The 230,686-nt window shown below is 70.8% G+C and carries 169 protein-coding genes, 1 rRNA gene and 3 pseudogenes (2 of these 173 running past the window's edge); 100 read left to right on the top strand and 73 right to left on the bottom strand.

From position 1 onward, the window contains the following. The 6 genes from WMF22_RS13140 to WMF22_RS13115 form a co-directional block, all read left to right on the top strand. Positions 1-2,501 carry the end of an amino acid adenylation domain-containing protein gene (locus tag WMF22_RS13140; RefSeq protein ID WP_438035981.1) on the top strand. It extends 7,852 nt beyond the left edge of the window, so only the last 2,501 of its 10,353 coding nucleotides appear in the window; its start codon lies off the left edge, out of view; the stop codon is at positions 2,499-2,501. Between the two features lie 98 nt (positions 2,502-2,599). Beyond that, a complete protein-coding gene (locus WMF22_RS13135; RefSeq protein ID WP_438035980.1) occupies positions 2,600-3,877 on the top strand; it encodes a peptidogalycan biosysnthesis protein in 1,278 nt (425 codons plus the stop codon). Between the two features lie 50 nt (positions 3,878-3,927). Beyond that, positions 3,928-6,357 carry a lantibiotic dehydratase gene (locus WMF22_RS13130; RefSeq protein WP_438035979.1) on the top strand — a complete coding sequence of 810 codons (2,430 nt, stop codon included), beginning with the start codon at positions 3,928-3,930 and terminating at the stop codon, positions 6,355-6,357. 10 nt (positions 6,358-6,367) lie between these two features. Next, on the top strand, positions 6,368-7,552 hold the full coding sequence (locus WMF22_RS13125) for a M20 aminoacylase family protein (protein WP_438035978.1): 1,185 nt from the start codon (positions 6,368-6,370) through the stop codon (positions 7,550-7,552). Next, positions 7,549-7,719, top strand: a complete 171-nt coding sequence (locus tag WMF22_RS13120; protein ID WP_438035977.1) for a hypothetical protein — start codon at positions 7,549-7,551, stop codon at positions 7,717-7,719. Before WMF22_RS13125 ends, WMF22_RS13120 begins: the two co-directional genes overlap by 4 nt. Before the next feature lie 141 nt (positions 7,720-7,860). After that, positions 7,861-8,841: a hypothetical protein gene (locus tag WMF22_RS13115; protein WP_438035976.1), complete on the top strand. Its 981-nt coding sequence runs from the start codon at positions 7,861-7,863 to the stop codon at positions 8,839-8,841. Between the two features lie 70 nt (positions 8,842-8,911). Here the strand turns inward: WMF22_RS13115 and WMF22_RS13110 are convergent, their stop codons facing one another. The 4 genes from WMF22_RS13110 to glgX all read right to left on the bottom strand — a co-directional run bounded on the left by WMF22_RS13110 (position 8,912) and on the right by glgX (position 16,135). Next, positions 8,912-9,766: an alpha/beta fold hydrolase gene (locus tag WMF22_RS13110; RefSeq protein ID WP_438035975.1), complete on the bottom strand. Its 855-nt coding sequence runs from the start codon at positions 9,764-9,766 to the stop codon at positions 8,912-8,914. Positions 9,767-9,999: 233 nt separating this feature from the next. After that, the gene (locus WMF22_RS13105; RefSeq protein ID WP_438035974.1) at positions 10,000-11,736 is read right to left on the bottom strand and encodes an ATP-binding protein; all 1,737 of its coding nucleotides are present in this window, start codon (positions 11,734-11,736) and stop codon (positions 10,000-10,002) included. 113 nt (positions 11,737-11,849) lie between these two features. Next, positions 11,850-13,415, bottom strand: coding sequence for a serine/threonine-protein kinase (locus WMF22_RS13100; RefSeq protein WP_438035973.1), 1,566 nt, complete (start codon positions 13,413-13,415; stop codon positions 11,850-11,852). Positions 13,416-13,801: 386 nt separating this feature from the next. Next, positions 13,802-16,135, bottom strand: coding sequence for a glycogen debranching protein GlgX (gene glgX, locus WMF22_RS13095; RefSeq protein ID WP_437299427.1), 2,334 nt, complete (start codon positions 16,133-16,135; stop codon positions 13,802-13,804). A 303-nt stretch (positions 16,136-16,438) separates the two neighbouring features. On the opposite strand from glgX, the gene WMF22_RS13090 reads away from it, so the two are divergent. Then, positions 16,439-18,091 carry a 4-alpha-glucanotransferase gene (locus WMF22_RS13090; RefSeq protein ID WP_438035972.1) on the top strand — a complete coding sequence of 551 codons (1,653 nt, stop codon included), beginning with the start codon at positions 16,439-16,441 and terminating at the stop codon, positions 18,089-18,091. Positions 18,092-18,322: 231 nt separating this feature from the next. Then, positions 18,323-19,627: an ammonium transporter gene (locus WMF22_RS13085; protein ID WP_437301559.1), complete on the top strand. Its 1,305-nt coding sequence runs from the start codon at positions 18,323-18,325 to the stop codon at positions 19,625-19,627. 105 nt (positions 19,628-19,732) lie between these two features. Here the strand turns inward: WMF22_RS13085 and WMF22_RS13080 are convergent, their stop codons facing one another. The 5 genes from WMF22_RS13080 to WMF22_RS13060 all read right to left on the bottom strand — a co-directional run bounded on the left by WMF22_RS13080 (position 19,733) and on the right by WMF22_RS13060 (position 28,947). Beyond that, positions 19,733-20,452 (bottom strand): hypothetical protein, encoded by a 720-nt coding sequence (locus WMF22_RS13080; RefSeq protein ID WP_438035971.1) that lies wholly within the window; start codon positions 20,450-20,452, stop codon positions 19,733-19,735. 98 nt (positions 20,453-20,550) lie between these two features. Next, the gene (locus WMF22_RS13075) at positions 20,551-24,453 is read right to left on the bottom strand and encodes a protein kinase domain-containing protein (RefSeq protein WP_438035970.1); all 3,903 of its coding nucleotides are present in this window, start codon (positions 24,451-24,453) and stop codon (positions 20,551-20,553) included. A gap of 268 nt (positions 24,454-24,721) precedes the next feature. Further along, positions 24,722-26,923 (bottom strand): substrate-binding domain-containing protein, encoded by a 2,202-nt coding sequence (locus tag WMF22_RS13070; RefSeq protein ID WP_438035969.1) that lies wholly within the window; start codon positions 26,921-26,923, stop codon positions 24,722-24,724. Positions 26,924-27,289: 366 nt separating this feature from the next. Beyond that, positions 27,290-28,309, bottom strand: coding sequence for a hypothetical protein (locus WMF22_RS13065; protein ID WP_437299405.1), 1,020 nt, complete (start codon positions 28,307-28,309; stop codon positions 27,290-27,292). Then, a complete protein-coding gene (locus WMF22_RS13060) occupies positions 28,306-28,947 on the bottom strand; it encodes a hypothetical protein (protein WP_437299404.1) in 642 nt (213 codons plus the stop codon). Before WMF22_RS13060 ends, WMF22_RS13065 begins: the two co-directional genes overlap by 4 nt. Positions 28,948-29,295: 348 nt before the next feature. Here WMF22_RS13060 and WMF22_RS13055 point away from each other — a divergent pair, with 348 nt between their 5' ends. From WMF22_RS13055 to WMF22_RS13025, 7 genes are all read left to right on the top strand, one after another. Next, positions 29,296-30,387: a hypothetical protein gene (locus WMF22_RS13055; RefSeq protein WP_438035968.1), complete on the top strand. Its 1,092-nt coding sequence runs from the start codon at positions 29,296-29,298 to the stop codon at positions 30,385-30,387. Next, positions 30,387-30,992: an RNA polymerase sigma factor gene (locus WMF22_RS13050; protein ID WP_437299402.1), complete on the top strand. Its 606-nt coding sequence runs from the start codon at positions 30,387-30,389 to the stop codon at positions 30,990-30,992. The genes WMF22_RS13055 and WMF22_RS13050 overlap by 1 nt, the downstream gene beginning before the upstream one ends. Continuing rightward, positions 30,989-31,780, top strand: a complete 792-nt coding sequence (locus tag WMF22_RS13045; protein WP_438035967.1) for a hypothetical protein — start codon at positions 30,989-30,991, stop codon at positions 31,778-31,780. Before WMF22_RS13050 ends, WMF22_RS13045 begins: the two co-directional genes overlap by 4 nt. A 537-nt stretch (positions 31,781-32,317) precedes the next feature. After that, the gene (locus WMF22_RS13040) at positions 32,318-34,312 is read left to right on the top strand and encodes a hypothetical protein (RefSeq protein WP_437299400.1); all 1,995 of its coding nucleotides are present in this window, start codon (positions 32,318-32,320) and stop codon (positions 34,310-34,312) included. A gap of 234 nt (positions 34,313-34,546) precedes the next feature. After that, a complete protein-coding gene (ssuE, locus tag WMF22_RS13035) occupies positions 34,547-35,113 on the top strand; it encodes an NADPH-dependent FMN reductase (protein ID WP_438035966.1) in 567 nt (188 codons plus the stop codon). A 14-nt stretch (positions 35,114-35,127) separates the two neighbouring features. Next, on the top strand, positions 35,128-35,703 hold the full coding sequence (locus tag WMF22_RS13030) for a sigma 54-interacting transcriptional regulator (protein WP_438035965.1): 576 nt from the start codon (positions 35,128-35,130) through the stop codon (positions 35,701-35,703). Positions 35,704-36,145: 442 nt separating this feature from the next. Next, on the top strand, positions 36,146-36,472 hold the full coding sequence (locus WMF22_RS13025; protein WP_437299397.1) for a hypothetical protein: 327 nt from the start codon (positions 36,146-36,148) through the stop codon (positions 36,470-36,472). Between the two features lie 49 nt (positions 36,473-36,521). On the opposite strand, the gene WMF22_RS13020 is transcribed toward WMF22_RS13025, so the two are convergent. Next, complete coding sequence (locus WMF22_RS13020) at positions 36,522-37,031, bottom strand: hypothetical protein (protein ID WP_438035964.1); 510 nt, start codon at positions 37,029-37,031, stop codon at positions 36,522-36,524. A 260-nt stretch (positions 37,032-37,291) separates the two neighbouring features. Between WMF22_RS13020 and trxA the strand changes: the two genes are divergently transcribed. After that, positions 37,292-37,693 carry a thioredoxin gene (gene trxA, locus WMF22_RS13015; protein ID WP_437299395.1) on the top strand — a complete coding sequence of 134 codons (402 nt, stop codon included), beginning with the start codon at positions 37,292-37,294 and terminating at the stop codon, positions 37,691-37,693. A gap of 210 nt (positions 37,694-37,903) precedes the next feature. Next, entirely contained in the window at positions 37,904-39,133 is a 1,230-nt protein-coding gene (locus WMF22_RS13010) for a patatin-like phospholipase family protein (RefSeq protein WP_437299394.1), read from the top strand. A gap of 98 nt (positions 39,134-39,231) precedes the next feature. Here WMF22_RS13010 and WMF22_RS13005 read toward each other — a convergent pair whose 3' ends face one another. From WMF22_RS13005 to WMF22_RS12980, 6 genes are all read right to left on the bottom strand, one after another. Further along, positions 39,232-40,674 carry a Dyp-type peroxidase gene (locus WMF22_RS13005; protein WP_438035963.1) on the bottom strand — a complete coding sequence of 481 codons (1,443 nt, stop codon included), beginning with the start codon at positions 40,672-40,674 and terminating at the stop codon, positions 39,232-39,234. Positions 40,675-40,808: 134 nt separating this feature from the next. Further along, entirely contained in the window at positions 40,809-41,225 is a 417-nt protein-coding gene (locus tag WMF22_RS13000; RefSeq protein WP_437299392.1) for a GFA family protein, read from the bottom strand. 96 nt (positions 41,226-41,321) lie between these two features. Further along, positions 41,322-41,714, bottom strand: a complete 393-nt coding sequence (locus WMF22_RS12995; RefSeq protein ID WP_438035962.1) for a DUF2809 domain-containing protein — start codon at positions 41,712-41,714, stop codon at positions 41,322-41,324. A gap of 196 nt (positions 41,715-41,910) precedes the next feature. Further along, complete coding sequence (locus WMF22_RS12990) at positions 41,911-42,459, bottom strand: hypothetical protein (protein ID WP_438035961.1); 549 nt, start codon at positions 42,457-42,459, stop codon at positions 41,911-41,913. Next, the gene (locus tag WMF22_RS12985; RefSeq protein ID WP_437299389.1) at positions 42,449-42,955 is read right to left on the bottom strand and encodes an RNA polymerase sigma factor; all 507 of its coding nucleotides are present in this window, start codon (positions 42,953-42,955) and stop codon (positions 42,449-42,451) included. Before WMF22_RS12985 ends, WMF22_RS12990 begins: the two co-directional genes overlap by 11 nt. A gap of 49 nt (positions 42,956-43,004) precedes the next feature. Next, positions 43,005-43,136 carry a hypothetical protein gene (locus tag WMF22_RS12980; protein WP_437299388.1) on the bottom strand — a complete coding sequence of 44 codons (132 nt, stop codon included), beginning with the start codon at positions 43,134-43,136 and terminating at the stop codon, positions 43,005-43,007. A 231-nt stretch (positions 43,137-43,367) separates the two neighbouring features. On the opposite strand from WMF22_RS12980, the gene WMF22_RS12975 reads away from it, so the two are divergent. Further along, positions 43,368-44,870 carry a L,D-transpeptidase gene (locus WMF22_RS12975; protein WP_438035960.1) on the top strand — a complete coding sequence of 501 codons (1,503 nt, stop codon included), beginning with the start codon at positions 43,368-43,370 and terminating at the stop codon, positions 44,868-44,870. A 62-nt stretch (positions 44,871-44,932) separates the two neighbouring features. On the opposite strand, the gene WMF22_RS12970 is transcribed toward WMF22_RS12975, so the two are convergent. Beyond that, positions 44,933-45,808: an STAS domain-containing protein gene (locus tag WMF22_RS12970; protein WP_438035959.1), complete on the bottom strand. Its 876-nt coding sequence runs from the start codon at positions 45,806-45,808 to the stop codon at positions 44,933-44,935. Between the two features lie 149 nt (positions 45,809-45,957). On the opposite strand from WMF22_RS12970, the gene WMF22_RS12965 reads away from it, so the two are divergent. Then, the gene (locus WMF22_RS12965) at positions 45,958-46,647 is read left to right on the top strand and encodes an NUDIX hydrolase (RefSeq protein WP_437299385.1); all 690 of its coding nucleotides are present in this window, start codon (positions 45,958-45,960) and stop codon (positions 46,645-46,647) included. A 97-nt stretch (positions 46,648-46,744) separates the two neighbouring features. Here WMF22_RS12965 and WMF22_RS12960 read toward each other — a convergent pair whose 3' ends face one another. From WMF22_RS12960 to WMF22_RS12940, 5 genes are all read right to left on the bottom strand, one after another. Continuing rightward, the gene (locus tag WMF22_RS12960) at positions 46,745-47,080 is read right to left on the bottom strand and encodes a hypothetical protein (RefSeq protein WP_438035958.1); all 336 of its coding nucleotides are present in this window, start codon (positions 47,078-47,080) and stop codon (positions 46,745-46,747) included. A 192-nt stretch (positions 47,081-47,272) separates the two neighbouring features. After that, the gene (locus WMF22_RS12955; RefSeq protein ID WP_438035957.1) at positions 47,273-47,668 is read right to left on the bottom strand and encodes a hypothetical protein; all 396 of its coding nucleotides are present in this window, start codon (positions 47,666-47,668) and stop codon (positions 47,273-47,275) included. Between the two features lie 355 nt (positions 47,669-48,023). Beyond that, positions 48,024-48,356, bottom strand: a complete 333-nt coding sequence (locus WMF22_RS12950; RefSeq protein ID WP_438035956.1) for a carboxypeptidase-like regulatory domain-containing protein — start codon at positions 48,354-48,356, stop codon at positions 48,024-48,026. A 128-nt stretch (positions 48,357-48,484) separates the two neighbouring features. Continuing rightward, the gene (locus tag WMF22_RS12945; RefSeq protein WP_438031578.1) at positions 48,485-50,074 is read right to left on the bottom strand and encodes an IS1182 family transposase; all 1,590 of its coding nucleotides are present in this window, start codon (positions 50,072-50,074) and stop codon (positions 48,485-48,487) included. Between the two features lie 100 nt (positions 50,075-50,174). Then, positions 50,175-57,002 carry a DNRLRE domain-containing protein gene (locus WMF22_RS12940; protein WP_438035955.1) on the bottom strand — a complete coding sequence of 2,276 codons (6,828 nt, stop codon included), beginning with the start codon at positions 57,000-57,002 and terminating at the stop codon, positions 50,175-50,177. A gap of 760 nt (positions 57,003-57,762) precedes the next feature. Between WMF22_RS12940 and WMF22_RS12935 the strand changes: the two genes are divergently transcribed. Beyond that, entirely contained in the window at positions 57,763-58,170 is a 408-nt protein-coding gene (locus tag WMF22_RS12935; RefSeq protein ID WP_438035954.1) for a hypothetical protein, read from the top strand. Positions 58,171-58,498: 328 nt separating this feature from the next. Here the strand turns inward: WMF22_RS12935 and WMF22_RS12930 are convergent, their stop codons facing one another. Next, positions 58,499-59,197, bottom strand: coding sequence for a DUF2238 domain-containing protein (locus WMF22_RS12930; RefSeq protein WP_438035953.1), 699 nt, complete (start codon positions 59,195-59,197; stop codon positions 58,499-58,501). Positions 59,198-59,623: 426 nt separating this feature from the next. On the opposite strand from WMF22_RS12930, the gene WMF22_RS12925 reads away from it, so the two are divergent. From WMF22_RS12925 to WMF22_RS12910, 4 genes are all read left to right on the top strand, one after another. Continuing rightward, a complete protein-coding gene (locus WMF22_RS12925; protein WP_438035952.1) occupies positions 59,624-60,484 on the top strand; it encodes a protein phosphatase 2C domain-containing protein in 861 nt (286 codons plus the stop codon). Positions 60,485-60,617: 133 nt separating this feature from the next. Next, on the top strand, positions 60,618-62,579 hold the full coding sequence (locus WMF22_RS12920) for a hypothetical protein (protein WP_438035951.1): 1,962 nt from the start codon (positions 60,618-60,620) through the stop codon (positions 62,577-62,579). A gap of 56 nt (positions 62,580-62,635) precedes the next feature. Then, positions 62,636-63,682, top strand: coding sequence for a nicotinamidase (locus WMF22_RS12915; RefSeq protein WP_438035950.1), 1,047 nt, complete (start codon positions 62,636-62,638; stop codon positions 63,680-63,682). A gap of 14 nt (positions 63,683-63,696) precedes the next feature. After that, positions 63,697-64,521: a hypothetical protein gene (locus WMF22_RS12910; protein WP_044968329.1), complete on the top strand. Its 825-nt coding sequence runs from the start codon at positions 63,697-63,699 to the stop codon at positions 64,519-64,521. An 85-nt stretch (positions 64,522-64,606) separates the two neighbouring features. On the opposite strand, the gene WMF22_RS12905 is transcribed toward WMF22_RS12910, so the two are convergent. Then, positions 64,607-65,575: a hypothetical protein gene (locus WMF22_RS12905; protein ID WP_437299381.1), complete on the bottom strand. Its 969-nt coding sequence runs from the start codon at positions 65,573-65,575 to the stop codon at positions 64,607-64,609. 267 nt (positions 65,576-65,842) lie between these two features. Between WMF22_RS12905 and WMF22_RS12900 the strand changes: the two genes are divergently transcribed. The 3 genes from WMF22_RS12900 to WMF22_RS12890 all read left to right on the top strand — a co-directional run bounded on the left by WMF22_RS12900 (position 65,843) and on the right by WMF22_RS12890 (position 69,063). Beyond that, positions 65,843-67,330 (top strand): D-arabinono-1,4-lactone oxidase, encoded by a 1,488-nt coding sequence (locus WMF22_RS12900; protein WP_438035949.1) that lies wholly within the window; start codon positions 65,843-65,845, stop codon positions 67,328-67,330. Between the two features lie 169 nt (positions 67,331-67,499). Beyond that, the gene (locus WMF22_RS12895; RefSeq protein WP_437299379.1) at positions 67,500-68,045 is read left to right on the top strand and encodes an NUDIX hydrolase; all 546 of its coding nucleotides are present in this window, start codon (positions 67,500-67,502) and stop codon (positions 68,043-68,045) included. Positions 68,046-68,130: 85 nt separating this feature from the next. Further along, positions 68,131-69,063, top strand: coding sequence for a Uma2 family endonuclease (locus WMF22_RS12890; protein ID WP_437299378.1), 933 nt, complete (start codon positions 68,131-68,133; stop codon positions 69,061-69,063). 68 nt (positions 69,064-69,131) lie between these two features. On the opposite strand, the gene arfB is transcribed toward WMF22_RS12890, so the two are convergent. Next, positions 69,132-69,563: an alternative ribosome rescue aminoacyl-tRNA hydrolase ArfB gene (gene arfB, locus WMF22_RS12885; RefSeq protein ID WP_012234976.1), complete on the bottom strand. Its 432-nt coding sequence runs from the start codon at positions 69,561-69,563 to the stop codon at positions 69,132-69,134. A gap of 135 nt (positions 69,564-69,698) precedes the next feature. Here arfB and WMF22_RS12880 point away from each other — a divergent pair, with 135 nt between their 5' ends. From WMF22_RS12880 to WMF22_RS12870, 3 genes are all read left to right on the top strand, one after another. Continuing rightward, positions 69,699-71,258: an SLC13 family permease gene (locus WMF22_RS12880; protein ID WP_437299377.1), complete on the top strand. Its 1,560-nt coding sequence runs from the start codon at positions 69,699-69,701 to the stop codon at positions 71,256-71,258. 172 nt (positions 71,259-71,430) lie between these two features. Beyond that, positions 71,431-72,618, top strand: coding sequence for an FIST signal transduction protein (locus tag WMF22_RS12875; protein ID WP_437299376.1), 1,188 nt, complete (start codon positions 71,431-71,433; stop codon positions 72,616-72,618). Between the two features lie 6 nt (positions 72,619-72,624). Further along, positions 72,625-73,614, top strand: coding sequence for an STAS domain-containing protein (locus WMF22_RS12870; RefSeq protein ID WP_437299375.1), 990 nt, complete (start codon positions 72,625-72,627; stop codon positions 73,612-73,614). A 22-nt stretch (positions 73,615-73,636) separates the two neighbouring features. On the opposite strand, the gene WMF22_RS12865 is transcribed toward WMF22_RS12870, so the two are convergent. The 4 genes from WMF22_RS12865 to WMF22_RS12850 form a co-directional block, all read right to left on the bottom strand. After that, the gene (locus WMF22_RS12865) at positions 73,637-74,449 is read right to left on the bottom strand and encodes an SRPBCC family protein (protein ID WP_438035948.1); all 813 of its coding nucleotides are present in this window, start codon (positions 74,447-74,449) and stop codon (positions 73,637-73,639) included. Next, complete coding sequence (locus WMF22_RS12860; RefSeq protein WP_012234972.1) at positions 74,440-75,054, bottom strand: ArsR/SmtB family transcription factor; 615 nt, start codon at positions 75,052-75,054, stop codon at positions 74,440-74,442. Before WMF22_RS12860 ends, WMF22_RS12865 begins: the two co-directional genes overlap by 10 nt. 113 nt (positions 75,055-75,167) lie before the next feature. After that, positions 75,168-75,995 (bottom strand): N-formylglutamate amidohydrolase, encoded by an 828-nt coding sequence (locus WMF22_RS12855; RefSeq protein ID WP_437299373.1) that lies wholly within the window; start codon positions 75,993-75,995, stop codon positions 75,168-75,170. A gap of 90 nt (positions 75,996-76,085) precedes the next feature. Next, complete coding sequence (locus WMF22_RS12850) at positions 76,086-76,622, bottom strand: RNA polymerase sigma factor (protein ID WP_044964694.1); 537 nt, start codon at positions 76,620-76,622, stop codon at positions 76,086-76,088. Positions 76,623-76,722: 100 nt separating this feature from the next. Here WMF22_RS12850 and WMF22_RS12845 point away from each other — a divergent pair, with 100 nt between their 5' ends. Next, positions 76,723-77,094 (top strand): thioredoxin family protein, encoded by a 372-nt coding sequence (locus tag WMF22_RS12845; RefSeq protein ID WP_012234969.1) that lies wholly within the window; start codon positions 76,723-76,725, stop codon positions 77,092-77,094. An 88-nt stretch (positions 77,095-77,182) separates the two neighbouring features. On the opposite strand, the gene WMF22_RS12840 is transcribed toward WMF22_RS12845, so the two are convergent. Continuing rightward, positions 77,183-77,530 (bottom strand): hypothetical protein, encoded by a 348-nt coding sequence (locus WMF22_RS12840; RefSeq protein WP_438035947.1) that lies wholly within the window; start codon positions 77,528-77,530, stop codon positions 77,183-77,185. A gap of 347 nt (positions 77,531-77,877) precedes the next feature. Between WMF22_RS12840 and rarD the strand changes: the two genes are divergently transcribed. The 4 genes from rarD (at position 77,878) to WMF22_RS12820 (ending at position 84,354) form a co-directional block, all read left to right on the top strand. Beyond that, entirely contained in the window at positions 77,878-78,843 is a 966-nt protein-coding gene (rarD, locus tag WMF22_RS12835; protein ID WP_437299370.1) for an EamA family transporter RarD, read from the top strand. A 446-nt stretch (positions 78,844-79,289) separates the two neighbouring features. Continuing rightward, positions 79,290-80,354: a lysylphosphatidylglycerol synthase domain-containing protein gene (locus WMF22_RS12830; RefSeq protein ID WP_438035946.1), complete on the top strand. Its 1,065-nt coding sequence runs from the start codon at positions 79,290-79,292 to the stop codon at positions 80,352-80,354. A gap of 680 nt (positions 80,355-81,034) precedes the next feature. Further along, positions 81,035-83,650 (top strand): aminopeptidase N, encoded by a 2,616-nt coding sequence (gene pepN / locus WMF22_RS12825; protein ID WP_438035945.1) that lies wholly within the window; start codon positions 81,035-81,037, stop codon positions 83,648-83,650. Positions 83,651-83,685: 35 nt separating this feature from the next. Next, entirely contained in the window at positions 83,686-84,354 is a 669-nt protein-coding gene (locus tag WMF22_RS12820) for a class I SAM-dependent methyltransferase (protein WP_437299367.1), read from the top strand. A 51-nt stretch (positions 84,355-84,405) separates the two neighbouring features. Here WMF22_RS12820 and WMF22_RS12815 read toward each other — a convergent pair whose 3' ends face one another. Then, the gene (locus WMF22_RS12815) at positions 84,406-84,843 is read right to left on the bottom strand and encodes a hypothetical protein (RefSeq protein ID WP_438035944.1); all 438 of its coding nucleotides are present in this window, start codon (positions 84,841-84,843) and stop codon (positions 84,406-84,408) included. Between the two features lie 137 nt (positions 84,844-84,980). Here WMF22_RS12815 and WMF22_RS12810 point away from each other — a divergent pair, with 137 nt between their 5' ends. The 3 genes from WMF22_RS12810 (at position 84,981) to WMF22_RS12800 (ending at position 87,628) form a co-directional block, all read left to right on the top strand. Then, the gene (locus WMF22_RS12810; protein ID WP_437299365.1) at positions 84,981-85,415 is read left to right on the top strand and encodes a hypothetical protein; all 435 of its coding nucleotides are present in this window, start codon (positions 84,981-84,983) and stop codon (positions 85,413-85,415) included. Then, positions 85,373-86,026, top strand: a complete 654-nt coding sequence (locus WMF22_RS12805; RefSeq protein ID WP_438035943.1) for a phosphatidylserine decarboxylase — start codon at positions 85,373-85,375, stop codon at positions 86,024-86,026. The genes WMF22_RS12810 and WMF22_RS12805 overlap by 43 nt, the downstream gene beginning before the upstream one ends. Positions 86,027-86,764: 738 nt before the next feature. Beyond that, complete coding sequence (locus WMF22_RS12800; protein WP_438035942.1) at positions 86,765-87,628, top strand: hypothetical protein; 864 nt, start codon at positions 86,765-86,767, stop codon at positions 87,626-87,628. A gap of 190 nt (positions 87,629-87,818) precedes the next feature. On the opposite strand, the gene WMF22_RS12795 is transcribed toward WMF22_RS12800, so the two are convergent. Then, a complete protein-coding gene (locus WMF22_RS12795; protein WP_437299362.1) occupies positions 87,819-88,259 on the bottom strand; it encodes a CBS domain-containing protein in 441 nt (146 codons plus the stop codon). A 204-nt stretch (positions 88,260-88,463) separates the two neighbouring features. Between WMF22_RS12795 and WMF22_RS12790 the strand changes: the two genes are divergently transcribed. Next, complete coding sequence (locus tag WMF22_RS12790; RefSeq protein ID WP_437299361.1) at positions 88,464-88,997, top strand: N-acetyltransferase family protein; 534 nt, start codon at positions 88,464-88,466, stop codon at positions 88,995-88,997. 75 nt (positions 88,998-89,072) lie between these two features. Here WMF22_RS12790 and WMF22_RS12785 read toward each other — a convergent pair whose 3' ends face one another. Beyond that, entirely contained in the window at positions 89,073-89,492 is a 420-nt protein-coding gene (locus WMF22_RS12785; RefSeq protein ID WP_437299360.1) for a hypothetical protein, read from the bottom strand. A gap of 452 nt (positions 89,493-89,944) precedes the next feature. Here WMF22_RS12785 and WMF22_RS12780 point away from each other — a divergent pair, with 452 nt between their 5' ends. Continuing rightward, entirely contained in the window at positions 89,945-94,027 is a 4,083-nt protein-coding gene (locus WMF22_RS12780) for a serine/threonine-protein kinase (protein WP_438035941.1), read from the top strand. Positions 94,028-94,048: 21 nt separating this feature from the next. On the opposite strand, the gene WMF22_RS12775 is transcribed toward WMF22_RS12780, so the two are convergent. After that, the gene (locus WMF22_RS12775) at positions 94,049-96,400 is read right to left on the bottom strand and encodes a PQQ-dependent sugar dehydrogenase (protein ID WP_438035940.1); all 2,352 of its coding nucleotides are present in this window, start codon (positions 96,398-96,400) and stop codon (positions 94,049-94,051) included. A gap of 473 nt (positions 96,401-96,873) precedes the next feature. Here WMF22_RS12775 and WMF22_RS12770 point away from each other — a divergent pair, with 473 nt between their 5' ends. Genes WMF22_RS12770 through WMF22_RS12760 form a run of 3 tightly spaced genes read left to right on the top strand, consistent with a single transcriptional unit; the run spans position 96,874 to position 100,233 of the window. Continuing rightward, complete coding sequence (locus WMF22_RS12770) at positions 96,874-97,398, top strand: hypothetical protein (protein ID WP_044964684.1); 525 nt, start codon at positions 96,874-96,876, stop codon at positions 97,396-97,398. Further along, positions 97,379-97,756, top strand: a complete 378-nt coding sequence (locus tag WMF22_RS12765) for a hypothetical protein (RefSeq protein ID WP_437299357.1) — start codon at positions 97,379-97,381, stop codon at positions 97,754-97,756. The genes WMF22_RS12770 and WMF22_RS12765 overlap by 20 nt, the downstream gene beginning before the upstream one ends. Positions 97,757-97,773: 17 nt before the next feature. After that, entirely contained in the window at positions 97,774-100,233 is a 2,460-nt protein-coding gene (locus tag WMF22_RS12760) for a SpoIIE family protein phosphatase (RefSeq protein WP_438035939.1), read from the top strand. Positions 100,234-100,252: 19 nt separating this feature from the next. Here WMF22_RS12760 and WMF22_RS12755 read toward each other — a convergent pair whose 3' ends face one another. Continuing rightward, positions 100,253-102,421, bottom strand: coding sequence for a serine/threonine protein kinase (locus WMF22_RS12755; RefSeq protein WP_437299355.1), 2,169 nt, complete (start codon positions 102,419-102,421; stop codon positions 100,253-100,255). A gap of 196 nt (positions 102,422-102,617) precedes the next feature. Between WMF22_RS12755 and WMF22_RS12750 the strand changes: the two genes are divergently transcribed. The 3 genes from WMF22_RS12750 to WMF22_RS12740 all read left to right on the top strand — a co-directional run bounded on the left by WMF22_RS12750 (position 102,618) and on the right by WMF22_RS12740 (position 105,324). Further along, positions 102,618-103,535, top strand: a complete 918-nt coding sequence (locus WMF22_RS12750; RefSeq protein WP_437299354.1) for an SIMPL domain-containing protein — start codon at positions 102,618-102,620, stop codon at positions 103,533-103,535. A 148-nt stretch (positions 103,536-103,683) separates the two neighbouring features. Next, positions 103,684-104,370 carry a hypothetical protein gene (locus WMF22_RS12745; RefSeq protein ID WP_437299353.1) on the top strand — a complete coding sequence of 229 codons (687 nt, stop codon included), beginning with the start codon at positions 103,684-103,686 and terminating at the stop codon, positions 104,368-104,370. Between the two features lie 72 nt (positions 104,371-104,442). After that, positions 104,443-105,324, top strand: a complete 882-nt coding sequence (locus tag WMF22_RS12740) for a tRNA1(Val) (adenine(37)-N6)-methyltransferase (RefSeq protein WP_437299352.1) — start codon at positions 104,443-104,445, stop codon at positions 105,322-105,324. A gap of 118 nt (positions 105,325-105,442) precedes the next feature. On the opposite strand, the gene WMF22_RS12735 is transcribed toward WMF22_RS12740, so the two are convergent. Continuing rightward, positions 105,443-106,132 (bottom strand): hypothetical protein, encoded by a 690-nt coding sequence (locus WMF22_RS12735; protein WP_438035938.1) that lies wholly within the window; start codon positions 106,130-106,132, stop codon positions 105,443-105,445. 235 nt (positions 106,133-106,367) lie between these two features. Here WMF22_RS12735 and WMF22_RS12730 point away from each other — a divergent pair, with 235 nt between their 5' ends. Together WMF22_RS12730 and WMF22_RS12725 are read left to right on the top strand one after the other, a co-directional pair. After that, positions 106,368-106,805, top strand: coding sequence for a nucleotide triphosphate diphosphatase NUDT15 (locus WMF22_RS12730; RefSeq protein WP_437299350.1), 438 nt, complete (start codon positions 106,368-106,370; stop codon positions 106,803-106,805). A 435-nt stretch (positions 106,806-107,240) separates the two neighbouring features. Then, positions 107,241-112,736 carry an AAA family ATPase gene (locus WMF22_RS12725; RefSeq protein WP_438035937.1) on the top strand — a complete coding sequence of 1,832 codons (5,496 nt, stop codon included), beginning with the start codon at positions 107,241-107,243 and terminating at the stop codon, positions 112,734-112,736. Here the strand turns inward: WMF22_RS12725 and WMF22_RS12720 are convergent. Continuing rightward, positions 112,705-113,058, bottom strand: coding sequence for a response regulator (locus WMF22_RS12720; RefSeq protein ID WP_437299348.1), 354 nt, complete (start codon positions 113,056-113,058; stop codon positions 112,705-112,707). The two genes, WMF22_RS12725 and WMF22_RS12720, sit on opposite strands and share 32 nt — an antisense overlap. Before the next feature lie 633 nt (positions 113,059-113,691). Between WMF22_RS12720 and WMF22_RS12715 the strand changes: the two genes are divergently transcribed. From WMF22_RS12715 to WMF22_RS12700, 4 genes are all read left to right on the top strand, one after another. Next, complete coding sequence (locus WMF22_RS12715) at positions 113,692-115,185, top strand: protein kinase domain-containing protein (RefSeq protein WP_438035936.1); 1,494 nt, start codon at positions 113,692-113,694, stop codon at positions 115,183-115,185. Positions 115,186-115,309: 124 nt separating this feature from the next. Further along, positions 115,310-116,539: an ATP-binding protein gene (locus WMF22_RS12710; RefSeq protein WP_438035935.1), complete on the top strand. Its 1,230-nt coding sequence runs from the start codon at positions 115,310-115,312 to the stop codon at positions 116,537-116,539. 496 nt (positions 116,540-117,035) lie between these two features. Then, positions 117,036-120,320, top strand: a complete 3,285-nt coding sequence (locus WMF22_RS12705; RefSeq protein ID WP_438035934.1) for a beta-propeller domain-containing protein — start codon at positions 117,036-117,038, stop codon at positions 120,318-120,320. 198 nt (positions 120,321-120,518) lie between these two features. Then, positions 120,519-121,658 carry a hypothetical protein gene (locus WMF22_RS12700; protein ID WP_438035933.1) on the top strand — a complete coding sequence of 380 codons (1,140 nt, stop codon included), beginning with the start codon at positions 120,519-120,521 and terminating at the stop codon, positions 121,656-121,658. 248 nt (positions 121,659-121,906) lie between these two features. Here the strand turns inward: WMF22_RS12700 and WMF22_RS12695 are convergent, their stop codons facing one another. Next, positions 121,907-122,608 (bottom strand): DUF4336 domain-containing protein, encoded by a 702-nt coding sequence (locus tag WMF22_RS12695; RefSeq protein WP_438035932.1) that lies wholly within the window; start codon positions 122,606-122,608, stop codon positions 121,907-121,909. Positions 122,609-122,662: 54 nt separating this feature from the next. Continuing rightward, positions 122,663-123,565: a hypothetical protein gene (locus tag WMF22_RS12690; RefSeq protein ID WP_438035931.1), complete on the bottom strand. Its 903-nt coding sequence runs from the start codon at positions 123,563-123,565 to the stop codon at positions 122,663-122,665. Between the two features lie 203 nt (positions 123,566-123,768). On the opposite strand from WMF22_RS12690, the gene WMF22_RS12685 reads away from it, so the two are divergent. From WMF22_RS12685 to WMF22_RS12650, 8 genes are all read left to right on the top strand, one after another. After that, positions 123,769-124,140, top strand: a complete 372-nt coding sequence (locus WMF22_RS12685) for a cupredoxin domain-containing protein (RefSeq protein ID WP_437299341.1) — start codon at positions 123,769-123,771, stop codon at positions 124,138-124,140. A 268-nt stretch (positions 124,141-124,408) separates the two neighbouring features. After that, positions 124,409-125,284 carry a BPTI/Kunitz domain-containing protein gene (locus tag WMF22_RS12680; RefSeq protein WP_438035930.1) on the top strand — a complete coding sequence of 292 codons (876 nt, stop codon included), beginning with the start codon at positions 124,409-124,411 and terminating at the stop codon, positions 125,282-125,284. A gap of 106 nt (positions 125,285-125,390) precedes the next feature. Next, positions 125,391-126,287 (top strand): STAS domain-containing protein, encoded by an 897-nt coding sequence (locus tag WMF22_RS12675; RefSeq protein WP_438035929.1) that lies wholly within the window; start codon positions 125,391-125,393, stop codon positions 126,285-126,287. Between the two features lie 217 nt (positions 126,288-126,504). Continuing rightward, entirely contained in the window at positions 126,505-126,993 is a 489-nt protein-coding gene (smpB, locus tag WMF22_RS12670; protein ID WP_012234932.1) for an SsrA-binding protein SmpB, read from the top strand. Between the two features lie 202 nt (positions 126,994-127,195). After that, on the top strand, positions 127,196-128,647 hold the full coding sequence (locus WMF22_RS12665) for a pyridoxal phosphate-dependent decarboxylase family protein (RefSeq protein WP_438035928.1): 1,452 nt from the start codon (positions 127,196-127,198) through the stop codon (positions 128,645-128,647). Between the two features lie 182 nt (positions 128,648-128,829). Continuing rightward, positions 128,830-129,711: a hypothetical protein gene (locus WMF22_RS12660; RefSeq protein WP_437299337.1), complete on the top strand. Its 882-nt coding sequence runs from the start codon at positions 128,830-128,832 to the stop codon at positions 129,709-129,711. A gap of 551 nt (positions 129,712-130,262) precedes the next feature. Continuing rightward, positions 130,263-130,412 (top strand): hypothetical protein, encoded by a 150-nt coding sequence (locus tag WMF22_RS12655; RefSeq protein ID WP_437299336.1) that lies wholly within the window; start codon positions 130,263-130,265, stop codon positions 130,410-130,412. Beyond that, positions 130,409-132,859: a type VI secretion system Vgr family protein gene (locus WMF22_RS12650; RefSeq protein WP_437299335.1), complete on the top strand. Its 2,451-nt coding sequence runs from the start codon at positions 130,409-130,411 to the stop codon at positions 132,857-132,859. Before WMF22_RS12655 ends, WMF22_RS12650 begins: the two co-directional genes overlap by 4 nt. Here WMF22_RS12650 and WMF22_RS12645 read toward each other — a convergent pair. The 13 genes and pseudogenes from WMF22_RS12645 to WMF22_RS12585 all read right to left on the bottom strand — a co-directional run bounded on the left by WMF22_RS12645 (position 132,852) and on the right by WMF22_RS12585 (position 152,155). Continuing rightward, positions 132,852-134,267 carry a hypothetical protein gene (locus tag WMF22_RS12645; RefSeq protein ID WP_438035927.1) on the bottom strand — a complete coding sequence of 472 codons (1,416 nt, stop codon included), beginning with the start codon at positions 134,265-134,267 and terminating at the stop codon, positions 132,852-132,854. The genes WMF22_RS12650 and WMF22_RS12645 overlap by 8 nt on opposite strands. Positions 134,268-134,286: 19 nt before the next feature. After that, positions 134,287-138,636, bottom strand: a complete 4,350-nt coding sequence (locus WMF22_RS12640; protein ID WP_438035926.1) for a DUF6531 domain-containing protein — start codon at positions 138,634-138,636, stop codon at positions 134,287-134,289. 33 nt (positions 138,637-138,669) lie between these two features. Further along, positions 138,670-140,340, bottom strand: coding sequence for a DUF2169 family type VI secretion system accessory protein (locus tag WMF22_RS12635; protein ID WP_438035925.1), 1,671 nt, complete (start codon positions 140,338-140,340; stop codon positions 138,670-138,672). Between the two features lie 9 nt (positions 140,341-140,349). Beyond that, positions 140,350-140,793: a hypothetical protein gene (locus WMF22_RS12630; protein WP_437299331.1), complete on the bottom strand. Its 444-nt coding sequence runs from the start codon at positions 140,791-140,793 to the stop codon at positions 140,350-140,352. A 527-nt stretch (positions 140,794-141,320) separates the two neighbouring features. Then, positions 141,321-141,458 (bottom strand): hypothetical protein, encoded by a 138-nt coding sequence (locus WMF22_RS12625; protein ID WP_437299330.1) that lies wholly within the window; start codon positions 141,456-141,458, stop codon positions 141,321-141,323. Positions 141,459-141,519: 61 nt separating this feature from the next. Next, complete coding sequence (iolE, locus tag WMF22_RS12620) at positions 141,520-142,440, bottom strand: myo-inosose-2 dehydratase (protein WP_438035924.1); 921 nt, start codon at positions 142,438-142,440, stop codon at positions 141,520-141,522. Positions 142,441-142,551: 111 nt separating this feature from the next. Then, positions 142,552-144,558, bottom strand: a complete 2,007-nt coding sequence (locus WMF22_RS12615) for an amylo-alpha-1,6-glucosidase (protein WP_438035923.1) — start codon at positions 144,556-144,558, stop codon at positions 142,552-142,554. Between the two features lie 649 nt (positions 144,559-145,207). Further along, positions 145,208-146,317: pseudogene (locus WMF22_RS12610) on the bottom strand (ferritin-like domain-containing protein); the annotation flags it as partial. A gap of 14 nt (positions 146,318-146,331) precedes the next feature. Further along, entirely contained in the window at positions 146,332-148,182 is a 1,851-nt protein-coding gene (locus WMF22_RS12605) for a GMC family oxidoreductase (RefSeq protein ID WP_437301556.1), read from the bottom strand. 166 nt (positions 148,183-148,348) lie between these two features. Further along, positions 148,349-148,633 carry a hypothetical protein gene (locus tag WMF22_RS12600; RefSeq protein WP_438035922.1) on the bottom strand — a complete coding sequence of 95 codons (285 nt, stop codon included), beginning with the start codon at positions 148,631-148,633 and terminating at the stop codon, positions 148,349-148,351. Between the two features lie 23 nt (positions 148,634-148,656). Further along, complete coding sequence (locus tag WMF22_RS12595; RefSeq protein ID WP_438035921.1) at positions 148,657-149,718, bottom strand: hypothetical protein; 1,062 nt, start codon at positions 149,716-149,718, stop codon at positions 148,657-148,659. Continuing rightward, positions 149,715-151,919, bottom strand: coding sequence for a hypothetical protein (locus WMF22_RS12590; protein ID WP_438035920.1), 2,205 nt, complete (start codon positions 151,917-151,919; stop codon positions 149,715-149,717). The genes WMF22_RS12595 and WMF22_RS12590 overlap by 4 nt, the downstream gene beginning before the upstream one ends. After that, complete coding sequence (locus WMF22_RS12585) at positions 151,916-152,155, bottom strand: hypothetical protein (protein ID WP_437299325.1); 240 nt, start codon at positions 152,153-152,155, stop codon at positions 151,916-151,918. The genes WMF22_RS12590 and WMF22_RS12585 overlap by 4 nt, the downstream gene beginning before the upstream one ends. 163 nt (positions 152,156-152,318) lie before the next feature. Between WMF22_RS12585 and WMF22_RS12580 the strand changes: the two genes are divergently transcribed. Then, positions 152,319-152,624 (top strand): hypothetical protein, encoded by a 306-nt coding sequence (locus WMF22_RS12580; RefSeq protein ID WP_438035919.1) that lies wholly within the window; start codon positions 152,319-152,321, stop codon positions 152,622-152,624. 180 nt (positions 152,625-152,804) lie between these two features. Then, entirely contained in the window at positions 152,805-153,233 is a 429-nt protein-coding gene (locus tag WMF22_RS12575) for a GxxExxY protein (protein ID WP_437299323.1), read from the top strand. An 886-nt stretch (positions 153,234-154,119) separates the two neighbouring features. Here the strand turns inward: WMF22_RS12575 and WMF22_RS12570 are convergent. Then, positions 154,120-154,746 carry a hypothetical protein gene (locus WMF22_RS12570; RefSeq protein ID WP_438035918.1) on the bottom strand — a complete coding sequence of 209 codons (627 nt, stop codon included), beginning with the start codon at positions 154,744-154,746 and terminating at the stop codon, positions 154,120-154,122. A gap of 198 nt (positions 154,747-154,944) precedes the next feature. Between WMF22_RS12570 and WMF22_RS12565 the strand changes: the two genes are divergently transcribed. The 8 genes from WMF22_RS12565 to WMF22_RS12530 all read left to right on the top strand — a co-directional run bounded on the left by WMF22_RS12565 (position 154,945) and on the right by WMF22_RS12530 (position 161,096). Next, positions 154,945-156,066, top strand: a complete 1,122-nt coding sequence (locus WMF22_RS12565; RefSeq protein ID WP_438035917.1) for an amidohydrolase family protein — start codon at positions 154,945-154,947, stop codon at positions 156,064-156,066. A gap of 221 nt (positions 156,067-156,287) precedes the next feature. After that, positions 156,288-156,824, top strand: a complete 537-nt coding sequence (locus tag WMF22_RS12560; RefSeq protein WP_438035916.1) for an IS630 transposase-related protein — start codon at positions 156,288-156,290, stop codon at positions 156,822-156,824. Positions 156,825-156,863: 39 nt separating this feature from the next. Next, positions 156,864-157,715 carry a transposase gene (locus WMF22_RS12555; RefSeq protein WP_438035915.1) on the top strand — a complete coding sequence of 284 codons (852 nt, stop codon included), beginning with the start codon at positions 156,864-156,866 and terminating at the stop codon, positions 157,713-157,715. Between the two features lie 241 nt (positions 157,716-157,956). Further along, positions 157,957-158,112: a hypothetical protein gene (locus WMF22_RS12550; RefSeq protein ID WP_438035914.1), complete on the top strand. Its 156-nt coding sequence runs from the start codon at positions 157,957-157,959 to the stop codon at positions 158,110-158,112. 149 nt (positions 158,113-158,261) lie between these two features. After that, entirely contained in the window at positions 158,262-158,558 is a 297-nt protein-coding gene (locus WMF22_RS12545; protein ID WP_438035913.1) for a hypothetical protein, read from the top strand. 146 nt (positions 158,559-158,704) lie between these two features. Next, complete coding sequence (locus WMF22_RS12540) at positions 158,705-158,860, top strand: hypothetical protein (RefSeq protein WP_438035912.1); 156 nt, start codon at positions 158,705-158,707, stop codon at positions 158,858-158,860. A 205-nt stretch (positions 158,861-159,065) separates the two neighbouring features. Beyond that, positions 159,066-160,352 carry an AAA family ATPase gene (locus WMF22_RS12535; RefSeq protein WP_438035911.1) on the top strand — a complete coding sequence of 429 codons (1,287 nt, stop codon included), beginning with the start codon at positions 159,066-159,068 and terminating at the stop codon, positions 160,350-160,352. Between the two features lie 45 nt (positions 160,353-160,397). Then, positions 160,398-161,096, top strand: coding sequence for a hypothetical protein (locus WMF22_RS12530; protein WP_438035910.1), 699 nt, complete (start codon positions 160,398-160,400; stop codon positions 161,094-161,096). A 148-nt stretch (positions 161,097-161,244) separates the two neighbouring features. Here WMF22_RS12530 and WMF22_RS12525 read toward each other — a convergent pair whose 3' ends face one another. Continuing rightward, positions 161,245-161,820 (bottom strand): DUF6691 family protein, encoded by a 576-nt coding sequence (locus WMF22_RS12525; protein WP_438035909.1) that lies wholly within the window; start codon positions 161,818-161,820, stop codon positions 161,245-161,247. Beyond that, positions 161,817-162,251: a YeeE/YedE family protein gene (locus WMF22_RS12520; protein WP_438035908.1), complete on the bottom strand. Its 435-nt coding sequence runs from the start codon at positions 162,249-162,251 to the stop codon at positions 161,817-161,819. Before WMF22_RS12520 ends, WMF22_RS12525 begins: the two co-directional genes overlap by 4 nt. Positions 162,252-162,636: 385 nt before the next feature. On the opposite strand from WMF22_RS12520, the gene WMF22_RS12515 reads away from it, so the two are divergent. From WMF22_RS12515 to WMF22_RS12485, 7 genes are all read left to right on the top strand, one after another. Further along, complete coding sequence (locus WMF22_RS12515; protein WP_438035907.1) at positions 162,637-164,439, top strand: protein kinase domain-containing protein; 1,803 nt, start codon at positions 162,637-162,639, stop codon at positions 164,437-164,439. A gap of 55 nt (positions 164,440-164,494) precedes the next feature. Beyond that, positions 164,495-167,353, top strand: a complete 2,859-nt coding sequence (locus tag WMF22_RS12510) for a TonB-dependent receptor domain-containing protein (protein WP_438035906.1) — start codon at positions 164,495-164,497, stop codon at positions 167,351-167,353. A gap of 304 nt (positions 167,354-167,657) precedes the next feature. Continuing rightward, positions 167,658-168,962, top strand: a complete 1,305-nt coding sequence (locus WMF22_RS12505; RefSeq protein ID WP_438035905.1) for a serine/threonine protein kinase — start codon at positions 167,658-167,660, stop codon at positions 168,960-168,962. Positions 168,963-169,015: 53 nt separating this feature from the next. Further along, positions 169,016-171,709, top strand: coding sequence for an ATP-binding protein (locus WMF22_RS12500; RefSeq protein ID WP_438037256.1), 2,694 nt, complete (start codon positions 169,016-169,018; stop codon positions 171,707-171,709). 205 nt (positions 171,710-171,914) lie between these two features. Beyond that, positions 171,915-178,019, top strand: a complete 6,105-nt coding sequence (locus WMF22_RS12495) for an AAA family ATPase (protein WP_438037255.1) — start codon at positions 171,915-171,917, stop codon at positions 178,017-178,019. A 227-nt stretch (positions 178,020-178,246) separates the two neighbouring features. Then, positions 178,247-179,386 carry a PAS domain-containing protein gene (locus tag WMF22_RS12490; protein ID WP_438035904.1) on the top strand — a complete coding sequence of 380 codons (1,140 nt, stop codon included), beginning with the start codon at positions 178,247-178,249 and terminating at the stop codon, positions 179,384-179,386. Between the two features lie 228 nt (positions 179,387-179,614). After that, entirely contained in the window at positions 179,615-179,989 is a 375-nt protein-coding gene (locus WMF22_RS12485; RefSeq protein ID WP_437915859.1) for a hypothetical protein, read from the top strand. Between the two features lie 118 nt (positions 179,990-180,107). Here the strand turns inward: WMF22_RS12485 and WMF22_RS12480 are convergent, their stop codons facing one another. From WMF22_RS12480 to WMF22_RS12455, 6 genes and pseudogenes are all read right to left on the bottom strand, one after another. After that, a complete protein-coding gene (locus tag WMF22_RS12480) occupies positions 180,108-182,567 on the bottom strand; it encodes an SGNH/GDSL hydrolase family protein (protein WP_438035903.1) in 2,460 nt (819 codons plus the stop codon). After that, positions 182,564-182,797, bottom strand: a complete 234-nt coding sequence (locus tag WMF22_RS12475) for a hypothetical protein (RefSeq protein WP_438035902.1) — start codon at positions 182,795-182,797, stop codon at positions 182,564-182,566. The genes WMF22_RS12480 and WMF22_RS12475 overlap by 4 nt, the downstream gene beginning before the upstream one ends. A 158-nt stretch (positions 182,798-182,955) precedes the next feature. Continuing rightward, complete coding sequence (locus tag WMF22_RS12470) at positions 182,956-183,441, bottom strand: hypothetical protein (protein ID WP_438035901.1); 486 nt, start codon at positions 183,439-183,441, stop codon at positions 182,956-182,958. A gap of 109 nt (positions 183,442-183,550) precedes the next feature. After that, positions 183,551-183,703: pseudogene (locus WMF22_RS12465) on the bottom strand (3,4-dihydroxy-2-butanone-4-phosphate synthase); the annotation flags it as partial. A 100-nt stretch (positions 183,704-183,803) separates the two neighbouring features. Continuing rightward, a complete protein-coding gene (locus WMF22_RS12460; RefSeq protein ID WP_438035900.1) occupies positions 183,804-184,832 on the bottom strand; it encodes an ABC transporter substrate-binding protein in 1,029 nt (342 codons plus the stop codon). 184 nt (positions 184,833-185,016) lie between these two features. Continuing rightward, positions 185,017-186,258 (bottom strand): methyltransferase, encoded by a 1,242-nt coding sequence (locus WMF22_RS12455; protein ID WP_438035899.1) that lies wholly within the window; start codon positions 186,256-186,258, stop codon positions 185,017-185,019. Between the two features lie 613 nt (positions 186,259-186,871). Here WMF22_RS12455 and WMF22_RS12450 point away from each other — a divergent pair. Together WMF22_RS12450 and WMF22_RS12445 are read left to right on the top strand one after the other, a co-directional pair. After that, entirely contained in the window at positions 186,872-187,849 is a 978-nt protein-coding gene (locus tag WMF22_RS12450) for an AraC family transcriptional regulator (protein WP_438035898.1), read from the top strand. Positions 187,850-188,386: 537 nt separating this feature from the next. Further along, on the top strand, positions 188,387-189,280 hold the full coding sequence (locus WMF22_RS12445; protein WP_438035897.1) for a calcium-binding EGF-like domain-containing protein: 894 nt from the start codon (positions 188,387-188,389) through the stop codon (positions 189,278-189,280). 195 nt (positions 189,281-189,475) lie between these two features. On the opposite strand, the gene WMF22_RS12440 is transcribed toward WMF22_RS12445, so the two are convergent. Next, a complete protein-coding gene (locus WMF22_RS12440) occupies positions 189,476-189,958 on the bottom strand; it encodes a hypothetical protein (protein ID WP_438035896.1) in 483 nt (160 codons plus the stop codon). A 23-nt stretch (positions 189,959-189,981) separates the two neighbouring features. Further along, positions 189,982-191,337: a hypothetical protein gene (locus WMF22_RS12435; protein WP_438035895.1), complete on the bottom strand. Its 1,356-nt coding sequence runs from the start codon at positions 191,335-191,337 to the stop codon at positions 189,982-189,984. A 419-nt stretch (positions 191,338-191,756) separates the two neighbouring features. Here WMF22_RS12435 and WMF22_RS12430 point away from each other — a divergent pair, with 419 nt between their 5' ends. The 7 genes and pseudogenes from WMF22_RS12430 to WMF22_RS12400 all read left to right on the top strand — a co-directional run bounded on the left by WMF22_RS12430 (position 191,757) and on the right by WMF22_RS12400 (position 200,031). Beyond that, positions 191,757-191,963, top strand: a complete 207-nt coding sequence (locus WMF22_RS12430) for a hypothetical protein (protein WP_438035894.1) — start codon at positions 191,757-191,759, stop codon at positions 191,961-191,963. Positions 191,964-192,206: 243 nt separating this feature from the next. Continuing rightward, positions 192,207-192,614, top strand: a complete 408-nt coding sequence (locus WMF22_RS12425) for a hypothetical protein (RefSeq protein WP_012234903.1) — start codon at positions 192,207-192,209, stop codon at positions 192,612-192,614. Between the two features lie 493 nt (positions 192,615-193,107). Continuing rightward, on the top strand, positions 193,108-194,769 hold the full coding sequence (locus WMF22_RS12420; protein WP_438035893.1) for a DUF1592 domain-containing protein: 1,662 nt from the start codon (positions 193,108-193,110) through the stop codon (positions 194,767-194,769). Between the two features lie 9 nt (positions 194,770-194,778). Next, entirely contained in the window at positions 194,779-196,083 is a 1,305-nt protein-coding gene (locus WMF22_RS12415) for a DUF1552 domain-containing protein (protein WP_438035892.1), read from the top strand. 327 nt (positions 196,084-196,410) lie between these two features. After that, positions 196,411-196,596: pseudogene (locus WMF22_RS12410) on the top strand (pyridoxamine 5'-phosphate oxidase family protein); the annotation flags it as partial. A gap of 234 nt (positions 196,597-196,830) precedes the next feature. After that, the gene (locus WMF22_RS12405; protein ID WP_438035891.1) at positions 196,831-198,507 is read left to right on the top strand and encodes a DUF2169 domain-containing protein; all 1,677 of its coding nucleotides are present in this window, start codon (positions 196,831-196,833) and stop codon (positions 198,505-198,507) included. A gap of 78 nt (positions 198,508-198,585) precedes the next feature. Further along, complete coding sequence (locus tag WMF22_RS12400) at positions 198,586-200,031, top strand: type VI secretion system Vgr family protein (protein ID WP_438035890.1); 1,446 nt, start codon at positions 198,586-198,588, stop codon at positions 200,029-200,031. Between the two features lie 72 nt (positions 200,032-200,103). Here WMF22_RS12400 and WMF22_RS12395 read toward each other — a convergent pair whose 3' ends face one another. Next, on the bottom strand, positions 200,104-202,035 hold the full coding sequence (locus WMF22_RS12395; protein WP_438035889.1) for a hypothetical protein: 1,932 nt from the start codon (positions 202,033-202,035) through the stop codon (positions 200,104-200,106). Positions 202,036-202,106: 71 nt separating this feature from the next. Between WMF22_RS12395 and WMF22_RS12390 the strand changes: the two genes are divergently transcribed. Beyond that, positions 202,107-202,547: a hypothetical protein gene (locus WMF22_RS12390; RefSeq protein ID WP_437717235.1), complete on the top strand. Its 441-nt coding sequence runs from the start codon at positions 202,107-202,109 to the stop codon at positions 202,545-202,547. Positions 202,548-202,783: 236 nt separating this feature from the next. After that, positions 202,784-203,062 carry a phage baseplate assembly protein V gene (locus WMF22_RS12385; protein ID WP_438035888.1) on the top strand — a complete coding sequence of 93 codons (279 nt, stop codon included), beginning with the start codon at positions 202,784-202,786 and terminating at the stop codon, positions 203,060-203,062. A 71-nt stretch (positions 203,063-203,133) separates the two neighbouring features. On the opposite strand, the gene WMF22_RS12380 is transcribed toward WMF22_RS12385, so the two are convergent. Then, positions 203,134-205,074 (bottom strand): choice-of-anchor D domain-containing protein, encoded by a 1,941-nt coding sequence (locus WMF22_RS12380; RefSeq protein WP_438035887.1) that lies wholly within the window; start codon positions 205,072-205,074, stop codon positions 203,134-203,136. Between the two features lie 74 nt (positions 205,075-205,148). Here WMF22_RS12380 and WMF22_RS12375 point away from each other — a divergent pair, with 74 nt between their 5' ends. The 5 genes from WMF22_RS12375 (at position 205,149) to WMF22_RS12355 (ending at position 210,044) form a co-directional block, all read left to right on the top strand. Continuing rightward, positions 205,149-205,625, top strand: coding sequence for a hypothetical protein (locus tag WMF22_RS12375; protein ID WP_438035886.1), 477 nt, complete (start codon positions 205,149-205,151; stop codon positions 205,623-205,625). An 84-nt stretch (positions 205,626-205,709) separates the two neighbouring features. Then, positions 205,710-206,786: a pentapeptide repeat-containing protein gene (locus WMF22_RS12370; RefSeq protein WP_438035885.1), complete on the top strand. Its 1,077-nt coding sequence runs from the start codon at positions 205,710-205,712 to the stop codon at positions 206,784-206,786. A 4-nt stretch (positions 206,787-206,790) separates the two neighbouring features. Continuing rightward, positions 206,791-207,525, top strand: coding sequence for a DUF3540 domain-containing protein (locus tag WMF22_RS12365; protein WP_438035884.1), 735 nt, complete (start codon positions 206,791-206,793; stop codon positions 207,523-207,525). 26 nt (positions 207,526-207,551) lie between these two features. Next, positions 207,552-207,959 carry a PAAR-like domain-containing protein gene (locus WMF22_RS12360; protein ID WP_437977657.1) on the top strand — a complete coding sequence of 136 codons (408 nt, stop codon included), beginning with the start codon at positions 207,552-207,554 and terminating at the stop codon, positions 207,957-207,959. 3 nt (positions 207,960-207,962) lie between these two features. Further along, entirely contained in the window at positions 207,963-210,044 is a 2,082-nt protein-coding gene (locus tag WMF22_RS12355) for a DUF2169 family type VI secretion system accessory protein (RefSeq protein WP_438035883.1), read from the top strand. Positions 210,045-210,095: 51 nt separating this feature from the next. Here the strand turns inward: WMF22_RS12355 and WMF22_RS12350 are convergent, their stop codons facing one another. Then, a complete protein-coding gene (locus tag WMF22_RS12350) occupies positions 210,096-211,049 on the bottom strand; it encodes an MBL fold metallo-hydrolase (RefSeq protein ID WP_438035882.1) in 954 nt (317 codons plus the stop codon). A 39-nt stretch (positions 211,050-211,088) separates the two neighbouring features. Next, positions 211,089-211,325: a hypothetical protein gene (locus WMF22_RS12345; protein ID WP_438035881.1), complete on the bottom strand. Its 237-nt coding sequence runs from the start codon at positions 211,323-211,325 to the stop codon at positions 211,089-211,091. Between the two features lie 150 nt (positions 211,326-211,475). On the opposite strand from WMF22_RS12345, the gene WMF22_RS12340 reads away from it, so the two are divergent. Further along, entirely contained in the window at positions 211,476-212,684 is a 1,209-nt protein-coding gene (locus tag WMF22_RS12340; RefSeq protein ID WP_438035880.1) for a pyridoxal phosphate-dependent aminotransferase, read from the top strand. A gap of 94 nt (positions 212,685-212,778) precedes the next feature. Here WMF22_RS12340 and WMF22_RS12335 read toward each other — a convergent pair whose 3' ends face one another. Further along, positions 212,779-216,765 (bottom strand): serine/threonine-protein kinase, encoded by a 3,987-nt coding sequence (locus tag WMF22_RS12335; RefSeq protein ID WP_438035879.1) that lies wholly within the window; start codon positions 216,763-216,765, stop codon positions 212,779-212,781. Between the two features lie 247 nt (positions 216,766-217,012). Between WMF22_RS12335 and WMF22_RS12330 the strand changes: the two genes are divergently transcribed. Continuing rightward, positions 217,013-218,200, top strand: a complete 1,188-nt coding sequence (locus tag WMF22_RS12330) for an ATP-binding protein (protein ID WP_437299296.1) — start codon at positions 217,013-217,015, stop codon at positions 218,198-218,200. A gap of 41 nt (positions 218,201-218,241) precedes the next feature. Here the strand turns inward: WMF22_RS12330 and WMF22_RS12325 are convergent, their stop codons facing one another. Together WMF22_RS12325 and WMF22_RS12320 are read right to left on the bottom strand one after the other, a co-directional pair. Then, positions 218,242-219,810 (bottom strand): FAD-dependent oxidoreductase, encoded by a 1,569-nt coding sequence (locus tag WMF22_RS12325; protein ID WP_438035878.1) that lies wholly within the window; start codon positions 219,808-219,810, stop codon positions 218,242-218,244. A gap of 16 nt (positions 219,811-219,826) precedes the next feature. After that, positions 219,827-220,975, bottom strand: coding sequence for a polysaccharide pyruvyl transferase family protein (locus tag WMF22_RS12320; protein ID WP_438035877.1), 1,149 nt, complete (start codon positions 220,973-220,975; stop codon positions 219,827-219,829). 632 nt (positions 220,976-221,607) lie between these two features. Here WMF22_RS12320 and WMF22_RS12315 point away from each other — a divergent pair. The 5 genes from WMF22_RS12315 (at position 221,608) to WMF22_RS12295 (ending at position 227,598) form a co-directional block, all read left to right on the top strand. Then, positions 221,608-222,927, top strand: coding sequence for an ATP-dependent 6-phosphofructokinase (locus tag WMF22_RS12315; RefSeq protein WP_438035876.1), 1,320 nt, complete (start codon positions 221,608-221,610; stop codon positions 222,925-222,927). Positions 222,928-223,065: 138 nt separating this feature from the next. Further along, the gene (locus WMF22_RS12310; RefSeq protein WP_438035875.1) at positions 223,066-223,515 is read left to right on the top strand and encodes a hypothetical protein; all 450 of its coding nucleotides are present in this window, start codon (positions 223,066-223,068) and stop codon (positions 223,513-223,515) included. 300 nt (positions 223,516-223,815) lie between these two features. Next, positions 223,816-225,321, top strand: a complete 1,506-nt coding sequence (locus tag WMF22_RS12305; RefSeq protein WP_438035874.1) for a hypothetical protein — start codon at positions 223,816-223,818, stop codon at positions 225,319-225,321. A gap of 8 nt (positions 225,322-225,329) precedes the next feature. Beyond that, positions 225,330-226,748, top strand: a complete 1,419-nt coding sequence (locus WMF22_RS12300; RefSeq protein ID WP_438035873.1) for a hypothetical protein — start codon at positions 225,330-225,332, stop codon at positions 226,746-226,748. Then, positions 226,741-227,598 carry a class II glutamine amidotransferase gene (locus WMF22_RS12295; protein ID WP_437299289.1) on the top strand — a complete coding sequence of 286 codons (858 nt, stop codon included), beginning with the start codon at positions 226,741-226,743 and terminating at the stop codon, positions 227,596-227,598. Before WMF22_RS12300 ends, WMF22_RS12295 begins: the two co-directional genes overlap by 8 nt. 161 nt (positions 227,599-227,759) lie before the next feature. Here WMF22_RS12295 and WMF22_RS12290 read toward each other — a convergent pair whose 3' ends face one another. The 3 genes from WMF22_RS12290 to WMF22_RS12280 form a co-directional block, all read right to left on the bottom strand. Continuing rightward, positions 227,760-228,134: a zf-TFIIB domain-containing protein gene (locus WMF22_RS12290; RefSeq protein ID WP_437299288.1), complete on the bottom strand. Its 375-nt coding sequence runs from the start codon at positions 228,132-228,134 to the stop codon at positions 227,760-227,762. Between the two features lie 165 nt (positions 228,135-228,299). Further along, the gene (locus WMF22_RS12285; protein WP_438035872.1) at positions 228,300-230,099 is read right to left on the bottom strand and encodes a hypothetical protein; all 1,800 of its coding nucleotides are present in this window, start codon (positions 230,097-230,099) and stop codon (positions 228,300-228,302) included. A gap of 522 nt (positions 230,100-230,621) precedes the next feature. Continuing rightward, a 23S ribosomal RNA gene (locus tag WMF22_RS12280) occupies positions 230,622-230,686 on the bottom strand (it continues 2,973 nt past the right edge of the window).

Genomic DNA, 230,686 nt, shown 5'->3' with positions numbered 1-230,686 from the left:
TGGAGCGGACGCCGGGCGCGATCGCCGCGGTGGGCGAGGGTGGAGCAACGCTGAGCTACCGGGACCTCGACGAGCGCGCGGACGCCCTCGCCCGCGCGCTCGTGCGCCACGGCGCGGGGCCGGACGAGGTGATCGCGCTGCTCGCGGAGCGCGGCCTCGACTTCCTCGGCGGGATGCTCGGCGTGTGGAAGGCCGGGAGCGCCTACCTGCCGCTCGATCCGTTCCACCCGCCTCACAGGATCGCCCAGGTGCTGGAGAGCAGCGGCGCGCGGCGCGTGCTCGTCTCAGGGCCGCTCGAGGCCGCGCTGCGGCGCGCCCTTTCGGGGATGGCGGCCGCGCCGCAGGTCATTCCCCTCGAGGAGGCGCTCACGCCGGGCGCCGAGATAGCGCGCGCTCCGCTGCCGCACGCTCGCCCGTCGAACCTCGCCTACGTCATCTACACGTCGGGCTCGACGGGAGCTCCCAAGGGGGCGATGGTCGAGCACCGCGGCATGCTCAACCACCTCTTCGCGAAGGTGCGGGATCTCGAGCTCACCGCGGAGGACTGCGTCGCGGAGACCGCGTCTCAGTGCTTCGACATCTCGGTCTGGCAGTTCCTCGTCGCGCTCCTCCTCGGGGGTCGCGTTCACATCCTGGGAGAGGAGGTCGTCCGGGATCCCGCCCGGCTGCTCGCCGCGATCGAGGAGCACGGCATCTCGATCGTGGAGCTGGTCCCTTCCATGCTTCGCGCGGTGCTGGCGGAGGCGCGGTCATCGGAGCGCGCGCCGCAGCTTTCGGGGCTCCGGTGGATGGTGGCCACCGGAGAGGCGCTGCCGCCGGAGCTGTGCGCGCAGTGGATCGAGGCCTATCCCGCGGTGCCGCTCCTCAACGCGTACGGTCCCACCGAGTGCTCCGACGACGTGACGCATCACCGCGTGCGGGAGGTGCCCACCGCGGCGCACGTCCCCATCGGGCGCTCGGTCGCGAACATGCGCCTCTACCTCCTCGATCGGCGGAGTCAGCCCGCGCCGATCGGGGTTCCTGGCGAGCTGTTCGTGGGCGGCGTCGGCGTGGGGCGCGGCTACCTGCGGGATCCCCGGCGCACGGCCGACGTGTTCCTGCCCGATCCGTTCTCGCCCCTGCCCGGGGCCCGCATGTACAAGACCGGCGACCTCGCGCGGTACCTGCCGAGCGGTGAGCTCCAGTTCCTCGGCCGGCTGGACCACCAGGTCAAGGTGAGGGGCTTCAGGATCGAGCTCGCCGAGATCGAGTCGGCGCTCAAGCGGCACCCGGGCGTGGCCGAGGCGGTCGTCGTGGCCAGGGAGGATCGGCCGGGGGACAAGCAGCTCGTGGCGTACGTGGTGCCGGCCGCGGGCTCGCCGCGCTCCGCCGCCCTGCTGAAGGAGCACGCAAGGGAGCTCCTTCCCGAGTACATGGTGCCCGCGTTCGTCGTGCTGCTCGACGCGCTGCCGCTCAACGCGAACGGCAAGGTCGATCGCAAGGCGCTCCCGGCGCCCGATCGGAGCGGCGCGGCCGAGAGTTTCGTCGCGCCGAGGGACGCGCTGGAGCGGGATCTCGCGGCGATCTGGGCCGCGGTGCTGGGCGCCGAGCGCGTGGGCGTCCGGGACGACTTCTTCGATCTCGGCGGCCACTCGCTCCTGGCCGTGCGGCTCATGGCGGAGATCCAGGCGCGCACCGGCCAGCGGCTGCCGCTCGCGGCGCTGTTCCAGGGGGGGACGGTGGAGCGCCTCGCCGCGCTCCTCCGCGATGAGCGGCGCCTCGATCCGAGCTCGCCGCTCGTGACGATCACGCCCGGCGCCGAGCGGCGGCCGTTCTTCTGCGTCCACCCCGTGGGGGGCAACGTCCTGTGTTACCGCGAGCTCGCGCGGCAGCTCGGCGCGGAGCAGCCGTTCTACGGGCTGCAGTCCCCGGGGCTGGACGGGGCCCAGGCGCCGCCGGCCAGCGTGGAGCAGATGGCGGCGCTCTACGTGAGCGCGGTGCGGTCGGTGCAGCCGTCGGGGCCTTACCTGCTCGGCGGCTGGTCGATGGGAGGCGTCGTCGCGTTCGAGATGGCGCGGCAGCTCGAGCGCAGCGAGCAGCGCGTGGAGGTGCTCGCGCTCATCGACGCGCAGGTCGAGGGCGTCCGGCCCGGGGCGCCGCCCACGGACACGGATCACCTCCTTCACGCCCTGTTCGACAACGATCTGGCCCGGGTCGCGGGTGGCAGCCCGCCCCCCGAGGAGGCGTTGCCGGCGCTGCGCCGTGTCTTCATGAGCAACATGAAGGCTCTCTATGGTTATGAGCCCGGACCGTACGGCGGGACGATCACGGTCTTTCAGGCCATCGACGGGCGGGCTTCATCGCCGGACGCGGTGGACGCCTGGCGGCGGCTGGCGCCCTCGGGCGTCGAGGTCGAGCGCGTGCGGGGCGACCACTATTCGATCCTGCAGGCGCCCGGCGTCGAGCCCATCGCCCGGAAGCTCCGCGCGCTCATCGAGCGGGCCCGGCGCGAGGCGCCCTGAGCGGGCCGGCGCCGGGCATCGACCGGCCCCATGCCGGCCCCGCGCGGGGCCGGCGCGCCTCTTCGCGGCGCTCGGGTGCAACGAAAGGAACGCCATCGGTGAGATTGACGACGACCATCTGCACATCCCTCGACGCCGTGGACGACGCGGAGCTCGACAACGTCACGGCGGAAGCGGACGTGTTCCTCGATCGCCGCTGGCTGCGGATGCTCGACACGCTGGATCTGGCGCCGCTCGTCCGGGGGGAGCTGTCCCTGCGTTATGTCCTGGTGCGCGAGGGGACCCGCCTCATCGCCGTTTGCCCGTTCCTCGTCACGCGCAGTCGCTCGATCTACTATCATTATTCGCTGGAGAAGTTCTTCTTCGTCTCCTGGCAGGACGAGCTCGTCAGGATGAACCCAGAGAGCGCGCGCTGGAGCCAGTGGGTCGTCCGGGCGGTCAACGCCTACCGGGCGTTCGCGCGGGCGGCCCGCTCGGGGATCGACGGGTGGGTGCTCGCCGCGAGCCCGCTCAGCTACCGTGGGGGCATCGCCGTGGCGCCCGTCGATCCGGCGGCGGTGCAGGAGGCGCACCGCGCGGTGCTCGACGCGCTCAAGGAGGAGGCGCAGAGAGAGCGGCTGCCGCTCTGCTTCTATGGCGTCGACGCCGAGCGCGCCGAGCTCAGGAGATCGCTTCGCGGGAGCGGGTTCGAGGAGGTCTTCCTCGTCTATGACAACCGGCTGGACACCGAGTTCAAGGCCTTCGACGACTACCTCGCGCGCTTCCGGAGCAAGGAGCGAAAGTCCTTCAGGCGCGACATGAGGATGGTCGGCGAGGCCGGTGTACGATTCACCGTGACGCCGGATTTCGGCTCCCTGGGCGGCGATCTCGAGCGCCTCTACGAGACGACGTACTCGAAATACGGTGAGGAGCACTTCCGTCACCCAAAATCGTTCTGGGCTCGGCTCGAGCGCCACCTCGGCCCGAGGGCGGAGGCGATCGTGGCGCGCAACGGCTCCACCGTCGTCGGCTTCGCCTCGATCCTCCACAAGGGGGACGACCTCTGGGTCTACCGCGTAGGCCGCACCGAGGATCAGGGGCTGGACGACTCGCCGCTGTATTTCAGCCTCGTCTTCTACGAGCCGATCAAGCGCGCCGTGGCGCTCGGCGCCAAGCGGATATGGCTCAGCGGCGGCACGTGGAAGACGAAGCGACGCCGCGGCGCGGTGGGTCACCCCCTGTACAGCTACATGTGGTTCCCCTCCTCGTGGTCACGAGCGCTCCTCATGCCCTACCTGTCCCTGTTCTCGCAGATAAGTCACGCCGAGATGACCAAGGTCGTCGCCCCGCCGAGCGCCCCGGAGACGGGATCCCCGGAGGCTTCGGGCGACGCGTGAGACACGCGCGGCGCCGCCCGCACCAGGCTCCATGCCACGGATGAGAAATCATGTCTGTCACGATGAGACTCGCCGCCGAAGCGCCTGCTTCAGACATTGAGGGCCAGGCGCGCCGCCCGTCCGAGCAGGACGTCGAAGGCGGCGCGTCGAGCCACCTGGTGCCGCTGGCCGGTGGACCGTTCGGGTTGTGGCCTGTCGCGTGTGTTCGCGGCGCGGGGTTCGCGGCGCAGACCATCCTGTCGCTCGCGGCCCCCGGGACCGCCGCCATGCTCGACAGGGTGCTCGACGCCGGAGGGGCCGCCCCGGCGAAGAGCGTGATCCACGCGGATCTGCAGCGCTCGTTCGAGGTGGAGACCGCGCGTGTCAGCGAGGCGCTGCGTGCGGCGGTGCAGGACGACCGGTTCCGCGAGGCGGTGGTCTGGCAGAACCGGCGCGCCCTGCACACGGGGCTCGACGGCCTCCTGCGCAAGCCGCCCGGCCACCGGGACAAGAAGACGCGGCAGAGAGAGGCGCTCGTCGCCTCCTACCTGCAACGTTATTGCGTCAAGAACGACTCCATCGGCTTCTTCGGGCCCATCGGCTGGTGCCGGATCGGCCTCGGCCCCGAGGCGATCGCCGCCCGGCCCGGGCCAGGCCTGCTCGCCGCGCGGAGGGTCTACTTCGAGAGCTGGGCCATCGACGCGATCGCGTCGCGGTTGAGCGCGGACCCGGACCTCAGGCCGTTCGCGGCGCCCCGGCTGCTCCCCTACATCCGCGTCGATGGGGGCGCTCTGCAGGTGCCGACCGTCGGAGCGATGCCGCTCACGCCGGCGCAGGCTGCGGTCCTCGAGGGCTGCGACGGCGTGACCACCGCGAGGGCGCTCGCGCGGCGGCTCACCAGCGACCCGTCGCTCGGGCTCGGCGGTGAAGCGGAGGTGTTCGAGATCCTCGACAGGGCGTGCGCGATGGGCGTCATGGCCTGGGACTTCGAGGTCGCGCTCCAGCTGTCGCCGGAAGAGGCGCTGCGGCGCGCGCTCGCGGGGATCGAGGATCAGGCGCTCCGCGAGCGCGCGCTCCTGCCGCTCGACGAGCTCGAGCGGGCGCGCGACGAGGTCGCCGCCGCGGCCGGCGACTCCCGGGCGCTCGACGCCGCCATGACGCGCCTGGAGGACACGTTCCACCGGCTGACCGGCGCGGCCACGACGCGCTCCGATGGGGAGATGTACGCGGCGCGCACGCTCGTCTACGAGGATTGCAGGCGCGATCTCGACCTGGAGATCGGCGCTCCGCTGCTCCAGAAGCTCGCTCCGCCGCTGTCGCTCCTGCTGCTCAGCGGCCGCTGGGTGACCTACGAGGTCGCGCGCCGTTACCTCGGGGTGCTGCGGGACCTGTTCGAGCGGCTCTCGGCGCAGCAGGGCGGCGGCCCGGTCGAGCTCACGGTGTTCCACAAGGCCCTCGCCGAGATCGAGCCGTGGATGCGGGAGATGCGCGGCATGCCGGAGTGGGTCGGAGAGGTGCAGCGCGAGCTGCAGCGCCGCTGGGCCGAGATCCTCGGGGTGCCGTCCGGCGCGCGCTCCGTCGAGCGGGATCCGGCCGCGCTGCTGGCGGACGTGCGGCGCGCGTTCGACGTGCCGCGCCCGGGCTGGGCCAGGGCTCGTTATATGTGCCCCGATCTGATGATCGCGGCCAGGGACGTGGAGGCCCTACGCCGGGGGGAGTGCGAGCTCGTCATGGGCGAGATGCACCTGACGCACACGCTGACGGCGTCCTGCTTCGCTTTCCAGCACCCGTCGATGCGCGGGCTCATCGATCTCTGGGAGCTCGACAACCCGGCCCCGAGCGTCATCCCCGTGCTGCCGAAGGCGCAATGGTGCCAGCGCATCAACGAGATCGCCCTGGGCTCCGGGGACTTCCGCTATGCGTTCTCGCCGGAGCCTTCTCCCGCGCCTGCGGCGCGGACGCTGCGCGTGGCGGATCTCGTCGTGGTGGACCAGGACGGGGCGCTGGAGGTCCACGCGCGGGGCGGCGGCTACCGCGGCGGCCTCCTCGATTTCATGGGCATGATGCTCTCGTCGATGGTCACCAACGCCCTCGACGTCCTGCCGGCCGAGGACCACACGCCGCGGCTCAAGATCGGCGATCTCGTGGTCGCGCGCGAGCGCTGGCGCTTCGTCGCGTCGCAGGTGACCTTCGCGCGCGAGGAGGAGCCGCTCGCTCGCTGGCTCGCGGCGCGGCGCTGGCAGCGCGCGCACGGGCTGCCGCGGTTCATCTTCCTCAAGTCGCCCTTCGAGGCCAAGCCGTACTACGCGGACCTCGACAGCCCGATCTTCGTGGACACCCTCGCCAAGATCCTCCGGCGCGCCGGCGAGCTGGACGCGTCGGCGAAGGTGAGCGTCTCCGAGATGCTGCCGTGCATCGATGATCTCTGGCTGACGGACGCGGACGGCAAGCGGTATACCTGCGAGCTGCGGCTCGTCACCTTCGACGCCAAGGGACTCTAGGACCTTCGCCATGCCCACCATCCCTCGAATCGACGCCCTCCACACTGAAATGACCGCGTGGCGCCGTGACCTCCACGCCCACCCCGAGACCGCGTTCGAGGAGGCCCGCACCGCGGACTTCGTGGCGGAGAAGCTCTCGTCCTTCGGCGTGGAGGTCCACCGCGGCCTCGCGAAGACCGGCGTCGTGGGCACGCTGAGGGCCGGGTCCGGCCGCCGCGCCATCGGGCTCCGGGCGGACATGGACGCGCTGCATGTCCACGAGGCGAATGCGTTCGCCCATCGCTCGCGGAACGAAGGGAGGATGCACGCCTGCGGCCACGACGGGCACACGACGATGCTCCTCGGCGCCGCCAGGCACCTCGCCGAGACGAGGGCCTTTGACGGCACCGTCCACTTCATCTTCCAGCCCGCCGAGGAGAACGAGGGGGGCGGCCGCGTGATGGTCGAAGATGGCCTGTTCGAGAAGTTCCCGGTGGAGGCCGTCTTCGGCATGCACAACTGGCCTGGCATTCCCACCGGCCAGTTCGCCGTGATGCCCGGGATCATGATGGCGAGCTTCGATATCTTCGAGATCAAGATCACGGGCCGCGGCGCCCACGCGGGGATGCCTCACCACGGCGTCGATGCGATCGTCGCGGGGAGCGCGCTCGTGCAGGCGCTGCAGGCGATCGTGAGCCGCGGCGTGAGCCCGGTCGACGCGGCGGTGGTCAGCGTCACGCAGTTCCACGCCGGCGACACGTGGAACGTGCTCCCGGACGAGGTCACGCTGCGCGGCTCGGCGCGGGCGCTCAAGCCCGAGGTGCAGGCGCTCGTCGAGGGCGCCATACGCCGCGTCTGCGACGGCATCGCCGCCGCTCATGGCTGCAAGGTCACGGTGCGGTACGAGCGCCGCTACCCGCCCATCATCAACACACCGAAAGAGGTCGCCATGGCGATCGCGGCGATGACGCAGGTGATCGGCGGTGACAAGGTGCTCACCGACATTCAACCCACGATGGGCGCCGAGGACTTCGCGTTCATGCTGCGCGAGAGGCCCGGCGCCTACGTCTGGCTCGGCAACGGCGTCGCCGGCGAGAGCCGCATGCTGCACAACCCTGGTTACGACTTCAACGACGCGATCCTGCCCATCGGCGCGAGCTACTGGGTGACGCTCGTCGAGCAGACGCTGTCGAAGGGGGCCCTCGCCTCGCCGTGAGCGTCGACCCGACGGTGGTGCCTTCGCGCGTGGTCCCCGAGCGCCGCGCCGTCGTCCAGCACGAGCGCTCCGACATGACAGGTGCCGCCTTCGAGCGCCGGTCCGCCGCCACGCGCGATATCCAGGGCGCAACGAGCGGCGGCGACTCCACCCTCGACGGAGGCTGACGCCACAGCGGCCCTCCGTAGACTGGATTGCGGTCCATCCTGACAGGTGAGGTGATGTCGCGTCGCCTACCCTGGCGGGCATCGTGATGGCGCGATCGACGCGAGTGTTCGCGACGATGCGCCGCCGCGAGGAGGCAACCCATGCCCGCGAACCGCTCTCCGCTCGCCGCGATCGCGCTCCTGTCGCTGCTCGCGCTCCCTGCCTGCTCCGCCGACGATCCGCCTGCCAGCGCCGAGGCTCCGCCCGCCGCTGCCCCGCTCTCGCACGGCGATGCCTCGGACGACGGTTGCCTGCGCTTCCCGCGCACGGTGGGCGGCCTGGGCGCCGGCTTCGAGGCGCCGGAGAGCGCCTATTGGGACGAGGGGACGGAGGCGTGGTACGTCGCCAACATGGCCGGCGTCCCTGACGAGATGCTCGAGAGGCCCAGGTTCAAGGACGGTCGCGGCTGGATCAGCAAGCTCGACCGGTGCGGCAACATCGTCGAGGCGAAGTGGCTGTCGGGGATGAACGCGCCCAAGGGCATCCGCGTCGCGCAGGGCAAGCTGTACACCTCCGACATGGATGAGCTCTTGATCATCGATCTCGCCACCAGGGACGTGCGCAGGATCCCGGCGCTCGGCGCGATCTTCCTCAACGATCTCGCGCTCGCCGAGGATGGCACCGTCTATATAAGCGACAGCTTCACCCGCACCGTGTGGCGCTGCAAGGAGGAACGATGCGCCCCCTTCTTCTGGTCCCCGCTCCTCAACGTTCCAAACGGCCTGCTCGTGGACGGCGACAAGCTGGCCATCGTCACGCTCGGCACGTTCAGGGATCCTTCCTCGCTGGGCCAGGTCTGGATGCTCGATCTCGAGAGCAAGGAGCTCACGCGGTTCGGGACGCTCGAGGCGAAGCTGGACGGCATCGAGCGATACAGGGATGGATACCTCGTCTCGGTGAACGCGCCCCCGGCCGTCTACTGGGTCACGGCGACGAGCTCGACCCTGGTGCGTGATTTCAGGGCCGACGGGCTCACCGCCATCAACGACATCGGGCTCGATCCCGCCCGGAGGGTGGTCGCGGCGCCGGCGTTCTTCCAGCACACGGTGACGTTGTTCCGGGTGCCGAGAAACCCTCGGTAGCGCCGAGGTCGGTCCGTCCGACAGATCCGAGCGACGACGTCCTCGCCGCGGCGCTCCCCGCGGTCGTCGGTCACGACGTGCTGCGCACGAAGGCCGCGACGTGCTGGGCCGTGGATTCCGGGTGCTCGTGGTGCGGCCCGTGGCCGGCCCGCGGGTAGGTCAAGAGCTGCACCGTCGGCAGCTGCTGGTTGAGCGCGTACCAGTTCTCGACCGGAAAGATGATGTCGTGATCCCCGCCGACATGCAGGATCGGAAGGTGGGTGACCTTCAAGGCCTCCAGCACGGCATCGGCGGGGAAGAGCGGGCTGTGCGGCCTGTTGCCGAGGTAGGCAACGGCCCAGTCGACGGGGACGGGGACGCTGCGATCCTGCGTTCGCTGCGCGATGCGGCCGACCGAGCGCCGCGCGGCCTCCCGGCTCGCCGGGGACCGCGGCTCGAAGAACAGGATGATCTCCTCGTCCAGGCCGTACGAAGCAATCGCCGCCGTGTCGTAGAACAGCTGCTCTGCGGGCTTGACGTTCGGACCGGGCGGCGCGGTGCCGATCAGGACAGCGTGGCTGAGCCGCTCCGGAAACATGGCCACCGCGACCTGGGCAGCCAGCCCGCCGAGCGACCAGCCGCCGATCACCACGTCCTTCAGGTCCAGCGCCTCGATCAGGTCCATCGCGTCCCTGGCGAGCGAGGGAGGGGCGTAGCTCCTCTCGCCCGTCGAGAGGCCGAGGCCGCTGTAATCGAACGTGATCACCCGGAAGCCGTGGGCCGCCAGGGCGTCGAGGAAGGCGGGATCCCAGACATCCATGTTGCCGCGGAAGCGCGTGCACAGCACGATCGGCTTTCCCACCCCCACGGAGCGATAGGCGATTTTCCGGCCGCTCGACTCGACAAACTGGTTGGGCGCGGTGACGGCGCTGGAGATTGCATTCATGACACGGCTCCTTGACATGGGTCCTCGGAGCGGACGATGTACCGCGACACGGCCGGCGCAGAGAACCCGACCAAGGTCGGGTGTCGAGGTCAGGCCCCGTTGCCTGGATCGCGCGGGCGGCGCGGCGGGCGCGGACCGCCCTCCGCCAGGCGAGCGCCTCACGGATCGCGCGAATCAGCTCCTCGGCGCGGAACGTCTCGGTGAGGAGCTCGAGGCCACGGACGCCTCCGTGATCACGGCGCCACCTCGATAGCGAACTGGAACGTCACCCCGAAGGTCTCGTTCTCGCTCGCCCACAGCTTGCCGCCGTGCCGCTCGATGATCGAGCGGCTGATCGACAGGCCCATGCCGAGGCCGCTCTCCTTGGTGGTGTAGAACGCGTCGAACAGGCGCGCCTTGTCGTTCCCGACGCCGAACCCGACGCCGGCGTCCTCGACCGCGACGAGCACGAAGGACCCGCTCGATCGCCGCTCGACGAGCGAGCTCACCACCACGCGGCGCCGCGCCGGGGGCACGTCCTTCGAGGCCTCGCCCGCGTTGAGCAGCAGGTTCAGGACCACCTGCTGCAGCAGCACGGGATCGCCCGGCACCTGCGGCAGATCGTGGAGCAGCACCTGCCGGACGGAGATGCCGTGACGCCCGAGCTCCGGGGCCACGAGCGGGACGACCTCGCGGATGACGTCGTTGAGGCTGCACAGGCGGTGATGGGGCGCCGATCGTGACAGCAGCGAGCGGATCCGCAGGAGCACCTGGCCTGCGCGCTCCCCGTCGCCGACGATCGCGGTGAGCGACGCGCGCACCTTCTCGAGGTCGGGCGGATCGGCGGCGAGCCAGTTGAGCGCGGCGTTCGCGTCCGCGACGATCGCCGCGAGCGGCTGGTTCACCTCGTGGGCGATCGAGGCCGCGAGCTCGCCGAGGGTCGTCACGCGCGTGACGTGCATGAGGGCCGCCTGCGCTTGCTGCAGCTCGTCGGCCGCGCGCCTGCTCGCCGTGATGTCCGTCGCGGCGCCGACGAGCTCGATCCTCCCGGAGGCGGCGACGCGCATCCCGCCGAGGACGCGGACCAGCTTCACCGACCCGTCGTCCATCACGAGGCGGTGCTCGTAGTCGAAGGTGGCGCCGTCGCGCAGCGCCTGCCGCACGATGTCCGCGACCCGCTCGCGGTCGCCCGGGTGGATGCGGCTGGACAGCTGCGCCAGCGTGGGTCGGGGCTTGCGCGGGAAGCCGACGATCTCGCAGGTGCCGTCGGACATGGTGAACTCCCGGCTCTCGATGTCATAACCGAAGCTCCCGGTGCGGCTGAGGCGCTCCGCCTCGGCGCGGTAGGCCTCGCTGCGCCGGAGCGCCTCCTCCGCCTGGCTGCGCTCGATCGCGATGCTCGTCACGTGCGCGCACCGCTCGAGCAGCTCGAGGTCCGCCGTCGTCGGCGTCCGCGGCTCCGTCGCGTAGATGCCGAACGCGCCGAGCGCCCGGCCGTCGGACGACAGCATGGGCACCGACCAGCAGGCGCGGAGGCCGTGAGCCAGCGCCTGCGCCCGGAAGAGAGCCCCGAGCGGATCCGCCTCGATGTCGGCGATGACCACCCGCTCCCGACGCCACACCGCGGTGCCGCACGAGAACGCCTCGGGGCCGATCGCGGCGCCGTCGATGACCTCGGTGTAGCTCCGCGGCAAGGTCACCGCCGCGGCGTGGCGCAAGGTCCGCCCGTCCTCGTCGAGCAGCAGGATCGAGGCGTGCAGGCCGCTCGCGGCGCCTTCCACGAGGCGGACGACGCCCTCGAGGATGGCGGACGTCGGTACGCCGCGGGCGAGCATCTCCAGGAGGCGCTGCTCGCCGGCGATCCGCGCGCGGGCCCGCTCTTGCTCCTCGCTGTCGCCGTCGGCGCCCCGCGACGTCCCAGGGGCGCCGCGGTCGTCGGGATCCCGATCGGCGCGCAGGGTGGCTTCGGAAGGACGCGACGGGAGGCTCATATCCGACGCGGACTATACCGCGCCTCGCCCGCTCGGAGCCGCGAGCGAAGGCCTCCTTCGGGGCCCTGGCCCCTGGACTCGCGTGGCAGAGGATCCGTCGCGCGAGTCGACGCTCAGAAGATCGCGCTCTTCTGTGTTCCTGCCTCTCGCTTCCGCGCGGGCGCTTTGCCGGTGCTCGCCGGCGCGCCGGGCGCACGGACGGTGCGCGCCGCGGCCGGCCTCGGCGCGGGCGCCGGAGACGTCGGGACGGCGCGCGCCGCGGCGGATGATCTCGGCGTGGACGCCGGAGGCGTCGGGATGGGGCTCGCCGCGGCCGGCAGCGGCGCGGGCTCCGCAGGCTGCGGGACGGGGGGCGGCGTCGTCGCGGGCCCGGCCGCGGGAACCGTCGAGGTCGCGCCCGCCTGGGGTGCCGCAGGCGCCTGCGCGACGAGAGCGCCGCGGGCAGCGGCGAGCACCTCGCCGCTGATCACCCGCAGCTCGGCGGCGGCCTCCAGGCGCTGCGAGGACAGCGCGGTGGTGAGCAGAAGCCCCAGCCCGAGCGCCACGACGAGGCCAGCCGCCGCGAGGTGCAGCCCGGTCCGTCGAACCGGCGCGGCGGGCGCCGGCGCGCTCGGCGCGGCCGAAGGGCCGACCGCGGCCACGAAGGCGGAGATCATCGGCTCGATCGAGGGGAACCGCTCCGCCGGATCCAGCGCGAAGGCGCGGGCGAACCACGTCTCCAGCTCCGGCGGCGCGCCGGGGCACAGCGTCGACAGCGGGGGGCGCGCGCCCGCGAGGATAGAGGAGAGCACATCGGCGATGGTGCGGCCGGCGAACGGCTGCTGGCCGGTGAGCGCAACGTGCGCGACCACCGCGAGGGCCCACATGTCGAGCTGCGGGTCCGCGTGCCCGTCGCACGTGTGCTCCGGGCTGAGGTAGCCCGGCGTGCCCAGCACCACGCCCTCCGCGGTCTGGCGCGGGAAATCGGCCGCCAGATCCTGGCGGATCCACTTGGCGATCCCGAAATCGGCGACCTTGGCGCGCAGGCGCCCGTCGCGCCCCTCGCGGAGCAGGATGTTCGACGGCTTGATGTCGCGGTGCACGATCCCGAGGCCGTGCGCCACCGAGAGGGCCTCTCCGATCTGACGGAGGAGCGCGGCCAGCTCGGCCGCGGGCACCGGCCCTCGCTCGTGGATCAGCTGCCGGAGGGATCGGCCGCGCACGTACTCCATGACGAGGTACGGGCCCGCCTCGGGATCCTCACCGGCGTCGTGCACCGTGACGATGAAATCGGTCTTCCGCCCGAGCTGGGCCGCGACCTGCGCCTCGAAGCGGAAGCGCTCCATCGCGTCGATGGCCAGGTTGTGGCGCGGGAGCACGAGGAACTTGAGCGCGACCTCGAAGCGCCGGACGCTGTCGTGCGCGCACCACACCTCGCCCATCGCGCCCTGGCCGAGCGGATGCACGAGCCGGTACCGCCCGGCCACCACACGGCCCGGAAGGAGCGCGGAGCGCGCCCCGTCCCGCCCTGCGCCGGCCGCCGCAGGAGGACCGAGCGGCGCAGGCTGCCCGCCCAGCGTGGTGGCGTCGCGCGCGGCGTCTCTCGCCGAGGAATCGGGCGGTCGCTCCAGGGAGGGCGGCTGCAGCACACCGGTGATCTTCGTGCCGCCGCCGTTTCCCGGACCGGTCGATACGTCCATGGGACAACGACCTGAGGAGAGAGGCGACGACATGACCTCAGCGTATCGCGAATGCGGATGCCTTTGAACGGCGAACGCCCCGCCCTCCTCGCGCACGTGCACGTGAAGGCCCACGCGGCAGCGTCGCGAGGCGCAGCGCTGCTGTACTTGTTGATGGTTGGCGCCGAGGGTACGGGCCACGGACGCCGCCCGCCGCACCGGAGCAGCAGCGCCCCCCTCATGCCCCCCGGTCCGCCGCCGATGTGCGCGTCCAGGCCGCGACACAACATCGGCTGCACCGCACGACACCGGTCGCGCGACACGGGTTCGCGTGGCCTGAACGTGATCGAACAGCGCTTCACGGGTGACATCAACGCATCGCCGTCTGAGAGAGAGCGCCGGGGCGACTACGCCCGCTGCGCCTTCACCCGCTTGACCTTCTTCTTCTCCTTGCGCTCCAGGAGCCGCAGCACGGCCACGGACCGGTCGACGAGCAGGTAGCGCTCTCCCCCTGCCCTCGCGGGCACCGTGCGCGCCGGCTCCCCGGCGGTGCGGGTGTCGACGAGCACCTCCCACCGCTCGCCGAACTCGATCGCGGGCAGCACGAACTCCAGCGGCGAGTGGTTCGCGTTGATGAGCACGAGCAGCGTGTCGCCGGAGATCGGCTCGGCGCGCGGACCGAGCGCCGACAGGGCGTCGCCCCCGAGCAGGTAGCCGATCGCCCGGGCGTTCGGGTGGGTCCAGTCCTCCGGCGTCATCTCGGCGCCGTCGGGGCGGAACCACACGATGTCCTTGAGCCCGCTCCCGTGCACGTAACCGCCCGAGAAGAACATCCGCCGGCGCAGCACGGGCTGGCTGCGACGCAGGGCGATGAGGCGGCAGGTGAACTCGAAGAGCTGCTTCCGCCGCTCGTCGAGGTCCCAGTCGTGCCAGGAGAGCTCGTTGTCCTGGCAGTAAGCGTTGTTGTTGCCGAGCTGCGTCTTTCCGATCTCGTCGCCGGCGTTGATCATCGGCACCCCCTGCGAGAGGAGGAGCGTCGCGAGGAGGTTGCGCTTCTGTCGCTCGCGCAGCTCGACGACAGCGGGGTCGCTGGAGGGGCCCTCGACACCGTGGTTGTAGCTGTGGTTGTTGTTCGTGCCGTCCCGGTTGCACTCGCCGTTCGCCTCGTTGTGCTTCTCGTTGTACGAGACGAGATCGTTCAGCGTGAAGCCGTCGTGCGCCGTCACGAAATTGATGCTCGCGTAAGGGCGGCGCCCGCTGGACGCGTACAGATCGCTCGACCCGGTGAGCCGGTAGCCGAGGTCGGCCGCCAGCAGATCTCCCTTCCAGAAGCGGCGCACCGAGTCGCGGTAACGATCGTTCCACTCCGTCCAGAGGACCGGAAAATTGCCGACCTGATAGCCGCCCTCGCCCACGTCCCACGGCTCCGAGATGAGCTTCGTGCGCGAGAGGACCGGATCCTGATGGATGATGTCGAAGAACGAGCTCAGGCGGTCGAAGTCATGGTGACCGCGGGCGAGGGCCGACGCGAGATCGAAGCGGAAGCCGTCGACGTGCATCTCGGTCACCCAGTACCGCAGGCTGTCCATCACCAGCTGGAGCGTCTGATAATGACGCGTGTTCACCGTGTTCCCGCAGCCCGTGAAGTCCATGTAGTAGCGCGGGTTGTGCGGCACGAGCCGGTAGTAGGTCCAGTTGTCGATCCCCTTCAGGGAGAGCGTCGGGCCGAGGTGGTTCCCCTCTGCCGTGTGGTTGTACACGACGTCGAGGATCACCTCGATGCCGGCGGCGTGGAGCGCCTTCACCATCGCCTTGAACTCGGTCACCTGCTGGCCGAGCCGCCCGCTCGACGCGTAGCGGCCCGCGGGCGCGAGGTACGCGAGCGTGTTGTAGCCCCAGTAGTTGACGAGGCCGCGCTCCCAGATCTCGCGCTCGCTCGCCATCTCGTGCACGGGGAGCAGCTCGATCGCCGTCACGCCGAGCTTCTTGAAGTGGGCGATCGCCGCCTCGGAGGCGAGCCCGGCGTAGGTGCCGCGCAGCTCCTTCGGGATGCCCGGGTGCCGCTGGGTGAAGCCCTTGACGTGGACCTCGTAGATGATCGTGTCCTGCCAGCGCGTCGCCGGCGGCCGGTCGCCGTCCCACGCGAAGCGGTGGTCGACGACGACGGACTTCGGCGCGCCCCAGGCGCTGTCGCGGTGGCAGATCTCCAGGTCGTCGAGCGGGGCCGGCGGGGGCGGCGGCGTGGAGTCCTTCCCGCGCGCCTCGGCGGCGCGGCGATCGCTCGCCGTCTTGCGCCCGCCCTCGCCCTTCTCGGGCGCCGCGCCGTCCCGGCCCGCCTCCTTGGGCCGGGCAGGGCCGCCCTCGCCGCGCTCGGGGTGCCCCCCGCGGTCGTAGGCGAAGAGCGGCGCCTTCCAGTTCGGCTCGCTGGAGAGCGCGTACGCGTAGGGATCGACGAGGAGCTTCGCCGGGTTGAAGCGCTGCCCGGAGCGCGGGTCGTAGGGCCCGTGCACCCGGTAGCCGTAGAGCTGGCCGGGCTTGAGCCCCGGCACGTAGCCATGGAAGACGTGGGCCGTCCGCTCGGGGAGCTCGATGCGCTCGCGCTCCACGACGTCGTCGACGGCCTCGAAGAGGCAGAGCTCGACCTTGGTGGCGGACTGGGAGAAGAGCGTGAAGTTGACCCCCTCGCCGTCAAAGACGGCGCCGAGCGGGGTGGGCGTGCCGGGCCATATGCGTCTGGTCATCTGAAAAACCTGTGAAGCCGCCCTATTCGCGAGATCGGCGCCGCTGTCGAGAAACAAGCGCGCGCGGCCTGATTTTTCGGCCGCCGCCCCCGGGATCGCCCGCCGTCCGGCCGCTCGGCGGGCCCGCCCTCGCGCCGCGCGCGATGTCGCGGCCCCCTCCCCCTCCTGCGCGAGCTCGGCGGCGGCCGCGGCCTCGGCGGCGGCGCGGCGGCGGTACCGCACGGGCGCAGAAGGAGCATCCAGGGCGGCGCGACCCGGGATAGACTTCGCCCCCGAACGCCTGGAGCCAAGCGAAAAACGCCCATGTCTTCCCCCTCTGCTGAAAATCAGTCCCAGAGCTCATCGTCGCCTTCCGGTCCCGGTTCCGGCGCGCGCCGCCGCATCGCGGGCGTGACGGTGCCGCTCTTCTCCCTGCGCAGCGATCGCTCGTGGGGCATCGGCGAGATCGGCGATCTCCCCGAGTTCGCCGCGTGGATGCGCGCCGCGGGCCTTCGCCTCGTGCAGCTCTTGCCGCTCGGCGAGGTGTCGGGGGGCGAGACGTCGCCGTACATGGCGCTCTCCGCGTTCGGGATCGATCCGATGTTCATCTCGCTGTCCGCCGTGCCCGAGCTCCCGGCGGAGCGCCTCGGCGAGGCGCTCGGCGACGACCTCGGGGCGCTCGATCGCGCCCGGAACAGCGCGCGCGTCGACTACGATCTCGTGCGCCGCGTGAAGGGGCGGGCGCTGCGCTTCGCCTTCGACGTGTTCGAGCGCGAGCACCACGCGAAGCAGACGCCGCGCGCGGCCGAGCTCGGCGAGTTCGTGAAGCGGCAGTCGGACTGGCTGCCCGACTACGCGCAGTTCCGCGCGTTCAAGGACGCCTTCGAGGGCAGGGCGTGGTGGGACTGGCCCGAGGCGATCCGCGAGCGCAGGCCGGATGCGCTCGAGGCGCTGCGGCGCGAGCGCGCGCGGGACATCCTCTATTACGAGTACGTCCAGTGGCTCGCGCACGCGCAGTGGGAGGCGGCGCGCGCGGATCTGCGGGGCAAGGGCGTGGAGATCATGGGGGATCTCCCGTTCATGGTGTCGCGCGACAGCGCCGACGTGTGGGCGCACCAGGGCGAGTTCCGGCACGACATGACGGTCGGCGCGCCGCCCGACCAGTTCGACACCGAGGGGCAGCGGTGGGGGCTCCCGCCGTATTTCTGGGCCCGGATGCGCGAGAACGACTTCGCGTGGCTCAGGCGGCGCTGCCGCTACACGGGGCTGCTCTACGACCGGTTCCGCATCGATCACCTGGTCGGCTTCTACCGGACGTACATCTTCCCGGAGCGAGGGCAAACGCCCCCGGGGGGCGAGCGGCCCAGGGCGACCTTCGATCCCGCGGAGGAGGCGGAGCAGCGCGACCACGGCGATCGGGTCGTGCGGGCGATGCTGGCGGGGGCGGCGGAGACCGGGGCGCAGCTCGTGGCGGAGGATCTCGGCGCGGTGCCGGGGTGGGTCCGGGAGTCGCTCTCGGAGCTCGGGGTGCCGGGCTACAAGGTGCTGATCTGGGAGAAGAACGACGTCGTGTTCCGCGATCCGGCGGAGTATCCGGCGCTCTCGGTGGCCTGCTTCGGGACGCATGACACCGACTCCGTGGTGGTGTGGTGGGAGTCGCGGGACGACCGGGAGCGCGCCGGGGTCCTCGAGCTGCCGCGGCTCGCGCCGCGCCGGCAAGAGCTCGGCCCGCAGTTCACGAAGGAGACCCACCGCGCGCTGCTCGACCTGATCCTCGGCTCGAAGAGCGAGCTCGTGCTGCTGCTCCTCCAGGACGTGCTGGCCACGCGCGATCGGATCAACGTCCCGGGGACCGTGGGGCCGCAGAACTGGTCGCTCCGGCTGCCGGCGCCGCCCGCTGCGCTCGATCGCGATCCCGAGGTGCGGGCCGCGCTCGATCGGGTGCGCGAGAGCATCGAGTCCAGCGGGCGCGGATAACGCTTCATCTCCCGCCGCCTCACGCCCCCCTCGGGCCCACAGGCGATATAGTCTCACTGCAAATTCATCGACCCGCTGCAGGAGCGAGTCGGCCAGCGCGCTGACCGCGGAGGCGCCCACGCGCTGACTCGCTGCGTCGTCGCGGTATGCTTCGTGCTGTCACGAAGTATATGCCGACGAAACATTCCGGAAAACTGCCTTCTCTTAGTGTCGCCGTCGAGGAGGCCACCAGTGAACGAAATCAACGCCTCGGACACCACCTGGCTCCTGGTCTCGTCGGCAATGGTTCTGCTGATGACGCCAGCGCTGGCCCTGTTTTACGGGGGCATGGTCCGAACGAAGAACACGCTCAGCACATTCATGCACAGCTTTTTCGCCATGGGGATCGTGACCCTGGCGTGGGTGACGCTCGGGTACTCGTTGGCGTTCGCCGAATCCAAAGGCGGGTTCATTGGCGGCCTCGACCACGCGTTCCTGAACGGCGTTGGCACCGAGCCGCGCGCCGGGATGACGGTGCCTCACCTCCTGTTCATGGTGTTCCAGATGATGTTCGCCATCATCACACCGGCGCTGATCTCGGGCGCTTATGCCGAGCGCATCAAGTTCTCTTCGTATGTGGTGTTCACGCTGCTCTGGTCGCTCCTCGTCTACAGCCCGCTCTGCCACTGGGTCTGGAACCCTGGCGGGTGGCTCCTCGCGCGCGGCGCGCTCGACTTCGCCGGCGGCACCGTCGTTCACCTCTCCTCGGGCGCGAGCGCGCTCGTGATGGCGATCATGCTCGGCAAGCGCAAGGGCTACCCGACGCGCAAGATCGTGCCGCACAACCTCACCATGACGCTGCTCGGCGCCGGCCTCCTGTGGTTCGGCTGGTTCGGCTTCAACGGCGGCTCCTCGCTCGCGGCGAACGGGCTCGCCTCGGTGGCGTTCGTGAACACGCACATCGCCGCGGCGATCGCGGCGCTCGCGTGGGCGCTGATCGAGGCCGTGCGCTTCGGCAAGCCGTCGCTCCTCGGCGTGGCGTCTGGGCTCGTCGCGGGCCTCGTCGCCATCACCCCGGCGGCGGGCTTCGTCGGCCCGATGGCGTCTGTCGCGATCGGGCTCGCGGCGGGCGGGGTGTGTTACGGCGCCGTGATGCTGAAGGGCAAGCTGGGTTATGACGACAGCCTGGACGCGTTCGGCATCCACGGCGTAGGCGGGCTGCTCGGCGCGCTGCTCACCGGCGTGTTCGCCTCCACGGTGTGGAATTCGGCCGGTCAGGACGGCCTGCTGAAGGGCAACTCGGCGCTGCTCACCGAGCAGGTGATCGCGGCCGCGGTGGCGGCGGCTTACGCGGCGGTGGTCACCTTCGTGCTCGTGAAGGGGATCAGCGCGGTGATGGGCTTCCGGGTCGACGAGGAGATCGAGGACGAGGGCCTCGACGTCGCCCTCCACGGCGAAGAGGCCTACTCGCTCGGCGAGGGCGGCGCGCATGCCGTCGAGAGCGAGCCCCCGGCCAGGCCGGCGCCGGCGCCTGTGCTCGCGCGCGAAGGCGCCTGATCCAGCGCAGCGGAGGCTAGCTCGCGGAGGCCGCCTGGCGGGTGCCAGGCGGCCTTCGTCGTTTTGTCCCCTTGGTAGCCCCCTGCCCTTCCCGGCAGGGAGCGGTCACCTGCACGTGAAGGCGGGCTCGCCGGTCTCCTCGCAGCCGTGCTCGCACGTGACCTTGGCGCACCCGCAGCGGCGCAGCCCTCCGCGGTCGCCGTCGGCGCGCCGGCCGCAGTCCTCGCTCAACGTGCGGCACTCGTCCTGACAGCGCTCCTTCTGGGCCGGCGACGGCGCGCAATCGACGACCGCCGCCCCGCCGGAGGAGCCCGCGCCGCTGCACAGCTCGACGGACGCGACCTGCTCCAGCAGCGGGATGATCCCCCCGATCATGCATTGAGCGTGCGGCTCGCAGACGTGGTCCCGCAGCACCGCCAGCACGCGGACGCGCTGCCCGGTCAGCGCGCGCCAGTCGGGGCCGAGCCATCGCTCGGCGTCCTCGCTCGGCAGCATCCTCCCGGCGATGAGGGGCTGCGAGCCCTTCGTCAGCGCCAGCGTACCGACCCAGCGCTCGCGCGCCGGCGCGTCGCCAGATGGCGCCCCCGCTGTCGGCGGAGACGCCGGCGGCGTGCCGGCGGGCGCGGCGCTCGCGGCGGGCGCCGGCGCAGCGGCCCGCGCCGGTGAGGCGACCCGCGCCGCCGGCGCCGTCGAGGAGGGAGCGCTCTCCGCGCAGCCCATCGCCCAGGCGCAGCACGCGCCGGCCAGCGCCCGGGGAAGCCATCGCCGCGATCCCGCCGAGACGGGGTGGAGCCGCGGGGAGCGCACCGGGATCGTGGAAGGCACAGGACATTTTTACCATACGCCGGCGTGCCTGCGCGCCAGGGCGCGGCGGTCCGGCGGAGCGGGCCGCCCGCCGGCCGCTGCTTGGCGCCCGCGGCGCGTCAGCTCGCGGCGCGCAGCCACTGCCGGGAGAGATCGAGCACGCGCGCGTTCTCGGGGATGTCGAGGAAGCTCGGGCGGTGCGCCGCGGGCAGCGCCTCTGCCCGCGCGAGAAGCCGCTCGCGCGCGCCGGCGATGACCGCGGACGCGCGCTCCCGGTCGCCCGCCGCGTGAAGCGCCTCCGCGTGGACGAGCTCGGCCAGCGTGCTCTTGTACCCCGGCGCGCTCCAGCGCTCGTGGGCCGACGCGACCTCCCGCGCCGTGGCGAGCGCGTCCGCGGCGCGGCCCGCGGCGAGCAGGATCGAGGACAGCAGCGCCTTCGCCCCCACCTGCTCCAGCGGGAACGACGCGAGGAGCTCGATCGCGGCCAGCGCCTCGCGCTCCGCGGCCTCGAGGTCTCCCTCGCGGCGGAGCAGGCTCGCGAGCGCCCAGCGCGCGAACCCTTGCTGCAGCGGGGTGCGCCGCTCGAGCCCCACCCCCAGCATCCTCCCCGTCTCGGCGCGCGCGCGGTCGAGCGCGCCGAGGTCGATCTGCACCTCGATGCACAGGAACGTCCGGAGCCACGAGACCGGCCCGAGCTCTTCCCCCGCGGGCATCGTCTCGCCGAGCTCGCGCTCCGCCCGCCGGAGATCGCCGAGCAGCAGGGCGTTCATCCCGATCGCCACCTGCCCGACGATCGAGCCGCGCCAGTACCCCGCCTGCACGAAGCTCGCGCGCGCCGCCTCGGCCATGCACAGGCCCGTCCACAGGTCCCCGTCCCGCCACGCCTCGTGGAACGCCAGCGCGGTCTGCAGCCACCCGCGCGCGACGGGGTCCCGCTCCGCGACCGGCTCGGTCACCTCGCGCACCCGCCTCGTCAGCGCGTCGGCGAGCCTGAACTCGCCCAGCTGCGCCGCGTAGTAGCTCCCGGCCGCGAGCGCGAACGCCGCCGAGGCGACCCCCTCCGGGGAGAGCTCGACCGCCTGCAGCGTGCGCACCGTCGTCATGAGCTCGTCGAGCCTGCCGAGGTGGATGTCCGCGGTCATCTTCGCGGGCACCGTCCTCACCCAGGGCATGCTCCCCGGCGTCAGGAGGCGCTGCGCCTCGTCGAGGTACAGGAAGGCCTGGTCCCATTCGCTGCGCCACGCGTGGACCTCCGAGAGCACGCCGAGCAAGCTGAGGTGCACCGCGTCCGGCGCGCCGCACTCGAGCCCTCGCCGGGCGCGCGCGATCGCCGCGTCCGGATCGCTCCCCCGGAGCGCCTGCTCGGCGGCGCGCAGGTAGAAGCTCCCGGCGCGCGGGAGGTCCAGCCCGCGCTCGAGGTGCTCGGCGAGCATCGCGGGATCGCTCGCGCCTCGCTCCTCCAGGAAGGCGGCCGCGAGCCGGTGCCCGAGGACGCGATCCGTCTCGGTGAGCATCTCGTAGGCCCCCTCCCGCAGGAGCGCGTGGCGGAACATGAACTCCTCGTCCCCCGGAAAGCGGCTCTCCTTGCGGCGGACGATCACCTCCCCGTCGACCAGCTCCGCGAGCACGTCGTGCGGCGAGACCCACGGCGCCGCGCTCCCGAGGAGGGCGCCGACGCCGCCGCGCCAGAAGACGTCGCCGAACACGCTCGCCGCGCGCAGCACCTTGCGCGCCTCGCCGTCCAGCGCCCCGAGCCGCGCCTGGACCATCGCCAGCACCGTCTCTGGCAGCGCGTCGTCCATCCCCTCGGCCACGGCGCGGATGAGCTCCTCGAGGTAGAACGCGTGGCCATCCGCGTGCGCCACGAGGCGCGCCACGGTCTCCGCGTCCACGTCGTCGCCGAGCGCGTGGCGGACCAGGCGCTCGCAGGCCTTCCGCGGCAGCCGCGTCAGGTGGATCACGTTGAGCGCGCGCCCGCTCCAGAGCGCCGGGAACATCTCGTGGACCTCGGGGCGCGCGAGCCCGAGCACGAAGAACGGCAGCTCGCCGAGCGAGCCGAGCGCCGCGTCGACGAAGCGCACGGTCGGCAGATCGCCCCAGTGCAGGTCCTCGAGCACGAGCACGACGGGGCGCGCTGACGTCTCGGCGGCGAGGAAGTCCTCCCAGGCGCGGCGCATCTGCCGCCCCATCGTCTCCGCGTCCCCCCGGGCCGCGGAGAGCAGCGCGCTCTCCTCGCCCTCGAGCTCGACGCCGGCGATCTCCCCGAGGAACACGGCCACGCGCTCGCGATCGGGGCCGGGGACGTGCCGCGCCACGCGCCCGAGGAGCTTCTGCTTGCGGACCGCGGCGGCCTCGCCGTCCTGGATGCGGCACGCGCAGCGGATCGCCTGCCCGAGCAGGCCGAACGCGGAGCCCACGCGCAGCGGATCGCCGCACGCGGTCCAGATCTCGACGTGCTCGTCGTGCGCGCGGACCGCGCGCGTGAACTCGTGGGCGATCCTGGATTTGCCGATGCCGGGGGGCGCCGTCACGAGGACGGCGCGGGCGATCGGCGCCTCGGCGCACTCGGTGAAGAGCGTCGTCAGCGTGAGCAGCTCGCGCTCCCGCCCGACGAACGCGCACGCCTTGCCGAGCAGCGTCCCGGCGCTCCCCGCGACGTCGCGCTCGCCGTGCAGCTCCCTCCGCTCGCCCTCGCCGGACACCTCGAACCGCGCGCCGAGCAGCCGCGCCGTCACGTCGTCGATCGCGATGGACGGCCCGCCCGGGGCGGGCTGCCGCGCGTGGGCCCGCCTCGCCTCGCACGCGTCGAGCAGCCGCGCGGCCCTGTCGATCGCCTCCCCCACCGGCCGCTGCCTCGCCAGCTGCGCCCGGCCCGTCGAGAGCGCCATCGGCCGGGTCGGGGCCACCTTCCGGAGCGCCAGCGCGCAGCGCGCCGCCCGCGACGCCTGGTCGGTCGCGTCCCTGCCCGCGACGATGGCGACCACGGCGGAGCCGTCGGCGAGCGCTTCCATGTGCCCTCCGTGCGCCTCCACGACCGTCCGCAGCTGCGCCCCCACGGTCACATCGAGCGTCTGATCGAGCGGCGCGGTGTCGGCCGTGGCCGGCGTGGCCTCCCTCCCCACGACCAGCACGGAGAGCAGCCGCCGCTCGCTCGAGGTGAGCGCCTCGGGGCGCTCGAACTCGGCCCCGCGCGCCGAGGCCCCGGCGGCCCGCAGGGTGCTCAGGATCACGGCGGCGGTCGCGCCGTCGGCGATGCGCTCCTCCGGGTCCTTCGCGAGCATCAGGTGGACGACCGCGTCGAGCTGGGCGGGGACCTCGGGGCGGAGCGAGCGTATCGAGGGGACCTCGCCGAACAGGATCTTCGCGAGGATCGCGGGGAGGTTCTCGCCGACGAACACGGGGGCGCCCACGAGGCACTCGAAGAGCACGCAGCCGAGGGCGAACAGGTCGGCGCGCGGCGTGAGCGGGCTGTGCCCGACGCGCGCCTGCTCCGGGGCCATGTACGCCGGCGTCCCGAGGGTGACCCCCGTCAGCGTCATCGGCGTCGCGTCGAGCCGCCGCGCGATCCCGAAGTCCAGGATCTTCACCTGCTCAATCTGCCCGCCCACGAGGAACAGGTTGCTCGGCTTGAGATCGCGGTGGACGATCTCGCGGGCGTGCGCCTCCGCCAGCGCCTCGGCGGCCTTCACGCCGAGCGTCAGCGTCTCTTCGACGGTCAGGCGGCCGCGCAGGAGGCGCCGCGAGAGGTCCTCTCCTTCGAGCCATTCCATGGCGAGATAGGACTTCCCCGCGGAAGTCCTCCCGTGGGCCACGTGCCGCACGATCCCAGGGTGCGAGAGCTCCGACAGGAACCTTGCCTCCCGGTCGAACCGCGCCTCGTGCGCGCCCGCCCCGAGCACCACCTTGAGAGCGACGGTGGCGCCGGTCTCCCGATCGAGCGCCCGGTAAACCTCCCCCATGCCGCCGGAGCCGGCGAGCGCGAACAGCTCGAACCGCTCCCCGACGACGTCACCGACGCGCATGGGTCGAGTATCGCCCGGCGGCGAATCCCCTGTCCAGCGCGGGCGGGGCCCGGGTAGACACGGCACATCGTTGAAGAGCTCGCAAGAGCTCGCAAGAGCTCGCAACATCTCGCGATGTCCCGCACATGTTGCGCGCTCGACAAGCACCGTGGGAGACGACATGCACGTTCGAGACGTGCTCAGCCCCAGACGAGACCAGCGCGGGCGGCGCGCAGCGGGTGGGGCGGTCCACGGCGCTGCGCGCGCGCTCAGCGCGACGCGCCGAGCGTCACTCCCATCCTCCGCGACGCCCCGTATCCGAGGTCGCGTTGCGCGACGAACGCGGCGTCGCTTCCGCCGCGTCATTCCGTCTCGTGCGGAGCGATGGGACTCCTGTCGACGCGAGGTCATCGAGCGCGGACGCCAGCGACTGGTGGCTGGACAGATCGCCGAGGTGGATATCGAGGGCGACGAGGCGCATCGCGAGCTCGGGCCGCACGCCGACGAGGTGGACGCGGGCGCCGAGCAGGGAGGCAGCGCGCTGCGTCTGCCCGAGCGCGTGGGCCACCTGGGCGTCGATGCTCGGGACGCCCGTGATATCGAGCAACACGCAGCGCGCCCCGTGTCGGCCCACCCCATCGACCACCCGCTCGAGCATCTGCCGGGCGCGATCTCCATCGAGCTCGCCGACGAGCGGGACGAGCAGCACGCCGGGCAGGAGCGGGATGAGCGGGCAGCCGAGCTCGCGCACCGCGGCCGAGAGGGCGCGCTCGCGCTGATAGGCCTCCTGGAGGCTCGCGTGCTGCTCGGAGAGCGACTGCACGAGCGCGTCCCGCTCGAGGGCGGCGCCGAGGAGCGCCCCCCAGATGGAGATGGTGCCCTCGTCGCCGGCGACCTCGATCGAGCTCGGGCCGACGATCGCGAGGACCCCCCAGTCGTGGCGGAGCGTGCGGATCGGCAGGAGCGTCACCATGTACGGGCCGCCGGCGGTCGACGCTGGCAAGCGCTCGGCGGGCGGGAAATCCTCCCGCGCGCAGACGGCGCCGAGCGAGGGAGTCGGGCTGCCATCGCGGCTGTAGGCGCCGGCGATGACGAGGCGCGCGCGGGTCGCCGGGTCTTCCCAGAGCGCGAGGCAGCCCCAGACGGCGGCGGTCGAGTCGAGCCAGGAGAGCGAGCGCGAGTCTTCCTGGGTGCCGCCGAGCAGCGCGAGGCTCACCTCGTGATCGGACCGCGTGAGCGCCCCGAGATCGTCGACGAACTGCCGCTCGGTCTCGACGCGAGCCAGCATGAGCGAGAGGCGCAGCCGCTCCTGGAACTCCTCGGCTCGCTCCGCCGCGGACTCCGCTGCTTCCCTGTCCAGGCGCGCGCGGCGTCGCTTTCCGGACCGGCCGAGGAGGCGGGCGATCCCCATGAGGCTCTCCACGTCAGGCGTGAGGCGGACGGCCTGCTGACAGGCCTCGTCGATCGCGGCCGCGGGCGGGGGCGCGGCGCCCTCGAGCGCCGCGGTATATCCAGCGATCACGGCGGCGACGCCGGGCCAAACGGCCGTCGGGGGCGTCTCGGGCGGGAGCGGCAGGCGGAGGAGCAGCTCGACCATCTGCCGTTCGATGGCGTTGAGGTCGTCGTCGGGCGCCGCGCCCTTCCGGTGGAGCAAGCCGTGGAGCAAGCCATGGAGCGGGTCGCACCCGCACGTCCGCCGCCTGACGAACGTGGTCGGCGCGAGCACGGGCCCGGACGGCACGACCTGGCCTGCGAGCCGCGCCAGCACGAGCTCGTACGCGAGCGCCCCGAGGGCGTCGAAGCGCTGGCGCACGGTCGTCAGCGGCGGGGTCGACCACTGCGCGTCGGTGATGTCGTCGAAGCCGATGATCGCCAGATCGTCGGGGATGCGGTATCCGGCGGCCTGGAGGGCCGACATCATCCCGAGCGCGTTCTTGTCCGTGGCGACGACAGCGGCCGTGAGCTCTCCCCTGCGCGCGATGAGCGCCTCTGCGGCGCGCTGACCGCCGGAGTGCCAGTTGTTGTCGGCGTCGAAGACGAGGCCGGGATCGAAGGGGATCCCGCCCTCGACGAGCGTCTCCATGTAACCGTCGAAGCGCGCGCGGATGTCGTCCTGATCCATGCAACCGACGAACGCGATGCGCCGGTGTCCATGCTCGATCAGGTGGCGCACCGCGCTCCGGACGCCCTCGCGGTTGTCCGGCATGATGGTCGGACAGCCCGCCTCGGGGGCGCAGGAGCTGACCGTGACGAGCGGGACACGCGCCTGCGCGAGGAGCTCGATGCCATCCGTGGCGAGCACGACGATCCACCCGTCCACCTGATCCCGGGCGAGCGAGGGCGCCTGGACGTACGCTGGCGTGCCGCGTACCACCAGGACACGATGGCCGCGCTCCTGCGCCGCCTGATGGATCCCCCTGAGGACCGAGGTGAAATAAAAGCCGTCGAGGAAGGGCGTGAGGACGCCGATGGTGGTCGGGCGGGAGTGCATGGGCTGCGGGCTCGCGGGCATCGAAGAGGATGGGCCGGATGCTACTCGAACCGGGCGCCCGGCGGCGTGCGAGGTCGCGAGGAGCAGGAGCGCGCGTGTGGGCGGGCGAACGCGCCGGGAGATGGATCCAGCGCGGGGGACTTCCAGATGGTGCGCGGCACAGGATCCTTGTTGCTCACCGCGAGCAGCGCGCCTTCGGGCACTGGCCCAATCTGTTGGGCTGACGTGGCGTTCGCCGGGAGGAGCAAGGCTTGTTGAATACGGCGGGCAGGAGGCTTCGATCCCCCGAGAGCAGGCCGCTCGGCGCTCGCTCCATCGACCGGAAGGGCGAGGCCTGTCGACTACGCGATGGCGTCGGTCGGGCGCTTACGCCGCGCGACGCTCCATCGCCTGCACGCGCCGCTCCGCCTCCCACGAAAGAAGCTCGATCACGTTGCTCTTCGGCGGAGCGCTCGCGGCGACCGCGCCGAGCCCGGCGAGATACAGCGCGTCGAACGTCGGATCCTGCCCAGCGAGGAGGCTATCGAGGATGAGCTGCGTCGCATGGAGCTCCCGCCTCAGTTCCTCGGACCGGGCCTGAACCAGCCCGACGCTGGTCGCCTCTCGCGCTCGGAGCCACCGCGATCGCGCGCCGTCCGCCCTCGCCAGCTCGACCTCCGCGAGAGCATACATCAGGCACACCTCGGCCCCGGCCCTGTCGAGCGAGGATCTCGCCCGGCAGAGGTGCTCGTCGGCATCCGCTGCGGACAGCGCGCGCGCCGCAACGAGGAGACCCATGGCGGTGAACTGCCGGTTGTCGGGCTCGAGCCGGTGAGCCCTTGAAAGAGCGCTCCACGCCGTTTCAAGGTCACCCCGGGCCTCGGCGAGGCGGTACGCCGCCCACCAGAAGCCAGGAATCCCGGGGAACTTCGACAGGACGAGGTTCACCTCGCGAAGCGCGCGCGCTCGCTCGGCGGCCGACGTGGGCACGAGCGCGCCCGCGGTCCTGAGCTGCCGCAGCGTCGTGCAGCTCCCGATGAGCTTCGCGAAGCCACGACGGCTCCCCTCGTAACGCGGCGTGAGCCGTGACAGAAGCGCCTCTGCCGTTCCGCCGTCCACGTCGCGCTTCTCGCGCAGGATCCTCCCCCAGACCTCGCCAGCCCCCGGCGGATTTCGCCCCTCGACGAGGCAGAAGCACTCTTCGACGGAGGCAGCGAGGCGCGTCGCCGCGGGACAGGCCGGCAGGACCTCGACGGCCCGGCGCTCGAGGCGCGCGGCCTCGTGCAGCAGGACGCAGGCCTCGAAGGTCGCGTCAGGCCCCCCCTCCGCGAGGCGCGCCGTCGCCCGCAGCTTCAGCTTCCCGCTGCTCGCCAGGCTGAACTCGTACAACTCCGTTCCGCTCGTCACGGCTTGACCTGCTCCATCATGCTGACCCGGGGCGAGGCGCACCAGAGGGAAAGATGGACCTCGGCGATGTCGCGCCGGGCGCGCAGCTCCGAAGCCTTCCCGTCCTTCGCCCGCGCCTCGCGCCTCGACGCCGCGCCGCCCCGGACCGCCAAGAGCGCGCTGCGGCCCCCGGTGGCGCGCCCTGCCGCCTCGACGCCGCGGAGAGAGCCCGGCGTGACGTCGAACAGGATGTCCGGCGCAGAGCCCTTGCGCATGGTCTTGACCCGCCGGCCCGGCATCAGCGTGGAGATCGCCACGAACGTCAGCCCGTACGCTGCCAGCTCGGTCACGTGTTCCCGCTGCGCCGTCCGCCCGTCGCGCAGCCTCCGTGCGTGGGCTTCGACTCCAGGAACGAGGCGCTCCAGCAAGGGAAGATCCCAGGTCAGGTCGACATGCACGGTCCTCGACCTCCCGGGGACGACGTGGTCGACCACGAATCGGAACGGCTGGCTCCGCTTGCTCCTGGATCTGCCTGGAACCCACGCCAGAACCGGAGCGATCGTGTCGCTCACCCAGTCGTGCTCTTGATCGCTGAAGAGGTGCTCGAGCGCATAGCGAACCTCGATAACCTCTGTACCCCGCATGCGCATTGTCATCATGGAGCCCTCCTCGCCGGGTTCCGTTTCGCTCACCGCGCCGCAGCGATCCACTCTATCGCCACCTGCACGGCGCGGGCTCGCAGCCGTCGGTGCACGTCAGGCGTGCCTCTCGCGAGGGGTTCGCGATGGCAAGGGGCGAGCGCTCCTCGGAAGCCCGCGCCCGGGCGACGACGTTCGCCGCTATCCGTCCGAAATTCCGGTGACTTGCAAATCATCCGGGTGTACAGGATCCTCTCCCTTTGGCAAGCCGCCTGACATTCTCGCCCTTGTGCCGTGCCACCTCCGACGAAGCCGCCTCTTTCCCCCGCTGACGAGGTCGAGCGGCCGAGAGGCAGCGAGCGGCACAGGGTGAGCGCGCCGGCCGCACGTGCGCTCGTCTCGGCGTTGAGCGCCTGCGCGGCGCTCGCGCTCACCGGCGTGCCGCGCGCGCGGGCGGAGTGCGATCGCGCGGCCGCGGATGTGTCGTGGGTGCGCCTCGCGGGCGCGGAGGGGCGGTGCCCCTCGGCGTCCCGGTTCCGCGCCGAGATCTCGCGGCGGCTCGGGCGGGAGCTCGTCACGACGGGCAAGGCCGCCTCGATCGAGGCCGTGGTGCAGGGCCAGCCCGGGGCCTGGTCGGCCACGATCCGGACCGAGCTGTGCGACGGCGCCCCGCCGACGGTCCGCGAGCTCTCCGACGACCGGCAGAGCTGCGACGGGATCGTGGCCGCTGCGGCGGTGCACATCCTGCTCGCGACCGATCCCGAGGCCGGCCTCGCCTCCCCGACCGCCGACGCGCCGCGCCCCCCGCAGGCCCCCGAGGCGCCGCGTCCCCCGCCGCTGCCCGCGCGCCCTCCGGCGGCGGAGCGGGCGCCGGAGCCGCCGTTCCCCTGGCCGGCGCAGGCCAAGGCGACGCCGCCCCCGGCCGAGGCCCCGCCGCCGCCCCGGCTCTCGGTCTCGTGGCGCGGGCTCGCTTCCACGGGCATCGTCCCCTCGCCCGGGTTCGGCGTCGCCTTGTCGGGCGAGTGGTCGATCCTGCCGAGGTGGACGCTCGAGACGGGCGCGCTGTGGCTCCCGGAGCAGCACGCGGCCCGGCGGACGTTCGCCTTCGGGCTCACCGCGGGCTGGCTCGGCGCGTGCGTCGAAATGGTCCGGAGCCGCTCGGTCGCCTTCGGGCTCTGCGGCAGGGCGGTGGCGGGCGCCATCTACGCCGTCATCTACGGGGACGACGACGTCCCGCCGACGATCCTGCCGACCGACGTCGGCTCGCGCGCGTGGCTCAGCCTCGGGGCCGGCACGCGGCTCGGCGTCCGTGTCATCGGGCCGCTGCGGCTCGAGACAGGTATCGATCTCTTCGTTCCAGTGACACGGTACGATTTCCAGCTCGAGGGCGGGCTGCCGACGGGCCTGGAGCAGGCCGCGCTCGCCGCCGCGGTGTTCGGGGGGGTCGGCCTCACATTTTGATGAAGGATCCCCGGGCTGCCGGCATTCAGCTCTCCGTGGAGCAGTGCTTACGAGCCGACGTCCTGCGCGACGCCAAGCAGCCGCCACGGAGCCTCGTCGCCCTGCACGCCGAGCACGGCAGCTTCGTCTGGGCGACCCTCCAGCGGTTCGGCATCCAGCACCCTGACCTGGAGGATGCCTTCCAGGACGTCTTCGTCGTCGTCCAGCAGCGGCTCCCGTCCTTCGACTGGGCCTGCCCGATCACGACGTGGCTCTTCGCCATCTGCCGCCGCGTCGCCTCGTCGCACCGCCGCCGCGCCCACGCGCGCCGCGAGCGGCTCGGCGAGGTGGTGGACGACGTGCCCGACTCCGCGCGCGGCCCGGAAGAGATCACCTCCAGCCGCGAGGCGCGGCTGCAGCTCGAGGGCATCCTCGAGGCCATGGATCTCGATCGCCGGGCCGTGTTCGTCATGTTCGAGATCGAAGAGATGCCGTGCGACGAGATCGCGCGCCTCGTCGGCGTCCCCGTGGGGACCGTCTACTCGCGGCTCCACGCGGCGCGGAAGGAGTTCGCGACGCTCCTGAAGAAGTCCGAGGCCGAGCGCGCGCGCAGGGGGGCCAGATGAGCGATCCGAAGCGATGGAACCAGGAAGGAGGAGGCGCCCCGCCCGGCGCACGCGAGCTGCTCCGCGCCGCCGCGCCGATCCGACCGATGACCTCCGCCGAGCTCGCGCGCACCGCGGCCCGGGTGGCGCCGCTCGAGACGGCCGCGGGCGCGGCCGCCGGCGCGACGATGCCCGCGTGGATCAAGGGGATCTTCCTCGCGGCGGGCATCGGGGCGGGCGGGGCAGGGCTCCACGCCGCCCTGGGCGAGGCCCCGAGCGCCGCCGCGACGATCGCGCCGCCGCCGGTGCTCACCGATCTGCCGCTGGAGCGGCTGCTCTCCCGCGCGGAAAACCGCATGCCGGCCGAGGCGCCGGCGGCGGAAGCGCCGGTGGCCGAAGCGCCGATCGCCGAGGCGCCGGTGGCCGAGGCGCCGGCGGCCGAGGCGCCGCGCCCGACCCCCTCCGCCCTCCACCGCGAGGCGCCGCGGAGCCCCCGACCGGCCGCGCCAGCGCCGGAGGCGACCGCCGCGGCGGACCGCGACGACCTGGTCCGGGAGTCCAACCTCGTCGACGCGTCCAGAGCGTCGCTCGCGCAGGATCCGGAGGCCGCCCTCGCCGCGCTGGAGAGGCACCAGGCCGAGTTCCCGAAGGGGCGGCTCGCGGAAGAGCGGGAGTTCATCGCGATCCGCGCGCTGGTGCGCCTCGGGCGCGCCGACGAGGCGCGGGCGCGCGCGGCGGCGTTCTTCGCGCTGTATCCATCGAGCTCCTTCGCCGAGCCGCTGCGCCGGATCGTCGGCGCGGCTCGGTGATTGCCTCCACGACAACGGCTCCACCAGCGAACAGCAAACTCCGCACCATGTTCGAACACGCGAGCGGGATATCCTCGCCTGCGCCCGCGGCGACGACATCGACGCTCGCACGGACGACATGAAATGGACACGAAAACGACGCTCGCGCGGACCGCGAAAAATTAACGCGAGTACAAACACGAGCATTCATATCGCTTGCCCTGTACGTAAACAGCATTAATATACGGTCCGCGTTCACGGGCGGCCGCGCCGAGAGGCGGCGGCGCCGGGGCGTTTCATCGCGGAACGGTGGATTCAGCGGCTCGATGAGGCCAGGCTGCCGTGGCAGCGCCGGCCTCGGCGAGGCACGTCGCCCATGCGGCGCGCGCCGGGCGTCGTCTCTTTGCGGACCGACTCTGGCGCTCGCCGGCGGTCGTCCTCCTCGGGCCGCCCCGTCCATCCGCGAGCGCGCGCTCGCGCTCTCGCGCGGCGCCGCCGTTCTTCGGGGTCATTTCAGGAGGTTTCATGTCGTCGAAGCTGTCGAGTTCGAGCAGTCCGGTGCGCTCTCATTCTGATCCTGCCTCCCCCGGCGCGTGGCGGGGGGCGCGGCGCGCCGCGCTGGCCGCGCTCGCGATACTGCCGGTTTCTTGCGCGGATCTCGGGCCCACGGGCGGCGCTCCGGCCGATCTCGCCGAGGGTGAGATCGCGGAGGCCGGCCAGGCGCTCTCGCTTCCTTTCCCCATCAACGAGCGGAGGTCGCTCGTCATCACGAACACCGACATCCTCGGCGCCTTCAAGCTGAAGGACGTGCTCCAGCAGCTCATCGATCAGGCGGGCGTCAGCCTGACGCCCCTCCAGCTCTTCCAGCAGTTCATGGACACGAACCGGAAGGCCGCGGACGGGATCGGCCTCGGCCCGCACTGCGATGACGTGGTGATCCCCGGCTCGGCCGGGTCCATCAACGGGTGGCCGATCGACTGCCCCCGCGTCGTGGGCGAGGAGGCCGACAGGGATCCTTTCGCCGACGAGGAAGCCCCGAACGCCTACGTCGCCACGACCCTGGCGAACCGCTTCGACCTCGCCCCGCCGGACGGCGCCAACTGCGGTGAGTACCGCGTCGTCTTCGCGAGGCGCTCGGGCATCCCGGAGAGCGCGTTCCAGATGCGCAACTTCATCATCTTCGAGGGCCGGCTCCCCAACCCGTCGCCGAGCCTTGGACGGGAAGGGTGCCGCCCGGTCGTCGACTTCTGGTACAACCTGTCGGATCCGGCGAAGAGCCTGGAGATGCGGAGGGACGAGCTGCTCGCCTTCTATTTCGACGGCCTGCCCGGGGGGTTCGAGCCCGTCCTCCACATCGATCACTACGGCCAGAACGCGGGCCCGTACGGCGGCCAGATCCGGACCAACGAGTTCCTCTTCGCCCCCGAGGTCGACGGCGATCCGCCCGAGCCCTTCACCACGTGGAACCTCCGGGAGTTCAGGCTCCTTCACAGCGGCTCGGGGAGCAGCGCCACGCTGGTCGTGACGCCATCGTTCGTGAAGGACAACCCGGCCGCGCCGCTCTTCGATCCTGCCTCGACCGACGCGCGCGCCGTCGCCTTCAGGAGCACGTCGTTCCCGGGCCTCGTGGAGCGGCTCGCCGCGGCCGACGACATCAACCGCTTCGCCCTGGAGCCGAGCTATCCGACGACGATGAACGCCGGAGAGAGCCAGATGATCGGCCTCCAGAACAACTACTTCGCGACGTTCGGCGCCGGGCCCTCGGCGCTCAGGACAAGCATCCAGAGCGAGCTCACCGCGATGGGCAGCGCGCTCACCCCGGATCAGGTCGTGGGGCGCGCGTTCTCCCTGTCGTGCAGCGGGTGCCATGAGCCGATCGGCGACGCCACGGGCTCCCCGACCGTCGAGCTCGATCTCGGCACGACCGCGACGCTGGCGAAGCTGAGGCCGTTCACGCAGACCTCCGAGCAGCTGGAGGCCGATCCGGACGAGCCGGGCGGGCAGCGCTTCAAGATCTCGGAGGCCCTCACGGACGTGTTCATCCCGTTCCGGAAGAACGTGATGGCGGAGTTCCTCCTCAACGACCCGATCCTCGGGTTCGAGAAGCCGGGCGCGTGGACGTCGCCGCAGGCCCAGCTGTCGGTCCACACGGGCCGGGTGGTGGAGGGCATCTCGTCGCTCCAGGTGAACACGCCCTCCTCGTTCAACGAGATCGTCAGCTCGAGCTTCAGCTCGGCGAACCTCGCGCCGGTGGGCGACAAGATCACGCTCGATCTCTTCGTGTCTCCCGTCCAGCCGAACCCGAGCTGGGTCGGGAACATCGAAGTGCTGATCTCGATCCCGTCGGCCGGCATCCACAACCAGTGGGCCGGCAACGTCCCGCTCACCCCGCTCCCCCGGGGCCAGTTCGTGAGGATCCAGTTCGCCCAGCTGCCGACGGCCACCAAGAACGCGCTGAACGCAGGGGCCAGCGACGTGAAGCTGCAGTTCAACCTCAACGTGACGAGCAACGCAGGTCCTTACTACCTCGACAACGTGCGGTTCGAGAACTGACCGCGAGCGAGCGCTCGTGAGCGCGAGAGCGAGCGTTCGCTCATGAAGAGGGCGCCGGCCCCCCCGCCGGCGCCCTCTTCTTCTCTCGTTCTCTTGCGCTCGGATACGGATCCTCCCACGCGCGCCCACACACGACCCCTCCCCCGGGGCCGACCCCCGGCAGCGCGATCCGCTCCGACGGACAATTCATCCGTTATAATAGACATCACTCTCGGGCCTTGGTATGCTGCGCTCATGTCGAGCATTGCCATCATCACCGGAAGTGTCTCTGCGCGCTCGAAGACCTCGGCGCTCGCGGCCCGCATCGCGGCGCGGCTCGTGCGCGAGGGGTTTCGCGTCACCACCATCCACGTCCGCGAGCTCCCGGCCGAGGATCTCCTGTTCGGCCGCGTCGACTCCCCCGCCCTGGCGGACGCGGCGCGGGTCGTCGCGGAGGCGGCCGGGGTCGTCATCGCGACGCCCGTTTACAAGGCCGCGTACACGGGGGCGCTCAAGGCCTTCCTCGACCTCTTGCCGCAGTTCGGGCTCGCGGGGAAGGCAGCTCTCCCCCTCGCGACGGGCGGGACGCTCGCGCACGTGCTGGCCATCGATTACGCGCTCCGTCCGGTGCTCCAGTCGCTCGGGGCGCGGCACGTCGTCGCGGGGCTGTTCCTGCTCGACAAGGCGCTGCGGCTCGGGGAGGACGGGCTGCTCGACATCGATGACGAGCTCGGGAGCAAGCTGGAGGAGATCGTCAGGCCCTTCATCGACAGCGTGATCCGGGAAGGCCTCCCGCTGCCGGCGCGCGAGGTGGCTGCCTGAGAGCCGGTACACCCATGCGCTTGCTCACGCTCCCCACCCCCGAATCGACGACGGCGCCGACGGAGCGCGCCAAGGCGCTCCTCTTCGAGGACCCCAGATCGCAAGAGCTGCTCCACCGCGCGAGGCAGGTCGCAGCCGGCGACGCGGCCGCGGTCATCACCGGCGAGATCGGCACCGGCAAGGAGATCATCGCGCGGCACGTGCACGAGCTCAGCGCGCGCCGCGGCCGGCCCTTCCTCGCCGTGAGCTGCGCGGCGCTGTCGCCCGCGCTCGCGGAGAGCGAGCTCTTCGGCCACGAGCAAGGGGCGTCCCCGAAGGCGCTCACCATGAAGCACGGCCTGCTCGAGGCCGCCGAGGGCGGCACGCTCGAGCGGGTCGAGGAGATCGTGATCCGCACCGCCTACCGCCGCTGCGACCGCAACCTGGGGCTGACGGCGGCGCGGCTCGGCGTCAGCCGCGATCTCGTGCGCGCGCGCCTCCTGCAATCCGGCGAGATCGCGCAGCCCTCCACGCCGGAGCCCCCAGCCGCCCCGTCGAGGCCCGGCGACGCGCGAGCGGCGGCGGCGGCACTCCCGATCTCCCCGCCCTGAGGGACGCCGCCGCGCCCCTCCGCCCCGCCAGGAGAGCCCGCGCCTCGCGCCAGACCAACGAAGGTACGATATAGAGCGACAAGCCCCCCTACGCCCCGGTGCGAGCAAGCCTCGAGCGGCACGGGCCGATTGCGTGTCCTGCACAACAGATGCACCGATTGCGTGTCCTGCACAACAGATGCGCACGCGATGCGGGCTCCGACCTCGCAGAGCACGTCAGGTCGCTCTTTTCACGTTGGCGCGCAACGTGCGAGCCTGGGGATCGTGCAGGGCCGGACGGCAAGGCGAGGAGGGTGTTTGTATGAGCTCAATCCATCCCGGTGCGGCAACGAAGGCAGTCGCAGCGTCCCTGGCGCGCCCCGCGGCGAGCGCCGGCGCGAGCGTTAATCCTGGCGCAGGGGCGCCGGAGCTCTCCGGAGGGGAGCTCGAGCCGCCACCCAGCGTGACGCGCGCGCTGGCCGCCACGGCGGAGTCGGAGGGCGCCGAGCGCGCCGCGTCCTGGGAGCTCTGTACCGTGATGCTCGCGATCGCCACCGGCTGGCTCGCGTGGACGCTGCCGGAGCCGAGCGCCCGCGACGTGCTGCTCGTCGCGCTCTGTCTGGGGCTCGTCGCGATCGAGCGCCGCAGGGCCGGCGCGCACTTCAGGAAGGCGATCGCCGCCGCCGCGGGCGCGCGCGGCGCGACGGAGGGCGAGGCGTCGCGCGCGGCCTGGCGGCTGGACGCGGCCTTCTGCGCGGCGCGCGCCACGATGGGCGCCAAGCGCCGCTGAGCGAGCTCCCCCGCCGGAGAGGATCGGCGCGGCGGGGATCACAAACACATCACGGACACATCTCCCCTGACGCCGAGCCGCGCGCGCTTCCGGGCTCGCCCGCGGCGTCGACCGCCGGGCCGGGCTGCCCGCATCGCGGGCGCCATCCGCCGCCCACGTCGCGCTCACGGAACTCGGCGCGCAGCTCGCTGCGGGCGTCGACCGCGAGCAGCTCGCACGGGTCGAAGTAGTGCGACGTCCGCGCCTGCGCGGCGATGGGCGGCAGCTCGCCAGAGAACTCCGGCACCCCGGGGCAGCGATGATGCCAGAGGGCATAGCGCTCCGGGACGTCGCCGAAGCAGAGCACCTCCTTCACGCCGCCATTGCAGTTCGTGCTCACGACGAGCACCGGCGCCGGCAGCGGCGCGAAGCGGTGCACCCGGAGGACCACGTCATGGTGAAACTCGCCCTGCTTCCAGTGGGCGAGGAGATCGAACTCGCCATGTCGCTCCCGGATCTCCTGCAGCAGCGACCCGAGATCCATGGCATCGGCGAGGGATTGAACTGACGCGTTCATCATGGCGCGCTCTCCTTCGGCGGTAAGCTCTGCCGATGGTGTAGCACGGCGCCGGCGCGGAGCCGGGACGCGGGGCTCTCCCTCGGCGGCGGAGCACGCTGGAGCGGTTCGCCCGCGCCGCCGACATGGGGCCAGAGCGCGTCGAGCAGCTCCTCGTCGAGGCGATCGAGCCCATCATCGTCTGCAACGCGCCCTGAGCGGCGCCGGCGGCGCCTGGCCGCTCGCTGGGCGACACAGGCGTGCCTCGGGGGTATGCTCCGCGGATGAGTACAATCGAGCTCAGCGCGGAGAATTTCGAGAAGACGGTCGAGTCGAACGGCATCGTGCTCGTCGACTGGTGGGCGCCCTGGTGCGGCCCGTGCCGGGTCTTCGGGCCCGTCTTCGAGAAAGCCTCCGAGAAGCACGCGGACATCGTGTTCGGAAAGATCAACACGGACGAGCAGAAGGATCTGGCGCAGGCCTTCAACATCCGGTCGATCCCGACGCTCTTCATCTTTCGCGAGAAGGTCCTCCTGTTCGCGGAGGCAGGCTCGCTGCCCGCGTCGGCGCTCGACCAGGTGATCGAGAAGGTGCGCTCGCTCGACATGGACGAGGTGAGAGCGAAGATCGCCGAGGAGGAAGCGAAGGAGGCCGCCGGCGGAGGCGACGCCGACGAAGGCCCCTGAGGAGAGCGCGGCGCCCCGGGCGGCGCCCCGGCGGGCGCCCCGGTCGGCCCGGCGTACGGACGAGGGAACACCGAATCCGGACGACGACCAGAGTGTCACGCACGGAGAGAATTGGCTCTCTCCAGCGCGAGCGCACCTCCCAGCCTCCCCAGCTTCTACGTCTTGCCGTCACGTAGACGTGCTAGAGTAGATAACGAGGGAGGCTCGGTCATGATGAGCGAAACGGAGCATCCTGAGGCCGGCGCTGCTGGGCGGAAGCCTCTGAACCTGGTGCTCGAGGGGGGCGGGGTCAAAGGGATCGCGCTGGTCGGAGCGGTCGTCGCCCTCCAGGAGCAAGGATACGAGTTCCGGCGCTTCGCGGGGACGTCCGCGGGCGCGATCGTGGCCGCGCTCCTCTCGGCGAAGTACACTCCCAACGAGGTCCTGAGCCTCGTCGCCGGCCCTGACATCGCCAAGTTCGCGGACCCTGTGGGTCATGTGCCGGTCCTGGGATCTGCGTATGGCTTGCTGACGAAATTGGGGATCTACAAGGGCGACTACTTCCTCGAGTTCATCCGGGCCAAGCTGCGCGACAAGGGCGTGAGGACATTCGGCGATCTGGTGGACGGCGAGTACGTGAGGCTCGCGCAGAGGTCGCGCGTGACGCCTGATCCGAGGTGGAAGTACAAGGCGCACTTCGTGGTCTCGGACGTCACCCGTGGCCGGATGCTCATCGTCCCCGACGACATCGACGAGCGGCGCTACGGGGTCGACCCGGACCACCTGGAGGTGGCCCTGGCGGTCCGCATGAGCATGAGCATCCCCTTCGTGTTCACGCCCGTCTCCCTCAAGGGCCAGAACGGCTCGACGAGCCACATCGTTGACGGCGGCCTGCTGAGCAATTTCCCTCTCCATATCTTCGACCCATCCCTGCCGAGGGAGTGGCTGGATGAGCTGGTCCGGTGCCCGGAGCTCCGGTTCTACATGGGGTCCGGGAGAGTCGATTATGGTGGGGGGACGCCGATCGAGCCGAGGTGCGCGGAGGTGATGGACCGATGCAGACCGCTCCTGGAGTACCAGAACGCCCCGATCACGCTCGGGGTCCGGCTCCTGCAGGGCAAGCCTCACGAGATCCGGCACCCCTTCCTCGCGAGCAGGCTGGCGTACGCGCTGGTCCGCACGGCCGTCGAGGCGCATGACATCACGACGATCAGGAAGTACGAGGAGCTGGACTACGCGAGGACACTTCATATCAACACGGAGAGCATCCCCATCACCCGGTTCGATCTGACGCCGATACAGAAGGAGATGCTGTACAGCACAGGGTACGATGCGATGGATAGATTCCTCCGTCACAACGGTCTGGAGCGCCTGTTGCGCGCCAGTCGGGCAGAGTCGCTCAGGGCCAACGTGCTGGCAGGGGACCGGGGTGGTGATGGCATGTCCTTGGGACCGTCTTGACGCGGCCTGCCGACACGGTCACCGCGCCGCGGCCTCCCGACGAGCCGACGGCGCACGCGGAGACTCCTCGCGAGCCGAAGGGGGCTGCGTGCCCGCTGTCACGTCGAGGACAGGTTCGCGATGTACTTCAGGGCGGTGATGCTCGGAAGGAAGCAGTACGCTGCTCCCCGTGTCGTCACGAACCGGGAGAACCCCGTGATCGTGCGATCACCGCCTTCGGACGGGATCACGAGCTTGCTCTGCGCGGGATCGTTGTTCCCGATGAGCGGGTCCTTGGTCCCGCGCAGGTCGGCCACGAACCGGCCGGACTCCACCCACTCGGACATGACGAACTCGAACTGATCTCGGATGCTGACACAGATGAACAGGCCGAGCAGCCCGCGCTCGATGCCGTCGCGAGGAGCCGATGGGTCGTATGGAGGTCCGTACGGCATCGTCCGCCGGATCACCAGGCGCAAGCGGCTGTGGCCTCCCGCAATGCTCTGGCTCCTGGGATTGACGCGCCGGATGTGGGCGCCGATCGGGCAGCGAAAGCCTCGCAGATCCTGAGGTACATAGTCGAAGTCATCAAGGTCTTCCCGGGCGATCGGCGCGGCGGGAGAATCCGTGTCCGGTGAGAGGACGAGGGGAACACCGTTGCGCCACCTCCCGCAGATCTTGGCCGCCAGCTTCTCCTCGGTCATCCCGACCCTGGGGGCCCAACGGCGCAACGAGCGCGCGAAGCCGTCGACGTCCTGGCGCATGATGCGGTAGATGGCGAAGCTGCCGTTCTTGCCGAGCTCCAGCGGCGTCGGTACGGGGTACGCGAAGCCGGGGTGCTGGCTCGGGTACCCCAGGATGAACTGTCCTGTCGGGGCCGTGGATCGCGCCCGCCCTCGGTCGAGCGGCCCTCCGTCGACGCACACAGTCGCGACGCCGAGCTTGTACCCGAAGTGCTCGACCTGATTGGGCAGGGCGCCGCCGTCTTGGTGAGACAGCTCGGCAAAGGCACCTTCTCGGGCGAACAGCGAGCGCAGCTGCGTCGACATCGACTCCAGCACGGCGCTGTCCGCGGCGTGGAGAGCGAGCACGACGTGGGCATCTCCGGTACCCAGCCCGCCGATCCAGCGCCTGGGTGCGTTGTCCCCGGTGTCGCCGACGAGCTTCGCCCGCTCGGCGGCGCCTTGCACGAACGCCGCCGGGAAGGAATGCAGGGAGGGCTCCGAGATCCCCAGCGCATCCAGCCCGTGGTACGTGAATCCCAGGGTCAGGACGTACGCTGGGCTCGTCGTCCACGGTGAAGCGGCGGTGATCCGAGGGCCTGCTCCGGCGTCACCGTGGCCAAGGCGTCCGATCACGCGCCTCGCGGCGCTCGCCCGGGCGATCTTCGCGATCAGGAACCGCACGGCGGGCATGGAGGTGTCCCGTACGACGAGGGCCTGGATATCGGTCAAATCGAGATCCGCCATGAGATGCTCCAGGGTTGTTCGAGCCATCACGAAGATGCGCGCCCGGGACGGGCTCGCGGCGGCGCAGGAAGACCGCCGCGGGCGCGGCGTCATGTTCAGGCTCGAACTTCGTTCGTCGCGCCTCGCGCAGGCCGAACGCGGCCTCGACGAGCGGACGCTGGCAAACATCACGCCGGGAAGGACGGCGCTCGGCTGCTCATGTCCGCCGCCCGTTCTGTACCGTCGGGCTAGCCCTGGCTGCCGGACTTGTCCCCGCGATAGTCCGTGGCCCCCTGGATGGCGGGCAGCCAGGGTACGCGGTGTACGGTCCAGAGCTGGAAGGCCGGCGGCGGCAGGTCGCCGGGTCGGTCCATCGTGCCGAGGAAGATGTCGAGTTCCCGCGCCCCGTCACGGCGCCAGAACAGCGACGAGCCGCAGGTCGCGCAGAACTGGCGGACGGCGAAGCTGGACGATCGATACGCCGCAGGCGCGCCGGAGAGCAGCTCGAACTGCTCGTCAGAAAAGGAAGCGAACGCCGGCATGGGCGCGCCGGACTGGCGCCGGCACTGGCTGCAGTAGCAGACATTGACGCTCACCGGCGCGCCGCGCGCGCGGTAGCGGATCGCGCCGCACAAGCAGCCGCCGGTGTGGTGAGCCTCGGACATGGCGATCGCCTCCTGGTTCCTGGATCTCGCGATCGCCAGCCTGGCCCCTCGCGGCATGCGCCGCAACCGGCGCGCGCGCTCGGCGCGGCGCCGGCCTCACGCGGAGGCCCGGAGCGGCCGGCAGAGCCCATATCCCAGGACGCAGCCGAGGCCATACAGCGCGAAGTCCGCCGGATCGAACCCGCCGTTCGCGCCGAGCAGGAGCCGCCCCGGGGTGGTGCTGCGCGCGGCCCACAGCCACGGGGCCTCGCTCAGCTGGAGCAGCTCGATCCCGCACGTCGCGGCGAAGACCGCGAGCGCCAGCCGGTGCGTGCGGCCGGAGATCCACACGATCTGCGCCGCGGCGATCCACACGACGTCATAGAGCACCGCGCCGGCGCCGTTGCGCAGCCAGACCGGACCGCCGTGGAACCGGGTGATCAAGCCGACAGGGACAACCGCGACGATCAGGAGGGCCAGCGCGAGGCGCTTGCGAGCCGCTTCCGCCATGCGCAGAGCCTACATCGGTTTCCGCCCCCCTCTGCACCATTCAGAGCGGCAGCAGAGCGCAGAGCGGCAGCAGAGCGGCGGTCACCCGCACAGCAGACGGGCCCAGATCGGCGTTTTCGGCGCGGAAGCGCACTCCGGTGCGCTGAGCACCGAAAACGCCGAGGTGGGCCCGTATCCGAAGCGGGTGACCGTCGCTCTAGCCGCGCGCAGGGCGGAGCGCTAGCGGCGCGGTGCCGGTGAGCAGCCCCGCCGCGAGGGCGACCACGCCGCCGAAGCCGACGCAGGCGCAGCCGAGCGCGCCCGTCAGGGCGGCGACGCCGCACGCCGAGGCCCAGGACGCCCCGAGCCGCTCCGACCGGCGCAGCACCCGCGAGAGCAGCACGCCGGCGGCGACCCCGCCCGCCAGGCAGGCAGGGACGCAAATGGATACGCACCCTTCCGGGGTGCACAGGTGACCGTAAATGCGCGCCGCGTGCGCCGCCGCGAAGGGCACGAGGCCCGCCGCGACGCCCGGGAGCACGCCTCGCCCGAGCTCCTGCCCGCGCCACGAGAGCAGCGCCGCCGCGACGTAGAGCCCCGCGCCGAGGATCGCGGTGGCGACGGGACGGTCGCTCATCAGCGCCGCCACGAGCGCCACGGCGATCGTCGGCGCCGCTGCCCACGCGGCCCTCCTCGCCTTCCCCCGCTCGTACGCGCGATAGGCCCTCTCCTTCAGGCTCAGGCCGGCAAGCGCCTCACGTTCCATAGATCCTCCTCCACGCCTCCCGCAGGCGCGCAAACGCGCGCTCGCGGCGCTTGCGCAGCGCCGCGCTCGACACCGACGGATCGCGATCGACCTCCAGCAGGGTCGCCCTCAGCGTCTCGCGATCCGCCTCGGCCAGCGTGCCGAGCACCTCGCGCGCCGCGTCGTCCAGATCCCGGGCGATCGCCGCCTCCTCCGGCGTGGGCACGTCGGCCGCGATCGACGGGACCTGCTCGTCCGGCGCCTCCCTCGACCGGGACCGCCGCCGCCGCGTCGTGCGGCACTCCCACGTCGCGATGGCGAGCGCCCAGGTCAGCGCGTCCCCGTCGGGGTCGAACGAGCTGGCGCGGTCGAACACCTTGAGCAGCGCCTGCTGGGCCGCGTCCTCCGCGTCCGCGCCGCCCCCGAGCATGCGGCGGCAGAACGCGCCGATCGCCGGCCAGAGGGCGGCATAGACAGGCTCGAACGCCGCGCGATCGCCGTCGGCGAGGCGTCTCATCGACGCGTTGAGCAGCGATCGCGCGCGCGGTTCCAAGGGCGCTGGGTGCTCAGCCGCAGGGGCAGTCGGGGCACGGGCAATCGGCGCACGGACAGCCGCCCGTGAGCTGCGTCCCAGCATAGGCCGCCGCCGGGATTCCGAGGACGGCCGCGATCAGGGTCACCTTGAGCCAACGACGCATGGGATCTCTCCTTGTCTTCTCTGGCCGGCTGTCCTCGCCGGCCTTCCTCGGCTCTAGGCGCGAGCGGGGCGAGCGTGACACCCCCGGCGATCGAAATCCTGGCGGCCAGGCGCCATCGCCGCAGATCGCGGCACGAGCGACGACCTCCTCTCCGCTCGCGGCGCAGGCGCCTTCGTCCAGACTGGCACGTCGTTCCGCCGGCCGGGCTCGACGTGCTAGGGTCTCGTGCCTATGCCTGGCCGCTCGTGGTTCGTTGCGCTCGGCGCCCTGTGGCTCGCGTGCACGCCGTCGCGGCAAGACGCCGGCCCGCGCGCCGACGCGGCCGGGAGCGCGGGCGTGGCGGTCGCGGAGCCCTCGCCCTCCAGCGCGCCCTCCGCGCGCTCCAGCGCGCCGGAGCCGCCGCCGGAGGCGCTGGCCGCCTCGGCCCCGGCCGCGCCGGTCCCGGAGGTGGAGGCGGCGCGGGCGCGATCCGCGCGCGTGTACTCCAAGGGCCGCGAGGTGTGGATCCGGTCCGCGCCGCGGCCCAAGGCCCAGTGGATCGGCATGCTCTCGATCGGCGGCTCGGTCCGCCTGAAGAGCGTCGAGCCCATCCGCGGCGCCGGCGGCTGCCCGGCGTTCTACGCGGTGGAGCCGCGCGGTTACGTGTGCGTCGACGGCGAGCGCGCCACCCTGGACACCGCCGATCCCGTGCGCCAGGCGCTGATCCCCCATGCCCCGCGCGCCGATCTGCCGCTCCCGTACCGCTACGGCGAGTCGCTCGGCCTCAAGCGCCTCCTGCGCGTGGACGGCATCGACGCGCCGGCGTGGCCCGAGGGGCTCCACGATCTGCGGCACATGCAGGTCCGCCCGCGCTCGTCGGTCGCCTGGACCGAGGAGGTCGAGGCCGGCGGGGCGACCTGGCTCTGGGCGTCGGATCTGACGTTCATCCCGAAGGACAAGGTCAAGCCCTACGAGCCCGCCACCTTCGAGGGGGTGTACCTCGGCGCCGAGGCGCGCCTGCCGATGGCCTTCTTTCGCCGCAAGGCGCGCCCGAAGTACCGCCTCACGGAGGGAGGCCCGCCCGCGAAGACGGACGCCGTGTGGGAGCGCCTCGCCCGGGTCGGGCTGACGGGCCGATCGAAGCGGGTCGGCAAGCTGACGTATCTCGAGACCCGGGACGACGGGCACTGGGTGCTCGAGCGAGACGCGGTGGTCGTCCAGCCGCGGCGGGCGCGGAACCCGTGGGGCCGCCCGATCCGGCTCGGCGGCGAGCCACCCTCGGCGCCGGCGGACGGGCGCAGGAACACGTGGGTCGAGATCGCCGCCCTCGACGGCTGGCTCATCGCCTACGAGGACGACCGCCCCGTGTTCGCGACGCTGATCTCGGCCGGGCGCAACGGGGCCGAGAAGCCGGAGAAGGCCGAGCCGTTCGTGCCGCCGTCCACGACCCCGCTCGGCCAGTACAGCATCGGCCGCAAATGGGTGACGAAGACGCTCATCACGCCCCACGTCGACGCGGACGACTGGATCGAGGCGGAGGTGCCGTGGAGCCAGCACTTCTTCAGCAAGTACCTCCTTCACGCGGCCTACTGGCACGACCGCTGGGGCGAGGGGCAGAGCGGCGGGTGCGTGAACCTCTCGCCGGCCGACGCGAAATGGCTCTTCCACTGGACCGAGCCCGCCGTGCCCGATGAGTGGTACGCGGTCCAGGCCACGCGCGACGACCCGTCCACGCGCGTCGTGATCCATCGCTGAGCCGCCGCCGCCCGGCGCGCGCGGGAGCGCGCCCGCGCCTCGCGCGCGGCTGCCGTAAGCCGCTATTTCGCCGGCGCGCTGGTCGCCGCGGCGCGCTCGCCCCCCTCGCCCGCCGCGGCCATGCGGCGCATGCAGAGCTTGAGTCCGGCGCGGAGGTTGCCGACGGTCGTGACGCCGGAGAGGTCGAGTCCGAGCGCGATCATCGTCTGCGCCACGTTCGCCCGGATCCCTGTGATGATCCCCTCCGCGCCGAGGAGCCGGATGGCCTTGATCATCTCGATGAGGTACCCGGCCGTCCGCGTGTCGACCGCGTCGACGCCGGTGAGATCGAGGATCGCGTACCGCGCATCCTTGCTCACGATCGCCGAGAGCAGGTTGTCCATCGCCTCGGAGATCCTCAGGCTGTCCACCACGCCCACCATGGGGAGGGTCAGCACCTTGTCCCAGACCTCGATGATGGGCGTCGAGAGATCGCGGATGACCTCCTGCTGCGTCTCGATGAGCTCGACCTTCGCCCGGAGCTCCTGCTCGCGCCGCTTCGCCGCGGAGCCGTCCAGGCTGACGGTGATCATACCGTCGGGCTCCCCGTCCCCGTCGCGCACGGGGACATGCCATGTCTCCCAGGCGGCGCCGTGCGTCTCGTAGATGTTGTACGCGCCTTTCCCCGCGAGCGCCTGCCGGTTCGTCTCCAGCGCCTCCGGGTCCTTCGCGAAGAGATCGAGCACGTTCGCTCCGAGGAGCTGCCCCGGCTTCACGCCGGCGGCCTCGAGCCCCCTGCCGTCGTGGAACGTGAACACCCCCTGGCGGTCGTACCTGCACACGGTGATCGGCAGGGTCTCGAGGATCGCGCGGAGGAGCAGCTGCGCCTCACGGAGCTTCGCCTCGAGCTCCTCCCGCGTCTCCGCCCCCGCCGTGCTCGACCCCGCGTCCCCCGTCATGGACGCGTTCTACCGCGCACGCGCGCTGGCCGTCGAGGGGTTGTCTGTCGGTCGACGACGTTTCGCTCGGCACGCCGAGCTCCGCGGCGCTGGTTGACATGGTGTCCGATCGACACCAAGATTCGTGTGCAAATTACACGGAGGGTTGAATGTCCGTCTCCTACGAGCACCCGCGGCCGGCGCTGACGGTGGATTGTGTCGTGTTCGGCCTCGACGAGGAGGACCTCAAGGTCCTCCTCATCCGGCGGGAGCTCGATCCGTTCCGCGGCAGGTGGGCGCTCCCGGGCGGGTTCGTGCGCGTCGACGAGGCGCTCGACGACGCCGCGCGGCGGGAGCTCGCGGAGGAGACGGGGCTCTCGGGGGTGTTCCTGGAGCAGCTCTACACGTTCGGCGCCCTCGGGCGGGACCCGCGCGAGCGCGTGGTCTCGGTGGCGTACTACGCGCTCGTGAAGCTCGGGGATCACCGGGTCAAGGCCGCGACCGACGCGCGCGAGGCGGCGTGGTTCGCGGTGGACGACACCCCGGCGCTCGCCTTCGATCACGACGAGATCCTCCCGGTCGCGCTGGAGCGGCTCAAGGGCAAGGTCCGATACCGGCCGATCGGGTTCGAGCTCCTGCCGCCGAAGTTCACGCTGTCGCAGCTCCAGCGCCTCTACGAGGCGATCCTCGAGCGCCCGCTCGACAAGCGCAATTTCCGGAAGAAGGCGCTCGGCACCGGGCTGCTCGTGGAGCTCGACGAGGTGGAGCAGGACGTCGCGCACCGCGCCGCGCGGCTCTACCGGTTCGACCGCCGGAAGTACGAGCGGCTCGAGAAGGACGGCTTCAGCTTCGAGATCTGAGCCGGGGCGGGGGCCAGCGCCCGCGAGGTCCGCCGGCCGACACCGGGTGCGCGGCGAGCGCTCACCGGGGCGCGGAGGCCCCGGCGAGCGCCGATCTTCAAAACGGCAGACGCGCGCCGTCCGGGACGAGGGTGCCGGCGTTGATGTTCCGTGCGACCTCGGCCTGCAAGCGGTGCCGCTCGCTCTCGGGTGCCCCGGCGAGCAGCAGATGAAAACGGTGCCGCATGGTCTCGGTCCATCGACCGGTCGAGATCGCCTGTGCGACGAGCCCTTCGGCCTGGCCCACGATCTCCCAGTCGCCCTCTTCGGCCGGCGCGGCCGGGGCCTCTCCAGGATCCGGATGCTCGGCTGGCTCGGAGCCCGCCGCGGCGGCCTGCGCCCCGGTCGACGCTTGGGCGAGCCGGGACGAGAGACCTCGCGCCAGCGCGTCCATGTCGACCTTGCCAGGCGAGCTCTCGGCGCACCGGGCATTCAGCCCCTCGATCTGCTGGTGGACGATGCCCAGGCTTCCCCGGATCGACCTCAGGTCGGCGCGAACAGGCGCCCAGCAGAGCGTCGCCGCGAGCGTCCCCGCGGCGACCCCTGCTCCGATCAGAACAACATCGCGCAGCCAGGGATGCATGGCTCAGGGCAGGAAGCGCGATCCGGTGTTCACCTGAAGCGCCGTGCAGGTGCCCGTCGCGTTCCAGCTAAACCAGATGGCGGAGTAGTCAGAGACTGACTGAGCCGCGGCCACGATCCCCGCGGAGTACGAATAGCACTCCTTGAATACACCAGCCGCGTCCGTGGCGAAGCAGCGCGCGTAGGGGGAGCCGGTCGAATAGGCGCCCACCGCGCAGTCGATCCTCTCTACCGAGTTGGACGAGGTCCGCGCGGCATACGTGGTCCCACGCGCCTCCGACGCCACCGTGTCGATGAAGACGTCGGCGTGGTACGTGTCCCCGGCGATGGCGTTCCCCGCCGCGACGACGCTCACGAGCGCGACGACGGCTGTTGCGATCTTGATATTATCGTATTTCATGAAGCACCTCTTAACATAAAAAACGACGATTCCGACGACGCCACCATGGCGTCGGAAGACACGGCAGGAATGTTGAATCAGCCTGAGCAGCTTGCGCGGCCGGGCCTGCGCTCCGTCCCTGCCATGACGGAGCGCAAGCGAGAGCGCCTCGGGCGCGTCGTGTCTACTGGACGAGATCGTCGCAGCTTGCCCGGCGGAGCCGCTCCGCGATGTAGCCCATGAGCTCCTGACGGGAGCAGAAGGGCCGCAGCGCGATGGCGACATGCCTGGACGCGGACCTCGGCTCGGCGCTCACCGATAGCGCCGAGCCGAGATGCTCACGAGTCCGCAATCGTCAACCCGTCACCGCGGAGCGTCACAGGACGGCGTCCAGAGAGACGACATTGCACCCTGCGCCACACATGGAGCTCCTGTCCTTGCAGTGATCGCGGACCATGTACTCCTTCGCCTTGCCATCTGCAGCCCGAACCGACAGCTTGCAATCAGGCTTCAGGCAGCCGAACTCCACGGGCACCCGGAAATGCCCGGAAGCGTCGGTGGACGTCGTGCGGTTATCATGGCGCGCCCCGGGGCACATCAGCGTGACCTCGGCGCCCCCGATCGGACTGCTCGCCCCGTCACGCACGACGCCAGAGACATCGATCCCCGGGTCGCACCCGACGAGCCCTGAGGCCGTCACGATGGCCATGGCCCCGCTCCGTAACGCATGCCGGGCCCGATCAAACATGGCAACATCCTCCAAGCATGACAACATCCTCCGGAGATGAGACTGACCTAGAGCAGCGAACATATTGAAAATTGTCTGATTCCAATAGTTTACGCAGCCTCCTGGACCAGCCGCTGGGCAGCCTCGAGATTCTGGATCGCTGCGGCGCGCCGGAGGTCGAACAGGTTTCTCCTGGCGCCCATGTAGCGCGCGCTGTGTCCTTTCCGCGCCGCGATGTGGGCGAGCGCATGCTCCACAGCGGTGCGCTGCCTGAGCACGGCGCGTCCTGGTGCGGTCTGCTGTAGCTCCCGGAACTTGCTCTGCAGCGCTTCGTCTTCGGCGATGGACACGGTCCGCCCTCGTCCCGAGGCGGCTTGGGTGCATCTGGTTCGGAGGGGGCATGCGCCACACTCCTCAGGATCGAACTCGACCGTGTCGCCGGGCTCGAACGCTTCGACCTGTCCCGCCGGGCACGTGATCGTCTTGGTGCGCAGGTCGATGTTGAAGTCGCGCTTGCTGAACAAGTCGGGACTGCGAGCCCGCTGGCCCCAAGGCTTCGAGAACACCTTACCCTTCGCGTGGATCACGTCGCCAACGACGGGACTATTCACGTAGGCGCGATCAATGTGGAGTTCGGCGATGCGCAGCCGCTGATGCTGGATGTCTTTGGCGATCGGCACGGCTCCCTCTTCTTCGGGCCGATTCGCGGGCGTGACCGCGCAGGCGACAATGACGGGAAGGTCAAGGTCTCGTGCGATATGTTCCTTGTAGCCGTCAAACCGTTTCGAGCGGCTCTTTCTGCCGTGGCGCATCTCGGCATCCTCAATGGAGACGCGGCGGTCAGGCGCGACGCCTTGCCGGATGCGAACGGTCCCGTCTTCGGCTGTTTCCAGGTCCTGGCCCCGAACCTGTGTGATGGCATCGAGGTAGGGACGAAGGGGTTGCTCGACGACGTCGTCGAGGTGACGGTCCACCCACTGCTGTAGCGAGGACACCTGCCGCTCCAGCATCTGGATGGCCAGCACCTTCTGTTTCGGGTCGCTCCAGTCGAGGTCGAGCCCGGCCTTGATGCTGGGCGCCAGGAGCAGGGGGATGCGAGCCTTGCGGCATATCTCCTCGGGCGGTCGATCCATGATCTTCGACACGACGCGTACGATGCTGCGTGCAGCATGGCCGAGCAGGTTGATCGTGTCCTCAACCCGCCCGGCCCCCGCTAAAGGGCGGCTATCAATGGCCACGCGCAGCGCTTTGGACACCGCACGCCTCTCGCCCTCCGTCATAGCGCCGGACCGAACGAGCGCCACGGTCCGCTCCAGCAGCACTCGGTCCATCTCGTGCGCGAGCATCCGCTCTCGGAATGCTTGCAGCGCGCCCTGCGAGAACGGGGGCGTAGCCGCACCCAGGCAGCCGAGCACCATCTGCCAGCGCAGGTCGACCACGGACAGCTCCACCGCCTCGGCATCCGATGCGCCTACGTAGCCTTGGAGCAGCGTGACCATGCACATCAGCGCCGGCGGATGCGGCGGCTCGCCTGCCCCCGTCGTCCGGTACATGCCCTCCAGCTGCTCCTGGAACGTCTCATCGAACAGCTCGTGCCGGTGCAACCTGAGAAAGCCGAACAGTGCTCTCACGCGTGTCAGCCGCTTCATCAGCGACTGCTCCTGCCGCGACAGCTCCACCGGCGGCGACCATCGTTCCATCCGTGCACCTCCGGCCGCGGACGAGATCATGGCCCGGCGAGACGGTCGAGCCTTCCATCGAAGCGCATAGAATTACCGCAAAATCAACCTGATCGGTCCTCTAGAATGCACACGGCGGTTTTTTATGGGGGCCGCGCTCCATGAAGTTCGCAGCCGCATAGTCGCCCGTCATCAGGTACGAGTAGCCCTGCCCGATGATATGCAGGGGCAGATACGCGGCCCCGACGATGTCGTGCTGGATCACATGTGCGAGCTCATGCTCGTACGTCTCCTGGTTCGTCACCTCGTCCCTCTTCAATATCACCACGTGTCCGAGCGTCAAGCCAGCGTTCGAATCCCTGATGACCCACGGTGAATTCGTCAGGAGGATGATCGGGTCCCCATTGTTCCACACCGGGCGCGTGCTTGCTCCCGGGGTGAGGATGTTGAGCACCGTGGCCAGTCCGCCGGCCCAGTCCGCAGCATCCAAGGACGGGAACCCCGCCGGCATCCCCGGCAGGAGCCCCGTGGGGTCTGCCCTGTTGACCGGATCATTCCCGACATACACGTAGAGATTCGAGCTGCGTCCGGCGAACAGGATCGGATCCTTGCTCGTCCACCGTCCCACCTCCGGATCGTAGTCCCGGGCCCCGAAGCGCACGAGCTTCGTCTCTGGATCGTACAGACCGCCGGCGAAGCCGAACGGCGTGAAGCCCGGGTTCGTGTCGAGCAGCACGCGACCGAACTCGTCGAAGTCCATTCGCTGCGCCACGGCGCCGGTCGCGGAGTTCACCACGAGCCGCGGGTTGCCGACATGATCCGTGAGGATCCGGTACGTCACGCCGCCCTTGAGCATCAGGTCCGGCACGTGCTGCCCTCGCCCGTAGACGAAGCGCGCCACCACGTTCCCCGCGCCGTCGAGCTCCGCCGCCGGCTGGAGCTTGCTCCGGTACAGGAAGCCCTGGACCTTGACCCCGTTCCTCTGCTTCCAGATGCGATGCCCCTCGCCGTCCACCAGGTAATCGATCGACGTGCCATCCGGCAGCCCTGCGTGCCGCAGGGCGCCGCGGGCGTCGTACGTGAAGGTCGTCGTCGCATCCGTGGCCGTGTCGGTCACGCTCGTCCGGTCGCCCGCCGGGCTCGTCACGTAGGTCCTGGTCCCGTACGTGAGCAGCCGGTCCTGGTCGTCGTAGGTGCCGCCCTCCGTCCCTGCCGCCGACGTGCGCGCAAGGCGGTTCCCGTTCGCGTCGTAGTCGTAGTGCGCCACGAGCGTGCCGTCTCGAACCACGTCGGTCAGCCGGCCGGCGAGGTCGTACTCATAATCGTACGAGTGCGTCTCTCCCTGGATGGTCTCCGTCCGCTGATCGATGCGCCCCAGCGCGTCCGGGGTGATGCTCACCTCGTACACCGTCGACCCGCCCGCCTGCGCGACGTACGTTTGCGTGCCGCCGTAGGCGTCGGGGGTGACGGTATCGCTGACGACGCCGACGCTGCTCCCCGTATACTGCCCGCTCTGCGGGTGCCGGCTCAGCGTGAGGCCGCCGGCCTGGTTGAGCACGCCATCGACATCATAACCGAAGGCCGTCGCTGCGCCGCCGCTGACCGTCTCGCTGACGATACGGAAGTCGTTGTTGTAGGTCCATTGCACCGATCCCACGCCGGCCCCGGACCCGGCGACCGTCCATGTCCGGCTGGTCGGCAGCGCGCCGTCGTAACCATACGCGAGCGAGATCCCGGAGGGGCCGGTGACGCTCTGGAGATTGCCCGTCGTGGGGTGATAACCGTACTGGATGGTGCCCATCCCCAGCGGCAAGGTCACGAGCCCGAGTCGACCTGTGACCGGATCCGGCGTGTATACCGTGGCGGGCTCGCCTGGCCGGGTCGAGCTGGTGAGCAGGCGATCCCGGTCATAGGACCACGACGTCGTCCGGGCGATGCCTCCGGCCTCCGGCGCCAGGTACTCGTCCAGCAGGCCGGCTGGAGTGAAATCGAACGAGTGCTCCGGCCGGTCCGGCGGCGTCACGGTGTGAAGGAGCCCGCCGGCGTGGTAGCCGATCCCAAAGAGCTCGCCGTCTGGGCTCGTCACCTGCGTGACCCGGCCGACCGGATCGTGCACCATGGATGTGGTGTGGTTCAGCGGCTGGGTCATCGTGGTGAGCCAACCGTTGTCTTCGTAGGTGTACGTCCACGTCCTGGATCCCTGAGCGAGCGTGTGGAGCTGGCCGTTCGGATGATACGTCATCTGAAGGGGAAGGATGCCCGGGATCGCTATCTCAGCCGCTCGCCCCTGAGGGTTCAGGGTCGTCGTGACCTGCCGCCCGCTCGGCAGCGTGGAGACGGCGGTGTTCGTGGCCTTGTTGAACAGCTGCGTGAACGGGTGGCCGTTGATCGTGGTCGTTTCGGTCATCGACGAGACGCTCAGAGAATTGCCCGGCTCCGTCAGCGTCACGGAGCGCGCCCTGGTGACCTGTCGGGTCCTTCCGAGAGGCGTCGTGTTCGTCTCTTTGCTGACGATCGGCGACTGCATGCCGAAGCGCGGATCGCCCGTCACCTGCGTGGAGACCACCATGCCGTCCGGCGTCGTGACCGTCCTCGATCCGCTCGGGTCGGTCTGCACGACGGTCGAGAGGCCGTTCCATGCGGTGTGCGTGCGCCGCTCGCCGCCGTCGGCGAGCTCCTCGATCGCATGCGTGCGCGTCCGGCCCTCCGCCGTGGTGAGCGCGACGGAGTAGCCCGAGCTCGAGTCCGTCCGGCTGAGCGTCTTGAAGCCGTCCGCCGGATCATCGTCCCTGATGAGGCGCCCCTCGTCGTATTCGAACTCGTGCAGGCGTCCGAGCGGCTCGAGCATCGACATGAGGAGGCCCGTGCCCGGGTAGTACTCCAGCGTCGTCGTCTCGTTCGCCGGGTTCGTCAGCGTCCAGAGGTAGCCCTCCGCGTCCATCGCGAGCGACGTGGTCTGCAAGGTGGGCGCGACGATGGCCGTCGCGACGCCGCTCGCGTTGCGCTGGATCGTCGTTACCTGGCTGTCGACGTCGGTGACCGTCGTGAGCCGCCCCGCGGCGTCGTAGCCGAACTGGTAGCGCGTGGCCCCGAGGAGGGCGTTCTTCGTGGCGAGGTGGCGCCCCCGCTCGTCGAACACGTAAACCTCTGTGCCGTCCTCGCTCGGCACCGCGATGTTGCCGGGAGCCACGCCCGGGAACGGCGCCTTGAGGTGAAGGATGGCCGAGTTCGTCGCCTGGACGCCGTCGGCGATGAAGATCTCCCCGTTCGGCGTGAGGGCGAGGCCCCGCGGCATGCTGAACCAGGCCTTGGTCGCCGGCCCGTCGAGCCCGCAATGCAGGGTCGTGGACGAGCATAGCGCCGGATAGGCGGCGCGGTTGCCCGCGATCGTGGTGATGATGCCGTCCGGCGAGATGCGGCGCAAGGTGGGGTAGTCGGCGTCCGCGATCCTCTGGGTGATGACGTAGATGCTGCCGTCCGGTCCGAGCGCGAGCGCTTGCGGCGATCCGAGGAGCGCTGACGTCGCCGGGCCCCCGTCGCCCGTCTGCGCTGCGGCATTGCCGGGGGCGCCCCCGACCGTGGTGAGGAGTCCGTTGAGGTCGACGCGCCGGATACGGTTTCCAGCAGAATGGGGCACACCGCCGGATTCGGCGAGGTAAAAGCCGCCGTCAGGCGCCGCGGCCACGGCGGTGATCCAGGCGAAGCGAGCTTCGGTGGCCCGGACGCCATCTCCGGAGTTGCCTTCCTCTCCCGTGCCCGCCACCGTGCTGATGATCCCGTCGGGGGTCACCATCCGGACGCGCGTGCGCATGGCGATGTACAGCGTGCCGTCCGGCGCGACCGAGATGGCGTTGATGCTATCGCCGAGGGGGACGGAGGTCGCGGCCACGTTGTTGGCCGTGAACGGGTTGAGGCTGCAGCGGTCGAGCCCGGAGTTCCCGGCGACGCTCGAGATCATGCCGTCCGGGGCGACGCGCCGGATGTTGCAGTTGTCCTTGAAGTAGAGGCTTCCGTCAGGCCCGATCGCCATGAGCCCCAGGCTCGACCCCAGGAGCGCGCTCGTGGCGGGCCGATTGTCCCCGTTGTACCCAAACTGATTGTAGACGCCGGCGACGGTGCTGATGATCCCGTCGGGGCCGATCTTCCGGACGCGCGCCGTGTTCACGTCGGGGAAATACACGCTCCCATCGGGCCCGACCGCGACACCGAGCGCGAGGCCGATGTACGCGGACGCGGCGCTGATGCCGTCGGCGGCGGCGGCGCTGCTCGCGGGGATCTCGCCCGCCACCCGGCGGAGGCTGCTCTGCAACTCGCGACCGGTGCGCCTCTCGCCGTCGCCTCGATAGAGGCTCGCGGTGACGGGATCATACGCATGGTGCTCGCTGAGGCTCAGCCCGCCGAGCGCGTCGGAGCCGTTGTGCCAGGCGCCCAGCATGCTCTCCCACCTCCGGTGCAGCGTGACGTCCTGCCGCGCCCTGTTCCCCGTGATCCGATCGCCGCCGGCGCGGCCGAACGAGCCTCCGCTGCTCCCCGATCCCCCCCCGGCCGCGGTGCCGCTCATGTTGGGCTTCTTGTACTCCCCCTCATAGGTGTAGCCGATATCCACCTCGACCAGCTGCTTCCCCGGGACATCGCGGCCGAAAGCGTCCTTGCCGTCCCACTCGAAGGCATACTCCTGGTTCGGCGGGCAGGGGCACGACTGGGCGTACGTGAAGCTGCGCCCGGCGACGTTCACCTGGAGGCCGATCCGCAGGAGCTTCGAGTGGACCGTCGCCTTGGTCAGCGGGATCGGGAGGCGGTACAGGTCCCTTCGCCCCAGCGTCCGGTCGCTCTGGTACTGCAGGCTGAACGGCGTGCCGCTCACGGGCAGCCGCTCGCCGAGGACCTGGCTCTCGCACTCGATGATCGAGCCGGTCGCCTTGCAGACGTTGTCCGGAAGACCGGTCGACACGCCGGAGCCGTCGGGAGGCGGGACGGCGTCGTCCGGCGGCCCGAACGGCCAGTTCGCGTCCCACGGCGTGAAGTGCGTCACCTGGACGCGCCAGAGGCTCGTCCCCGCGGTGTACAGCGCGCCGAGCTGCTCGAGCTCCTCGGCGGTGATGCCCAGGTCGTCGAGCTCGCTCGCGTCATCGGCCACGCTGTCGCCGTCGATGTCCAGCGACGCCACCCCGCCGCTCACGGCGAGGATCTGGATGACGCGCCCGTCCTCCGACGGAATCCACATCCCCTTCTGCGCATCGTAGTAGCCGAGCGGGACGGCCATCCCGACAGGGAAGTTCAGGAAGTTCTCCACGTAGAACGGGACGGGCTGAGTGAACTCGACGTTCGTCGCCCCGGCGGCGACCGCCTCGTCGAGCCCGAGCTCCACCGCATAGGTGTACGCGCTGGCCGCTGGCAGCGTACCCGGCATGGCCTCGGGGCCGTTCGGGCCGACTGTGTACTCGGTGGCGCGCACGTGCACCTCGGCCGGCAACGCCACCGTCGTCATAGCCCCCGGCGGGCCGTTCGGGTCCGGCACGGTCATCGTCCCCGAGGTGCCGGGGGGGAAGAGCAAGGTCGCCTGGCGCGTCCCGCTCTCGTCGGTTTGCACGCTCCCCCGCGCCACCTGGATCTCCGTCGCGCTGCCCAGCGCGACGGGCGTCACCACCGGATCGCGCTCGATCAGCACCACGTCAGGCGCGTCGGACCAGTGTTGCCATGAGGTGCCCACCTGCCGTTGGGACGGCAGGTATCCGTCCTTCTCATAGCTGATCGTGAGCGGCTGGCCGCCGCGCACCACCAGCTCGAACGCCCCGTCGGCGCGCGTGAGCACCCGACCGAAGCTCTCGGCGTCCTCCACATCGTGGCCCAGCACGCTCACCTGGACGCCCGATATCGGGACACCCGCTCTCGTCGCGACCTTGCCCTTGACGACCGCGACCGTCATGACGTCGATCGCCCCCGCGCTCACGCCCGCCTGCGGCGCGTTCGGCCCCTGGTAGATGCAGCCCACGGCGTCGATGAGCCGCGTGGCCACGGTCGGATCCAGCGCCGGACACGCGACGTGCGTCACTGCGCCGGTCGCCGGGTCGCACGTGTCGATCGTGCTTGGATCGCTGTCGTCGGTCGCGATGGGCGTATGCAGGATGCCCAGCACCGGGTCGCAGGTATCGGTCGTGCACGCGTCGCCGTCGTCGAGCGTGCCCGTGCAGGTCGCCCCGGTCGTGTAACAGACCTCGAGGCTCGGCCGGTCGTCGACCTGCGGATCGTCGCTGCTCCGGAAGCTCGTGGTGAGGACCGGCGCCTCCTCCAGCAGCATGCCGTGGTTCGGAACGGTGCCCGCGAGCCACGCCGCGGTGAGCGAGGTCAGATCGGCCGTGCGGCTCCCGGCGCCGGGGAGCGACTGGAACGAGGCCGCGATCGCCGAGTCGAAATCGCTCCCATTTCCCAGGCTCTGCCAGGTCACCGTCGGCTCGGTCCACGGCGAGAGGATCCGGTGGATGTTGATGGTGCTCGAGGTGGTGTCGTCCCGGTAGATCTGCTCGATCCGCAGCGTCGAAGAGACGACCGTCGCCCCGGCGGGCACCGGTGAGAGGTCGAAGCGGAGGACGGCGTGCCGTACGCCGAACCCGGCCAAGGTGCCCGTGCGGAGGAGCACGGTCGAATCGCTCCAGGTCGGGAACGTCTCCCAGATCGTCGCGTCCTCCACCGCGCCCGCCGTCCCGCGCTGGATCGTCACGCAGGTCGGGTCCTCGGCGCCCAGCGCGAGCTTCGCGGTGCCGTGCAGCTCCTCGCTCGGCGAGCCCGAGCTGCAGCCGGCGCCGAACGCGACGGCGCTCAAGAGGACGCCGTTCGCGAGAAGGAGGGACCTTCGCCGGTACCTGCTCGGCGGCTCGAAGATCTCGAGCGCCTGAAGGGATGCTCGTCGATGTCGTCTCGCGAGCAGTCTAGCTTCTATTTCAACCGTCATTGCTTCTCCTTGGTCCGGAGCGCGTGCGTCACAGGAATGCGAAATGCGCGCGCCGGCGTCGCCTCGCGCCCGCGGTCGCCTCGGTCAATCACGTTCAGCCGCATTGACGCGCGAGGCGCGCACGAGCGCCGTAAGGCCATCCAGCGCGCGCGACCAAGCAACCCACGTGCCACCCGGCGTTCCTTCCCTCGCTCGGCATCGGCGAAGCTCGATCGTCAGATCGTCCTTCGTTCCGGGCACGCCCCCGGCGCGGCCGCGCCGGCGCACCGCGGTGCGGATCCGATCGACCCGAACACCTCGTCGCCTCAGCTCGTCCCTCGTACAGCGTCCCTCACCGCCGGCCACGTCCACCACGATCCCGTGCGCCGGCCGGCGTCATCGAGCCGCGATGTACGGCGCGCTCGCGCCGTGACATGTCACGCTGGCTCCGTGACATGTCACGCTGGCTCCGTGACATGTCACGCTGGCTCCGTGACATGTCACGCTGCGCGGTGCCCCTCGCTGCGCGGCGGTCACGCCCGTCGCATGCCCGGCATCCCCGTGCGGGCGCGCGCAAACGGCGCGACATCGCCGCGCGAGGGCCTGAGCCATGCCGGCAGGGGTCTTGGATCGAGATTTGCCAATGCACGTGAACGAACGTTGGCGAGCGTGAGCGCCGGTCGCGGCCATGCACGGTTCATCGTCTGCGAGCCGCGACGTGCAGCTCGGCCTCGTCCGCGATTCGCGGCTCAGGGACAATTCTGGCCAAATTGGAGTTTTCATGACCCACAAGAAGAAGGTAATCGTCGGTATGCTGGTGGTCGGTGCGCTCGGAGCTAGCTCCTTCGCGTGGGCCGGGTTCAAGTACACCCAGACGGCGAGCGTCGTCGTGACCCTGGACGGCGCGAGTGGGACTGCGACCGGCGACCTCGGCAGCACGAGGAACAGCGCGGACGCCAATGAGTACATCGGCTGCGGAGTTCGTGTGCTTCCGAGCGGCTGGGACATGCACTGTCAGGCGAGGGACGCCTTTGGAGATGTGGGGACCTGCTTCTCTGACGACGAGAGGATGATCCAAGTGGCCTCGTCGCTCGGCACGGATGGCTACGTGAGGTTCACTTTCGTGAACAACGAATGCACGGAGCTCGAGGTCCAACACACCTCGTATCAAAAGCCGAAGGCGCCCTGAGCCTCCCTCACCGCCGGCGCCCCCGGCGTCGCGCTCCCCAAGGTAGGCCCCGAAGGAGCGAACACCATGTCGAGCGGGTCTCCCACGAATCTGCCCCCGGCGTTCGGCCTCAATCAGAGGATCATGAGCCTCTGGGTGCCGCAGGTCGTCCACGCGGCCGCGGAGCTCGGCGTCGCGGACGTCCTCGTCGACGGGCCGCTCCCGAGCAGCGCGGTCGCGGCGCGCCTCGGTTCAGCTTCGAGATCTGAGGGCGTGCGGCGCTCATGGAAGGGATCTCCACGCGGCGTCGGCGGGCACGGGGGAGCTCATCGCGGAGCTTCGACCGCGGTCAGCGCGGCGCCCCTTCGATCAGCCCAGGGACACGCGCCATCGAGCGATCGTGGAGCCCGCCGAGCAGCGGCAGCGCGACCATCGCGCCGATCAGCGCGAGGACCATGTCCCACTGCGCGTCCCAGATATCGCCTTGCGAGCCGAGGAAGGCCTGCCCCACGTCGGACGCGACGAGCAGCGTGACCCACCACTCGAGGAGCTCCCAGAAAGCGGCGATCGCGAGGACCACCGAGAGGATGAGGAAGGTCAGCCAGCCGCCGCGGCGGAGCGGCGTCCGCCGAAGGAGCACCTCGCGGATCGTCAGCGCGGGGAAGAAGCCGAGCGCGATATGGCCGACGCGATCGTAATGGTTGCGACTCAGATGAAAGGCCTCTTTCGCCCAGCTGCCGAGCGGGGTGAGCGCGTAGGTGTAATAGCCGCCGTAGATCAGGATCAGCATGTGGAGGAAGACACCCCAGTAGACGATGTGGGACATCGGGAAGCGCCGGTAGACGCCGATCAGGACGGCGACGCCGGCGAGGCCGGGGCCCACCTCGAGCATCCAGCTCGTGCGTCCGGCCGCGGGGCTCCACACGGTGGCGATACTGAGGATCGTGAGGACGGCGAGCAGGATGAGCGGGAGCTTCGCGTGCTCCGCCGTCGTAAGGGGCGCGTCGGAGCTCGGCTCGGGCTTCGAGAGATCGGTCGTGGTGGTCATGCGCTCTCCTGGTTGCGGATCATTACCCCTCCCGTCGCTCGGTCAGCCTCGCGGCACCGCGACGCGCCCACCGTACCGTCCCCGCGGCGATCGTGACCAGCGCCGTGACGCCGACGAGGAGGAGCCCCGCAGGCTGGCGGTGGGTGAAGGCAGCCACTTCGGTGCAGGCAGCCACTTCGATGCGTGCCCGCGCGCGGCGCCCAGGCGCTGCGCCTCACGCATCCCGCTCCCCAGGGTTGACAAGGTGTACATCGAACACTAAGATTAGTGTATATAGAACACGAACAGTCGGATGCTCGCCGCGCTCAGGCCTCCACGGCCGGCGTCGATGGCGGAGCTCTGACGCCGGGAGCGCCGCGCGTGTGGCGCTCTGACGCGCCGATGTCCGGCCGCAGCGCCCCCTCGCCGGGCGCAGAAGGGATGTCCATGTCTCGCGAGGTCGCTTTCTTGACGGACGTGGTAGGAGGTTCGCCGTTCGAGCTCGCCGGCGGCACCGTGACCGGGACCGATCACGTCGTCGCGGGGCGGCCCAACCAGGACGCCTATGCCTTCCGGGCCGAGGGCGGCTCTCTCGTCGCGGTGGTCTGCGACGGCTGCGGCAGCGGCGCGCGCAGCGAGGTGGGCGCGGCGCTCGGGGCGCGGATCGTGGCCGAGCAGGTGCTCGGCGCGCTCCGGCGCGGCGGAGACCTCGATTCGCCCGCGACGTGGGAAGACGTGCGGCGCGGGGCGCTCGCGCCGCTCCGCGACGTGGCCGCCGGCATGGGCGGCAGCTTCACCGAGGTCGTGTCGACCTTCTTCCTGTTCACCGTGGTCGGACTCGCGATCTCCGGCGACAGGGCGTGCGCGTTCTCCCTCGGCGACGGCCTCATCGCGCTCGACGACGAGCTCCTGCGGCTCGGCCCCTTCCCGAGGGACGAGCCCCCGTACCTCGCGTATGGCCTGCTCGATCGGCCGCCCGGCGGCGAGGCGCCGCGCTTCACCGTGCACCGCGCCTTCCCGTCGAGCGCGCTCCGGACTGCCCTGCTCGGGACCGACGGCGCGATCGATCTGCTGGAGTCGTCGTCACGGCAGATCCCGGGGGGCGGCGAGGTCGGCCCGCTGTCGAGGTTCTGGGAAGACGACCGGTATTTCCGGAACCCCGACGCGGTGAGGCGGCGGCTCGCGCTCATCAACCGATCGGTGGCGCGGCCCGTGTGGAAGGAAGAGCGGATGGAGCGCGAAGGCGGGCTGCTCCGCGACGACACGACGGTGGTCGTCGTGCGGAGGGCGCAGGGCGCCCGCGATTGAGGCGCGGCCCTGCGCGGAGGCGCAGGCGTCGCGGAGGGAAACGACAAGGCGTCTGCGCGTGATTGAGCGTGATTGCGCGTGATTGCGCGTGATTGCGCGTGATTCGGTTCGATTGCGTCCGGAGGAGGCGACAGTGGACGTTGTTCTTGGTTCAAAGCGGGTTCGACTCGACCCTCGGGCCTCGATCGGCAAAGGCGGGGAGGCGGACGTGTTCGACCTCGGAGACGGCCGCGCGCTCAAGGTCTGGAAGACGCCCGATCACCCGGATTACGCCGGGCAGGACGCCGAGCAGCGCGCCGCCGAGACGCGCATCGAGCGCCACCAGGACAAGCTGCGCGCGTTCCCGCCGGCGCTGCCCGACCAGGTGATCGCGCCCCTCGAGCTCGCGACCGACAGGACCAGGAAGCGCGTCGTGGGCTACGCCATGCGCCTCGTGCGCGGCGCGGAGCCGCTCCTGCGCTACGGCGAGCCGTCGATGCGCCACGGCGGGCTCTCGTCGGCCGCGGTCTCCGAGGTGCTCGCGCGGCTCCACCGGGCGGTCACGGCGATCCACGACCGGGGCGTCGTGATCGGCGACTTCAACGATCTCAACGTGCTCGTCGCCGGCGGCGAGGTGTTCGTCATCGACGCCGACAGCTTCCAGTTCGGCCCGTACCTCTGCCAGGTGTTCACCGAGCGCTTCGTGGATCCGCTGCTCTGCGACCCTTCGCTCCCCCGGCCGCTCCTGTCGAGGCCGTACTCGCAGGACTCCGACTGGTACGCGTTCGCCGTGATGGTCATGCAGAGCCTGCTCTGCGTGGGGCCTTATGGCGGCGTCTTCCGACCGCGGTCCGCGTCGGCGCGGGTGCCCGAGAGCGCGAGGCCGCTCCGCCGCATCACCGTGTTCGACCGCGAGGTGCGGTATCCGAAGCCGGCGATCCCGTACCGCGTCCTGCCGGACGACCTCCTGGACGCGCTCTACCGCGTCTTCGTCGAGGACCGGCGCGGCGTGTTCCCGCGCCGGCTGCTCGACGCGCTCGCGTGGACGAGGTGCCCTTCGTGCGGCGTCGAGCACGCCCGCCCTGCCTGCCCGGCCTGCGCGGGCGCCGCGCCGGCCGTCGTGAAGGAGTCGACGGTCGTGCACGGCGAGGTGCTGGCGACGCGGATCCTGAGCACGCGCGGGGTGATCCTGGCCGCGGCCCTCGGCCCGGGCGGGCTCTCGTATCTCGTGAACGAGGGAGGCCGCTTCCTGCGAGAGGACCGGTCCGTCGTGATGTCCGGCGCGCCGCACCCCGCGATGCGCTTCGCGGTGCACGGGAGCGCCACGTTGATCGGCCGGGGCGGCGATCTCGTGGTGCTCTCGCCGGGGGCCGCGCCCGAGCGGATCCAGGTGGACTGCGTCGGGACGAGGCCCATCTTCGACGTCAACGCGCGCGCCCGCTACTGGACGCGCGGCGGGCAGCTCCTGCGCAGCGGGAGGCCAGGCGCCGCCGCGCTCTCGGGCGAGGCGGACGCCGTGCCGATGGGCGAGGTGCTCGCCGGGCAAACGCTGTTCTGGGTGGGCCCCTGCTTCGGGCTCGGCTTCTACCGCGCCGGGAACGTCTCGATAGCGTTCGTGTTCGACGCCGATCGACCCGGCCTCAAGGACACGGTCAAGCTGCCTTTCCCGGGCGGCAAGCTCACCGCGGCGACCTGCGTCTTCGACGCCGGCCCGAGCTCGCCGTCGAACGACGGCCGCAGGCGCCCCGACGAAGGCCGCGGGCGCCCCCGGGCCGGGCGCGCATGGCTGTTCCTCGCCGCCGAGCAAGCCGGCCGGACCGTGCACCGGTGCGTCGTCGTGCGCGAGGACGGCGCGGTCGAGGCGGTCGCCGACGGCGACGGGGAAGGCGGCTCGTGGCTCGGCGCGCTGACCGGCAAGTGCGCGGCTTCCGGGTTCCTGCTCTCGGCGACCGACAGCGGCGTCGTCCGCGTCGAGGTCCGCGGGGGCGCGCTCGTCGAGACGCGGCAGTTCCCCGGCACCGAGCCGTTCGTCACCCAGGCTTCCCGGCTGCTCGTCGGCCCAGAGGGCCTGTTCGTCGTCGACGCACAGGCGATCACATTGCTTCGCATCTCGTGAATCCACGCTGAGCTGACGGCCCGCGCTCGCGGGCCGATCGAGAGGAGAGAGAGACAATGAAATCGACAGAGCTCCCCCTGCCCGCCTTCTATGACGCCAAGAACGCCGAGCGGTGGGGCTATCACCCCAATGAAGAGGCGCTGCACGGCGCCGCCGCCGCGTGGCGGAAGGCGCATGGCGTGAAGCCGTCGGCCGCGGACGCGCAGAACGTCCACCTCCTGCTCATCGACGTGCAGAAGGATTTCTGCTTCCCGCAGGGCTCGCTCTACGTCGCCGGCAGGAGCGGCACGGGCGCGGTCGACGACAGCCGCCGCATCGCCGAGTTCATCTACAAAAACCTCGCGTCGATCACGAACATCACGGTCACGATGGACACCCACTTCGCTTACCAGATCTTCTTCCCGGCCTTCTGGGTGGATCGCGAGGACCGCCCGCTGAGCGCGCACCGCGAGATCACGACGGCGCAGATCGACGCGGGGGAGGTGCGGCCGAACCCCGCGGTGGCGAAGTGGCTCTGCGGCGGGAGCTACCCGTGGCTCATGAAGCAGGTCCGGTATTACTGCGAGGAGCTCGAGAAGGCCGGGAAATACAAGCTCTACCTGTGGCCGCCGCACTGCATCCTCGGGAGCGACGGCCACGCGCTCGCGGGCGTCGTGCACGAGGCGCGGATGTTCCACGCGTTCGCGCGCGGGGTGCAGTCGTGGGTCGAGGTCAAGGGCGGCAACCCGCTCACCGAGAACTACTCGGTGATGCAGCCCGAGGTGCTGACGCGCCACGACGGCCAGCCGCTCGCGCAGCGGAGCACGGGCTTCCTGAGGACGCTGCTCCACGCCGACGCGGTGATCATCGCCGGCCAGGCCGCGAGCCACTGCGTCCGCAGCTCGATCGAGGACATCTTGACGGAGATCGCGCTCACCGACCGCGCGCTCGCCAAGAAGATCTACGTGATGACCGACTGCATGTCGCCGGTCACCGTGCCCGACGGCAAGGGGGGATTCGCCGTCGATTTCACCGCCGAGGCGGACAAGGCGCTCGCCCGCTTCGCCGCCGCCGGCATGAACCTCGTGAAGAGCACCGACCCGATTCCGTGCCTGGGCGCATGACCGTGGAGGATCCGATGAGCAAGAACAAGGAGAACGACAGCGGAGCGAGCCGCGGTGGCTCGCTCGACATCGAGCAGCTCTTCGAGGCGGCGCGGGACGACGGCGCGCTCTCGCCCGAGGCGATGCAGGCGCTGCACATCACCGACCTGGGCGCGCAGATCCAGGCCGGCTTCGGCGTGCAGGTGGACGACGTCGCGTCGTCGGAGGTCGTGCTGGTCACGGTGATGCCCGACGACTCGGGATCCATCAAGTTCGCGGGCAACGCCCCGTCGGTGAGGGACGGGCACAACCTCGTGGTGGGCGCCCTCTCCGACTCCAGGCAGCGCGACTCGATCCTGGCGCACAACCGTTACCTGAACGGGGCGGTGCTGTATCCGTACTGCCCGATCGCCCAGGCCGTGAAGATGGACACGAAGAACTACGATCCCATGCTCGGCACGCCCCTCTACGATCAGACGGTGGTCTTGCTCGGAACGGTGATCGCGAAGGCGCAGGAGTTCGCGCTGAGCGGCGTCCCGGCGCGCACCGTCACGCTGATCATCTCGGACGGCGCCGACGCGGGCTCGACGTGGGCCAAGGCCAGGGACGTGTGCGCCCTCGTCCGTGACATGCGGCGGGCCGAGGCCCACATCGTGGCGGCGATCGGCATCGACGACGGGAACACCGATTTCCGCGCCGTCTTCCGCGACATGGGGATCGAGGACCGCTGGATCCTGACGCCGAAGAGCGACGCGGCGGAGATCCGCAAGGCGTTCGCGCTGTTCTCCCAGTCGGCGGTGCGCGCCAGCCAGGGCGGCGCGTCGTTCTCGAAGACGGTCGCGGGCGGCTTCGGCGGGTGAAGCGCGCGCCCCCGGCTCGCCGCCCGCTCCCCGGCGCGGCGGCGAGCCCTCTTCGCCTCTCGGCTGCTTCGGCGGAGGACCCGGATCAGGCCGCGGCCTCCCAGGGGACGACGCCGTAGCGGCGGCGCAGCTCGTCGAGATCCACCGCCATGTCGGACCAGAAGTCCCAGTCGTCCATCAGGTCGATGCTCATCTTCGTTCCGCGAACGAACGATCGCACGAGCTCGTCGGCGAGCCCGGGCGTCGCGAGCATCCCCTGCTGCGACGGCGCCAGCACGGTGAGCTGGACGCCCTGCTGGAGCTGCACCAGCAGGAACACGAGGATGCCGAACGGGTTCTCGCGGCGATACCCCGCCTGAAAGGCGATCGTCATCGCCTCTCCGCGCAGGTCCGTGCCGTAACCAGCGAGGATGTGGCTCAGGTCGTGCGTGAGCACGCCCTCGGGCACGCCGCGCTTCTCGCCGGGGAACGAGAAGCCGTTCTCTCGATAGAAGGTGAAGAGCGCCTTGCCGAGGGTGCCCTCTCTGTACGCCTCGAGCGAGCGGTAGCGCGCGGCGACCGGCTCGTTCTCCAGGATGCCCGCGAAGCTCGCGACGTTCCTGGCGAGCCCATAAAGGCCGCCCTCATCGAGCATGCGCCGCACGTTCTTTCCGAGCAGCGAGCTCCGGCTGATGTCGATGCGCAGGAGGAGCAGCCGCTGCTCGTGGAGGTGGTGGAGCTGGCGGACCGCGTGCGGCCGCGCCCCGAGCGCCGCGGCGAAGCGCTCGACCTCGATCAGCTCGCGCTCGTCGACGCGCTCGCCGCACAGGGTCATCGCGCAGAGACCGTTGATGAGCTGCTCGCGCAGCGCGGGGTCCTCGACGGCGCGCGCGAGCTCCTCGGGCGCTATCGGGGCGAGCGCGTCGATGTCGAGGTCGGTGTGAAGGAGGTGCCGTTGCACCGCGGCGATCGCGTCGCGCCGCGACCCGTCGAGGGGGCCGGCCGAGGTAAGGACGACCTTGATGGCACGCAGGCCCGCGTGCGCCTGTTCTTGGCTCGGGATGAGGTAGGTCATGCAGAGAGAATGATGCCGAGCGCGCGGCCCGTCCTTGACCGGCGGCGCCAATGTCTTGACCGAGCGCGCCGCCTGGCCGGGCGGCGGAGGCTGTGGCGGCTCGACGCCTCGGGCGCCGGGCTCCGATCCCTCGGCCATGCGCTGCGCGAACAGCGTCCGGGACATAGCTCATCTCGATCGCCCGCTGCGCCCAGGGTTCTCGCTGGCCGACCACTCGCCGCTCAACTATCTGCGGGTGTGTGCCCGAGGGCATCTCGTGGAGGCCTCATGCAGCTGAGATTCGTGGAAGGAAACCAGAAACGTCTCGGAAATATCAAGCTTCCGAGCGCGATCACACAGGGCATCAGGAGGTTCTTCGCCACGTCCAATGCGCTTCGTCCGGATGGGACCTGGCGGAACTGGGGAGCCAACCATCAGTGCAGACCCGAGAGCTTCCATGAGCCCGGGTCGATCGACGAGCTCGTGGCGATCGTCGACAGCGCGAGGGCCAGGTCCAAGAAGATCCGGATCGTCGGCGCGGGACATTCCTGGTCCGACATCGTGTGCACGGACGAATGGATGGTCAGCCTCGCGCGCATCAACGAGCTGATCGAGCTCGATCGGAAGAACAAGACCGTCACCGTCCAGGCAGGGATGCGCGTCGCGGACCTCATCGATCACCTCGACGCCGCCGGCCTCGCGCTCGTCAACCTGGGAGAGGTCGACGCGCAGCACGTCGGAGGTGTCATCGCGACCGCGACGCACGGCTCCGGAAGCACCGGCTCGTTCTCCAGCGCCGTGCTCTCCGCGAAGCTCTTGCTGTCGTCTGGCAAGGTCATCGAGATATCCAGCGCGCACAACGCACAGTACCTCGATGCGGTCAGGACCAACCTTGGCTGCCTGGGGATCGTCGTCGAGGCGACGCTCGCGGTCCGCGAGTCGTTCAACGTGCTGAAGCACCAGAAGATCTTCGGGACCGAGGCGGCGATCGCGAACGCCGCCCGCTTTCTCTCGCTCTCCGATCCGTACGCGATGAACAAGGTGTTCTTCTTTCCGTACGGCAGGCAGCACATCTACGCCGCGAAGAGGGAGGATCTGTCGGAGCCGTCCCTCTGGGACAGGCTGCGCAACCCGCTCCTCGCCGTGGGCGACAGGCTCACGTTGAGCGTCTTGATGAACGCCGCGCGGCAGGTCCCGATCGACCTGAAGCCGCGCTTCTTGACGGCGGCGCTGGCCGCGGTGAGCACGAGCTCCTACCAGGTCGGAAAGTCGTACGACCTCCTGCTCTTCGCTCACGATCCTCGCTTCAAGGTCGTCGCTGGCCACATCGAGTCCGAGATCGCGATCCCGCTCGAGGGCCTGGGACCGGCGGTCACCTCGCTGTTCGAGCTCATGGAGCGGAGGACGTTCAAGATCAACGGCTATATCCTGGCGCGGACGGTCACCAAGGAGACGGCGTGGATGAGCCCCGCCCATGGTCGCGACTCGGTGTTCCTGACCTTCGCGCACTTCCCTTCCGAGGCGGAAGATTGGAAGGCCATCTTCGCCGAGATCGAGGCCTTCATGATCGAGCGCCATCAAGGCCGGCCGCACTGGGGGAAGATCAATTTCACGAATCGCGAGTACGCGGAGAGGGCATATCCTCGGTATGTCGACTTCGCCGATGTCCGGAGGGAGCTCGACCCGATCGGCATGTTCGCGAACGACTTCATCCGGCGGCACTTCGCCGTCGCGAGGGAGGCCGTTCCCATGAGCGCCCGGCCGGCCCCCGCCTGAGCGAGGGCGCCGGAGGCCCGGACGGGCTCGCGCGATGAGCGCCCTCGGATGTGCTCTCTTGAACCCGGCTGTCGCGCCTGGTAGCCGTGCTCGCCGCGCGGCCGTCCGTGCTCCTCGCCCCTCCCGGGCGGCGGCGCCGGAGCGGTCGCGGCTCCGAGGTGGGTTGGTCATGACGGTCGTGCGATGGAAGGCATTGGAGCGGCGCGTGGTCCAGCACTCGCCGTGGCGGAGGATCGAGGACGTCACCTTCGAGCTCCCGGACGGGCAGGTCCGCACGTTCTCGCTCAAGAAAGAGGGGCGAGCCGTCTGCGTCCTCGCCATCTCCCGCGAGAAGAGGGTGATCCTGGCGCGCCAGTACAGGCCGGGGCCCGATCGGATCCTCGACGAGCTCCCAGGCGGCGGCGTCGAGCCTGGCGAGGCCCCGGAGGAGGCAGCGGCGCGCGAGCTCCTCGAGGAGACAGGGTATGTCGCCGGGCGGCTCGTGCCGCTCGGCCGCCCGCTGGAGTGCGCTTACTCGACCATCGAGCGACACGCGTTCCTGGCCGTGGACTGCGCGCGCGACAGGGCGCAAGCGCTGGATGAGACGGAGTTCATCGACGTGGTAGAGAAGCCGATCGAGGACTTCGTGGAGCAGCTCAGGGAGGGCGCCTGCACCGACCCGGAGGTCGGGTGGATGGGGCTTTACGAGCTGGGCTGTCTGAGAGCGAGCGCCTGAACCTCGCCGCGCGGCCGCGCGGCGGGAAGCGCGCACGCCGGCGCCGCGCCCCCCGCCGGTCGCTGACTGCGCTATGGTGGAGCTCATGCGCAGGCACGATCACGTCCTCCTCGCCCCCGGCGCCGGCGGCTCCGGTCGCACGCTCCACGCGCCTTCGGCCGGCAGGGCGCGCCCGCACGTGGACGACCGGCTGGCGCCGCCCGAGACGCGGGTGGAGTACCTCCACGGCGCCGAGGTCTACGCCGCCCCGGCCGATCCGCCGCACGCGACGCAGCATTTCGATCTGACCTACGTCCTCGGCGCCCATGTCGCCGAGGGCTACCGGGGCGCGGTGGACATGCTGACTCGGACCGACCTCGGCAGCGACTATGCCGCCGACGCCAGCGTCTTCGCGCAGAAGCCCGACCGCGCGGGCCGGCGGCGGCTGGAGGAGCTGGCGTTCGAGGTCAGCGACAAGCAGGCCCTCGCCGTTCCGACCACCAAGGCGCGCCTGCTGATCGCCCGCGGCGTGCGGCGGGTGTTCTGCATCCTGGTGAAGCAGCGCCGGGTGATGGAGTGGTCGCGCGAGACGGACGGCTGGCGCCCGCTGCCCAAGGATGCGGTCATCGAGGATCCCTGCCTCGTGCGCCCGCTGCCGATCCAGGCGCTCCTCGACGCCGCGTCCTCGGACGACGCCGTGGCGCGCGCGCTGCTCGACAAGCGCGTGCCCGCGCTCGAGGCGGCGCTCGCGGAGGGCGAGGCGCGCGGCGAGGCGCGCGGTGAAGCGCGCGGCGAGGCGCGCGGTGAAGCGCGAGGCGAGGCGCTTGGTGAGGCGCGCGGCGAGGCGCGCGGCGAGATCAGGATGGCGCAGGAGGCCATCCTCACGGTGCTGGAGTCGCGCGGGGTCGCCACGCCGGCCGAGGTGGCCCGCGCGATCGCCGGCTGCGAGGATCTGGGCAAGCTGCGGCGATGGATCAAGCGCGCGGCGACCGCGACGACCGCCGCCGAGGTCGTCGCCGGCTCCCGGCGCAAGCGCTGAGCGAGGGCCGCCGCGGCGCGGGCGCGCGCTGGACGCGCGGCCCCGGCGCCCCCGCGCCCCCGCGCCCGTCACTCGTGATCGCCCCCGCCGCGGCGCACGTGCTTCTTCTCGCCCGTGCGCCGCTTCTCGTCGAGCCGCCGCGCCTTCGACGCGCGCGTCGGCCGCGTCGGCCTTCGCTGCACCGGCACCTCGAGCGCGCGCAGGATCAGCGCGCGCAGCTTCTCGCGCGCGTCGTCCAGGTTGCGCAGCTGGTCGCGCGTAAGCTGGCTCACGATGAACAGCCGCCCCTCGGCGTCGAGCCGGCCGCGCGCCAGCACGCGCAGCCTCGCCTTGGCGTCGTCGGCGAGCTCCGGCCACGCGCCGAAGTCGAAGCGCAGCTCCACCTTGGAGGCGACCTTGTTGACGTTCTGACCGCCGGGCCCCGACGCGCGAACGGCGCTCCAGCTGAGGAGCGCGGCCGGGGCGGTCAGCGCATCGTTGACGACGAGGGGATCGGACACGGCGGCTCTCCTGCCCTGCGGGCGGCGCGAGCGCCGTGCGGAGCGGCTGACGCCTAGCACGCGCGCGCCGCGCCCGCCGCGCTGCGCGCAGGGCGCGGCCTGCCGGCGAGGAGGCGCGTGTGCGATAGAGTCGCCATGCAGGGCCCCCCTGATCACGCCGCCGCGCCGCCGGGCGCCCCTCACCCAGGCCACCCGCCGCCTGCGCGGCTCAGCCTGCTTCGCTGCCTCGGCGTCGCCTCCGGTCCGGCCGCCGCCCTCGCGATCGCGCTCGTCCCGAGCGGGCTCCACGCCGTCCCTGGTTACGGCCACCGCCCTGCGTACGCGGCCGCTGTCGCGGCGTGGATGGCGCTGTGGTGGCTCTTCGAGGTGCTCCCCGTCGCGCTCACCGCCTGCTTGCCGCTCGTTCTCTTCCCGCTGCTCGGCGTCTTCGGCCGCGGGCTCGCGGGCGACGCGGCCCGCGCCGCCGCGCCGTTCGTCGACGCCTACATCTTCCTCTTCCTCGGCGGCATGGCGATCGGGGCCGCCATGGAGCAGTGGAGCCTTCACCGCCGGGTGGCGCTCCACATCATGCGGGCCGTCGGCACGGACCCGAAGCGCCTCCTGCTCGGCATGCTGGTCGCGACGAGCTCCATCTCGCTCTGGATCTCCAACACCGCGACCGCCGTGATGATGGTCCCCATCGGGCTCGCCCTGCTCGCGCAGCTGGAGTCGGCCGCCGGGGGGCGCAGGCTCACGCACTACGGGACGGCGATCATGCTGGCGGTGGCCTACGCCTCCAACGTCGGCGGGATCGGCACGAAGATCGGCACCGGGACGAACTCCATCTTCTGCGGCTTCGTCGCCGACAAGCTCGGCCACGATCTCGGTTTTCTGCGGTACATGGCGATCGCCCTGCCGTTCGTGGTCCTCTTCGTCCCGCTGCTCTGGCTCGCCCTGTGGCGCCTCGGCAGGCGGGACGGGCTCGGCCCCGGCCGCGCGCGCGACGCGCTCGACCGCGAGCTCGCGGCCATGGGCCCGATGAGCCGCGGCGAGAAGACGGTCGCCGCCATCTTCGCGGCGGCGAGCGCGCTCTGGATCCTCGGCGATCCGCTGCGCGCCGCGCTCGCGCCTCCCCTCCAGGCCGCGCTCAGGGGCCTGGGCGCCGCGCTCGGCTCGGGCGCCGCGGCCGGCTTCAAGGTGCAGGGCAAGCACTACGAGGCGACCGTGGCCGTCCTTGCGGCGCTCGGCCTGCTCGCCCTGCGCGCCCTCTCGCTCGCCTCCCTGCGCAGGATGCCCTGGGGCACGCTCGCCTTGCTCGGCGGCAGCTTCGCGATGGCGGCCGGCATCGAGGGCGGCGGGCTCTCGGCGTGGATGGCCGCGAAGCTCGCTGTCGTCGCCGAGGCGCCGCTGCTCGCGCAGCTCGGGCTCGCCAGCGCCGGCACGATCGCCCTGTCGGCGCTGGCCTCCAACACGGCCACGGTGAACGTGGCGCTCAACGTGCTCCCGCAGGACCTCGGCGTGCTGTTCGCGGCCACGATCGCCGCGTCCTGCGACTTCATGCTGCCGGCGGGCACGCCGCCCAACGCCATCGTGTTCGGCAGCGGGTACGTGCGGCTCCCCGTGATGATCCGGACAGGCTTCCTGCTCAACGTGGCTGCCGCCGCGCTCATCCCGGTCTACGTGTACGGCTACGCACGGCACCTTATCGGCGGCTGAGCGCAGGGGCGGCGCGGTGCGGTTTTGTGTATAAGCGCCGGCGCAGCGGATCACCGGGCGCCTCGCAAGCGGAAAGAACGCCGATGAAGGAAATGGTCATGAACGCGACAGACGGCCTGTGGAGCGCGCCGACGCCGGCGGCGCGGCCCGCGGGCGCGGGAGGGCCGCGGGGATGAAGATCGCCACGTCGTCGTCGACCGCTGCGGGGGCGAGCGCCGCGTTCGCCGAGGCCATGTCGGCGCTTCGCGCGGGCCTCGGCGCGGAGCCCGATCACGTCTTCCTGAGCTACACGGCCTCCTATGACGTCGACGAGCTCGCGCGCGCCACCGCGGCGCTGCCGCCGCCGGTTCGCGTCCACGGATCGAGCTCGTGCCAGTCGGTCATGACCGCTGCCGGCGTTCATGGCGCCCCCGGCCCCGGCCTCGCCCTGCTCGGGGTCGCCGACGCGCAGGGCGCCTATGGCGTCGCGGCCGAGCGGATCGGCGCTGCCCCGCGGGCCGCCGGCGCGCGCGCCGCGGCGCGTGCGATCGAGGACGCCGGGCGCTCCGGCGAGCTCCCGGCCCTGCTCTGGCTCAGCGTGCAGACCGGCGCGGAGGAGGACGTCCTGCTCGGCATCGAGGACGTCGTGGGCCCCAACGTGCCGGTGTTCGGCGGCTCCACCGCGGCGGACTCCATCGTCGGCAGGCAATCGCAGATGGAGCGCGGGCTGGCCCACGAGGGCGCGGCGCTGCTGACCGCCCTCTACCCGTCCGGGGAGATCTCCTATGCGTTCAGCAGCGGCTATGCCCCCACCGAGCACCGCTGTCGCGTGACCCGCGCCGAGGGCAGGCGCCTGCCCGAGATCGACGGGCTCCCGGCCGCCGAGGTCTACAACCGCTGGACCGGCGGCCTGATCTCCGCGCAGCTCGGCGGCGGGACGATCCTGGAGCACACGGCGCTCCACCCCCTCGGGCGCCCCTCGGGCTGGATCGGCAAGGTCCCCCAGTTCTTGCTCATCCACCCGGACACGGTGCGGCCGGACAACTCCATGACGCTCGGCGCCAACATCCACGAGGGCGACGAGCTCGTGCTCATGCAGGGCTCGCGCGAGAGCGTGATCGGCCGGGTCCGCTCCGTCGTCGACGCCGCGCTGGCGGCCGCGCCGCCCTCCTTCCGCGCGCAGGGCGCGCTCGTGATCTTCTGCGCGGGGTGCATGCTCGCCGTGCGCGGCGAGCTCGATCGCGTCGTCCAGGGGGTGGCCGCGTCGCTCGGGGAGACGCCGTTCCTCGGCAGGTTCACCTTCGGCGAGCAGGGGTGCTTCACCCGGGGCAAGAACCAGCACGCGAACCTCTCCATCAGCGTCGTCCTGCTCGGAGACTGAGCTGTGATGGACGAGGCCGCCCACGAGACGATCGCGGAGCTGCGACGCGCGCACGAGGAGGAGCGAGCGCTCCGGCTGGAGGCCGAAGGGCTGGCGGAGGTGCTCCTGCGCTTCACGGAGCCGGGCAGCTTCACGGAGACGCTGGCGCGCGTCGTCGAGGCGACCGCGCGGCGGCTCGGGGCCGCCGCAGGGCTCGTGATCGCGTTCGATGAGGGGGCGGACGGCCGCGTCCTCGTCGCGACCGATCCGGGCCTCTCGGCGACCGAGTGGGAGGCCGGGCCCGCGTTCTCGCGCGCGCTCGAGGGCCGGCCGGTCGCCAGCTTCGATCTCCGCCAGCTCGCCGAGTGGCAGCGCCAGCCGGAGCCCGTGCTCGCGCGCTACGGCTCCGCGCTCCACGCGCCGCTCCACGCCGGCCCCCTGCGGTCGCTGCTCGTGCTTGTCCACCCGGACCGCGCCTTCTTCGACGCGCGCCACGTCAGCCTCGTGCGCCGCCTCCTGCCCGCGGCGTCGCAGGCGCTCGCGCGCGCCCGCGCCGAGGAGGAGCTCGCGCGGGCGCGCGACCTCGCGTACGAGCGGGAGATCACCGAGAAGCTGACGCTCATCGAGCACCAGCGCGCCGCGATCCGGGCGCTGTCCATGCCCATCATCGAGGTCTGGAGCCGGATCCTCTGCGTCCCCGTGATCGGCTTCGTCGACGAGGAGCGGTGCGCGCTCCTCATGGATCGGCTCCTCGCCGCCGTGACGGCCAGGCGGGCGCGCGCCGTGGTCATCGACGTCACCGGGCTCGACCGGATGGAGGCGAGCGCGCTCGCGCTCTTCCTGCGCGTGGCGACGGCGGTGAGGCTGCTCGGCAGCGCCTGCGTGCTGGCCGGCATCGGCCCGGACGTCGCCCGGGATCTCGTGCGGGAGGGCGTGGCGCGGGGCGACGTCGTGACGTACCGCCGCCTGCACGACGCGCTGAGGGAGCTGCTCCCGCGGTCGTCCCGGTCGGCGTGATCGCTGGAGGTGCCTCGGAGGGTCAGCCGGGCGGGCGCACCGGAAAGCGCTCGGCCATCCACGCCTGCCACGCGGGCTCGTCGCGCGCCGCCGCGGCGGGCGCCCGGTCGCCGTACAGGTACAGCCGGATCGGCAGGAAGATCTGCCCGGCCATGGGAAGGGCGAACAGGTGGGCGATACCCGGCGCCGGCTCGTCGAGCCGGAGGAGCAGCTCCGGGTGCTCGCTCGTGCCGACGCGCTCGACCACCCCGGCGAACGGCGGCGCGCCGGCGGCGGAGCTCACCCGCTGTCCCTCCGCGGCGCCAGCGAGCCCGAGCGGGCCGGTGAGCGCGCCCCACGTCGCGGCCTTGGGCTCGGATCCGGCGCCCATGAGCTGGAACGCCGCGCAGGGCTGCCCGCGGAAATGGGCCAGGTAGAGCCGAAGGATGCGGAAGAAGGCCGCCCAGCCGTGCATGTGGCCCTCGAACTGGTTGTCCCAGTCGTCGGTGCTCGCGAACCAGCTGTGCACCACGCGCACGACGCAGCTCCCGCCGGACCGCGCCTCCACGATCCACTCCGTGGCGACCTTGGGGCTGCCTGGTCCCATGTCCTCCGGGGCCTCGGCGGAGAACCGGCGAGGCGGCTCCCAGGCCGTGATGGTCGCGACCGAATCCATGCCCGGGCCGAAGTGAGAGACGGTCGTGCCGCCCTCGCGCTCCTCGAGCTCGCTCGGCACGAACCACGACGAGATCCCGGGCCCTGTCGCGATGGCGCGCCACACCTCCTCGGGGCTGCCGGGGACCTCGACCTCGGCCTCGACGCTGCGACGGCCGGACGCGTCTTTTCTCACGGGCATGATGACTCCTTTCGTGGCGATTCGTTCGGTGTGGGTGTGGGGTGAGCGACGATCACCAGGCGGTGCGATCGCCCGCCTGGCGCCGCGTCGTCGTGGTAGCGCGCGACGAGCGCCGTCACCGCGCGGGTGAGCTCGCCGGTGAAGGCGGCGCGCTCCGCCGGAGATCGGAAGCGGACCTCGGCGTCGATCGACAGCGACGCGAGGCGCTTGTCGGCCTCCCGCGAGCGCCGGAGCAGATCGCTGACCTCGCGCACGACGCGCGCGCCCAGGGCGATGAGGTAGGTCGCGGAGAGGCGGTCCGAGGCGCGCTCCGGATCCGCGGCGACAGGCCCGAGCGCGCCGGGCGACACGACGTAGGAGGCCGCGCTCGCGACAAGCAGGCGCTCCGTCAGCCCGCCCCACTTGCGCGTCCCGGCCATGCGCACGAGCCCGTGCGCCTCGAGGGCGCGCAGGTGGTAGTTGATCTTCTGGCGCGCGATCCCGAGGCGCGTGGCCAGCGTCGCGGCGGAGGCGGGCGCCGAGAGCTCCGAGAGCAGCCGGCTCCTGACAGGCTCGAGCGCTGCCGCTGCCGCGGCCGGATCCTCGATGACGTCGACGTCGAGCACACCGCCGTGGGTATCATTGACAATTTTTTTTGTCAATGACCGCAGGCCGTACTTTCCCCGCCACGGCGAGGGGCGCGATCCCCTCGCCGTCGGGCCCGGAGCCCCCGTCTACGTCACCGACCGGCGGCGGCGTCCGGGGAGAGGGCGTTCAGGTCGATGCCGCTCGCCTCGATGGCCCGGTAGCTCGCCGCGAGGCGCTGGGCCCAGGCCTCCACGCCCTCGTCGCTCAGCAGGCCGTCCTGGCGGATCTCGAGGAGCACGCAGGGCAGGCCGCGGCCCTCGCCGTGCGTGGGGATCCCGTAGTCGCCGCCCTCGGTCACGCGGTAGGGCTCGTTGTCGCCGACGCAGAGCCCGGGCTCGCGCCGCAGCGCCTCGAGGAACGGCGCGGCGAGCCTGCGGTCGCGCCCGTAGAGGACGGCCGCGTGCCACGGCCGGTCCTGGCCGGGCATCGCGGGCGTGAAGCTGTGCACGCTGAGGATCGCCGTGCGCGCCCGGCGGTCCCGCCGCGCGTCGAGGAGCGCGGTGATCGCGCGGTGGTAGGGCCAGAAGCACGCGTCGGCCCGCGCGCGGGCCTCCGCGGCGTCGATGGTGTTGCCGGGGATGGGCACGCCGCAGCTGATCTCGGGGATGGACGTCGGCGAGCCCAGCGGCCGGTTGCAGTCGATGACGAGCCGCGAGTAGCCGGAGAGCACGAGCGGCGCGTCGAGGAGCGCGGACAGGCGGCGCGAGAGGCGCGCCGCGCCGATGTCCCAGCCGGTGTGCTCGCGGAGCGCCTCGTGCTGCCTGCCCAGCTCGGGGAGGCTCCTCGGAACCGCGTTGGACGCGTGGTCGCAGAGCAGGACCGCGCTGGAGCGGCCCTCGGGGTTCACCACCTCGAACGCGGGCGGCTCATCGGGCACGAGGATGCGCAAGGCTGGCGAAGCGGACGAAGAAGAGCTCATGACGTCTCGCCCAAGACATAGCAGACACCGGCGCGCCGGCGCCGCGCGCGCTCTCGCGAGGGCGCGCGGCAGCACGCGCGGCGCGCGGGCTCAGTGCGGCGACGTCATGCACGCGCGCAGCGCGAGCTTCGCCCGGTGCAGGAGCACCGCGACGTGGCCGGCCGAGATGCCCAGCGCGCGCGCCACGTCCTCTCCGGGTTGCTCCTCGAGCATGCGCAGCGTCACGACGGCCTTCTGGATCTCGCAGAGCTCCTCGACGCACGCGCGCAGGCGGACGTGCTCCTCGGCGCGCGCGATCGCCTCGTCGGTCGCCGGGACGTCCCCCGCGGCCTCCGGGTGCGCGTCCACGTCGTCGTGCGGCCGGGCGCGGAAATGACGGCGGCGCCGGTTGCGCGCGGCGTTCCGCACCGTCCCGGCGAGCACGCCCCCCCACGCGCCGACGTCCTCCGGGAGGGCGCCCCGCTGCGCGAGCGTGAGCAGCGTGCAGAGGCCCTCCTGCACGCAGTCGACCGCGTCTTCTGGTGTCACCCCCTCCGCGCGCGCCAGCGCCGCGAGCGCCGAGCGCTCGGAGCGCACAAGGTGCGACACATGGTTGAGGAGATCGTCCGCGTCCTTGATGGCGCCCATGGTCCAGGAGGTCAGGTGTCGAGCCGCGCCCACATTACAACGGGTGGGGGCTGTAATGGATGCCGCCCTCGGGACCTGCCAGGGCATGGAGGTTCACGCCATGTCCACGAATCCTGTCCGCGAGATCGATGAGGCGAGCTTCGACGCCGAGGTGCTGGAGGCCGGGGTGCCCGTCCTCGTCGAGCTCACCGCGCAGTGGTGCCCGCCGTGCCGCGCGCTCGCGCCCATCCTGCACAAGCTGGCGGAGGAAGGCGCAGGGCGCCTGAAGGTGGTGGCGGTCGACGGCGATCGGTGCCCGGCGATCGCCCGCCGCCTCGGCATCCGCGCGTTCCCGACCGTCGTCGCGTTCGCCGGGGGCAAGGAGGTGGCTCGTCACGTGGGGCTGACCACGAAGGACAAGCTCCTCCGGCTGATCGAAGGGGGCGGGCTGCCCGGCGGTGCGGGGAGGGACCGAGCGCCCTCGCCGCCGTGACGCGACGAGATCGCGCGCTTCCACGGGCAGGCGGCCGCGATCGGCGCGTGAAGGGGCTCGGGCGCGCCCGGGGCGATCCGCCCGTGTCCTACCGTCGTGACCTGTCCGGGCGCCGGTGCGTGTCGCGCTGCCTCTCGGCGGCGGGGAAGCTGATCTTGCGGGTCGTCGACTCGTCCCCGGAGACCTCGAACGGCCCCACCGCCTGCGGATCGCTGACCGGCCTGCCGTCGTCGTCGACGAGCGAGAGCGTCCCGACATAGTCGTCGGCGACGAGCTGCACGCTCGCGTCGAACCGCTCGCAGGGGACCACCTGCCGCGTGACCTCGTTGCTCTCCGTGTTGATGAGGACCAGCTCGACCGCGGTCGCGCCGCGCGCCTTGCACTGAGCGGCGTCGGTCTTGTCCTCGATGGACCACTGGACGGTCACGAACCCCATGTCTTCAGGGTGTGCGCCTCCAGGCTCCGTCTCGCCGGTCGTATTTTCCGTGCACGCGACCACCATCGCTGCACATAGCCCTGCCAGAGCGTAGACACTTCGCATACCTACCTCGCTGTGCTCGCTGCGGACTCCAGCGCCGCGCCCCGCATCCAGCAACGCGGATGCCACGCGGCCTCGCGGCGAGCCTGCGAGCCCGGCGCTCGCGGGCAGGTCTTGAAACGGCCGAGCAGGTTCGCCATGTTCGCCATCCGATCGAACGCGAGCGGCGCCGGGCGACGAGCGGCGCCGAGTGAGGCCTCGCGACAACGGCGTCGCGCGACGCCCCCCGAGGAAGCACGACCCCGATGCGCACGCCCGAAGATGCTCGCGACAGCCCCGGAGAGGCCGCGTGGGGCGTCGCCTACGGGATCGCGGCCTACAGCTCCTGGGGCGTCGTCCCCGTCTTCTGGAAGCAGCTCCGGCACGTCGGCGCGGTCGAGCTCCTGGCCCATCGCACCGTGTGGAGCCTGCTCTCGTTCGTGGCGCTCACGCTGGCCACAGGGCAGCACCGCGCGCTCGGCGCGGCCCTGCGCGACCGGCGCGTCGTCGCGGCGATGGCGGCGACCGGCGCGCTCGTGTCGGCGAACTGGGTCCTCTTCATCTACGCCGTCGCGGTGGGGCGCGTGCTCGACGCAAGCCTCGGCTACTTCATCAACCCGCTGCTCAGCGTGCTCCTCGGCATGCTCTTCCTGCGCGAGCGGCTGCGGCCCGCCCAGTGGCTCGCGCTCGGCCTCGCCGCCTCGGGCGTCGTGTACCTGGCGGTGCGCGCCGGCGCGATCCCCTGGATCGCCCTGGGCCTGGCGAGCTCGTTCGGGGTGTACGGCCTGCTGCGGAAGGTCGCCGCCGTCGGCTCGCTCCCCGGCTCCACCCTGGAGACGTCGTTCATCGCCCCGCTCGGCATGGCCTACCTGGCCGCCCTCCACGCCGAGGGCGCCGGCGCCGCGGGCCGCGCCGATCTGCGGACCCACGTCCTCCTGGCCGCGACAGGCATCGTCACGGCCCTGCCGCTCGTCTGGTTCACCAACGCGGCGCGCCGCCTGTCGCTGACCACCGTGGGCTTCCTCCAGTACCTCGCGCCGAGCGGCCAGTTCCTGCTGGCCGTGCTGGTCTATGACGAGCCGTTCACCACGGCCCAGGCCGTGAGCTTCGCCTTCATCTGGACCGGGCTCGCGGTGTTCAGCGCCGACGCCGTGCTTCGCGCGCGCCGTTCGGGAAGTCGGGAAGGACGCGCGCGTCCTGAGCGCGCCGGAGGCGAGGCAGGAGGAAATTGAACCGCCGAATGAGCCCCGAAGAGACCGCGCCGCACGCTGCTCCACGATCGCACGGCCTTCGAGGACTGGCCCGAGCCGGATCGCAAGCGGCACCTGCGCCGCCTCTGGCTCGCTCCGCCCGGGGCGCGGCCGCCGCCGCCGGTGTTCCGCGAGCGCTACGGCGCGCTGACCCCCGGCGACCGCGGGGGCATCGTTGTACCCGGCGCGCGGCTCCACGCCCCGCTCGATCCGGCGTGAGCGGCCGCGCCCGCGAACACAGGGGCGCTCACCGCTGCTCGTCCGTAGGTGTCCCCACGTGAGCTCCTGCTCGCCGAGAAGCTCGAACCGTCACCGCCGCGTGCGCGCGCTGCATGCCCATGGCGCGCGCGCTCCGCGAGGCAGCTCACCGCCGCGTGCGCGCGCCGCACCCACACGGCGCCGGCACGCTCCTCGCAGCGCCCCTTCCCATGGCTCCCTTGCCTCCGGCCCGAGCGGCAGAGGAATGCGCCGGCGGCGATCCCGAGCCCGCGCCCGGCGGCGGGGCGCGCGTCCCTGCCGCTCCGCCCGCCGCCCCGGACGCGCACGCCGCCCGCCGCGCGCGGCGAAAGGCGCTGCTCCACGCGGCGCTCGGCGGCCTCGGCCTGGCCGCCCTGGCCGCGCTCATCCGCCACGTCGGCGCGGCGGAGATGCTCGCCGCGGTGACCCGCGCCGCGCCGTTCGTGCCTCTCCTGATCGGACTGGAGGCGGCGCGCATCGGCTGCGAGGCGCTCGCGACCGGCGTGCTCTGCGCGCCGCGCCGCGTCCCGGCCTCGGAGCTCCTTCGCATCCACGTCGTCACCTACCCTGTCATCATGCTGATGCCGGCCGGCCGCCCCGCGGGCGAGGCGGTCAAGGCCGCGCTGCTCTCCCCCCACATCGGCGCCGCGCGCGCGGCCGCCATCGCCACGGCGAACCAGTCGCTCGCGCTCCTGTCCTCGGCCCCGCTGTCGCTCCTCGCGGCCATCGCCCTCTTCCACATCGGCGGCGCCTCTCCGCTCGCCGTCGGCGTGCTCGCGCACGCCGCCCTCCTGGTCGCGAGCGGCCTCGGCGTCGCCTTCGCCGCGCGGCAGCGCACCGCCTCGGCGTGGATCACCCGGCGGTTCGCCCGGGCCGGCCAGCTCGCCGCCGCCTTCCAGGAGGCCGTCCACGAGCGCCCGCCCGTCCCGGCCTGGCCGTTCGCCGCCTGCCTCGCGGGGCGCGCCCTCCAGGCGGTGCAGTACGGCGTGCTGCTCGCCGTCGTCGGCGCCGAGGGCGGCCCCCTCCGCGCGCTCGCCGCGTACGGCGTGGGCGCCGCCGGCACGGCGGCCGGCGACCTCATCCCGGGTCAGGTCGGCGCCACGGACGGGGCCTTCGCGCTCGCCGCCTCGCTGCTCGGCCTCACCGAGAGCTCCGCCATCGCGATCTCGCTGCTCGTCCACCTCCTCCAGGCGGCCTTCGCGCTCGCGGGGATCGCCGTCGCGCTCGTGTGGCGCCGCAGCCCTCCGGCGCCCTGAGCCGAGCTCGGCCGGGCCAGGGGAGTCGCGCGCGCCTCCGGCGTGCGCTCCTCCTTGCTCCGCTCGTTCCAGAGGATCTCCAGCGCCAGCTCGACCCCCCTTGCCCTCGGCGCTCACGGACCAGCAGGGTCCCGGGAGAGTCCGGCGCCCCGGCCAACGCTCTGCAGTGCGGTCTGGAGGGGTCCGGCGCCCCGGCCAACGCTCTGCATTGCGGTCTGGAGGGGTCTGGACCCCCCTTCTGGCACAAAAAGGAGAGTGTTCAGGGACTCTTTGGCACAGAACTTCGCCGATGAATGCGTTTTCTGGCACAATTTTGCCCTGAGAATCGCTCCGCCGAGCGCTCTCGAGGGGTCCGGCCCCCAGTGTGTCGCAATGCATTGCGTTTGTGCCGGTGCCGGACCCCCCTCCCATGGCACAGAACAACGCCGTTCTGGCACAGAACCAGGTCAGTGCCCCAACCTAGGTCAGTGCCCCAACCTGGGTCGGTTCCCCAACCTGGGTCGGCTCCCTGGGTCGGCTCCCCAACCTGGGTCGGCTCCCTCGGCTTCCTCGTCCCGCCGTCCCTCGCCCGGCCGCCCGGCAAGCGCCCCCCTTCCTCCCGCGCCTCGCGGCGGGGCGGCGCTCGCGACAGCGGCAGATCGCTGGCCACCCTCCGGCGGTTCGTCCTACGGTGTGCCGTCATGACGGAGACGACCGGCGGCCCTGGAAGGGACGTGCTCACCCAGAAAGAGGCCGAGGAGCGCGCCGCGCGCATCGGCAACGCGCGCTACGAGCTCTCCCTCGACCTCTCGCGCGGCGCCCGCGGCTACCGGGGCGAGGCGGTCGCGTACTTCGACGTCCGCGGCCACGGCGACACGTTCATCGACTTCCGCGGCCGGCGCATCGAGCGGCTCGAGATCAACGGCGCCCTTGTCGAGCCCGCGTGGTCCGACTGCCGCATCCTCCTCCCGGGGAGGCTGCTCGCCCCGGAGACGCGCGTGCGCGTCGTCTACGAGAACGACTACGATCACACGGGCGACGGCTTCCATCACTTCCGCGACCCGGAGGACGGCGAGGACTACGTCTACTCGGACCTCGAGCCGTTCAGCGCCCACCGCGTGTTCCCCTGCTTCGATCAGCCGGACATCAAGGCGAGCTACCGGCTCTCCGTCACCGCGCCCGAGGACTGGGAGGTCATCGGCAACGCCCGCGTCACCCGCACGTTCGGCGCGGGCCTCGGGCGCACGACGCGCGTGTTCGAGGAGACGACCCGGTTCAGCACCTACATCTTCGCGCTGATCGCCGGCCCGTACAGCGGCGTCCGCGACGAGCACCGCGGGATCCCCCTCGGGCTCTACTGCCGCAGGTCGCTCGCGAGGCACCTCGACGCCGAGGAGCTCTTCACGATCACGAAGCAGGGCTTCGACTTCTACCCGGAGTTCTTCGACTACCCCTACCCCTTCAGCAAGTACGACCAGGTCTTCGTCCCGGAGTTCAACGCCGGCGCCATGGAGAACGTCGGCGCCGTGACCCACAGCGAGCGCATGATCTTCCGGGACCCGCCGACGGACCACCAGCGCCTCACGCGCGCGGAGGTGCTCCTCCACGAGATGGCCCACATGTGGTTCGGCAACCTCGTGACCATGCGGTGGTGGAACGATCTCTGGCTGAACGAGAGCTTCGCCACGTACATGGCCTTCCTCGCGATGGAGCAGGCGACCCGGTTCCAGCCGGCCGTGTGGAAGGCGTTCAACGTCATGAAGAGCTGGGCCTACCGGCAGGACCAGCTCGTGACGACGCACCCCATCGCCGGGGAGCTCGCCGACACGGAGCACACGTTCCTGAACTTCGACGGCATCACGTACGGCAAGGGCGCCGCCGCGATGAAGCAGCTCGTCGCGGCGATCGGCCTCCCGGCCTTCCGCGAGGGGATGCGCCGGTACTTCAAGCGCTACCAGTACGGCAACGCGACGCTGCGCGAGTTCCTGACCGCGCTGGAGGAGGGCTCCGGCCGCGACCTCGGCGCGTGGTCGCGCCTCTGGCTCGAGCAGGCGTCCCTCAACACGCTGACGGCCGAGTGGGAGCCCGAGGGCGACCGCATCGGCCGGCTCCGCGTGCTGCAGACGGCGCCCGCCGACTACCCGACCCTCCGGCCGCACCGCATCGACGTCGCGCTCGCGCGCGAGGAGGACGGCGCGCTCGTCGTCGACTCGGTGCCCGCGGAGATCGACGGCGCGGCCACCGAGGTCGCCGCCGCGCGGGGGCAGCGGGCCCCGCTCCTCGTGTTCCCCAACCACAACGACCTCACGTTCGCGAAGATCGCGCTCGACCCGGCCTCGCTCGCGTTCGTGCGCGAGCACATGGGCCGCGTGGAGGATCCGCTCCTGCGCCAGCTGCTCTGGTCGTCGCTCTGGAGCATGGTGCGCGACCAGAAGCTCGCCTCCCCCGCGTACCTCGCGCTGGTGAGGGACAAGCTGCCCGCCGAGCCGGACCTCTCGCTCGTCGACCCGGTGCTCACGAACGCGGTGACGGCGCTCGCGCGCTACGTGCCGGATCCCCTGCGCGAGGCCGAGGCGAGCGCGTTCACCGGCCTCGCCCTCGCGGCCCTGCGGTCGGCCCCCCGCGGCGACGCGCAGATCGTGTGGGCGCGGGCGCTCTTCAACGCGGCGTACTCCGCGCCGGATCTCGCGCTGGCAGCGCGCCTCGCGGACGGCGAGATCGAGGTGGACGGCCTCGAGATCGACCAGGAGATGCGCTGGACGGTCGCCGTGAAGTGGATCGCGCGCGGCATGGAGGGCGCGGAGGAGCGGCTCGCGGCCGAGCGCGAGCGCGACCCGTCGGACCGCGGCCAGCGCGCCGCGCTGCGCGCCGAGACGGCGCGCCCGGATCCGGCCGTGAAGGCCGCGGCGTGGGCGCGCTTCCACGAGGACGGGTACGGCTCGCTGCACCTCACCAGCGCGGCGATGTCGGGCTTCAACTGGTCGTTCCAGCGCGCGCTGCTCGATCCGTACGCGCAGGCGTTCTTCGAGCGGGTGCAGCAGGTCTTCGAGACGCGGACGCACGAGCTCGCGTCCGCGTATTTCACCCATCTGTTCCCCTCGTACCGCGTCGATCGGGACCTCGTCGCCCGCGCGGAGGCGCTGACCGCGGCGCTCGGGCGGGCCCCGGACGGCGCGCCGGCGGCGCCGCGGCTGCCGATGCTGGTCCGGATGCTCCGCGAGGCGAGCGACGACCTCGCGCGGGCGATCGCCTGCCGGGGGCTTTCGGCGGCGAGCGCCGAGGGGCACCGCGCGGGGGGCGGGGGCGCCCCCGGCTGAGCGAGGGACCGGGGAGAGCGGCGCTCGAGGCGACGATGATCGTGCAGCTCGGGAAGACGTCCGTCACGTGGACGCGCGCGGACCTCGAGGCGAAGCTCGCCGGCCACGCGCGCGTCCTCATCGACGTCGGCACGGGCGACGGCCGCTTCGTGTACCGCTCGGCCGGCGCCCACGCCGATACGTACTGCATCGGCGTCGACCCCGCGGGCGAGCGGATGCGCGAGGTGTCGTGGCGCGCCAGCCGCAAGGTCGCCCGGGGCGGCCGGCCGAACGCGCTCTTCGTCGTCGCGTCCGTGCAGGCGCTGCCCGAGGAGCTCACCGGGCTCGCCCACACCCTCACCGTGAATTTCCCCTGGGCCTCGCTGCTCTCGGCCCTCGTGCTGCCCGAGGCGCCGGTGCTCGAGGCGCTGCGCCGGCTCGTCCGACCGGGCGGGGAGCTCATCGCGCTGCTCAACCAGAGCGTCTTCGACGACCGGCCCTACGCGGCGCGGCTCGGGCTCCCCGAGCTCTCGGACGCGTGGGTCGACGACACGCTGCGCCCCGCCTACCGCGCCGCGGGCTTCGAGCTCCGGGCGAACGAGCTCGTCGAGGGGGACATGCCGCACCAGACCAGCTGGGGACAGCACCTCACGCTCGCGTCGGGCCGGAGGACGCGCCTGCTCACGGCCGAGGCGATAGGCGCGAGCGGCGGCCAACCAGGCTAGAACGGCAGGAAACCATCGGTGAGCGCCTGCGAGAGACGCCGGCGCCCAGGGTCACTGCGGTGGTGCGATCGTGATCGAGGGATCGAACCAGTAGTTACCGATGTATTCTCCGCCGATCGCGCAATAGAACTCGAGACCGTACTGGAGCGTGCCCGGCGTGGCGAGCGCCGGGACAAGGATGTACGGGTTGCGCTTCACGGGCGAGGTCAGGCTCGCGTCGTGACGGGTGACCAGGTACTCGGGGTTGTCATTCTCCGGCGCCCACGGTGAGTTCGAACCGACGACATAGTCGTAACCATACGAATTGACGCGAGTGTCCCGGAAGCTGACGTCTCCGATGACCGCATCCCCGCCGGTGAGGTCACCGAGGGTGATCGGATCGGTGCTCCAGCTCATCGCGACGAAGCCCACCGGGGCGCACGCCACGCCGATGTTGGAGTTCGAGTCCTGGACGGAGATGAGGACCTCCTCGTTGAAGTAGACGGTCACGGGAGTGTCCCCGCCCTGGTTGGTGTAGGTCGTGGGATCGGGACAACCTCAGAAGGCGGTCTTCCCTTCGGGGTATCTCCATCGCTCCAGCCGCAAACACTGAGTTCAACCTCAACAACGAGCCCAAGGAGCCAGCCATGGCAATCCAGCAGACCAATCAACAGATCCCGCTCACGCCCGCGATGCGTGAAATGATCGACGAGCTCAAGCGCCTCATGGCCAATCCCGTGGTCGAGACGGCGTTCAACGAGGCCGTCGCGCACGTGCGGCCCTTCGTGGAGGACGGGTCGAAGAACCCGTGGGTCGGAGCGACCGCCGAGTACTTCGTGCGCTACTTCGAGCAGTGGTTCACGTTCCTGCCCGAGCCCACAGGAGGCCTGGGGAAGATCGTACCTTTCACCTACTTCTACCTCGACAACAAGTCCGCGTTCGCCTTCCTGAACACGTTCAAGAGCCGCACGACGAGCAAGGAGTCACGACCGAGATCTTCAACTGGACCGTCAAGTTCATCAAGGAGCGGGGGCGGTTCATGGACTCACCGGAGTCGCTCAAGTTCATCGAGGCCTGGCTGAAGGATCCCGGGACTCACATCGAGGACTTCATCGTCCCCGAGGGTGGCTTCAAGTCCTTCAACGACTTCTTCACGCGCAGGCTCAACCCCGCGAGGGATCCCCGGCCCATCGCGGCGGCTGAGGACGACTCGGTGCTCGTGGCGTCCGCCGACTCGGAGATCAACTTCATCCTCTCGGACCTCACGCTGACGAAGAAGCTCGACGTGAAGTCACGTCAGCTCAACATCACGCAGCTCCTGAACGGGTCGAGATACGCGACGAAGTTCGAGGGCGGCACGGCCGTCACTTCAGCATCTTCGAGGACTTTCATCGCTCCTACTTCGTCATCAAGACCGATGAAACACGGGTACATCGCCGTCATCCCCGTTGGTCTGAACACGATCAGCGCGATGTACCCGTCGCTCGTCAACAACCGGTCGACCCTGGTCCCGGTCGGAGGCGAGCCGGTCCCGGTCAAGAAGGGCGACGAGCTCGGGCACTTCGCGTACGGCGGCTCTCTGAACATCCTGCTCTTCCAGAAGGGCGTGTTCAACGCCGTCTCGGTCCTGATGGGGAGCCGCCTTGGCTCTCTGGGCACGCCATCCACGCCTGAGGCATTCCCGACGACTTGAGGAGTCGAGCAGGGCCGCGCTCTCACGACGGCACACGTGAGACAAGCGAACTCCAGCGCGGCCCCAGGGCGGTTTCGGGGCTGTCGAGCAGAACCTCGAACGTTGGGGGCGTTCGAGCGCGTTCTTTGCGGGACGTGCCGCAGCCCACAGCGAAGCCCCTTGCGCTCGGCGCTCGCCGGAACGCCGCCTCGAGAGCCCTCACCCTCCGCGAAGCACCACCGGGAGACCCACGATGGCGATCGATGAGAGACCGAGCCTCACGGATTCCCCGCCCCCAGGGTGCGCCTGCGGGTGCGCAGCGCCTTCGCCGCGCTCGTCCGGCTTCTCCACGCTGGCCAAGCGCGCCGGCCGGCACCTTCCGCTCTTGCCCGCCGTCGCGCTGGTGCTGCTCCCGAAGTGCCCTTTGTGCGTGGCGGCCTATCTCGGGATCCTGGGCTCGCTCGGCGCCAGCGCCTGGCTGCGCGACGCATGGGGGCTGCCTCTCGGCGCCGGGCTGCTCGCCTTCGCGCTCGGCGCGCTCGTGCGGCGCGCGCTGGCGAGCCAGGACGGCCGCCCCGTGCTCGCGGGCCTCGCGGGCGCGTCGGCCCTGCTCGGGGGCAAGTTCTGGCTCGACGCGCCGCCGCTCCTCTACGCGGGCGCCCTGCTCCTCATCGGCGCCTCGCGGACGACTACTCTCTCCACCACGGCGTCCCGGCCATTTTCACTCGGCCGACGGTCGACCTCCCGAGCTACGGCCTCATGGGTATCCCCAACCCGCTGCGGTCGTTCACCCTGCCCATCTCGGTCTCCGACAACTACTGGGGGGACCAGAACCCCAATGCCGACGAGGCGCAGCCGTACTACAAGCGGGCCGGCTACACGACGGTGCGGTACCCGCTCTCGGGGCTGGTGGGCAACTTCGGGGACGCCGAGCTGACGTACGCCCACAACCAGAAGTATCCCGACCAGAACACGAACGACACGCTGCTCAACAACAACATCATGGCCTGGCTGAACGGCCCCGAGCCCATGGACCCACCTCCTCCCGAGGGCGCCAACCTGTACGCATCGTACAGGGCGTGTCTGTTCGCGCCGAACTACGCGGTCCCCGGCGTCCCGCCCGGCGCTCGGCTGACCCTCGATGGAACCGCGCTCAAACCGTTCAAGAACCCCCTCACGAGCAAGCCTTACGTCAGCACGGACTGCGTGGACATCGAGAACCAGCTCGGCTACACGTACGGACCCGGCTCATTCGACGATCTGTCCATCGACGGCCCGCCCCGCGCGGCGGCGGTAAAGCCGGGGTTCAGCGCCAGGAAGCTCATGGTCAGGGGCATCGATCGCGCCCTGTTCCAGGGGTCGTTCCTGCTGACGGCGCACGCGACCGTCGCGGACGACGGCGGCAAGACCAAGGAATACTACCTCGGCTACCACGCTGTCCTGAGCCGTTATAGCGTCAGCAACTGCGCGAACTGCCGCACTCACCTCGAGGTCATCGCCCACTTCTCCCTGAACAACATGCCGGAGCACGAGGTTCTCCGCGCGATCTTCACCGTGAAGGTTCACCATCGCGGGTCGGTGCTCCCTGCCGGCTTGAAGACCGTCCTCAAGGTCCGCGGCTGACGGCCGGCGCCGGCGCTCCTGATGAGGACAGGCGTCCGGGCTCGACGTCGGCGCGGGCGCCGGTCGCTTCGTGTGCCGCTCGGCCGGCGCCCACCCCGACACCTGCTGCATCGGCATCGACCCCGCGGGGGAGCCGATGCGCGAGGTGTCGTGGCGCGCCGCCGCGAAGCTCAGCCGAGCGCCCGGCGAGCTAACGCGTGCTCTCGTGCTGCACCGCCTCCCGCTCGGTCACCCGGCGGATGGTCTGCGCGGTGCGCCTGTCGTCCTCGCTCTGCGCGATGTCCGACAGGCTGATGATGCCGACCAGGCGGCCGTCCGCCTCGGTGCACAGGACGCGGGACTTGTGGTGCTGCCCCATCAGCTGCTCCGCGCGCTGCACGTCGTCGTCGGGCCGGCACGCGACCACCCCGCGCGTCATGACGTCGCCCGCCTTCGTGTTCAGCGGCCGGTTGTGGGCCAGCACCCGGATGGCGAGGTCGCGGTCCGTCAGCGCCCCGAGCACCCTCCCGGCGCTGTCGCAGACAGGAAGGAAGCCGATGTTCGCGTCGCGCATCTTGCACGCGGCCGTCTGGATGGTGTCGTCGGCCAGGACGCTCTGGATGTCTTGCTTCATGATCTCCTTGCACAGCATGGTTCCCTCCTTCGGTTCCGTTTGCAGCGCTCGGCAGCGTCACCGCGCACAAAAGGACCTTAGGGGACGATCGCGGGCGATGGATGGAGCATCATGATGAATGCGGCGTCGGGCACCGCTTGATCGCGCCTCCGGCCGGCGAGCGCGGCGGGCGGCGTCATGGCGGGGCGCCGCGGCGCCGGCCAACCTGGGGTGCGAGACACCATGTCAGAGCGGATCACAGGGGCGGTCATCCGCCGGGCACAGCCGGCCGACGCGGCCGTCATCGCGCGCATCGAGGTCGACTCCTGGCAGGCGGCCTACCTGGGCCTGGTGCCGGCGGCCGATCTCAACGCCCTCTCCGTGCCGGCGCGCGAGGTGAGCTGGCGGCGCATCCTGAGCCGCGACGCCGCGGCCGGGACGCGGACCTGGATGCTCTGCGCCGGGGACGCCGGGCTCGGCTTCGCGAGCGCCGGGCCGACGCGCGACGACGACGACCCGGGTGACGTCGGCGAGCTCTACACGATCTACCTCCTGCCCGCCGCGTGGGGGCGCGGGCTCGGCGCCGCGCTGCTCGACACGGCGCAGGCCGACCTGGCCCGGCGCCGCCACACGACCATGACGATCTGGGTCCTCGAGGGGAACACCCGCGCGCGCCGCTTCTACGAGCTCTCCGGCTTCGGCCGCGACGGCGCGCGGCGGTGGGCGCGGGTCGGCGCCGGCAGCCTCCCGGAGATCCGCTACCGGCGAGCGCTGTAGCGCCCCGGATCCCACGCCGAGGGCGACGCCGGCCCGTGCACCAGCGACGGCATCGAGCCCCAGCGCCCGGGCGCGCTAGCCGAAGCGCACGACGATGCTGCTGTAACCGCCCCGCGGATCGTGCTGGGAAGTGATCTTTCCCCAGGGATACTCGTACGGCGGGGCGCCGAGGATCGACGCCAGCCAGGCGTCGTGGCTGGCCTTGCGCTCCGCCTCCTCCTTCTCGGACCAGTCGTTCCAGAACGCCTTCGACTCGGCGCCCACCTCGAACAGCTCGACCCACGCGATCTTGCCGCTGCAGAAGTGAAGCGTGATGCGGAAGGTCCGGAAGCCGATGCGCTGCCGCGACATCCGGTATCCGCTCCACGGCTGCGCCTGGCTCAGGGCGTTGGCCATCCGCGCGAGCGGCGACGACAAGAACTGCGCTTCCGAGTACGAGGGCCCGATGCGAAGCCCGGATGTGAGCTCGATCTCGCCCGTCTGTCGATGGATCATCCAGCCCTCCGACCGCTCGGAACAGCATACACCACGGCTCGAGGACCGGCGCGGATCAGCCGAGCCCCGCCGACGCCCGCGCGCGACAGTCACGCGCGGACCCGGCTCCGCCTCTCCGAAGGTGGGTGTTCGACGGAGATTCACCCCTGCCCATCGCTCGCCCGGCTGCTCGCAGGACAGGACGACAGCCGCGGTCCCTCTCGCGCAGCGCGACGGACGCCGCTGTCCTCCGATGTCGACACGCCACCCACGATGTCGCGGGTGACCGAGAAGGCCGAGCAGGCCGAGCACCCACTTTCGCCATGGGCATAAGGTAGTGTCGCGCAAAGCGGTTTTCCTGCTCGTGACAACCCGCAACACCGGTAATATCGGTCACGGATCGCGCCGGGCCCCACCCGAGGTCATCCGAGGTCTTCTTGCCGCGTTGCCCTTCCTGCCATCGCCGACTCGCAGTGCTCACCTCCTGCTCGACGGACGGAGCCACGGCGCCGTCCCGCCCGGCGCCGGTCGATCTCGACGCCGAGACGCCGCCGTCCGTCGCGGGCTTCCGCGTCGGCTCGCCGCTCGCGGCGGGCGCCTTCTCGGTCCTCTGGGCCGCGACGCGGGCGGAGGACGGCGCTCCCGCCGTGCTCAAGATCAGCAGGGCCCACTCGCTGCTCGCGCGCGAGCGGTTCCGCAGCGAGGCGTGGGCGCTCGAGCAGCTCGGTCCCCCGGCCTCGCCTCGCCTGCTCCAGAACGGCGTGCTCGAGGACGGCCGCGCGTACATCGCGATGGAGCGGCTCCGCGGCGAGACGCTGGCGGCCCACCTCGAGGGCCTGCCCGCCGCGCCCGACCTGCGCTCCGCCCTCGACGTCGCGCTCGGCGTGCTGAGCTGCCTCCAGGTGGTGCACGAGCGCGGCCTGGTCCACCTGGATCTCGCGCCCGAGAACGTCTTCCTCGAGCCCGACGGCGGCGTGCGGCTCCTCGACTTCGGCCTCACGCAGCGCGAGCGCGGCGTCGTCTGCCACCCGGCGGACAGCGCGCTCACCACGCTGGGCGCCATGCTCGGGACGCCCGAGGTCGCGTCGCCCGAGCGGCTCCGGGGCGAGCCGCTCGACGCGCGCGCGGATCTCTACGCCTTCGGCGCGCTCCTGTTCGAGCTGCTCACGCTGCGCCCTCCGTTCGCGGGCGATCCCGCGAGCGTCGCGCAGGGGCACCTCGGCCGGCTCCCCCCCAGGCCGAGCGAGATCGCCCCTGTCCCCCCGTCCATCGAGGCCCTCGTCCTCGCCTGCCTCGCCAAGGAGCGCGCGCGCCGCCCGGCCGACGCCGCGGGCCTGCGGGCCGCGCTCGCGTCGGCGGGCGCCGAGGCGCTCGCCCTGACCGGCGGCGCCGCCGGCGCCGCGGCGACCGCGGGAGACGACGTCGCCACCGGCTCCACGGACCGGCACGACACGGTGGTGCTCGCCCTGGAGGCCCGCGGCGCCGAGGCCGAGGTCCGCGCCGCCGTGGCCCGCCACGACGGGCACCTCGCGCGGCAGCGCGGCTACCGCTTCGTCGCGATCTTCCCTGGCCCGAAAGAGGCGGCCGCGGAGCGCGCGCTCCTCGCGGGGCGGGAGATCGTCGCCTCGGTCGGCGCGCCGCTCGCGATCCACATCGCGCCGTTGAAGCTCCGCCGCGACGCCGAGGTCGTCCACGCCGCCGGCATCGCCGTGGAGCGGCCCGAGTCGTGGCTCCCCGCGGATCCGTGGCGCGGCATCGCGCTCAGCGCCGAGCTCGTCACCGCCCATGCCGGGTTCGACGTCGCCGCGGCGAGCGAGGACGGCCGCTACTTCTTCGCCCCGGACGCGCCCCCGCCCTCGGGCCATCGCGGCGCCGCGCGCGCCGCGCCGCCGCTCGTCGGGCGCGGCGACGCCCAGAGCGCCGCCGAGGAGAGCCGCGAGCGCGCGCTCGCGGGCCTCGGGCCCGGCCTCTGCGCGCTGATCGGCGAGCGCGGCGTCGGCAAGTCGCGCCTCGCCGAGGAGATCGCCGAGAGCAGCCGGCGCGCGCACCCCGGCGCGCTCGTGATCTCGCTGCGCGCCGAGCCGGAGCTCGGCGCGCGCCCCGGGGGCGGCCACGGCCAGACCGCGGCCGCCTTGCTCGCCGAGGTGCTCGGCGCGAGGGACTTCGCCCTCGCGGCGCCCGGCGACCCGCGCGCGTTCTGCGTCGAGCGGCTCGGAGAGCCGCTCGGAGGCGAGGTGTGGCCCGCCGTGGCCGCGATCCTCGGCTGGCCGGGCGGCCCCGCGGGCCGGCCGCCGCCGCGCCGCGGGAGCGTGATCCGGGCGCTCGCCGAGGGGCTCCGCCGGAGGGCGATGGAGCGGCCCGTCGCCGTGATCGTCGACGACGCGCACCTCGCCGACAGCGCGACGCTCGACGCGCTCGACCTCGCGACGCGGCGCGAGGCGTCGGTCTCGCTCTGGGTGCTGCTCGCCGGCGCCCCGGCGCGCTGCTCGCCGGCGCCCCGGCGGCACGCCCTGAGCGCCCGCGGCCACGCGCGCGATCACATCCGGCTCCCGCCGCTCGACGACGCCGCGGGGCTCCTGCTCTGCGCGGAGCTCCTCCGGCCCGCGGAGCCTCCGCCGAGCGCGACGCTCCGGCGCATCTGCGCGTGGGCCGGCTACAACCCCCGCGCCCTCGTGGAGCTCACCCGGGCGATCAAGCGCGCGGGCCTCGTGCGGCTGCGGGCGAGATCGAGCGGCCACCAGCTCGCGACCGCCGAGCTGGAGAGGCTGCCGCCGTCGCCCGCGTGGCAGTGGTTCGCCACGGGGCAGCTGGAGGCGCTCCCGCCGGAGCTCGCCGCGTGCGCGAGGCTCTGCGCGGTGCTCGGCTTCGAGCTCTCGGAGGACGTGGCGGCGAGCGTGCAACGCGCTCTCGAGCGCGAGGGCGAGCGCGAGCGCGAGGACGCGGCGGCGAGCGTCGACCACGTCGATGTCCCGAGCGCGCGCGTCGACGTACCGAGCGCGCGCGTCGACGTACCGAGCGCGCTTCGCGCGCTCGTGGCGCGCGGGCTCCTCGTCCCCCGCGGCGCGCACGGCGCCGCGCACGGCGAGGGCGCCCTCTGCGGCGGCGCCAGCTATGCCTTCCGGAGCGCGCTCTTGCAGGAGGCCATCTACGCGCTGCTCGCGGAGGACCAGCGCGCGGCGATGCACCGGCACGCGCTCGCCGTCTGGGAGCTCATGGCCGAGGCCCGGCCGAGGGCGCCGGATCTGCTCGAGCCGATCGCGCGCCACGCCGCGGCCGCCGGGGCGCGCGCGCGCGCGGCGCACGCGTACCTGCTCCTCGGCGATCTCCAGCGCGACCGGCACAACAACGCGGTGGCGGAGGGCCACTACGCGTCCGCGCTCCTCTGGGCCGACGGCGACGATCAGCGCCAGCGGTACCTCGCGCTCCTCGGCCGCGCGCGCGTGCGCTACCGCGTCCTGCGCACCGGCGAGGCGCTCGACGATCTCCGCTCCGCGGGGGCGCTGGCCCGGACGATGAAGGACCCGCGGATGATCGCGGAGGCGCTGCTCGAGGAGGCGACCGCGCTCGACTGGGCGGGCGCCTGGGAGGAGTCGGCGGCGCGCGTCGAGGAGGTGATCCCGCTGCTCGACGCCCGCGAGGGCCGCGCCGACGCCGCGCTCGCCGCGCGCTTCGAGGTCGCGGCCGGCCGCTCGGCCTTCCGCAAGGGCAACCTGGACGACGCCCTCGAGCGGCTCACGCACGGCGTGGAGCGCGTCCGCGAGGCCGATCACGACACGCACGTGACCGGGCTCACGCTGCTGGCCTGCGTGCTCGCGCGGTCCGGCCAGCTCGAGGAGGCGGAGCGGCGCTTCGACGACGCCGTGCGCAGCTGCGAGGAGCGCGGCGACCGGGCCCACCTCTGCGCGGCGCTCGTCCGCCGCGCGGAGCTCTGGCCGGCGCTCGACGCCCCGGACCGCGCGATGGCGGACCTCCGGCGCGCGGTCCAGCTGGCCCGCGAGGAGGCGAGCGCCCTGGCGGAGCGGGACGCGACGATCAAGCTCGCGGAGCTGCTCTACCTCTGGGGGCACGAGGACGAGGCGCTGCCCCTGGTGCGGCAGGCGCGCTCGCTCGACGAGCAGCTCAAGGACAGGCCGGCCTACAGGAGCGCGCTCCTGCTCGCGCGGATCCACGCGATGCGCGACGAGCACGCGGACGCGAGCCGGCAGCTCCGGTGGCTCAGGGCGCAGGGGGCTGTCGCGGATCTGCCGCCGTACGCCCAGGCCCTGCTCGGCGTCATGCAGCTCGCCGTGAAGGATCCGAGGTCCGGCATGGAGAGCACGCGCACGCGGTCGACGGCGCGCGAGGAGGGGGAGCCGCCCGGCGAGCTGGGCGGCGGCCTCAGCGCCGATCAGCGGGTCGAGCTCCTCTACTGGCGGGCGCGCGCCCTGCTCGACGCCGGCCGCCCCGAGGATCTGGCGCTGCTCCTCGCGCGCACCGCGCCGCTGCTCGCCCAGAGCCGGGCCTGGCGCCCGCGCTTCGCGAAGCTCCGGGCGGGCGACGGGCAGCTCGCGGGATAGCGCCGCCAGGGCGCTGGGCCTTCACCTCGGATCGACGCGGAACACCTCGCCGGTCAGCATGACGACGTGAAGCTCGCCCGCGGCATCCTCGCCGAACGAGGCCGCGGGCAGGCTCGACTCGAGGTCCGCCGTGATCTCGACGTGATCCCGCGCCCTCGATCCGTCCCACCGCAGCGTCCAGAAGCGGTGCGTCCCGTAGTCGCCGTAAACGTACCTTCCCCTGAGGCACGGAATCGCCGAGCCGCGATAGACGTAGCCGCCCGTGATCGAGCCGCCCTCTCCGCTCGAGTGGCTGTGCTCCACGGCGGGCGCGACGCCGACGCGGGAGCACCCGGCGGCGACGCAGTGGTCGCCCTCCATCTCCGGCCACCCGTAATCGCGCCGCCCGGCGCGCGCCGGCTCGATGTCGAGCTCCTCCCAGGCGTTCTGTCCCACGTCGGCGATGTAGAGATCCCCCGTGCCCCTGTCGAAGCTGATGCGCCACGGATTGCGCAGGCCGTAGTCCCAGACGAGCGGGTTCACGCCCGGGCCGGAGAGGTTGCCTGGCGGGCCGAGCCCGCTGTCCACGTCGATCCGCAGGATCTTCCCGAGCGGAGACGAGAGATCCTTCGCTGGAGAGGCCGAATAGGGCGTGACGGCCGCGTCGCCGACCGACGCGTAGAGGTAGCCGTCGGGGCCGAACGCGAGCGTGCCGCCCGCGTGGTTCCAGCCGCCGTGCCTCGCGTCGAGGAGCGTCCGGACAGGCACGCTCCCCGCCGACGTGTCGGCGACATCGGGGTTCGAGGCCGAGCGGCGGAACTCGGCGATCGTGACGTTGCCCCTGGGCGCGGCGGTGTAGAAGAGCCAGAACCTGCCACTCTCCGCGTAGCGCGGGTGAAACGCCATCCCCAGCAGCCCGCCCTCCGCGGTCGGGCTGGGCGCGCACACGAGCGGGTTCCCGCTCGCCGGCCGCGACGGCGGGCACGATGTCCCACCCCGGAGATCGAGGAACGGGGTGGACCGGAGGACACCGTCTTTGATCAGGCGGACGACGCCGTCCTTTTCGAGAACGAACATCCTCGCTCGGTCGCCCGGCGGGCTCGCGAGGAAGACGGGCGTCGCCAGGCCGGCCGCGACCTGCGTGAGCTTCAGGCGCGGCACCCCGGCGCACGCGGCGCCGGAGCCGTCGCTGCCGTCGCTGCCGCTGGTGCCGCTGCCGGAGCTCGCGCTCGTGCTGCTGGCGCCAACGCTCGCGCCGCCTGCGGCGCCGCCCCCGCTCCCTGCCCCGGGCGGCGGCCCGAGGCCCTCGATCCAGGAGCGGACAGCCGCGAGGCCCGCCGCGTCGGCGGCGTCCGACGCGAGCGGGGGCATCTGCGCCCTGGAGCCGCGGTGCTCCATCCGCAGCACGACGGCGCTCGACTCGGGATCTCCCGGCGTGATCCGGTAGAGCGCGCCGGGCTCCCAGAAGCTGGGTGTCACGCCCACGCCGGTCGTGTACGTATCGGTGCTCTCCACCGTGGTGTTCGCCGCGAGGAGGCGTGTCCGCAGGGTCGCGACGCCGGTGCTGTTGTGGCAATTGCCGCAGTTCGCGTGGAGATAGCCGAGCGCGGCGGCCGCCCGGGCGTCGCCCGGCGGGCGCACCCCTCCCGGCATCGGGACGGTGAGCCGCCCGGCGTCGCTCAGGGACGCCATCGTCTCGCCCGGTCCATCGTGGCTCAGCTGCAGCGCGCTGAAGCCGAGGACGCGCTCCGGGAGCTTCCCGTGGCACTCCCAGCAGTCCTCGGTCCGCGGGATGTCGTGCGCGGTCCCGCGCGCGTCCTCGACGCCCGCCTCGACGAGGAACGCGTCGTTCCTCGCCGGATCCCACGCGTACGCGGCGAACAGCCAGTCGTCGATGCCCGGCCCGAAACGGTGGATGAACCGCGTCTCCACGGCCACGCCGTCCGCGCGGAGCTCCTTCCAGAAGCGCGCGCCCACCGGCAGCGACCAGTGATCCATGTCGCTCGTGTCGACCGTGGAGCAGGGCGGCAGGTACACGAAGCGCCGCTTCGCCGCCCCGTCCGACCAGAGCTCGTGAGCAGGACGAAACTCACGTGCGCCCGCTGCCCGCGATCGCGTCGAGATGTCGGCGTGGAGCCCGGTCTCGGAGAGCCGCGCGGGCGGCAGCGGATCGGGCGGCAGCGCGGCCCCGTCGGCGCACGGCTCACCATCGCTCGACAGCGCCGCCGAGGCCGCTCCGAGCGCCGCCGAATCCCCCTCTCCGACACCGAGAATCGCGCCGGCGGGGCGCTCGAGCTCGCCCTCCGTCCCGGGCGCGGTGCTGCAGCCGATCGCCGCCGCCGCGCCGGCGCCGGCCAGGACGCCGCGCATCACGAGAAAGGGGGCGCCCGTCATCGCCGCCAAGCGATGTGGGCGGCGGCGCGACGGCCCGAGTGGCCAGGGCGGCCCGAGCGAGAAGCATCGTTGTTCCATACAGCAATACCCCCTTTGCTGGGTCGCCCGGCCGGATGTTTCCCTCAGGTGAAGGCGTATGTGCGCGAGGCGCGCGGTGGCCGCACCGGATCCATGGACACACCTGGGCACCGATGGACGCCACGTTCGTCATCAACGAGCATGCCACTCCGCCGCGGGCAACGCGTCGCGTTATGCCCTGGAGGAAAGCGCGCCGCCGCGTGAACTGCGAAGCGCATCACATTCCGAGGTGAGAACCGCATCACATCGGAGGCGCGATGGCGGAGTTCGCTCTGCGTGCCCTCCGTCTTCCGCGCTCGCCCGCGCTCACGCGCTCACGAGAGCGGAACGAGAACCGCGCCGCCCGCGGAACTAGGGGTTGGATCCTGCGCGAGGGCGGCGTAATATAACAGATTGTGTCATCCCCCGAACCGACGCAGAGCGCCTCGCTATTCCTCTGCATCACCTTCTTTCCGAGCGAGCGCCTGGCGACGGCGGTGCTGCGGCTGGTGTCCAGCTTCTGCGGCGCGGTGCTGGACGACGCGAATGTGAGCTCGCGGTTCTACATGGCCGCGCACGAGCTCGCCGAGAACATCACCAAATACTCCACCGGCCCTCGCGTCAGCCTCGAGCTCGCGCTGGAGGAGGACGAGCGGTCTCACATCATGAAGATCCGCGCGCGCAACGAGGCATCGCCGGAGCGGCTGCGAGAGGTCGAGAAGCGGCTGCTCGACCTGAAGACCGCGAGCGACCCGCTGAAGCACTACGACGACCTCATCACGGAGACAGCAATGGTCGAGGGCGTCTCCGGCCTGGGCCTCGCGCGCGTCCGCGCCGAGGGAGGGCTCGACGTCGACTACAAGATCGAGGGCAACGAGCTCACGATCATCGCGCACGCGCCGCTCGAGCGGTGGAGGATGAATGGACAGCCTAAGGGTTGATCGCATCACAACGGACAGCTTCGGCATCGAGCCGGCGCTGCTCGGCGATCACCTGAGTATCAAGCTCACCGGGACGGGCGACATGGCGGCGGCCGCGCCGCTCGGCGCCTATTGCAAGGAGGTCCAGCACGAGGTCCGGCGCCTCTCGCTCGCAGCCGTCGAGTTCGACATACGCGCGCTGTACTTCCTGAACTCGAGCTGCCTGAAGGCGTTCATCGCCTTCATCTCCGGCGTCACCGGCCAGGGCCCCAGCTGCAAGATCCGGTTCGTCACGGACGCGCGGCTCGGGTGGCAGCGGCGGAGCCTGGCGGCCCTGGAGCGCATGTCCCCCGGCCTCGTCTCCATCCACGACAAGTGAACGGGGAGCGATAGATCATGGCGGCGAAGCGCCACACGATCGCCCTCCTGACCGACTACCTCTGCGGCGAGTACCAGTCCGAGGCGCGCTTCGGGGTCGAGCGCGCGGCCGAGGCGCACGACGTCAACCTCATCGTGGCCTTCGGCGAGACGCGCGCCCGCCAGGGCTTCACGCTGGACGCCCGGGGCGGGATCTATTCGCTCATCGGCGCGGCGACGGTCGATGGGGCGGTGATCATGTCGTCGGCGCTCACGAACCACGTCGGCCCCGAGGGAGCGCACGAGTTCTGCCGATCGCTCGCGCCCCTGCCCGTGTGCAGCGTGGGGCTCGCGCTGGACGGCGTCCCGAGCGTCATCGTCGACAACGCGGTCGGGGGGGAGGCGGCGGTCGCGCACGTGCTCGACGACCACGCGTGCAAGCGCGTCGCCTACATCAGCGGGCCGGCCAACAACGAGGAGGCGAAGCTGCGCGCCGCGGCGTACCGGCGGGCTTTCGAGGCGCGCGCGCTCCCCTATGACGAGCGCCTCTTCGTGTACGGCGATTTTCTGATCGACGGCGGACGCCGCGCGATGCGCGAGCTCCTCGGGCGCAGGGTCGAGTTCGATGCCGTCGTCGCCGGCAACGACAACATGGCCCTCGGCGCGATGGACACGCTGAAGGCGCACGGCATCGACGTCCCTCGGGACGTCCTCGTGTGCGGGTTCGATGACGTCGCCGTCTCGCGCGTCACCAGGCCGTCGTTGACGACCGTCCGCCACCCGATCAAGGAGATCGGGGCGCTCGCCGTCGAGACGGTCGTGCGCCAGCTCCGCGGCGAGCGTGTGCCGGAGTGCAGCCTCCTCCCCGTCGAGCTCACGCGGCGCGAGTCGTGCGGCTGCGGCTACTACGCTGCCCTCCCGCGCGCGACCGGGGCGCCTCCGCGCCGCGAGCCGCTCTCCATCGCCGCGCAGCGGGAGCCGCTGGAGCGCGCGCTCGCGCGGTGCGTGACCGTCCCGGCGGCGTCGCGTGAGGCCTGGCCCCGGGAGCTGCTCTCCGCGCTCGAGGAGGAGCTGAGCGGGCGGGAGGGCCGCTTCCCGGCGGCGCTCCAGGACCTCCTCGACGCGGCGGGGCGCGAGGGCGTCGCCCTCGACCAGTTCCAGGGCGCGATCACCCTGCTCCGCGCGAAGATCGGCCGGGCGCCCGGCGGCGCCTCCGACGACCGCCTCGAGCGGCTCTGGCACACGTGCCGCATCCTGATCAGCCACGCCTCCGTCCGCGCCGAGGGCGAGAAGCGGCTGTACCTGGAGCGCGCGTCGGTCAACCTCAGCTGGACCGGCATGTTCTTCTCGACCTGCCTCGGCATGCCCACCCTCCGGCGCACGCTCGCGGCGGAGCTGCCGAAGCTGGATCTCACGCACGTCGCCATATCGCTCTTCGACGATCCCCAGCGCGCCACCCTGCAGTCGCTCTTTCTGATGGAGAACAGCCGCGAGGTGGAGCCGCCGCCCGCGAGCTTCGCGTCCTCGTGCCTCGCGCCGCCCGGATTCCTGAGCTCGTCGGAGCGCTGGAGCGTCGTCGCGATGCCGCTCACGTTCGGCGAGACGGAGCACTACGGCGTCGCGCTCGTCAACAGCGGCGCGAACGAGATGGTCTACGACGCGGCGCGCCTCCAGATCGGCTCGGCGATGAAGGCGGTGTCGATGCACCGGGAGATCGTCCGGCACGTCGAGGTGCGCGAGCGGCTGGAGCAGGAGCGGGTCCACCAGGAGACCCTGGTCGCGAAGCACATCCAGACAACGCTCGTCCCGGCGCACCTGCACGTGGAGGGGCTCGATCTCTCCGCGATGATGCGGCCGGCCGCGGAGGTCGGCGGCGACTACTACGACGTGCTCCCCACGCGGGACGGCGGGTGGCTCGGGATCGGCGACGTGGCGGGGCACGGGCTCGTGGCGGGCCTCGTCATGCTGATGATCCAGAGCATGGTCGCGGCCATGACGCGCAGGGATCCGGGCGCCCGCCCGGGCGAGGTCGTCTCGGCGCTCAACCGGGCGATCTACGACAACATCCGCGACCGGCTGAAGCGCGACGAGCACGCGACCCTGCTGCTGCTGCGCTACGAGCGCGGCGGGCGGGTGACGTTCGCGGGCGCGCACGACGACATCATCGTGTGCCGCGCGAGGACGCGGAGGAGCGAGTGCATCCCGAGCTCCGGCGTGTGGGTCGGCGTCCTGCCGTCCATCGACGCGATGACAAGGGACGCCGAGCTCCTCCTCGAGGACGGCGACCTGCTCGTGCTCTACAGCGACGGGGTGACGGAGGCGCGCAACGCGCACCGGGAGCAGTTCGGGCTCTCGCGGCTCTGCGCCACCGTCGAAGCCGCCCAGGACGCGCCGGTCGACGACATCCGCGACCGGATCCTGCGGGAGGTCGACGGCTGGTGCCCGAGCCCGGACGACGACATCACGATCGTCGTGGGCAGGTACCGCGCGCCGCGGTGACGGCGGCTCGCCGGGCTCGTCAGCCGGTGACGCGGCCCTCGATGATCCCGCCGTCCGCGGTGATGGCGACGACCACCTCGCCGTCGACGAACAGCGACACGACCGGGCCGACCCAGGCGTCGTTCTCCCAGACGCACTCCCACACCCCGGCCATGGGCGGGATGCCGCCGCGCCGCACCCAGATGCGCCCCGCGCTGCCCGCCCAGGCGCGCCCCTCCGCGTCGATCGTCGCGGCCGACAGGGCGCGCCGCGGCTCGATGATCTCCGTGAAGACGCTCTGCCCGTACCGCCAGACGACGCTGCCCTCCGCGCCGACGGCGATGCCCACGCCGAGATCGGGCCGCCCGGCGCACGCGACGAACGCCCGCGCCGGCGGCGCCGGGATGCGCTCCAGGTGCCAGTCGAGCGGCGCGTAGAGCGCGACCAGCCCCTCGCCCGTGGTCGACCGGCCGACGACGAGCCACCGCTCGTCCTCGACGCGCGCGACCGCGGCGAGCAGCGCGACGCCGTCGGCCGGCATCGGCCGCAGCCAGCGCTTGGCGATGAACGCGTGGAGGAGCGGCCGCGGATCGTTCGGCGTCGTCGAGACGAGGATGCCCATGTCCTCGAGGTCGCCGCTCAGCGCGACGTGGCTCTGCGGCTCTCCCGGCAGCTGGAAGACGCCCGTCACGCCGCCCGTCGTGTACACCGCGAGCGTCGAGGCGTCGCCGCCGATGAGCCACCGGCCGGGCCCGATCCGGTGCACGAAGCGCACGCCCTGCGGGCTCGGGAGGCCGCCGGACGACGCCTCGCTCCAGCTCGTCCCGTTCCAGAAGAGCAGCCCCGCCGTGGCCGCCGCGAGGCACCGGCCATAGCCGTCCCAGGCCACGCTCCGGATGACCGAATCGAGGCTCGGGTGGTGGAGCACGCTCCACGTCCAGCGCTCGACGACCGCCGACAGGCGCGGCGCGGGCTCCCGCGAGGCGCGCGGGGGCGCGCTGATGATCTCGGCCTCGATCGGGCGGTCCTGGCTCGGGCGCTCGGCGGCCTTGGCGTTTCGCGGCGACAGCAGCGTCTGGCCGAGCTCCCCCTTGAGCAGCACCGGCGCCTTCAGGTGCGTGGACGGGACGGTCATCGGGCCGACCTCCTCCGCGGCGCGCACGCGCGGTTCCCCCGCGCTCGCCACGATCCGCTGCTCCAGCGCGGAGATCGGCGAGGCGGGGCGGAGGTACGGCGAGAGCATCGCGGCCACGGCCACCGCCTCCTGGAGGCGCTCCTGCGCCTCGCCGGTGGACGCCCAGCGGAGCGCGAAGTCGATCGATTTGCACGCCTGCTCGTTGCCGCGCAGCGCCGGGTGGAGCCACCGCGTCTCGACGATGCTCCGGCGCGTGCGCGCCATGGCGGCCATGAGCGCCTGCGCCTGCGACTCCGCGACGATGTACTCCTCGCCCGTCAGCAGGAAGAAGATGACGGACGCGAGGTTGAAGATGTCGGTCCACGGGCCGATCGTGCTCGGATCGGCGGACAGCATCTCCGGCGGCACGACCCCGGCGTTGCCGACGACGCCGGCCATGATCGTCTCGCGGATGCCGCGCGGCCGCGCCATGCCGAAGTCGCTGATCTTGAACAGCTCGTCGTCGCCGGAGCCGCAGCAGAGGATGCTCTCCGGCGTGAGCTGCCGGTGGACGACGCCGACGTCGTGCACGGCCGACAGCCCGCTCGCGATGCACTCGATGGCGCGCGTCGCGCGCGCCGGATCGAACGCGTGGCCCGTGGCCTGGATGGTCCCCTGCACCCGCTGCCGGAGCGTCACGCCCTGGACGCCGCCGTGCACGTACTCGATGGTGATCCAGGGGAGGTTGAGCGCCTTCGTGCCGCGGCGGACCTCGAACGTGCCGGTGTCGATGAGCCGGACCACGAAGGGGGTCGGGGGGACCTGCTCGTTGAGGCGGCCGAGGGACACCGCCTCTTTCTTCACGATGACGGCCGCTGACGGACCCAGCTGCCTGAAGAGCGACGGCCGGAGGATCTTGACGACCACGGGCGTCTCGCCTTCGGGCGCGGTGCGGACCGCGTAGAACGAGACGAACATCGCCCCGGACCCGGCGCGCGACACGATCCGGTAGCCGATGTTTGACGAGAGGTCGCTGGCGATCGTGGCACCCTGCAGACCCCCGAGGGCCTCTTCATCGCTGGGTATCGTGAGCACGTGAACGACCATAGCGCACCCGGCGCGGCGTGGAACAACTTGCCGAGGGGGCAGAGCGCCGCCGCCTCGGGCGTCGCCGGCGCGCCGCCGGAGCGGCTCGGCGAGCGGCCCGCCGGTCTGCTCGCGGCGGCGAGCGCGCGGGCGCCGAAGCGCGCGCCCCCTGTAAGCCGGCCTGGGCGGCGCGCGTTGCAGGGGCATGAAGAACCAGCGCTCCCTGCCCCGCGCGTACCTCGCCGGGCTCATGCTTTCGGTCACGCCGCTGCTCGCCGCGTGCGCGGCGCAGGCCACGCCGCCCGTGGCCGCCGCTCCGGAGGTCAACTCCATCACGGTCGTCGGCCGCGGCGAGGTCAGCGCGAGGCCGGACGTCGCCCGGGCCCAGATGGGCATCGAGGTGATGGCGCCGACGGTGCACGAGGCGACGAAGCTCGCCGCGGCGCGCATGACCGAGATCCTCGCGGCGCTCAAGAACGCCGGCCTGGCCGAGAAGGACATCCAGACCAGCAACTACTCCATCCAGCTCGTGCGGCAGCCCGAGGTGCCGCCCTGGATGGCCATGGGCCACGCGCAGCCCGCCCCTGCGGTCGCGCCGGCGCCGGCGGCCCCGGCCCCCGCGGCCCCCGCGGGGCGCGGACCGAAGGCGCCTCAGCCGCCCGCGCCGAAGCCGCCGCCTGCCGACCTGGCGCCGGCAGCGCCGCCTCCGCCGTCGCACGTCTATCAGGTCAGCAACACGGTGATGGTCGTCATCCGCAACCTCGATCAGGTCGGGCCGGTGCTCGACGCCGCCGTGGCCGCCGGCGCGAACAACGTCTGGGGCGTCTCGTTCGGCCTCGACGAGACCGGCCCGCTCGAGGCGCGCGCGCGGGAGAAGGCGATCGCGGACGCGCGGGCTCGCGCCGAGGCGCTGGCCAGGCTCCAGGGCGTCTCGCTCGGCCGCGTCGTCTCGATCAGCGAGGTCGTCGAGCACGGCCCGATCTACGCCCCCCGCGCCGCGCTCGCCTCCGGCGCGTACTCCGCGGACATGGGGACGCCCGTGGCGTCCGGCGAGGTCCCGTTCGGCACGCAGGTGAAGGTCGTCTACGCGCTGGAGAGCGCGCCGGCGGGCCCGCGCAAGTGACGCCGCGGCGCGAAGGGAGGGGCCGCGGGCGCGCCTGCCCGCGCGGCGGCGGTCGGATTCCAGCTAGATCCACCGCGCGTCGCCCCAGTGGGTAAAGTCCCGGTACCCAGCACAGACCCATCTCCCATCGGCCCCTGCACAGCGCACCATGATCGCTCCGCCCCGCCCTTCCCTTCGCCGTGCCCCTGTCCTCGCGGCGCGCCCGCGCCGCTCCGCCGCGCTCGCTCGCTCGTTCGCGGCGGCGGCGCTCGCCGCCTCGACAACGGGCTGCCTCGTGCTCGAGCCGCCGACGTACGAGCACCCCGAGCGGACCGCGCCGGTGCTCACGGCGGTCTTCCCTCCCCAGCACCTACCCGTGTACATCGTCGACCAGCAGGACAGCTTCAAGAATTTCGGCGCGACGGTGCTGTCCGAGGACAACGGCACCCCTCTGCAGGGCGTCCTGTACATCGATTATGGGCGGCGCAGCAGTGAAGATTCCCCGTTCCCGCTCCCGTTCCGGAGGGTGACGTTCCCACAGGTGTTCCCGGCCGGGACCATGGCTGGCGGACAGCGCCCCTTCGAGCTCACGTGGGATCTCACGACGCCAATCCCGGCAGAGGGGGTGACGCCGGAGAAGGAGTGCCACACGGTCACCATGATGGCATCGCACGCCATCAACAAGTGCCGTTGCGCGGCCGACCCGGACGACGTGAGTTCGCTCACCTGGCAGATCATCCACTGCAATCCGAACGAGCCGACCTGCCCCACGTCGTGCCCTCCGCTGGATTGCGAGACAACCCCGTGCCTCTTCTGCGATGATCCCTCGCTCGAGGATTACTGCAAGAACCAATGACGCCGCGGGGCCGCGCGCTCGGGGGGGATTGCGCGCGCCCCTGACGCCGCGGGGGCGTGGTACATGGGGTCGATGATCGCTCCCCCTGATGTCCAGCCCTCCCTCGCGCCGCGCGGCGGGGTCGTGCGCCCTGCGCGCCGGCCGCCCGGCTGGGTCGCCCCTGGGCCGCGGCCGGCGACGCCGGATCGCCCGGAGGTCTGGCCCGGCCCCGGCGAGGACCTCTGCTATCTCTCGGGCGATTTCCGGATCCTGCAGCGGCTCGACGGGCACCGCTGGTCGGCCGACGACCTCGTGACCGCCTGGTTCGCGGCCGAGCGGGTTGCGCACGCGCCCCCGCGCCGCACGGTCGACCTCGGCTGCGGCATCGGCACGGTGCTCCTGTTCACCGCGTGGCGCTTCCCGGACGCGCGCTGCGCGGGCGTGGAGGCGCAGGAGGTGAGCGCCTCGATGGCGCGGCGCTCGGTCGCGTGGAACGGCGTCGACGCGCGCGGCGAGGTCCGGTGGGGGGACCTGCGCGATCCGGCGGTGCTCGACGGGCTCGCGCCCGCGGAGCTCGTGACGGGGACGCCGCCGTACCTGCCGGTCGGCACCGGCATCGAGTCCGCTCGGCTCCAGTGCGGGCCGTGCCGCTTCGAGCACCGCGGCGGCGTGGAGGACTACTGCCTCGCGGCCGCGCGGCTGCTCGCCCCCGGCGCGCCGTTCGTGGCCTGCGCGGGGGCGCGGCAGCGGCCTCGCGTCGAGGCGGCGGCGGCGGCGGCCGGGCTCGCGCTCGAGGCGTGGCGCGACGTCGTGCCCAAGGAGGGCAAGGCGGCGTTGTTCGCGGTCTATGCCCTGCGCCGCGCCGAGGCCGTGGCGTCGTGTGATGACGAGCCGCCGCTCGTGTTGCGGGGCGGGAACGGGCGCTTCACCGAGGAGTTCGACGCGCTCCGCCGGACGATGGGAATGCCTGTATAGCCCGGGCTCCTGCGCGGGTGTGTCGGCGGGGGCTCACCGCCTTGTCGCGGAGCGCACGAATCTGCACCCCGCGACAGGACAGCCCACATTCCAGCGGCTCCGCCTGGTTCGCCGGCCGTCAGCTCGGCTGTGACACGAGCGGAAGGGTCATCGTCTGCGCGCGGACCAGCGGCCGTCCGTCGCGCGACAGGAGCGCATCCTTCGCTTGCTGGCCCTGTGCCGTGCGCGGTCGCGCCGGACGCGCCGGCTTGTCTCCCGGCTCGGGCGCAGGCGCAGGCGCAGGCGCAGGCTCGGCGGACACCCGCTCGACCGGGGCCTCCCATGCGTGTCGGGTCCCGCCGGCCTCGTTGGCCTGGAAGAACACGGCGCGGAGCGCCCTCCCCTCGACGTCCGTCTCCACGGCCATCATCCAGAACCACGGGCCATCCGGCTCGGTTTCCTGCCCCATGAACGAGAAGGCCATCTGCCGCGACTCCGAGCGGCGACCGTGCTCGCTGCGCGCGGCCTCGAGGTGCCGCTGCGAGGGCTTGTCGGCCGGACCGCGGTACACGCGCACGGCGACGCCCTCGATGTGCGGCATGAAGTACAGCCCGTCTCGATGGACGGACAGCCATGGGTGTTTCCCGCTCTCTGCCATCTTGCAGAGGGAATGACCGAACCGCTCGTGCGCCTTGCAGCCGATGCCCCAGCTGGTGTCGCCCTCCTCGCGGTTCGCCTCGCTGAACGCCTTGTTGCGGACATCGACCGCCGTCTGCGCCAGGAGGACGAGCCGGCTCTGCTGGAGGACGGGGTTCAGCTCCCAGGGCAAGGACACATCCATCGTGTCTGGCACGGTACGCGTGTTCACTGAAAAGTCAATCGGTACCGGCGCTTGCACGTGCGCGGGGTGGGTCCGTGCGCGGCGCGGCTGGCGGGGCGGGCGCGGCTGGCGCGGCTGGCGCAGCGGGCGCGGCGGGTCGACCCGCCGCCTCCCGAGCGGCGCCGCTGCGCGCCGTGCTAGAGCGCGCTCCACGCACGGCGGCGTCGCGTGCGGGGAGGTGTCCTTGGGAGAGGCGATCGTCGGAGGGAAGGCCGCGGAGCGACCGCTGGTGGGCGTGGGCGTGATGCTGGTGCGCGACGGGCGCGTGCTGCTCGCGCGGCGCCGCGGGAGCCACGGCGACGGCAGCTACTCGTGGTGCGGCGGCCACCTCGAGCTCGGCGAGTCGTTCGAGGACTGCGCCGTCCGCGAGGTGCGCGAGGAGAGCGGCCTTGTCGTCAGGAAGCTCTCCTTCCTGTGCCTCAGCAACATCCTCGCTTACGGCAAGCACTATGTGGACATCCAGCTCCTCGCGGAGGAGTTCGACGGCGAGCCCGAGGAGCGCGAGCCCCACAAGATCGCCGGCTGGGGCTGGTATCCGCTCGACGCGCTGCCCACCCCGCTGTTCCGCCCGGTGGAGCTGGCCATCGCGAGCTACCGCAGCGGCCGCCGCTACAATCCCTGATCCCGGCCCCATGCGCGCGCAGGACGGCGCCGGCGCCGCCGCCTCCGCAGGATGAAGAGGTTCTCCGGCTTGATGTCGCGGTAGGGCGCCTGGACGAACTGTGGGCTCACCGTCCGGGCAAGCATAGCCGGACCCGCCTTGCCTGGTTGGCTGCATTTCCTTTTCTGGAACGCAGACTCATGACGCCCGCGACGTGAGGCACAAGATCACACTCATGTCGACAGCGCATGGCATCACGGCCCGTCACGTCTTCGCAGGATCCTGCCGGCACGGGGCGCCGAGCCCGGCTGGTATCGATTCGCGCCCGCGTGATGCGCTCAATCACGTTCTCGGTCCGGCTCGGCGGCCCGGCCGACGATGCCCGAGCCCCGTGGAGCACCGCGCGCGCGGCCTCATCGTCCTCGCCGAGCGTGTCGCGCATCAGGAACCCTCTCCATGCCCCTCGCCTCCCCGTACACGATCACCATGCCTCTCTCCCTCGATGGCAGAGCCGTCGTCTACCGCGCGGTCAGGAGCGCCGATCGCTGTCCGGTGATCCTCAAGGTGCTCGATCCGCGGCGCAGCCGCCCGAAGGACCGCGAGCGGCTGAAGCACGAGTATGAGCTCGGACAGCTGCTCGACGCCCGGGCCGTCATCAAGCCGCTCGCCCTCGAGACGTACCAGGGCATGCCGGCCCTCATCCTGGAGGACTTCGGCGGCCAGTCCCTCGATCACCTGCTCGGGACGCCCATGGAGATCGAGCGCTTCCTCCCCCTCGCGATCCGCATCGCGGCGGCGGTCGCGGACGTCCACCAGCAGGACATCATCCACAAGGACCTGAAGCCCGGCAACATCCTCGTCAACCCCGCCTCCGGCGAGGTCAGGATCGCCGACTTCGGGTTCGCGTCCCGCCTCCCCCGCGAGCAGCAGCGCGCGCAGCCCCCCCGGCTCATCGAGGGCTCCTTGCCCTATCTATCGCCGGAGCAGACAGGTCGGACGAGCCGGGCCATCGACAACCGCACCGATCTCTACTCGCTCGGCGTGACGTTCAATCAAATGCTCACCGGCAGGCTCCCCTTCGAGGCGCGCGACCCGGTCGAATGGGTCCATTGCCACGTGGCCCGCGTCCCCACGTCGCCGTCGGAGCTCGTCCCCGAGGTGCCCGAGACGATCTCGCGGATCACCCTGAAGCTCCTCTCCAAGATGCCCGAGGATCGCTACCAGAGCGCGCGCGGCCTCCAGCGCGACCTGGAGAGGTGCCTCGCAGCGTGGCGCGCGAGCGGGCGCGTGGAGCCGTTTGCGCTGGGCGAGCGAGACACGACAGGCCGGCTCCAGATCCCGCAGAAGCTCTATGGCAGAGAGGCGGAGATCGCCACCTTGCTGCGGGCCTTCGGCCGCGTGGTCGCCACGGGGACGCCGGAGCTCCTGCTCATCTCCGGATACTCCGGGATCGGCAAGAGCGCGCTCGTCCATGAGCTGCACAAGCCGATCATCCGGGAGCGGGCCTTCTTCCTCTCGGGCAAATTCGATCAATACAAGCGCGACATCCCCTACGCCACGCTCGTCCAGGCCTTCCAGGAGCTCGCGATCGAGCTCCTCGCCGAGAGCGAGGAGCGGATCGCGGCGTGGAGACGGCAGCTGCTCGACGTCCTCGGGGTCAACGCCCAGCTCATCGTGGAGGTGATCCCGCAGGTCGAGCTGATCGTCGGACGGCAACCGCCGGTCCCCGAGCTGCCGCCGACCGAGGCGCAGAACCGCTTCCGCATGGTGCTCCGGCACTTCATCGGGGTGTTCGCCCAGAAGGAGCACCCCCTCGCGCTCTTCCTCGACGATCTCCAGTGGGTCGACGCGGCCAGCCTCGGGCTCCTCAAGGACCTCTTGGCCCACCCTGAGATGCGCTATCTCCTCATCATCGGCGCCTACCGCGACAACGAGGTGCCCCCCACCCACCCGCTCCTGGTGACGCTGGACGAGGTGCGGAGAGACGGCGCGCGCGTCTCGGACATCGTGCTCGGCCCGATACCGCGCGAGCACCTCGCCGCGTTTGTCGGCGAGGCGCTCCGCTGCCGCCTCGAGGACGGCGCGCCGCTCTCCGATCTCGCCTACGAGAAGACGGCCGGCAACCCCTTCTTCGCCATCCAGTTCCTCCTCTCGCTCCATGAAGAGCGCCTGATCGAGTTCGACGAGCGCACGGAGGCCTTTCGGTGGGACGTCGCGAAGATCCGCGAGAAGGGCTACACCGACAACGTGGTCGACCTGATGGTCGGCAAGCTCAGGCGGCTGCCCGAGAAGACCCAGGAAGCGCTGAAGCAGCTCGCCTGTCTGGGGAATACCGCCGAGGTCGCCCTCCTGGCGATGGTCCGCGGCAGCGTGGAGCACGACGTACACGCGGACCTCTGGGAGGCCGTCCGCGCGGGCCTCGTCATCCGCGTGGACAGCACATACAAGTTCCTCCACGACCGCATCCAGGAAGCGGCCTATTCGCTCATCCCGGCGGAGCTGCGCGCCGGGATGCACCTTCAGCTCGGCCGGCTCCTCCTGTCTCGGTTGCCAGAGCAGGGGATCGCGGAGCGGGCCTTCGACGTCGCAAACCAGCTCAATCACGGCGCCCACCTCCTCACCGACCCGCGCGAGAAGGAGGCGCTCTGCCGGCTCAACTTCCTGGCGGGGACCAAGGCCAAAGCCTCGGTGGCGTACGCGTCGGCTCGCAGCTACCTGGCCCAGGCGACATCCCTGCTGCCACCGGACGCCTGGAGCGCACGGAACGAGGATGCATTCACGCTCCACCTGGAGCTCGCCGAATGCGAGTACCTCGTCGGCCGCTTCCAGCAGGCCGACGCGCTGTTCGACCTGATCCTCCAGTACGCCCGCTCCAGGCCCGACCGATCCAGGGCGTACCGATCGCGCCTGCGGCTCTACCAGATCGCCGGACGGCACCGCGACGCCGTGGCCGTCATGATCCAGGCCCTAGAGCTCTACGGGGTGATGCTCCCGGAGTCCGACGAGGAGCTCCGGATGGCCGCGGAGGCCGAGATCCGGCAGGTCTCGATCAACCTGCAGGGGCGCCCCATCGCCGACCTCGTCGACGCGCCTGTAGCCACCGACGACGGCGCGCGGGCGCTCATCGGCCTGATCGCCGAGTCGTTCCCCATCGTATACACCTCGCGACCAGCGCTCTGGGTCCTGCTCACCGCCAAGGGGGTGAGCGTCTCCCTGCAGCGCGGGCACGCCGAAGAGTCGTCCTTCATCTACAGCAATTACGGCATGGTGCTGGTCTCGATCTACCGCGACATCCCGCGCGCGCTTCAGTTCTCCGAGATGGCGCTCAGGCTGAATGAAAAATTCAAGAGCGCCACGGCAAAGCTGAAAGGGAAGCTGCTCTTCCAGAATGCGAGCGTCATCAAGGTCTGGTGCGGGCGCTTCGCGGCGAGCCTCCCGCTCATGGAGCAGGCCTTCCTCGCCTGCCTCGACATCGGAGATCTCGTCTTTGCCGGCTACTTGACCTACAACATGACATGGCTCGTCCTGGAGAGCGGAGAGCCGCTCGTTCATGTCATCGATGTCGCGCGGAAGCACATCGCGTTCGCCCGGCAGACCCACAATGACGTGGTGTACCATGTCCTCCGGCTCGAAGAGCAGTTTGCAGCGAGCCTGAAGGGCGCGACGCAGGCGCCCACGAGCTTCAGCGACGGCACCTTCGACGAGGAGAGCTGCGTCGCGGCCCTCAAGAAGGCGGGCTTCGGACTTGGCGTTACATACTACCACGTCATGAAGCAGATGGCGACATTCACCCATGAACGCTATGCCGAAGCGCTGGAGTCCGCGACCAGCGCCGGGTCGATGCTGCACCAGGTGGCATCCATGGCGATCGAGGCGATGCATCACTTCTACCACGCGCTCACGCTGACGGCGCTCCATGCGCAGGCCACTGCCGAGCAGCAGCGGCAGTTCGCGCAGACGCTCGAGGAGCAATTGCAGCGGCTGGAGCTCTGGGCCGACAACTGCCCCGAGAACTTCCGGCCCCGCTACGCCCTGGTATCCGCCGAGGTCGCCCGCACCGAGGGCCGGGACCTCGACGCCATGCGCTCCTATGAAGAGGCCGTCCACTCGGCGCGCGACAGCGGCTTCGTCCACGTCGAAGCGCTCGCCTTCGAGCTCGCGTCTCGGTTTTACCGGGCGCGGGGGTTCGTTCGCTTCGCCGACACCTACCTGCGCGAGGCCCGCTCCTGCTATGTCCGCTGGGGCGCCGACGGCAAGGTCCAGAGCCTCGACCGATGCTACCCCGAGCTCGTCGAGCGACAATCGGTCGCGCTCACCGCCACGTTCGTGGCCGCGCCCGAGCAGCTCGACCTGTTCTCGGTGGTCAAGGCCTTGCAGAGCATCTCGTCCGAGATCCTCTTGCCGAAGCTCAGCGAGACGCTGCTGCAGATCGTGCTCCAGCAGGCCGGCGGGCAGAGAGGGGCGCTGATCCTCGTCCGCGACGGCGAGCTCGCCGTCTACGCCGAGGCCACGACCGACGGGACGGAGATCCGCGTCGCGAGCCACAAGGGCGTCCCGGCCTCGGCGGCGGCGTTCCCGATGTCGATCCTCCACTACGTCGCGCGGACGCGTGAGCCCGTCATCCTGGACGAGGCCGCCGCGGCGACGCGGTTCGCTTCGGACGAGCACCTCACCCGGAGACGGCCGCGCTCGCTGCTGTGCCTCCCCATCGTACGGCAGGCGCGCCTGAGCGGTCTTGTCTACCTGGAGAACAACGTCGCGACGGGGGCGTTCACGGCCGGCACGATCCGGGTGCTCGAGCTGCTCGGCGCCCAGACGGCCATCTCGCTCGACAATGCCATGCTCTACGCCGACCTCGAGCGGAGCCAGCTGGAGATCAAAGCGGTGCTCGACAACATGGTCGACAGCGTGTTCGTCGTCGACAGGAGCGGGCGCGTCACCCTGGCCAACCATGCGGCGGCGCGCCTCGCAGGGCTCGCGAGCCCGGACGACGCGCGCGGGCCCATCGCGGAGCTGGTGCGGCGGCTCCGCTTCGACCGCCCGAACGGGACGCCCTACGAAGCAGAGCAAACGCCGCTCGTGCGCGCGCTCGACGGCGAGACGGTGGCCCTGGATGAGGGGACGATCTCGCTCCCCGGCGCGGAGCGGACCCGCCACGTGCACACGAGCGCGTCGCCCATGCGCGACGCGGGGGGACAGGTGGTGGGCGCGGTGGCGGTCGTGCGGGACGTCACCGAGCTCGTGGAGCTCGACCGGCTCAAGGACCAGTTTCTCCGCGTGGCCGCGCACGAGCTCAAGACGCCCGTGACCGTGATCATGGGTTATGCCGAGATGCTCCTGCGCACGGCGACGGAGCTGCCGCCGAATCAGCGCCGGATCCTGGACGGGCTGCTGCGGGGCGCCGACCGGATCGAGCGGATCGTGGCCGATCTGCTGTTCCTCTCGCAAGTCCAGCTCGGCCGGCTGGATCTGGTGCTCGAGCGCGTGGATCTCGGGGAGCTGGTCGACCGCCTGGCGGCGCGCCTGGAGCAGGGGGCGCGGTCGCGCCGCATCCGGGTCACGTGCGCCGAGCCCGTGGTGCTCCAGGGGGACCGCGAGCTCCTGGAGCGGGTCGTGGCGCACCTGCTCGACAACGCCCTGCGGTACTCACCGGACGGCGGCGAGGTGGAGCTCGACGTGCGGATGGCGGACGCGCTCGACGCCCTGGTGTCCGTGCGCGATCAGGGGGTGGGGATCCCCGTGGAGAAGCGGGCGCGGATCTTCGAGCGCTTCTATCGCGCCCACACCGATACGCCCCACGATTACGGAGGGATGGGGACGGGGCTGTACCTGTCGCGCGCGATCGTTGTGCGCCACGGAGGCGAGATGTGGTTCGAGAGCGAGGAGGGCCGTGGCAGCACGTTCCACGTCCGCCTGCCCCTCACATGCGAAGGTGCGACCGCACCATCCTGACCAGCTGGTCGCAGTGAAAGGGCTTCGCGATCCACCCTGCCGCGCCGATCTCCTGGGCTCGAAGGGCGGCGTGCTCGGCCGCGGTCAGGACCATGATGGGCACCGACCGGCCGTATCGGCTCTGAAACTCCCGCGCGAAGGTCCGGCCGTCCATGACCGGCATCTTCATGTCGAGCAGGATGAGGTCGGGCATGTGTTCACCTATCCTCTCCAGCGCCTCTTGTCCGTGCCGCGCTGTCTGCACCTGGAACCCCTCCACCGAGAGCGTCATCACCACGAGCTCGCGCAGGTCGTCGTCATCTTCCGCAACGAGAATATGCATCGTCACCTCGCTCCATGGCCCCCAGAGTGACCGACAGGGCTCAGGCCACCTTTCCGTCCACTCAGCGCGGGAGCCCGATGACTCCGTCGAGCTCTCCTCAACATCGATCCGCTAGCCGTCAGCCATCAACACTCATCTTCTGCACTGTACTGGACAGCCGTTCCTCGCTCCTGGCGCGCCGGCGCAGACGGACTCGACCGAGAGCGTCCTCATGGCCATTCGAGTATAGCCATTCCGATTCCCGCCGGCCTTCGGAAAGCCCCTCATCGCCGGGCGGTTACTCCCTCGGCAACCGCCTTTCCGCCGACAGGCAGGCACGCGGCCTGGCTCTGCCTGCAAGCCCACGACCGAGGTGATCGTGACGATCCTGCCGCCGTGCCGGCTCGCCCGTCGCCATGCTCGGCGGGGACCGGCCCCCCGCGCGGCGCCGCGCCTCGCCGCGGGCCGGCCGGCGAGCGCGGCGCAAAGCCACGGGCGCCGCGCAGCGTGGCATCCTGCCACAGCAGCGACATCCCGCCTGACCGTGACGCGCCGGCGAGGCGCCGTCAGACCGCCGCGTGCACCGCGCTTCGCGGCTGGAGCGCGTGTCGCTCTCCGTTGATAGGCATGCGCAGGGCACGTATCATGCGCACCATGGCAGACGCGGCGGACGGCTCGCCCGGCTTCAGCTCTGGAAGCGCGAACGGCGGCGATCCCCCCGCGCCGCTCGCGCCCGACGCCGCGGATACGCTGCAGGGCGTCGACACCGTGGTGCGCGACCGTCCCCCCACGCGGGCGGAGCCGCCGGCCGAGCGGAACGGCGACGGCTCCACGCTGAGCGACGAGGACCTCTGGCAGGCCGCGGCGCGATCGAGCCTGCACGAGGGAGGCAGCCCGGTTCAGGTGCCGCCCGAGGGCACGTTGCTCGGAGGGGTCTACCGCGTCGTCGGTCGCCTCGGAGAGGGGGCGATGGGCGTCATCCTCCTGGCGCGCGACGAGCAGCTCCAGCGGGACGTCGCCATCAAGCTGCTCCGGCCGGAGCAGCTCGACAACGCGCAGATGCAGGCCCGCCTGCTGGCGGAGGCGCGGGCGATGGCGCGCGTCCACCACCCGAACGTCGTCGAGATCCATGCGTTCGGCGAGTACGAGAACGCGCCGTATTTCGTCATGCAGTACGTGCCAGGCGTCACGCTCGACACGTATGTCCACAACAAGGGCGGCCGGCTCGGCCTCGACGAGGCGCTGAGCGTCCTCGACCAGGCCTGCCTCGGCGTCGCGGCGATCCACGCCTCGGGCATCGCCCACCGCGACGTGAAGCCGAGCAACATCCTCGTCGGCCAGGCCCTCCGCGTCGTGGTGGCCGATCTCGGGCTCGCGAAGCGGATCCCCCGCGGCGATCGGGTCGAGCTCGCCTTCTCCGGCACCCCGGCGTACCTGGCGCCGGAGGTGGCGCTCGGCCGGCAGCTCGATCCGGCGCTGCTGCCGCGCATCGACGTCTACGCCCTCGGGGTGGTCGCGTACTACCTGCTCGCCGGCCGCCTGCCGTTCCAGAGCACGAGCACGGTGGATCTGGTCATGCAGCACGCGGTTCAGCCCCCGATCCCGCCGAGCGAGATCTGCCCCGATCTGCCGCCGTCGTTCGACGCGCCGGTGCTCGCGGCGCTGGCCAAGGAGCCCGACCAGCGCACGGCGAGCGCGGAGGCGCTGCGCGAGGCGCTGCTCGACGCGCGCGGCGCCATCCCGGCGTACGCGCGCACGACGCGCGTCCTGGTCGCCGACGACAGCCCGTCGTTCCGCAGCTTCCTCGCCAGCGTCCTCGCGGAGGCGCTGCCCGGCGCGGCCATCGAGACCGCGCCCGACGGCGCCGCGGCGCTCTCGGCCATCGAGGCGAACCGCCCGTCGCTCGGCGTGTTCGACCTCGACATGCCCGGGCTGGACGGCATCGCGCTCACGGCGGCGGTGCGCGAGCTCCCACAAGGGGATTTCCCGATCATCGTGGCGACCGGCACCGGGGGCGCGGCCGACTGGCAGTGCCTGTCGCGCCTCGGCGCGTCGGCGTTCCTCGTCAAGCCGTTCGACGCGGGGCAGCTCATCACCCTGGCGCGCGCGCTCGTGGGCGTCGCCGAAGAGCAGAAGCGCCGGCCATGAGGGGCGGGGCGAAGACCCGGGCCTCCGCCGCGGCGGGGGTAGAGCCGGCGGCGTGGCGCGAAGCTTGCCGGCGGGAGAGCGCCGATGTCCGGCGTGGTCGAGGCTCCCGATGAACGACAGCGCGATGAAGGTCCTTCTTGTGGATGACGACGAGGTCGACCACCTCGTCACGCGGAGGCTCCTCCGCGACGCTCCCCGCACCCTGTACGACGTGACGTGGCTGAGCAGCTCGGACGAGGCGATCCGGGCGCTGCGCGCCGGCGGCTACGACGTCTGCCTCCTCGACTTCCGGCTCGACGCCCGGACGGGCCTCGACGTCGTGCGCGAGGCCAACCACCTCGGCTGCGCGATCCCCATCATCATGCTGACGGGGGTCGGCGACGAGGAGATCGACATGGCCGCGATGAGCGCGGGCGTCGCGGATTACCTGGTGAAGGGGAGGTTCGACGCGCAGATCCTCGAGCGCACGATCCGCTACGCCATCGAGCACAAGCGGAGCCAGCTCAAGCTCAAGCAGTACGCCGAAACGCTGGAGGAGAGCAACCGGCAGCTCGTCCAGATGCACGAGGAGCTCGCGGCGAAGAACGCGGAGCTGGTCCGGCTGAACGAGGAGAAGAACCGCTTCGTCGGCATGGCGGCCCACGACCTCAGGAACCCGCTCGGCGTCATCCTGGGCTACAGCGATTTCATGCTGATGAGCCACCGGCGCGGGGAGCCGTCGTCGCTGCTCAAGAACGGCGGCGTCGAGATCGTCAACATGATCAGGAGCTCGAGCAAATTCATGCTCTCGCTCATCAACGATCTGCTCGACGTGTCGATGATCGAGCTCGGCAAGCTCAACCTCGACAGGAAGAGCACGGATATCGTCCAGCTCGTCGAGTCCAACGTGGCGCTCAACATGGTGCTGGCGGGGCAGAAGAGCATGAAGCTCGTCGTCGAGAGCGACGAGGGCGTCCCGCGGGTCGAGGTCGACGCCCACAAGCTGGAGCAGGTGCTCAACAACCTCATCAGCAACGCCATCCACTACTCGCCTCCGGGCACGACCATCCGCGTCCGCGTCCACGGCGGCCGGGTGGAGGGCGCCGGCGGGGGGGCCGAGGTGATCCTGTCGGTGAAGGACGAGGGGCCCGGGATCGCGGCGGAGGACCTCGGGAAGCTCTTCCGGCCGTTCGGGCGGGCGAGGACGGTCAGCACCGGGGGGGAGCGCTCGACGGGCCTCGGGCTGGCGATCGCGCAGCGGGTCGTCGAGGGCCATGGCGGGCGGATCTGGGTGGAGAGCGTGGTCTCGAAGGGGTCGACGTTCTTCGTGGCGCTGCCGGTGGCGGGGGCGGAGGAGAAGGAAGAGGCCGCGTGACGGGGGCGCGACGAGCGCGGGCCCCGCGCCGCTCGACGTCACGATAGAAGGCGTCGAGCGCCCCGCAGACCGGCTCGGGTCGACGGCAACCAGCGCTGTCCGAACCGTCGTGTGGGCAGACGCCGCCAACTGTGAACTTTCGGCGCTCCGCTCCACCCAAGAACCCATCCTGCGCCACGCAGAGCAATCCGCGCTGCCTCCGTTCCGTCACAGCATTCCACGTTGAGCGGCTCCTCCAGAAGGTGGATACTCCGCTGGATGCAAGCTCACGGTCCGCGGTAGTGCGAAGCCGCGAAGACCGGCTCGATCGCGGGATGCGCCATGCCGGACGCGCCCTCGACCGCTCGCCGGGGACTCGCCGCACCGCCGCCCTCGGGCCGCGACGTTCCGACCACGTTGAACCGTGTAGGACACATCGATGTGCGCAGTCTCCGCACCTCATGCGAGGTGCCAGGGAGGAGTAGCTGTGGCGAAGAGAAGAGCGCTATTCAGAGGTGTGCTGTCAGCGCAGGCCAGCGTGATGGCCGCGCTGCTCTTGCTGCTCGGACAGGGATGCGGGAGCGACGACAACAAGCCCGAGCCCCAGGAGCAGACCCCACCCGAAGAAGAGAACGAGAAGCCTCCGCCCGAGGAGGAGGAGCCTGATCCTCCCAAGGAAGAGCCAGAGGAGCCCGAGGAGCCCGAGACCCCGGAGGGCCCCACCGACTTCGTGTCGGCCGATGATCCTTTCACCGAGGGGTACCTCGGCGAGGAGGAAGAAGAAGAGGAAGAGGAGGAGGAAGAAGAGGAAGAGAGCCGCGAGCTCGAGGAAGGCGACATCTACCGCGTCCTCGGCGACGGGCAGATCCTCAACCTCAACACCTTCCGCGGCCTGCAGGTCATCGACATCCAGGACCCGTCGGACCCGAAGTTCCTCGGCCAGATGCAGATCGCCGGCACCCCGGTCGAGATGTACGTCGTCGGCGACCGCGCGGTCGTGCTCCTGAACGACTGGGCCGGCTACCAGCTCAAGGCCGACGGCCTCACCGTGGAGCGGCGGACCGGCGGGACCGTGCTGTTCATCGACATCGCCGACCGCGCCGCGCCGAAGCTCCTGTCGCAATACCCGGTCACCGGCGCCATCATGACGAGCCGCCTCGCGCGCGGCGACAGCGCGAGCTCGCTCTACATCGCCTCGAACGGCTCGGAGCTCGAGGAGATCAACCCCGGGCAGTTCCAGTGGGTCAACAAGACCCTCGTCCGGAGCTTCGATGTCGGCGCCGACGCGCTCACCCCGCGCGGCGAGATCGAGCTCGGCGACGCCGTGACCGCCATCCACGCGGAGGCGGACGTGCTCCTCGTGGCGCGCAACGGCGGCAGCTGGTCGCAGCATCCCAGCGAGATCTCGATCATCGACATCTCGAACCGCGACGGGTCGATGGTGCTGCGCGACAGCGTGGGCACGGCCAGCTACGTGCGCTCCCAGTTCCACATGGACTTCCGCGACAACATCCTGCGGGTCTTCTCCGGTCCGCAGTGGGCCGACGGGAAGCCCAGCTACCTCGAGACGTGGAACGCGGCCGATCCCGACAACATCGTGCCGATCGACAGCGAGGAGTTCGGCGCCGAACAGTCGCTCTACGGCGCCATCTTCCTGGACGACAGGGCGTTCGCGGTCACCTACCGGCGCCAGGATCCCTTCCACGCCTTCTCCATCGATCCGAGCGGGAACGTCACCGAGGAGAGCGAGTTCATCGTGTCCGGGTGGAACAACTTCTTCCGCCCGGTCTTCGGCGCGACCCGCCTGATCGGCATCGGCGTGAACGATCAGAACGGCCGGCAGCTCGCGGCCAGCCTCTACGACATCACCGATCTGACGAGCCAGGATCCCCTGGTGGCGCGCGCCGAGATCGACGGCGGCGCGCAGGGCTGGAGCTGGTCCGAGGCCGACTGGGATCACCGCGCGTTCACCGTGCTCGACGACGCGGTGGACGCCGTGGCGGCGACCGGAGAGCCCGAGACGGGCCTCGTGCTGCTCCCGTTCTCCGCTGACAGGGTCGTGGACAACACGTGGCGGCCGTTCTCCGGCGTGCAGATCTTCACCTTCTCGGACACCACGCTGACCCGCCGCGGCGTGATGGAGCACGGGACCCCCGCGCGCCGCACGTTCCGCGCCGAGGACATCGCCACCGCGAACGTCTCGGATGAGGAGCTCACCCTCTACGCGCAGGACAAGCTCGACACGCCGGAGAAGCTCGGACACCTCGATCTCGCCCCGGATTACGTGAAGATCTTCGCGTTCGGCGAGCACCGCGTCCGCGTGAAGATGCCTTACGATCTCTACTGGACCCCCGCCGAGAGCCGGAAGATGAAGGCGGAGGTCGTGCCGAGCGCCGGGCTCACCCAGCTCGCGCAGCCGATCGCCACCTTCGATCTGCCGGCCGACGCGCAGCTCCATCAGGTGGGCAACCTGCTCGTGTCGCTGACGACCACCTTCGAGAACTGGGTGGGCAAGGTGACCCACCTCGAGGTGATCGACCTGTCCGACCCGACCGCGCCGCGGCGGGCGGGCACGCTCGACACGAGCGATCTCCCCGCCACGGGCAGCTACTACGGCGGGGGGGGCTCGTTCTCGACCGTGCACCCCGCGCGCGATGCCCTCGCCTTCCTGCGCGTCATCGGCCACTCCGAGGACCTCGGGGTCGGCTGGGCGTGCCGGACCAGCTCGGTCGAGAACCCGGGCTGCTTCGGGCAGGAAGGCTGCACGTACATGGCCGGAGAGCGGACGTGCCGCAACATCGGCGGCGAGGAGTACTGCAACGGCGGGTTCGCCGAGTGCACGGATCACCCCGGCGCGGACACGAGCTGCACGCCGGTCGAGGTCGACCGGAACGACATCGTGGGGATCACGTCGACGACTTGTTATGAGTACGTCCCGCGCCGCAGCTGGGCACAGATCGAGATCCACGTGGTCGACCTCTCCGACCCGGACCACCCGACCGTGGCGCCGGCCGTCGCGCTGCCGGACGACAACGAGACCGTGAACGTCCTCAACGACAACGGGGAGCTCTACTTCAACATCAAGCGCTCGATCGCGGGGCGCGCGCCGGACGACCCGCGCCCGCGCACGCAGTACTTCCTCACGCACCTCGACCTGACCAACCCGTCGCAGCCGGCGCTCGATCCGGGGATCAACGTGCCCGGCGAGGTGCTCGCGATCCAGGGCGCGTCGATCTACGCGAGGGACAGGGTGTGGGGCCAGCAGTTCATCGAGACGGCGATCGCGCGGCTCGAGGTGCACGAGGGGCTCGCGTACCTGCAGGAGTACCAGAAGTTCCCGGACCGCCAGGTCAACGCGATCTCCATCGACGGCCGCGGGCTGCCCGTCCTGTCCCACAGCCTGATCTGGCGTCCGAGCAGCTGGTGGTACGCTGGCTGGGATCCCAACCAGAAGCTGACCACGCTCTCGCCGGCGGGTGAGGCGCCGCCGCCCGAGCCGGAGAACGAGGACGAGGACCCCGCGCTCCCCGCGTTCGACGTGCTCTCCACCGTCCGACTCGCCTCGTGGGCGTCGCTGCGCCACACGGCCGACATGCGGGCGCTCTTCGAGGTGCCCGGCGGCGCCCTGGCGATCTCCCTCGAGCAGCCCGAGGCGCCGAAGGCACAGGCGTTCTTCCCGCTCTGGGGCTGGCCGGAGAGGTTCGTGACCAGCGGCGAGGAGGTCCTGTTCGCCGCCGGCCGCTTCGGGATTCACCAGCTCGATCGCGAGACCGTCAACCTCGTCCCCTACCTGGGCGAGTAGCCGGGCCGCCGGGCAAGCCGGCCGGGGCCGAGCGCACCGGGCCGGCTTGCCGCAATGGCGCGCGGCGCGCAGCTTCGCGCGGCGCGGCCGCCTCATCCCTCTTTTCCCTCTTCGAACGCAACGCACCGCGCAGGCCGCGCGTGCGAGGCGGTGAGATCCGGTTTCGCGGAGCGCCCGACAACGCTATGGAGGAGCCCCATGGTCGAGCAAAGCACAGCGGAAAACGGCGAGGGGCAACCGGAGAGCGCGGGGCCCGTCGAGGAGCGCGCGACGGAAGCCGCCGGAGAACCGGCGGAGGCTGTCGCGGAGGCCTCTTCCGGCGGCACGACGACGACCACGACGGCAGGCGCAGCGAGCGCGGCAGACGCCGTGGCGGCGCCGGCCGCCGCTGCGCCCGCCGCCGCTGCGCCCGCCGCCGCTGCGCCGGCGCGATCGCGGCCGCCGCGGGTCATCGACATGCGCCGGCCGCGCACGCCAGCGCCCGCGCAGGAGCCGCCGCCGCGGCGCTCGGCGCGGCCGGCGGAGCGTGGACCTGCCGACCGTAGAGCGCGCGAGCGCGGGCCGGCCGAGCGCGCAGGACGCGACGGCGGCCCGGCCGAGCGCGCAGGACGCGACGGCGGCCCGGCCGAGCGCGGGGCGCGCGACGGCAACGCGGCCGAGCGCCGCTCGCCGGACAAGGCCAGGTGGGCGCGGGATGGGGCGACGCCGCGCGGCCGGACAGGCGCCGGGGGCGCTACCCAGACCCGCGCGCCCGCGGCCCATCCAGCGCCGGGCGCCGCCACGCGAGAGCAGCGCGCGGCCGCCGCCGCGGACCCCGCGCAGAGCGAGGCGGAGCGCAACGCCGCGCTCGCCGAGGCGAAGCGCGCGCCCGCCGCGGGAGAGGCGAACGCCTCCAAGGCGTCGCGGCAGCCGCAGCCCGCCGAGACGCGCGGCGTGGCGCCTGCGCCGGAGACGACGGCGACCCCCGAGCCGCGCCGAGACGCCGTGTGGGTGCCTCCGCCGAGCGCCGCATTCCCGCGGAAGAAGAAGCCCGCGCTCACCGCCAAGGAGGCAATGAAGGCCAGAGTCCAGGCGCGGGCCGAAAAGAAGGCAGCGAAGCAGGCACCGAGCCGCGCGGCCGAGCCCACCGCGGACCAGCGCGTGGAGGCCGCCCGCGAGGAGCCCGGAGCGCCTCCCGCTGCAGCAAAGCCCCGTGACGCCGCCGTGGCGAAGCCCCGTGATGCGGCGCCGAGGTCAACACGCCGCGACCAGGCGGCGCCGGCGCCGGCGGCGGGCGCGCCGGCCGCGAAGCCGGGGCTGCTCAGGCGGTTGATGAGCCTGTTCCGGCGCTCCGGCTAGGACACCAACGATGAGGCAACCATAAAAATTTGACGCCAAAAGACGCCAAGAGGCGCCAAAAGACGCCACGAAAATAACAAAATTCTGGCGTCTTTTGGCGCCTCTTGGCGTCTTCTGGCGTCCCAACTTCTCGCTGTTTGCGTGCGGCTTCAACCCGTTTGTCGCACTGGGACACCGGTCTCGTTGATCGAGCGAGCAATGACGGGACTTTCGCTCGGCGAGAGCCGCATGGAAGCGGCGCTGTCAACCTACACCTCCACGCCCTCCAGTCGCCAGGCTCGTGCGAGGCCGTCGCGCCAACCTTCTTCGATGACCTCGGCATGCCCCACGATGAGGCGCCGGGCCGGTCGCTCCAGCATGGCGCGGATGGAGCGCGCGGCCGCGGCCCTGTCCGGAATCTTCTTTCTGGCGTCGGGGGGCACGCGCACCCGCTCGTAGAAGCCAGTAAGGCGCGCGGCGTAACGCAAGGTCCAGTGGTCCCTGGCGCAAGCGCAAAGGACGATGTCTGCGCCCAGCAGGGTTTGCGTCGGCCGATGGTAGAGCACCGTCTCGTCCCAGAACGGCACGCCCCGAAGCGGCAAGGCCTCGAGCTCGGGGACCTGCTCGCCGAACCGGGCGTCGTGGATATCCACGTCGATTCTCAACGCCTTGTTCCTGTCGAGCGCCGACGCCGGTCCCACCACCCGCGCCTCTTGGAAACGGGCCGCCGCCGCGGGTGTCCCGAGATGATGCCAGCAGTTGGGTACCACCAGCCAGCGCACGGGGCCCAGGGCGCGCAGCTGCTCTGCCAGCGCATCGGTGGGAGGAGCCGGGGTGTGCAGGAGCAAGCTGCCGTCGTCGAGGCGCACGACCGTTGTGCGGGCGCGCATCCGTACCCCGCTGAACCACACGGGGCGGTCCAGGGTCCAGATCGTGTCATCGACCACGGCGGTGAGAGCGCTGTCAGACATGCGGGCGCATCCTCCAGGCGGCCAAGGCGTTCAAGGGGCAAGGGCCATCCGTCCTCAACCCGCGGCGCCTGCTGGCCGATTCTTCCTTCTCTTCTTCTTCTCACCCTCGCGCGCCCGGTCCGCCGCCCGAAGCGCGCCGAGCTCGCGCCGGAAATCCGCGGCCGCCGCGTGGTGCTCGCCAGCCGACCGGACGACGCCGGCGATGGCGCCGCCGCAGCGCGGGCACTCGCTCCGATCGGACGTCAGCGCCGTGCGGCAGCCCGGCTCGGAGCAGAGATCGTACTGCCACCAGTGACCGACGGCCCAGCCGACGAAGGGCGCACCGACGAGCACGGCGGCGGCGAGCCCCTCACCGGCGCCGCGCGGCAGGGCGGCCGCGACCAGGATCGCCCCGCAGAAGCCCGCGAGCAGGCCGAGGAAAAGGCCCATGCCCGAGTGCGCCCGCCGCAGGCGGAAGACCGGCCGCGGATCGCCCTCCTCGAGCTTCGTCATCGCGGCGGGCCCCTCCTTCGGATCGTCCCAGACATGGCCGCACTTGTGGCAGTGCCAGCGCCTCGGCAGGAACAGCATGAGCGGCGCGGCGAGGATCGCGAGCGCGGCGGCGGCGCTCGAGCCCTCGAGGCGCAGGCGCTCGTGGAAGCAGTAGGGGAGCTCGCAGCGCGGGCAGCGGACCCCGGCAGCCTCCTCGTCGTCGTTGCTGGCCGACTCCCCCCCGGGGTGGACCTCGAGCAGCCCCTCCGCGCGCTGGAGATCGCCCTCGCGCACCTGCAGCTGCGTGCCGCCGGCGGCGCCGCTCAGCATCGGGTTGTAGCTCGCCGCCTCGAACACGTGGGACTCGATGCCGTTGGCCGAGAGCAGCGTGCGGTCCATCTGGGCCGCGACCGGATCGAGGTAGCGGCGGACCGTGATCAGCTTCCCCGTGCCCGAAGCAGCCTCCAGCTTGTCGCGGTACGGCAAGACGTCGCCTCCCCCTGGGTCGGGACCGTGTCGCCCGGCTATGGGGCTAAGAAATCCAAACGCGCTCCGAAAGTCAATCTCCCCGACGAGCGCCCGGCGGGGGCGCGCGCCGCCGGCCCCGGCAGGCGAGGCGGTCTCCCGCGATCGACTGTAATGCGACGGAGACCCGCGCGTCTTCCCGCGGCACCTGAAAGGAGCTTCTCATGAAGGTCACGCACGCCATCTTCTCGATCGCGCTCGGCATCACCTCGGTCGCCTCCGCGCTCGGCTGCTCTCAGCCCGCGAGCGCCGAGCCACAGAAGGCCCCTCGCGTGGTCGAGATCATGATCCACGGCGCCTTCGCGCCCGACAAGATCGCCGCGGTCGAGGGGGAGCGGCTGCAGCTCCGGCTCGTCCGCCACGACAGCGGCGGCTGCACCAAGGAGGTCGTCTTCCCGAGCCTCGGTATCCGCAAGGAATTGCCGACCGGACAGCCGGTGACCATCGACCTCCCCGAGCTGAAGGCAGGGGAGCTCCACTTCGAGTGCGGCATGGGGATGATCAAGGGCACCATCGCCGTCGCGCCGAGGAAGTGAGCAGCAGAGGGAAGCGCTCCCCGGCTCACCGCGAGCGAGCCCTCCGGCTGGCGGATCGGTCGACTGGTGGGACACGGTACCTCCACGTAGGCGGCGCTCCGGAGAGGGGCGCGCCGCACCTCGATCACGTCGTCACGGCGCGCAGCGTCACCTGGCACACCACCGGCCGACATGCCATCGACTACGGATGCAACTCCTACGTTCGATTGTCTTATGCTCAGGTGACCGACGGCGCGCCGATTGCAGCGTGTTTGGAAACTACCAGCGCTTGTCCCTCGGTCTGGGCGTGCTCACTTCTCTCCTGCTCGCGGCGGGCTGCAGCGGCGCGGGGAACGACGGCGGATCGGGCGGCGGCGGCCCGGGCGGCGGCGGCCCGGGCGGCGGCGGCTCGGCCGCGGGCAGCGGCGGCGGCTCCAGCAGCTCGGTCGCTGGCACCGGCGGCGGCTCGGCCGCGAGCAGCGGCGCCGGCGGCGAGTCGCCGGACCGCTGTACGCTGCCGCAGGAGACCGGGCCCTGCGACGCGGCGATCCCGAGTTACTGGCACGACCCCAGCAGCGGCGAGTGTGTTCCGTTCATCTATGGTGGTTGCGAGGGCAACGAGAACCGCTTCGAGTCGCTCGCGGCGTGCCTGGAGACCTGTCAGGGCACCACCACGGACATGGATGCATGCGCGGCGCCGGGCGATTGCGTCCTCGCGCCGCCGCGCTGCTGCGCCTCCTGCGACCCAGTCGACGCCAGCGCGTTCGTCGCCCTCCACCGCGACGCGGTGGCGGATTTCTGGAGTGCCAGCGGGTGCGGGGACACACAGTGCGAGCGATGCCCGGAGGTCGGCGAGGCCGAGCGCACCTCCCAGTACTTCGCCGCCACATGCGAGAGCGGGCGGTGCGTCGTCGTCGACGTGCGCGAAACCCCGCTGACGGAGTGCACGAAAGACGCGGACTGCGCCCTGCGGGACGGCGTCGGGTGCTGCGAGTCGTGCGACGGAAGAGGCATCGTCGCCCTCAACCAGAGCGCGGATCTCGGCGCCCTCGTTTGCCCCGAAGAGATCGTCGCGTGCCCTGCCTGCGTGCCCGTGTATCCGGAGGGAATGACGGCGGTGTGCTCGGAGGGCAGGTGTACGCCGCGGCTCTCCGAGACGCCCTGAGCCCGAGGGAGGTCCGTCCGGCGAGCGCCCGCTGCACACCTCCCTGCACGACCTGTGACGTTCCACTTCTTTTGGTATAGAGGTGAGGACAGAGCAAGGGGCACGGATGAACTGTGAATCGGATCACAAGGATGTCATTGCAGAGAACGAGCGCCTGCGGCAGCGCATCCGGGAGCTGGAGGAGGCGGGCGAAGAGCGGGATCACCTCCGCGCTGCGCTGCGCCGGAGCGAGGAGCAGGTGCGCCTCTTCGTCACCTACACACCGGCCGCGTTTGCCATGTTCGATCGGGAGATGCGTTACATCCTGGCCAGTCGCCGCCACCTGGCGGATTTCAACTTGCGCGAAGAAGATGTCCTCGGCCGGCGCCATTACGAGATCTTCCCCGACATTCCCGAGCACTGGAGGGCCATCCACCAGCGCTGCCTCGCAGGGGCCTCGGAAGGGAATGATGAGGAGCCCTTCCCGCGGGCCGACGGGCACGTCGAATGGGGTAGCTGGAGGATCTTCCCGTGGCACACGACGACCGGCGAGATCGGCGGGATCGTGCTGTTCTCGGAGGTGATCACCAAGCGAAAGCAGCTCGAGGACAAGCTCCGGATGCAGGCGAAGACGCTCCTGGAGCTGTCGGCGCCCATCGTGCCCATCAGCCAGGGCGTGCTCGTGCTGCCGCTGGTGGGCGCGCTGGACGCGGCGCGGGCGCAGCAGATGATGGAGAACCTGCTGGGCAAGGTGGTCGAGCGGCAGGCGCGGGTGGCGATCATCGACGTCACGGGCGTGCCGGACATCGACACGGCCTCGGCGAGCGCCCTCCTGCAGGTGGCGCGGGCGGTCCGGCTGCTCGGGGCGCAGGTCGTCCTGACAGGCATCCGGCCCGAGGTGTCCCAGGCCATCGTCCGCCTCGACATCGATCTCACAGGCATCGTGACCCGCCGCGATCTGCAGAGCGGGATCGCGTTCGCCACCGCGACGAGCCCGGGAGCCTCGCCGCCGTCCCCGCCATGACGCACCCTGCCGGGGATCGCGGCCGCCGGCTGCCTGCTCGGGGCGCTGACGTCCCTGGGCGCTCGAGGCGCTCTATTTCCTGGCGCGCGCCGCCCGCCGCGCCGGCCGGGAGGCCGATGCGCGCGCGGCCTTCGCCGACGCCCGCCCGCTGCTCCCGTCGGGCCTCTCGTTCGCCCGGCGCTTCGCCGCGCTGGGCATCGACGGCTAAGATCCCCCCGTGCCGAAGGAAAAGGCCAGGCCTGGCGAGACGCTCATCGCGCGCAACAAGCGCGCAGGCTTCAATTATGACCTCGGCGACCGGTTCGAGGCGGGGATCGTCCTCAAGGGGAGCGAGGTGAAGATGCTTCGCGCCGGCAAGGCCGACTTGACCGACTCGTTCTGCACGGTCCTCCGGGGCGAGGTGTTCTTGCACGGCGTGAGCATCGCCGCGATGGCCAGCGCCGCCTTCGGCCACGTGCCGAAGGGCGCGCGCAAGCTCCTCCTCCACCGGCGCGAGATCGAGCGCATCGACCTCTCGATCGCCCGCGAGGGGATGACCGCCGTCGCGACCCGGCTCTACTTCAAGAGCGGCCTGGCCAAGGTCGAGATCGCGCTGGCGAGGGGGAAGAAGAGCCACGACAAGCGCGAGACCATCAAGGAGCAGGACGCCGAGCGCGAGATGCGCGCCGTGGTGGTCCATGGACAACGAGGGTACGGACGCGCGTGACGCTCCGGCGAGCTCGCGGAGGACCCGGCTCGGGCGTCGATCGCAGGCCGGCGCCCCCCTGACGAGCCGGCTCGCCTCGCCGGACATCGTCGCCCGGAACGCCGCCCGCCGTGGAGCGCGCGATGACGTAGGATGGCGCGCGTTGGCCCGCCCGAAACGACCGCCGTCAGGCCCCCACCCGCTCGAGCTGCCAGGCGACGCCATGCGCGAGATGGTCGAGCTCGCGATGGACCGCATCGTCCAGCACATCGAGAGCCTGCCGGAGCAGCCGATGCACGCGACGCGGGGAGGCAAGCGGGTCGCGCGCTCGCTCCGCGAGCCGCTGCCGGAGCGCGGCGTGCCTTATGAAAAGCTCCTCCGGAAGCTCTTCGGCAAGCTCATCCCGATGAGCCTGAACACGGCGTCCCCCGGTTACATGGGGTACATCCCGGGCGGCGGGCTCTTTCACGCGGCCGTGGCCGATCTGATCGCGGACGCGGTGAACCGGTATGTGGGCGTCTTCCAGGCCGCCCCCCTGCTCGTGCAGATCGAGGCGAACGTGATCGCCTGGTTCTGCGCCATGCTCGGCCTGCCCGAGGGCGCCGGGGGGATCCTCACGACCGGCGGCTCGCTCGCGAACCTCGTCGCGGTGATCACCGCGCGCCGCGAGCGCCTCCCGCCGGACTTCCTGCGAGGGGCCCTCTATGCCTCGGAGGAAGCGCACCACTCGGTGACGAAGGCCGCGCTCCTCGCCGGCTTTCCGCCGGAGGCCGTGCGCGAGATCCCGGTGGACGGGCGCTTCCGCATGCGGACCGACGCGGCGGCGGAGGCGGTCGCGCGCGACCGGGCGCGCGGCCTCTCGCCCTTCCTGCTCGTCGCCTCCGCGGGCACGACGGGCACCGGTGCGATCGACGATCTGCCCGCCCTCGCCGGTCTCGCCGAGGCCGAGCGCCTCTGGCTGCACGTCGACGCGGCGTACGGCGGCTTCTTCGCGCTCACCGAGCGAGGGCGCGCGGCGATGCGGGGGATCGAGCGCGCCGATTCGGTGACGCTGGACCCGCACAAGAGCCTCTTCCTGCCGTACGGGACGGGCTGCCTGGCGGTGCGCGATCGCGAGGCGCTGCGGCGCGCGCACGCGCTCTCCGCGTCGTACATGCCGCCGATGCAGGCAGAGGACGATCTCGTGGATTTCTGCGAGATCAGCCCCGAGCTTTCGCGCGACGCGCGCGGGCTGCGGGTGTGGCTGCCGCTGAAGATGCATGGGGCCTCCGTCTTCCGGGCCGAGCTCGACGAGAAGCTCACGCTCGCGCGCGGCGCCGCCGACGCGCTCCGGCGGATGGCGCATCTCGAGGTCGTGGCGGAGCCCGAGCTGTCGCTCCTCGCCTTCAGGGCGCGCCCGCCCGGCGTCGGCGACGGGCCGGCGCTCGACGCGCTGAACCGGCGCCTCCTCGCGCGGGTGAACGCGAAGCAGCGGGTGCTGCTCACGGGGGTGGTGGCCGGGGGGCGGTTCCTGCTGCGGATGTGCATCCTGAGCTTCAGGACACACGCGGACCGGGTGAACGCGGCGCTCGCCGACGTCGCGTCGAGCCTCGCGGAGGTGCTGGAAGAGCTCCGCGACGGGCCGCTTTCGCCCGCGCGCGAGGGCGATCCGCGCGGAGGAGCGGACGACGAATGAAGGGGCGCAACGGGCGCAACGGGCGCAACGGGCGCAACAGACGCGCTCGCCCGGCGCTGGCTCGATCTCGTGGAACGGCCAACCATCGCGACCCCCTGGCGAGAAGATTCCGGATCTTGCCATGGCGCTCACGCTGGTTTGGCTCCGGCGCTCCATCTACGATCGAACCAAGGAGGTTCTTCATGCGCAAGCATCGATCTGTCTTGCTCGCGACGCTCCTGTCGGCCGTCGCCGTCGCCATGTCCGCCGTGCCGGGATGCGGGGACGACGAGGCGCCGGCGCGGACAGGCAGCGATTTCCTCTCCAGCTATGCAAAGGCCCTCTGCGACCGCACGTTCACGTGCTGCGACGCCGCGACCCGGGCCGCGCATGGCCTGGACGCGAGCTCCGCCGACGCGTGCGCCTCGCAGCTCGAAGCGATCCTCCTTGCCGTCAGCGGCGGAGGCGAGGTGAAGGGCACCTTCGTCCCGGAGAAAGCGGCGGCGTGCCTCGCCGAGGTGGACGCGGCCCCCTGCGCCGAGCTTGAAATACTGGGCGTGCTTCTGGGGGTGGACGCCGAGTTCACGCCGTCCTGCCGCGATGCGTGGGACGGCGCCGTGCCCGAGGGCGGGACGTGCGGCAACGACTGGGACTGCGCCCGGGACCGCTGCGTGCGCACCATCGACGCGAGCGGGCAGGGGACGTCGGCGTGCAAAGCGAGCGCGGCGGCCGGAGAGCCATGCTCGTCGAGGTTCGACTGCGACGAGGCGCTCCGGTGCGACCAGCCCTCACCGCCCGACGCGGGGACGTGCGCACCACGGCTCGCCACGGGCGAGTCGTGCGAGGGAAGCCTCGACTGCCAGGAAGAGCTTCGCTGTCGCCAGGACGGGACATGCCAGGAGCGCGAGCAGGCGGGCGGTCCATGCGCTTCGGACGACGACTGCGCGGCCGGCACGGCGTGTGATGGCGCCACGTGCACGCCGCTCGGCGCCGCCGGCGCGCCCTGCTCCGCCGATTCGGACTGCGCGTCCTTCACGTGTGCTGATGCGACGGGCACCTGCGCCGACGTCTGCAAGGGCGACTGATCTGGATCTCACCGGCGTCGAACGGGCCAGATCGTGCGACGCACGCGGACCGGGTGAATGCGGCGCTCAACGACGTTGCGTCGAGCCTCGCCGAGGTGCTGGAAGAGCTCCGCGACGGCAGGCTGGCGCCGGCGCGCCGGCGCACTCTGCGCGGAGGCGCGGGCGAAGACGGAAGGAGCTCAACAGACCCTGGTCGCCGGGCGCTGGCTCACAGCTCGGTCCCGTGGACTTGAACTCAAGGATCGGCCCGGGTTGTCTGGGGAAAGAGCGAACAGCAAGGCTCCGATGGCTGCTGGTACCGCGTCGCCTAAGGACGAACTTGCTGTGGCGACCAGGCGCGATCCGTCGGGGCGATTCCGCGAGGGCGAACCGTCGCGATCCGTCGTTTCCACGGGGATTTGGGGAGCGCCTGACGACGGATCGCACCCCTCGGGGGCATGGGCCCGACCCGGGCGTCACGGCCACGTCCCGGGCCTGGGGAGCTCGCCGTGACGCTGGCTCGAGCGCGGAGGTAGGCGAACGCAGCCGAAGGGGCTATGTTCAGGATGAATATGGCCGACATCGAGATCGACGCGACGCTTGACGAAGCCGTTGCCCGTGCGGTCCCGACCCTTCGCCCGCGACGCGACAAGGGCGTCGAGATCAGGTCGCTCGCGGCAGCTCCCGCGTCGGTGCTGGCGCGCAAGCTCGCGGTCACATGATGATGGAGTTCGACTTCACGTTGGCGCTCGAAGGGGCCGGCGGTCCGGGCGGCCCCTGGGGCTGTTTTCAGGTCGTGAGCTTTCGGGGCCATGAAGAGATATCCGCCCTCTCTCGTTACGAGCTCACGCTGCTCGCGAAGGGCCCCGTGCCCGAGGTCGATCCCTTCGAGCTCATCGGCAAGCGCGCCACGCTCCGCCTGAAGACCCTGACGACCCCCGACTTTCGCGTCGTCCACGGCATCATCGCCGAGGCCGAGGAGATGAGCAGCTTGCCCGGCGGGATGCTCTACCGCCTCGTGCTGGTGTCGCCGCTGGCGCGCGGCCTGTACCGGAGGCGCTGTCGCATCTTCCTCGACAAGACCACGCGCGAGATCATCGACGCCGTCCTGCAGGGCGACCCGAACCTGGTGAAGGCCGACGGCGCCACGGCCCCGCCCGACGACGGCGACTTCAGCTCCTTCAGCCCCGCGGCCGAACAGTACACCTGGCGCGTCACGAACAGCCCCCGCATCGACCAGGCGAGCGCGCGGCCCTACTGCGTGCAGTACAACGAGAGCGACTTTGCCTTCTTCTCGCGCCTCCTGGAAGAAGAGGGCATCGGCTACCATTACGAGAACGGCGGCCAGACCTGCCTGCTCGTGCTCTCGGACCGGGACGCCGGCCGCACCCCGGGCGGCGCGCCCATCGGGCCGGACCTGCCCGGGCGCGAGCTGTCAGTTCTGCGCCTCGGCGGCCGGCTCCGCGCCAGGAGCGTCTCGCTCGACGACTACGACTGGCACAAGCCCGCTCTGCCCATGCTCGCGCGCGCCGGCAGCGGCGACCTCAGCGAGTACAGCTACCCCGGCGGCTACACCGACGCGCCGTCCCAGGGCGAGCCGCTGGCCACGGCGCTCGTGGATCGCTACGCCGTCGAGGCGAGCTACGCGACCGGCGAGGGGCACGTCCGGACGCTCTCGGCAGGCTCGCTCGTGTCGATCGTCGACGCGAGGAGCACCCACGAAGGTGACTATCTCATCACCAAGCTCGAGGTCCGCGGCGAGCAGTCCGGCGTCATCCAGCACCTGCCCGCAGCCGCCGGCGATGTCCCGCTCCGATGCCGCTTCGAAGCCGCGCGCCGGCGGGACGGCGAGTCGCGCTTCCGCCCGGCGCGCGTGACGCCGAGGCCGCGGATCCAGGGCTCGCAGACCGCGTTCGTCACCTCCGCGCCCGAGGCCCCCGGCGCCACGGTGCACGTCGGCGACCTCGTGGGGTGCGTGCGGCTCAAGTTCCACTGGGATCACGAGGAGGCGCGGCTGGCGAAGGAGCCGAGCTCGTGCTGGGTGCGCGTCAGCCAGACGTTCGCGGGCGGCGGCGAGGGCGCGGTCTGGCATCCGCGCGTGGGCGTCGAGGTGATCGTCGAGTTCCTCGAGGGCGATCCCGATCGCCCGATCGTCACCGGCCGCGTGTACAACGGCGCGAAGATGCCGCCCGCGCCGTCGGTCGGCGCCCCGACGATCAGCACCATCAAGAGCCTCTCGGTGCCCGGCGGCGCGCAGTACAACGAGATCTTGTTCGACGACGCCGCCGGCAGCGAGCAGATCAAGGTCCACGCGGCGAAGGACTGGAGCACCGTCGTCGAGAACGACCGCTCCGAGTTCGTGAAGCACGACAGCACCTCGACCGTCGGGGTGAACCGCACCGAGGCCACGGGCGCGAACCGTTCGACCACCGTGGGCGCCGACAACTCGGAGATGGTCGGCGCGAACGAGTCGATCACCATCGGCGAGAGCCGGTCGATCTTCGTGGGGGGCAACCAGGCGACCACGATCGACGGCTGGCAGTCGATCGACATCATGAACGGGGTTCAGGAGATCAAGGTCCACACCGGCGATCAGAGGGTGGACGTCAAGGGCAGCCAGGACGTCACGGTCCAGGGCGAGAAGCAGTGGTTCCACATCACCGGCACCCAGGACTTCGACGTCGGCGGGAGCATTCAATATGCGGCCGAGGAGCAGTCGGGCCTCTCGTCCAAGCTGGGCCAGTCCCTCAGCGACGGCACCAAGCAGACGTTCACGGCCCCCTGGCAGGACTTCAAGGCCGTCGTCACCGAGTACAGCAGCCTCCGCAAGCAGGAGTTCTCCAGCAATGACTTCGTCGTGAACGCCGACAAGACGGTCTCCATCCACGCGCAGGAGCAGCGGGTCACGATCGACAGCGCGGAGGGGACGGTCTCCGTGGACGGCAAGACGCTCCTCCACCTCGGCAGCGTGACGCAGATCGAGATCACGGGCGGCAACATCAGCATCTCGGGCGGCGACATCAACGTCGCGGGCGGCAACGTCGTCATCGCGGGCGAGTCCGGCGGCGTCGCCGTGAGCGGCCCCACGGTGAGCCTGGCAGGGGGCTCGACCGAGGTGCACGGAGACCTCGCGGTCGAGGTGACGGCAGCGGTCATCAAGCTCAACTGAGGAAGGGCACCGTCGTCGGCGTCTTTCCTCGCTCGAAATCGTTGGCGAGGTCCATCAGCGCCAGGGCGCGCTCGGGCAGGCCGGCGGTCCGGTAGATCTGCGCGAGCATGCGCGCGCACTCTCCCGCCGTCGTCGCCGCGACCTCCGCGCCCGGGCCCCTCGCCGCGGCCTGGACCGCGGCCTCCAGCTCGGTTCGGGCCACGTCCGCGAGCGTGAGCTCCTGCGCCATCTCGGCCGAGAGCCGCCTGGCCTCGATCACAACGAGCAGCGGCGCCGCGGAGCCCGTGCCCCGGGCGGCAGCGCGCCGGTAGGCGGTGAGGGCGTCGATCTCGGCTCCGAGCGCGCGCAGCAGGCTGCCGCGCGTGAGATCGGCCGTGGCGGCGATATCCAGGACGCCGCGCTGCGTCGCGCGGGACGCGGTCGATTCGAGGACGGCGATCGCCTCGCGCTCCTCCCCGAAGCGATGGTGGTAGGTCGCCAGCGCGACGGAGAGCATTCCAAGCTCACGCTCCAGCCCGCGCTCGGCGCAGAAAGCGCAGGCCTCTCGCTGCGTGGCGAGCGCTTCGTCCTTGCCGTCGTCGCGCCGCGCGGCCAGCGCGGCGCGGAAGATCAGGTTGCGCAGCGTCGTTCCCCCGGGCCCCACCAGCGTGGCATGCGCGGGATCGTCCAGGGATCGCACCAGCTCGTCCGAGTTGGTCGATACGGGCCGCTCGCGCAGCCTGCGCGGAGGGCTGACCCCACGGGGCCAGGCCGCCCCGACGACGGCGAAGGGGTGAGCTCCGCGCGGCGCGGCAGCTGCTGCGTCCATCATCGCCGCGAGCTCCTCGTTGCTCCGTCGCTCGTCCACCGAGAGCTCGACGCGCATCGCGCGCTGGCCCAGGCGATCGAGCAGCGGCTCCAGCCGCGTCTCCTCGGACGCCGCGATCCAGCGGATCTCGCCCAGGTCCTTCGCGGTCACCAGCGCTTCGAGGTCGAGCTGCCACTGGTCCGTATCGCTCACGCGCCGGGGGGCGAGCACCACCGTGATCCCATCGACGAGCGTACCCAGCGCTCGCCGCATCGTGACGAGCTGCTGAGCGAAGCCCGCGAGCCCGCTGGCGATGCTGGGCTCGAGGGGCGGCAGCTGCTGCGCGTGTTTCTCCATCCACGCCTTGCGGTGGTCGTGGTGGGCGCGCAGCTCCTTGGCGCGGGCCGTCCACCCGGCGTCCTTCTCGTCGCACGGCGCCTCGACCACGACGAACGCATGACCGCTCTCGGGGTGCAGCTCGTGCTCCACCACGAGCTGTAAGGCCGGGCGCCGCAGATCGGCCGGCACGACCAGCTCGAGGAGGCGCACCTCGCGAGCACGCAGGAAATAGCCGAGCTGGTCGGCGAGGGCGGTCAGGGTGCGCTTGTATTCGCCGAGCATTTCAATGCAAGATTACTCGTCAGGGCTGGGCGGGGTTGAGCCAATTGGATGGGATTGATTCGTTGGCCGGCGTGAGGACTCCAAATGGGTGAACAGTCACGTCCGTGAACCCCATATCCTTGAATAGACGCAGCTGATCGTCGACACACCCCGAGCACGTCTGTGGATTGAACCATCCGCCCATGAGGATGATCGGGGTGTCCAGGGTGATCGCGGCGACCTTTTCTCCCGGCACGCCCATGAAATCTTCGAGCTCCCTGAAGTCAAGCGTGCCACCACGGTTAAGGGGGTACCAGACACCCACATCGTTCCAGACGCGGGGCTCAGCGGGCAGGTATCTTCTGATCTTGTTGATTTGAATCTGGGCCTTGAATAATCGATCGACAGCCTCTCCCTTGTATTGAAGAAGCGCTTCGGGGTGTATTCTCATGTCGGGGTGGACGACGAAGATCCGTGCCCCCGAGGCCCTCATTTTCGCCATCCAGTCGTCCACCTCGTCGGGTGATCGAGGCAGTGGGATGTGCCCCGTCTTCGGGTTGTCCAGCTTCAGGCGACACGTGGAAAGGCCGAGGACGTCGGCGTGGTGCGCGGGCGAGCCTCCGAACCCATAGCGATCAGGACCGGCGGCGAACCCGAGCGGGTCCGGGGAAAGCCACCGCATCGACGCCGGATCGAATACCCGGAATCGCGTGGCGAAGAGGCCGGTCTCCTCGTCCTCGTAGTGGCCCGCCAGCCGGAACGGACATCGTGGACCGCCCTCCTCCGCGCGCTCGTCGACGATGCGCCCGTACGCATCCATGCGGGCCGACCACGCGACGTGCCCGTCGGCGCGCACGAGCTCGCCGATCTTGCCCACCTGATCGAAGACGCAGAGGTAGGCGATGCCCCGCTCGATCTGCACGACAGGGATCGCGCTGCCCGGAACGTAGAGCCACTCCCGGCCGAGCTCACCGTCCCGGTACTCCGCGACGATACGATCGCCGTGCCACAGGAGCTCGGTCGTCCGGACGGGCTCTTTGCTCCCGCGTTCATACGTCGCCTTTCGCACGCGCCTGCCAAAGGCGTCGTAATCGAGCTCGATCCGCGTGCCTCCCGGCTGCCGCACCTCCAGCAGCTGGTTGCGGCCGTTCCATCGATAGCCCACCTCGCAGCTTCCATCGTCGGCGCTCACCCGCCGCCCGGCGTCGTCGTGATCGATGCGCCACGACCCTGCCGCCATCACGCGGTTGCCAGGGCCGAGCACCCATCCTTTGCCGTCCCCGCGGACCATCCCTCCGGGCCGAGCCGTGAACCGCTCGCGCACCTCGCCGTGCTCGACCGACAGCAAGGTGCGCCCGTCCGCGTGGCTGTAGCGCGTGACTCCCCATGCGTCCGTGACCGCTTCGAGCAGCCCGTTCGAGTACCGCCAATCACGCTCGAGCGCCGTGGCGCCGGCGCGCACCACCTGTCGCCGGAGCCGGCCGCCCTCGTCGAAGTCGACGCGCATCGTGACCTCCGAGCCCCCCTGACGGAGCGTGTGGACCAGCGCGTCGCCGGCCTGGCCCACCCGGATCGCCAGCCCCTCGCGCTCGATGTGATAGCCGCCGCCGGGGACCACGCCATACCGTGTCACGATCCCCTCGGGCGACCGCATGGAAGAGAGGTCTCCGTGCGTATCGACCTCGTAACGCACCTGGAGCCGGCCGGCATGTTCGTCCACGCCCAGGCCACTCTTCAGGTAGACGAGCTCCGTGCTGATCGAGCGCCCTCCTTGCTCGTGCACCGCCCGCGTCAGCCGCCCTCGCTCGTCGCGGGAGAAGTGACACCGGCCTCCGTCGAACACGTCCTCCGCGACCCGCCCGCCACCGTCGTAGCGAACCCGCCTCTCCTTGACGCCATCGTGGATGGCCTCGGCGCGCCCCGCAGCGTCGTAGCGGACGCGCAGCGTCGCCCCATCGAAGAAGCGCTGCCGCGTGATCAGGCCGTCCGGATCGATGTCCTGCTCCGCCCGGTCGCCCAGCGCGTCCACGGCGCTCACCACGCGCCCCCGCGCGTCCATCGAGTAACGCACGCGCTGCTCACCGAGGCGCTCCTCGATGAGGCGCCCCTGGATGTCGCGTTTGAGCATCAATGGGCCGACGATCGATCCCTCGACGCCGACGAGGCGGCCCTCGGTGTCTCGCCGGTAGCGCAGGGTGGAGCCTCCCCTCGTCTCGGAGAGGGGCCACGCCTTGCCCCCATGATCTGCGCTCATCAAGGTGGCGCCGCTCGGCGACGTCACCGCCACGAGCGAGCCCTCCGCGTCGGTGGCCATGCGCAACGCGCGATCATCGCGCGCGATCGCGACCACGCGATCCCGCCGATCGTAATGGAACTGCACCGCGCCCGCTCCGTCCGCGACCTCGACCGGGCGGGAGCGCCGGTCGAAGCGGGTCCGCGCCGAGGAGAGGGCGCCCTGCTGCGCCCCCACGCAGTTTCCCCACGCGTCGTGAAGAAACGTGACGCGCTCCTCCCCTGCGCGTGACAGCGAAACCAAGAACCCACGCTTGTCGTAGTCCGCGGACGTCACCCGCTGCTCCGGATCGGCCGCGTGGATCATGCGGCCCTCCTCGTCGTGATCGAACCTCCAGCGCCCGCTGCCGGGGAGCTCCAGCGCCGACAGCCGGTCTCGCTCGTCCCATTCGAGGAGGGTGCGGTGCCCGTTCGGCGACGTCACCTCGGTGAGGTTGCCCCGCGCGTCATAGCTCGCCTCGAGGCGCTCGCTGCCGGGCCGCTCGATCGCCGTCAAGCGCATGAAGTCGTCGTAGGTGTAGCTGACCACCGCGCCGTCGTGCTCGCGCACGCGGACCACCGCATACCAGTCGTTCATGCGGTACTCGGTCCGGGCGCCGTGGCTGTCCTCCACCTGGGTGACGCGGGCCTGGGTGTCGTACGTGAGGACGTGGTCGAAGAGGCCGCCGTCGCCCCAGGTGCGGACGCACCTGGCCGAGGAGTCGCGGCCGTCATAGCCGAAGTAGTAGCTCTCGCCGACGCGGTTCGTCTCCTGGACCATCAGGTGGTCTTCGTAGGCGTACCGGGTCACCGCCCCTCCGGCGTCGTGGACCTCGCAGAGGTCGCCGCGCGCGTCGTACACGTATCGTGCCGCCACCTCCCACGCGCCCTCCTGCTCGGGGTGCGGCAACGCCAGCGTGACGAGGCGCCCCTGCTCGTCGTTCACGAGCCGCACGGCGCGGCCGACCGCGTCGACGATCTGCACGAGCAGCCCGCGATCGTCGTACTCGAAGCGGACGGTGTGCCCGCGCCTGTGCCACGCAACGAGACGGTAGGTGGGCCCGCCCGTGCGATCGGGGACCACGCGGGCCAGCTCGCGGCGGCTGCCGTCCTCGCTGCTCACGGTGAAGCGATCCTCGTGCGCCCGCCGGAGGGTCAAGCGGTCGACCGGATCGGTCACCTCGTCGCCCACCCTGAGCTGCCGCGCCGGATGGTCGAAGGTGTCGAACTCGATCTCCCGCCCGTCGCCGAGGCGGAGCACCATACGGCCCGGCTCCGGCCAGAGCGCCTCGTCATACGCGTGGCTCCACCCCCAGCCGAGGGAGGTCTGGCGGTGCGACCAGCTCGAGTAGTACGTGCGCTCGAAGACGAGCCGCCAGGGCCCGCGGAGCTCGGCGTCGATCGCGCTCGTCAGCATGCGACCGGTGGCCACGTCCACCGGGTGGCCGGTGAGGAAGCAGAACAGCCGCGGCCACCGGTTCCGCAGCCGGTCGAACCGCGAATGCGAGAAGTACCTCCGGATGCGCCTCCCGACCCCCTCGCGCAGCGGAGCGGTGATGAACTTCGACGGAAGGATGCTGAACGCGGCTGACAGGAAGTCGATCGTCGTGCCGCCTCCGACCAGCACGGGCCGGCCTTTGGGCACGGCGATGATGAACGACAGAGGCAGCGGGATCGGATCGCTGCAACTGAGCCCGGTATCCCCCATCCGGCTCATGCTCCCTCCCATCGCGTTCACGCTGTCGGAGCCGGTGATGATGACCGCCTCGTTGGGCGGGATGGGCGGGTCCGGCTTCACGACGTCATCGGGGCGAATCGGCGGTTTCAGGCGCGGAAAGGGCAGCCATGAGCCCATGTACGGGTAGTGGAGGATCGGCAGCCCGCGGACCTCGGTGCCCGCGTTGGTGGCCGGCAACCAGTTGACGAGCACCGGCCCGACGAAGCCTCCGCCACCCCCCAGAACACTCCCCAGGACGTTGGTGAGCGCGATGCCGGCCACCAATCCGCCCAGATCGAGGACGAGACCGACGAACGGATGCGGAAAGGGGCAGACGAACGGGGGGATGGGCGGGCGGAGGACGATTTGAAGGTGGAAGTCGAGCCCGATGACCGGATCCAACCAGGTGCTCGCCAGTCTGGCCATTGGTCAATATCACCCCTGCCGCAGGCGGGTGAGCAGCTTGGCCGCCTCCGCCGCGAGCTCTGGATCCGCGGCCACCTTCTTCGTCCAGACCCGCAGGATGCACGACAGCGCCTGCCGCTGGATCTTCAGCGCGTCGAGCGCGTCGCCGGCGCGCCGCCGCTCCTGCCCCACCGCGATCCGGGCGTACTCCGGCAGCGAGATCGGGCCGCGGAAGCCCTCCACCGCGGCGACGTAGGCGCTGTCGTAGGCGGCCCGCAGCCGGCCTCCCCGCCGCGCGCCTTCCTCCTCGAGCGCGGCGCGCCAGCGCCGCTCCACGCTGGCCCACGCGCCTTCATCGAGCGCGTGCGCGCGCAGCACCTCCAGCCGCGGCGCGCGGCCTTCAGCGATCTCGGCCGAGATCGCGGCGTAGCGCTCCACCGGGACGTCCTCGGGGCTCACCGCCGGCTCCCGATCGGGCGTCCTCGGGCTCTCGACGAACGGGAGCGCTCCTCGGAGCGCCACCAGCTGGACGACGGGGACGGTGACGGGCGCGTGCTCCATGAAGACCTGCACACGCGACGTTTGCCGCTCGATCGCCTCGACGCTCGACGGCGCGGGCAGCGACGCTGGAGCGTCCACCGCCTCGCCTGCCGGCGCGCCGGCCTCGGCCGGCATGAACGGCAGCGCGGGTCGCTTCAGGGAGCGCGGCCGCGCCGTCACGGGGATGGCGTCGCTCGCCTGCGGGCCGGCCGTCACGATCACCGCCCCTTCCTCCGACGGGTGCGCGAGGTGCACGATCGCCCTCCAGGTCAGCGTGCAGATCGCCGCGTCCGTGTCGATGACCACGATGTCGCAGCGCAGCTGGAGCTCCTGCGGAGCGCCCCCCGCCCGCCGGACCGTCGCGAGCGGCGTCACCTCCTCGAGCGCGGTCGTGAGGTGCGGGTGCGCGGGGTGCAAGTGCTCGAGCTCGATGCGCTCGCCGGCCCGGACCTGATTCGCTTGCTGATCGGCCGGCGCAACATTGAAGTAAGCGGCGTCGATGTCCGCGGGCAAAGGTTGCTCGGCCCAGCGATCGTGTCGAAACACGGCCGCGTGCCGCCCGAGGTGCGCCGAGCGCTCTGGCCAGGCCGGCGCGATCGGGCCGAGCCCCGCCGGCGGGATCGGCCCGATCGCGCTCCGCAGCGCCGCTCCCACCGGCGTGAGGTTCGGCGCGGGGCGCGGCCCCGCGGCGTCCGGCGACACGCTCTCGGGCAGCCCGGCGGGGTTCCACGTCCCTGGCCCTCCCGCGGCGCGTTCCCAGCGGAGCGGCATCCGCGTGAACGGCGCGGCCTTGGTGAACGATCCATCCGGCATCCACCAGCGATCGCCGTGCACCTCGACGGCCTTGCGCGTTTCGCCCACCGCGACCCGCGCCACGAGCGAGGTGACCGGCTCGCCCCGCGGCGCGTGCGCGTGGCCGACCACGACCACGTCCACGCGCCGCTTGAACGGCGCGAGATCGCTCGCCGCACGCAAGCTGCCCCGCCCGTCCTCCCAGGCCACATCGGCCTCGAACGGGTTGACCTGGACCGCCGCGAGCGGCGAGGTGCCGGGCCGCAGCGCGAAGGTCGCCTTGCAGACGATCGTGAGCGCGAACGCTCCGGGCCGGGGGCGCCACAGCTTCGACGCGACGGGGAGCTGGCAGGCGGAGGAGACGTGCACGGCGGGGGCTCAGGAGTTGAGCAGGATGCGCCGGCCCTGGATATCCACGTCGTCCGTGGCGTCGATCTCGACCTTGCCGGCGGTCTGCCGCAGATCGCCGGAGCTCGTCAGATCGATCCCGCCTCTCGCGCGCACCTCCAGGCGTTCGCAGTCCATGCGGATGTCGCCCCGGCTCTGGAGGTCGATGGCCGCCGAGGCGAAGCGAAGGACCGGGCCCTCGGGCGTGAAGCGAATGGAGAGCTCGACCTCACCCGCCGGGCTGCGGATGGTCAGCCGATCGGGCTCGTTCGGCGCGACGGCCGCGGTGTGGCCCGTGGACAGGGTGAGCGTCGGACCGGGCGGCGTCAGGTCGACCATCGCCACGAGAAGATCCGCCGGATCGTCGGCGCCGGGCGCCTCCTCGCCGGGCTCAGGGGCGGGGTCGCGATCTCGAGCGCCTTGCGTCTTCCTCATCGTCCATCTCCACCGTGCTACCCCTGGGCCGTTGAGGGAGCGCTGTGAGGGAGGGTACACGACCACGTCCTCGTGGTCGCCGACTCCTGTCGTCTCTCATCCCGCCCATCTGCGTGTTCGCGAACATGGTGCCTGCTCGACCCAGGTGGAGCTGCTCGCCGTCGATCTTGACGAGCTCCTGCGCGGTCACCAGCGTGTTCTCGCCGAGGGCTCCCGAGGCCGCGCAGGAGCCACGCAATCATACCATAGGACACTCAAATGGGTGCGCAGGAAGGTCGCGGAGCCTGCGCAGGAGGGTCGCCGGGACCACGCAGGAGGGCTGCCGGGGCCGCGCAGGTGCTGGAAGAACTCCACGACGGCCATGAACGACCGGGAGCCGGAGCGCTGGTGTACTAAGATGCCTTGATCAGCGTCCCCACCGTGACGTGCGGGAAGGTCAGGCCACCGAAGCGCCGAACGCGCTCGTGGTGATGAGCCGGGTGATCTGGATCGGCTCCTGATCCTTGAGCGCCTTGCGCAGCGCGCTGTTAAGATCGTCGATGAGATCCTGCGTGACGGATATGCTCGATGATCACCTCCCGGTACGCGGCGTCGGTGGGCCGCAGATCGGTGGTGAACATGAAGAAGCCGAGGTAGATGTCCCTCGTGGGCGCGGCGGCGATCATGTCTCTTCCTTGCTCACCGGCGCTCGGGGTGTGGGGCCAGAGGTCGCTCGATCTCCGGGCGTCACAGCCCGATCACCTCGCGCAGGTAGGTGCGCGCCATCTTGGCGTATCCCAGCGGGGACCCCCTGGCCGGATCCTGCTCCGCCTCCACCACGAGCCACCCCTCGAAATCGGCCTCGGCGAGCGCCTCGAGGATCGGCGGGAAGTCGACGCTCCCCTCGGCATCACCCGGTACCGTGAAGACGCCCTTCAGGATCGACTCCTTGAAGGACAGGTTCTGCCGCAGCGCCTCCTCCATCACGGGACGGCGAATGTTCTTGAGGTGGACGTGCTTGACGCGCGGGCCGTGGGCCTGCACGAGCGCCAGCGGGTCGTCGCCCGCGAAGGTGATATGGCCGGTATCGACGAGCAGGTTCACGAGGCCGGGCCTGGTCATCGCCATCAGACGATCCACGTCGGCGCGGGTCATCACGCCGGTCCCCATGTGATGGTGGTAACAGAGGCGCATCCCCGCGCCGTGGGCGATGCGGCCCAGCTCGTTGAGGCCGTTGGCCAGCGCGTCCCACTGGCCGTCGGTGAAGACGGGGCGGTTCGGGACCAAGGCGATCGGCTGCTGGTGCGACGAGCCGCCCAGCTCGGCCACGACGAGATCGGTGCCGCCCATGGCCTTGATGAAGCGGAGCGACTCCTCGAAGTCGGCGATCGTCTTTGCGTGCATCGCCTCGATGGTGAAGTACGTGCTGGTCCAGGGCTCGGAGACGCACAGGCCGCGCAGATCGAGCTCGCGCTTGAGCACCGCCGTGTCCGTCGGGTACTTGTGCCCGACGCTGCACCCCTCGAAGCCGGCGAGCGCCATCTCGCTGACGCACTGGCCGAACGGGATGCCGATGTCGATGTCGAGGAAGTCATCGTTCCACCACCCCGTCGGCGTGATGCCGAAACGGATCCTCTCGCGCTTGAGCTTCGCCTTCGTCGTGTGCATACGTCGCCCCTCCTCCTGGTTCCGCTGGATGCCGTTGGATTCCGTCGTTCGCCTCGCCGATCGCCTCCCCTCCCCTGGATCACCTCGAGATCTCGTCGTCGCGTCGTCAGGTCAGGCGGGCTCCCGGACGGGCGGCGCCGCCTGGTCGAGGAGCGTGAAGGCGCGGAGCGCCTCGGCGACGCTCCACGCCTGGGCGATGCAGCCGCGCGGCGCGAAGGGGGCGTCACCATCGAAGATCTCGCTGATCGAGCCGAGACCGGCGGCGTTGATGTGGTCGCCCATCGGCGCGAGCAGCCGGCGGGCTGTGACGGGATCGCCGTAAACGCGGAGGTGCGCCTCGATGAACGGGCCGATGAGCCAGCCCCAGACCATGCCCTGGTGGTAAGCGGCGTCGCGGCGCTCCTGATCGCCGCCGTAGAGCCCCTGATACGCCGGATCCGACGGGGCGAGCGAGCGCAGCCCATACGAGGTCAGGAGCGCCCGCGCGCACGCGTCGACAACGGCGCGCTGTCGCTCGGGGGAGAGCAGGCTCTCGGGGAGCGACACGGCGAAGATCTGGTTCGGCCGGAGCGCCGCCTCGGCGCCCGCGGGCCCGTCGAGGACGTCGTAGCAATAGCCCGCGGCGGCGTTCCAGAAGCGCTCGAAGGACGCGAGGGCCCTCGCCGCCATCCCTTGATATGGCTCGGCGGGCTCGCCGAGGCGGGCGGCGAAGGCGACCATCACCCGCAGCGCGTTGTACCAGAGGGCGTTGATCTCGACCGGCTTGCCGATGCGCGGCGTGATCACGCGATCGCCGACCTTGGCATCCATCCAGGTGAGCTGGACGCCGTCCTGCCCGCCGCGGAGCAGGCCATCGCCCGGGTCGACGTGGATCCCGTACCGCGTGCCCCGGATATGCCAGTCGACGATGTCCCGCAGCACCGGGAACAGATCGCGCAGGAGCCCGTCGTCGCCTGTCGCCTCGTGACAGGCGCGGATGGCCTGGAAGTACCAGAGCGTGGCGTCCATCGTGTTGTATTCGGGGTGCGCGGCGCCGTCGGGGAAGCGGTTGGGCAACATCCCCTGATCCACGAAGGCGGCGAACGTGCGGAGGATCGGCGCGGCGATGCTCGCCTGTCCCGTCGAGAGCGCGAGCCCGGGGAGGCTGATCATCGTGTCGCGGCCCCAGTCCTCGAACCAGGGATAACCGGCGATGATGCTCTTGCCGGGGCTGCCGCCGGGGGTCTGCGCGCGGTCCACGACGAACTGGTCGGCGGCGAGGACGAGCTGCGAGACCCAGCCGGGGGCGGCGGCCGCGCCCGGCGGCCGCGCCCCGCTCCACGCCGAGAGGAGGGCCCGATCGCGCGCGCGGCGGCGCGGGAGGGCCTCCCGATCGACAGCGGTAAAGCCGTCTCCGGCCGCGGCGAGGAACACAACCGTCTCGCCGGGCAGGAGGGTCGCCTCGAAGGTCGCGACGTGGAGGTGGTCGTCGCGGTCGAGGAGCCCGCGCGCCGTCTCGGCCGGGAGCGCGAAGCCGCGGTAGAGCTCCGTCGCGGGGGTGGCCGCGCCGCCTTCCAGCTTGAGGAACAGCGGCAGCGCGTCGCCGGCCGTGACGACGCGGACGCCGCCCGAAGCGGCGCTGACCTCGGCCGGCCACGCGACGGAGCCTGTGTTGTGGAAGACGCGGTTGTTGGCGATGGCGCGCGCGGTGAGGCGCAACGGCTCTCGCGCCTGGAGCGCGGTGTAAGCGACGTAGGTGGTGTTCTGGCCGTGCTCCATCCAGATGCGCTTTTCGAGCAGCGCGTCGGCGCAGGCGTAGCGCCAGCAAGGGATCGAGCCCTCGAGCGAGAAGTGCTCGATGTTGACGAAGCCGCTCGGCGCGACGGCGCCGCTCGCCCAGCGGTTGGTCGCGAGGTCCCAGGCCGCGCCCCGGTAGGTGACGGCCTCGTCGAGCTTGACCAGCATCAGCCGCCGATCGACGGGCGGCCGCAGGGCGGCGACGAGCAGCCCGTGGTAGCCGCGCGTGAGCGAGCCGGCCACCGTCCCGGAGCCATAGCCGCCGATGCCGTTGGTGACGAGCCACTCGCGGTCTTCGGCGATCCTCAGGTCGCCGCAGATCTCCCTCCCCATCCCGACCATGCGCTCCTCCTCCGGGACTTCTATCGCCCACCGAACCGGCTCGACGCAACCCTCGAATTCGCCGGCGGGCCCTCGATCGGCCTCGCCATCGGCCGATCCCTCGCGACACCACGTTGCCCCCCGTGCCGCGCTATCGCTCGCCGACGACGGGCAGCGACCGGCGCGCCGGCGTGTCCTCGGAGGACGGGATGCGCGGCGGATCGGCCCACGACCCGAACCCCTGCGGCTTGGCTCCGGCGGGGTGACCGCCGATCGCCGTCCACAGCAGCCCCTCCACGTACGAGGACGGCGAGACAACGAACGTCACGTCCTTGGGCGCGGGGCCGTAGGCCTCGGTCCAGGCCGTGGGCAGCTCGTACCAGACGCCGGAATACCACATCTTGAGGATGTTGCGGGCGATCGGCCCGAGCTTCTCGTGGCCGAAGATCTCCCGGCGCAGGAAGGCGTCACGCGCCTGCCTGTCGCTCCCCTGCCCCGCCCCGCCGTGGATCGCGAGCAGCTCGTCCACCACGGCGGCGCCGACGACCTCATCAGCGGACTTCAGATACGCCTCGGCCTGCCCGGTCCCGTGCAGATCGAACACGGCAAAGGCGGTCACCTCCGCGGAGAAGGCGAGGAATCGATCGAGGCGGCTCGACGCCGCGCTCGCGCCGGCGACCGCGGCAGGGGCGTCCGCGTCCGGGTAGAGCTCGAAGGTCGGCGCGGCGGTGAACTCGCTGTTCGGCAGCGGGTTGCGGATCAGCTGGGTGATCAGGTTGCGGAACTCGAACATCTGCGGCACGGCGCTCATCAGCAGCGCCGGCTCGCCGTTGTAGGCCCGCGTCAGGGTCTCGAGGAACTTCGCGTAAGCGCGGTTGAAGGCCACCGCCATGTCGTACAGCTCGGAGCCGGCCGGCAGCTCGGCCAGCTTGACGTCGGTCTTGATGGGATACGCGCCCTTCCAGTCGACGGTGAACGCCGGCCCGGTCGGCTGGCCCGGCTGGTCGCCCGGCTGGTAGTAGCGACCGTGGGTGAGCTGCTCGAAGCGGTAATAGTGCGACAGCTCCTTTTCCCGGTCGTAGATGCTGGACTCGGTGCCCTCGCCCTGCTCCATGATCAGGGTGATGGCCCGGCGCGCGCTGGCCAGATCGATCACGGGCAGCAGCTCGCCGCCGCCGGAATAGTAGTACTCCGGGGTGATCTGCCGCCCGCGATCGCCGACGAAGATCGTCTCGCCCCGGGCCTGCGCCTCCGCCTCCAGGCGCACGAGGCCGTCCTCGATGGCCGCGTAGAACTCACCGATGCTGTAGTACTGCATCTCGGCGTCTCCGGGGTGCGCGCCCAGCACCGTGGCGCCGGCCGGGGCGGCGCGGCGGACAAGCCGCCCGCCTGCCTTCTTCGGCCGCTCGATCTTCTTGAAGGTCTCGATGGCCTCGATGCCGAAGGGGGCGATGTGGACCTGGAAGTCGGTCTCGCCGTCCGGCAGGTAGGCGGGGTAGCTGGGCACGAAGCCCTTGACCGTCAGGTCGGGCGTGCCCTTGACGGCGTTCAGCAGGTTCGCCGCGAGGGTCAGGTGGAGCATCTCCTCGACCGCCACCACGCGCAGGATGTGGACGGCATCCGGGTTGGTCCCCGGCTTGATCGAGTAGAGCGCCGCGAGGTACGGCGGGATCGTGGCGTGCTCCAGCTGGAGGGCGTGCTGCAGGTAATGGTGCAGCTCGGCGAGCGTCTCGATCTTGTTGCGCGGCGCGGGAGGTTCGGATCGTCTCGAGTTGATCATGGGCGCACCTCGCTTCAGTGGAGCTGCTTGAGCATCGCGCGCGTGCTCCGGTAGCAGAGCGCGGCGAGGGTGAGGGTCACGTTGGCGGTGCCGACCGAAGGCATGCTGCCGGCGCCGACCAGATAGAGGTTTTCATGATCCCAGGAGCGCTGGTCCGTGTCGACGACCGACGTGCGCCTGTCCGATCCCATGAGGTGTGTGCCGGCCAGGTGGTTGCCCCCCCGGATGGCGTACCCCTCGCCCTCGTAGGCGACATAGCCGTAGTCGCCGGGGTCGTACCGGGAGAAATCCACGACGCCCAGGCGCGCGAACATGGTCCTGGCGAACTGCCGCGCGTACGCGGCGCCGCGCATCGTGTACTCCGGCACCGTGAAGGAGACCACCGGGCGCATGTTGCCGAGGCGGTCGGTGTAGCGCGGATCGACGGTGACGCGGTTGCTCTCGCTCGGCAGCACCTCGAGCATGAACGCGAACAGGAGCTGGCGCGAGATGCGGTCGACGAGCCCGCGGCGCAGCTCGTCCCCGAAGTGGTTGTGCTGGTCCACGAGCTCGGCCAGATCCGTGAAGGGCGAGCCCGTCGCCCACCCCCAGCCGTCGTTGTGGATGTCCACGCTGAAGGCCGCCTGGCTCCGCCGGAATGGCCCCGTTCGCAGATCGATGATGCCGCCGGTGCAGCTCGTGCCGCGCGTGGTCCCGCAGACCTCGGGCATCAGCCCCCAGCTCAGCAGGTAGGAGTGGTCCATCAGGTTGCGGCCCATCAGCCCGCTGCTGCTCCGGACGCCGGATGCCAGCAGGAGCCGCGGGGTCTCGATGGCGCCGGCGGCGAGCACGAAGATCTTGCCCTTGACGGTCACCGTCTCGTGCTCTGACGACTGCGGGTCCTTGTAGACCTTGACCTCCAGCGCGGTGACGCGCCCGCTCTCGGGATCGATCACCACCTTCGAGGCGACCGCCTGGACCATCAGGTCGACCCGCCCAGTCTCGAGCGCCTTCGCCAGCGTCTTGCCGGCGTGATACCGCGCCTGCACCGGGCAGAGCGGCACGCAGTTGGTGTTGCCCTGGCAGCGCTCCCCCTCCTCCACCTGGTGGGTGCTCACGGCGCCCACCGGCACGTAGCCCTTGCCGCCGTCGTATGCGGGGTTGGGGACGCCGTTGCGGGCCTGCGGGTACGCGCGGATCCGGATGGAATACGCCTGGTCGTGCAGCTTGACCTCGGTGCCGTCGATGCCCTTGCCGACCCTCTGATCGAGGTAGGACAGCGGCAGGCCCTTCATCGGGTACACGTAGCCTTCGGGGAAGCGGAGCCCCAGGTACGTCTGCTCCCCGACGTCGGCGGAGACGCCCATCTCGCGCTCGGCCACCTGGTAGTCGGGCTCGATGTCCTCGTAGCTCAGCGGCCAGTCGACGCCCTGTCCGAACAGCGTGCGGACCTTGAAGTCGTCCGGCAGCATGCGGGGGGTCTTCGCCTCCCAGTGCATGGTCGTTCCGCCGAACACGCGCGTGTAGTTGGTATCGGTGACGTAGGGGCCCGACTGCACGACGTAGGGAGCCGGGTCGGTCTCGCCCGGCTGGAGCTTGCGGAGCTCCGGGCTGCGCGGCATCCGCGCGTTCGGGTTCTCGGGGAACGGCGACTGGTTGTCCTTCGACGACGCCGCGAAGAAGTTGGCAAGGTAGGACTCATAGCCGGAGATTGACCGGTTCGTCCCCGCCCCCGCCTCCAGCAGCAGCACCCGCTTGCCCGCTCGGCTTAGCTCGTTGGCCACGATCGCGCCGGCGATCCCGGAGCCCACGATCACGGCATCATAGCCGTCATCGGCGGCCACCGCGCAGGCGTCCGTCCGCAGCGCCGTGTCAGTTTTCAACAGCACGTCCCGCCCTCCCTATGTGGATGATGCCCCCCGATGTCCTAAATCAGAAGAGCTCGGTCGCTGTCAACCACTTCATTGTATCGGTCACGTGACGCCGGGATCGGCGCTCCTGCCGCTGGAATGAGCGCGGGTCGACGCACGCGAACCAGGCGCGCCGCGGCGTTCAAAAGATCGCTCCGCATTGCCCGGCGCCCCCGGAGGAGCCCCTGCCTGCCCCGGGAGCACCGCCAGGGTTTCTGCGAGGATGAGGCGGACGCGGACGAAGGTAGACGTAGCGGACCCGCACCGTGATCGGCTGCGCGCCTTCGAGGGGGCGCCCGGAGGCGTCCTTGCCGTCCCACGAGAACGTCGTCTCGCTGTTCGGCTCGCGGGGGCAGGCGAATCGCTCCTCGAAGCGCCGGCCGGCGATCTCGACGACCAGGTCGATGCGCTCGAGCGAGGCGGGCACGCCGCGGCGGCTGAGCGGGATCGTCAGGACATCAATCCGAGCACAAAGAGCGCGTCGGACCAGAGCGGCCAGAGCGTGCGGTACGGGTGTGTCGCCAGCACCACGCCGCCGCTCGGCAGGCGGCGGACGTGGAAGGGGGCGTGCTCTTCGAGGAAGCGGACGTGGCCGCGCGTCGTGATGTCTGCTCGCCAGGCAGGCGGGCCCTCGCCATCGGCGGCCGCGTCGATCTGGCGGAGCAGATCCATGAGCTCCTGCGCCTGGGGTTCCGCCGCACGCCATGCGTCGTCAGGCACCGCCGCCGCCTCGAGCGCTTCGAGCAGCGTCTCTGGCGGCGTCGCGAGCGCCTTCAGCACGGTCTCGCGCGAGAGGGAGCGCGTGAGCTCGCTCGTGCCTTTCACGGGCACGCGCGCGCCGCGCGGCGCGGCGTCGACCCGCGCGTGCAGCGCCTCCAGCGAAATGCCCGCGATGCGCGAGACGCTCTCCTTGTCGTGGACGCTCACCCAGGAGAGGGCGAGGTCGCGCGCGAGCTCCGCGGCGTTCGCGTTGTAGGTCGCGCACATCTCGATCGGGGCGAGCCATTCCTGGTTGATCGTGCAGGCGCCGGTCGGCACACGCCCGCTCGCGTCCGGCGCGCATAGGCGAAGCAGCAGCTCCTCGATGTCACCCTGAACCAGGTGGTAGGCGACCGCGGCCTCAGCCTCCACGGAGCGCGGGGCGTAGCTGCCCACGAGGATCTCGTAGGGGAAAAAATCCCACGTGCGTTCGCCCGCAGTCAAGCGGAGCGGGCCCCAAGGGTGGCGACGCTCGCATTCGTCGGTGTAGCACTTGAGCTCGAATACCATGTCGCGTTCGGAATCGTTCAGCCTCATGCCGGAGAGGAGGTGAGCGTTGTTCGTTCCTCCGAAGTGGACGCGGTTCATCGCGAGCACTTCGTCCACGGAGCGCGTCTCGCACCCCTCCTCGGAGCTCATCATCAGGCTGATGAGAGCCCCCGGGCTGACGAGCGCCGACAGCGCCGCGGCGAACGCGTCGAGCCGTTCTGCGTCGTCACACCACGCATAGAACCAAGGTTCTGATTCGCTCATAGCCGGATCACCATGATGATTTTGTCGGAGTCTATCAGGGTCACTCTCTTGCGCGTGCTTAAGTTGAACAGGTAGCCGTCCCGAACGATAACGTTTTCATCATCGAATTTCGCACCCTGCTCCATGATGAGCTCGTACCGAGCCACGTCCCCATCCAGCCCCTTCTCCTTCAGCGCCTTCATCGCGTTCGTGAGTTGCTTGCGCACCTTGCTGACCGGGATCTTTCCGCCCTTCGCCTCGCTCACGATCAGTTGGTGCCCGCTGGATATCGACACGAAGTCGGGCGCCGCCCCCTCGCTGCCACCAGGGCTTGAGTGCTTTGGAATGCCGACCACCTCGCGCACGCCGTCATCGCCGACCCCGACGAGCGATCGACCGTCGTCCACCAGGAACTTGGCCGCCTTCGTCTCGAAGATGTCCACCTCGACCTTGGTGATCGCCCCCGTGAGCGTCTTGTACCCCCGGACGCGGTTCGTCTTCACGATCTGGGCGAACGCCTCCTCGATCTCGGCGATCTCCCCGGCCACCCGGATCGCGGCCGGCCGCAGCCCGCTGGCGGTCTTGATCACCCGCCACATCGGCCCGATCGCCGCGACTCCGAACCCCACCCCCGAGAAGATCCGCTCCTCGTCGCTGAGCTCCTGCCCCGACGGCAAGCACCACGCCTTGCCCGTCACGGCCTCGCACAGGTCGAGCGCCGGCCCCACCACCGGCACGAAGCCCACGCCGAGGCGCGTCGTCGCGTGCACCAGCGTCTGCATCACCTCCGCGTACGCCCCGAACCCCTCGGCGACCGTCGACATCGCCCCCGCGAACGCGCTGATCGTCTGGTAGAGCTGCGTCTGCTCCAGATCGAACCCCTCCCCCGTCCACAGGTTGAGGTTGTCCTTCATCTGGTCCGCGAGCGCGTCGAACCGCGGCTTCAGCACCGTGTCCACCTGCACCCGCAGATCTGGCGGGATCGGCGTCTCGATGAACCAGTCCGACGCATCCATGAGCTGCCGCACGAACCCGGTGATCCGGTTCTGCGCCTTCAGGAACGCGTTGGTCTCCGCCAGCGACACGCCCATCCGGTCGCGCAGCGCGATCTCCAGCGCCGCGCTGTTGGCCCTCCACGCCCGCACGTTCGCCACGAAGTCTGCCCGGAGGACCACCACCCGGCCGCTCACGTCCGCTTCCAGCGCCGCGAGCACCGCGTCCGCGTACGCGGCATAGGGATCCCTCCCGTCGTCGAACGCCCCCTCCACCTCCGCGATGTCCGGCACCTCGACCCACGGCACCTCGCTCTCCCCGAGCGAGTACGCCTGCGGATCGTCCGGATCCCACCCCTCGGCGCGCGCGTCTTCCGTCGCCAGGTCCGCCACCTCGTCCGCCTGCGCGCCGAACTCGTCCATCAGCCGCGCGAGCTCGTCCTCCAGATCGCTGACGCTCTGCTTCAGGTCGTCGACGAGCTGCTCCATCGCCGCGCGCGTCGCCGGCGCGACCGCGTCCTCATACCGGTCCAGGATCGCCTCGAGGTCGGTCCGCGAGATCTCGTCCAGCGGCCGGCTCACCAGGTCCTTCAGCTCGGTGTCGAGCTGCTGGAGCAGGTCCATCTTCTCCGCCAGCAGGCCCACCGCCCGTGCGTTCGCCACGAGCGCCTCGCGCTCCTTGGCGATCTCGGCCAGCAGGACCTCGATGTCGCGCGCCAGCGCCGGGTTGATCTCCGCGAGGCTCAGGTCGAGGGTTGTGTCGCCGGAGAACGCCGTCCCGCTGCGCCGCACATGGAAGAGCGGCTTGTTCAGCCCGAGCGGCTCCGAGACGAGGCTCACAAGCTCGTGCGCGTCGGTGCACCAGTCGTCACCGCCAGCGTTCCGCACACCGAAGTGGAAGTCGTTCGCTCCGAACCGGAGCAGCACCGAGTCGAACTCCGCCTCCGCCTGGTGGCTCTGCGAGCCGTCATCGTGGGTCACCAGCGTGTCCGGAACCTCGTAGGTGGGGAGCGGCGTGTCGTTCACATGGAAGTACGTCCCTCCGTTGTGAGCGAGGAAAGGGGCCTCGCACGACGCGCTGGATTCCGTGCTAACCCAGTCCAGCCTGTACGGCGTGCCGGCGCACGCGAACGAAGGCGCCAGCACCGCCAGCGCCGTGACCAGCGCGACGAGCCTCTGGAACACCGCGGCGCTCCAGCCAGGCCGCGCAACGTCCTTGGAGCCTCTCATGTCCCCTCCGCGCCGCGCACGGCGGCGTCATACGCGATCGCGGCGCCCTTCACGTCCCCCGCGTCGAGCCTCGCCTGAGCCGCGTCGAGCTCCGCCGCGGCCATGCCCTTCTCCCGCAGCGCCGCGAGCCCCGCCGCGATCTTCTGCGGCACCCCCGTCCTGAGCTCGGCCTCCGCGGCGTCGAACCGCCCTCGAAGCTCCGCGCACCCGGCCTCGCGCCAGGACGGCGCCGCCATCGGCGTTCAGAAGCTCGGCATCGAGCTCGGGCTGCAGGCCTTCCGGCGAGTAACGTGGCGCACCGGAACACGCGGAAAGCTCGCCAGCCGCTTCTGCTTTCGCAGAGTGAAGCCGGCCCATGACGATGGGTCCGAGCCCAAGGACGGAGAGGTCCTGTGGCTCGTGATCGAGTGGCCGCACGACGAAACGAAGCCGACGAAGTTTGCCCTGACCACGCTGCCTCGCCGGATGAGCAAGAAGCAGATCGTCAGAACCCTGAAGGAACGATGGCGCACGGAACTCGCCTACGAGGAGCTCCAAGGGGAGCTGGGGCTCGACCACTATGAAGGACGGTCGTTCCCTGGATGGCACCATCACGTGTCCGTAGTCCTGTGCTGCTATGCGTTCATTGTTGCTGAACGCGTGCGGCATTTCCCCCCCTCGGTCCGAGGGGAAGCGCAAGGCTACGCGCTCCGTATCGCGGCCTGAGCGCCACTTCGCCGACTCCTTCACTACTCTCCGCCTCGCCATAGCGTACGCCCTCATCGCATGGCTCCCTCGATGCCCTCTGTGTCACCGTCGAGGGATCCCACACTCTCCAAAGGGTCAACTGCATTCTTTTACGGCGGAGTGCGCAACTGAGGGCGGGGTTGTGTCGACAGACACGAGATGAACCGCCAAGACACCAAGGACGCCAAGGAAGAAGTGAGGAGCGAGCCCGGCGCAGAGTTGGATCGCCTCGCCCACCGCGTGATCGGCGCCGCGCTCGAAGTGCACCGAACCCTCGGCCCTGGCTTCCTCGAAGCTATCTACGAGGAAGCGCTCTGCGTCGAGCTATCCTTGCGCCGCATTCCGTTCGCCCGGCAAGTGCCCATCGGCGTGGATTACAAGGGGAATCTAGTGGGTCAGGCTCGTTTGGATCTCGTGGTGGATGGTCAGCTCGTCGTCGAGCTCAAGGCCAGCGAGTGCATTGCCCCGATCCACGTTGCGCAGCTTCTGTCATATCTCAAGGCGGCAAGACTACGGCTTGGCCTCTTGATCACCTTCAAAGTGTCCTTCCTCCGTACCGGTGTCAAGCGCGTGGTGCATTCCCCGTAAATTTGGCGATCTTGGCGATCTTGGCGGTTCCTCTCTTTCCGCGACGAACCTCCCGCAGTAGTGCTAGGACACTGCTCGGCGTGGATCGCGCCCCGAGCGCCAGGTTGTCCGTCCTCAATGCGCGGACAGTCGCGGAACCGGAGAGGTGTGCTTGGAGGTGCGTGGCGCCACGGCCTGCGGACCGGCCGCGGGGGAGGGCGCATGGTCCTTCATCTTGTCGATCGGCGAACAAGGCGTTGGTCAGAGGAGAGCACGAGTCGGTCACGTCGCGAGGGAGGCGCCGGAGCCGAGGGTTGGTAGCGGCGGTGTGCCGCGGCACGGGGGAGCGGCGTGCCCGGCGCCGCAGGCAGCAGGCCACGGAGCCAGTGGAGGGGGCGCACGAAGGAGAAAGAGTTGCGCAGCCACCACAAAAGGCGCGCGACGCCACGCCGGGGCTGCGCAGGAGGCCCACCGGGGCTGCACAGGGGCCGGACGATGGTGACGAAGGACACCAACAGGGGTGCACAGGAGGGGCGCGGGGGCCGCGCAGGACAGGGACGAATGTTGCGCAGGACACCAACGGGCGTGCACAGGAAGGCGCCCAGGCTGCGCAGGACGGCCGGCGGCGCTGCGCAGGAGGGTCGATGGGGCCGCACAGGACGGCGCCGGGTCGTGTGCAGGAAGGTCAATGGGCTGTGCAGGACGGCCGACGGCGCTGCGCAGGAGGGTCGACGGGGCCGCACAGGACGGCGCCGGGTCGTGTGCAGGAAGGCCCATGGGCTGTGAAGGACGGCCGACGGCGCTGCGCAGGAGGCCGCCGAGGTTTGTACAGGAGGGCCAATGGGCTGCGCAGGACGGCCGACGGCGCTGCGCGACGGGCAGGACCGGCGCGATGGGAGCGGTCCAATCATCGACACGCGCAGTCGACCGAGAGGGTGTAGCTGCCTTCGGCCCCGGCGTAGCCGTCCACCACCAGGTAGGATGTCTGGCCTGGCGCGCTCGTCCAGCTCACGGTCTCGACGGTCTGTAGATCCAGCGGGGTCGAGGAAGCCATCTCGTTCGACTGGAAGGGATCGCAGGCGGAAAGCAGCAGGAGATCCAGGTCCGTCGCGAGGTCCTCGAGCGTTGCGACCACCATGCACTCGGTCGTCGAGGAGAAGGCATAGACCGTCTCACGCCCCGACTCGGCACGAGCGGTCAGGGCGTATCCCGTCCACACGTTCGCGCGCCCCTGGCTCGTCGTGCTGTGATTCAGACGATCGCCACACGTGATCGGTAACGCTCCCCCACACAGGTCGGCCGCGTTGTCCACGCCCCCGCCCGCGACGCTGCCCCCGGCGCCGCCCGGGTCGCCGCCGGCGCCGCCGTGGCCGCCCCCGGCGCCGGCCGTTCCCGCCGAGCCGACGGCGCCGCCCAGGCCGCCGTTCGCGACGGATCCGCTGGCACCGCCGCCGCCGGTGGCGCCAGAGCCGTTGCCGGCAGCACCACCCGTCGCGGACGCCTCGTGCACATCGTTACCGCACGCTGTGACCATGAAGACCGCGCAACCAAGAGCCAAGTGGAGTCGAAGCACGTTGCCTCCTTCCGTTCCGCCTGCGCCCCGCAGCATATCATGCCAATTCGGTGATCTGCCCCGAGGCGCTCCTCACCGAGAGCGGCCTCCTGCGCGCTATGCTCCGTCATGCTCGCGTCCAGAGGTCGCCTCGTGTCCCGCGCGCACGTCGCAGCGCTCATGCTCGTTCTCCTCCTGCCAGCCGCGTGCGCTCGCGGCCCGGCCGCGCCATTCGCGGCGCCGTCGCGGCCCGCCGGCATCGCGGCGCTGCGGCTCGCGGACTGGCAGCCCATACCGCTCCTGGCGCTCGAGCGCACCGCGATCACCCACCTGGCCGTGCCCGCAATCGATGTCCACACGCACCTGCACCGGGTCGTCGACGTGGCGGCCGAGGTCGCGCGCATGGACGCGCTCCACGTCGAGACCCTGGTCAACCTCGATGGCTCCTCGGGCAAGCGCCTTCTGCGCGAGCTCGAGCGCTTCGACCGCGCCTATCCAGGGCGCTTCCTGACCTATGCCAACCTCGACCTCGCGCTCGTGGGCGCGCCGGGCTGGGGCGAGCGCGTGGCCGCGCAGCTCGCGACCGACTTCGAGGCCGGGGCCAAGGGACTGAAGATCTTCAAGGAGCTCGGGCTCACGGTGCGCACGCCCGAGGGCCGGCGCGTCGCGCTCGACAGCCCGGAGCTCGAGCCGGTCTGGCGCACGTGCGCGCGCTACCGCCGGCCCGTGCTCTGGCACGTGGCCGACCCGGCGGCGTTCTTCGCCCCGCTGGACGCGAAGAACGAGCGCTGGCACGAGCTGCACGAGTTTCCGGGCTGGTCGTTCGCGGACCGGACGCGCTTTCCAACCCGCGCGCGGCTCTTCGAGGAGCGCAACCGCGTGATCGAACGCCACCCCGACGTCACCTTCGTGGGCGCGCACATGGGCAGTTCGTCCGAAGACCTGAAGCAGCTCGCGGGCTGGCTCGATCGCTTCCCCAATCTGCAGGTCGATATGTCCGCCAGCATCAGCGAGCTGGGCCGGCAGCCGCGCGCGGCGCACCGCTTCTTCGTGCGCTACCAGGACCGCGTGCTCTTCGGCACCGACCTCAAGAGCGCCAGGACCGCAGGCTACGAGGTCTATGCGCGCTTCCTCGAGACCGAGGACGACTACTTCGACACCGAGGCCGCGAACGGCCGCCAGGGGTTCTGGAGGATCTACGGGTTGCACCTGCCCGCGCCCGTGCTGCAGAAGATCTACCGCGACAACGCGCGCCGCCTGCTCTGGCCTGCAGATCCCGATCGGCTCGCGGCACACCCGTGACGCGCGGCGCCCGGCGCGACACACGATGTTCCGTCCCGCGCGACGCGCGTTGTGGGTAAGGGTCAACTTTGACCCGAAATGGTCAAGGTACCGCCATGCGCGCCGCGCTAGCGGCAGGAACGACCATCGAGCGCCTTCTAGAGCGGCTTTCAGCCGAGTCTGCTACAGCCCGAGCTCGACCGCACCGGATCGTGGCACAGGACCTGCCCAAGGTCTGCCCCATGAGCCCGTACAGTCTCGATCTGCGCCGGCGAATCGTCGATGCCTACGTCAACGGCGAGGGGAGCATTCGGGAAATAGCGGAGCGTTTCTCGGTCGCGCCGAACACTGTGCAGAATTACCTCACCCAGGTGCGCGCGACAGGCAGCCTTGCGCCCTTGCCGCACGGTGGTGGAGTGGGGCCGAAGATCGACCGGGCGGGGCTGGATGAGGTGCGCAAGCTGGTCGAGGAAAAGAACGACCGGACGCTGGCCGAGTTGGCTGAGCAGTTCGAGCAGCGGCAGGAGGTGCGTGTCAGCATCCCGACGATGCATCGGGCGCTGCAGCGGCTGGGCATCACGAGAAAAAAAAACGCTTCGAGCGAGCGAGCAGTATCGGCCCGCCGTCCGCAAGGGCCGCGCTCAGTTCCGGCGGCGAGCACGAAGAGTAGGCGCACGCCACATCACCTTCTTCGACGAGTTCGGTCTGCATCGCGGGATGGCGCGGCGGTACGGTCGTGCGCGTCGCGGGCGTCGGGCGCACGGCAGGGTGCCGTGTAACAGGTGGAGTGGGGCCGAAGATCGACCGGGCGGGGCTGGATGAGGTGCGCAAGCTGGTCGAGGAAAAGAACGACCGGACGCTGGCCGAGTTGGCTGAGCAGTTCGAGCAGCGGCAGGAGGTGCGTGTCAGCATCCCGACGATGCATCGGGCGCTGCAGCGGCTGGGCATCACGAGAAAAAAAAACGCTTCGAGCGAGCGAGCAGTATCGGCCCGCCGTCCGCAAGGGCCGCGCTCAGTTCCGGCGGCGAGCACGAAGAGTAGGCGCACGCCACATCACCTTCTTCGACGAGTTCGGTCTGCATCGCGGGATGGCGCGGCGGTACGGTCGTGCGCGTCGCGGGCGTCGGGCGCACGGCAGGGTGCCGTGTAACACCGACCCGAAGATCACGCTCATCGTCGGGCTGAATCTCGGCGGCGCCGTAGAACCGATGGCCTTCGAGGGGTCCATGAACGGCGCCATCTTCGAGGCGTACATCCGCGACCGGATCGCTCCTCGAGTGCAGCCCGGCGATGTGATCGTTGTCGACGGGCTGGGTGCACACCGTGCTCCCGGTGCTCGCGCTGCCGTCGAGGAGCGCGGGGCAAAGTTCTGGATTTTGCCGCCTTATTCGCCTGACCTGTCGCCGGTGGAAGGCTGCGGCAGCAAAGTCAAGGAGCTCACCCGCGCCGCCGCCCCGCGCTCGGTTCCGCAGGTATACCGAGCCATGGGCCGAGCCATCGGTCTGGTAACTGATCGCGACGCCAAAGGTTGGTTTCAGCACGCCGGCTACATCCGTCCACCGCGTCGCCCACCTCCCTCGCGTGCCGGCGCAACCCGGAGGATGGCGCCGCCCGGCGAGCGCTCTCGCGCTCCGCCAGCGGGGATGCCCTGCAGCATAGGGAATCAGTGAGCCCGAGCAGCAGCTTTTGTACCAGACCCAGCTGAAAACCGCTCTAGAGCGACAAACGGGTTGAAACCCCGGAAAAGAACAGGAATTTGAACCGCCAAGCGCACCAAGGACGCCAAGATTCTGTTTTGTTCTTGGCGTCCTTGGCGCCTTGGCGGCTAATTTCTCGCTCGATCAACGTGATCCGTGTCCTAGGCCGGCCGGTCGCCGCTGACCGCTGCCCGCACTGCGGCCGAGGTGCCCCATGAGCCCGTGGGGCCCGCACGCTGGCCCCGCTCGCGCCCTGAACATCGCCGAGATTGCCGCGCAGGAGCCGCTCATCCGCAGCGCCCTGCGTGGTCTCGGTGTGCGCGCCATCGATCTCGACGACGTGTGCCAGGACGTTGTGCTCGGGGCATAGATCTGCTCGCAGGCTGGACGCTACAGACCCGACCGCACGCGCGAACCTCTGGACGCGCTAAAACGCTGGCTTTTCGGAGTGTGCAGGTTCCACTGCACCCATTACCACGAGTGCGCCTTCCGACGCCGGGAGGTGCCGGTCGACGACCCGTGGGCGACCACGGCGCGGGTGAGGAGCGCGTTGACCCCGGGCACGCCGGCGAGCGCATCGACGCGGCCACGGCGCTCATGGTGATCGCCGCGATGCCGCTCTGGGCCCGCGAGGTGCTCGTCCTCGCTGCGCTCGGGCACGGCGGCACCGAGATCGCTGCCATCCTCGACATCCCGCTCGGAACGCCGGAGCCGGTCGCGGCGGATCTGGCGGACTTGGGAGGAGGCCGAGCGCTGCCCAAGGCGGTATCTCCGAGTACGTCCGGCGGCATCGGACGAGCCCCCCCACGGCGCTGAGCAGGCTCCGCATCGCTCGCGAGGCGCTGGCGCTGCGGCTCAAGAGGTGGCGGCGATGAGCAAGTACACACCGAAGCCGCCCGCCCTGACGGTAGACGACCTGACGTCATTTCCGAAGGGACGACGCCGCGCTCGATCCGTTCCCGATGCGACCCTGGAACCACGCGCGCTGGCTGGCGGCCGGCCTTGACCTTTACCTGAACGCCAGGATCAAAGCCGACCGCGACGCCTTCCAGCAGGCGATCGGCGCCATCCAGGTCCTTGACGCGCTGGGCCGGCTCTATGTACGTCGGGACGGGTAGGCGCACGCACGCCTCGGGGCTTCTCGAGATGGCCCCCAGGCTCATCTGGAGGACGACAACGGCAGATAGGCGCCAGCCGAGAGTCGCCCGCTGCGTCGCGCACTCGTGGTATACACACGCCAGCCTTGGCCCCCCGTCGAGGCGCGCGGACCGGAGCACGGAGACGCTTCCCAACCGGCGCCCCTTGCGCCATGATGCGCCCGCCGTGTACCTCAAGCGCCTCATACTCAAGGATCTCAAGGGAATACGTTCGCTCGACTTCAGCTTCGAGCGAAGAAATGGCGCGTATGACGGGTGGACGGTCATCACCGGTGACAACGGTGCCGGCAAGACCGCACTACTGCGTGCACTCGCGCTGGCCATCGTCGGGCCCGACGTGGCGCGGGCACTTCAGCCGTCGCTCCTGGGCTGGATTGGCCGGGGCGGGAACCACGCCGAGATCGCGGCAGAGATCGTTCCCGAGCGCGATGACGGATTCGCAACCGGTCGGCGGTACGAGAGGTCGTTCTGGTCTGAGTTGGACCTGGTGAAGAACGGCGGACCTGAGGTATCGCTGGTACCTGCGGCCCGACTTCGCCGCGGCAAGAAGGGACCGCTGAACGGTCCCTGGGCGGAGAATACGCCAGGATGGTTCGCAGCTGGGTACGGCCCATTCCGGCGCCTTTACGGCGCTTCTCCCGAAGCCCAGCGGCTCATGGTTGGCCCCAGTCGCGTGGTGAGATTTGCCACCATGTTCAAGGAAGATGCGACGCTCGGGGAATGCGAAATATGGCTCAAGGACTTGAACTATAAGGCATTGGAAAAGCGACCCAAGGAAATTCGAATCCTTGAGAGCGTAATGGAATTACTTAATCACGATTTTTTGCAGAATGGTATTAGAGTCGAAAAAATCGATTCCGATGGTTTATGGCTTCGAGACGCTCGGGGCACCGTGCTGCCGCTCGCAGACATGAGCGAAGGCTACCGTGCCGCGCTGGCAGTGCTCGTTGATATCGTTCGACACATGGTCGTAGTTTACGGGCTTGGGGAAGGCGACAAGAATCTGATATCCAAGAAGGGCGGCCGCGTGGTCGCCGAATATCCTGGAATCGTGCTGGTCGACGAAGTTGACGCTCATCTCCACCCAGAATGGCAGCGTCGTATCGGTTTTTGGCTCAAGGAACACTTCCCACGCATTCAGTTCATCGTTACCACTCACAGCCCACTCATCTGTCAGGCGGCCGATGAGCAAGCCATTTACCACCTACCTGCGCCAGGCAGCGAAGGTGTTCCGCGCCAACTCAGCATCGAAGAATATTGGGAGGTTGTTCGAGGTACCCCGACCGAAATCTATAGAACGGCAGCGTTCGGAATGCGGGAGACGCGGTCGTCGCGAGCGACTCAAGCTCGTCGAGAGCATGCGCAACTCAAGGCTAAAGAGAAGGCCGCGGCGCTGACCGCCGCAGAGGTTCAAAAACTGAAGCAGCTCGAGTTGTTCGCGGATCCGTCGTAGGTAGCTGCAATGCGCCGGTATATACGGGAAGATCTGCCTAACGACGTGCTCAAGTACCTGCAACGCAAGCAGACTGAGGTCGATGGCGGCAAGGACGCCCGAGCGACCTGGGAGCAGGCAAGGCCGACGAAAAAGATAGGCCAAGTCGTAGCCACACTGAAACGCATGACGGGTGTCCGAGCCCGCTGCATGTACTGCGAAGACTCACGTGGCACGGACATCGATCATTTTCGACCGCTTGTGCTGTCCCCGGACAAGGCCTTTCTGTGGGCGAATTTGCTCTGGAATTGCACCGATTGCGGTCGACACAAGTCGGCCCAATTCCCCGTGGATCACGCCAACGCACCACTGCTAATCAACCCGACAGCTGAGGATCCCTGGGATTTTCTGTTTTATGATACCGGGACGGGGAACCTTGCGGCGCGATTTGATCCGAATACAAGGCAAGCCGTACCAAAAGGCAGACAGACGCTCGGTTCGCTCGGGGAGACGTTACAGGACGAAGCGGTGGTGGATGGCAGGCGCCGCACGCAACGCAATCTATCCAAAGCGGTGCGAACGTTTTTGCATCACCCCGATCTTCCGGGGGCAGTGCATGATTTGTTAGAGAGCGTACGCGATAATGATGCGTACGGTCTCACCCGGTGGTACTTCCTGAAAGAGGGCCGCGAGGAAGCGCCTTTCTCCGAGCTCCGTGCGCAGCACCATGACGTGTGGATCCAAATCGAGGGTAGCATCACGTAGCGGGAACCCAAGCTTGGCCGCTCTTCTCGATAACTGCGCGCTGCGGATTGTTGGGAGTAGTTGGAGGCATTGTAGGCCACAAGGTCGCGCGACTTCACGGGCCGTGGCAGGCAACTGGCGAGGGAGGTAAGTGCGATGTCCCGGCCAGCTACTCGGTAAAAAGGCTGAGCTGCACCATCCTGCGCGGTCCCGGCGCGAGCGGCGGCTCTGACGGCGGGGGCTCCGGCGGCCCCGCGGATGGCGTAGGCGCCACAGCATTGCCCCTCGCCCTGGCCGAGGTGAAGCGCTCGATCGCCATGCCGGCGGCCATCGCCGCGACGAACGCGAGCACGGCGCTCGATCCGGTCGCCAGCGAGACGAGCGCCGGCCCCGGGCAGTACCCGGCGAGACCCCAGCCGACGCCGAACAGCGCGGCGCCAGCGACGAGGCGCGCGTCGATGTCGGCGCGGGTCGGGACGTCCGCGCGGTCGGCCAGGAGGGGAAACCGCGGCGCGCGAGCAAGGCCGGCCGCATCGGCGCCGCCCCCGCGCCGCCGCCAGCGAAGGACGCGGTAGGCCAGGAAGTGCACGGATACCGCGCCGGCCATCACGAACGCGAGGCTCGGGTCCCAGCCGCCGGCCACGTCGAGGAAGCCGATGACCCTGGACGGCTGCGTCATGCCGGAGACGCCGAGCCCCACGGCGAACAGCAGGCCGGCGAGGAACGCGACAGCGCCCCGCCTCATCGCGCCCCCCCGAGCAGGTGCCGGCTGACGTACACCGTGATGGCCGCGGTCGCGATGAACGTCAGCGTGGCGACGAGCGACCGGACCGACAGGCGGCTGAGGCCGCAGACTCCATGGCCGCTCGTGCACCCGTTGCCGAGCGGCGCGCCCCAGCCGACGAGCAACCCGGCGACGATCACGAGGCCGAGCGAGCCGCCGCCCCCCGCCGAGGGGAAGGCGACCGGGTGCGCGGCGGCGAGCGCGAGGCCGCCGAGGAGGAGGCCCGCGACGAACGCCGCGCGCCAGGCGGTGTCGCCAGGCTTCCGGAAGAGGAGCCCTCCGGCGATGCCGCTGATGCCAGCGACCCTCCCGTTGAAGAGCAGGAGGAGAGACGCGCCCAGGCCGATGAGGGCGCCGCCGAGGAGGGGGCCTATCACGGTGAATTCATTCACGATGCCACCTCGCCGAGAGACCGGTGGCCAGCATAGCAATGCGCGTCATCCACGGAAGACGAACCACCACGCGGTGCGCAATGCCGGTGCCCGCTCGGCGGTTGTCGGCCGGCCCGCCGGCTCGCGCGCCCCCTGCCCCGTCCGCCACCGCTCGCCGCGCCACCGCTCGCCGCACCACCGCTCGCCGCACCACCGCTCGCCGCACCACCGTTCGCCGCACCACCGCTCGCCGCGCCACCGCTGCTGCGAGCGCGCGGCGCCACACCCCGCCTGGAGCGCCGCCCGACAGAGCGGGTGGGGCTGGGAGCGGGCGTATCACACACAGCGCCGGCGGACGGCCGAGATTGTGCCGGGTCCCAGGGGTGCTGGTGTATACTGGCGGCCGATGGCCCACGCAGGCTCGGACGCGGCGGAACCGGCTTCATGGCGCAGGATTCCGCGCGTCGGGGATGTCGTCGGCGGCAAGTACCGCGTCGAGCGGGTGCTCGGCCGCGGCGGCATGGGGATCGTCGTCGCGGCGCACCACCTCTCGCTGCGCCACCGCGTCGCGCTGAAGTTCCTGCTGCCCGAGGGGCGCACGACGCCCGGCGCCACGGAGCGCTTCTTCCGGGAGGCGCAGGCCGCGGCGGCGATCGCCAGCGAGCACATCGCCCGCGTCATCGATGTGGGGCAGACCGACGACGATCTGCCCTATTTCGTGATGGAGTACCTGAATGGCATCGATCTGGAGGCGCTGCTCGAATCGCGGGGCCCGCTGCCCGTGGAGCAGGCGGTCAGCTACGTGATCGAGGCCTGCGAGGCGCTCGCCGAGGCGCACTCGCTCGGGATCGTCCACCGCGACCTCAAGCCGGGCAACCTCTTCCTCGCGAGCCGCAAGGACGGCTCGACCCTGATCAAGGTGCTCGACTTCGGCATCTCGAAGGCGTCCGAGGAGGGCGTGCTCGGCCTGAACGCCCAGCTGACCGCATCCGCCGTGGTGCTCGGCTCCCCCCGCTACATGTCGCCGGAGCACATCCGCAGCACCCGGACGGTCGACGCCCGCAGCGACATCTGGGCGCTCGGCATGACGCTCTATCAGCTCCTGACAGGGCGGCTGCCGTTCGAGACCGAGTCCGTCTCGGCGCTGTTCGTCAGCATCGTGACCGACGCGCCCGTGCCCCCGCGCAGCCACCGGCCCGAGATCCCGCTCCCGCTCGAGTGGGTCATCCTGATGTGCCTCGAGAAGGATCCGGCGCGCCGTCCCCAGACGATCGCCGAGCTGGCCACGCTGCTCGAGCCGCTCGGGTCGGAGTCCGCGCGCCAGACGGTGGCGCGCATCCTGCGCAGGGCGATGGGGAACGAGGCCGTCGACGCGCCGCCGGCGCCGGACCGCCCGCGGGCCATCGACGAGGAAGCCGAGACCCTGACCGGGCCGATCGGCCCCACGCGTGGGTCCCGGCACAGCATGAGCGAGCAGGCGAAGGAGCGCGCCTCCTCGATGCCACCCACGCGGGTCTCCGCTCCACCCTCCGTCGCGACGGCGGCCTCGCCATCGATGCCGCCCGCGCGGGTGTCGGTCGCTCCTCTCACGCTCACCGCCACGGCCTCGCCGTCGGTGCCGCCCGCGCGGGTGTCCGTCGCTTCTCTCACGCCCACCGCCGCGGCCTCGCCGTCGGAGCCGCCCGCGCGGACGTCGGCCGCCGGACCTCCCTCCGTGCACGCGTTGCCCCCGGACGAGTCGCTGGCGCCGACGGCGGCGCCGTCCAGACGGGGCGAGCGCGTCGCCGCGGGGGATCGACAGGAGCGGCGCCGGCGAAGCATGGTCGCGCCCCTCGCGGCGGCGGCGCTCATCGCGCTCCTCGGGGGCATGGCGGCGACCGCGTGGCTCGGGCGCGGCGCGGCGCCGGCCCCGGGCGCGCCGCCCGCCGGCGAGGCGGCCTCGCAGGTCGCGCCGGCGCAGGACGAGCCTCCCGCGCCCTCGATCGAGGATCCCGGGCCTTCGTCCCTCCCGCCGCCGGAGGTCGCCTCGCCGCCCACGGCCGCGGCGGCCGCCGCGGCGAGCGGGTTCGCCACGGCCGGCGCAGCGCTCGCGCCGCTCGGCTCGGCGAAAGCGGGCCGCCCGCGCGCGGTGCTCGCGCCGTCGTCGCCGTACCCGGCCAGCAGCGAGCCGGCGCCGACGAAGGCGACGCGCCTGCGCGAGCGCCGCTAGCTGCATGCGTCGAGCGCCCTCGAGCACGCGCGCTCGCCGGTGGAGGCTCGCCGCGGTGCCCCTCCTCGCGGGCGCCCTGCTCCAGGCCCCCGCCGCCCGCGCCGACGGCGAGGGCCAGGCCGACGAGGCCGACCTCCATTTCGACCTGGGCCGCGATCTCTACAAGCAGGGGCAGTTCCAGGCCGCCCTCGAGCACTTCCTCGCGTCGAACCGGCTCGTGCCGAACCGCAACGTCGTCTTCAACATCGCGCTCACCTACGAGGAGCTGGGCCGCTTCGCGGACGCGCACCGGTACTACGACGACGCGCTCGAGGGCGAGGCCGACCCGGAGGTCGTCGCCGAGGTCCAGGCCGCGCTCCAGCGGATCGCGCCGCGCGTGGCCGTGCTCCAGATCGTCACGTCGCCGCCGGGGGCCAGGATCTACGTCGATCGCAAGGACCTCGGCGCGCGCGGCACGGCGCCGCGCCGGCTCGCCATGTCCGAGGGGCGCTACCGGATCCTCGTCGAGCTCGCGGGCTACGAGCCCGTGGCCGTGGACGACGTGCCGGTGAAGCTGGGGCAGAGCAAGGAGGTCCTCATCGTGCTCCGCCGCATCGTGGGCACCGTGCGGGTCGACGTGCGCGGCGCGAGCGAGGCCACCGTGCGCGTCGACCACGACGGCGCGCCGGCCGCCTGCACCGCCCCGTGCGATCTCGATCTGCCGCCGGGCCGCCACGTGCTCCATTTCTCGCGCCCGGGCTTCGAGGCGGCGCCGCAGCCGCTGACCGTCGCCGCGCACGAGACGGTGCCGATCACGGCGACGCTCAGCCCGCTCACCGGCTCGATCCTCGTGCGGGCCGACGAGCCCGACGCCCTCGTCGAGATCGACGGCCGCCCCATGGGCTTCACGCCGTCGGTGATCCAGGGCGTCCCCGTGGGCCGGCGCCGCGTCCGCGTGAGCCTGCGGGGCTTCGCGCCCGTCGAGCGGACGATCGAGGTGACGGCCGGCCAGCAGGCGGAGCTGCGCGACGTCACGCTGGCGCCCCTCCGGGAGGTGTCGTCGGCCTCGCGCGTCGTCGAGCGCCTGGAGGACGCGCCCGCATCCATCAGCGTCATCGAGCAGCACGAGCTGCGCGCCTTCGGGTACCCGACCATCGCCGAGGCGCTGCGCGGCACGCGCGGCATCTACCTCTCGAACGATCGCGTCGTCTACTCGGCCGGGATCCGCGGGCTCGGCGAGCCGCTCGACTACGGCAACCGGCTCCTCGTCCTCTCCGACGGCCACTCGACGAACGACAACGTGCTGAACGCCTCGTTCGTGGGCTCCGACGCGCGCGACGACCTCCACGACGTGGATCACATCGAGGTCGTCCGCGGCCCAGGCTCGCTGCTCTACGGCACGGGCGCGCTCTCGGGCATCGTCAACCTCGTCCCGCGCGGGCGCGACGAGCCCACGAGCGCGCACGCCGCGGCCGGCACCTACTACGACGGCGTGGGCCACGCGCGCGCCGGGTTCCACTACAACGCCCGCAGGGACGCGGGCGTGCAGGCGAGCGTCTCCGGGGCGCGCTCCGACGGGTTCGACGTCCCGGTGGCGCTGCGGGACCCGGGCGAGGGCCCGCGCGTGCAGATCGCCGAGCGCGCCGAGACCTTCCGGGCCGGCGGCACGTCCGGGCGCGCCTGGTACGGGCCGTTCACGGCGCAGTGGATGTACCACGCGCGCGAGCAGCTCGTCCCGATCGGCTACGTGGGCACGCGGCTCAACGACCTCGGGACGAGCTACGAGGACGCGCACATGATGGCCGAGGTGCGCTTCGAGCCGCGGCTCACGCCCGACCTGCAGCTCATGGCGCGCGCCCACGTGAACCGCTTCGTCTGGCACGGCGCCTACGCGTTCGACGAGGGGACGATCTTCGAGCAGCAGCACGGCACCTGGCTGGGCGGCGAGCTCAGGGCGGCGTGGACGCCGCTCCCCTGGCTGAGGGTCACCGGCGGCGGCGAGGTGCAGGCGCACCCCGAGGCGACGCTGAGCAGCGTGCTCGCGGACGGCCGCGCGCACACGAAGCCCGTGCCGTACCGCTTCGGCGCCGGCTACCTGATCCTCGACAGCTCGCCCGCCCCGTGGGTCCGCCTCTCGTGGGGCGCGCGCCTCGACGTCTACAGCACGTTCGCGCCGATCGTGGTGCCGCGCGCCGCGGTCATCCTCCGGCCCGCGCCGGGCGGGGTCCTGAAGATCATGGGCGGGCGCGCCTTCCGCGCCCCGAGCATCTCCGAGCAGTTCTACACCGACGGCAAGACGCAGGTGCCCGCCGTCGACCCCGAGCGGGGCCTCGTGCTCAAGCCGGAGTCCATCGCTTCCGCCGAGATCGAGTACTCGCAGCGCGTCGGCGACGACTGGACAGCGCTCGGCGCCGTTCACGCGAGCAAGCTGTCGGACCGGATCACCTCCGAAGAGGACAGGCCCGGCGTGCCCGGCGTCGTGCGCTACGTGAACAGCCGTCGAGACGCGTTCGTGGCGGGGTGTGACGTCGAGCTCCGCCGCGAGTGGCGCCAGGGCTGGATGCTCGCGGCGACGTACGGCTACCAGCGCGGCGAGCTCAGGCGCGGCGAGCGGCTGATCAACGCGCCGGAGCACCTCGCGTCGTTTCGCGGCGTCGTCCCGGTGGTGGAGCGGCTCGCCGCCGCGGGGCTCCGGATCAACCTGGAGGCGCCCCGGCGCATCGGCCGCAGCTCGGCCGACGAGACAGCGGGCGCGATCGTCGCGGACCTCACGGTGTCCGGGGAGCTCCAGCGCTTCCACAGCCGCTATGTGATCGGCATCTACAACGCCATGGACACGCGGTACGACTACCCGGCCGCGGAGAGCTACCTCTCGGCCACGAGCCGGCAGAACGGCAGGACCTTCCTCGCCGAGATCACCGTCAGTTATCCATAGCTCCGCGCGTCGGGTCGTGCGCGTGCGGCCCCGCTTCGATCCGGGCCCCGGCTCCGGCGATCGTTACGAGGTTCTTGACCTTCGGAACATTGTTGGAGCTCCTGGCATCATGAGAGGAGTGGCATCTGGCGGCGGCTGCTTGGCGGCGGCGCCTCTGGTACGGCACGCGGCCGAGGCCGCCGCTGGAGGCGAAAGCGGGTGTGTTGGCCTGCAAGGCTCGCCATGGTGGGTGTCAGAAAGTGTTAGACTCCGTCATGGGAGGGCTCATGCTGCCGCTGCCGCGGCTACCTCACCGAGCGCCCGCATGACGAGCCCGCCCCCTCACTTTCCCTACACGATCGGCGAAACCGTTGCCGAGGGCCGCGGGGTTGCCGTGTACCGCGCTGTTCGAAACGCCGATGGCCACCCGGTGGTCCTCAAGGTGCTCGACCCACGAAGCTGCCGGCCGAAGGACCTCGATCGCCTCAAGAGGGAGTACGAGACGGGCAAGACGCTGGACGTCGGGACCGTCGTCAGGCCCCTCGCCCTCGAGAGGTACGAGGGGAGGCTCGCCCTCGTCATGGAAGACTCCGGCGCGGAGCCGCTCGATCGACTGCTCGGGGCGCCGATGGCGATCGGCAGGTTCCTCGACATTGCTGTTCGCGTCGCAGGGGCCGTCTCCGACATTCACCAGCGAGGCGTAGTCCACAGAGATCTCAAGCCCGCCAACATCCTCGTCAATTCCACCACCGGCGAGGTGAAGATTGCCGATCTCGGGCTCGCGTCACGGCTCCCCCGCGACCAGCAGGCCGCGCAGCCAGCGCGCCTCATCGAGGGCTCACTACCTTACATATCGCCCGAGCAGACAGGGCGGATGAACCGAGGGATCGACAGCCGCAGCGATCTGTATTCCCTGGGTGTCACGTTCTACCAGATGCTCACGGGAAAGCTCCCAATCCAGGCTCGCGATCCGCTGGAATGGATTCATGGTCACATCGCCCGCGCGTTCGCGGCGCCGTCCGACGTGGTCCCCGAAGTGCCCGAGGCGGTCGCGCGCATCGTGATCAAGCTCCTCGCGAAGATGCCCGAGGAGCGCTACCAGACCGCACGCGGCCTTCGCTGTGACCTGGAAAGGTGCTTCGAGCTATGGACCTGCCGTGGGAGCATCGAGCCCTTCCCCTTGGGCGAGCAGGACGTGTCGGGCCGCCTCGAGATCCCGCAGAAGCTCTACGGGCGCGACGAGGAGATCGCGGCGCTGCTGGGCGCCTTCGAGCGCGTGTTCGACACCGGTTCTCCTGAGTCGGCCGGCTCCTCGTGTCGCATCTGCCCAGAGAGTCCCTCGAGGAGCGAGCTTTCGACGTCGCGAATCAGCTCAATTACGGCGCCCACCTCCTCACCGACCCACGCGAGAGGGAGGCGCTCTGCCGGCTCAACCTCCTGGCAGGGCTCAAGGCAAAGGCTTCGGTCGCCTTCGCTTCGGCTCGCGGCTACCTGGCCCAGGCGACATCACTGCTGCCCCCGGACGCCTGGAGCGCACGGTACGAGGACACGTTCACGCTCTACCTGGAGCTCGCAGAATGCGAGTACCTCGCCGGCGACTTCCAGCGGGCCGACGAGCTGGTCGACCTGATTCTCCAGAACGCCCGCGCGACCCCCGACCGAGCCAGGGCCTACCGGCTGCGCATGCGGCTCTATCAGATGGCCGGACGACACCGCGACGCGGCGACGGTCATGCTCGAGGCCCTGCGGCTCTACGGGGTGACGCTCCCGGATCTCGACGAGGAGATCCAGGCGGCCGTGGAGGCCGAGATCCGCCAGGTCCCGATCAACTTGCGCGGGCGTCGCATCGCCGATCTCGTCGACGCGCCCGTAGCCACGGACGAAAGCGTGCGGGCGCTCATCGGTCTGGTCGCCGAATCGAGCCCCCTCATCTACTCCGTGCGACCGGCGCTCTGGGCCCTGCTCACCGCCAAGGGAGTGAACGTCTCCCTGCGGTGCGGACACGCCGAAGAGTCCTCGTTCGTCTACAGTTGTTACTCCATGGTGGTGGTGTCGATCCTGGACGACATTCCATGCGCGTTCCAGTTCTCTGAGATGGCGCTCAGGCTGAATGAAAGGTTCAAGAGCGTCACGACCAAGCTCAAGGGGAAGCTGCTCTTTCATCACGCGGGCGTCGTCAATTTCTGGCGCAGGCACTACGCGACGAGCCTCCCGCTCATGGACCAGGCCTTCCTCGATTGCCTCGACGTTGGAGATCTCATCTGCGCCGGCTACTTGACGTACAACATGGTATGGCTTCTCCTGGAGAACGGCGACCCGCTCGATCGCGTCATTGACGTCGCGCGGAAGTACACCGCGTTCGCCCGGCAGACCCACAACGAGGTGGTGTACCATGTAGTCCGGCTCGAAGAGCAGTTTGCGGCGAGCCTGAAGGGAGCGACGCAGGCAGCCACGAGCTTCTGCGACGGCGCCTTCGACAAGGAGAACAGCATCGCGATCCTCAACAAGGCGGGCTTCGGCCTCGGAATCGCCGTTGTTCATATCATGAAGCAGATCGCGGCATTTACCCATGAACGGTACGCCGAAGCGCTGGAGTCCGCAGCCAGCGCCGCGCTGATGCAGCACCAGGTGGCGTCTCTGGCGATGGAGGCGGCGCACCACTTCTACCACGCGCTCACGCTGACGGCGCTCCACGCGCAGGCACCTCAGGAGCAGCGGCGGCAATTCGCGCAGCCCCTCGAGGAGCAACTGCGGAAGCTGAAGCTCTGGGCCGACAACTGCCCCGAGAACTTCCAGAGCCGCTACGCCCTGGTGTCAGCCGAGGTCGCGCGCATCGAGGGCAGGGACCTCGACGGCATGCGCCTCTATGAAGAGGCCATCCGCTCGGCGCGCGACAGCGGCTTCGTCCACAATGAAGCGCTCGCCTACGAGCTCGCGTCTCGGTTCTACCGAGCGCGAGGGTTCGAGCGAATCGCCGATACGTACCTGCGCGAGGCCCGGTCCTGCTACGTGCGCTGGGGGGCGGACGGCAAGGTGAAGCAGCTCGAGACGCTGTATCCGCAGCTCCTGGAGCAACGGCCGCTCGCGCCCACCGCCACCTTCGCGGCGCGCGCCGAGCACCTCGACCTGCTCTCGGTCGTCAAGGCGTCGCAGACCATCTCGAGCGAGATCCTCCTGGAGAAGCTCTTGCGAACGCTGCTCGAGTTCGTCCTCGAGCAGGGAGGTGCCCAGAAGGGCTGCCTCATCCTCGTACGGGGCAGTGATCTGACGATCGAAGCGGAAGCCGCGATCGAAGAGCGACAAGGCACCGTGACGAAGGTCCTGCATTCCTTGCCAGTGTCCTCCTCGCCGCTCGTCCCCGCCTCGCTCCTCCGCTACGTGCGGCTCACCAAAGAGCGGGTGCTCCTCGATGACGCCGCCACGAAGGCCGGCAGGTTTTCGGACGACGAGCACATCGTCCGACAGAAGCCGAGGTCGATCCTCTGCGTTCCAATCTTGCGGCAGGCCGAGGTGATCGGCCTGCTTTACCTCGAAAACAACCTCACCACGCACGCGTTCACGCCCGAGCGGCTCCTCGCCCTCGAGCTGCTCGCGACGCAAGCGGCCATCTCGCTCGAGCACGCGCTCTTGCTCGCCAGGGAGCGAGGGGCGCGGGCGGCGGCAGAGGCCGCGGAGAGGCGCACGGCGATCCTCGCCCACGAGCTGAAGACGCCGCTGACAGGCGTCCATCTCAAGCTCGACGCGCTCTCGCGATCGATAAAGCATCAAGAGACGGTATCCTCGTCCTGGTTGTCGTCCTCGCTTACGTCGCTCAAGGGTCAGCTCGGTCGGCTCAGCGTGTTGATCGACAGCCTGCTCGACCTCTCGCGCGTCCAGGTGGGGCGGCTCGTCCTGACGCGTGAGCCGGTGGACTTGACGGCGCTCGTGCGGGACGTCGTCGGGAGGCTGAGCGAGCAGGCGGCGCTGGCAGGATGTGCGCTCCACGTCCAGGCGATATGCGCTGTCTGGGGCCAGTGGGATCGGCTGCGGCTCGAGCAGGTCGCGACGAACCTGCTGACGAACGCTCTGAAGTACGGAGCTGGAAAGCCGGTTCGGATCGTCGCCGACGCGGATGGGTCCGTCGCTCGCCTCTCGATCTTCGATCAGGGGATCGGGATATCTGAGCCCGACCAGCGGCGCGTCTTCGAGGCGTTTGAGCGCGCGACGGGGCTTCATCAAGCGCAGAGCCTCGGACTCGGCCTGTACCTTGTTCGGGAGATCGTACGAGCGCACGGCGGTCGCGTGCATCTGCACAGCCAGCTAGGTTCAGGAACAACGTTCACCGTCGAGCTGCCTATCGAGCCGGACGGCGAGATCAGCCTCGCGCAGCCATCGTGAGGCGAAGGAGGCGAGCGGGCGCGTCGAGGGCCGCGCCACTCGCCAGACCGCCGCGGCGCGTCCCCCGCCCAGAAGCGCAAACCTACTTTGGAGGTACGGGCGCGGTGACGGCGTTCGCGAGCCAGCGTGCGCCCGCTCAAGGCGATGGCGACGCGCGCTCGTCATGGCAGCATGCATCGTGCATTACTCGCATCTCAGGACTCCAGTGGGCACCAATCCCGTTTCCTCCAGTCATGGGTCTTCGTCCCATTACGCCATCATCGAGGTCCTCTACGAGGGTTCAGACACCGTTCTCTACCGGGCTGTACGCAAAGACGACGACCGTCCCGTGGTGCTCAAGGTCCTCCGGCGCGATCACGCGAGCCCTCGCGCTCCCGAGCGGCTGCGCCACGAATACGAGATCGCTCGGGCGCTCGACACAACGGCCATCGTCATGCCCTATGCGCTCGAGATGGTCGGCGATCAGCCGGCGCTGGTCCTGGAGGATTTCGGCGGCGTGTCGCTCGATCGGCTCCAGAAAGGCCCGATGCCGCTCGAGCGCTTCTTCCCCCTCGCCATCCGTGTGGTCGAGGCGCTCGCCGCGCTGCATCGGCACGACGTCGTCCACAAGGACATCAAGCCTCAGAACGTGCTCCTCAACCCGGCCACGGGCGAGGTGAAGATCACCGACCTGGAGCTTGCGTCCCGGATACCCCGCGAGCTCCAGCACCTCGAGCACATCGGTCTCATCGAGGGGACCCTGGCCTACATGGCCCCGGAGCAGACGGGCCGGATGAACCGCTGGATCGACGAGCGGACCGATCTGTACTCCCTGGGCGTCGTCTTCCACGAGATGCTGACGGGCACCCTACCGTTCCAGGCCGGCGATCCCGTCGCGTGGGTCTATTGCCACATCGCGCAGAAGCCTTCCCCGCCGAGCGCGCTCGTCCCTTCGATTCCCCCGCTCCTGTCCGCGGTCGTGCTCAAGCTGCTCTCCAAGGCCGCCGAGGAGCGTTACCAGAGCGCGGCCGGCCTGCGGCACGACCTGGACGAGTGCTTCGCAAGATGGCGGGCGACCGGCGCCATTCCGCCCTTCGCGCTCGGGGAGCGCGACCTCTCGGACCGGTTCCAGGTGCCGCAGCGGCTGTACGGCCGCGAGCGCGAGGTGGAGGCGCTGCTCGCCGTGTTCGAGCGGGTGGTGGAGCATGGCCGGCCAGAGCTCGTGCTCGTGTCGGGCTACTCGGGCATCGGCAAGTCGTCGCTCGTCGCCGAGCTGCACCGGCCGGTGGTGCGGGAGCGGGGCTTCTTCCTCTCCGGCAAGTTCGATCAAGCCGCGAGGGACGTCCCCTACCGCGCTTTCCATCAGGCGTTCCGGGCGCTTTTTCAGGAGATCCTCTGCGCGAGCGAGGAGCAGGTCGAGCGCTGGAGACAGCGTTTCCGGGAGGCCCTCGGCCCCAATGGGAGGCTGCTCGCCGACGTGCTCCCCGAGCTCACGCTGCTCCTCGGCCCTCAGCCGCCCGTGCCCGAGCTGCCGCCTGCCGAGGCCCAGAGCCGGCTGCACGCGACGCTCCAGCGCTTCGTTTCTGCATGCGCCCAGCAGGACCACCCCGTGGCGCTCTTCCTCGACGATCTGCAGTGGGCCGACGCGGGAAGCCTCCAGCTGCTCGAGCAGCTCGCCACCTACGCCGGGTCCGAGCACCTCCTGCTGATCGGCGCGTACCGCGACAACGAGGTCGGCCCCGCGCACCCGCTGCGGCTCACGCTGGCCGAGGCGCGGAAGCGCGGCGCCGCTGTCTCCGAGCTCGTCCTCGAGCCGCTCTCGGCCACCCATGTCGGGGCGCTCGTCGCCGAGACGGTCCACGCGCCGCACGCGCCGCACGCGCCGGCAGAGCAGGCCGAGCCGCTCTCGCGGCTGGTTTATGAGAAGACCGGCGGCAACCCGTTCTTCGTGCTCCAGTTCCTGATCGCGCTGCATCAGGAGGGGCTCATCACCTTCGACCCGGAGGAGGGCAGGTGGCGCTGGGACATCGCCGCGATCCGGGACAAGGAGTTCACCGACAACGTCGTCGAGCTGATGGCGGGCAAGCTGAAGCGGCTCTCGGGTCCGACGCGGGACGCCCTCACGCTCGCCGCGTGCCTCGGCAGCAGCCTGGAGCTCGACACGCTCGCGGTGGTCGCGGGCCGTCCGGCGGAGGAGCTCCGCGACGCGCTCGAGGAGGCCGTGCGGGAGGGGCTGCTCCTCCGCCGGGACGGCGCCTATCGATTCCTCCATGACCGGGTGCAGCAAGCCGCAACCTCGCTCATCCCGGCGGGACAGCTTGCAGAGATGCACCTCCGGATCGGGCAGCTGCTCCTCTCGGCACAACGCGCGGAGGAGCGCGACGACGCGCTCTTCGACGTCGTCGGCCACCTCAACCACGGCGCCGCGCTCCTGCGTTCCCAGGCGGAGCGGGATGAGGTCGCGGCGCTGAACCTCCGCGCCGGCAGGAAGGCCAAGGCGGCCGCGGCCTTCCGATCCGCCGCCGCGCTCTTCGCCGCGGGCCTCTCGCTGCTCGCGCCGGCCTCTTGGGAGGCGCGGCACGAGCTGACCTACGACCTGACCTTCGAGCGCGCGCACGTCGCGTACATCACCGGCGCCTTCGACGAGGCCGAGCGGCTGCTGGAAGAGCTCCGCGATCGCGCGAGGACCCGGCACGAGACGGTCGCCGCCTCCGCGCTCGTCGCCGCGCTGAACGTCACCCGCGGGCACTACGCCCGCGCGGTGGAGATCGGGCTCTCGTGCCTCCGCGCGTGCGACGTTGATCTGCCGCTCCACCCCACCGACGCACAGATCGAGAAGGAGACCGAGAGCGTCTGGCAGGCCCTGGGCGATCGGGCCATCGAGGACCTGATCCATCTGCCCCCCATGACGCACCCGGAGAACAAGATCACGATGGGCGTCCTGCAGAGCGTGTCCCTCCCTGCGTTCTTCGTGGACCCGAACCTGTACAATCTCGTCGTCATGCGCATGGTCAAGCTCAGCCTGCGCCACGGCAACGCCGAGCCCTCCGCTGTCGCGTACGCCGCCTTCGCGATGGTGATCAGCTCGAGATTCGGGCGATATCAGGAGGCTTACCTGTTCGGCAGGCTTGCCCAGGGCCTGGCGGACGGGAGCGGCCTCCTGACCACGAAATCGGTGGTGGTCGTCCTCTTCGGACACCATGTCGTCTTCTGGACACGCCACTACAGAGAGACGTATCCGTACACGCGCGACGGCTTCAGCGCCGCGGTCGAGTCCGGTGACCTGAACATGGCGTGCACCAACTGCATCTGGGCCGCGCTGTTCCCGCTGCTCTCTGGCGAGCCGCTGGACGACGTGCTTCACGAGGTCAAGGAGCGCCTCGGTTTCGTGCACAGGGTCGGTTACACGTTCGCGCTCAACGCCCTCCTCGGCGGCCACGCCATGATCCAGACGCTGCGCGGGAGGCCGGTCCGCTTCTCGATGCTGGACGGGTCCGAGCTGGATCCGCCGGCCTTCGAGGCGCGGCTGGAGGAGGCTGGGAAGCTGGAGGCCGCTCGCGACTTCTATTACAGCTTGAAGGCGCAGGCGCTCTTCGTGCTCGGCTCTCCCCGAGAGGCGCTGGCGGCGGCGACCCGCGCGATCGCCGAGCACCCCCCCAGGGTCGTGCCGCACGCGGTCATCGCCGAGAGCTTCTATTATCTCGCGCTCGCGCTCGCGACCCTCTCCGACGAGGCGCACGGCGCGCACGAGGCGCACGGCGCGGGCGAGGCGCGGCCATCCCCGCCGCGGGAGCTCCCCGAGGGGCTCCTCGAGTGCGAGCGGCAGCTCGGCGCGTGGGCCAGGAGCGGCCCCGACAACTTCCTCCACAAGCACGCCTTGGTCCGCGCCGAGATCGCTCGGCTCCTGGGGCGCGAGCCGGAGGCCAGCCGGCTCTACGAGCAGGCCATCGCGGCGGCGCGCGAGGGCGGCTTCGCCCAGCACGAGGCCATCGCCTGCGAGCTCGCCGCGGAGTTCTATCGCGCGCGCGGCCTCTCGACGCCCGCCGACAGCTACCTGCGAAGCGCCCGCGCCGGCTATTTCCGCTGGGGCGCCCACGCCAAGGTGGAGCAGCTCGATCAGCGCTACCCTCACCTCGTCGAGCACAAGCCGATCGCCCCCACCGTCACCTTCGCCGTACGGGCCGAGCAGTTCGACGTCCTGTCGGTGGTGAAGGCCGCGCAGAGCATCTCCGGCGAGCTCAAGCTCTCGCGGCTGCTCGAGATGCTGCTTCGCATCGTGGTCGAGCACGCAGGCGCCGAGGAGGGCTGTGTCCTCCTGGTCCGGGATGAGCAGCTGTGGATCGCGGCGATCGAGGCGCCAGGGGGCGCGGTACGGCTGCTCGACGCGGGCGAGGCGCCTTCGGCCGCGCTGCCGCAGTCGGTCCTCAACTATGTTCGCCGGAGCCACGAGCGCGTGCTGCTCGACGACGCCGCCGGCCGGCACTCCTTCGTGGAGGATGAGTATTTCCGGCGCAAGCGCCCGAGATCGATGCTGTGCCTCCCGATCGTGCGCCAGGCTCGGCTCGTCGGCCTGCTCTATCTGGAGAACAACCTAGCCACCGGGGCGTTCACCCCCGGGCGGCTCAGCGTCGTCGAGCTGCTCGCCTCGCAGTCGGCGATCTCGCTGGAGAACGCGATGCTCTATGCCGACGTGGAGCAGGAGAACGCCGAGCGGCGGCGAGCAGAGCAGGCGCTGAAGGCCAACCAGGCGACCCTCCAGGCGATCGTCGACAACTCGGCGGCGGCCGTTTACCTCAAGGATCGCGAAGGCCGAATTCTGCTCGCCAACCGGCAGGTGGGCACGCTCCTGGGCATGCCGAGCGAGCAGCTCCTCGGGAGGACCGACGCCGACCTCTTTCCTGCTCCCGTTGCCGAGATGGTCCGCGAGCACGAGCGGAAGGTGCTCGAGGCGGGTGCGCCGATGGAGTGGGAGGAGACGGTGCCGCTGGAGGATGGGCTGCACACGTTCCTGTCGATCAAATTCCCTCTCGGCGAGGGGGTCATGCCCGGCGTGCTCTGCGGCATCTCCACCGACATCACCGAGCGCAAGCGGGCCGAGCAGGCCGAGCGCTTCCTGGCCGAGGCGAGCCGCAAGCTGATGACGCTGGGGTACAGCGCGACCTTCGAGAGCGTGGCGCAGCTCCCGGTGCCCGAGCTCTCGGATCAGTGCGTCGTCGACGTGCTCTCGGAGGACAGGACGCCGGGCCCGACGGTCGTCGCGGGGGTGTCCGGCGAGCAGCTGGAAGCGCTGAAGGAGGCGCTGCGCGCGCTGGCAGAAGCGTCACCGGCCGGATCCGAGGCGGGAGATGGCCGCGCAACGCCGCTGGTGCAGCAGGTGCATTCGCTCGACCCGCGGGTCAGGCCGCCCTGGGAGCGGCTCGGCGTCCACGCGTTCCTGCGGGTTCCGCTGCTCGCGCGCGACCGGTACTTCGGCGTCATGACCCTGCTGGCGACCGCGCCCGAGCGCCGTTGTGGCCCCGCCGAGCTGCGGCTGGCCGAGGAGCTGGCGCGCCGCGCGGCGCTCGTGCTCGACAATGCCCGCCTGTACACCGAGGCCCAGGAGGCGATCCAGCGGCGGGACGAGTTCCTCGTCGTCGCGTCTCACGAGCTCAAGACCCCGCTGACCTCGCTGCAGATGCAGGCGCAGAGCTTCGAGCGACTGCTGCGCCGCCGCTCGCTCGCGGACGTCCCCCCGGAGCGGATCGAAGCGATGCTCCAGATCCTCGGCCGCCAGACGTCGCGGCTCGGGCGACTGGTGGACGAGTTGCTCGACGTCACGAGGCTGCGCGCCGGGCGCCTGGCGCTCGCGCGGGCGCCGGTCGATCTGGCGGCGTTGGCGGGCGACGTCGTCGAGCGGATGCGCCCGCAGCTCGCGGCGTCCCGCTGCCGGACGCAGCTGGATCTGGGAGCGCCCGTGGTCGGGCACTGGGATGCGGATCGCCTGGAGCAGGTCGTCGTCAATCTCCTGTCGAACGCGATGAAGTACGGCGCAGGTAGGCCTATCCATGTCGACGTGCGGCGGCAGGCCGATCGCGCGCTGCTCGTGGTCCGGGATGAGGGGATCGGGATCGCGGAGGCCGATCAGGGCAGGATCTTCGAGCGCTTCGAGCGCGCTGTGTCGGTGCGCAACTTCGGCGGCCTCGGCCTCGGGCTCTACATCGCGCGCTCGATCGTGGCGTCGCACGGCGGCTCCATCCGGGTGCAGAGCAAGCCGGGCGCCGGCGCGATGTTCGTGGTGGCGCTCCCGTTGAGCCCGCCGGAGGCCGACGAGCGCGGCATCGCGCCGGCCTAGCTAGACACCGCAGCCGTGCTCCTTCACCTCCGCGCCCACGCCACTGCCCAGCCCGTGGGCGACGCTCCACCAAGGGGACATGGTGTGACATGGCATGCCAGAGTGGGAGCCGCCACACCACGAATTCGCTCGACGGATGAAGAACGTTCAGGTTCAATTCCGTTGGTATGCAAGTTTCTACCGGATTGCAGCAGGACATCGAAGCCGTGAAGCTTGCGAGCAAGCGAGTGCGCCTCGTTGAGCGGGCGCCGCTCGCGATCGTCGAGTATGGCCGCGATCTCACGATCGAGGACTGGAACGAGGCGGCTGGACGGCTGCTCGGCTATGCGCGGGAAGAGGCACTCGGCCAGCGCATGGATCAGCTGCTACCCGTACCCGGTGACCCGGACGCCTGGCGGCGGCTCCTCGGCGAGAACGACGCCATGCCCCGGGTGTGGGCCCACGCCCGCAAGGGCGGCGACGAGGCACTCTTCGAGTGGAGCTACGAGCGCCTCATCGACGAGCGCGGCGAGGTCAGCAGCGTTGGGGTCTTCGGGCAACGTGTGACGGAGCAGATCGAAAAGCGCCTCCTCAACAAGGAGAAGGAGCGGGTCCTACACACGATCACACAGGCTCTGCCGAGCGTCCTCTGGGCCATCAATCGCGCCGGAGTTTTCACGCTCCACGAGGGCAAAGCGCTCGATCGGGCTGGGCTTGTGCAGGGCCAGCACATCGGCAAGAACGCGTTCGAGCTCTACGCGGAAAGCGTCGAGGGGATTGACGTGCTGCGGCGGGCGCTCGCCGGCGAGCCGAACCACTCGCTCACCCAGGCGCACGGGCTGTTCTGGGAGAACTGGCAGCTACCGATCCGAGGCGAGCATGGCGAGGTGCACGGGGTCGTCGGCTTCTCGCTTGACGTCACCGACGCAAAGACCAAGGAGCTGGAGTTACGGAACCAGCTGGAGCTCATCGAGCGGCAGCAGCAGGTCATCCGCGACCTGTCAACTCCTATCATCCAGGTCTGGGAGGGCGTGCTCACCCTGCCCATGGTCGGGATGGTGGACAGCGCGAGGACCGCGGATGTGATGGACGTCCTGCTCGACGCGATCACGCGTACCCGCGCGCGTTACGCCATCCTCGACCTCACCGGCGTCGAGGTGGTGGACACGAAGACCGCGAGCTACCTGATCGAGCTCGTCCGTGCCATCCGGCTCCTGGGCGCGGAGGGCATCGTCACGGGCATCCGGTCGAACGTCGCACAGACCATCGTGGCGCTCGGGCTCGATCTGGCCGACATTGCCACCTTCGGGAACCTCCGGGCGGCGCTCCAGCACTGCATCCGGGGGATGAACAAGGAGCATGCGGCGAGCGCGCCGCAGCAGCGATGATGTCGCGCCAGGGCGCGCCAATCGGGCGGGTCAGTGCCTTGCGTTCGAGGATGCAACTTCCGTGGCCATCGCCTGTCGAGGCACACCGCGCGCCGACGACGGTCAACGCCTTGCGGCAGGTCCCGCGCAGACTGGCGATGGTCATCGCGCTCCTCAACCTCGATTACGCAAGACGGTGATGGCCATTCGCCAGCCCGCGCGCGACGCCATGAGTGACGGCAAGGCTGGGTGCTCGCGGCGACATACGGCTACCAGCGCGGCGAGCTCAGGCGCGGCGAGCGGCTGATCAACGCGCCGGAGCACCTCGCGTCGTTTCGCGGCGTCGTCCCGGTGGTGGAGCGGCTCGCCGCCGCGGGGCTCCGGATCAACCTGGAGGCGCCCCGGCGCATCGGCCGCAGCTCGGCCGACGAGACAGCGGGCGCGATCGTCGCGGACCTCACGGTGTCCGGGGAGCTCCAGCGCTTCCACAGCCGCTATGTGATCGGCATCTACAACGCCATGGACACGCGGTACGACTACCCGGCCGCGGAGAGCTACCTCTCGGCCACGAGCCGGCAGAACGGCAGGACCTTCCTCGCCGAGATCACCGTCAGTTATCCATAGCTCCGCGCGTCCAGCGTGCTGCTGCGCGCGGGTCTCAGGCGGCCCGGAGATGCCGACCACGCGGACACGCTCGAGCCACGCGGAGACGAGCGAACGGTCGGTCTGCCAACCGCCGCCGTTACGGGGTGCCGTAATCGTGCCGGAAGCGGCGGAACAGGTTCCTGACCGCGCTCGCCGAGGGGACGCCGGAGACCGCGAGCGCCTCCAGGAGGGTGCCGTCATGCGGGAAGCTGCTCTGGCTGTCTCCGCCGAGCGTGAGCCCGGTCACCGTCACGTTGTTCAGCGACACCGTGGTCGAAGCGCCGTCGATGAGGATCGCTGAGCTGGCCCCGTTCACGATCACACCCACGGCGTGCGCCACGAGCGGGTTATACCCGGTCACCTGCCGGGTCACCGCGCCGTCGCTGAAGGCCAACGAGGTGGCCGTGTTGTTGTAGAACAGCGCCCCTGAGCCGGCGCTCGTCCTTCCGATGATGGCGCCGAGCGCCGTGGAATTCTTCTTGAACACGGCGAACAGGGCATAAGGCGCGGCGAGAGAGATCCCGTTCAGGCGATACTGTTGCAGGATGTTAGAAAATGAGATTGCCGGCGCGTGGTTGAGGTCGTCGATCTCGAAGGCCGCGGGGCTCCCTGGGTACTGGATCGTCCAGTGTCTCGAGTTCCCGCTCCGGTCGACGGCCTGGCCGATCCCGAGCGGCAACCGCCAGTAATGCAGGTTGCTGTACGTGGCAGAAGGGAACGTGAGCGTGATCCCGGTCGTACCGAGCGCGACAACGCCGCTCGACGGCACCAGGACATTGTTCTCTGCCCACACGCCACCGCCGTGAATGCTCCAGTCGAACCTCGCGGTGCCGCGCGGCCCCCCCAGGACCACCTCGACATGCAGCAAGCCGGTGACCGTCGACGTGCCGGCAGCGGTCAGGGCAGGCGGTGAGGGGCCGAACCCTGCGGGCGTCCCGGTCACGGCCCCGCCGGGGAGGTCAAACCCAGCTTTGACCCAGGTAAAGAGCCCCGGAAGATGGATCGGGCTGAACGGGAAGGCGTCCCCGGCGCATATCGCCGTCATCTTCTCCTGCCCCTTTTCGTTGGGATGAATGGTGTCCGCCGCGTTGTGCGCGGCCGCCGCCTCCGACGTCCACGCGGAATCGGCATGGATCACCTCGCCCCACGGAGCGAGCGCGGCGACCGCCGCCGCCTCCGCGTCGCGCTGCGCGTCCCAGGACGTGCCGGCAACGTCGTTCTCGGTCACCTCGCGCGTGTAGGTCATGGCGCGCACCACCACGCGCGGATCGGCCTCTTTGATCGCGTTCGCGAGGTCCACCTTGAACTGGACCACGTTCGCGGCCGTCGTTTTCTGGTTGGCGAAGTCGTTCCTTCCGATCTGGACGATCACCTCGTCGGGACGGTGCGCCAGGATCTTTCTGGCGAGCGCGCGGCACGCGGCGACGGAAGGCGTCGCCGTCCCGGTAAGATGCACGAGGCCATCCCCACCGCTGCCATGGGTCATGAACTCGAGGCCCTTGCGTTGCATCTGGAGCTGCCACGACGTCATGCCAGAGAACGCGGTGTACGCGCCCGCGCCCTTCGAATCGACGATGGCGATGATCACGCGAGCCGGGGGAGGCGTGACCTCGAACATCGATGCGCCTGGCACGTAGATCCCACCGGGGAAAACGCCGATGTTCTCGCCACGGACGGCGACCAGCGACGCCGTGTACGGTGACGCCATCTGAGGACCAGAATAGACTCTGATCTTGCGCGGCACGGCGCTGCGCGCGGCCGGAACGCTCACCCTGCTGAACGTGGTCGAGTTCCACGCCACGGGGAGCACCGGATCGATGGGCTCGCCGTCGGCCCAGACGGACGGATACGACCGGTTTCCGTTTCGCCGGTTCACCGTGTCGTAATACTCGACGTCAAGGACGTCAGCGTCGGTGGACAACGCGTAATACGCCAGGTTGGACATCTGGAGATGTCGAGGGTTGCGCCAGGCAGTGAGCTTTTCGTACCCCGCCTCGCTGGAGCCGTGGAGCAGCGCCGGGTGCACGTCCAGACGGTAGAAGTCGGGGTAGAGGACCCCCGTGGCGCCCACCGGGCGAATGCGGAGCCTGCCGCACAGGAACGTGGCCTGCGTCGCGCCGCTGCGAACGACGACCCGCGCGCGGTACGACAGCCCCGCGGTGACCGCGAGCGATGGCGTGATGCAGTCCGTCGGGGTGCTCGTGGGCGTGAACGACGCCGACAACAGGACGGAGGAGCCCGCCGCGTCCAGGATCTGGAGCTGGAACGCGCCGGAGCTCCCGACCCCCGACGGGAGCGACACCCTGTCGAGCTCGAGGCGCACCGCGGGGACCTCGGACGGGACCGCGAACCAGCGCTCCTTCATCGCGCCGTCCGGCGCGGCCTGGTCGTGGTTCACCCAGATCAGGCTGCGTTGCCCGTCGGCGTCGACCCCCGCCAGGGGCAGGCACCGCGGGGCCAGGTGCGGCCGCTCCACGTGCCAGGCCATCGACTCGAGTCGCCCGGGGCCGAGCGAGTTCCTATCCACGTGCAGCCCGGCCGGGTACGCGAGGCTCATGTGTCGCTCCGCGCGAGCTGACAGCCGTGCTCCCAGCCCGGGCCGACGCTGGTCCACGCGCGCGTCGCTCCCGCGGGCCCCTCGGTGATGACCGCCAGGGCTCCGAGCTGCGGACCTTCGACGATCTCGATCGCGCGACATCGAGCATCGACACCCTCCGCCGGGATGGGATCGGGGAGCTCGAACTCCCCCCCATCCGGCGGCACACCGATTGAGTCAAGATCTGCCATGGCACGTTGTCTACTCTACAGTGCCAATCCTGTCGAGGTCGCCCCTCAGGCGTCCGATGCCGGGGCGCCGGCGTGGCGGGGGTCGGCGGAGGGGCTAGCCGGCGCCGCGGCTGGAAGCGCTGACGTTCGAGGCTCGCGCGCCGGTGGGCGGGAGCTCTTCAGGCACGCAGCTCGGCGGTCGGGCCCACGTTGGATCGATGGCTGTGGACGCCCATCGGCGTCACGGGCTCGCCCGTCTCGAGGTCGATCTCCTTCTTCGGACCCTGGGGCCAGGGCGCCCTCGAGTCGAGGAGCGTCGCCCGGCGAACCCCGAGCGCCACGAGCTCGCGCGCGGCCACGGCGAGCTCGAGCCCCATGGTGACGTCGGCTCCCGCGGCTGCCGGCTCGGCCGGCGGGGGCACATAGACGACCGCGCCGGCGCCGGCAGCCTCGATGTCTCGCAGGGCGTCGAACAGATGGGCGTCGCCGAGGAGGTCCGAGACGAGCGCGGCGCGGTGGGTGTACACGATGGCGGGCTCGCCGGCGTGCGCCGGCGCGCCGCGCGTCAGGAGGAGCAGCTGCCTCTCGCGACGTAGCGTGTACGTGTGCGCCCGCCACTCGCCGCTCAGGCCTGCGGGCCGGAACGGGGCGCTCCGGACGCGCACGGCGACGTCCTCGCTCCGCACCCGGTGGCGGATGAGGTCGTCGATGGAGACGAGCCGTGAACGCCGTCGACCGGCGCGCGCCGGGCCGGGTCGCCATGAGCGGCAGCCCGAGGCGGTCCACCTGGTCCTCGGTGAGGGCGAGGCAGATCAGCCCCCGGCCGTGGGTCGCCATGAAATTGATGGCGGCCGGCGTCGCATGTTCCGCCAGGACGACGAGATCTCCCTCGTCCTCGCGCGCCTCGTCGTCGACGAGGATCACCATGCCACCGGCCCGGAGCCGCTCGACGGCAGCCTGAACACGCAACGTGGATGTCGAAACGGCCATGGATCCCTCTTTGCTCAGCGGGCCGGAGCCGGCGCCGTCAGCCCTTCGGCTTGCCGTTCGCGTCCCACTCGGCCCAGAAGCGCTCGAGTCCGGCGTCCTTCAGCGCCCGGTTGAGGAAGCGCCGATCGGTCCAGGGCTCGACCTCGAACGTGCTCCTGATCAGGCCGTACTTCTTCGAGTCGGCGACCGCCGACTTGTACCGGGCGATGGCGTACTCGTCGAGCAGCGGGCTGGCGTTCTGCTTCATGTCCTCGCCCTGCTGCGCTTCCTTGTAGTTCGCGAAGGGCGTGCCGGACTTCGACCAGAGCTGGAAGGCTTGCGTGCGGTTCTTCTCGTCGGCGACCCACGCCGCTGATTTCACCGCGAGCGTGATGATCTTCTGCACGACGTCGGGGTATTCGTTGATGAAGTCCTCCCGCGCGATGATGCCTGAATTGCTCGGGTAGGTCGGGGAATCCCCCTTCGTCGTGTAGACGATCTTCGCGATCCCCTGGTCGCGCAGCGAGAGGTAGTCCGTGCCGCCGAACACCGCGTCGATGTCCTTCGTGGCGATCGCCGCCTTCGCGGTGGAGGCATCCATGCTGATGGACCGGATGTCCCTCTCGCTCAGCCCGTGGCCCTCGAGGATCCGGCTCGCGGACAGCTGCGAGGCCGTGCCCTTCTGGAAAGCCACCTTCTTGCCGCGCAGATCCCGGACGCTGGTGATCGGCGAGTCGGCGGGCACCACGAGGTAGGCGTGTCCGCGCCGGCTTGCGCTGGCCAGGAGCCGCGTCTTGAGGCCGCTCGCCCGGCCGACCACGGAAGGCAGGTGACCGTGGGTCCAGATGTCGAGCAGGTTGTTCGCGACCGCCTCGTTCACGGCGGGGCCGGCGCCGCGGAAGAAGTTCCACTTCACCTCGATGCCATCCTTCTTGAACTCCTCGGCCAGGGTCCCCTTGAGGTGCAAGAGGGAGAAGTAGCTTCCCCCGGTGACGGGGCGATTGGCCACGCCGACGCCGGGCACCCCGACGCGGATCACACCGGGCCCGGCGGCCCGGGCCCTGCCTGCCAGAAGCGCTGCCGACACCGCTGCTGCGGCGCCTCCCAAGAACTGACGTCTTTGCATGGCGCCGCGATGTGCACCGTGCGTGCCATTCCGTGAAACCCTTGGAATCAAGGGGCTGCCGCGAGGCGCTGTTGCCAGAGAAGCACCCGATCCACAGGGGTGCTGGCGAGCGGCCCATGGCGGAGGCCGCCGCTGCAAGGCCGCTTCAGCCGCCGAGCCCTCCCGGCCGGGCGCTCGCGAAGATCGCGACGTTCCTCGGCGTCACCTCGGGCTCGAACACGATGGCCGCCTCGACCTCGTGCCCTCGCTCGCCGAGGGCACTCGCGCGATCCAGCGCGACCGCGACCTCCGTGAGCCGGGCCAGGAGCGCGCGCGGCAGCGTGAGCCGGCGCATCTGGCCGAACGCCGCGCGCGCCGCGACCTCGCGCTCGCGGAGCTCGGCCTCGGTCGCCGGGCCGAGGCCCCGCAGCGCGAGCGCCCTGGCCGCGAGCTCGCGCAGCCCGCCGTGCGCGCGCCGCCGGTTGATCCCGCGCATCTCCTCGCCCAGGGCGACGTCGAGCCCGCGGCCGCGGAGCAGCGACAGCAGCGCGTGCCGCCGCTCGCGGGCCAGGAGCTCCTCGTCCAGGCTGGCCTCGACCCCCGCCGGGCGCGCTGTCAGGTTGGTGAGCCCCAGCGCCTCGCGCCGAAGGACGAGCCCCGCCGCCCTGGCCGCGGCCGAGAGCGGGGCGCGGGCCGGCGCGCCGATCTTCTGAAGGCAACACGAGACGAGCGCGAGGTCGCAGGGCGCCTCGGCCGCCGCCGTCACCGTGCGGTCCCCGAGCTCGCCGCAGGCGTGCAGGCCGACCGCCAGGTCGTCCGGACCGAACGCCAGCGCCTGCTCGAAGGCGTCGAACGCCACGAAGCGCGCCCGCCCCCCGGCGGCCAGCGCGGAGGCCGTGGCCACGCGGTCGGGCTCGCGCTCCAGGCCGACCGCATCGCGGTCGAAGCGCGCGGCGGCCAGGCGGGTGAAGTGGCCGTGCCCCGCCCCCACGTCGACGAGGCGGCGGGCGCGGGCGGCCATGGGCGCCACGGCGCCGAGCAGGGCCTCCAGCTGGAGCCGCTTGCGCGCCGGCACCGCCCGCAGCTCGTCCAGCGACGCCGGCGGGAGCGGCTCAACCGGCCGCCGAGGCAGCCTGGCCGCCTCGTCCGCGGCCCGCGCCAGGGCCACGAGGCTCGGGGGCGTGCCCTCGAGGCCGTCGACGCACGCCGCGAGCCCCTCGGCCTCGCAGCGGGCGAGCTCGGCGTCGGAGAGCGCCAGCAGGAAGCCCGTCCAGCCCCGCGCCTCGCACCAGGCCGGCGGCGCGCCCTCGTCGACGCGGGCCTCGACGATGTCGAGCGCCGGCACGAGCACCTCGAGGGCGCGCGCGAGGCGCTGGGCGACGGAGGGCGGCGTGGTCGACGGGGGCATGCGCGAGCCGGAGGCGGAGCGAGGACTACCGGATCCGCGCCGCGCCAGGAAGGCGCCTCGGGCGCGCCGCCGGGCGGAGGCCCTGCGTCCCGGGTTGGCTGAGCTGAAACTCGCCGTTCTACCCAGTTCCTGCGCCGGCTCGCGCGCGAGATCCAGGCGCAGTACGGCGCGAGCGCGGCGAGCGCCGCGCCGGCGCAGGACCCGCGGGGACCAGCGGCTCGATCAAGCGCCTGGCGTGGGTCATGTGGTGTTCATGCCGCGCGCCCGCGGCCTCCGTTTGGAAACCGGACATTCGACGATCCGGGCAGACGACAACCAGGCATCGAGACGGCCCTCGTCATTCCCGGCATCGCGTCGCGCTACGGCTCCGACGACCGCATACGCTGCGCGCGGGCGGATTCGCCACCTGCACGCTTCTGCAGACCCCGCGAGGGTCACGGGAGCCGCCGGATCTACCTGGCTGGCTCACCACAATTTACATTCTCCAAAGGGTGTGCTCCCTTCTCCTCCAATGTCACGTCGTGCGCCTCGCTCTGTCCAGACAGGCCATAAGGGTGAAGGGTCCTCGCGCGCCGCGCAGGCGCCGGGGGCGGGGATTGCGCGGGCTCAGCTCGTGTGCACCGGTGACGTCGGCGAGGCTCGGGAGGCCTTCCGCCGCGTTTACACGGGCGCGACCCTCGAGCCCAAGCGCGGCACATCGTTCGGCTGTGCGATGGAGGTCGCCTCCTTCGGCACACTCCGTGTCGTGGCGGGCGACTGGCCCGGCGGAGGGCGGGCCTTCGTGCCGGCGGTCGGAGAGCAATACATCCTGTCTCTCTCGGCCGGCGGCGAGAGCGCCGGCGACCACGCGGGCGAGCCCTTCCGCGTCGTGCCGGGCCGGCGCGCCGCGCTGTTTTCACCAGGGCGATCCTGCTCGCTCGATGTCAGCGGGGCGTTTCACGGGCGGACCCTCGTGATCGACCGCGGAGCGCTCGACGCCCACTTCACCACGCTCACGGGCGCTGCGCTGCGCGGCCCGATCCGGTTCGGTACGGCGCTCGACATCGAGGACGGACCGGGCCGCACGGTCCACGAGGTCGCGCAGCTCTTCCGCCGTCAGATTGAGCAGCCTTGGGCCTCGCCGATGCTGCTCGCTGCGCTGCGAGGTGCTCTCTTCACGAGCCTCCTGGTACACACCCGGCACAGCCTATCGGAGATCCTCGATGCACCGCAGCCGCGCGTGGCTCCGGCGTGCGTCCGCAAGGCTGAAGAGTACATGGCCGCGCACGCTGCCGAGCCCATCACGCTGGCCGACATCGTCGCCGCGGCGGGCGTGCCGGAGCGGTCCCTGCGAGCAGCCTTCGTGGCGAGCCGGGGAATACCACCGATGGATTTCCTGCGGCGGCGCCGGTTCGAGCTCGCGCGCCGCCAGCTGGCCGAGCCCTCGGCCGGCACGTCGGTCGCGGGCGCCGTGGCCGCGCTCGGGCTCGGCAACCCCGGGCGGTTCAGCGTCGAATACAAGCGCCGGTTCGGCGAGAGCCCCTCCGAGACGCTGTCCGCGGGGCGCGCGGCCGCGGGCTTACCGCTCCTCCGGCCGCGGCGCCGGCCCTAAACGTCACGAGCGCTGGCCCCCACGAGCCACAACTCCGGCGACAACACCACCCCGGGCCAGCCGCCCACAGCTCACCATGGCGTACCGGTCGTCGGGCTCGACCTCGACGTATCGCGCAGATCGCCATCTCTCGCGCGCGCGAACGATGGCGCCTGTCCAGAAACGGCAGCGAGCTGTCCATGAACGGCAAGACAAACGCACGGGCGAGCTCGTCGCTGTTGCATCCTCGCCTGAACCTATGGTGGAAGATCGCTCCCTCATCGAACTCGGCAGGGTCGCCGCGGTCGGTCACGGCGGTGCGTCGTGATCTCCGCAGGTGAGGCATTCAGACAGCAGCAGCAGCAGCAGCAGCAGGCGGCGGCGCGCGACTGGACCTGGGCGACGGGAGCTGGCGGCGCGCACACACCGAATGCCATGCAGGGGCCTGCGTCAACATCACCTCCGAAAGCGCCGATTCGGCACTGGCATCAAACTTGAACAGACCGGCCCGACCCTTCTCCAGCCAGCGCAAGCACAACATTGAAAGGATGACCACCCATGCGGTCTCTTGCAGGCTCACTTCTCCACTCTCTGACGATCCCGGCTCTCTCCACCCTGCTGCTCGCGGGCTGTACCAGCGCCGGCCCCTCCGCGGCCGACGGCGACGAAAGCGGGGAGGCCACCGACCCCTGCGCCTCGGCCCCCTGCCAGAACGGCGGCGCCTGCGCCGCGACCGAGAGCGGTTACACCTGCACGTGCGCGCCCGGCTGGACGGGGACGAGCTGCGAGACCAGCATCGACGAATGCGCGCCGAGCCCCTGCCAGAACGGCGGCGCCTGCGCCGCGACCGAGAGCGGTTACACCTGCACGTGCGCGCCCGGCTGGACGGGGACGGACTGCGAGACCAACATCGACGAATGCGCGCCGAGCCCCTGCGTCCACGGCACGTGCAACGATCAGGTCGACGGGTACACCTGCACGTGCGCGCCCGACTGGACGGGGGCGAACTGCGAGACGCCCGTCTGCGTCGCCACCACCTGCACCGCTCAGGGAGCGACCTGCGGCTCGATCGCCGATGGCTGCGGCGAGACGCTCGACTGCGGCTCGTGCGGGTCGGGCTTCACCTGCGAGAGCGGCACCTGCCAGCCCACGGGGCCGACGTGCCCGTGTGATGGCATGCCCGGGTGGGGTCCCCCCACCCCCCCCGTCAAGTGCATCAACTACTCGGGTTCCATGGGCCCCGGCAGCATCTACTACTATCTGAAGAGTGAAGACAATGGCCACGAGGGCCCCTTCGTCGAGTTCGCTGTCAACGGCCAGTTCGGCCCGGAGCCCGACCAGTGCGGATACGTGTCGGTGGCCAACACCCTCACCACCATGCCGCTCACCAGCCAAGATCAGGCGGACGCCTGCGTACAGAGCTTCCTGAGCTTCGCCGGCAGCTGCCCCTGAGCTGGGCGACAGCCCAGGGCGGCGTCTGCAGAGGCTCGCCGTTGCCCCGTGACGGCTCCGGCAAGACGGTGAATCAAGGAGCAACCAGGGGCTAGAGCGCCGAGAGTGCCCTACGTCGCGCCAGCGAGGTGGGCTCATCGAGGAGACGACCGCACCGCCCGCGCCGCCGTGGCGGCCAGACGCTCGTTCACTTCCTCAGGGCGGGAGCGCGGTGATGAAGTCGCGGATGCACGCGATCTCGGTGTCGCTGAGCGCCGCGCCGCCGAACGGCATCCGCTCGTTGCACGGCGGGTCCGGCGTGACCTTCGTGTAGATCGCGCTGGCGTCCGGGTCGCCCGGGACGAGCACCGAGCTGCCGTTGCCGCACACGGACGCCTGGCCCCGGAGCGTGTTCTCCCACCCGGCGGCCAGCGAGAGGCCCGCCAGCTTGGAGTTCTCGTCATGGCAGCCGGCGGTGGCGCACTTCATCGCGACCAGCGCCGGCGCTTCGGAGCATCCGGTCGACCCCCCGCCGGTCGTGGCGCCGCCGCTGCCGGTCACCGCGGCGGTGCCGCCGCTGCCCTGGTCGCCCAGGGGGAACTCGTCCTCGTCCAGGGTCCCAGCGCAGCTCAGGAGGAGCGCGCCGCCGGTCAGCAGGGCGGCCGCGGTGAGCGCGGCGCGCCCGTAAAGGGAAGGCATGAACGTCACGTGCTACCTCTCTCTCAATAGACGTAGGCTCCGGCGAGCCGCAGTCCCAGGTATTGGTCGATGGCCCCGCCTGCGATGTACGCGTCGCCCTGCTCGGGCTGGAACGACGAGAAGAACCGGGCGTACTCGACCATCAGGCGCGCCTCGATGCCGGTCGCGACCGGGACCATCACCCCGGCCAGCGCGCCGATGCCCTGCACGCTCGCCCCGGTGAACCGCTCGTAGACCGGGCCTGACGAGAGCGGCAGGATGTACTCGGCGCCCAGCGCCAGCGCGATCGGGCCGACCGGGACGCGCCCGTCGAGCCCCGCCCGGAACAGGGTGTACGAGACGTTCGGCACCGTCCTGGCGAGGTCCGCCGGCGCGTCGATCTCGAAGGTCAGGAACCGGAGCCCGGCGGAGATCCCGAGCACGGACGCCTCGCCGAGCGACAGCCGCTCCCGGAGCCCCAGGTTGATGCGCTCGTAGGTGGTGCTGATCGGGTCGCCGCTGCCCACCGCCGAGTTGAGGCCGAGCGCCCGCGCATACCCCGCGGTGACCCCGAGGCCCTTGAGCACCGCGATGTCCGTCGACGCGAGCGGGTACAGCTCGCCCGAGACCGACAGCGCGGGCTGTCCGAAGACGCTGTAGGGCGGGAGGTTCTGCGTGCGCGGATCGGAGTAGTCGAACCAGCGGCCGACGAACTCGACGCCGAGCTCGATCGAGAAGAGCGCCGAGCCGGCCTCGTGCGGCTCGCGCTCGCCGCCCTTCCCGCCCTCGTCGGCGTCCCTCTCCTCGCCGCCTTCGACCTTCTCCTCGTCCCCCCCGTTCCCATCCTCGCCTTCGCCTTCCCGGTCGCCCTTCGCCTCGTCCTCCTCGGCGGGCGGCGGCGCGATCTGCGCCAGCGTCGGGCCGAGCAGCTCTTCCAGCGCCCTCTTGCGGTCGTCCCGCGAGCCGCTCAGCGGCACCGCGCTGTCCACGGCGAGGTCGCCGGCGTTCTCGTCGACGTAGACGAGGTGGACCTCTTTCTTCTTCTTCTTGTTGGTCCGCGAGACGCCGTAGATCACCCCTTCTGCCTTCGCAGCCTTGCCTGCCTTGCGGATGCGGTCGATGGCCTTCTTGCGCTGAGCCTTCGACACGAGCGTATCCCCGACGGGCTTGGTCTGGCCGGCGCCTTTCAGCGACTTCGAGAACGCGTCAGGGTCCACGACCCCCAGCGTCTCCGGCACGATGGCGAGGATGTCCTCGCGGATGTCATCCGCGCTCGGGCCTTCGATGCGCACCGCGATCGACTTCGACGCCTTGGGGGCGGCGAGCGCGGCGGGCGTGAGCGCGAACGTCGCGGCGGTCACGGCGGAGAGCCCGAGCAGGATCCGCCCGCAGAGGCTCATGGAAAGGAACAGCGTTGTAGTTCTAATGGGTTTGCGCACGGGCCTCTCGCTAGCGGCAGAGACGTCAACCGGGGCTTGCCCGCGCGTCAGCCTACAGGGGACCTGGACGAGCTTACGCAGGCTGTGGAGTGAAGGCGGCCCCTTCGATGCATGGATAAGTTGCTGGCGTAGCGTCGCTTTTCCAGGGGGGTCGTATCGAAAATTTGTCCGTCAACCGCAGGTCCCGCAGTGTGACGGAACCTGGAGCACCTGATCCCGGACGGGCCGATGTGATGACACCGTGCACCCGAGGAGGGGCTGACCAGAGCCCGCCGCAACATAGGTCACGCCGCACCCAAAGTTGCCGTCCGGCCGCCTTGCCGGATCTCGGAGAATTCCAGTGGACAATAGATCTCACGACAGCCGAACCGAGGCTTGCCGTGGTCTCCAGCGCATTGAAATTGACAAAACGCCAAGCACCATCGATCGGCGATCGCTTCCGTGATGACCGACCGAACGGGATCGGTGCCAAGACCGATCAGATGACGAAGGTCTCGGCGCGCATGACAACCCGCCCGAAGCGAAGCAAAAGGAACCCTGTCGAGGGGAATGTGAACGATCACATGGCCGGTGTCAACGCCAATTGATGGGTCGGCGGGGATATCCCCGAGCCCGAGGGAGGGCAAGGCTGGCGGGGCTCCTCCAGCGCGCCGCGTCAACACTCCGCGCTCGGGCGCCGCGGCCGGCCGCCGCTGCGCGCCCATCGGGATCGAGGATAGCCGCGCGTCGACCGAACCTGGTTGACGCCAGACATGTGAACGTTCACAATACGATTCTCCGAGCTGCCATGACCTGGCTGAGGTTGCTTCTTGCATGACAGGAGACGTCGGATGTCGATGAGCATGAAGCTGATGAGCGCGGTGTTGATGAGCGTCGGCATTGGTTTTGCGGGCGCAGCATGGGCCGCGAACGGGACCGCGGACGTCCCCGGTTCTGTTGCCGAGGGGAAGGATTTTGGCTGCGGTGCAAAAGGACAGAAGGCTTGTCCGATGCAGGGCTGGATGAAGACGGTGATGCAGTCGGCGACCACGAGCGGCGACGGCGCGAAGATCGCGTCGGCGCTGGAATACGTGGCGTCGAAGCCGCCGCCCGGGATGCCCAAGTGGGTCGCGATCTCGAAGGATGGCGCGGAAAAGGCCAAGAAGGGCGATATCGACGGCGCCAAGGCGAGCTGCAAGGCCTGCCACGATCTGTACAAGGCGGAGTACAAGGCGAAGCTCCGCGACGCCGCCTTCTGAGGCGCCTCTCTCTGCTATCCCCCTCTCCGCTCCTCGCGCCGGGCGCGCGCTCTCCTGGCAGCCCCGGCCGTCCCGCCGGGCCGAGGCGAGCGCTGGCCCGGACAGCTCCGTGCGAGCGGGTCCGCCAAACGGAGATCTGGAACCTGCGTGGCAGGTGCGTGCGCGCCGTGATGGATACTTCCGGTCGGCTGGGACACCGAACACCGGTATGCGACGGTTCAAGCTCCGCGCGACGCCCGCCACGGCGACGGCGGCGTCATCGCGCAGACGCTGCTCTGGCTGTGGCGCGGCGACTCGCGCTGAACCCCGGGAGCGACGTCAATTTTGATCACGAACGCCGCCATTGTAACCATCAACGGAGACGCAACTACAAGGAGCTCGATGTTCGGATCGCGCTTGGATTTCCTAGCCTCACCCAGCTTCCTCTAACATTTCATCCTAGCAAGAGCGTTTCATGCCAATCGCAAAACGAATCGGTGTACTACGTTCACTCATGAGCCGCTCGTTTGGCCTTGCGGCGCCGCTCGCGATCGTCGTGGCCAGCGGGTGCACGGGCGTCTTGGGAGTCGAGGGCGAGACGGCCCCGGCGGCCGAGACGCCGCCGGCGGCCGAGTGTGGCGCCCCCCCTGCGCTGGCCAAACCGCGCATCTGGCGGTTGACCAACACCCAGCTTGCCAACACCTTGCGCGACGAGTTCGACATCCAGCCGGCAGCGCTCGCGAACTTGCCGAACGAGGCCAGGCTCGACGGCTTCGCCAACCAGGCCTCAGACCTGCGAATCGCGCCGCTCCTCGCCGACGTATATTTCGCCGTCGGTGAAGAGCTCGGGGCGCACGCGCTGCAGAACCCCGACAAGTTCGGGATCGCTTGCGACGTCGACAGCTTGGCTCCTGGCCCTTGCCTGGACGGTTTCGTCACCGCAACGGGGCAAAAGCTCTGGCGCCGCCCGCTCTCGACGACTGAAGTCACCTCCTTCGGCGCGCTCTTCGCCAAGACCGCTGCGCAGGGCGAAGGTCCTGCCGGAGGCGTCAAGAGCGTCGTGGAGGCGCTGTTCATGTCGCCGAACAGCCTGCACCGCACGGAGCTCGGCACGGTGAAGGATACCGGAGCGGTGACGACGCTGACGGACCACGAGATCGCTTCGTCGCTCTCGTACCTGCTCTGGGATAGCGCGCCGGATGCTGAGCTCACCGCGCTCGCAGATCAAGGGGAGCTGCGCGACCGTACAGCGCTCTTGGCCCAGGCCAAGCGCCTCTTCGATGCACGCGACAAGGCGGCGCCGGCCATGAACCACTTCTTCGAGCAGTGGCTGGAGCTCGAGAGTCTCTCGAATTCGGTGAAAGAGGCCAGCGTTTTTCCGATGGTGACGCCCGAGCTGACCGCCGATTTGAAAGAAGAGCTGCGCCTGTTCACGAACAGCGTACTCTTCGACGAGGGAGCGGATCGTCGCTTCGACTCGCTGTTCACGGGCACGTACGCGTTCGTGAACGAGCGCACCGCTCCGCTCTACGGTTTGAGCGGGGTGACCGGCGACGCCATGGTGCGTCGCGAGCTCAATCCGACGGAACGCCGCGGCATCTTCACCTCGCTACCGTTTCTCTGGGGCCACGCGCACAGCCAAGATACGGGCCTCGTCGGGCGCGGCTCCTACGTCCGCGCAGAGGTCCTATGCCACCGCGTGCCGCTGCCGCCCGGCGGTATTCCGAATCCCGGCCGTTTTGCCGAACCGGACGCCACGGGTCGGCAAAGACTCGGCATTCATGCGAGTCCGGGCTGCGCCGTCTGTCACGATCTGTTCGATGGAATCGGTTTTGCGCTCGAGAACTACGATGCTATCGGTCGCTACAGAACGACGGAGCACGAGCAGCCGATCGATGCAAGCGGCAGCCTGCCGCTGCCGAGCGAGGAGAATGCGCTTCCCGGAATCGTGTTTTCCAACTTCGTGGAGCTCGTGGACGAGTTGGCGCAAAAGCCGGATGTCTACGGCTGCTTCGCCCAGCAGTTCGCCGCCTACGCTTCAGGATACGACTTGCCGGAGCTCGACGCCTGTGAGAAGGAGCGCCTCGTGGACGAATTTGCGCGCTCACAGCACGCGATTGATCAATTGGTGCTGAGCGTGATCGCGTCGCCCAGCTTCATCGACCGGAGGAACTAGGAGTTCGCCATGCGCAACGTAAAATTTTCCCGGCGTACGATGCTTCGTGGCCTCGGCTACGGAACGATCTTCTGTTCTGGGCTGGCCGACAACCTCTACGCCCAAACCGTTCCGCGAATCACGCGCGTCGCCATGTTCGGCTACGCAAATGGCTCTCAGTATCAATCGGAGCCGACCGGAGGCGAAAGAAATTTCGTGCTCAAGCCGCACATGGCGCCGCTCGAAGCGGTGCGCGACGACATCCTGGTGTTCAAGAACCTGACGCTCAAACGCGACGGCGGTAACGCGCACCGCTCGGCGTCGTTTTCGGTGTTCGGCCTCGGCGCGCGGACCAGCATCGACCAGGAGTTCGCCAGGTTCCTCAAGGACACGACCCCCCTGGCATCGCTGGAGATCGCGGTCGGTCAGACGTCCGGCGACGGCGGCGTCATCCCCGGACTGTCTCAGGTCGATGGCAGGTTCATCCCCAGCGTGAAAAACCCGCTGGCTGCGTATCAGCGCATCGCCGACCGCATCAGCGGGGGCGGCATGTCCATGGACACGCCGAACGCCGCCGAGCAGGCGCTGCTCCGCCGTCAGAGCGTGCTCGACTTCATCAAGGACGATGTCCGGTCCTTCCGCGGGCGGCTCGGGCCGGAGGAAGCCTCCAAGATGGACTTCTACCTCGAGTCGCTGCGCACGCTCGAACGCGATGTCGGCGGCAGCATCCCCACAGAGAGCTCGTGCAAGCAGATCGGGTCGACGCTGCTCAGCAAGGACACCATGATGAACGACATGCCGGAGCACAGCCGGCTGTATCTCGACATCATGGCGATGGCTTTCGCCTGCAACATCACTCGCGTGGCGACCATGATGTGGGGCGGCGGCGAAAACAACGAAGCCGTCAAGTTCGGTGACATCGATATCTCAGCCTGGCACTCCGTCTCACACGGCGATCCGGACGGCGCTCCTGGACAACAAATCACCCGGCTCCAGGCCTATTTCGCGGGAGAGTTCCGCTATTTCATCGAAAAGCTGAAAGGCCTTTCCGACGGCGAGTTCTCGGTGCTCGACAACACCGCAGCGGTTCTTTGCACCCAGAACGGCAGCAGCCAGTTGGGCTCCGGCCAGAACTTCGCCGAGACCGACCACCCGCCCCAACACGCACCTTTCGTGGTTGCCGGCAGCTGTGGAGGTGCTTGGGCGACCGGGCGCCTGCTCGACGCCGGTGGGCGCAATCACAACGACGTTTATGTCAGCATTGCCCGGGCGATCGGCATGGACGTGACGTCTGTCGGCCGCGCTGACTGGTGTCGAGGTCCGCTCATCACTTAGCTGGCGGCCGATCGCGGCGCGACAACGGCAGTGCCGCGCCGCTCCGCGGGTTCCCAATCCCGTGACCGAGCCCCGCAGGCTGTGGAGTGAAGGCGCGCGCGCCCGTCGGCATCGTAGGCGCGAAATCCACGCTCAGAGCGGGTTCGTCTAGCGCCACACGCATCCGCAGGTGCTGACACACCGCCCCTCAGCGAGGACGACCACGCCATGGCGCATGGGCGCCAGAGGTCCGGAAGGACGGTCCTTTCGGCGCGCTCCCCCTCCCCTCATCGCCGCGCCGCCCCTACGACGCCGCGCGACGCGGCAGTCCGCCGCCCACGAGGACCCATGGGACGAACCTTCTCCGAGCTGGACGACGACCTCATCGGCTTCCTGGCCGAGCAGCGCCTCTTCTTCGTGGCCTCCGCCCCCTCGGGCAGCGGCGGGCACGTCAACCTGTCGCCGAAGGGGCACGACACCTTCCGCGTGCTCGACCCGCGGACCGTGGCCTACCTCGACCTGACCGGCAGCGGCGCTATCGGCTGGAGAAGAACACGACGAGCATCGACGGCCTGCCGGGCCTGCCCCCGCCGTCGGAAAATGCGTGATCCTTCCGCTGACCCTCTCCTCGCCAGGCCTCGTCCCCGCCGAGCTTCCCACGGGCGAAGGTTCGCCATTTCCTTCTACGGAACATGGTGTCAAGGTGCATCCGGGTCCCCCTGACGCCTCGCGGGTGAGGCGCCCGGAGACACGACGAGAGGAGAGGAAATGAGCGGCGGGCTGTTTTCGAATGACGCGATCGCGACCGCACCGGGCTGCGCCGCCGCGGCCATCGCTTGGCGCTATCGGGGCCGTATCCATGCGACGATCGTGGTCAAGGCGACATTTTGCCTCGTGCCCGACGGCACCATGCGACGGGTCGAGCCCGAGCGCATCGTCGAGCACGACGTCCCGCATCACGACGACCCGAGCAGCAGCGCCCGAATCACCCGCGATCTGGCGCCTCATCTGACCAAGGTCGATGTCGTCCTGACGGGACACGCCTACTCACCCACCGAAGCGCCTGCGCGGTCGGTGCAGGTGGGCTTGGCCGTGGCCGACGAGGGGCGCACGCTCCTGCAGAAGTCGCTCGTGGTCCGCCACACCGCGGCATTCCAGCGAGTTCCTCTCGTGTACGAGCGGGCGTTCGGCGGGGCGGGGTATTTCGACAACCCCGTCGGTCTGGGGGCGCTCCCCGGTGACGGGCAGCCCAACCTCGTCGCGCCGGCCGAGCCGCGCAGGCCCGCGTGTCTCGGCCCGATCGGCGGGACATGGCCCTCCCGGCGCAAGCTCCTCGGCGCGTGCCAGAGGACGAGCATCGAAGCTCCGTTCGCGGACATCCCCGATGATTTTGCGTGGGAATACTTCCAGGCAGCGCCGCCCGACCAGCGGCTCGACCGCCTGCGCGGCGGTGAGTGGATCGTGCTCCACGGGGTGCGCCCCGGCGTGCCGCGCCTCGCCACGAGGGTGCCGCGCGCGCGCGGCCTCGCGAGCGTCTCCGGATTGACCGAACACGGCATCTCGGATGGGACGCTCGTGCTCACCGCGGACACGCTCCGTATCGACGCCGATCAGGAGCGGTGCACGCTCGTGTGGCGCGGGCAACTCGCGCTGCCCAGCCGCCTGGCGCTCGCGTCCCTGCGAGCGGTCGCGTCCGTGGAGGTCGAGGGAGAGCCGCGGTCATGGCCCGAGAGCTCGACGCCGGCTGCGAGGGCGCAGCCGGCGCCGATCCCCGCGGTCTCCGGCAAGTCGGAGGCCGGGGCCACCGCCGGCGCCGCGCGGCACGGCGGTGCGCCTTCGAAGGCGCGCCTGCTCCACACCGTGCCGCTGGAGGATGAGCCCGAGGGGGCGCCGCGCCCGAAGGCCGCCACGCTGCCGTTCCGTCCGGACCTGCCGCCGGCGCTTCCACCGGCGCCGGCGCCTCTGCCTCGGCGCCGAGGACGCGAAGACGTCCTCCTCACGCAACCTTTCCCCTCCGCCACGGGGATGGGGTCGCAGGTGCCGGAGCGCGACGCGCTGCCGTTCGTGGTGAATCGTCCGTCGGACGGCGCGCCGCCCCCCGTTCGCGGCGCATCTCCCGCCGAGATCGAAGAACCAGCGCACCGCGCGCCTGCCGTCGAGCGCGACGGCGCTGCTTCGCCGGCCGCGGAGCCTCCCCTGCCCGATAGCCCGCTGCAAGCGGCGCCGGGGCCCGAGGCGTCGCCGGCGGGTTCGGCGGTGCCCCCGAGCCCCGCGGCGCCGCGGGCCGCCGGGGCCGCGCCCAGGAGGTTTTACGCGGCGGAGCCGGCGGCCCTCTCCGAGGGTGAGCCTCCGCCGCCGGCGCCGCAGCCACCGCCGCGAGCGCCGGAGGCTCCCGTTCGTTCGGTGGACGTGAAGCGCGTGCTCTACGGCCGCTTCACCCGGTGACCGCCATCGCGGCGGAACATCGGGCGAGAATGGCCGTATCGCTTGACGTGGTCGGCATTCCGCGGTTTCTTGATATCCATGTCGGCAAAACACCCGCTCACCATCCGCCTGGAATCCGCGGCGTTCCGCTGCGATCACGTGCGGGTCCGCACGCTCCGCGGCCGTGAGGCCATCTCGCAGCTCTTCTCGTTCCAGCTCTCGATCGTGTGCCTCGATCCCGAGGGGCTGCCGAGGGACGAGGTCGTGGGCGCCGAGGTGACGATCGTCATGGAGCGGGACGGCGTCGTGCTCAGGCGTGTTCACGGCATGATCGCCGAGCTCGTGGACCGCCTGGAGGTCGAGGCGGAGCACCGGAGCTACGATCTGCTCCTCGTCCCGCGCGCGTGGCGCCTCACGCTGGTCGAGACGCAGGAGATCTTGATGGATCTCACCATCCCACAGATGATCCAGCAGAAGATCGAGCTCGTGGGCATCGCGGCGGATTTCCAGCAGCGGCTCCTCGAGGCCTATCCGCCGCGCGAGTTCGTCGTGCAGTACAGGGAGAGCGACCTCGCGTTCATCTCGCGCCTCGCGGAGCACCTCGGGATCAGCTTCTTCTTCGAGCACGGCGAGGAGCGCGAGGTGCTGGTGCTCACCGATCACATGGCGGGGTTCGGCGCCGTGGGCGACGGCGGCGACGTGCCTTTCCGGCCCAGGGGCGAGCAGCGCGACGTCTTCTCGCTGGAGGTGAAGACACGCCTCATCCCGGCCGGGTACGTCGTACAGGACTACAACTATCGACATCCGCGCATCGACCTGACGGCGCACCACGAGCTCCCCGCGGCATACGCGGGAGGCGTCGTGGAGTACGGCACGCACTTCAAGACGCCGGAAGAAGGGAAATTCTTCGCTCGGGTCCGCGCCGAAGAGCGCCAGTCCACGCGCGATGTCTATGTCGGGGAGAGCGAACTCCCCGCCTTCGGCGCCGGCCTCCGGTTCACGCTGGAGGGACACCGCCACGTGGAGGAGAGCGGCCTCCTGCTCGTCGAGGTCGAGCACGAGGCGAACCAGGTCGTGGGGGGGCACGGCGGCGTCGAGAGCGCGCCTTCCTACAGGAACTCGTTTCGCGCGATCCCCGCGGGCCGCGCGTACAGGCCGCCCAGGATCACGCCGAGGCCGCGGATCCACGGGCTGCTCAGCGGGGTCGTGGAGTCGAACGCGGTGGGGCGGCGCGCGCGGATCGATCCGAAGGGCAGGTACACCGTCCAGTTCCATTTCGACACGGCGGCGGGCGGCGGCGCCAAGGCGTCGCGGCCGGTGCGCATGGCGCAGCCGCACGCAGGACCGGGCTACGGCATGCATTTCCCTGTCAAGCCGGGCACGGAGGTGCTGCTCGGGTTCATCGACGGCGATCCTGACAGGCCGATCATCGTCGGGGCCATCCCCAACGAGTCGGCGCCATCCCCGGTCACGGCCTCGAACGCGCACGTCAATCAGATCAGGACCGTCTCGGGCATCGTCGTCGAGCTCGACGATTACGTCTGATCACGACGCGGAGCCCAGCGCTCGGCGCCTACATCCTCGGGAAGAGCGACGACCCCCGCCGGAGGGCCGGGATCAACTGCCGAGGTTGTGCTTTTTGCCATTGAAATTCAGGGCATTGGCGTCCAAGCGGAGCCGACTGTCCTTGGTGTGTTGCAGCACGGCTTTACCCTGCGAGAGAATCACCGCGCCGGCGCCGCGTCGCTCCAGAGCGGCGCTCTCCTGGTTCAGGACCAGCTGGCCGCCGTCCTCGAAGTTGAGCGTCAAGTCCTTGTCGGAGAGCTCCAGATAAGATTTTCCGGCAAAGACGGAGAACTTCTTGGCATGGATCTCGATGCCGTCATGTGTGATGCGGAGCTGGTTGTCGCCCACGTTGAGCTCGATGGTGCCCTCAGCCTCCGTAGCGCCGACGTCGATCTGGAGCGACGTTGCCGCTTCGAGGAGGATTAGACTCGTGCGCGGCTCCTTCGCTGAACCCTTGCGGCTGCCGATCGTGATCGCATCCCCCTTGAGCGCGATCGTGCCACCGGTCTGGTGCTTGTTGGTCGACGCCTCGATCGAGACATCTTCCGCGGAGTGCACGTTCACCGACTTGCTACCGAACACCTTCACGGAGCCCGTCGCGGCCGTGATGCCGACGTCGTCCCCCGCCCAGATCGTCGCGTCGATCAGGCCGAAGATCGCCGGGTACAAGGAAACGAGGGCGAGCCCCGCCACGCCGTGGACGACGGTATACGCGGGGCTGAAGATCGAGATGCCGCCCGCCCCGAAGAGCGTGACGCCCGGGACCACGGCGGCGGCGCCCAACGCGCCGAAGACGGGGGCGGAGCAGGCCACGGCCGCGCCGGCGATCTCCAGGAACTGCTTCCTGCGCGGCGTCTCGGCGCGATCTTCCCGGTAGCTCTGCACCGCGTCGTAGGCGAGCTTGCTAGCGACGAGCATGTCGAACACGGTGAAGGTGATTGCAAGGGCGTCAATCGCCCCGGTGTCCGGCGTGCTGTCGAACGTTGCACCGTCGTCCCGCTTGACCTTGAGGCCGGCGCTGATGGTGACGCCGCCCTTTCCCGCCACGTACGCCGTGCCGTTCGAGCTGAGGATCGCTTTCCCGCTCGATCCTTGCTGGTGCAGCTGCGCGAAGCCGTCTCCAGCTTCGCCGCCGTCGGCCTGGAGAAAGACGTCTCCGCCCGCTTGCGCCAAGATACGCCCGTTGCGCGCGCTGAGGTAGATGTTCGAGTCGGCGTCGAGGCCGCAGCCGTCGACGTTCGAGAAGGTGCCCGCCGGGCTGCTGGTGACGCCGGCCCCGAGGAAGAGGCGCGCGTGGTCGAACGGCACCTCGACCTTGAAGCGCTGTGCGTCCGTGTCCACGAAGTCGAGGTCGCCGGGGACGACACCGGTCCCCGAGAGCGATGCGGAGAGCGGCGAGCCCGAGAGGCGGAGCGTGGCCTGGGCGGGGCCGATCGCATCCGGCACGTAGGTGACCGCGATCACCGTCGGCACCGACGTGCTCGGCACCCTCGCGGGTGAGATCGTGAACGTGCCCCCGACCTCCGGGCTCAGCACGAGCTCGACGTCGCTGCCGGTCGCATTCGTGACGAAGAGCACCTCCACGCGGCGCTGCCCGACAGGCACGTCGCCGAAGGCGATCGCGCTGGGCTCGATCGCCAGGCTCGGGATGCTCGTGCCGGAGAGCGCGCAGCGCCCGAGCTCGCCCGACTGGCCTGTCGCCGTCAGGGTCGCCCTGTGCGTGCCTTCGGCCGCCGACTGGTATTGCAGGAACAACTCGGCCTCTTGCCCGGCGTCGACGGTCGTCGTGTCGCTCAGGACGCTGAACTCGGCGGTGCCGGGATCGAGCGCGAGGCTTACCGCCTCGTCCGTGCCGTTCTGCACCACGACCACGCGCACGTCGGCCGCCCCTGCGGGCACGGGCCCGAAGCGCAGCGCGGCGGGGGAGAAGGTCAATGAGCCCGATCTGCTGGTGGGGTCGGCGGTCGGCTGGGTCGACGTCATGGCGCGCCCACTATGCCGGAAGACGGCCCCGGCCCATACCCCTAAGCGCAGCCTTCTGCTATACGGCCCGGATGGGCAGCCCCGAAGACGCCGAGAGCGCGATCAAAGCAATGCAAGAGGCCATGAAGGCGAGCGGCGCCGCGACCCCTGCCGAGCCGGGCGCGATGCCGATCGACTGGTCCACGGAGGCGACGCCCGCCGCGGCGAACGGCGTGCAGGTCCTGCACTCGCCGCGCCAGTTCGCCGTCGTGTTCACCGAGCACGCGCCGTTCCCGGGCCGCAACGCGCTCGATGGGCGCGCCGGGGCGGAGCGCGCGCGTGTGGTCTCCTCGCTGCGGCTCGACCCCGAGACGTATTTCCAGGCCCTCTGCGTGATGGCGTCGAACTGGAACCGCTTCGTGGAGGCGCATATCCCGCCGCAGATGCGACAGCCGCGCTTCAAGCTGCTCGACGCCGGCGACGGGCAGCTCTACGGGATCAAGCGTCCCAAGGAAGAAGACGACGGCGCGTGACGCGGAGGAGGGACCATTTCCCCCTGGGCGCCCGGCGCCTCCGGTAGGATGGTGCGTGTGCCGGGCCGGCGCCGAGGAGCCACGATGACCGCAGACGCCGTCGTCACGAGCCGCGCTCATCTGATGGAGCTCTGCGCCCAGGGCAGGGCGCGGGGTGTGCGCGTCGAGGCGCTGGACCTCCGCGCATCGACCTGACCGCGCATCACGAGCTTCCTGCGGCGTACGCGGGAGGCGTCGTGGAGTACGTCGACACCGAGGCGGGCGGCGGCGCCAAGGCGTCGCGGCCGGTGCGCATGGCGCAGCCGCACGCAGGACCGGGCTACGGCATGCATTTCCCTGTCAAGCCGGGCACGGAGGTGCTGCTCGGGTTCATCGACGGCGATCCTGACAGGCCGATCATCGTCGGGGCCATCCCCAACGAGTCGGCGCCATCCCCGGTCACGGCCTCGAACGCGCACGTCAACCAGATCAGGACCGTCTCGGGCATCGTCATCGAGCTCGACGATTACGTCTGATCGCGACGCGGAGCCAGCGCTCGGCGCCTACATCCTCGCGAAGAGCGACGCCCCCCGCCGGAGGACCGGGATCAAACCCCCAAGAGCTGGGTCTTTCCAAAGAGGTACGAGCCCGTCGCGTCCAATTCAAGCCTGTGCGCTGTGTTGTATTTCACCACGGCCTTCTCTTTCGCGAAGTACAACCCGTTGTTACGGTCCTTGTACAGAGAGGCAATGTCCTGGTCGATGCCCAGCGTGCCGCCCCCCTCGAACCGGAGCATCGCCTGCTCGTCGGAGAGCCTCAGGCGGGACGCGCCGCCGCTGGCAGTGACGCGATTGGCGTCGAGCTTGATGCCTTCGGGACCAATGGTGATCTTGTTGTCGCCCGTGCCGAGCTCGATGTTGCCCTGGGCGTCCATCGTGATGAAGCCAGCGCCGATCCGGATCTCGAGCGACTGCGCCCCCATCTTGATCTGGCTCGGTGTCGGCGGCACTGTGTTCTCGATTCCGACGATCGAGAATTTATTCCCCTTGAGCGCGATCGTGCCACCGGTCTGGTGCTTGTTGGTCGACGCCTCGATCGACACCTCTTTCGCGGAGTGCACGTTCACCGACTCGCTACCGAACACCTTCACGGAGCCCGTCGCGGCCGTGATGCCGACGTCGTCACCCGCCCAGATCGTCGCGTCGACCATTCCGAACATCGTTGGGAAGAGGGAGACCAGGGCGAGCCCCCCCACGCCGTAGACAGCGGTGTACGCAGGGCTGAAGATCGAGATGCCGCCCGCCCCGAACATCGTGATGCCCGGGATCTTGCCGGCGGCGCCAAACACACCGACGAACGGGGCGGTCGAGGCGATGCCCGCGGCGACGAACTCGATGCATTGCTTGTAGGGCGGCGTCGATTTGCGGTCGTCCAGGTAGCTTCTGATCGCGTCGTACGCGAGCTTGGTGGCGACGACCACGTCGACCGCGGCGAAGAACTTGGTCCAGTTGTCTATCTTGTCCGTGTCCGGCGCGCTCTCGTCGAACGAATCCCCGTTCTTCCGCCCGACCTTGACGCCGGCGCTGATGACGACACCGCGCTTTCCCGCGACGTACGTCGCGCCGTTCGAGCTGAGGATCGCCTTCCCGTCCGATCCTTGTTGGTGCAGCTGCGCGAAGCCGTCTCCGTCGATGCCGCCGTCGGCCTGGAGGAAGACGTCAGTGCCCGCTTGCGCGAAGATACGGCCGGTGCGCGCGCTGAGGTAGATGTTCGAGTCGGCGTCGAGGCCGCAGCCGTCGACGTTCGAGAAGGTGCCCGCCGGGCTGCTGGTGACGCCGGCCCCGAGGAAGAGGCGCGCCCGGTCGAACGGCACCTCGACCTTGAAGCGTTGTGCGGCCACGAGGTTGACGTCGTCCGGCTCCTCCGGGACGATCCCGTTTCCCGAGAGCGATGCGGTGAGCGCGTCGGAGAGACGAATCGTGGCCTGGGCGGCGCCGACGTCGCCCGGCACGTAGGTGACCGCGATCAGCGTCGGCACCGCCGTGCTCCGCACCGTCGAGGGCGAGAGCGTGAACGTGCCCCCGACCACGGAGATCAGCTCGAGGTTCACATCGCTGCCGGTCGCGTTCGTGACGAAGAGCGAGTCCACGCGGGTCTGCCCGACCGGCACGTCGCCGAAGGCGATCGCGCTGGGATCGATCGTGAGGCTCGGGATGGTCGTGCCGGACAGCGAGCAGCGCTCGAGCTCGCCCGACAGGCCCGTCGCCGTCAAGGTTCCCGCGTGCGTGCCTTCGGCCGCGGACCGATACTGCAGGAACAGCTCGGCCACCTGCCCTGCGTCGACCGTCGTCGGGCCGCTCGCGATGCTGAACTCGGCGGCGCTGGCATCGATCGCGAGATTTGCCGCCTCGCTCGTGCCGTTTCGCACCACGACCACCTGCACGGCGGCCTCCCCCGCGGGCACGGGACCGAAGCCCAGCGGGTTCGGGGAGAAGGTCAGCGCGCTCGAGCTGCTGGTGGAGGGGACATCCGGCTGGGTCGACGTCATGGGTGCGACCATTATGCCGGAGAGACGACCGATCCCATACCCCCCAAGCTCAGCATTCTGCTATGCCGCCTGCCATGAGCAGCCCCGAGGAAGCCGAACGCGCGCTCAAGGCGATGCAGGAGGCCATGAAGATGCAGGAGGCCATGAAGATGCAGGAGGCCATGAAGGCGGGCGGGACCGCGACCCCTGCCGAGCCGGGCGCGATGCCGATCGACTGGTCGACCGAGGCGACGCCCGCTGCGGCGAACGGCGTGCAGGTCCTGCACTCGCCGCGCCAGTTCGCCGTCGTGTTCACCGAGCACGCGCCGTTCCCGGGCCGCAACGCGCTCGATGGGCGCGCCGGAGCGGAGCGCGCGCGTGTGGTCTCCTCGCTGCGGCTCGACCCCGAGACGTATTTCCAGGCCCTCTGCGTGATGGCGTCGAACTGGAACCGCTTCGTGGAGGCGCATATCCCGCCGCAGATGCGACAGCCGCGCTTCAAGCTGCTCGACGCCGGCGACGGGCAGCTCTATGGGATCAAGCGTCCCAAGGAAGAAGACGACGGCGCGTGACGCGGAGGAGTGCACTTTTCCCCCTGGGCGCCCGGCGCCTCCGGTAAGATGGCGCGTGCGCCGGGCCAGCGCCGAGGAGCCTCGATGACCGCAACCACCGTCGTCACGAACCGCGCTCATCTGATGGAGCTCTGCGCTCAGGGCAGGGCGCGGGGTGTGCGCGTCGAGGCGCTGGACCTCGCCGGCCTCGATCTGCGCGAGATGGACCTCCAGCGAACGCAGTGGGTGAGCGTGTCGCTCGCGGGGGCCAAGCTCGCCGGGTCGCGGCTCACCGGCGCGCAGTTCTCGGGGGTCGAGCTCGCCGGGGCCGACTTCACCGGCGCCGACCTGGCCGATGCCCGGCTCCTCGGCGCAAACCTCACACAGGCGATCTTCGTGGACGCCAACCTGGAGGGAGCCGATCTGACCGGGGCCGATCTGCGCGAGGCGCGCTTCCTCCGCACGGACCTCTCGGACGTCACGCTCGCGGGCGCGTCGCTCGCCGGGCTGGATCTCACGACGTGCCGTGTGGGGAGCTCCGCGCTCGGCGCGGCCGATCTGCGGGGGGCGCGCTTCTTTCTGGCGGACTTCAGCGGCGCTGATCTCACGACGTGCAAGCTGGACGAGCGCACCGAGCTCCGCCAGTGCCTGCTGGAGCGGGTCGAGGGCACGGGTGTGAGCTTCCGTGGCGCGAGCCTCGAGGATGCCAACCTGTCCGACGCCAGGCTCGAGGGCGCCGATCTGCGCGGGGTCAAGGCGGACCAGAGCTGCTTCGCGCGGGCGGATCTGCGGCGAGCCAAGCTCATGGGCCTACAGGGCAAGCGCGCGGACTTCACCGAGGCGAGGCTCGATGGGGCCGATCTCTCGCTGGCCATCCTCGTGGACGCCGAGCTCGTCCGCATCATGGCGCCGGGGGTGCAGCTCCGAGGCGCAAAGCTGGGTCAGGCCAGGCTCTGCAAGGCCGATCTGCGGGGCGCCTCGCTGGAGGGCGCGTCGCTTTCGTGGGCAGACCTGTCCCACGCGGACCTGAGCCACGCCACGCTGGCCGATGCCATCCTCGATTTCGCGAACATGCATCGCGCGAACATGAGCCAAGCGCGGCTCTCGGGCGCGAGCAGAAATGGCCTTCGCGGGACCGATCCAGACCGAGCGGCGGCGGAAGACTTCTCTACGAGCGGGTGACGTCATGAAGACAGGACATGGGGCAGCGCAGCGAGGAGGAGTGTCCGTCCAGCCCGTGGTCGAGGCGCTCGTGCTGGGCGTGGAGGAGGGGCGCGTCCGCCTGCGCGGCGTTTCGCGCTCGGAGACCGAGTGGACGGCCCGCATCGCGGTGCCGGGTTATCGCCCCACGAAGGGCGATCGCGTGCTCGTTCAGGAGGCGGACTCGGGCACCGTCTACGTGACGGGCGTCGTGCACGCCGCGCAGCCATCCCAGCTCGTGGCGCCTTCCGGGGCCAGGGCGACCGTCGAGGGGCAGGTGCTCGCGCTCTTCGATCCCGGAGGCGCGCTCGTCGCGAGCCTGGATGGTGCCACGGGCGAGCTGAGGATCTCCGCGACGTCCGATCTCGAGCTCTCGGCGCCGGCCGGCCGCGTGATCCTCTCGGCGGGCGTGGACGGGAGCAAGATCGAGCTGACGCAGGACTCGATCGCGCTGGCGAGCGAGAAGGCGCGCGTCTCCGCGGGAGCGCTCGCTGTCGATGCCGTCAAGGCGGACTGGGCGGTGGGCCAGTGGGAGCTGCGCGCCGGCCGCGTCATCGAGCGCGCCAAGGATGTGTTTCACGACGTGGAAGGGCTCCTCGAGACGCGCGCCGGGCGCCTTCGCACGCTGGTGTCGAGCACCCTCGAGCTGCTCGGGCGCCGGACGACGATCACCTCGGAGAAAGACACGCGCATCGACGGCGAGCGCGTGCTGCTCGGCTAGCGGCAGGAAAAGCAGGAGAGAGCGCGATGATGCCAGCGGGATCGAAGGGTGGGGGCACGTGCATGGGCATGCCCGACGTGTGCAAGGTTCCGGCGCCGCCGGCCCCGCCCATCCCGATACCGTTTCCCAACATGGCCATGGTGAGCAACGCCACGGCGACCTCGACGAAGGTGATGATCGAGAACAAGCACGCTGTCGTCGAGATGTCCGAGATACCGACCAGCACCGGCGATCAGGCAGGGACGGCGGGGGGTGTCGTCTCCGGGACGGTGGCGCAGAAGGTGGTGTTCAAGCGCGGCAGCTCGAAGGTCAAGATCGAGGGGAAGGGCGCCGTGTACCTCACGGCGCAGACGGCGCATAACGGCGCCAACGCCAACATGCCGGCGGGGCTCCACGACTCTCCCAGCCAGGCCAAGGTCCTGGTCGCGCCCTGAGCCATGCTCGATCTGCCGGTTCGCCGCAGGGAGACGGTGCCCGTCGTCACCGATGGATCCATCGCCGCGGCCGTCCGCCCGTGGCAGCTCCTGCCGCCGCAGGACGCGCTCGTGGTGGTGGTCAAGAGCTCGATGACGATCGTCCCGGAGGGGCTGGCCGAGCCGCTCCCGCCGGGCGATCAGGAGCCCCCGACCGGGGACGTGTACTTCGACGAGGATCCACAAGGGACCCTCAGGTACGCGTCCGACCATGCGCCTTTCAAGCCGAGCGCCGATATCTTGATGGTGGGGCACGCGTACGCGCAGCCGCAGCGATCCGGCGTCACGAACGTGCAGCTCGCCTTCGGCCAGGCGTTGCGGCTCTCGCTGGCGGCGATCGGCGATCGGAGGTGGCAGACGAGCGGGCCGTCGGCGCCGAGCCCGTTCGATCGCATCCCGCTCCGCTACGAGCGGGCCTTCGGCGGGCCGGGGTACGAGGAGAATCCCGTGGGCAGGGGTGTCATCCAGGGGGTCGCCGGACCCTGGCTGCCGAACCTGGAGCGAGGGGACAAGCTGCTTCGCGGCGAGCTGGATCGCCCGGCCCCCGTGTGCTTCGCGCCGGTCCCCGCCACCTGGGCGCTCCGGGCCTCGCGGCTGGGCACGTACGACAGCGCCTGGCTCAAGGAGCGATGGCCGTATTTCCCGCGAGACTTCGACTGGCGGTACTTCAACGCGGCGCCGCCCGAGCAGCAGATCGCCTATCCGCGCGGCGACGAGGACTTCTATCTGGCGGGCGTGCACCCCAGGCTCCCGGTCATCAACGGCAAGCTCCCTGGCCTCGCGCCCCGGGCCTTCGCGCAGCAGCCCCGCGAGGCAGGCGGCAAGCTCAGGGAGATCCCGCTGAACCTGGACACGGTGTGGTTCGACGCGGACGCGCTGAAGGTCTGTCTTGTGTGGCGCGGCATCCTCCATGTCACGCGTGAGGACGCGCCCGAGATAGCGCTGCTCTATGCGTGCATGGATGACGTTCATGCCAAGACGGCGATCGAGACCGTACAGCAGCGATTCCTTGCCCGGATCGAGGGCGAGACGGCTCCTCGGGTCTCGAACGCGCCGGGCCCCGAGGCCCCGCCGCCCGTCGGCAGCGCCGAGGACGGGTTCCTGGCGGGGCCGGTAAAGCTACCGCCCGCGATGCCGAGGGACGAGGCAGCGGCGCTCGTGGCGTCCGGGGCCGTCCTGTCGGGCGTGAGCTTCTTTCATTGCGACCTCACCGACATGGACTTTCGCGGCAAGGACCTCACGGGCGCGCGTTTCAGCGGTGCCAAGCTCGAGGGGGCGCTCTTCGACAGCGCGGTTCTCGCGGATGCTGATCTCGACCGCGTCTCGGCGGCGCGCGCGAGCTTCAAGGGCGCGAACCTCTCCGGAGCGAACCTCTCCGGAGCGGACCTGACGAATGCGATCTTCTCTGGCGCGACGCTCACCGATGCGACGCTCGCCGATGCCAGCGCTTCCGGGGCAGCGTTCGACGGCGCGGAGCTCGCGCGAGCCAACCTGGCCGACGCGACGCTGAACGGCGCCGCCTTCGACGGGGCCAGCGCCGCCGGCGCGACGTTCTCGGGCGCGGCGCTGCGCCTCGCCTCGTTTCGGCGCGCGGTCCTCGACGACGCGCAGATGTATGATTGTTCGGCCGAGGAGTCGACCTTCGACGACGCGTCCATGGTGCGGTTCAGGGCGGATGACGCGAAGCTGTCGAAGGGCTCATTTCAGCGCGTCAGGGCATCCGGATGCTCGTTTCAGGCCGCCGAGCTCCGGTCGGCGAACTTCACGGAAGCGGATCTGAGCGCAGGGATCTTCTCGTACTGCGAGCTCGATCATGCCGTGTTCCACCGGGTGACGGCCAAGGGCGCTCGTTTCCGGCACGCCAGGATCTCCCGGGCGCATGCGGTCAGGGCGAACTTCATGGAGGCCGATTTCGAGGGCGCCGATCTGAGCCATGCCGATCTTCGTGGCGCGAACCTCTACTCGGCCGAGACGTGGAGGGCCACCTTGGATCAGACGCGCCTGGATCAGGCGCTCTTGGCAGGCTCGAAGCTCGCCAGGAGCTAGGCGGAGGGCGGGCGCCTTCGCCTTCGGAGCATCCTCAGGAGGCGCGTGATCTCAGAGCCCGCGGGTCTCGCCGACGTCGAGGATCCAGAGGCGCTCCGGGTCGCCGCGGCCCTTCAGGAAGGCCTCGCGCGCGCGGACCGGCGGCTCGCCGATCGGCTCGTCGGTGAGCTTGTACGTGCCCCAGTGCATCGCGACGAAGGTGCGCGCGCCGAGCAGCTCGGCGGCCTGCACGGCCTCTTCCGGGCCCATGTGCTGCGGCTCCATGAACCAGCGCGGGGCGTAGGCGCCGATGGGCAACATGGCCCAGTCGATGGAGCCGCCGCTGCGCTCGCCGATCTCGGCGAAGCCGTCGAAGAAGCCGGTGTCGCCCGAGTGGTACGCGGCGCCCTCGGGGCCGCGGATCACGAAGCCGCCCCAGAGCGCCTCGTTCCTGTCCCAGGGCATGCGCATCGACCAGTGCCGCGCGGGCACGAGCGTGATCTCGACCTGGCCGACGCGGACGGACTGCCACCACGCGAGCTCGTCGATCGCGCCCGCGCCCAGCTTCGCGAGGAGCGCGCCGTTGCCCTGCGGCACCACGAAGCGCGGCCGGAGCGGCGCGCTCTTCTTGCCGAGCTTGCCCGGGTGCACGGCGTGCGCCGCGAGGAGGCGCGACAGCGTGGGCGTGTCGAGGTGATCGCGGTGGTTGTGCGTGATCAGCACCAGATCGATCTCGGTGAGGCCCTCGAGCGGGATGCCCGCCGGGGCGAGCCGCTTCGTGGTGCCGAGGCCCGTCGCGAGGATGGGATCGATCAGGATGCGCAGGCCGCCCAGCACCAGCAGGAACGACGCGTGGCCGATCCACGTGAGCGAGGCGCGGCCGCTCTCGACGAGCGAGCGGTCGTATGTGCGGTGCGGCGTGACGAAGCCGTCGGCGACGGCCTTCTCGCGGGCGCCGAGCTTCCACTTGAGGACGTCGGCCGCGCCGCGCGCGGGCGTGGTGGCGAGATGATCGAAGCGTCCCACGCCCGGCGGTATACCACGCCGAGCGGGCGGCGAAGAGGGTCAGCCCGCGTTCGCGAGGGACACAGGCGCCCGCCGCAACGCGAGCTTCCTCAGGAACGTCACCGGGTCGAGGTAGTACGGATTCTCGTGCACGTGTCCGCCGATGATCACGTGCGAGCGCGTGGCGAGCACATCGGACGCATGCCGCCCACCTCGCTCGTGCAGGCCCCCGCCGTCGAGCTCCTCGCGCTCTATCGATCCCGGAGCGCCGTGAGCCGAGCTCGCACCACGGCCCATCCTCTCCCTGATCGCACGCCTCCGCACACAGCTTCCGGGCCCGCGCGTCTCGCTCTTCCTTCTTGCAACTGGCCAGCGAAGGTGGCCTCCTGAATCACGGGGACGAATCGCCTGGTTGATGCTGGTTGAACACCACGAGAGGAGCACTCCATGCAGCCTCGAACGACAGCGAGCGAAGCGCTCGACGCCCCGAATCGAAGGTCCGGCGCGCCGCCCATCGACATGGCGCTGAACCACGGCACCTACTGCTCCGAGCGGTGCGCCGACGTCCTGCGGCGCCACGCCGGCAACATCGCCCTGCGGAGCTATCCGGCCGGGGACAACGGAGATCTCCGGCGCGCGCTCGCCGCCGACGCGGGCGTCAGGCCGGAGAACGTGCTGGTCGCCAACGGGAGCGGCCCGCTGCTCAAGACCTGCATCCCGTTCCTGATCGAGCGCGAGATCAAGCGTTCGGCGACGCGGACCCTGCGCTATTTGCTGAAGCGCACGGCATATCCCATCATCACCACCCGGCTCACCTACTCCAAGGTGCCTGCGTCCGGCGTCCGCGTGGGGCTGCGATGCGAGCTGCTCCCGCTCCATCCGGAGAACGGCTTCGCGCTCGACGTGGGGAGGCTCGAGTCGCGCCTCTCGCGGCAGGACGGCCTGGTTTACCTCTGCAACCCCAACAACCCCACGGGCAACGTCCTCATCACGCGGCAGGAGCTCGGTCCGCTGCTCACCCGGTTCCCGGACTCCCTCTTCTTCATCGACGAAGCGTACGTGCACTACCTCGAGGAGAGCCCGAACACCCGGATGGCAGACCTGGTGCTGCGCCATCCCAACCTGATGGTCCTCCGTAGCTTCTCCTTCGCCTACGGGCTCGCGTCGGTGCGCGTTGGGTACGCCATGGGGGACGCGAAGGTGGTGGCGCAGATGGAGGCCAAGATGACGCCGCACCGCGTAGGGCAGCTGGCCGCGGAGCTCGCGATGGCGTCGCTCCAGGACGGCGGACACCTCGGGTTCGTCCGGCATCAGACAGCGAGGGAGCGAGCCAGGCTGATGGCGGCCATCGGAGCGCATCGCGCGCTGGAGGCCTATCCGTCACAGACCAATTTCATCCTGTGCCGCGCCCGCGGCGCGTGGTCCGGGGCGAAGATCCACGACGCGCTGCTCGCCAGAGGCGTGAAGGTGAAGGCCTTCGAGCCGTTCGGCGACGAGCGGTACGACGAATACTTCCGCGTGACCGTCGGCCTCCCGGCGGAGAACACCTTTTTCATCGAGCAGCTCGACGCCCTGATGAGCCCGCGCCGCAGGGAGGCGCCCTCCAGGACGGCGGCGCCGGCGGTCCGCCAGGTCGAGCTCTCGGAGCTTGCTTAGCCGGCGCACGCTCGTTCTGGTCCAGCGGCGGACCACGGACAGCGTGACGGCCCGAGCGGGGCTGATCTACAAGGGCCCCTGGGCAGCGCGGCGCTCAGGCGACAGCCCCCTGGCGCTCCAGCGCCCACGCCTCGGCGAGCGCGAGCGCCCGGGCGTTCTCGGGGATGCTCTCCAGGAAGCTCTGGCGCAACGCCGGCCTGCCGATCTTCGCGGCGCGCTCGAGGAGCCGCGAGCGCGCCGCCTCGATGACCTGCGCGGCGCGCTCGCGCTCGCCGGCGGCGCGCAGGGCCTCGGCGTAGGTCAGGCGGATCAGCGACTCTCCCTCCTCGGCCATCCCCGCCTCCTCGATGAGGCGGAACGCCTCCTGCGCATGGAGAAGCGCGTCCGCCGCCTCCTCGGGCCCCCCTCCCATCCGGGCGCGCGCGAGGATGGCCAGCGCCACCGCGCGCAGGAGCGGCGCCACGTCGAGCAGCGCCGCCGCCGCGCCGGCCTCGCGCGCGGCGGCCTCGCCGTCGCCCGAGAGCAGCGCCGCCCGGGCGAGGTACGCCCGCGAGAGCCCCTCCATGCGCCGGTTGCCCTGCCGGCGCGACGCGTCGATGGCCTGCTCGAGCAGCGCGCGGGCCTCATCGATCTGGCCCGCCTGGAGGAGGGCGTGCCCCAGGTTCTGCCGCGCGGTCGCGAGCACCTCGTGCAGGTCCATCCGTGTCGCCTGGACGACGGCCGCGCGCAGCAGCTGCTCCGCGCGCTCGAGCGCGCCGAGCTCGGTGAGCATGAAGCCCATGTTCAGCTGGACGGCGCAGGCCTGTCGGCGGTCGCCGGCGCGCCCGAACGCCCCGACCGCCACCTCCAGCGCGTCCACCGCGGCGGCGTGATCGCCCGCGATCGCGGCGCGGAACGCGACGGTCTGGTGCAGCCCCCCGACCGCCTCGTCGTCGACGGCCGGAGGCTCTCCCGCGAGGCGCAGGCTCTGCTCGAGCAGCGCGTCGGCGGTCGCGTGCTGGTTGGCGAGCATGAGCTCCGCCGCGCACCAGGAGAGGCAGAGCACCACCGCGCTCAGCGCCCCGTCGGCGGGCGCCGTCGCCGCGAGCCGCGCGGCCCACGCCCCGGCGCGATCGACGGCGCCCTGCTTGCTCGCGCCGATCAGGGCCGCGGTGAGCGCGCGGTACCATGCGCCCGCCCCCGGCTCGAGCAGCGCGACCGCCTCTGTCGCGCGCGCCTCGGTGGCCGACAGCTCGCCGCGCCACAGGTGCGCCTCGGCCTGGACCAGGCGCAGCGCGCCGAGATCCCGCCCGCCGGCCCCGGAGGCCGCGCCCCGCTCCGCGCGCGCGAGCGCGGCCGCGAGGTCGTTGCCGCGGAGCGCCTCCTCCGCCGCGGCGCAGAGCCACCGCACGGCCCGCTCGGGCTCGCCGCCGCGCTCGCAGTGCCCGGCCAGGACCAGCGCGTCCCGCTCCCCGGCGTGCTCCAGCCACTCGGAGGTGAGCCTGTGCCCGAGCCGCCGATCCGCCTCGGTGAGCATCGTGTACGCCGCGTCGCGCACGAGCCCGTGCCGGAACACGTACTCCACCTCGCCCGGGAACCGGGACGCGGGCCGCCGCGCGATCCACTCTTGCTGCTCCAGCGCGAGCAGGCAGCCCGCGAGCGCGGCGTCGTCCCGGTCCACCCCGAGCAGCCGGGCGATCGCGCCCCACCAGAACACCTCGCCCAGCAAGCTCCCGGCGCGCAGCGCCCGGCGCGCCTCCAGATCGAGCCCCTCGAGCCGCGCCTGCACCATGGCGAGCGCTGTCTCGGGCGCCTCGCCCGCGTCGCGGCCCTCGGCCCCCTCGGCGCCCTCCGCCGCCACGCGCAGCATCTCCTCCAGCAGGAACGGGTGCCCCGCCGCGCGCCGGACGAGCCCCTCCACCTGCTCCGCGGGCGCCTGCTCCCCGAGCACCGCGCGCACCAGCCGCTCGCAGGCGAGGGCCGGCAGCGCCCCGAGCCGCATCGCGGTCGCGCCCCGCTCGGCCCACAGCCCCGGGAACACCTCGTCCACGTCGGGCCGCCCGAGCCCCAGCACCAGGAGCGGCCTCGACCGGAGCTGCCCGAGCGCCGCGTCCACGAGCTGCACGGTCGGCAGATCGCCCCAGTGCAGGTCCTCGAGCAAAAGGAGCACCGGCCCCGCGCGGCACTCGGCCTCCAGGAAGGTGAGCCAGGCGCGCCGCACCTGGTCGGCCATGAGCATCGGGTTCTGCCGCGCGGCGCGCAGCTCGCGCCGATCCGCGTCCGGGAACGGCGCGCCGATCACCTCGCCTAGGAACTCCGTCACCCGCGCCTGCTCCGCGGCGTCCACCGATCGCGCGACGCGCGCGGCGAGCTTCTCCCGCGCGAGCTCCCGGGGCTCGCCCTCCGCGATCTGGGCCGCGCGCCGCACCACCTGGGCGAGCAGCCCGAGCGGCGCCCCGGCCCGCACCGCGTCGCCCTGCGCCGTCCAGATCTGGGGCGGCGCCTCGCGGCCGCGCATCCTGCGCGCGAGCTCGATGCGCAGCCGCGACTTGCCCACGCCGGCCGCCCCGATCACGAGCGCCGCCTGGGCGCACGGCTCCGAGGCGCACTGGTCGACGAGGAGCTCGAGCCAGCGCAGCTCGCTGCTCCGCCCCACGAACGGCGTCGGCTTGCCGAGCAGCGCGCGCGCCTCCTCCAGCGGCTCCTGCTCGCCGAGCAGCGCCGCCCCGCGCTCGCCGTGCGCCACATCGAAGCGCGGGCCGAGGAGGGACGCGGTCATCGCGTCGATCGCGATCGGCCGGAGCGCCTCCTCTGCGCCCCGCTCCGCGGCCGTGAGGTTCGCGACGGCGCGGTCGATCACGGGCCCGAGCGGCTGGGTCCCGTCCACGACCTCCCAGCCCGTCGCGAGCGCCACGTCGGAGGCCTGGACCAGCGCCTTGAGCGAGAGGGCGCACCGGGCCGCGCTCGCCGCGAGATCCGTCGGCGCCTCGGCCCCCGTGAGCAGGGCCGCGATCGACCCGTCCCGGAGCAGCTCCACGCGCGCGCCGTGCAGATCGGCGGTCCTCCGGATCTCTCGCAGGAGGGCGAGCGGCCAGCGGCGCTGATGGGTCAGGCCGCGCGCCGGCGCCGTGCTCGCCTCGCTGGCCACGGCCTGCGCCGGCTGCGGCGGGCGCGCCGGCTCGGCCCGGCGCGCCGCCAGCACCACGCTGACCAGCCGCCGCTCGGCCGTCGTGAGCCCGACCGACGGCGAAAGGGGCGCCGCGCTCGCCTCGCGGATCTCCGGCGCGCGCAGCTCCGCCGCGACCGCGAGCGCGTCCCCGGGCCGCAGCCGCCGATCCTTGCCCAGGAGGCGCGAGAGCAGCGCGTCGAGCGCCGGGGGCGCGCCGGGCCACGGCTCGCGGAGGCGGGGCGCCTGCTCGAAGAGCACCTTGGTGAGCAGCGCGACGACGTGCACCCCCGCGAACGGCGGCCGCCCGGTGAGGCACTCGAACAGCACGCACCCGAGCGCGTACAGGTCGGCGCGCGCGTCGATGTCGGGCTCGCCGCGGACCTGCTCCGGCGCCATATAGGCGGGCGTCCCCACGGGGGCGTCGGGGTGGGTCAGGGTGTACGTGACGTCGGGGGCCCGCGCGATCCCGAAGTCGAGGATCTTCACCGCCGCGACGTCGCCGCCCGGCAGGAAGAGGTTCGCCGGCTTGACGTCCCGGTGGACCACCCCGCGCAGGTGCACGGCGCCGAGCGCCTCCGCGGCGCGCGCGGCGAGCGCGAGGCTCTCGTCGAGGCCCAGCGGCCCGCGCCGGAGCCGCGCCGCGAGATCCTCGCCGTCGAGCCACTCCATGGCCAGGTACTGCCGGCCCTCGGCGGTGACGCCGTGGGCGACGTGCCGCGCGATGGCGGGGTGGTGGAGCCCCGCGAGGACCCGCGCCTCCCGGCGGAACCGCTCGGTCTGCTCGGCCTGCTCGGTTTCCGCGTGCAGCCCCACCTTGAGGGCGACCGGCTCCCCGGTCTCGCGGTCGACGGCCCGATAGACCGCGCCCATTCCCCCGGATCCTGCGACGCGATCGAGCTCGAAGCGACCTGCGAACAGGTCCCCGGGGCGCATGCGCCGAGTATCGGGCACGCACGCCGCGCGTGCCAGGGCGGAGCGCGCGGGCAGGACCGACGCAGCGTCCTCTGCCTCCTTGCCTGGAATCTTCCTGCCTTCGAGCACGCCGACACGGGCAGCCTCGGCGCCGCCGAGGCCGCCTTTCGCCGACGCCTCCCACCTCGGCTACCTGGCTCCGTCCGGCTCGTGTTTCTCCCGGGGGGCCTTGCGGGATCCATGACAATGGCCAGCTGCGCCGCGCCGGATGACGAAGCGTATCGACGTCGATGGGGGGAGAGCGCACGTGAGCCACACGCTGTCGCGCATCACGGTGCTGCTCCGTGAGCGAAGCGAGGAGATCATAGGCCAGTGGATAGCGCGCCTGCGGAGTGAACCGAAGATCCCACGGACCCGCGCGCTCACCGATGAGGACTTGAGAGATTACACGCCGAAGCTCCTCGACGACCTCATCGACTCGCTCGCGCAGAGCGCGCAGCCGGGGGGGCCGGACGGAGCCAGCGGCCCGGAGATCGGCAGCTCGGAGGCCGCCAAGGTGCACGTCTCGCACCGCATCGCCGAGGGCTACTCCCTCGCGGAGGAGCTACGCGAGCTCGGCGTCCTTCGCGCCGTGATCGTGGACCTGTGCGCGCAGGAGGGGGTGGTGCTCGGCGGCGAGGAGGCCCAGCTCGTGCACTCGGCGCTCGACGAGGTGATGATCACCGCGGCCGTCGAGTACGAGCGCGCGAGCTCGGCCGATCTCCGCCGTGACGTCGCGCTCCACGAGCTGTTCATCGCGGTCCTCGGGCATGACCTGCGCAACCCGCTCTCGGCCATCCGGTTCGCCACCGCCGCCCTGCTCAAGCGCGAGGACGTCACGACCGCCGTGGCGAGGCTCGCCCAGCGGATCGCCGCGAGCAACGAGAGGGCGGTGCGGATGGTCGAGGAGCTGCTCGACCTGACGCGCATCCGCTCCCACCGGGGTCTTCCGGTCGAGCCGGAGCCCGTCGACCTCCGCGCGATCTGCCAGCGCGTGGTCGAGGAGCTCGAGCTCGCCCACCCGGAGCACACCATCCGCTTCACGGCCCACGGCGACGGGCGGGGCAAGTGGGATCCGGGCCGGATGGAACAGCTCCTGTCGAACCTGATCGGCAACGCCGTCGACTACAGCCCGCCGGAGGAGCCGGTGCACGTGGAGCTGCGCGGGCACAAGAATGGCGTCGTGATCGAGGTGACGAACCGCGGGACCCCGATCGCGCCCGAGCAGCTGCCCGTCCTCTTCGATCCGTTTCGCCGGGGCGAGCAGAGCCAGCGGGTCGTACAACGCTCGAAGGGCCTCGGGCTCGGGCTCTTCATCGTCAAATCGATCGTCGACGCGCACGGAGGCTCCATCCAGGCCACGAGCACGCTGGAGGAGGGCACCACGTTCCGCGTCAAGCTCCCCCGTTCGTCGTAGCGCGGTCGCCTCGCCGACACACGCCGTGGCGCGGCGCTGGCTCAGACCGGCCTCAACGACGGCCAGGCCAGCTCGACGCCCTCGCGGACCAGGAGCGCCTGGAGCTCTTCGCGGAGCGCGCTCCGCGCGCGCACCTGCCGCGGCAGCACGCGGCGCTCCAGGCAGAACGTCGCGAGCAGCCCCGCGGCCTCGCCGACGCTCCACTCCACGGGGTGGACCCGGTAGGCGCCGTTCGTGATGTGCGTGACGCCAAGGTTCTTCCCGCCCGGCAACAGGTTCTCCACCCGCACCGGAATGAGCGCACCCAGCGGTATCTGGAACGGCCAGCAGCCGAGATCGAGGTACCCGGGGCCCCCGACGCGCGGGTGCAGATCGATGCGATAACACCCGATCCCGACGCTCTCCACGAACGTCGCGGGGCCGTCGGGCCGGAGCGGATACGCGATGTGCTGCTCGAGCACCGTGAGCTCGGCCCGGATCCGGCGGGACTCGCGGATGTAGGGCGCTGGCGCGAGGCCGTCGACCGTGCCGCCGACAACGTCCCCGCGGAGGCGCAAGCCTGGATATCCGACCCCGCCGTCCGGGCGAGGCGCCTCGGTCTGCATCCAGTACAGGAGGCTCAGGCTGAGCTGCCGCGCTCCCTCCAGGTGCCGCGCGGCCTCCACCTCGTCGACGCCGCAGACGGGCCCGAACCAGTAGTCGTTCTGCGGCCAGTTCACGATGGTGATGTCGCTCGGCGCGAACCCCGCTTCGAAGACCGTCCTGTCGAGGATCCGCCGGAAGCTCCACCAGGGATGCCGGTCTTCCGCGGCGAACAGGCCTCGCGTCAGGGGATCGAGTGTATCGGGTCGAACCGCCGTCCAGTCCAGCAGCCGACCCGGCCAGCCGGGCGGCTCGAGGGAGCGCCAGCGCTCGTACTGAGAAGGCCTGTCGATGACATGGTCCTCTCCGGGGTGGTGCTCGATCGCAAAGCAGACGGTGATCGCCTGCTGGGCCCTCGGATCCGCGCGCTCGGGGGCGTGCGGTTCGCCGGTCTCCGCGCGCGACTCCGCCCCGAGCGCGTGCTCCACGCCCGCGAGCGCCAGGAGCTCGCCACGAGGCGTGGCGTCGATGAAGAGGTCGGCCACGAGCAGGACGTCGCGCCCCGACTCCAGCCCTCGGACCACGACGCCGGTCACCCGATCGCCGTGCGTCGACGCCGAGATGGGCCGGTGAGCGTGGAGCGCGACGAGGCGCCCGTTGAGCCGATACGGCGCGATCATCTCGTGCAGGACGGCCACCGCGACCCGCGGATCGTGGCACAGGCGGCTGACCCAGCCGTTGCCGGGGTTGAGCGCGGGGAGCGCCCTGGCCGACGCGGTGAGCGGTAGATGCCTGCGGTAATACGCGCGGATCCCCTGGCGCAGCGCGCGGTAGCTCCGGGTCGCCCCCATGTCCTCGATCCACGGGTGCTCGTCCGGGGGGACCGCCTGGTTCGTCAGCTGGCCCCCGAGCCAGCGAGTCTCCTCCGTCAGGACGACGCGGCGGCCCGTCCTGGCCGCCGCGAGCGCAGCCGCGAAGCCGCCGAGCTCTCCGCCGATGACGGCGACGTCGGTCCGGATCACGTCCATCGCCAGCTCCCCGCGCTCATGCGCTCTTCCGCGCGGGCTGCACCGCCGGAGCTCGCCGCGCGAGGAGCTCGGTGACGAGCTGGTTGGTCTCCCTCGCCCTGGCCTTCAGGCCGGGGAGCAGCCGGCGGATCTTCGCGCGGATCTCGTGACGTGTGTCCCACGAGCGATCGAGCCTGGCGATGAGCTGCCCGGAGCTGATGCTCCCGAGGGGCGGGGTCTCCATCTCGAGGTCCTCGATGAACCCCGCGACCTTGGACGCGTAGGGCAGCGCGACGAACGGGGTCTCGCGGAGCGCCGAGAAGATCAGGAAGTGCAGGCGCATGCCCACCACGAACTCGAGGTGCCCGACGAGGCTGAGGATCTGCTGCGGCGTGTACCGGCGCCTCAGGACCTCTGCCCGCTCGGCGTTCTTCATGTGGGCGACGACCGCGTGGCTGTGCTGCACGTCCGTCCGTTCCATGGATACGAACACGACGTCCGCGTCGAGGCGCTCGACGACGAAGTCGGCGGCGTTGGCGAGCAGGCCATAGTACTCGTCAGGGTCGATGTCGGGCGCCGCCGGGCCCGGCTCCCTGACGGAGAAGCCGACGAGGTGCCGCTCGAACTCGACCCCTTCGGCCCGGATGGCCTCGATGGGCAGCGCCTCCTCGCGCAGCAGCAGGGCCGGATCGGCCGTGAGGCGGATCTCGCGATTCACCCCCACCTCCTCGAGGAGGCGACGCCCCTGCTTGTCTCGCACGGTGACGATGTCCGCGGCGTTCAGCGCCGCCCGCACGGCTTGCTTCGCGCTCGGGTCCGACAGCGGCCCGGCGCTCACGGCGTAGATCACGACGGGGACGCCGCGCTCCTCCGCGATGAGCGCCTCTCTCAGATAGACCGGCGCGTCCCGATCGTACAGGATGCCTCCCCCGCCGAGGACGAAGAGATCGAGGCGCTCGATCTCGGCGGTCGATTCCATTCGTGTGAGCTCACGGACCGGGACGACGCGCTCCACCTGGTGGCGCATCTTCGTGTCCTCCGGGCACAGCGAGAACACGGTGATCTCCGCTGGCATCGACGCCCGGAGCTGCGTGACGATGCCATCGAGGATGGCCTCGTCGCCGAGGTTCATGCCGCCGTAGGACCCTGAAATCCCGATTCGGAACGGTCGGTTCGCCTTGTCCATCGTGGGCTCCTCCCGCGAGCGCCTCCGCTCGATCGCCGTGCCCGCCGCGCCCGCCGCGCCCGCCGCGCCCGCCGCGCCGTCACGTCGCGTCGAGCGCGGCCCTCCGCCAGCTGCGACCTGCTCGGTCGTCCGAGATCGTCAGCGCAGCGCAGGACCTTGCCACGGCGGCGGCGAGGCGCAATGTCCGCCGGCGGAGGACGCACCATGGGACACGCGCAGGCGCGGACGACGCGGAGTGGCTCGAGAGAGCCGGGCGACGAGGCGCGCCCGGCCAGGGAGCTGCGCGCGGTGCGAGCCGCGGCGCGGGCCGCGCCGGCCGTGCCCGTGGGTGATGTCGTGGACGAGGCCTGTCAGCAATCCTTTCCTGCGAGCGACCCGCCCGCCTGGACGCCTGTGAGAGCCGGCCTGCCGCGCGACGACCGGCCAGAATGCCCCGACGTGGGATGACCGAGCGCGGCCGCGTGGTCCTGCGCGAACCGCTCGAAGCCGATCGGCTCAGGCCCGGCGCGCGGCGTTGCGATAGCTTATCGCTCCCGAAAAGCGGCCGAAACAGGCGCCGTCCGATCATGGCAGGGTCCCCGCGGCGGTGCTCGCCGGAGGGGCGCAGCTCTCCTCACCTGGAGGCATTGCGCGTGGTGACCCCTGCCGACCTCGCCATCAAGGATCTAGGCCCCTGCCGGCACCCCTCGCCCGTCGCCGAGAAGCTCGGCGAGAGGGCCACGGTGTACGTCGGCGAGGCCGACAAGGTGCTGTTCAACGATCGCCTGTCCGCCGTCCTCGCGGACGCCTCCGGCGCGCGGCCGCCGGCGTTCGAGCTGGCCGGGCCGCGCAACCGCGTCTTCTGGGATCCGAAGGAGCTGCGCGCCGGCATCGTGACGTGCGGCGGGCTCTGCCCCGGCGTCAACAACGTCATCCGCGGCCTCGTGCTCACGATGGCGCAGAGCTACGGCGTGCCGGAGATCTTCGGCTTCCGCTACGGCTACGAGGGGCTCGTCGCCCGCTTCGGGCACGCGCCGATGCGCCTGGATCCCCGGAGCGTCGAGGAGATCCACCGCATGGGCGGCACCGTGCTCGGCACCTCCCGCGGCAACCAGGACCCGCACCAGATGGTGGACACGCTCGAGGCCCTCGGCATCAACGTCCTCTTCGTCGTCGGCGGCGACGGCACCATCCGCGGCGCGATGTCGCTCGTCCGGGCCATCGAGGAGCGCCGCCTGTCGATCGGGGTCGTCGGCGTGCCCAAGACCATCGACAACGACATCAAGTTCATCGACCGCAGCTTCGGCTTCGAGAGCGCCTTCGCCGCCGCCGTCGACGTCATCCGCAGCGCGCACGTGGAGGCCTCGGGGGCGAAGAACGGCATCGGGCTCGTCAAGCTGATGGGCCGCCACTCGGGCTTCATCGCGTGCGCGGCGGCGCTCGCGTCGGCGGACGTGGACGTCGTCCTCATCCCCGAGGTCCACGCGGAGCTCGACGGCCCGTGCGGGCTGCTCGCGCACCTCGAGCGCCGGCTCGCCCGCCACGGCAACGCCGTGATCGTCGTCGCCGAGGGCGCCCTGCAAGGACACTGCACCTCCAGCGCGGAGCCCATGGCGACGGATCTCAGCGGCAACCTCAAGCTGAAGGACATCGGCCTCTTCCTGCGCGACCGCATCAACGCGCACTTCCGGACGCGCGGCGTCGAGGCGACGCTGAAGTACCTGGACCCGAGCTATCATATCCGCAGCGTCCCCGCGTCCCCGTCGGACAGCGTGTATTGCTGGAACATGGCCCGGAACGCTGTCCACGCGGCCATGGCGGGCAACACCGAGATGCTGATCGGCCGGTGGCACGGCCGCTTCGTGCACGTGCCCATGCCCCTGGCCGTCCGCATGCGCAAGCAGGTCGACCCGACGGACGACCTGTGGATGGCCGTCGTGGAGGCCACGGGGCAGCCGCTCGCGTTCTACTAGCGCTCCAGGCAGGAGTCCGGCCGGGGATCCGGAGGGAGATTTCAACGCAAAGGCGCAAAGGCGCAAAGGCGCAAAAGAACAATTGGATCGACCATCGCCCCGCGCGCCGCGGGCGCGCCCCGTGCCATCATGGCCGGCATGAAGATCTCGCTGCCCTCTCGCTCGCTCGTGCTCGCTGGCCTCGCCTGCCTCGCCGGCTGTACCAAGGAACCCGCGCCGCAGGCCCCGACGGGGGCCGAGACCTCGCCCGCGGCGCAGCCCCCGCCGGGGGCCGAGAGCGCGCCCGCGGCGCAGGCCCCGCCGGCGGCCGGCGAGCCGCGCGCTGCGGCGGCGGAACCTCGGTGCGAGGCCGACGCCGACTGCGTGGTGTCCTGCGCGCGGGCCGGGCAGTGCTGCGACCAGCTGTGCCCGCCGTGCGACCAGGCGTTCCACCGCGACGCGCTCGCGGAGCTCCAGAAGTGGCGCGCCGCGAGCTGCGCCGCCGAGAGCTGCCCGGTCGCCAAGTGCATGGCGCCGAAGGAGGACTCGGTCGCTCGCTGCAAGGCGGGCGCGTGTGTTGTCGAGCGCGTCCCGCACGTCGACCGATGAGCCGGCGCCCGGGATGAAACCTCCCCGACACCTGCGCGAAACCCAGGCAACACCTTCCCAGAGCGCCCACGGCGCGTTTTGCCACAGGCTGCATCCGCGCCACACCGCTCGAGCTCTACGCGAGCGGGCTGCGGTCTCCGGCCTCCTTCATGTCGAGATCGCCGTCCGTGGCCCTGCGCTTGCATTGCGCGGCGCGTAGGGCGCGGGAACATCGCGATCCCGGCGGCGAGCTCTCCTGGAGCCCACGGCGCTCGCCGTGCTGGAGGACGGACCCTCGCCGGGATCGCAGCGGGAGGTCCCTTGGGCATCGAGATCCAGCAAGACCACTTCAAGACCGTCGATTATCGGCTCTTCAGGACGCGGCTCCAGCAGAACCTCGCGGCGCTGGAGATGGTGCTCGCCCGGCCGGGGTTCGGCCACGGGGAAGCGACGATCGGCGCCGAGCTCGAGATGTTCCTCGTCGATCGCGAGGCGCGCCCCGTGCCGATCGGGGCGGAGATCGCGCGCGCCGCGGCGAGCCCGATGATCACGCCGGAGATGGGCGCGTTCGACATCGAGCTCAGCACCCAGCCTGTGCCGCTCGCCGGCAGGCCGCTCTCGGCGCTGCGCGAGCAGATGCGCGCGACCGTCGAGGCGATCCGCGAGCGCGCGGCGGCGCGGGGCGCGCGCGTGGTCCCGGTCAGCATCCTGCCGACCTTCCAGCGGCGCGACTTCAGCCCTGCGACGATCACGAACCTGCCCCGGTATCGCGCGCTCGCCGCGGGGCTCTGCAGGCTGCGCAGGGCGCCCTTCCATATCCGGATCGACGGCGCCGAGCCGCTGGAGCTCACGTCGGACGACCCCGCGATGGAGGCGGCGAACACCGCCTTTCAGATCCACCTCCGGGCCACGCCCGACGCCTTCGCGCGGCTGTTCAACGCGGCCATGGTGATGACCGCGCCCGCGCTCGCGGCCGCGTGCAACTCGCCCACCTTCCTCGGCCACCGGCTGTGGCACGAGACGCGGGTGGCGGTGTTCAAGCAGGCCGGCGACGATCGCCCGCCGGCGCCCGGCGCGGACTGGAAGATGCCGGCCCGCATCGGCTTCGGGACCGGCTGGGTGCGCGACGGCGCGGCGGAGCTCTTCATGGAGAGCGTCGCGCTGCACGAGCCCATCCTCCCCGTGTGCGGCGACGAGGACGTCGTCGGCTGCGCGCGGGCCGGCGGGATACCGCAGCTCCACGAGCTCCGCCTGCACCACGGCACCGTCTGGAACTGGAATCGACCCGTGTACGATCCCGCCGGCGACGGCCACTTGCGGATCGAGCTTCGCGCCCTGCCGTCCGGGCCCACGCTCGATGACATGCTCGCGAACGGGAGCTACCTGCTCGGGGGCATCCTCGCGCTCGCGCCCTCCATCGGAGAGCTCTTGCCGTCGTTCCCGTTCGAGCTCGCCGTGAGGAACTTCTACCATGCGGCGCACTACGGCCTCGACGCCGAGCTCGTCTGGCCGGCCGTACCGGGGGCCGCGCCGAGGTGCGTCCGGGCGCGCGATCTCCTCCTCTCGCTCTTGCCGCGGGTCGAGGAGGGCCTCGTGACCGCGGGCGTCGACGGGGACGAGGCCCGCCATTACCTCCGGATCTTCGAGGCGCGGGTCGCCAGAGGCATCACCGGCGCCACATGGCAGCTCCGCGCGCTCTCGGCGCTGGAGATGGGCTCCGCGTCGCGCGAGGAGGCGCTGAGGAAGATGCTGGAGCGGTACATGGCCGAGGTCGACTCCGGCGCGCCCGTGCACGCCTGGGGGACCCCGCGCGCGGGCGCGACATGAGCTCGCCGATGAGCCAGGACGCCACGCGATCCCTCGCGGAGCAGCTCGACGCACGGCTCGCCGCGCCGGGGGCGATGGACGCGGCGCGGTTCGAGGCGTTCCTCGAGGCCCAGCGGCGGCTCGGGCTGGTCCACGGCGCGCGCCCGCTGTGCCGCCATCTGCGGCCGTACCTCATCGCCGAGAAGGACCTCGCCACGATCGCCCGCGCGGCCGAGCAGATCGCCTCCGCGCTGGAGAGGGTCGCGCAGCGCGCGATCCGGGACGACTTCCTGGCCGAGGAGGTCGGGCTCTCCGCGGACGAGCGCGCCCTCGCGGCCATCGTGCCGGGTCCGGGGCCGCTCCACACGGTCGGGCGCCTCGACATGCTGATCACCGACGGCGGCTTCTCCTTCATCGAGTACAACGCCGACTCCCCCGCCGGCCTCACCGACCAGATCCTCGTCGAGCGGACGCTGATGGCGCTCCCCCACCTCGCGCCGCTCCGGGACGGGCATGGCCTGCGCACGCCGGCGCCGCACCGCGCGCTCCTCGGCGCCCTGCTCGAGGGCTACGCCGCCTGGGGCGGGCGCGAGGCGCGGCCCGCGATGGCCATCGTCGACTGGGCCGCGGTCGACACCTCGGCCGAGCTCAGGGTGCTCGCCGACCTGTTCTCGGCCGAGGGGCACCGGACCAGGATCGTCGATCCGGACGAGCTCACGTACGACGGCCGCCGCCTCGGAGCGGGCGGGGAGCGGATCGATCTCGTCTACCGGCGCGTGATCACGCAGGAGCTCGTCGGGCGGCGCGGCCTCAATCACCCCCTGGTCCGCGCCTACTGCGATCGCGCGGCGTACGTGGCGAACTCGTTCCGGATCAGGCCCCTCAACAAGAAGGCGGCGTTCGCGGTGCTGAGCAACCCCATGTTCTCGGGCCTGTTCACGCCCGAGCAGCGCGCGGCCATCGCGGAGCACATCCCCTGGACGCGCCGGGTGACCGCCGGCCGCGCCGCGTGGCGGGGCCGCGAGGTGGATCTCGTCGAGCTCCTCCTCGGAGAGCAGGAGAGCTTCGTGCTGAAGCCGAACGACGAGTACGGCGGCAAAGGCGTGCTGCTCGGGTGGACGGCGACGCCGGCGGCCTGGAGAGAGGCAGTCCGGGCCGCCGCGGAAAAGCCCTGCATCGTGCAGGAGCGGCGCCGCCCGCGCACCGCGCGCATGCCGACGTTCCGCGGCGGCGCCGTGGAGGAAGAGCAGGTCTATTTCGACCTTTGCCCCTTCGTCTTCGCCCGCGGCGTGGAGTGCCCGCCCTCCACCTTCACCACGCGCATGGAGGGCGCCATGGTCCGGCTCTCCGCCTCGGAGGTCAGCAACGTCTCCGCGGGAGGCGCGGTCACGGGGCTCGTGATCGTCGACGGCGCGCGCGCGCCGAGGGAGGGTGCCCGTCATGTGTGAGCTGCTTGGCATGGTGTCGAACGTGCCCACGGACATCGTGTTCTCGTTCACGGGGCTCGCGCTCCGCGGCGGGCAGACGGGGCCGCACGCGGACGGCTGGGGCGTCTCGCTGTACGACGGGCTGTTCGCGCGCACGTTCCTCGAGCCTCACCCGGCCTTCTCGAGCCCGCTCGCGCGGTTCATCCGCGAGAACCCGATCCACACGGCCCTCGCCATCGCGCACGTGCGCAAGATGACGCGCGGGGGAGCGGCCCTGAAGAACACGCACCCTTTCATGCGGGTCCTCCACCGCCGGCACATCGTGTTCGCGCACAACGGCACCTTGCCCACGGTCAGGGATCGGAAGCTCCACGTCGAGACGCCGGTCGGCGACACCGACAGCGAGCACGCCTTCTGTATCCTCCTCGAGGCGATCCGGAGCGCGTACGGCGAGAGGTACCCGGGCGACGCGCGGGAGCTGGGGCGCCTGTTCTACGAGCTCGGGAACGAGCTCGGCGCCGATGGAGTCTTCAACTTCCTGTTCGCGGACGGCGAGCACCTCTTCGCCCGCTGCGGCGACCACCTGTCCTGCATCCTGCGCCAGGCCCCGTTCGGCGAGGCCACGCTCGTGGACGCGGATCTCAAGGTGAATTTCAACGACCTCCACGGCGTCGGCCCCGACGCGCGGATGGCCGTCGTGGCCACGGAGCCGCTCACGCGCGACGAGCTCTGGCGCAAGGCGACGCCCGGCACGCTGTGGGTCTTCCGCGCCGGCGAGCTCCTGGCGACGTTCCCCGAGGCCCGCGAGGGCTCAGGCGCCGAGCTCCCCGGGCCGAGCACGCTCCCGGGAGCGGACGGACGGGCTCCTTAGAGCGGTTTCCGCCCCCGCCTCTGGTGCACGCGACGCAGAGCGGCGGTCTCCCGCACAGGAGACGGGTCCAGATCGGCGCTTTCGGCGCGGAAGCGCACTCCTGTGCGCTGAGCACCGAAAACGACGAGATGGGCCCGTATCCGAAGCGGGTGACCGCCGCTCTAGCTGCGCGGGCGCGTGAACAGGTCCCGGAAGAAGTCGCTCAGCGTGTGCTCCTTGTAATCGCGGAACTCGCCGGCATCGAAGTAGACGCCACCGCAGACGCTGCAGTTCTCGTACCAGATATGCGACTGCTCCGGGTCGACCATGCGCACCATCGGCGTCGAGCAGCGGGGGCACGGCACCCGCCGGATCTGGTTGTTCTTCCGCCCCACCGAGGGGTCGCCGGTGTCGATCTGCTGGGAGCCCGCCATGGCCTTGAGGGACTCCTTCTCGCGGCTGTCGAACCAGATCCCGCCGCACGCCGTACACCGGTCGACGTCGATGCCGCCGAAGGTGACGATATCCATCGAGGCCGCGCATTTCGGACAGTTCACGTCATGCTCCAGTGCGGCAGGCGCCGCCATCGGGAGCGATGGTATCAGACGACCCGGATCGCGGGAAGAGCGTCGATCGCCTCGCCGGAGGCGGCCGGCGGCATGCGCGGCCGCCAGCCGGCGGGCGGGCTGTCCCCCACCGCGCGCGCCGCGCGGCGCGCGACGTCATTTCGAGCCCATCTTCTCTTTCACGATCTGCTGCAGCCGATCGAAGTGGGGGCTGTCGCGCCGGACGGCGATGCCAAACTGGGATGTACCGAGCTTCGACTTCGAGTAGACGACATAACCGGACATCTCGCGGTGGGCCGTCAGATTCTCGGTCATCTGCACGTAATGAGGGTGTGGCATGTAGATGAGATCGGGCTTGTAGGCCCCGAAGAACCTGTCCGCGGAGAACGGCTCGAGCGCGAAGCGCGGGTCGTTGAGGCCGGCCATGTCGATGATCGTCTTGTTGAGGTTCATCGCGCCGAGCATCCCGACCTCGGTCGTGGCGATGACGAGGTCGTCGGGGAGCTTCGAGACGCGATCGATCGCGAACCAGTATTTCTGTGGTCCCGAGGTGTTGCCGTGCTTGACGATGTTGAAATGCCCGAGCCGCTTCGCCGCGACGGCGCCGGCGAGGTCCCTGCCAGCCGCGGCGAGGGGAGCCGACAGCTGGAGCCAGAGCATCGCCAGCGCGGCAATGCCGGCCAGGGGCAGCGCGGCCGGCGCGGGCTGGCCGATCGAGTCGGAGAGCGTCCGCGCGAGCCGGGCGGCGCTCCGGCAAGCGAGGTAGATGAGGCCTGGCAGCGGCGCGTAATAGAACCGCTGCGAGAACCCCATGATCGGCACGACGAACAGCCACGAGTACGCGAGGCACAGGAGCGTCGCGGCGAGGACCCCTTTGTCGAACGCCGAGGACTCCGCCCAGAAGGCCCGGGGGCCGCTCCTCCGCCCCTCGCCAGCCGGCGCGCCGGGGCTCGCCTGCCGCGCGCCGAGGCCCACGAGCACGTCGAGCGCGATGACGGTGAAGAGCGGCCAGAAGAACTCGAGCCAGTCGACGAGATCGATGGTCGGCCGCCCGCGGTAGGCGCGGAGGATCCCTGATCCGTAGAGGTTCGTCGACTTGGCATAGAACGGCAGCGGGAGGGGCGAGCCGAAGTACAGCTTGGCCGCCGCGAGGTGGAGGGCGAGGACGCCCGCCGTCGCGGCGAGGGCGGCGAGCCCGAAGCGCCGGCGGTCGCGGTCGCGCTCGAGCGCGACGAGCGCGAGCGGCACGAGGACGGCGTAGGCCGTGAGCTCTGGCCGCACCGAGAAGGCGAGGCCGCCGAACGCCCCGAGCGCCACCCCGCCGGCGACCCGGGCCGCGCCGAGCAGCCGCAGCGTGAGGAGCAGGTACGCGGTGAGGAAGCAGAGCCCGAACGACGTGTCCATGCCGCTCACGAAGTGGTCGGTCAGCGTGGACCGGGCGGCGCAGAACGCGACGAGGGCGAAGCAGGACAGGCGCGCGACCTTGCCGTCCCCGGCCGCCCGCAGGACGAGCAGGACGAGCAGGACGAGCAGCACTGGCCCCCAGACGAGGCTCTGAAGCATCGCCGCGAGGCTCGTGTTGCCGCCGGCGATCAGATGAAACGGCACGGCGGCGACGATGAAGGCGAGCGAGGTGAGCCCGTAGGACGGCGGCCCCTTCGGGTTCCACGAGATGCTGTGGCCGGTGATGAGGTTGTGCGCGTACCGCTGGAACATGTACGCGTCGTCCCAGAGCGTCGTCAGGTCGAAGCGCACCGCCGTCTTGCACGCCAGCAGCGCGAGGCAGAGCGCCATCGTGATCCAGAAGCAGGCCGAGGCGAGCCTGCGCACCGCCTCACGGGGCAGCGACGGAGAGCGCTCCACGACGTCCTCCGCCGCGCCCTGCCCTGCCGGTGCATCGGCGGACGGTTCAGCTCGCTGCTCCTCCGGCAGCGTGGTTTCTACGTGCGTCGTCATCGTGCTTCGCGCCCCGACTACATGGTTCCGGCCGGAAGCCCTGCTTCCGCCGAAGGGTTCGCGTCACCGAGGCGAGCGCCGTTGGAAGGCGCGCGGCGCTCGGATTCCCTTTGCAGATCGACGCGTTGCGCCGTCTGCGTTGGCCACCGCCTCAGAGGTCGCATGCGGCGACCATAGTCGCACCTGCAGCGCGCCGTACATCCGGAACCGGCGTGGAAAACTTGCCTCGGGCCGGTCAGCGCACCGAGGCCCCCGCGCCGCGCGAAGAACACGGTCTCCTCGGGCCGGTCAGCGCACCGAGGCCCCCCGCGCCGCGCGAAGCACGAGGCCCCCTCGGGCGCCCTGGCCGGCCAGCCCCGCGAGGCCCAGCCCCGCGAGGCCCAGCCCGCGAGCGCCGGACAAAAGCAGAAAAGCCCGCATGACGTCCGCCATGCAGGCTCTCTTCTGAAGCGTCTCTCGCACGCTGCGACGCGCCGCTCACACCCGAGCACCGGGCGCGAGGCTCGTCACGTTCCATGGAGCAAGGTCAAGCCGCACGACCTATTAGTACCGGTTAGCTCCGCCGATTGCTCGGCTTCCACACCCAG

The sequence above is a fragment of the Sorangium sp. So ce204 genome (assembly GCF_051526795.1).
In the GTDB taxonomy this organism is placed as follows: domain Bacteria; phylum Myxococcota_A; class Polyangia; order Polyangiales; family Polyangiaceae; genus Sorangium; species Sorangium cellulosum_B.
Note: the sequence above shows the minus strand (reverse complement) of the source record. Positions and strands in the feature narration are given on the sequence as shown.

Excerpts from the sequence above, each read along its gene's own strand:
- WMF22_RS13130 (WP_438035979.1), top strand. The coding sequence starts at position 3,928 with ATGTCTGTCACGATGAGACTCGCCGCCGAAGCGCCTGCTTCAGACATT.
- WMF22_RS13125 (WP_438035978.1), top strand. The coding sequence starts at position 6,368 with ATGCCCACCATCCCTCGAATCGACGCCCTCCACACTGAAATGACCGCG.
- WMF22_RS13115 (WP_438035976.1), top strand. The coding sequence starts at position 7,861 with ATGCCCGCGAACCGCTCTCCGCTCGCCGCGATCGCGCTCCTGTCGCTG.
- WMF22_RS13110 (WP_438035975.1), bottom strand. The coding sequence starts at position 9,766 with ATGAATGCAATCTCCAGCGCCGTCACCGCGCCCAACCAGTTTGTCGAG.
- WMF22_RS13105 (WP_438035974.1), bottom strand. The coding sequence starts at position 11,736 with ATGAGCCTCCCGTCGCGTCCTTCCGAAGCCACCCTGCGCGCCGATCGG.
- WMF22_RS13100 (WP_438035973.1), bottom strand. The coding sequence starts at position 13,415 with ATGGACGTATCGACCGGTCCGGGAAACGGCGGCGGCACGAAGATCACC.
- glgX (WP_437299427.1), bottom strand. The coding sequence starts at position 16,135 with ATGACCAGACGCATATGGCCCGGCACGCCCACCCCGCTCGGCGCCGTC.
- WMF22_RS13090 (WP_438035972.1), top strand. The coding sequence starts at position 16,439 with ATGTCTTCCCCCTCTGCTGAAAATCAGTCCCAGAGCTCATCGTCGCCT.
- WMF22_RS13075 (WP_438035970.1), bottom strand. The coding sequence starts at position 24,453 with ATGCGCGTCGGTGACGTCGTCGGGGAGCGGTTCGAGCTGTTCGCGCTC.
- WMF22_RS13070 (WP_438035969.1), bottom strand. The coding sequence starts at position 26,923 with ATGCACTCCCGCCCGACCACCATCGGCGTCCTCACGCCCTTCCTCGAC.
- WMF22_RS13060 (WP_437299404.1), bottom strand. The coding sequence starts at position 28,947 with ATGATGACAATGCGCATGCGGGGTACAGAGGTTATCGAGGTTCGCTAT.
- WMF22_RS13050 (WP_437299402.1), top strand. The coding sequence starts at position 30,387 with ATGAAGGATCCCCGGGCTGCCGGCATTCAGCTCTCCGTGGAGCAGTGC.
- WMF22_RS13045 (WP_438035967.1), top strand. The coding sequence starts at position 30,989 with ATGAGCGATCCGAAGCGATGGAACCAGGAAGGAGGAGGCGCCCCGCCC.
- ssuE (WP_438035966.1), top strand. The coding sequence starts at position 34,547 with ATGTCGAGCATTGCCATCATCACCGGAAGTGTCTCTGCGCGCTCGAAG.
- WMF22_RS13030 (WP_438035965.1), top strand. The coding sequence starts at position 35,128 with ATGCGCTTGCTCACGCTCCCCACCCCCGAATCGACGACGGCGCCGACG.
- WMF22_RS13020 (WP_438035964.1), bottom strand. The coding sequence starts at position 37,031 with ATGATGAACGCGTCAGTTCAATCCCTCGCCGATGCCATGGATCTCGGG.
- trxA (WP_437299395.1), top strand. The coding sequence starts at position 37,292 with ATGAGTACAATCGAGCTCAGCGCGGAGAATTTCGAGAAGACGGTCGAG.
- WMF22_RS13010 (WP_437299394.1), top strand. The coding sequence starts at position 37,904 with ATGATGAGCGAAACGGAGCATCCTGAGGCCGGCGCTGCTGGGCGGAAG.
- WMF22_RS13005 (WP_438035963.1), bottom strand. The coding sequence starts at position 40,674 with ATGACGCCGCGCCCGCGGCGGTCTTCCTGCGCCGCCGCGAGCCCGTCC.
- WMF22_RS13000 (WP_437299392.1), bottom strand. The coding sequence starts at position 41,225 with ATGTCCGAGGCTCACCACACCGGCGGCTGCTTGTGCGGCGCGATCCGC.
- WMF22_RS12995 (WP_438035962.1), bottom strand. The coding sequence starts at position 41,714 with ATGGCGGAAGCGGCTCGCAAGCGCCTCGCGCTGGCCCTCCTGATCGTC.
- WMF22_RS12990 (WP_438035961.1), bottom strand. The coding sequence starts at position 42,459 with ATGGAACGTGAGGCGCTTGCCGGCCTGAGCCTGAAGGAGAGGGCCTAT.
- WMF22_RS12985 (WP_437299389.1), bottom strand. The coding sequence starts at position 42,955 with ATGAGACGCCTCGCCGACGGCGATCGCGCGGCGTTCGAGCCTGTCTAT.
- WMF22_RS12980 (WP_437299388.1), bottom strand. The coding sequence starts at position 43,136 with ATGCGTCGTTGGCTCAAGGTGACCCTGATCGCGGCCGTCCTCGGAATC.
- WMF22_RS12975 (WP_438035960.1), top strand. The coding sequence starts at position 43,368 with ATGCCTGGCCGCTCGTGGTTCGTTGCGCTCGGCGCCCTGTGGCTCGCG.
- WMF22_RS12970 (WP_438035959.1), bottom strand. The coding sequence starts at position 45,808 with ATGACGGGGGACGCGGGGTCGAGCACGGCGGGGGCGGAGACGCGGGAG.
- WMF22_RS12965 (WP_437299385.1), top strand. The coding sequence starts at position 45,958 with ATGTCCGTCTCCTACGAGCACCCGCGGCCGGCGCTGACGGTGGATTGT.
- WMF22_RS12960 (WP_438035958.1), bottom strand. The coding sequence starts at position 47,080 with ATGGACGCGCTGGCGCGAGGTCTCTCGTCCCGGCTCGCCCAAGCGTCG.
- WMF22_RS12955 (WP_438035957.1), bottom strand. The coding sequence starts at position 47,668 with ATGAAATACGATAATATCAAGATCGCAACAGCCGTCGTCGCGCTCGTG.
- WMF22_RS12950 (WP_438035956.1), bottom strand. The coding sequence starts at position 48,356 with ATGGCCATCGTGACGGCCTCAGGGCTCGTCGGGTGCGACCCGGGGATC.
- WMF22_RS12945 (WP_438031578.1), bottom strand. The coding sequence starts at position 50,074 with ATGGAACGATGGTCGCCGCCGGTGGAGCTGTCGCGGCAGGAGCAGTCG.
- WMF22_RS12940 (WP_438035955.1), bottom strand. The coding sequence starts at position 57,002 with ATGACGGTTGAAATAGAAGCTAGACTGCTCGCGAGACGACATCGACGA.
- WMF22_RS12935 (WP_438035954.1), top strand. The coding sequence starts at position 57,763 with ATGACCCACAAGAAGAAGGTAATCGTCGGTATGCTGGTGGTCGGTGCG.
- WMF22_RS12930 (WP_438035953.1), bottom strand. The coding sequence starts at position 59,197 with ATGACCACCACGACCGATCTCTCGAAGCCCGAGCCGAGCTCCGACGCG.
- WMF22_RS12925 (WP_438035952.1), top strand. The coding sequence starts at position 59,624 with ATGTCTCGCGAGGTCGCTTTCTTGACGGACGTGGTAGGAGGTTCGCCG.
- WMF22_RS12915 (WP_438035950.1), top strand. The coding sequence starts at position 62,636 with ATGAAATCGACAGAGCTCCCCCTGCCCGCCTTCTATGACGCCAAGAAC.
- WMF22_RS12910 (WP_044968329.1), top strand. The coding sequence starts at position 63,697 with ATGAGCAAGAACAAGGAGAACGACAGCGGAGCGAGCCGCGGTGGCTCG.
- WMF22_RS12905 (WP_437299381.1), bottom strand. The coding sequence starts at position 65,575 with ATGACCTACCTCATCCCGAGCCAAGAACAGGCGCACGCGGGCCTGCGT.
- WMF22_RS12900 (WP_438035949.1), top strand. The coding sequence starts at position 65,843 with ATGCAGCTGAGATTCGTGGAAGGAAACCAGAAACGTCTCGGAAATATC.
- WMF22_RS12895 (WP_437299379.1), top strand. The coding sequence starts at position 67,500 with ATGACGGTCGTGCGATGGAAGGCATTGGAGCGGCGCGTGGTCCAGCAC.
- WMF22_RS12890 (WP_437299378.1), top strand. The coding sequence starts at position 68,131 with ATGCGCAGGCACGATCACGTCCTCCTCGCCCCCGGCGCCGGCGGCTCC.
- WMF22_RS12880 (WP_437299377.1), top strand. The coding sequence starts at position 69,699 with ATGCAGGGCCCCCCTGATCACGCCGCCGCGCCGCCGGGCGCCCCTCAC.
- WMF22_RS12875 (WP_437299376.1), top strand. The coding sequence starts at position 71,431 with ATGAAGATCGCCACGTCGTCGTCGACCGCTGCGGGGGCGAGCGCCGCG.
- WMF22_RS12870 (WP_437299375.1), top strand. The coding sequence starts at position 72,625 with ATGGACGAGGCCGCCCACGAGACGATCGCGGAGCTGCGACGCGCGCAC.
- WMF22_RS12865 (WP_438035948.1), bottom strand. The coding sequence starts at position 74,449 with ATGCCCGTGAGAAAAGACGCGTCCGGCCGTCGCAGCGTCGAGGCCGAG.
- WMF22_RS12855 (WP_437299373.1), bottom strand. The coding sequence starts at position 75,995 with ATGAGCTCTTCTTCGTCCGCTTCGCCAGCCTTGCGCATCCTCGTGCCC.
- WMF22_RS12850 (WP_044964694.1), bottom strand. The coding sequence starts at position 76,622 with ATGGGCGCCATCAAGGACGCGGACGATCTCCTCAACCATGTGTCGCAC.
- WMF22_RS12845 (WP_012234969.1), top strand. The coding sequence starts at position 76,723 with ATGTCCACGAATCCTGTCCGCGAGATCGATGAGGCGAGCTTCGACGCC.
- WMF22_RS12840 (WP_438035947.1), bottom strand. The coding sequence starts at position 77,530 with ATGGGGTTCGTGACCGTCCAGTGGTCCATCGAGGACAAGACCGACGCC.
- rarD (WP_437299370.1), top strand. The coding sequence starts at position 77,878 with ATGCGCACGCCCGAAGATGCTCGCGACAGCCCCGGAGAGGCCGCGTGG.
- WMF22_RS12830 (WP_438035946.1), top strand. The coding sequence starts at position 79,290 with ATGGCTCCCTTGCCTCCGGCCCGAGCGGCAGAGGAATGCGCCGGCGGC.
- pepN (WP_438035945.1), top strand. The coding sequence starts at position 81,035 with ATGACGGAGACGACCGGCGGCCCTGGAAGGGACGTGCTCACCCAGAAA.
- WMF22_RS12820 (WP_437299367.1), top strand. The coding sequence starts at position 83,686 with ATGATCGTGCAGCTCGGGAAGACGTCCGTCACGTGGACGCGCGCGGAC.
- WMF22_RS12810 (WP_437299365.1), top strand. The coding sequence starts at position 84,981 with ATGGCAATCCAGCAGACCAATCAACAGATCCCGCTCACGCCCGCGATG.
- WMF22_RS12805 (WP_438035943.1), top strand. The coding sequence starts at position 85,373 with ATGGACTCACCGGAGTCGCTCAAGTTCATCGAGGCCTGGCTGAAGGAT.
- WMF22_RS12800 (WP_438035942.1), top strand. The coding sequence starts at position 86,765 with ATGGGTATCCCCAACCCGCTGCGGTCGTTCACCCTGCCCATCTCGGTC.
- WMF22_RS12795 (WP_437299362.1), bottom strand. The coding sequence starts at position 88,259 with ATGCTGTGCAAGGAGATCATGAAGCAAGACATCCAGAGCGTCCTGGCC.
- WMF22_RS12790 (WP_437299361.1), top strand. The coding sequence starts at position 88,464 with ATGTCAGAGCGGATCACAGGGGCGGTCATCCGCCGGGCACAGCCGGCC.
- WMF22_RS12785 (WP_437299360.1), bottom strand. The coding sequence starts at position 89,492 with ATGATCCATCGACAGACGGGCGAGATCGAGCTCACATCCGGGCTTCGC.
- WMF22_RS12775 (WP_438035940.1), bottom strand. The coding sequence starts at position 96,400 with ATGACGGGCGCCCCCTTTCTCGTGATGCGCGGCGTCCTGGCCGGCGCC.
- WMF22_RS12765 (WP_437299357.1), top strand. The coding sequence starts at position 97,379 with ATGGACAGCCTAAGGGTTGATCGCATCACAACGGACAGCTTCGGCATC.
- WMF22_RS12760 (WP_438035939.1), top strand. The coding sequence starts at position 97,774 with ATGGCGGCGAAGCGCCACACGATCGCCCTCCTGACCGACTACCTCTGC.
- WMF22_RS12750 (WP_437299354.1), top strand. The coding sequence starts at position 102,618 with ATGAAGAACCAGCGCTCCCTGCCCCGCGCGTACCTCGCCGGGCTCATG.
- WMF22_RS12745 (WP_437299353.1), top strand. The coding sequence starts at position 103,684 with ATGATCGCTCCGCCCCGCCCTTCCCTTCGCCGTGCCCCTGTCCTCGCG.
- WMF22_RS12740 (WP_437299352.1), top strand. The coding sequence starts at position 104,443 with ATGATCGCTCCCCCTGATGTCCAGCCCTCCCTCGCGCCGCGCGGCGGG.
- WMF22_RS12725 (WP_438035937.1), top strand. The coding sequence starts at position 107,241 with ATGCCCCTCGCCTCCCCGTACACGATCACCATGCCTCTCTCCCTCGAT.
- WMF22_RS12720 (WP_437299348.1), bottom strand. The coding sequence starts at position 113,058 with ATGCATATTCTCGTTGCGGAAGATGACGACGACCTGCGCGAGCTCGTG.
- WMF22_RS12715 (WP_438035936.1), top strand. The coding sequence starts at position 113,692 with ATGGCAGACGCGGCGGACGGCTCGCCCGGCTTCAGCTCTGGAAGCGCG.
- WMF22_RS12710 (WP_438035935.1), top strand. The coding sequence starts at position 115,310 with ATGAAGGTCCTTCTTGTGGATGACGACGAGGTCGACCACCTCGTCACG.
- WMF22_RS12700 (WP_438035933.1), top strand. The coding sequence starts at position 120,519 with ATGGTCGAGCAAAGCACAGCGGAAAACGGCGAGGGGCAACCGGAGAGC.
- WMF22_RS12695 (WP_438035932.1), bottom strand. The coding sequence starts at position 122,608 with ATGTCTGACAGCGCTCTCACCGCCGTGGTCGATGACACGATCTGGACC.
- WMF22_RS12685 (WP_437299341.1), top strand. The coding sequence starts at position 123,769 with ATGAAGGTCACGCACGCCATCTTCTCGATCGCGCTCGGCATCACCTCG.
- WMF22_RS12675 (WP_438035929.1), top strand. The coding sequence starts at position 125,391 with ATGAACTGTGAATCGGATCACAAGGATGTCATTGCAGAGAACGAGCGC.
- WMF22_RS12665 (WP_438035928.1), top strand. The coding sequence starts at position 127,196 with ATGCGCGAGATGGTCGAGCTCGCGATGGACCGCATCGTCCAGCACATC.
- WMF22_RS12660 (WP_437299337.1), top strand. The coding sequence starts at position 128,830 with ATGCGCAAGCATCGATCTGTCTTGCTCGCGACGCTCCTGTCGGCCGTC.
- WMF22_RS12655 (WP_437299336.1), top strand. The coding sequence starts at position 130,263 with ATGGCCGACATCGAGATCGACGCGACGCTTGACGAAGCCGTTGCCCGT.
- WMF22_RS12650 (WP_437299335.1), top strand. The coding sequence starts at position 130,409 with ATGATGATGGAGTTCGACTTCACGTTGGCGCTCGAAGGGGCCGGCGGT.
- WMF22_RS12645 (WP_438035927.1), bottom strand. The coding sequence starts at position 134,267 with ATGCTCGGCGAATACAAGCGCACCCTGACCGCCCTCGCCGACCAGCTC.
- WMF22_RS12630 (WP_437299331.1), bottom strand. The coding sequence starts at position 140,793 with ATGAGGAAGACGCAAGGCGCTCGAGATCGCGACCCCGCCCCTGAGCCC.
- WMF22_RS12625 (WP_437299330.1), bottom strand. The coding sequence starts at position 141,458 with ATGATCGCCGCCGCGCCCACGAGGGACATCTACCTCGGCTTCTTCATG.
- iolE (WP_438035924.1), bottom strand. The coding sequence starts at position 142,440 with ATGCACACGACGAAGGCGAAGCTCAAGCGCGAGAGGATCCGTTTCGGC.
- WMF22_RS12615 (WP_438035923.1), bottom strand. The coding sequence starts at position 144,558 with ATGGTCGGGATGGGGAGGGAGATCTGCGGCGACCTGAGGATCGCCGAA.
- WMF22_RS12595 (WP_438035921.1), bottom strand. The coding sequence starts at position 149,718 with ATGAGCGAATCAGAACCTTGGTTCTATGCGTGGTGTGACGACGCAGAA.
- WMF22_RS12590 (WP_438035920.1), bottom strand. The coding sequence starts at position 151,919 with ATGAGAGGCTCCAAGGACGTTGCGCGGCCTGGCTGGAGCGCCGCGGTG.
- WMF22_RS12585 (WP_437299325.1), bottom strand. The coding sequence starts at position 152,155 with ATGGCGGCGCCGTCCTGGCGCGAGGCCGGGTGCGCGGAGCTTCGAGGG.
- WMF22_RS12575 (WP_437299323.1), top strand. The coding sequence starts at position 152,805 with ATGAACCGCCAAGACACCAAGGACGCCAAGGAAGAAGTGAGGAGCGAG.
- WMF22_RS12570 (WP_438035918.1), bottom strand. The coding sequence starts at position 154,746 with ATGGTCACAGCGTGCGGTAACGATGTGCACGAGGCGTCCGCGACGGGT.
- WMF22_RS12565 (WP_438035917.1), top strand. The coding sequence starts at position 154,945 with ATGCTCGTTCTCCTCCTGCCAGCCGCGTGCGCTCGCGGCCCGGCCGCG.
- WMF22_RS12560 (WP_438035916.1), top strand. The coding sequence starts at position 156,288 with ATGAGCCCGTACAGTCTCGATCTGCGCCGGCGAATCGTCGATGCCTAC.
- WMF22_RS12555 (WP_438035915.1), top strand. The coding sequence starts at position 156,864 with ATGAGGTGCGCAAGCTGGTCGAGGAAAAGAACGACCGGACGCTGGCCG.
- WMF22_RS12550 (WP_438035914.1), top strand. The coding sequence starts at position 157,957 with ATGAGCCCGTGGGGCCCGCACGCTGGCCCCGCTCGCGCCCTGAACATC.
- WMF22_RS12540 (WP_438035912.1), top strand. The coding sequence starts at position 158,705 with ATGCGACCCTGGAACCACGCGCGCTGGCTGGCGGCCGGCCTTGACCTT.
- WMF22_RS12525 (WP_438035909.1), bottom strand. The coding sequence starts at position 161,820 with ATGAGGCGGGGCGCTGTCGCGTTCCTCGCCGGCCTGCTGTTCGCCGTG.
- WMF22_RS12515 (WP_438035907.1), top strand. The coding sequence starts at position 162,637 with ATGGCCCACGCAGGCTCGGACGCGGCGGAACCGGCTTCATGGCGCAGG.
- WMF22_RS12505 (WP_438035905.1), top strand. The coding sequence starts at position 167,658 with ATGACGAGCCCGCCCCCTCACTTTCCCTACACGATCGGCGAAACCGTT.
- WMF22_RS12500 (WP_438037256.1), top strand. The coding sequence starts at position 169,016 with ATGCGGCTCTATCAGATGGCCGGACGACACCGCGACGCGGCGACGGTC.
- WMF22_RS12480 (WP_438035903.1), bottom strand. The coding sequence starts at position 182,567 with ATGAGCCTCGCGTACCCGGCCGGGCTGCACGTGGATAGGAACTCGCTC.
- WMF22_RS12475 (WP_438035902.1), bottom strand. The coding sequence starts at position 182,797 with ATGGCAGATCTTGACTCAATCGGTGTGCCGCCGGATGGGGGGGAGTTC.
- WMF22_RS12455 (WP_438035899.1), bottom strand. The coding sequence starts at position 186,258 with ATGCCCCCGTCGACCACGCCGCCCTCCGTCGCCCAGCGCCTCGCGCGC.
- WMF22_RS12445 (WP_438035897.1), top strand. The coding sequence starts at position 188,387 with ATGCGGTCTCTTGCAGGCTCACTTCTCCACTCTCTGACGATCCCGGCT.
- WMF22_RS12440 (WP_438035896.1), bottom strand. The coding sequence starts at position 189,958 with ATGCCTTCCCTTTACGGGCGCGCCGCGCTCACCGCGGCCGCCCTGCTG.
- WMF22_RS12435 (WP_438035895.1), bottom strand. The coding sequence starts at position 191,337 with ATGAGCCTCTGCGGGCGGATCCTGCTCGGGCTCTCCGCCGTGACCGCC.
- WMF22_RS12425 (WP_012234903.1), top strand. The coding sequence starts at position 192,207 with ATGTCGATGAGCATGAAGCTGATGAGCGCGGTGTTGATGAGCGTCGGC.
- WMF22_RS12420 (WP_438035893.1), top strand. The coding sequence starts at position 193,108 with ATGAGCCGCTCGTTTGGCCTTGCGGCGCCGCTCGCGATCGTCGTGGCC.
- WMF22_RS12415 (WP_438035892.1), top strand. The coding sequence starts at position 194,779 with ATGCGCAACGTAAAATTTTCCCGGCGTACGATGCTTCGTGGCCTCGGC.
- WMF22_RS12405 (WP_438035891.1), top strand. The coding sequence starts at position 196,831 with ATGAGCGGCGGGCTGTTTTCGAATGACGCGATCGCGACCGCACCGGGC.
- WMF22_RS12400 (WP_438035890.1), top strand. The coding sequence starts at position 198,586 with ATGTCGGCAAAACACCCGCTCACCATCCGCCTGGAATCCGCGGCGTTC.
- WMF22_RS12395 (WP_438035889.1), bottom strand. The coding sequence starts at position 202,035 with ATGACGTCGACCCAGCCGACCGCCGACCCCACCAGCAGATCGGGCTCA.
- WMF22_RS12390 (WP_437717235.1), top strand. The coding sequence starts at position 202,107 with ATGGGCAGCCCCGAAGACGCCGAGAGCGCGATCAAAGCAATGCAAGAG.
- WMF22_RS12380 (WP_438035887.1), bottom strand. The coding sequence starts at position 205,074 with ATGACGTCGACCCAGCCGGATGTCCCCTCCACCAGCAGCTCGAGCGCG.
- WMF22_RS12375 (WP_438035886.1), top strand. The coding sequence starts at position 205,149 with ATGAGCAGCCCCGAGGAAGCCGAACGCGCGCTCAAGGCGATGCAGGAG.
- WMF22_RS12370 (WP_438035885.1), top strand. The coding sequence starts at position 205,710 with ATGACCGCAACCACCGTCGTCACGAACCGCGCTCATCTGATGGAGCTC.
- WMF22_RS12365 (WP_438035884.1), top strand. The coding sequence starts at position 206,791 with ATGAAGACAGGACATGGGGCAGCGCAGCGAGGAGGAGTGTCCGTCCAG.
- WMF22_RS12360 (WP_437977657.1), top strand. The coding sequence starts at position 207,552 with ATGATGCCAGCGGGATCGAAGGGTGGGGGCACGTGCATGGGCATGCCC.
- WMF22_RS12355 (WP_438035883.1), top strand. The coding sequence starts at position 207,963 with ATGCTCGATCTGCCGGTTCGCCGCAGGGAGACGGTGCCCGTCGTCACC.
- WMF22_RS12345 (WP_438035881.1), bottom strand. The coding sequence starts at position 211,325 with ATGGGCCGTGGTGCGAGCTCGGCTCACGGCGCTCCGGGATCGATAGAG.
- WMF22_RS12340 (WP_438035880.1), top strand. The coding sequence starts at position 211,476 with ATGCAGCCTCGAACGACAGCGAGCGAAGCGCTCGACGCCCCGAATCGA.
- WMF22_RS12335 (WP_438035879.1), bottom strand. The coding sequence starts at position 216,765 with ATGCGCCCCGGGGACCTGTTCGCAGGTCGCTTCGAGCTCGATCGCGTC.
- WMF22_RS12330 (WP_437299296.1), top strand. The coding sequence starts at position 217,013 with ATGACGAAGCGTATCGACGTCGATGGGGGGAGAGCGCACGTGAGCCAC.
- WMF22_RS12325 (WP_438035878.1), bottom strand. The coding sequence starts at position 219,810 with ATGGACGTGATCCGGACCGACGTCGCCGTCATCGGCGGAGAGCTCGGC.
- WMF22_RS12320 (WP_438035877.1), bottom strand. The coding sequence starts at position 220,975 with ATGGACAAGGCGAACCGACCGTTCCGAATCGGGATTTCAGGGTCCTAC.
- WMF22_RS12310 (WP_438035875.1), top strand. The coding sequence starts at position 223,066 with ATGAAGATCTCGCTGCCCTCTCGCTCGCTCGTGCTCGCTGGCCTCGCC.
- WMF22_RS12300 (WP_438035873.1), top strand. The coding sequence starts at position 225,330 with ATGAGCCAGGACGCCACGCGATCCCTCGCGGAGCAGCTCGACGCACGG.
- WMF22_RS12295 (WP_437299289.1), top strand. The coding sequence starts at position 226,741 with ATGTGTGAGCTGCTTGGCATGGTGTCGAACGTGCCCACGGACATCGTG.
- WMF22_RS12285 (WP_438035872.1), bottom strand. The coding sequence starts at position 230,099 with ATGACGACGCACGTAGAAACCACGCTGCCGGAGGAGCAGCGAGCTGAA.